Source organism: Shewanella sp. QJM3NY_23, assembly GCF_056173105.1.
Genome location: NZ_CM149657.1, coordinates 3690971 through 3921656 on the forward strand (window position 1 = coordinate 3690971; position 230686 = coordinate 3921656).

Here is a 230686-nt window from a genome sequence, read left to right on the forward strand (position 1 = left end):
TTTGCGCATAAAATGGCACCCGATATTGGGTCTGCTCCGTCTTGGCTAAACGCTCAATTTGGCCGCGAGTCATGCCTAACAGCTCAAGCCTTAATCCGGCGCGGCGCACTAAATCTTGATAATTTTTACTGTTGCCCGAGCTGCGTAAACTGCCCAGCGCCAACAGGTAATCATCTTGGGCGTTAATTAAGTCGGGCGAATAGATCTCATACAGCAACTGCCCTTTAGTGACCTTATCGCCGACAGATTTAATCGCGAGCTTTTCTATCCAGCCGTTGACCCGCGCATGAATATGGCTAATTTCGCTCTCATCATAGCCTATCTGACCGACGGTTCTGACAAACTTCCACATAGTGTCTCTTGTGGCTGGCGCCACTTTTAACGCTAAGGCTTGCTGCATACCACCGGATACCTGGATCTCGATTTCAGACTGGGCACCGCCCACTTCGACTTTTTCAAGGTTCATGCCGCAGATAGGACACGTACCCGGCACATCGCTGATGATATGCGCATGCATTGGGCAGACATATTTAATCGAAGGCTCACCGGTTAAGGGGGCAGGTTTAGCTTGCGCTAAGGGATCGGCTGCCTCGCCGCTGCCGACTTGATGTGCCGCATGATCGCTATCGACCGTCTCTTCCTCTTCCTCTTCTTCAACCAGAAACATATTGCACTGCGGGCAGCGACTGCCCGCCTCATGACTGGTCTCTTCTGGATGCATGGGGCACACATAGGTTTTTTGCTCGGCATTGGCGGTTTTACCCTTTAAGGCCGACTCATGTTCTTGCTCAACCAGAAACATATTGCACTGTGGGCAGCGACTGCCGGCCTCATGGCTGGTCTCTTTTGGATGCATGGGGCAAACATAGGTTTTTTGCTCGCCAAGATGTTGATGGTGGGGTTGTGTTGCACTATCACTGCCGCTTAACTTCACTTGGGCCGCACTCAATTGCGGCGTCACCATCAGTAATGCACTGACAAAATACGCCAATGGTTTACGCTTATCACTCATATTTAAATAACTCATAATGCCTCAATCCCACTCAGTAATTAGTGATGTTTATGCGTTGCTGCGCCCTGAGCCGTGTTAACCGGCGTGAGGTTCATACCGCATTTTGGGCAGGTATCACCTTTCTCGCCAACAACTTCAGGATGCATTGGACAGTCGTATTTTGCACTCAAAGCAGCATCTTTAACTGGCGTGAGGTTCATTCCGCACTTGGGGCAGGTGTCACCTTTCTCGCCAACAACTTCAGGATGCATTGGACAGTCGTATTTTGCACTCAAAGCAGCATCTTTAACTGGCGTGAGGTTCATTCCGCACTTGGGGCAGGTGTCACCTTTCTCGCCAACAACTTCAGGATGCATTGGACAGTCGTATTTTGCACTCAAAGCAGCATCTTTAACTGGCGTGAGGTGCATTCCGCACTTGGGGCAGGTGTCACCTTTCTCGCCAACGACCTCAGGGTGCATTGGACAGTCGTATTTAGCAGACGCTTTAGCATCACCTTGATGTTTTGGACAGTTATCACACTTGCTAGCATCATGTTGGCCATGATGTGCTGACGCACTCGCCTGATGTTCGCCGTGTGGGCATTTCTTATGTTCAGCTGCACCTTTAACAGGCGTGAGGTTCATACCGCATTTTGGGCAAGTATCACCTTTCTCGCCAACAACTTCAGGATGCATAGGGCAATCATAATGTTGTCCGGCTTGCTCTCCATGAGCGTGCTGATGGGCTGATGCCATCGGCGCCGAGATAACAAAAAGAAAAGCAGTTAGCACTAAACTGATAAGGGTTTTCATTGATTGACTCCATCGTAATGGTGACCGTATTGCTAGGCATTGAGCCCTGTTATAACCAAATATGGCTTAAGCAATTGACGGCTAAATATAAAATAATCACCGTTAACATCCCGTTACTGCATAAAACGACGGCAGCGGAGGTGCGCCACACCAACAGCTAAGCGTGACGTGACATCGCCCGACCAGCGCCATGCGCATAGCAGGGATTAACGACTAAAAATATATAAAAAGTTAAAGCTAAAAATCAGACCTGACATTGCAGGTAACATTAAGCGTCGGTAATAGCCGACGATGCTACGCAATCGGAGGTTTAAGTTCTGACCCTAACGAGATGGAGTGGAAATGAGGCATTTGAGTAGCCAGGATAGATTCTGAGCCGCGAAAGTCTGGCCAAGACGTGACGCTAAATAGGGTACCTGTCATCGAAATCACTAAGCAGTGAGTACAATCTCCCTTGCAATATCCATTGCCTTCACAGCAATGCTGAGCCGCGGGAAGCACATTTTGCTCGGCATCGCAGCAGTGAGCTTGACGCACAACTTCGGATGGATGACACGCATCACTATTGCTCATCTGCATCATCATGGATAAATCATGGGCTTGCGCATTGGGCACCATAGAAAAACCATTAGATAGCATTACCTGTCCCAACATGGCGAACAGAGTAAAGATAACTAATGTATGGCGGCGAAATACGTTGCGCATGAACTTTCCTAACAATGAGATAGCATCAGTTTATCACGAAATTTTTAAACAACCTTGATTGAATTCACAATTTCCCGACAAACAACAGTGATACCTAATAGTCACAACCTGTCGATTGTGTACAACTTTCAGCACCATAGGTTTATCGAGGTTGACACTGGGTTATTGCTATTGCACTTGGCGCAATGGCAGCACTGCAGTAGACCGGAAGAACCGCCAATAGGTTCCGTCTGCGCCACAAAAATATTCTGTCACATCGACAAACTCAATGTCTGATACACCACTTGCAACAAATTTCACTTTAATACAAAGGTGTTATCAACCTTGCTACATCCTTCGGTTTGCAGTAACTTTAGTTGATACGCATATATATTAATCAAATTACGATATTCTCATTAATGTAAATTAGAGTTAGAGCTAGCTCTCATTTTACAGTTATAAACCCAGATCCACCGTCTGCTTCTGGTTATACTCAGTGTCAGAGATGAAGTAAATATTAGATAAAACAACTATATTTTGGAGATACAGCGATGAACTGGCGTGCACTATTTAAACCAAGCGCGAAATACTCAATACTTGCCCTGATAGTGGTTGGTATTGTCATCGGTGTTGTGGGCTATTTCGCGACACAGCAAACATTACATGCAACCAGTACAGATGAATTCTGTATGTCTTGCCATAGCAATCATTCACTTAAGGATGAAGTATTGGCCTCTGCCCATGGTGGCGGCAGCGCAGGCATTACAGTGCAGTGTCAAGACTGTCACTTACCTCACGGTCCGGTTGATTACCTGATTAAAAAGATCATCGTGTCTAAAGACCTATATGGTTTCTTGACTATCGATGGCTTTAACACGCAAGAGTGGTTGGATGAAAACCGTAAAGAGCAGGCAGACCTTGCACTTAAGTATTTCCGCGCTAACGACAGCGCTAACTGTCAGCATTGTCACACTCGTATCTACGAGAACCAGCCTGAAACGATGAAGAAGATGGCTAAGAGAATGCACGAGAACAACTTCAAGAAAGACGCTGACAAGCGTAAGACTTGTGTTGATTGTCACAAAGGCGTTGCTCACCCTTATCCAAAAGGATAATCATAGATTTTCAGTATCAGCCTGAACATGTAAACGAAAAAAGCCTCAGTAATGAGGCTTTTTTGTTATTTGATGCAAACCGCTATGCCAACAATATCAGCGCTATGCAGAGGGTAAATGCGGCAAACTCACATATATCCCCTCAAACTCGGCACAACACTTGTCATCACAATAAAGCTCAACCTGTAAGGTCACTTTGACCTTACGCCCCTTGGCTAAAGCACTTAAATCAGCATTTGGCCAGCGCACCTTGGCGACTGGCTTTGCATCAACAGGCGCAAGATAACGGATATCGGCTTTAGCCAATACTATGTCCCCCTCAACCTGACACAAGCCCTGATTAAGCCAAACCGCTCCCCAACCTGTTAACGTCATCAAGGTATAAATACTGCCGGCAAACATGGTGTGATGTAGGTTGATGTTAGGAGCTAACGGTGCCGACACACTCAAGGTGTCGTCATGGTATGACTCAGGCGTTATCTGCATAAACTCACTCACCGGAATGGTGTTATGCCAAGTCTCACTCAATTGCGTTAATCGTTCAGCCATCTTAAGTGGCATAGGCTACACCTGCAGATTAAAGGTCACAGGGCCGTCATTGATCAAGCTGACCTGCATATCGGCAGCAAATTCACCCGTTTCGACCGCCATACCTTGCGCTCGACAATAATCCACAAAGGCGTGATACAGCTCCTTGGCTTGCTCAGGCGTCGCCGCCCCTGAAAAACTGGGACGCAAACCACGGCCAGTATCGGCAGCTAAAGTAAACTGCGACACCACCAGCAGGCTCCCACCCACTTGCTGCACATTGAGGTTCATCTTGCCATTATCATCGGCAAATACGCGGTAGTTCATCACCTTAGTAGCCAATTTTTCCATCTTAGCGATATCATCTTCACGCTCTACACCAAGCAAAATTAATAAGCCTTGATCGATAGCGCCAATGGTCTGCCCTGCCACCTCGACCTTAGCCTGCTTTACCCGCTGAATTAAAGCTATCACAACCCTTGCTCTCCTTATTTAGCCCTGTATGGCTAACATGTAAACGTATAACGACCTGTCTATAGCTTGCAACGCCACAACATGATCCATTGCTGTTTTTATTGATGTTTAATGTAACGGGTCATTTGCACCACCGCATCGCTGACCGCCTGACGCATCTTGGTATCGATAAGAGTATGATGGCCGCTTTTTACTAGGCGAGAGCGTAATAATGACGGGCCAAATTGGCTTAAAAAGTCATCCACCAACCGCTGTGGGCACACCCAATCTAACTCACCTTGTAAGATAACCGTGGGGCATTGTAATAAGGCGCCAACCTGTTGCATCAATGGGTAAGCACCAAAATAGTCGTGGCGAGCATAATGCAACTCGATACGGGCCAACACCCGGCCTTGCTCAATATTGGCAACGCTCATGCCGGGGGCGGCGAGCGCCAATTCCCAGGCCAACCAACGCTGAATCGCCTCATCCCTAATATCGCTATCTTGGCTATTAAAGTCTTGTTCAAATTGCTGCAGCAATTGGTCTATATCATTGATCCGACGAACAAACTGGCGATATTGGCAGGAAAAAATTTGCGCGACGCCGCGGCAGCCATAAAGCCAGTCGACACCAGCCGCCGATGGAATAAACAGGCCCCACAACACCTGAGCCAGCACCCGCTGCGGATAGATGCAACTGTATAGATACCCTAGCGTTGCCCCAAATGAGCCCCCCAGCAGACACCAGCGCGCCACTCCAGCCCATTGTCTGGCCTTCTCAATGTCGGTTAATAAACTGTGGAGATCATTATTATCTAAGCGGCCATAGGGTTTAGAGCGCCCTGCGGCGCGTTGATCTAACATATAAATACGTAAGCCCTCGACGCCAAACAGAGCAAGCTCATCAATGCAACACCCCGCCCCAGGGCCACCATGCAGATAAAGCACAGGAATGCCGTCGGCATCGCCATATTGGGCTAAGAATAATCGATGACCATCGCCGACATCTAACCAATCTTGGCGGATCAGCGCAAAGGCATCAAACCCGCTCATGGTCTTGTGGCATTATCTTTTTGGGGACGATTATCATCATGGTTGCCTGCATCGGCAACCACCTCATCGCTATCATCGAGTGATAAAAAGCGTTTATCTAAATATTCAGGCATGGCGGCGGTGATCTCGGCGCCAATCAGCACAATGATCCACGACAGATAGACCCACACAAACAGAATAGGGATAGTGGCTAATGCACCATAAATAGCTTCATAGGCCGGAAATTCGGTGAGGTATAATGCAAAGCCTTTTTTGCCCAGTTCAAACAGCAACGCGGCAGCAATTGCGCCTAATAAGGCATGGAAAAACTTCACCTTAGTGTTGGGTACTACCATATAGATGAGTAAAAAGGTCGCCACAGAAAACAGCATGGGTAAGCGCTCGACTAACCAAGGCACCACGTCGCCAAACTCGGTATCATTAAACAGTTGCAGCGATACCACATAAGAGGTCGCCACTAAACTCGCGCCCATCAGTACAGGGCCTAAGGTCAGCACCATCCAATACATAGACAAGGAGACCGCAAATGGGCGCTGCTGTGTGGTGCGCCAAATACCATTAAGCGATTTATCGATATTAGATATCAGTAAAATCGCGACCACCACCAAGGCGCCAATCCCCACCACAGTGCCTTTGGATGCATTAGCCACAAATTCATTAATATAGGTTTGTACGCTATCGCCTGCCGAGGGGATGAAATTATTGTAAATAAAGGCCTCGATATGCACTCTAATGCCTTTAAACACAGGGAAAGCCGACAGCATCGACATGGTTACCGCCACCATAGGCACCAAAGATAATAGGGTCACGTAAGCCAAATGACCGGCGCGCATGTTGATCTGATCTTCCGCCACACGCTGCTTTAGATGTATCATAAATGCCCAGATACCTAGCATAATGGAACGAAACAGGCTTATGTCGATTCTATTTATCACGGTATTCTCTTGATTCAAGTAGTGTTAACTGCGTAAGCTAGATTACAAGTTTAAAGACACTAGATACAAGTGTAAGGAATAAATTCATGTCTCAACAAGGTTCTGCAGGCAATGTGATTGCCGCTATCGCAAGTTTCTTTTTCCCGGGGTTGGGGCAATTAGTGCAAGGACGCATCTTGGCAGCCTTACTCTTTTGCATCATCACCATCGTTGGTTACGCTTTATGGTGGCTGATTGTTCCGGCAATTATAGGCGGTATCGCCCATCTATGGAGCATTATCGACGCGGCCAAATTTAGAGCTGACTAAACTCACACAAGGATACTTCTAGGATGAAAAACAGACTATCTGCAGCCATCATCACCTCGGTGATGCTACTCAGCGGCTGCCAAAGTGCCTATTACGGTGCGATGGAAAAAGTGGGTTACCATAAACGCGACATCATGGTTGACAGAGTAAGCGATGCCAAAGAGTCGCAGCAAGAAGCGCAAGAACAATTTAGCTCGGCATTAGAGGAGATGCAGGCACTGCTCAATCATGATGGCGGCGATCTGCAAAGCGCTTACAACAAGGCCAAAGATGAGTACGAAGCCTCACAAGAGGCCGCCGACGAGGTCAGCAGTCGTATCAATAAAGTAGAAGATGTCGCCGAAGCACTCTTTGATGAGTGGCAAACAGAGATTGGTGAGATAAGTAAAGCCAGCCTACGACGCAATAGCGAGGCTAAACTGCGCGACACCCAGCGCTCATACACCCAACTGATGCGCACCATGCGCCGCGCCGAGGGCAAAATGGCGCCCATTTTAACGGCGATGAAAGACAACATGCTTTATCTCAAGCATAACCTTAATGCCCAAGCCATAGGCGCCATTAAGGGCGAGTTTGCCAGCCTGCAAACCGATATTTCTAGCCTAATTAACGAAATGAATAAATCAATAGCCGAGTCGACCCAGTTTATCGAATCCCTCGAAGGGGCAAATTAACTGCCTATTCATAAAAGCCCTCACGTCTGAGGGCTTTTTTGTGTCTTCTGTTTTCAGCACACCGACTCAAATACAGTGAACTAATTTAAGCGAACATCAATGCTGCTTTGGCCGTATTACACTTTACTAACAAGGCGATACAGATCATCAAACCGGGCATATAAGGGCTTAATTTCGCGATTCACACCACACTATCGATAGCATAGAAGAACTAAGATCATCCCATCTCCTCTTATAGATACAAGCTATTAGTTGGTATTTCCACAATGACAATAATCGAATCTGTAACCTTAATGTTAGCCTTGGTGTATAGCATCAGTTTGCTCTATTGGAGCGGCAAAAAATGGGGGGCACTGCTGGCGGGAGGCCTACTCATTGGCACCTTGGCAATCACCCTTTACTGGCCGTTATTATTAGCGCTATTTATCGCCGTCACTGGACTGGCTATCGCCAACCGCTATCACCCTGAGCTGATTAAAGGCACTGTGAGAGCCAACACTCTAAGGGAGGTATGCCAACACCTGCTGGCACTGTCCATGTTGCTGGTGGGTTTACAGTTTGCCGCTAATGCCGCCCTACTAAAAATGGGCATAACGCCTTGGTTAATGCGCCCCGATGTAGGTGATGGATTTTTACCTATCGCGGGGGGGATCGAGCTAAAGGCCATTTTAAGTTTAGGCATTTGGGATCAAAACCACCCTGCTGCAGCTGTGATGCTCACCGTGGTACTACTGACAGGGCTATTGTGTAAGCGAGCGTTTTGCGGCTGGGCTTGCCCACTGGGCTTGGCGGGTGAATACCTGTACAAACTCAGAAAACGCGTCATTAAACGTGAATTTCTGCCACCAGCATGGCTAGACTGGCCACTTCGTATGCTCAAATACCTACTATTGGCCGCCTTACTCTACATTGTGATCGGTATGCCTAGTGCATCGATCCCCCATTACCTCAACGGTAACTACCATAAAGTTGCCGACCTAAAAATGGCGCTATTTTTTATCACTCCAGGACTGGTCACCTTAATTTGCTTCGGGGTTATTTTGGCAATAGTCGCTTGGCGACGCCAAGGCTTCTGTCGCTACATCTGTCCCTATGGTGCACTACTTGGGCTACTGAGTTTTTTAAGCCCATTTAAAATACGCCGTAATACCCAACACTGCCTTATCGAATCTAAAGGGATGAACTGTGACAAATGCACCCGCGCCTGCCCAGCGGCCATCAGCGTGCACACCCAAAAGCATATTCGCTCAGACGAATGCCAAGCCTGTATGCGTTGTGTATCCGCTTGCCCTAAAAAAGAGGCACTGCACTTAAGTACTCGTAATGGCATCACACTATCTGCCCGTGGCTTGACCATCATGTTATTCGTGCTGCTATTTATGCTGCCACTGATCGCCTATGTGAGCGGTTTTTGGGTCAGCCAGACCCCAACTGAAATGCGGATGTACCTGATCCAACATCTTAACGCCATTGGTCATTAACCCCTGACCGCCTCGTTGGTATATCGTGCCTCAATACCAAGACAAAAAAGCCCTCAACATTTGCATGTTCAGGGCTTTTAATACTTAAAGCTTAAGGGCTAGCGACTCGTAAGTGCTAGCACAGGCTTAAGAAGCGTCTTTTGAACCACGGTTGTGGCGCTTACGCTCGTTTTCTGTCAAGAAACGCTTACGAACACGGATGCTCTGCGGCGTTACTTCAACTAATTCATCATCATCGATAAATTCAAGCGCCTGCTCAAGGCTTAAGTTGATCGGTGGAGTCAGTACTTGTGCTTCATCGGTACCCGATGCACGCATGTTGGTTAGCTGCTTACCTTTCAAACAGTTCACTGTAAGGTCGTTAGCACGCGCATGAATACCAACGACTTGGCCTTCATATACTTCGGCCGCGTGGCCAATAAACAGGCGACCACGATCTTGTAAACCAAATAGTGCGAAAGTCAGCGCCTTACCTGTTGCGTTAGAGATCAATACGCCGTTAGCGCGTTGACCAATATCGCCACCTTTAAATGGACCATAGTGATCAAAAGTGTGGTAAATCAGACCGGTACCAGAAGTGGCTGTTAAGAACTCAGTTTGGAAACCGATTAGACCACGGCTTGGAATCACGAAATCGATACGCACACGGCCTTTACCGTCAAGCTGCATATCTTTCATTTCAGCTTTACGGGTACCTAGCTTCTCGATAACGCCGCCTTGATGTTCTTCTTCAACGTCAACGGTTACGGTTTCGAACGGTTCACACATCACGCCATCGATCTCTTTCATGATCACTTCTGGACGCGAAACGGCTAACTCGTAACCTTCACGACGCATGTTTTCAATCAAGATTGACAGGTGAAGCTCACCACGGCCCGATACGCGGAAACGATCTGGGCTTTCAGTTTCTTCAACACGCAGTGCAACGTTATGCACTAATTCCTGCTGTAGACGCTCAAGGATGTTACGTGAAGTCACGTACTTACCTTCTTTACCAGCAAATGGAGAGGTGTTGACTTGGAAAGTCATGGTCAATGTTGGCTCATCAACTGACAGTGGTGGTAGTGCTTCTACAGCGCCTACTGCACAGATAGTGTCAGAGATCTTAAGCTCACCAAGACCAGTGATTGCTACGATGTCACCAGCGTTAGCAATTTCAACTTCGGTACGGTCTAGACCCATGTAACCTAATACTTGGCCGACTTTACCATTGCGTGTCTTACCATCAGCACCAACGACAGTGACTTGTTGGTTAGTCTTAACGCTACCACGCTTGATACGACCTACACCGATAACACCTACATATGAGTTGTAATCAAGTTGCGAGATCTGCATCTGGAAGTCACCTTCCGAGTCAGCATCTGGGAATGATACTTTTTCAACGATAGTTTCAAACAGTGGCGTCATGTCGACACCCTCTTCGTCTGGATCTAAAGTTGCGTAACCGTTTAACGCAGATGCGTAAACGATTGGGAAGTCTAGTTGCTCATCAGTCGCACCTAAGTTGTCGAATAGATCGAATACTTGGTCGATAACCCAATCAGGGCGAGCACCTGGACGGTCAATTTTGTTGATAACAACGATTGGCTTTAAGCCTTGTGCGAATGCTTTTTTGGTGACGAAACGCGTCTGTGGCATTGGGCCATCAACCGCATCAACCAGTAGCAATACACAGTCAACCATCGAAAGAACACGCTCAACTTCACCACCGAAGTCGGCGTGGCCAGGGGTGTCAACGATGTTGATACGGTAATCGTTCCACTTGATGGCAGTATTCTTTGCAAGGATCGTGATGCCACGTTCCTTTTCGATGTCGTTCGAATCCATCACCCGCTCAGCGGCTTCTCCCCGAGACTCCAGGGTTCCAGACTGTGCCAGCAACTTATCAACAAGGGTAGTTTTACCATGGTCAACGTGTGCAATAATGGCGATGTTACGTAAATTCTCTAACACAAATAAACCTCTTACCATCAAAAAAATAGGGTATTACTAACAGCTTCAATAATAGCTATTGCAATAAAAAACGTGCCATTCTACTCTAGACGAGGACTCTCGCACAGGATTATTTTTTAGTCAGCTATGAATAATCATGATCATCACAGTGCGCACCAAGATGGTGAATGCACCATAAAAAGGCAAGGGACGCACCAATATAGTGCAGGCCAGATTACACCACTCCTTCCACTTATTTGCATCCCTTTATTATTCAACAGCTTAAAATATTGGCACGAGTCTCGCTTTATCTTGGTCAGTACCGCGTTAAGCGTAAGTTGAATGTTATAAGAAGGGCATCCCCTCTACCCTACACGGAGATTTAAGAATGTCAGCAGAATCAGTTTTACAACAAATAGCAGAACTTGAAGTCAAATTTGTTGATTTGCGTTTTACCGATACCAAAGGTAAAGAGCAGCACGTTTCTATTCCGCATCACCAAGTTGATGCCGATTTCTTCGAAGACGGCAAGATGTTTGATGGCTCTTCAATCGCAGGTTGGAAAGGCATTAACGAATCAGACATGGTATTGATGCCAGATCCAACCACTTTTGTATTAGATCCTTTTACAGAAGAAACCACTGCACTTATCCGCTGTGACATTCTTGAGCCTGGCACCATGACAGGTTATGACCGCGACCCACGCTCTATTGCCAAGAAAGCAGAAGAGTATCTCGTCTCTACGGGAATCGCCGATACCGTATTGATTGGCCCAGAACCAGAATTCTTCCTATTTGATGATGTAAAATTTGGCACCGACATGTCAGGTTGTTTCGTCAAGCTTGATGCCAAAGAAGCGGCTTGGAACTCTGGTACCCATTATGAAGATGGCAACACAGGTCACCGTCCATTTGTAAAAGGCGGTTATTTCCCAGTAGCACCAGTTGACTCTTCACAAGACCTGCGTAGCGCTATGTGTCTAGTGCTTGAAGAGATGGGCCAAGTCGTTGAAGCACATCACCACGAAGTGGCGACTGCGGGTCAAAACGAAATTGCCACACGTTTCAACACGCTAACAAAAAAGGCCGATGAAATTCAGATCCTTAAGTATGTTGTGCACAACATGGCGCATGCTTATGGCAAAACAGCCACCTTTATGCCTAAGCCAATTGTTGGCGACAACGGTAGCGGTATGCATGTACATCAATCACTAGCTAAAGACGGTGTTAACCTATTTGCTGGTGACAAGTATGGCGGATTGAGTGAAACCGCTTTGTATTATATTGGTGGTATCATCAAGCACGCTCGCGCACTGAATGCTTTCACCAACCCAAGCACTAACTCTTACAAGCGTTTGGTGCCACATTTTGAAGCACCAGTTATGCTTGCATACTCTGCACGTAACCGCTCTGCTTCTATCCGTATCCCTGTGGTACCAAGCCCGAAAGCGCGCCGTATCGAAGCACGCTTCCCCGATCCACATGCAAACCCATACTTAGGTTTTGCTGCGCTTCTAATGGCCGGTCTTGACGGTATTCAAAACAAGATCCACCCAGGCGAAGCGATGGATAAAGATCTGTACGATCTACCTGCAGAAGAAGCCGCTGAGATCCCACAAGTGGCAACCTCACTGGAAAATGCACTCGAAAACCTCGATGCTGACCGTGAGTTCCTTACTAAAGGTGGCGTATTTAGTAATGACTTCATCGATTCATATATCGCATTGAAGAAAGGTGAAGCAGAGCGGGTAGCGCGCACGACTCACCCTGTTGAATTCGAGCTTTACTACAGCTTGTAATCAATTAAGTCGATAATAAAAACCGCCTAAAATAGGCGGTTTTTTTATACCTCACACTTTATCGGGTAATCCATTATTTGATTGTGAAATGGTCATATGACAATTAACGGCCTTGTCGGCGTTATTTTTCCCACTATCGTCACTTGCCGTTAGCAATCACAGCTGGCAAGATTTGGTGCATATTATGGATAACACTGCACAGCCTCATCCATGGATAAACACATAGATAAGGTAACTTGGTCTAATGGATATTGGCTCTACTTCTAAGATGAAAATCGCCAAGTTGCAATAGAGGGAGCAGGCTATTCAGGCAATGAAGTCGGGCTACCTCATTATGTATTTTATTATCCATGCATAAGGCGTTAACCAGAACAGTACTGAACTATAGGAGGACAACATGAAAGCAAACCTGCTGATAGCTGGCATCTATTTAACCCTAACCTTGATGGGTTGTAGCAATACTCAACCTAAAATAGCCGACCTAGATGCCGCCCAAATTGAAACTAACTCTAACACCGCTCCAGCAACTGCAAATAAGTTAACCTCTACAGCGATCACACCCGGCATCTACATCTGGGGGCATGAAGTTTCTTCCTTTCAACCCTGCGATAGTCAGCTTGTCTACTGGGTACGCGCCACGCCAGCGACCAAAGAGCTAAAGCAACTCTCTTTGACACTGAGCGAACTAAGAGCACAAGCTTATCCACCGATTTATATTGAGGCAGAGCTCATCCCTATTGCGCGCGACAGTAACCCCGCTTTCGCTGACGGTTTTGCGGCAGACTATGATGGTATTATCGAAATTATTACTGTGGTAAGACAAACAGATAAAATCCCTGAAGGCTGTATCAACTAAATAAAGCAAAAATTTGAGCGTCAATTCAAAACTACTAATGCAGATGCAGAAGTACTAACGCAAAAAGAAGAACGTAAATAACACACCACAACAGCCGCTCAAGATTAGTGAAACAAGGTTGTTAAATTCACAGCCGTTTAATGTGACTAGACATGCAATTAGCCACTCAGTAAAAATTTGCCCCATTTTTTCTCAGCACTCATGCTAAATTCAATCAATATTTTGCCATAACTGGCCAAATTTACTTTTACTCATTTAATGACGAATAGCGTCTAAAATGATTTATCTTTATGGGTAAACTGCTATTATAAACAAGCCGATAATTTACAGTAGAATCAATTATGTCTAGCCGTGATCCGTTTGCCAGTTACACTTGGAAGAGCGATATTTTTAGTTGCGAGAGTAACGATATCAGCACCTTTTACGCGTGCTTAAAAGAGCAAGTCACTCGATTAGGTTTACTGGAACGAACCCTTGGCGACGCGGGACGTTACCCGTTAAATTTGTACCAATCACCGGCACAAAAATCGGGGCAACCCTCACTGTTAATTAGCGCAGGATTTCACGGTGAAGAAGCCGCAGGCCCTTGGGGAATGTTACATTTCCTCAATGAGTTAGAACCCGAACTCTTTCAACGCATCAACCTTAGTCTACTGCCACTTGTCAACCCAACAGGATTCAAGCGCGGCCATAGATTCAATAAGTTAGGTCAAAATCCTAATCGAGGTTTTTTGGTCGACAATGGTCGCGGCAAAAGTAATGATGACACCTCTGCTGAAGGTAAAATACTGCTTGAACATTCGCAGTTATTACAGGCGGCCAGTAAAGAAGGTATTTTAACTTGCCACGAAGATGTGCTGCAAAATGATACTTATATCTATTCGTTTGAAGCTAACCAAACTCCAGGCCATTTCAGCCGCACACTACGTGACACTCTAGGTGAATTTTTCCCTATTGCTCCTGATGGTTTTATCGATGATTGCCCAGTAAAAGATGGCATTATTTTTAACCATTTCGACCTCTCATTTGAAGCCTTTTTGGTCCGCTTAGGTGCCAATGTTGGCGTATGCAGCGAAACGCCGGGTAAACAGAATTTCGATCAACGTGTTTTGGCCAATAGTGCCATTATGCAAGCCTTTATCGAGCAGGTCATTGCCAGGCAGTAATCAACACCAACTCCATACAGATCGATATTACGACACCCACATTTAAGAATAGATATTTTCATTTATTAACTATATATTCACCTATCGATATTTTTAAGGATGAATATATGAGTCAATTTCAACAGGTTTCAGTAGATAAGCTGGCTAATGTTTACTTCGATGGCAAAGTGATGAGCCGCACAGTCACTTTCAGTGATGGCAGTAAACAAACATTAGGCGTGGTGTTACCCGGCGAATATGAATTTAGCACTGCCGTGGGTGAAATCATGCACGTGCTCGATGGCACCTTATCAGTGTTACTTCCTGGCAGTGATACATGGCAAAGCTTTTCTGCAGGCAGTCAGTTTCAACTGGCGGCGAAGGTAAGTTTTACCATGCGCGCCAATGACATTGCCCAGTATTGCTGCCAATATCTAGATTAACCCCACAAACCACATAGATTCGCCGAGCGGCGACACTGTCGCTCTATATTACGACTCATTTACGTCTCAAGTCGCGGCAGCCACCTCCTCTATGCATACACCTCAACTGGCAACTAAACGAGCCTCTACAATGGACTAGCAACATATTGCGACGCATAAACCACAGTAAATTACGCGATGATTTTTATTCAAAAACAGACTAATCTAAGCAAGATACCATCGTATAACAAAGGATCGCTTATGCGCACGCTACTGCTTCTCACCTTACTACTTGTTACCGCGTTCGCGCAGGCGGCCATTTATAAATGGGTCGATAAAGATGGCAAGGTACACTACTCAGACAGTCCAATTGAAAACGCTCAAACGGTCGAGCTCAAAGAAAATACCCAAAATCAGATTAAGCTACCACCAGTAGTGGTGCGAGATCTAGGCGACAAGCAACCTGATCCAGCAGCAGATAAGCCTAGCTATCAGATGCGGATCAGCAGCCCATCTGAAGAGGAAACCATTCGTGATAATAACGGCAACATCACCATTATTGGTTCGATAACCCCCGATCTTGCCAGTAATCACGTGTTGGTGCTGTTAATGGATGGCAAAGTGATGGGGCCAGCGCAAACCACTGCGATATTTAGTTTAGAGAACGTCGATCGCGGTGAACATATTTTTGAAATTAAGGCGTTAGCACAAAACGGCAAACAACTTGCATCTACTCCTCCAAGAACCGTATTTCTTCATCGAGCTAGGGTCAATGCGATACCAAAGCCTAAACCCGCTGGCGGCTAATAAATATTAATTAATTATTTTTTATTGGCTTAGCGCATATTTCGACATTTTTCGTCTCGATGAAGCTAGCTTGCACCATGCACCAAATTGGTGCACCATGTTGGTGCGATCTATTTCAGGAGTCGTAAATGCACACAGACCCTTTGCTGAACAACCTAGTGACTGCGGTCATAGTGATTAATCATGATTTAAAACTCTGCTATGCCAACAGTGCAGCAGAGCAACTATTAGGCTTAGGGTGTCACCGACTCACAGAGCATAGCCTAGGCGATTGCTATCAAGAACTGAGTGTCGATACTCAGCTGCTAATGAGCGCCATTGAGCAGCACCAAGGACTCACGGTCAATAGTGCTAATATCACTACCTTAGATGGCCACGCACACATTCTCGACATCACCCTATCTCCCATCGAAGCAGACAATGGCGGCCCCCAAGGCTTATTGGAGTTACGTCAGGTGGATCAACAACGGCGCATTCACCAGCAGTTAACTTTAGATGCACAGCAACAAGCGGCGCAGTATCTGGTGCGTAATTTGGCTCATGAGATTAAAAATCCGCTCGGCGGCCTACGCGGTGCGGCGCAACTACTCGCCCGCGAGTTAAAAGATGATGAACAACGCGAATTTACCGATCTGATTATTGAGCAAGCCGATAGATTACGTAACTTGGTCGACCGACTGCTAGGGCCACAAAAACCGACACAGCACAGCATGCATAATATCCATGAAGTGATCCAAAAAGTGCTTAAGCTGGTGCAGGTCACCTTGCCTAGCAATATTCATTTGATCCAAGACTATGATCCTTCCATTCCTGATATTGAAATGGATCAAGAGCAACTGCAGCAGGCGGTGCTCAATATTGTGCAAAATGCGATACAAGCATTAGAAACAGGCGGCGAGATCCGCATTAAAACCCGCACCCAGCACCAGATAACCATTGGTACTCTGAGGCATAAGCTGGTGCTGGCTTTATCTATCATAGACAACGGCCCCGGCATCAAACCTGAACTAATGGATACCCTGTTTTATCCTATGGTCACGGGCCGCGAACATGGCTCAGGGCTAGGGCTATCCATTGCCCATAACTTTGCCAGATTACACGGCGGGCGCATTGATTGTGCATCGGTTCCCGGACAGACCGAGTTCACCATTTTACTGCCGGTCAAAGGCTAAACTGAGCTACAGGTCGCCAGAGACACGCGCGTGACACCGCATAATGAGCATTCAACTTAAGAGAGTAAGCGTATGACAGAAAAAGTTTGGGTTCTCGATGATGACAGCTCCATACGCTGGGTCGTAGAACGCGCCTTAAAAGGGGCCAAAATTAGCTGCGCTAGTTTTGCCGCTGCCGAATCACTCTGGCAAGCACTAGAGCAGGCACAGCCTCAAGTGATCATTTCAGACATTAGAATGCCAGGCACCGACGGCCTGACGCTGCTAGATCGCTTACAGCTGCATTACCCACATATTCCAGTACTTATCATGACAGCTCACTCAGATCTCGATAGCGCCGTTAGCGCCTACCAAGCAGGCGCATTCGAATACCTGCCCAAACCTTTCGATATCGATGAGGTGATTAGTTTAGTCGAACGCGCGCTCAATCACGCCAAGGAGCAGTCACCGAAAGCTAAAGCTGAACCCGAAGTTAAAGCACCAGAAATTATCGGCGAAGCCCCCGCCATGCAAGAGGTGTTTCGCGCCATCGGTCGACTATCACGCTCCTCAATCAGTGTATTAATCAATGGTCAATCGGGCACAGGTAAAGAGCTGGTCGCGGGTGCACTGCACAAACACAGCCCACGTAAAGACAAGCCCTTTATTGCGCTCAATATGGCGGCCATTCCAAAAGAGTTGATTGAATCAGAGCTGTTTGGTCATGAGAAAGGAGCCTTTACTGGCGCGGCAGGCGTTCGCCAAGGCCGCTTCGAACAAGCCGACGGCGGCACCTTATTTCTCGATGAAATTGGCGACATGCCACTGGATGTCCAGACGCGATTGTTGCGGGTGTTGGCCGATGGTCAATTTTACCGTATTGGTGGCCACTCGCCCGTAAAGGTTGATGTGCGTATCATCGCCGCCACCCACCAAAACTTGGAAAACCAAGTGAGTAAGGGGGAGTTTCGAGAAGATCTATTTCATCGCTTAAACGTTATCCGCGTGCATCTGCCACCACTATCGCAACGCCGGCAAGATATTCCCCAGTTAGCGCGCCACTTTTTAGCCACTGCGGCCAAAGAGATCAGTGTAGAACCCAAAATACTCACCAAAGCCACCGCAGAGATATTAGCCAGCCTACCTTGGCCTGGTAATGTGCGCCAATTAGAAAATACCTGTCGCTGGTTAATGGTCATGGCATCGGGACAGGAGATTTTACCTCAAGACTTACCACCAGAATTATTAACTCCCACCGCCAGTCAACACAGCACAGCAGAACTTGGGGGCGGCTCATGGCAGCAAGCCTTAACCCAGTGGATAGATAAACGATTAAGTGAAGGGGATAGCGACTTGCTTACCGAGGTTCAACCGGCTTTTGAGCGCATCTTACTCGAAACGGCGCTTAAGCATACTAACGGCCATAAGCAGGAAGCGGCCAAACGTTTAGGCTGGGGACGTAACACATTAACCCGCAAACTCAAAGAGTTAGAGATGGACTAGCCTAGTGATACCAAAGCTGAGATAACAAAAGCCCAGCTTAGGCTGGGCTATGTTGTAGCTCTTCAGAGGGAGCATTGTTTGCCACAGTTGCCGATGATTCTGTAGCCTTGTCGCTTTCATTTGAATCGGCAGGCATTGCAGCTTGCCACAAGGCACCGACCCATAAGTTTTTAGTAAATTTCATTGTTTTGCTCCATTTTTGCTGACCAGTTCAAAGTAATACTATGGTGTCTATTAGTAAAATGAATATATGCCATGCCATAAATGCCAAAAAAGAATGAATATACCAATCAAGACGTTACAGTATTACCTGACCCTAGTGGAAAGCGCGAATTTTACCCGCGCCGCCGAAAAATGCTTTATCACTCAACCGACACTGAGCAAAATTATCCAGCGCCTCGAAGAGAGCCTAGGTCAGCAATTACTGCATCGTAATAATCAAAAAGTTGAACTCACTCAGGCTGGCATATTGCTCGAACGCAGCGCCCGAGAAATCCTCGGTCAATGGCACAGATTACAGGAAGATTTAACCAATTTAAGTGGACTCAAATCGGGCCACTTACGGCTAGGTGTTTGCCCCATGATGAGTAGTCTGCTGATCGGTTTACTAACCGACTTTCGACAGCGCTATCCGGGCATCGAATTACAAATGTATGAATATGGCGGTTTTGGTTGTGAACAAGCCTTACTCAACAACAGCTTAGACATCGCCTTTACCGCACTTCCCACCACACATGAAACCGAGCTAGCTCATCATCCCTTGACGCGCTACCCTCTGCTCGCCTGCTTACCCGAAGGTCACGCACTCGCAGATAAACAGGCGATCACTTGGCAAGACTTTGAAGCCTACCCCTTTATTTTATACAACGAGGACTTCTCACTGGCTAAATTGATCCGGCGGCTTAGCGCCAAGGCGGGAGTGCAATTAAATATCGCTTTTCGCAGCGGCCAATGGGATTTTTTAGCCACTATGGTTGAGGCCGATATGGGGGTCGCCATTCTTCCCGAGCCCATCTGCGCTCGACTCAGTAATAGCCGCTTAGTGTTTAAACCCATAGTGCCGAATTTAACCTGGGACTTAGCCTTAATTTGGCGTAAAGATCTGCCTCTCACGCCTGCTGCTGCGGCATTGTTACACTTGAGCCAGCAAGCGCAACAGGCGGCACTATCATCACCCCAGTTAAGTAATATCGACCTTTAAGGGGGATACTTTTTAACACTAAGCCGCCCATTGGCGGCTTATTTAAGGCAAAAAAATCAAGCTTAAATGGGGTCTTGGTGGATCAGTACTTCCACATCCTCAAACAGCTGGCGTACCCTGGTCTCCGCCGCATCGGCAATGGAATGAGCCTCATGCAGAGTAAGCTGACCATCGAGCTCTAAATGACACTGTACAAAGGTGGTCTTACCCGACTCGCGAGTGCGTAAATCATGGAAACCATTAATACGTGGATCTTGCTCTAGCGCTTGAACAATAAGTAATTTCTTATCGGCATCAAGCTCTCTATCGAGCAGCGATTGCGCCGAACGATAGCCTAAGTCTAACGCCTGGCGACCAATAAATAGCGCAATGAATACGGCAAACAAACCATCGGCCCACCACCAACCAAATTGTGACAATACCAAGGCGAGTAAGACTGCCGAGTTGAGTAATAGATCCGACTTATAGTGCAGCGCATCGGCCTCTACAACGGTACTAGAGGTTGCCGCTACCGCACGTTTTTGCAACATCACCAAGGCAAAAGTTAGCACTATAGCGATAACCGAGACAATGATCCCCATAGTGGCATGATTGACTGGCGTGGGGTTGATGAGGCGATCGCCACCATGAAACAGTAACAAAAAAGCCGATCCCATAATAAATGCCGACTGCGCTAATGCCGCCAAAGGCTCTGCCTTACCATGACCATAGCGATGATCTTTATCGGCAGGCACAATGGCATAACGTATCGCGATAAAGTTAACGATTGAAGCTAACGCATCAGCAAATGAGTCGGTGAGCGAGGCCAGCATACTGGCAGAACCTGAGTACATCCAGGCTGTAAGCTTGATAATAATAAGGGTGAAAGCTGTTGCCACAGCGGCGCGGCTCGCCAGCTTCACCCAAAAATCGTATTGAGAAGTGTCTTTCATAGGGTCACATTACTACTGAGTAAAGTAGGGGAAGAAACATGACCCATTGTAACTTAGTTAATGCTTAGCGGCGATTTCCTTTACGTCCCATCCCTTTAGCTAGGTTAGCTTTAAATGTCGCCTGCTGTTCTGGCGTAAGCATCTGATAGATATCATGCTGTACTTTTAACTTAGCGATGGCCGCATTTTGACGTTGCTGTTGTTTAGCTTGCACTAACGCCAACGCATCGGCCTCATTAAAACTGTCTGCGCTGAGCACTGCCAACATTTGCGATTGATGAGCTTGACGCACGTCATCGGCAGGACGATTTTGCTTCATGGCATCTCGATGCTGCTGCATTATCTGTTTAATTTGGCCACGCTGCTCATCGGTTAAGTCTAAACCACGAAAGAGTTTATGCATGCCATCATGATGGGCCCTATGTTCGCCATGCATCTTATGATACGGCGCCGCATCACGAGTAGGCGTTTCGGCAAACGCTGCTGACGACAATAAGCTTGCCGTGGTTATTAGTGCCAATAGTCCAGATTTTAGGGTTAACTTATTCATAGTCTGCCTCTTACACGCTTTTGCGAGTGGATAAATCAATTAAACTCACGTTGAGTTCCAACATCTACTAGTGTACGCCCTGCAATGTAATGCTGCGCGATAGCAAGGTAAACCTCTGTAAAGTTGCTACGTGGTTGCGCTAAAATAACCTGTATGAAGCCCTTTACGTAGACTTACATTGGTAGACGGCAATTGACACCCAAACGGGTATACTCAGGCGGTTAGCTGTGTATCAATATTTAACAGAGATTAAGGCGCATATGAATCACATATTGTTAGTTGACGATGACTTAGGTCTAGCCGAACTGCTAGCGCAGTTTTTAGAGTTAGAAGGATTCAGCTTAACCGTGGCCAACGATGGCCAGGCGGGTCTTAACCTCGCACTGGAGCAAGAGTTTGACTTAATCCTATTAGATGTCATGTTACCTAAACTGAACGGTTTTGAAGTGCTTAAGGCCCTACGAACCAAGAAGCAAACTCCGGTGTTGATGCTCACCGCACGCGGTGACGAAATAGACCGAGTAGTAGGGCTCGAAATTGGCGCTGACGACTATCTACCAAAACCTTTTAATGACCGTGAACTCGTCGCGCGAATTAAGGCGATTATCCGCCGCACCAGCCAGCAAGCAGATGAACAGCAGCCGGGTATCATTGAATTTGCCGACATCAAACTCGACCCAAGTCGCCAAGAGGTGACATGCCAAGATCAGCTCTTAATCCTTACGGGAACCGAGTTCAGCCTGCTGTATTACATGATCCAACATAATGGTGAAGTGTTAACCAAAGAGACGCTGAGCGAGCAGGTGCTCGGCAAAAAATTGATGCCCTTCGATCGCAGCCTAGATATGCACTTGTCTAATTTACGCAAAAAACTCCCCGAACGTGCCGACGGCCGCCCGCGGGTTAAAACGCTGCGTGGTAAAGGGTATATCTGGTTAACTTAAATGAAGCTAAGTAGTCTCCCCAATCGGATTTTCATCAAACTGTTACTCAGCTTTTGGCTATGTAGCAGTTTGATCATTGCCATTGTTGGTTTGCTGCCATTGTTGCAGCAAAATCATGACCAAACTAAAATGACACCGCGCCTACAAGAGCTACTTGAACGCGTGGCCAGTCATATTCAAACTCACCCAGAAGTGCTCACCTCCGAGCGTGATCAACGCTGGCATCGGATTAAAGAGATGGGCCATAAGCCAGTGCGCTTCTATCTGGTCAATGAGCAAGGCCAAGTGGTCAATACCGACCGAGTCTCTCGCGGTATGCGACGCTTCATGTTATTGGCTGAAGAAACCGGGCGCCCCATCAGTCATCAATTTAAGAGTGAGATTTTTTTTGGCCCCCATGAGTTTAGTGTCAATGGCAGTAAATTTAGCCTCTATGGCAGAATGGCCGAGATGCACCCTAAGCCTTGGTTCTTTTTCTTCGCCGATAACATCATCTTCACCCTAGTGCTTGCCATTGTTTTGTCGGGCTTATTGTGCGGCCTACTGGCATGGCATTTAGGTAAACCGCTACGCGCCTTAAAAGAGAGTGCTGAAGCGGTAGCCAGAGGCGAGTTAAGTCATCGCGCCGATAACAGCACCACAGCACGTAAAGATGAAATAGGCCAACTCGCCGTTGCCTTTAATGCCATGGCGGGCTCAATCGAGTCTATGGTCAGCAGCCAACAACGGCTTATCAGCGATATGTCTCATGAACTACGCACTCCACTGACGCGCTTACAACTCGCCCTAGCCCTAGCCCGTAAACGTGGTCAAGACTCGACCGAGCTAGAGCGTATTGGCTACGAAGCGCTGCAACTTGAGGCGATGATTGCCGAACTGCTTGAGCTGTCACGAGTTAAGCTCAACCTGCCTGAGAACCGGCATCTACTATCTCTCAATGAAACCTTAGGCCAGGTATTAGATGATGCCGAATTTGAAGCCGAGCAGCAAAATAAACAGTTACTCATCGATATTGATGAGCAGCTCTGCCTACCTATTACCCCTAGGACATTAGCGCGCGCCATCGAAAACTTGCTGCGAAATGCCATTCGCTACGCCGAAAAACAGGTGAGTATCAGCGCCAGTTTACACAGGGATCATCTATTGATTGAGATTATTGATGATGGCCCAGGGATTGAGTTGGAAACCGATTTACAGGCGGTGTTCGACCCCTTCTATCGGCCACAATCCGCCAGAGAGCGCGAATCGGGTGGCTGGGGCTTAGGTATGGCAATAGCTAAAGCCGCGATTGATGCCCACAAAGGGGAGATCAGCGCAAGCAACATGCAACCTCACGGCTTAAAAGTCAGCATCAAGCTGCCGAGATAGCAGCTTGCTCATGAAGCTGCGCAAGCCAATCGGCAAATTTTTGCTTGGTGGGGATGCGCTTGTCCGAATGCCCCATTAACTGGCTCAACGCATAGCTAAACTGATAATAGGTCTGTACATCGTCACATGCCTTGCTGCCATCATCACTGTTGATCATTGTGCCGCGAATATAATTTTTGAGTAATTCATAACGATCAAATCCCGCACGCTCACCAACGGATAAAATAATAGCCTGATTCCAATGGTAATATTGCTCAAGCAAATCATTAAATCTATCGCGGTAGACGTCAGAGGCTTGCTGCAATAACTCTTGATTAGGCATCATTCGCTCTATCACGAAGCGCTTTTGAGCTAACACATCGTGCAGACGTTGGCAGTGATGAAACAGATAGCATTCGAAGGGATCGGGATATTGCAGCTGATCGCGCTCAGCCGCAAGCAACCAATCTTGGTATTGAGCGCAAGCAACGGCCACGACTAAATCAGCCTCGGTGGTGAAATGGTTATAGATGGTTCCTTTAGAGATTTGGCTGGCTGCCACCAGATGAGAACGGCACAAATCAAAACTCTGGTGCCCCCTAAGACATCGCAGTGCAACCTCAACAAGATAATCCGTTCTTTGTTCCCAGCTACTCATAGCGACCCCATCACATTTCTACAAACAAACACATTGCAACTTCACAATCGAACCATAACAGGGTTTGTGGTCAGCAGATATTGAGTAATACTGATACCACTATTAATAAACTCAATACCTCATGTTAAAAATCGAATTGCTTGAGAGTTTTATCGCGGTAGCGGAATGCGGCAACTTGTCTAAAGCCGCCGATAAGATCTGTCGCACCCAGTCAACCTTAAGCCTGCAGATCAAAAAACTGGAAGAGAGTGTCGGGCAATCCTTACTCCTGCGCGACAACAAAGGAGTCACCCTCACCGAGTCGGGCAATACTTTACTTAACTATGCTTACAAGATGATGCAGCTCAACTCTCAGGCGCTAGATGAGCTTAAAGATTGCCAAAACCGTGAAATTATTCGCCTTGGGGTGCCCACAGATTATATTAAGCGCTACCTCAGTAGTTGTTTGCTCGAGTTTATTCGCGAATTTACCTGCATAGAGCTGGTCATTGATACCGATGTTAGTGGCAATCTGTATAAGCGCCTGCAACAAGGGGAGTTTGATCTCATCGTTGCCACCCATTGGCAGCCACCAGCTCACGGTGAACTCCTGTTTGAGCGTCGATTTCATTGGGTCGCTGCTAAAAATGGCAATGCCCACAAGCGTGCCACGATCCCTATGGCGCTGTATCCCGAAAATTGCCCCATCCGAGCACAGGTTTTTGCCAATCATCAGCTCACTATGCGGCCAATAAATGTATTGTTATCAACGCCGTCGCCACAAGCCTTATGCATGGCGGTAGAGAACGATCTTACTATCGCGCCTATTGCCGAGTTTCGTATCAACGATAATATGCAGATATTAGATCCTCTCGAACACGGCCTACCCGTGTTGCCAATATTCAATGAGGCTCTGTACCTCAACCCTGATACGCAAACCGATGCCACACTGCAACTTATTACCCTGATTAAGGCCAATGTTGAAAACTTGGCCGAGGCATGCGATCACTAACAAGCTGCAGTTATTGTCTATCGTTTAGACAAAGAAAAAAGCCTCTTAGGCAAGGAAATGACCAAGAGGCTTAATTAACTTTAACATCATCACTGCTGGAATAACGCTGCGGTTTCCCCTCAGAAAAGTCACAGCTTACTAGGAGAATACAATCTGTGCTGCGCCCCAAATTATTGGGGGATAGAGATAGAACAGTGACCCATGTTTCAATGAGTCACTGGGCCAGTATTACTCTTGGTGCTTATCAAACTTGAAGGTATGACAGTTGCTGCATAATGGCTTTTTAGCTTTATGCTCACCATGACACTCTTGGCAAGGTAGGTCTTTGCCATAGTGAAGATTATTATGTGGATTCTGCCACTTATCCTCTTCACTACGTGCAGTTTGCTCGGCTAGGTCGTCCACATCGTGACACTGCAAACAAGCTTGATCAGACGGGAACTGCTTAATCCCCTTGTCATGACAAACCTTACAATCTTTACCGATCACCTCTTTATGCCAAGCACGCTGCTCAATCGCTTGAGCAGACAGACTCACTAAGCCACCTAAGACCAGCGCGAGTACAATAGTTAACTTTTTCATTATTGATTCCTCTTAATTACCGGTCGACTTAGGCTTGCATCATGGTACGTGCAGCAGTCATGCCCATTACCATGCACTCAGGGATTGAGCAGCTACCCAAACGGCTCACGCCGTGAATACCGCCACACACCTCACCCGCTGCATATAAACCTGGAATAGACTGACCCGTAAAGCTGTCTTTAACTTCGGCCTTAGTATTGACCTGCACACCACCTTGGCAGTAATGCACTTTTGGCCATAAGCGAACCACGGTAAATGGCGCCTCGATAAACTTATCTTTGGCTTTGGTCATGTTTTTACCGAACTGCTTATCGTCGCCAGATTTAACGTAGGTGTTGTACTCTTCAATTTGCGCTTTAAGCGGCTTTAAAGGTACGTCGAAATGCTTGGCTAGCTCTTCAATGGTGTCGAACTTCCAACCTACATTGTACTTAATCACTTTCTTGGTATTTGGATGCTGCTTAGAATCCTTATAACTGGTGATCAAAATTGGTGGTAAGGCATCGCCCTTCTCGTCACGACACGCCAGTTCAGCATCGGCACGGGTCTTACGGTCGGCGATTTCATTCATGAAACGCTTACCCGTTAGGCGGTTAATCGCTATTGAATGCGGGAAATTATAGATAGAGTAGTTAGACACATAACCAAAACCACCTTCGTCGGGCGATGCCCAAGGGCCAGACTGAATGTGGGCAAGGTGTACAGGGATCGCGCCCAAACGGAACATCTCGAACATCCCTTCGCCCGTCGCGCCCGGTGCGTTGGTACAACCCACTTCTGAGGTTAAAGTGGGATCTTGCGCCATACGCAGATCAACGTTTTGCGCAAAGCCACCTGTGGCCATAATAACGCCACGCTTAGCACGAATATTCAGCACGTCACCGGGCTGGTCTTCACCGAAATGATAATTCTGGCGCATTTTAACGCCAACCACTTCACCTTTGTCACCGACCAAGAACCCTTCAAACTTAGAACGGTTATGAATGTTAACCCCAATACGTTGACACTCTTTGTAAAGTGGTTGGGTGATACCCGCGCCGCAGCTCACAGTGGTTTGATAGGTTCGCGCAACGGAATGACCACCGAGCTGCTGAAGGTACGGATGATATTCGGCGCCAGCATCGATAGTCATCTGCAAGGCTTCAACCGCGTGAGACGCCACATGGCGTAGCAATGCTTCATCAGCAATACCGCGGCCAGACTTTAACTGATCAGCCACCATACGATCGACTGAGTCTTGTACGCCCTCTTTTTTCTGCATCGGCGTACCGGGAGCAGCAAAGAGACCACCGTTAATGGCTGAGTTACCACCAAAGTAAGACATTTTTTCAAAGATATGGACATCTTTAGCGCCCTTGCGGGTGGCTTCAATCGCCGCCGCTAAGCCAGCAAAGCCTGAACCTATGATCAGCACTTCAACTTCTTTATCCCATGTCACACCGTCAGCTTTCTCAGAAACCGCCATTGCAGGGGCGGCGATAGCGACACCCGCCGCGGCACCTAGCCCTTTAATAAAATGACGGCGTCCTAGCAGATCTACATTACTCATCTGTTATCACCCTTTATGATTTATTCGACAGCGTCATCATAGGGCTGGAATCCGTTCCAAAACGGGAGTTAACCAACAGTTACTTTTAAAACAAACTAGCAACATTTGAAAAGTGGTAACTGGCTTCAAATTTACTCAAAATCACTACTTTGGGAGTCTTTTGGAATCGATTCCAAAACCGACTATCTGTGGCAATGAAGCAGAAAAGCCAAGCATAATGGGGCGTCATCACTGTCGACAACCAAGTTAAGCAATCACGGTATGAGAGAAAAACTTAGATAAGCATGAATAAAAAATGACTAAGCTCAGCCGTCACGCTAAGCGATAGTGAAACAGGATAAAAGCCAACCTAGGATCCATCTGGCTGGCGGGGGCCAGAAAATAATAAGCCCAATACCAAACAGAAGTTGGCATTGGGCTTTGAGCCGCTAACAGCTAATTGAGTTTAGCGCCTTAAGACCTTAACCCTTATGGTTTAGCTCTTAAGACTCAAGACTTAATACTTAAGACTTAAAAATAGTAACCAAAGTTAATATTAACTCGCTTATCCCAGCTATCGCCCATCTCAGGCAGGCCGACATGGCTGTTATCGCCAGTCGAGGCGTACATGTTCTTACCCAAAATAAAGTCAATCATGGTGTAAGTCGGGCCCGCAGCAAGGGCGACGCCAGTGACATTTTGATAACTGGTGTCATAGCTGTCGTCATCGACATCTGGGGTCACCATGCCAAAGTCGTTATATAACTTAATGCTGCCCCAATCGGTATCTAACGTCTTGGCGACGTTGACGCTATACGCTTGCGCTTTAGCTGCAATTTCATACTGATAATTATAAGCGGACACCGCAATCTTATTGCTATCAACCGCATCGGCAGCGTCGTATTCATACTGCATCACCTGCAGTTGCAGGTTCCAGCCGTTATAGCTGCTATCCATATGTAACGCGACAGCGTAGCGATCGCCATTATTGCCAGTATTACTGTTATAGATTTGACCGAATTCGACTGAACCACCTAGGCGAGTTTGACCACCAGCATAGGTTATCTCATACATCTGACGTAGATTAAGCTGATTAGTCTCTTGGTTAAAATATTCGATGCCATTAACCACACCCGAATACAGATCGGTCGCATAGCGCTGATTGTTGCTGGCGGCATATTCGGCATTTTTAAAGAATGCCATTTCAGTGTTCCACGCGCCGCTAGAATAGGCAGCCTTAACCCCTAAATCATAATCATCTTCGAAACCCAGGTAATATGGCACGCCAAACCAAAAGCTATTTGAAATAAACCCTGGGTTACCAAAAGGCACTTGGGTGACACCCAATTGCAATTGCCATTGTGGATTTACATCATAAAAACCATAGCCGTAACGCAACATATTCCAGCCATCTAAAAAGCGATATTCGCTGGCCAGCCCCCAATCACCTAACTTACCGTCAAACTTAATGGCAGCCATATCGAAGGTAAAATCACCCAACTTGTCTTTAGAGACTTGATCATAATCTTTGTAGGCATAATTGACTCTGACAGCACCAGAGACGTTAATGCCATCTTCTGCACCCGTTGCTTGTACATCTGTGATGACGAGGGAGGTTGGCATTAACAGCGCCAACAGTAATGCTTTGGAAATTTTCATCATTCAACCAACTTGTTTGTGTAGAGAGAACTACATAAGAGGAGTTTTGATTTAACCAGCCTAAGTGATACCCATCCATAAATTACTGAGTAAATGTAATGGGGGTAAAGCACCGAGCCTGAGTCAAATCACCTGTCGCTGTGCTAGCCTAATTCATTAAATTAAAGGCTAAGATTGAGTGACAACACAAGTTAATGCCGAGTCGTTGGGTCAATATATGCAGTGTTCACTACCTACATTGATGCAATGACTAATACCATTCAAACAACACATAGCCATTTTATTGGACAATAACTTTAGACCATCTTTAATGCTGCACTCCAGCAGCGCTACAGTATGCCTATGTCAACGGCGAACAGCAAACCAGTCACAAGCTATTAACGGCTAAATTGTGACCAAGATCAACGGCACCCTCACATAATCAAGCCATTGAATTAAAGTCGTTTGATAAATTTTAAGCACAAAAAAAGTGGCCCTTAGGCCACTCAATAAATGGGGGGATACGCAGGAAGCTAACGCAAGCTTGCCGATACCCAGTTCTGGTTAGCGCAACGCAGCGTTGAGCCCTACGGTATTGACGGCCACCATTTGCGGCCATCATTTGCGGCCATCAATAGCGGATCACAGTTTAACCAGCACTCGCCCTGTCACCTGTCCTTTAACAATCTTATCGGCAAATTCTGGCACTTGAGCTAGGCTCACTTGCTGACAAGCCTGCTGATAGAACTGCTCAGGCAAACGTGCAATCACCTCTTGCCACGCGGCTTGGCGTTTCTCAAATGGGCAAGAAACGGAGTCAATACCCAGTAGGCTAACTCCGCGCAAAATAAAGGGCATCACTGTGGTGGGCAGTGCAAATCCGCCCGCAAGACCACAAATGGCCGCGGCGCCGCCATAGTTAATTTGCGCCAATGCTTTCGCTAAAATTTTATCGCCAACGGTATCGACCACACCTGCCCAGCGCTGGGCCTCTAAGGGTTTCGCATCTTGCTGTAACTCGGCGCGATCCATCACCTCTGCCGCGCCCAACTGTTTAAGCATAGGGCCATTTTGTTCAACGCGGCCACTGCAGGCCACCACACGATAACCCGCACTGGCAAGCAAGGTCACCGCAACCGAGCCGACACCACCACTGGCGCCAGTGACGAGCACCTCACCTTGCTCTGGCATCACTCCGGCGCGTTGCAATGCCTGTACACACAACATGGCGGTAAGCCCGGCGGTGCCTATCATCATGGCTTTGGCGGCATCACATCCTGCTGGCATGGGGACTAACCAGTCGGCATTGACGCGTGCTTTTTGCGCCATCCCCCCCCAATGATTTTCACCCACGCCCCAACCAGTGAGGATCACCTCATCACCCACTTGGTAGCGTGGATCTGCCGATTCGCTCACCACGCCCGCAAAATCGATGCCCGGTACCATAGGAAACTGGCGGATAATTCTGCCAGTGCCTGTCACCGCCAGGCCATCTTTATAGTTGAGAGAGGAATAGGCGACATCAACTACCACATCGCCAGCCGGAAGCTGATCTTCGCTCAATTGCGTCACGCTGGCGTGCGTCACTTTATCTTGCTGAGTTAACACTAATGCATCAAACATGCTTCTCTCCGAACTGATTTAAATCAGTGATTATTGATGGTACAAGCTCATTGGCGCTTACCTTAATGGTGATAACGCCACACAAGCAAGTGGTGATATTGTCTCAGGTCAGCTTCGTGAGCTGGCGCATTTACATCATATTTAGCTTAGCGCGGTCAGTCACATATTTCGCTCAAATCAGACCATGTAGCCAAGCTTACTTCAGCCCTAAGGCCTTTAATTTACGGTACAGCGCATTACGGCTGATCCCCAAACGTTTGGCGCACAAACTCACATTGCCTTGACACTCATGATACAAGGCGGCGACATTGGCATTAATGGTGGCATTGAGGGATTGACCCGCTTTTGACTGGCTCTCTTCAAGCACTGACTCTATCGGCAATAGATGATCGGCCACACGCAGCTGTTGCTGCATATGATCAGGCAGGTGATGCCACGCTAATACCTCGTCGCCCTCGGCCAACAAACACGCCACCTGCATCACATTATCTAACTGACGTAAATTACCCGGCCAGGCGTAACATAACAGCTGCGCTAACAGTTCAGCGCATAATGCTTGCGGCGCCACCCGATAACGCTTGTGTAATTTATCGATGATCCGCGCCTTATCTAGGCGATCGCGCAGCGGCGGCAGCTCCACTTGCAGGCCATTGAGTCGATAATATAAATCTTGTCTAAACAAGCCTTTCTCGACCAGAGACGCTAAATCCATATGGGTGGCTGCAATCACTTGAATATCGACGTTAAAGGTGTGATTGCTGCCAACAGGCACCACCTCGCGCTCTTGCAATACCCGCAACAAGCGCGCTTGCGCCGCAAGGGGCATTTCGCCCACTTCATCGAGGAACAAAAAGCCGCCATCGGCTTGACGGATCTTGCCCAAATAACCACTGCGACTGGCACCGGTAAATGCGCCCCCCTGATAACCAAACAGCTCTGATTCCACCAGCTCACTCGGTAAGGCGGCGCAATTGACCGCCACTAATGGGTGCTGGCTACGGCTGCTCTGATGATGCAACTTTTTAATAAACTGCTCTTTACCGACCCCAGTTTCACCGCACACCAATAACGGAATATTACGTTTAACCACCTTGTTGGCCTGCTGCCAAGTGCGCTCCAATTGCGGGTCACGAAAACGCACGCCTATCTGCTGACTCACCAGATGAGAGCGGCTGCTGGGCACTAACTCTTGGGTCTTAAGGTGTAAACTTTGATGCTGTAATAACTGTTCGGGGCGATGCCATTGCTGCCCCAAATATTGATGAATATCGTCACCCACCTTGGCGCTCTGCAGCAGTTTGTGGGCCATCGGGTTACAGCCCAATATTTTACCCTCGGCATTAGCGACCACTATACCTTGCCATCCCGAGGTAATAAGCGAAGCTTGCTCAGCTAAGTCAATACGATAGTGGCTACCGGGCAGATGGCATAATAGCGCCGTTTCAATCTGTTGCGCTAAGCTGGCGATCAACAACAGGGTCTGCTGGCTATGGCGTTGTTGTTCGCTGGTGATGTCGATAGCGCCGAGCATCTCCCCCGTGGGCGAAAAAATGGGCGTAGCGGTGCAACTCATAAAGCGATGCTGACGAATAAAGTGCTGATCGCCAATCACAGATACCGCTTGCTTTGAGGTTAGCGCCGTACCAATGGCGTTAGTGCCTCGGTACTGCTCATGCCAATTGACCCCGATATCCAGTGCCACATTGGCCAACTTATTAGAGTATTGTGCTACCCCCCAATGGCGCAGCACATAACCTTCGTTGTCAGACAAAATAAGGCGGCTCTGAGTATGCGCCATGAGCTGATGAAACAAGGGTAAAGCGTGTTGTTCAATCAGGGCGATTAATTTGCGATATAGCTCGTGGCGTTCGGCGAGCGCGTCGCTCTCTAAACGCACGGCTTGTGGCAGCTGGGTTTCTGATAATCCTGCACCTTGGCTGCGTGACCAAGAGTCAGATAACCAAGCCTCTGTCTGTGGAGCAATCGTCATAACAGTGTTCCATTTTGGCACAGCGGCTGTGCACTTATGTCACAGTGCGACGACCCTTCCAGTGCTACCTCTTACTGGAACACGCACATTCAGACATCAAAAATTAGCTTTTCATCATACTGTTACCAAACAATCAACACAACTCCTGCCAGTTTGGCGCGCACCTTGTAACGTGCTCTATGTAATAGACCAAATGCAGTAGGGCACATCAGCAGGTCAGTGACACACAAGCGACAGGCAAGTACCTGCTTAACCCTATTTTATCGAGCGATAAGTCAGTCGCTCACTATACCAACCGCGCACAAGATGGCGGCACGAAATAAGACTCGAATCAATACTCAAATCAATACAAGGAAGCAGCATGATTTATACAAAACCGGGTAGCGCCGACTCACTCGTCACCTTCAAAAGTCAGTACGATAACTTTATCGGTGGTAAATGGGTCGCACCTGTAAGCGGTGAATATTTTACTAACAGCTCGCCAGTTGATGGCCAAGCGTTTTGCCAAGTGCCACGTTCAGATGCGAGAGATATTGAATTAGCGCTCGAAGCTGCCCATGCCGCCAAAGACGCCTGGGGTAAGACCTCGGCGACCGAACGCTCAAACGTATTACTGCGCATCGCCGATCGCGTCGAGCAAAATATCGAATACCTTGCGGTAGCCGAAACCTGGGAAAACGGTAAGGCGGTGCGCGAAACCCTGAACGCCGATCTGCCGCTGTTTGTTGATCACTTTCGCTACTTTGCTGGCTGTATTCGCGCCCAAGAAGGCAGCGCGGCGGACATTGATAACAACATGGTTGCCTACCACTTTCCTGAGCCATTAGGTGTGGTCGGGCAAATTATTCCTTGGAACTTCCCCCTACTGATGGCCGCATGGAAAATCGCCCCCGCACTCGCCGCCGGTAACTGCATCGTCCTTAAGCCTGCAGAGCAGACACCTGCCTCTATCTTAGTGATGCTTGAGCTGATTGAAGATCTGCTTCCCGCAGGTGTGCTCAACGTAGTTAACGGTTTTGGTAAAGAAGCGGGCCAGGCACTCGCCACCAGCTCACGCATTGCAAAATTGGCCTTTACCGGTTCGACCCAAATAGGCCACCACATCTTAAAATGCGCCGCCGAATCCTTAATCCCATCGACAGTAGAGCTAGGTGGTAAATCACCTAACATCTTCTTTGCCGATGTGATGGATCATGAAGATGAATACCTAGATAAGGCGATCGAGGGCATGTTACTGGCCTTCTTTAACCAAGGCGAAGTCTGCACCTGTCCATCGCGGGTATTAGTGGCCGAATCGATTTACGATAAGTTTATCGAGCGGGTTATCGCCCGAGCTAAAACCATCAAGCAGGGCAATCCACTCGACACCGACACCCAAGTGGGCGCACAAGCCTCTAAAGAGCAGTTCGATAAAATTCTTAGCTACATCGACATCGGCCGCAACGAAGGCGCCGAAGTGATTATTGGCGGTGAACTTTGCCAGCTCAGCGGTGAGCAGAGCAGTGGTTTTTATATTAATCCAACCATCCTCAAAGGCACCAACAATATGCGCGTGTTCCAAGAGGAGATCTTTGGCCCGGTCATTTCAATGACCACCTTTAAAGATGAAGCAGAGGCACTGGCTATCGCCAATGATACGCAGTTTGGCTTAGGCGCCGGCGTATGGACCCGCGATATGAATCGCGCCCAACGTATGGGCCGCGGCATACAGGCTGGCCGTGTATGGATAAACTGCTACCACGCCTATCCAGCCCATGCAGCCTTTGGTGGTTACAAGCAGTCGGGGATCGGTCGTGAAAACCATAAGATGATGCTAGCCCACTATCAAAACACCAAAAACATGTTGGTTAGCTACTCGACCAGCCCATTAGGTTTCTTCTAATCTCACTCAGCCATGGCCAAATCCTTCCGTCTAGGAGGATTTGGCCTGTTTGTTATCAGGCCCTACCTACAAACTCACAGCGCCAATCGAGATCTCACCTTCAATAAAAACTAAGATATCACCCCGCGGATTTCCAGATTGGAAACGATCCATTAGCGGTTTTTCACTGTTAGCCCAAACGCGAACCACGTAAATTATATCCATATTCTTTTTGTGGATACCTATCATGACCCTACTCAATACACTGGCAAGCATAGTTAGCGACCCTCATCTCTCTCCCAAACAAAAGTCGAACTATCTGGCCTTAGAGGCTGAAGCGAGTTTACCCTATGTCGCGGTGTCCGATGCCGTAACCACGGCCATGCAAGCAGGGATTATTTGCGACATGTTTGAGGGCCACGCCCCCTTTAAACCACGCTATGTGCTGCCCGATTATGCTAAATTTCTGCGCCAAGGCTCCGCCTACTTAGAGCTCGCCGCCGCGACAGATTTAGATGAAGCGATCAACGCGCTGATCATCCTCTATCATCATGTGCCATCGGTCACTAATATGCCTGTGTATCTAGGTCAGCTAGATGAACTACTCATGCCCTACGTTGACGGCGTTGATGAACAAACCTTATATCGCAAGCTGAAAAACGTGTGGATCATGCTCGATCGCACCCTGCCCGACGCCTTTGTGCACGTTAATATCGGCCCAAGCGATAATATCGTTTGCCGCACCCTGCTTAAAATCGATGCCGAGCTTAAACAGGTCGTGCCTAACTTGACCTTTATGTACGACCCGGCCACCACGCCCGATGACCTGCTGTTGATGGCAGCTAGCAATATTTGTGAATGTAATAAGCCACATATCGCCAATTACCCACTGCACGCCAGCGCCTTTGACGCTAAAGGATTCGGCATTGTCAGCTGTTATAACGCGCTGCCACTCGCCGGCGGCGCTAATACCTTGGTCCGGATTAATCTAAAACAGGTGGCCAGTCAGGCAAGTAGCATCGACGCCTTCTTTGAACATACTCTGCCAACCTACTGCGCCCTCGCCTATGAGCTCATCGAAGCACGGGCTAAATTCCTCCATCAAGAGTCGCATTTTTTCGACAGCTTCTTGGTAAAAGAGGGGCTTATTGAGCCGTCACGTTTCGCCCCCATGTTTGGCATTTACGGCATGGCCGAGGCGGTGGATATCCTGCTTGGCAATGCGCCCATATCTGAGCAGATGAGCGCCAAACCCAGTAAAAATTACGGCCATCACGACGGCGCCAATCAGCTGGGCTACCGGATATCGAAAGCCTTAGATAGCATAGTTAAATCGACGCCTGTGACTTACGGTTATAACGATCGCGCCCTACTGCATTCGCAAAGCGGTATCAGCCTCGATGTGGATGTCACCCCTGGCGTGCGTATTCCCTATGGCACCGAGCCCAATCCCGTGGCACATATTCAAGCGTTAGCGCCGCACCATCAATACTACACCTCAGGGATCAGCGATATTCTCACCATAGATGCTACCGTGAAGCAAAACCCCGAGGCCATGCTGCAACTATGCAAGGGCGCATTCAACTTAGGCTTTCGTGAGTTTAGCGCCAATGTTGCCTCTAACGACTTAATTCGCGTTACCGGCTACATGATAAAACTCTCGGATATCGCCGCCTTTAAACAGCAAGGCTCACGCACCAATACCACAGGACTAGGCGCCGAAGCGGCGCAGAATACCGGCATACTCAAGCGTCAGCCGAGAGTGGCCGCCCTTGAACTCACACCGCAATACGCTGAGTAAAGCTGTTATGAGTAAGGTAGCCGTGGATAAAGTCGCAGACAGAAAAACCACAGAGCGTGAAGCTAATGTACATCGATCATCGGCAAGTCCATTGGCCAATGTCAGCCAGATCTTGCCTTTCTCCTGTGTCGACGGGCCGGGCAGTCGGCTGGTGATCTTTTTGCAAGGGTGTAATTACAGCTGTAAAAACTGTCATAACCCCCACACCATCACGCCCTGCGATCATTGCGGCGACTGTATTCCCGCCTGCCCACAGGCGGCGCTCGCCTTAGATAGCAGCGGCGTGAAACCACGTATTGTGTGGGATAGCCAACGCTGCAACCAGTGTGATGCGTGTTTGTCAGCCTGCAGTAAACAATCTAACCCGAAAACCCAGCAATACAGTGTCGATCAACTACTGGCGCAGATCCGCATTAACCTACCCTTTATCAACGGCATCACGGTTAGCGGCGGCGAAGCCAGCTTACAGCTGCCATTTGTTATCGCGTTATTTAAGGCGATAAAAGCCAGCCCGCAACTTAGCCACCTCAGCTGTATGCTCGACACCAACGGCAGCCTAAGTCACACAGGTTGGCACAAACTATTGCCTTATCTCGACGGCGCTATGGTCGATTTAAAAGCGTGGCAGCAAGAGACCCACAACTACATCACCGGACGCGATAACCACAGGGTTTTCCAGTCACTGACCCTATTAGCCCAACATAATAAGTTGTACGAAGTGCGCCTACTGCATATCCCCGGCATCAGTGATTTCGACCGAGAGGTCGATGCCCTGTCCCACTACCTTAACAAGCTACCCAAAACAGTACGTATTAAACTCAATGCCTTTCATCATCACGGCGTTACGGGTGAAGCGAAGAACTGGCCAAACTGCCATGAAGCCGATATCCAGCAGCTCGCCACACAGCTGTCGCAGCGAGGAGTGAAGCATTTGGTTTTGCCCAGTGTGTATTTGTAAGGTGATTGAGCTTATAGCGCCAATCGCCCATCTTTAGTTTTTGAGCGTCAAGCTGACTTTGGTATTTAAAAGGATATTTGAAACCATGACTTTATGGTTTATCAATTGCCTGCAGCAGGTGCAGCGCAGGGATGCGCGGTAATCCTCCCATTTTTAACTGCAATTAAAAATAGAAGTTAGGCAGCCATCAGTGGTGGCCTGCCGTTATTAGCTTTATGTGGTCTTTCATGATTGTAAAACCATAACCACTTAGTTGCATAGTCCTGCACCTCTTTAATTGATTCGAACAGGTACTTGCTGAGCCAACTGTACCGAATTGTTTTGTTATGTCGTTCGATATAAGCGTTTTGTTGTGGATTACCTGGTTGAATATATTCAATTCGAATATTCTGGCATTTAGCCCACGTTGTAAACTCAGTACTGATAAACTCAGGGCCGTTGTCACAGCGAATAACTGTTGGCTTAGCTCGATACTCAAATACCTGCTCTAGCGCTCTAATAACCCTTACAGCAGGAAGTGAAAATCCTGGTTCAATCACTAAAGCTTCACGCCGATAATCATCTATGACATTAAATAATCGGTAATTTCGACCATCTGATAACTGGTCATGCATAAAGTCGACAGACCATACTTGGTTAGGTTTTATCGGCTCTTTTAGTGGTTCCGGTGCATTTCGTTTGAGTCGACGTCTTGGACGAATACGCAGGTTCAGCGCTAGCTCACAGTAAATTCGGTACACTCGCTTATGATTCCATGGCTTGCCTTTTACATTACGTAAATAATCGAAGCACAGACCGAAGCCCCAATCACTTTCATCTTCGGTCAGCTTAATTAGCCAATTTGAAATCTGTGTATTTTCCGCCGATAATTTTGCTTGATAACGAAAGCATGTCTCACTGATAAAGAAAGCCGAGCAGGCCTTACTAATACTGATGTTGTGGTTAGCCACCGCAAACTGAGCGAGTTCTCTTCGCTCACAGGGCTTTACCACTTTTTTGCCATAGCTTCCTGAATGATTTCAGCTTTAAGACGCTCTTCTGCGTACATTTTTTTGAGTCGCCTATTTTCATCTTCTAGCTCTTTCATCCGAGCCATGAGTGATGCATCCATTCCCCCATATTTAGCACGCCATTTATAAAACGTTGCACTGCTCATACCGTGCTCTCGGCAAAGCTCAGGTGCGGGCGTACCAGCTTCAGCTTGCTTCAAAATCGTCATAATTTGACTATCCGTGTACCGCGACTTTTTCATATAGAACCTCCTGCGTTTAACTTACGAGAAAACTCTACTTTTAACAGCTGTTATTTTTCGGGGGGATTACCGCGCCAATGCTGAGATCACAGGATGTGAGTGAACGACCCATTCGTGTAGGTGCTTCTTCGGCATCGCTTTAAACCCATCCTTGGGCGCTCTGCGATTTCACACCTACGGTGTTTTTCAAGGTAGTTGGCACTCTTTACTTAAATTTTAAGCTACATTTCTTGTTTCAGTTTCAGACTCTTTTTCTGGGTTCAACACTACCTCACCGATAACGTCACAGTTCCTTATACCGTTTGGCCAGCGTTTAGGGTTTCTTGATCTTGCCTCTTCTAGTACCTCCTTACGCTTGGATAAAATCGCTTTATCTTGCATCGCATGTCGCTCACTCGGTGATACAAAATTGAGCTTACTGTGCTTATGTTTGGTATTGTACCAAGTCACAAACTCTTCTACCCATTCCCGTGCCTCGGTGATGTTTTTAAAGCCAGAGCTAGGCCATTCCGGCCGATACTTTAAGGTTCTGAATAATGCTTCGGAGTAAGGATTGTCATTGCTTACGCTTGGTCTACTTAACGAAGCGGTAACACCTAACTCTTCAAGCTTGGCTTTCATCGTCAATGACTTCATCGGAGCACCGTTATCAGAGTGCAGTACTAACGGTTTTTTGAAGCATTGCTCACGTAGCATATTGCGCTGCATTAACTCGGCCGCTAGCTCACCACATTCTCGGTCATGGACTTCATAACCCACTATCTTACGGCTATAAATATCCTCAAACATATACAGATAATAAAAGCGCCCTTTGATGACCGAGGCTAAATAAGTAATATCCCAAGACCATACTTTGTTTGGCCCATCTGCAACGTAAGCATCTGGTTTGCTTCTTTTTGTTACGCCTTGGCTTCGCCCACGCCGATTTAATTGTTCATTGGCTTTTAACACTCGATAAAAACTCGACTCTGAAGCGATATAGACCCCCTCATCAAGCAGTGTCGGCACGATTTGTGAGGGAGGTAGGCTTGCAAACCTTACCTCATTAGAGGTTGCCAATATCTGCTCTTGCTCATCATCATTAAGCTTGTTAGCAGGCGCCCGTCTTACTGCCGTAGGCCTTAAATCAGCCTGCACTTTTCCTGCTCGATACCAGCGGCGATACGTCCGTTTACTTAACTCTGCTTCAGCGCAAGCTTTGTAAAGACGCGCACCGTGGGCATAAGCTTCTTGTATTAAATCCACCAGTGTTATGCGCTTAGGCAAAGGCGTTAACTCTCCTCGCTGTCGTCCTCCCAAAGCGCATTGAGCTTTTTTCTAAGCACCAGTAAAGCCGCAGCTTCAGCGTGCGAAGCAGTAAGCCACCCATAGTTAATCAATAACATAGCACCATTATTTGCAGATTACTCCTATGCTGCCCATGATAGGCATCATAAATGAGAAAACTCGTCAAGATGGCAACTGGGGAGCATCAGATAAGTTTGAATTGATGAAAAGAAAACAAAAAGGCAGAATTTAAGGCATCACAAATTGACCTGACTGACAGGCCTAGTTCAGAAGTGGGAAGCGGCTAAATACTAGCTGAACTGAAGATGCTGACAACTGCTTGCAAAGTGCCTTCGTCGTTTTTCTAGGTGAGTATAATAGTCATCAAGCTCTTGCAATGAACCAACGGGCCCTCTAAAAAGTTTGCCAAAATCAGTCGTTAATTTTAGCCAGTTTTCGGCGGGGAGATTAAGCCTTTGTAAGATATTTTCAGCACTTTTAGAAATAGCGCCTCGTTTATCTTCTCGGATAACTCTTCCGGTTTCATCCACCAACTCAAGGTAATCTTTAAAGCTGAACGCTATGCCTTTCGGTTGTTGTGCTCGCTCATTGCCAATAAACGCCAAAAGATGCTTAGGCTGCTCACCTTTCAGTGCAGCATTAACACGTAATTGGATACTGGTGTAATCACTGTGCTCTGGAGTACTGGCCATCTTGGCTCTAACAGGGTTTAACTCAACATACGCCATACAAGCTAACAGTGCCGCTTCATCAAGTAAGGCCTGGCTTTTAAAGCGCCCCTCCCAAAAATGTCCTGTGCAGTTATCCTCCATGTTGGCTTGCCTAGCGATGGGCTCATTGAGGCAGCGCATAAACCAACTGATATCACTGAGCCTTGAACGATATGTGGCAATAAGGTGTTTTAACTGGCTAACGTAATGCACTTCAATTAGCTCACCTTTGGCAAAGCGTTGAGTTAGGTCATTACCAGTAAACAACTTATGCCACTGTTCAACCACTTGCCTATCTGACCAGTTATTAGCCGTCTCGATATCGATATGAAGCACTAGGTGAAGATGATTGCTCATGACACAATAGGCCGCTACATCAATGGCAAACACTTCTGACAGCTTGAGTATTTGGGCTTCAACCCAGCCACGGCGATGGTCATAGTTTTTACCCGTGTATTGGTCTTTTCCGCATAAGAACGCACGGCGAACGACGCGGCTACAACAATGATAATAGGGTGTGTCTTCGATACTTATTTGAGTTCTGCGAGGGCGTGGCATAAAAACCTCCTTGTTCAATGCTCAATCAAAGCATAGCCGGAGGTTAACTTCTGCGCCATTAACAATGGATGTCTCAGTCAACTTCACATAGGCTGTACCGACAGGCAACGTTTTCAATGCCAAACCTAGCAATAGAAAACTTGCAACCAACGAAGTAACCGTGCCAACAGTAGGCCATAGCTTCGTAAAGCCATCTGTGTACTTCAATCCAACGGCCCAACCAATCTCCAAAAGACCAGCTACAAACAAAATCAACCAACTCATAAACACCTCTCAATTAGCTTTGGGGCCGTCCCCTTACGAAATTGAGAGGTGAGGTCGTCCTCACTTCAGCATGCCTAACGTCTTAGTATTTATGCGTTGCGCTGTCTGCAAGGCATAAATCGCTTGCTGGACTTGGCCACTGCCACATCCATGTATTTGGTATGTATTATGCTATAGGAGTTTGCTTTTCTGTGGTAGTCGTTTTTTTGAGCTGAGGTAAGGTAATCAATTGGTCTTCTTTATTATTTTTATATTTCATTAGCGCCTCTTGACGACAAATACTCGTGATTAACCGTGCTTTTTAGACCATTCATGCCACTAAGGCCGCAGGCCTTTGCCTCACTGATGTTCATAGCAAGGTCTTACTGAATTTACGGATACTTATCGAGCACTTAATCTGTGTTTTTCACTTTTTCTCTCGCAACTCACACCAGATAAAGTTAAATCGAAGAGGCGTTAGAGATAGGTGTAAGCGCGGTTTTGGCCTTCGAAATCATGGCCGAAAATGTTCCAGACATTTTTCGGCATTCCCTCCGTCCTTGGAGGTCAGATGATTTCGCAGAGCCCACACGGACGTGTTCACAACGATATCCCTATCTAAAAGCCAGTTCGACAATCCCTGTCTCTCGTTCGTTAGCATGAAGCGACGCTTCACTCACCGAGCCAAAAGAGCGCTTACACATAAAGCCCGCGGCAGGCAATTAACAACCATGACGGTGCGACCTTAAAACACTCTTGCCCAAAAAAGGCACCGCCGAAGTCTACTCGGCTTCACGATCCCAAATATTGGGAATGACCTTGCTGGTATACCCAGAAATAAATGGCTTTTTCTGCCCAGAATGGAGGTCATACACATGGCGTTTTACCGCACCGATGTTGCCGCCGTAGACGTGAATGCTGATCGACACACTATCCTTAAGGGCATTTGAAACTTTGTGGATATCGCCAATGCGCGGTGATACGAGATCAACGCCGCCCGTGGGCAAGAGATGTGAGCCGATTGCGCGCAAGCGAGCGGTTGCAGGGTCTAGTTCAAACTCCTCACAGAGCTCGGCGCCGCGCATAACGCCAACCATGCCCCACACGGTATGATCATGCACTGGGGTCGTTTGCCCCGGCGCCCATACAAAACTCACTACAGAAAAACGCTCCAGCGGATCGCAATAGAGCAAATACTGTTGATACCTGTCCACGCTCGGCTGCGCAAACGCCTCCGGCAGCCAATCATCGTGTCGAATAAGAGCTGACAGTAGGTTTTTTCCATCAGCCAAAATACGCACCTCATCGCTGCCGACGTGTTCGATTAAATGGGTAAATGACTGAATAAAATCCCGCAATCTGGCACTGTTTTCCATCACATCACCTGCTTTCACTGTGTGTTTAAACAAGCGTAGGGGATTTGATCTCGCCAATAAATAGGCAATAGGTCGATAGAAGATAGCTGCGATAGATGATATTTGACCAAATGGAAGAGGTTGAATAACCCAATGCGGGTGTCGAAAACAAGGCTAACAAATTTTGGGGCAAAACCGCGTTAGTTTTTAACGCGTTAGTAGTCCCAAATGAAGTCAAATCGAAGAGAGAAAATGACCCCGTGTAAGCACGGTTTTGGCCTTCGAAATCATGGATGATTTCGCAGAGCCCACACGGATGTGCTCGTGGCGAGCCAAAAGAGTGCTTGCACATTCCTCGCCGGACAGGCGATAAGTAACAGCTAAGGTATGACCTTCAAACACTCTGCTCAATACCAACTAAAGCAGCCGCTAGAAATCAACATGTCCCCTTCACTCAAACGCCACTCGACTGCATTCAACTATCTGTTGATAGAGCCAACGCAGCGCAGGATCATTCATGCTCTGACGCTGCCAAACCAGACTGTAGGCGACCTTGCCATAATCGAATGGTAGCGCTTTAGTGACTAACCCTTTGGCCTGCAAAGCGGTATTGGCCCAATGACGCGAGCAGGTAAACAGCAGTTCACTGTGATGACACATTAACGCCGCACTGCCAAAGTCGGGCACCACCACAGGGGTCGCCCGCTTGCGTGACTGCTGAGCTAACTGCATCTCAAAGAAGGGAATGTTTAAGTCGGCATCGCTTATTCCCACATGACTAAAATCTAAGTAATCGGCCATGGTAATGGTCTCTTGATGAGCCAATGGATGCGCCGGACTCATTAAACATACCATCTGATCATCAATTAAGGTTTCCCACACCAAGTCTTGCTGGGTGATAGGCGGCTGGCTGCGATCATGGGGCAAAATGATGAAATCCAGTGTTCCCTGCACTAAACCGTCGAAGCCTATTCCCTCCTTGGCGCAGATGGTTAAGCGAATGTTGGGCGCCATCTTCAGCACAGTGGCGGTTAACTTCGCGGCGAGCAGTTCAAAGGTGCTTTCACGCATGGCTAACGAAAAGCAGCCCTCATACAGGGCAGGATTAAACGCCTCTTGGCTGACCATCTGGTTCATATCATTAATGATTTGATGCACACTCGGCCCAAGTCGACGGGCAACAGGCGTGGCAACCAACTTATTACCATTACGGTAAAACAACTCATCATCTAAGCTATTGCGCAGTTGGCTTAAGGTCTTACTCACCGTTGATGGGCTAAGGCACAGCCGACGAGCGCTGTCAGTCACACTCAAGGTGTCCAGCATCACGTGCAACGTGATTAAGTGTTTCATGCTAATACGTGAAAGTTTAGCCAGCTCCATATCTATCTCATCAATTAATGACAGTCCTAGGTAATATAAACCTAAATGCCGACCATGTTGATGGCGATGCTGAGATTCACGATCCCACTCACAGTGACGTTTTCCACCATCGACTTTTACCGTATAATCGCCGCTCATCAATCCAAAGGTAGGCCAGCATGTTCCATATCGCCCTTTATGAACCCGAAATCGCCCCTAACACAGGCAACATCATTCGCTTATGTGCTAATAATGGCTGCCAACTGCACTTAATTGAGCCACTTGGATTTGATTTAGAAGAGAAAAAGCTGCGCCGCGCGGGTTTAGACTACAGCGACTTAACCCGGGTGACTCGCCACAAAGACTTTGCCAGTTTTCTCGAGGCGATGGCAGGTAAGCGCATAATGGCGTGCACCACAAAAGGCAGCCGTCCACACAGCGAACTGAGTTTTGAGAAAGATGACGTGCTGTTGTTTGGCCCTGAGACCCGCGGTTTACCGATGGAGATCATCGAATCCTTACCGACCACACAACGCCTAAAAATCCCCATGGCAGGTAGCAGTCGCAGCTTAAATCTGTCTAATGCGGTAGCGATCATCAGTTACGAGGCTTGGCGACAAATTGGCTACGAAGGCGCGCTTTAACACTTGAGCGCCTATAAGCAGCGCTAATCGCCAATCATAAAAAAAGCCCCTGTAACTTAAGGTTACTGGGGCTGGTTATTTAACAGCAAGGTCTGCACTGCTAGGATGTGGATTTACTGGGCAAATCCAACGGCATCAATTTCAACTTGCTTAACCTCGCCATATTGCGCCGCAACATCGGCAATCTTGCTGGCATTACCAATTAACACATATTGCAGCTTATCCTGCGGAAAGTAGCGACTGATTAAGCGCTGGCTTTCGGCAATGGTCAGGCCATCGACCTTGGCTTGAAACTCGTTGATATAACTGTCGTCGAAACCGTACAAATACATGTCGGACAACAGGGCTGCCAATTGACCGCTGGTCTCAAATTTAGGCGGAAACTGCCCTTTAACATAGGCTTTGGCCGAGTCTAAGGTGGCCTGATCGATCCCTTTCTCCCATAATCTCGCGTAGGTCTTTAAGGCCAAATCGATGGCATCTTTGGTGGTTTCACTCTTGGTAAAGGTGCTAATTTTAAACACCCCGCCCTGAGAATAAGCGCTAAAACCTGAGCGAGCTCCATAGGTTAGGCCGGCGTTAACCCTTAATTCATCATTTAACCATGAGGTAAAGCGACCGCCCAATATGGTATTCACCACTTGTAAGCCAACCAAATCAGGATTATCCCGCGTGACCCCTTTGCCACCGATCAAGAAGGTAGTTTCAATGGCATCGCCCTTATTCACCAGCAAGACGTTACTCTGGTCTAACGCTGGCTGCCCTTGGGCTAAAGCGGGCATTTGAATCGCTTCACCATTTTGCCAATCGCTAAACAAGCTGGCTAGTTTGGCTTTCATGACTGCTGGGGAAAAGTCTCCCACCACAGTGATGGCGGCGTTGCGTGGTTGGTAATAGCTTTTATGAAACGCTCTAAGCTGAGAGATAGTAAGCTGCTCCAGCGAGGTACGCGTCCCAGAAGTGGGATTACCATAAGGGTGCTGACCAAATATTAGCTTATCGAAATAGCGACCAATCACATTGCGTGGGCTCTCTTTCGCTTGCGCTAACGCGGCCATTTCACGCTGACGCAACTTATCAAACTCTTCGGCAGAAAAATCAGGCGTCACCAATAAGTCTCGCACCAATGGCAACATCTTATCGCTATCTTTCGCCATAAAGTCGGCGCCAATATAGGTGCCTTCTTTGCCAGCGCTGGCCCCAATAGACGCCCCGAGGAAATCGACCATCTGTTCAATGTCGGCTTTTGACTGACCATTAGCGCCAAGCAGTAAAGACTGCGCCGTCATCAGCGCCACACCGGAAGTTGTATCGTTAACGGCGCCCGCACGCACCACGGCATTAACGGTAATTAAGGGGACCTCCGTCTGCGGCATTAAATAGACAGTTAAGCCATTGTCGAGTTGATAACGCTCATAAGCGGGCATCTTAAAACTGGCACTGTCAGACACAGGCGTTTGAGTCGTCGTACAACCAGATAAGCCTAGCGTGGCCGCCAGCAGCGCGGTCAGCGCTAATGTCGACAACTTGGCGGGCATTTTGCTAATAAACTGCTTCATTGGTCACTCTCCTCTGTGGCCGCCAATACGGCAACGGTGCGGTTGGCACGACGTAAATAGGTTTGCGCTACACGTTGAATATCATCTGGGGTGACCTTGTTATAGGACTCAGGCGCGTTAAATAACTGAGCATAATTGCCAAAATAAAGCTCATAGGTGCCTAGGGTGTTGGCTTTACCATTGATGGTTTCCATCGAACGATAGAAGTCCATCAATTTGATATTTTTAACCTTGTCTAATTCGTGCTGACTAACGCCTTCACGTGCAACGCGGTTAATTTCGCTAATCATGCTTTTTTCGAGTTCGGTGGCGGTGATCCCTGGGTTTGCCACTCCCATAACGTAAAACAAGTTAGGGTCAAAACTCATCGGCATATAGGTTTCGTCTTCTATCGCCACCTGTTGCTCTACCAAGCCTTGATAGAGACGCGAGCTATTGCCTGAGGTCAAAATAGAGGACAAGAGATCCAGTGCATAGTAATCGGCATGGGTCGTGGCGGGCACATGATAGCCCAGCATCACGTTAGGCGTACTGACCGAGGCCTTGTGCACATAGGTGCGGCGCTCGCCTTTTTGCAGCGGCTCCACGGTTTTCACTTCGCGCGGCGGCGCTTGAGCTGGAATTGGCGCAAAGTACTTATTGGCTAAGGCTTTCACTTCATTGAGCTTCACATCGCCCGCAATCACCACCACCGCATTATTAGGTGCATAGTAAGTCTTATGGTATTGCACTAAATCGTCTAGGGTCCAAGCGGCGATATCCGATTCATGGCCTATCACAGACCAACTGTAAGGGTGCGCTCTAAACGCGACACCTTTGAGCTCTTCTTGTATGGTGCGCCAGTTAGAGTTTTCTAGCCCTGTGGTGCGCTCAGAGGTCACCACGCCGCGCTCACTTTCTACCATTTCGGCATTGATATCCAGATGCGCAATGCGATCGGCTTCGAGGTCAAAAATGGTCTCTAGCGCGCTGGCAGGAAACCAGTCGGTATACACAGTGACGTTTTCTGTGGTGTAAGCATTATTGGCTCCCCCCGCGGCTTCCATGGTTCTGTCAAACATCTTAGGACCATATTTTTTTGAGCCGTTAAACATCATATGTTCGAAAAAGTGAGAAATTCCGGTAATGCCGGGGACTTCATTACGCGAGCCGACTTTCCAAAATAGGTACATGTTGGCATTGGGGATAGAAGCATCTTCTAACACCATGATCTTCATGCCATTATCGAGTGTAAAGCTTTGTATATCGTCGACTTGTGTCGCCTGTGCGGCCGTTGCAGTACATAACACTGCTATCGACACCCCCAGCGCGATAATTGTTCGCATCATCAGTGGTTCCCTCTCGTTGCGCAGCTAAAAACATTTAAATGTTACCGAGACACTCAAGATGTGAGGGTATCGATATTTAGCTGACTATTAAGCGGTGAAACCAGGATTAAGATCAAGTGCCATAGCGTAAAATCTACATAACTTAATTGTAACGTATTGCTTTTTTGATATTGAAACTGAAGAAGCAAGCCGCGCAATGGCCCTAACAGGCAGCCAAATAGCGCAGCAATAAGCGAGATAAAACTGAGTAAAAAGTTCTTTGCCAGCAGGTAGCATTAGCGCCTGCTGTAACCGCTTAATCCTTAACGGGCACTTTTGGTAAAAAATACCACATCGTTATCAATCACTTCGAGCTGCCACTGCCACTGCTTAGCTATCCACTCAAAGGTGGCAATGCTGTAAAAACGAATATGGGTCAAATCGTTCTTATAGTGCCAGCGGGCAAACTCTTCGGCGCCCAAGACTCGTTTAGTCATGATAGCCAACACCCCATTGGGCTTGAGCAAGGCATCCAATTGCTGCAACAATGCCGCGCTATCGGCAACATGCTCAATCACCTCGGTCATGGTAATAAAGTCATATTGGCGGGCTAACAGCTCAGGATGGTTAAAATAATACAGATCATAATTGGCCATAGTGATGCCAGCATCGTCAGCCATCACACTGATGGTTGGCCCTGGGCCACAACCAAAATCTAACCCTTGCATGGCGGGTGTCAGCCGCGGCAATAGCGGGCTCCATGTGCGGCTTAAAAAACGGCGATAGCCCAAATCGTCACTGTTATTTTGATGATTATCGTAAAACGCTTTCTCGTCGGCGGCGCTGAGCAGGTACTGGTCGGGCACAGTGACCAGTTGGCACACTGAGCAGAGAACATAGGCGCGCTGCTTATCTTGATGAAATGCAGATAACGACGGGCTCTTACATAAAGGACAACAACTCACGGTATTTCCTATTTCAATGATCCACGTTAAGGGTCATTTGCACACTAGGTATGCGAATTCATCCTAAGGTTGCGGGATTTTACGCGTTTTTGCCGCCGCTTCGGCCGCTTCACGTAAATATTTTTGTTCACGGGTTTCGCGCTGATTAAAGTCGGCTTGCGCCTTAGCCCGTTGCTCTGCTTGCCATTCGCCTGCTTCTTGGCGCTGCAATACCTCTTGCTGACGCTGCTCGGTCTCGCTCGCCGCTTGGCGCGCCTTGGCTAATTGATCTTGCTCGGTTTGTCGCGATAGCGCCTCGGTCGTTGCGGTTTTTTCATTTTGGCTAGGGTCATCTTTGGCCACTACGGCGCCACTGCACAGCAAAGCGCAGCCGATGAATATCGATGTGATGCAATGCGGTTTACGAAACATCATTTTTTCCTCAAATCCTATGTGTGATAAACGATGAGTATCAATACTATGTATCCCAGTGTTTACCAAGCGCCCATTTAGCCAAGGATAAATCACTGACTTGCAGTATGGCATGCTGATATTACCTGCTGCTTGCTCGTGATGATAGCGGCTTATTTTAGGCGTTGAGTATGCGAGAAGAGAGCAAATGTAAATCGAGTCATGGCAACCAGGCCACTTTATAAAGCAAGGGGTGGGCAATACCGGCAATAAAGCCATGCTCGCCGCTTGCTCTAAGGGGATAAATACAGGGCGCAATAAGAAACCGACAGCCGTGTCAGTCACTGCCTCCCTGCATGGACAATGACTGACACAACTATCTCACCACTTGCACACAAGTGATGGCATCATTAAACATCAGTTCCAATCCTGTTATCGTGACCCAGTGCTAAATTGTTAGCGTAGCCACGGCGATAGATCACACATTTTTAGGTCAATTAGTCATTTTGACCATAACGCGCCCTCACGGCCACTGGCATGGCATTGAGACGCTGCTCAACTAATGCCGCCAATGCATCGCTAAGGGGGGAAACATCAACATGAGGCGTCACTGCTTTTATGGCCAGTGCCGCCGCTTCTAAAGTCGATAAGCTGTCGTCACGCTTAGCTTTTCGAATAGTGTAATGGGAGGGCGAATCAAGCCCCAGATGCAGCGCCGGGTACTGTTGCAACCAAGGGTTGAGCTGCAATAACTTATAGGCTTTACGCCAGGTGCCATCGAGCAACAACAGCACAGCATCGGATGCAATTCTCTGCTGAGTAATGCTTTGGCTATGCTCTGAGGGATAGAGTAAATATATCGGCTTATCCACACTGTCGAGATAGGCCTTAAGCGCGGCAAAATCACTTGGTGTTTCCCCCACCTCGACACGCAGCGGCTGAAGCACGGCTTTCATTAACTTAACGCTATTTTTAGCATGCTTAACTTCGCTGGGATCTTGCAGCACTATGAGCTCAAGCTCAGTCGACATGGGCCTAATATAGGCGCACAGGCAGGCATTTAGCGGGTATTGGCATTGCTCACAAAGGGCTCGACTCACAACAGGCTCTATTTCAGTCATCACACAAACGCTAAGTTTACCAAACCCACGCTCAAAACGCGCCTTTAGCAGGTTCTATAATTAACCTGAACTCGGGATAAGAAATTGAACTAATAGCCCTCTTTGTGATCAGATCTCTCGACCAAGATTAATCAATCACGCAGAGGGCATATGAATAATTTAGTGGATGTATTTTGTGATGTCGATGATTTTTGTAATGCTTTTATTCCTCAATGGGAACAACAGTGCCTAACCGATGGAACTCGCAAGCGTAAGCGCGCAGGCAGAATGACGATGAGTGAAATTATGACAATTATCATCGCCTTCCATATGTCTAATCATCGTGACTTCAAGAATTTTTACACAGGATATCTGGCTCGTTTCTACAAATCTGATTTTCCAAACTTACTCAGCTACACTCGATTTCTTGAAGTCATGCCGAGTGCAGTCATTCCAATGTGCAGTTATTTTTCCTCTTTAAAAAGCGAACCGACAGGCATCGAGTTCGTTGACTCAACGAGCATTAAGGTTTGTCATAATTTACGAATTCCAAGGCATAAAACGCTAGCAGGTCTCGCCAGCCGAGGAAAAGGCACGATGGGCTGGTTCTATGGTTTTAAACTTCATCTTATTGTGAACCATCGAGGTGGCATCGTTGCAGCCAAAATAACACCTGCGAATGTTCATGACACGAAACCCGTAAAAGATATGGTCGTTGAATCAATGGATAAACTCTATGCTGATAAGGGGTATATCGGCAAAGCGTTAGCAGGCGACCTATTAGAACGTGGGGTAACTATCGTTAATAACGTGCGTAAAAATATGAAAGCAAAGGCTTTATCATTATGGGATAGAGCCATGCTTTCTAGACGATTTATTATCGAAACAATCAATGACCAGCTAAAAAACATCTCACAAATAGAGCATACACGGCACCGCAGCGTACATGGTTTCATGCTTAATGTGATAGGTGGTTTAGTGGCTTATCAACTCAAAGAGAATAAGCCACAACTCAATATTACATCAGCAGAATTCAACGTGATTTCAGTGTTACGTTAAACCGATCTGAGGTTAAATAATAATGTTTACAACTATTTGAGTCGGTACTATGAAGGTGGCAAATGACTTTGTTAACAATGACTTTGACGATAATAACGGTGAATTCACCACTTTAAGGATAACGTGTATGAAGGCCGATTTAATCCCAACGGTACGCTCGCTGCTCGCGCAAAACGCCATTAGCGTAAGTGGCGATGAGGCGTTAATCACGCGCTTATCATCAGTGCTACGCCATAAAACACATGTCTTTAAGCCAAATGCTATCTATGACTATTGTCCACATGAGCGGCAAGAGCCGACCCTCATTGACAGTATTAATCGACCTATCACCGAGCAAGTGCTCTACTCGATCGAGTTACTACCAGAGCGATTTACGCTAACCGCGCATATCCACAGCGCGACGGGCTGTGATAGCAAGACCATTCACACCAAGCTCAATCCTAACTTAAACCTCCTAGGGAACACCTTTAATGCGATCTATCGTCGCCTCGATGAGTCGCAACTATTTATGATTTGTCGTAACTGTAAGCAGTTAGTATCCGCCGAGCTTTGCAATAGTGATACTTGCGCTAGCACTGCTAATCATACCAATAGCGATAAGCAGAGCGCCCACCAGCCATGCTCAGCGACTTTTAAGCAATCCTTTGATACTCGCTTAGTCGATCGTATATCTCGCTATGGTGACGTTGTGAGCGTGTTTAAAGGTGAAGAGCAAATCGAGTTCTATATCTCATCTACCGATTGGCCACACCCGCATACCCCCTTCCCCTGCGATGAAATGATCGACACCCTGCCGCTGAGTGCAACACTCGATGAAGTGAATGCATTAAGGCTTAAGCTTGAAGCTGAGCAACGATACCCCGCCCCTTGTTACCACTGCAAAGTAAGCTGCAATGATGGCGACGCAATGGATTTAGCGTCATTTGTTGATTTCGATACCGATGCCATTGTTTGCTATGGCTGCGCATCGGAGCAATATGGCATCGTTTACTAGGTGTTAGTGACTAAGCTGGCGCGCAGCGTTTAGCTTAACCGCAAGCCTGCCAAATATTGTCAAGGGTCAAACGTGCTCCGCGTGATTTTAAGCCATCGAATATCGCGTCTCGAATGTGAGCAGGGAAGCCTTCAGGAAGCTCTGCTTTGACCTTCATAATGACAACATCAAGCATGTCTGCCATCTCTATCATGATGTTGGCCATGGCGTCTGTATCAAAACCAACGGCTTTGGCCGTTTGAATAAAATGCCTTGGGAATATTTTATCCAGCTGAGCCTTTTTACCCTTGCTGGCTTTTAGCGACATGGCGAGCTTAGCATCGCGTATATTGAGCCCTTGGCCACCAATGGCGGGATAGATGGATAAAATGTCATACAGAGGCGTTAGACGATAACCGCCACCAGCCTCAATAAAGATTGAGAAGTTTTTAGCGTGTCCATCTATAGCGCCCAATAACCAAAACAGCACTTGAGCTTTCATGAAGTCGTATCGGTCACGCTCAGGATTGGTTGAACCCAATAGTTCAGTCATGATGGCCTGAATATCTGGGCCACCATCGCTCTCATACTTCTTGGCTGGTGGCACATTGAGTACCTGACAAAAATCCTCTTGAGGCAGACGCATGATCCAGCTGGCATCTTGGGCATAGCGCCTATCAAACCGTTCAACTACGAGCGCCTTAATATCCCCAACATGCAGGATGTGGCATTGTGCCACCACTAGGCCAAACGCCTCTGCGACCTTCATACACAGATATTCGTTTTCCACGCTATCTGACATATCGATAGTGTATGAATGGCTCTTTATGGTGCCTATAGGCAGCTTAATGATATGTGTGGTTGGTGTGGCGTGAATAGGCAAGCGCCATTGTCCGTTAGCATTTAGCAGTGCGGTTTTTTCCTGTGCCCCCGCTATTGAGATCCTAAAGTCATCTTGCTCCCGTAGCATACCTAACGGAATACCCGACATATAGCCTTTCAATACCTGTTCTAGGGCTGCATCTGAAAGCGGCTTATAGTCAATCTGCTTAATGTTATGGGGCGCTTGCCCATGAGAGACTAATTGCAGCGCACCTACACTGTCCTGACCAATTTTAGCCAATAAGTCAAAAGGCTGTGATGAAGCCGCCTTATGACGAGCAACGATTCGGTTACGCACATCGGGATTATCGGGAAGCAAGTTATCAAAAAAGTTATATACCTCATCACCTTTATAGGCTTGATGACGCAGCGGCATAGACAGCGATATGGGACGACTTCCAGCTAAGCTCAGCCACTCCTCATCATACTTAAAGTGATGGGCACCCGTGGATGTCTTAGTAAACTCCCCCACCCGATAACCGTTCATATAAACGTCTAATATCGCCATCACCAATCCTCTTGCCAATCTTTATGGCTTGATAAGGTGCTAGGATCAGATGGGTCGGCTTGGGACGCTCTGGGCTTAACCTCTAATTCGAGGTTGAGTGATGACAGTAGCTTAAACAGCGTTTCAAGCTTTGTCGAATCTGGATTATGCTCAAAGCTCGACACTGTGTCTTGCCTTATACCCACTTTGCTAGCCACTTTGCTTTGTGAAAGCTTCATCGATAAACGCGTATCTTTTAGATAATTGCTTAACTGTTTTGTAGTCGTCACTTTCATACGCTGCCCTTCATATAGTGCCTTTCAATCAATGACCAAGATCACCTATTAATTTACACGCTATAACAGGTAAATCAATATTTACACGCTATAACCGTTAAAATCGACTTTACACGCTATAGCCGTTAAAAGAAATTTACACGCTATAGCAGGTAAGAATCTTGAACATGTAACATTCACTTTTGGACTAACCAGCCCTAGCGGAGTTGATAAGCACGACGTTATCAATTGGGTTTGCTAACCTATCTAGCCACTCACACCACATATTTAATGCAGCGAGCTTTTCTGGCAGGTACTGGCTGCGATTATAGATAGCCATCACACCACCTAACGAATGCCCTAATAGTTGCTCAACGACGTAAGGGGCGACCCCAAGATCATTGAGCTTAGTGGTGAAGGTTCGACGTAAATCATGGAGCGACCACGACTCTTTATGCTTTAATCGCTTATACAGTAATCCACCAGAACAGCTCACCGTTTCACCACTCTTTAAGGTACCCAATAGATAGCCCGAGTCACCATGGCGTTTATACAAAAACGCAATGATCGGCTTCACTTTGGCGGGGATAGGCCTAATAATAATTTTGTTAGTTTTGCTATGGGCTTTAGGCACTGTCCATAGGTCACGCTCTAAATCCCACTCGTCAAACCTTGATAGGCGCAACTCTTGGGTTCTCGCACCAAACACCAGCAATAGCTGGCACAGGTAACGCATATAAAAAGCGCCTTCACGCTTTTGGATTGAGTGAATTAAGTCGTATACCTCAACATCAGACAACACCCTATCTTTCTGCCTTTGTTTTTGACCAACGTCAGAGGCAATTAAGTCATCAAGCTCGCGACTGATAGCGTAGCGTCTAACGCGACAAAATCTTAAGGCTTGCTTGGCATTTTGCAGTATTTGCCCTGCTGCGACGGGTGCAGGCTTTCGTTTACCTTTTATTCCACGCCGAATGCGGTCAAAACATTCTATCCAGTGCCTCGTTTCGGTTTGCTCTAACGGGAAGTGGCCAATAGCGGGATAGATATGACGCTGAAATTGAGTGATTGTTTTATCGACGTGGATGCGATTATCTCTAGCGTAGTTATCAATCCAATACTCTAAAGCCTGCTGAACGGTCACAGGCGCTAGGGTCTTCTCCCTGCTCATGCTGCGCTTTAATTTAGGATCATGCCCTTCTGCAAGCCATGAGCGACACTCATCAACGATATCCCTTGCCTGCCTGAGCGACAGTTCGGGATATCCACCTAGATCCATACGTTTATTTTTACCATAGATTTTATAGCGAAACTGGAAGCTTACTTTGCCCAGTTTAGAGACTCGCACCCCGAGCCCTTTGCCATCGGTTAACTCTTTCATTTGAGGTTGAGGCTTGCCATTTAAGGCGCGCAATGTGGTTTCATACAGCATAATTTTAGGCTCATTTTATCGGGTAAATGGCGAAATTCCATGTACCCCCATATGTACCCCCATCTAACCATAGCGACCGAAACCAACCAATACCAATGAAGACAGCAAAACCCCCTTAACTGTTGATAACTAAGAAAAACTTATGACAAACAGATACCTACCAAAACCACTGAAAACAGCAAAGTGCGATCTACGGCATGAACTAAGAAGTAATTCTTAACCAGCTGTATCAGAACGGGTTTTCCAGAAATGGGAAGCCCGTTTTGCTATCTATTGCACATAATTGTCCCCTTACACGCTCTAATCGGTAACTCCCACCGCTGAGATCACGTCACAAGAGTTGCCCTCGACTCTCTACATAATGGCGCTATCTATCTGTTTATTTTACGAAGCAGCCGTGCTTACCGCGATGAAGTGATGCTGTTTGTCGCTAGCACGCTCAAGTCAATATCACCTTAACGAAAGACGTATCAATGCCTTGAGCGCTTTGCCAGCGGCAAACAGCTATGGTTAGGCTAAGAGCATGCGCCACCACATACCGGGCAGACTGGTAAAGCCTGTGGTGTAATATTTCAGCTCCCCCTCTTTAAATACCATCAGTGTGGGGGTGGCCTGCAACGACCAGGTACGGGCGATGCTATTATCCTTGTCGTTAATGGTGTCGAATCCATATTCTTGATGTTGAAGATATTTTGCTAACTTATCATCTTCACCCGAGTTCATGGCCACCGTTACCACAGGAAAATAAGCCGACATTTGATTGACCGCCGGACTGACAAAGTTACATACGGGGCACCAAGTGCCCCAAAAGTAAACCAGTACCGCTTGCTCTTGGCTTAGCGTCGCAATATCCACCGCCTGCCCTGCTAGGGTTATCCCCTTGAGTTCTGGTAAATTATCCCGTGGAATATCTTTACCACGCCACATATCCATGACACCAGTTAACACCATGGCTAACACTAACCAGAGTGCAATTGTCTTAACTCCACCCCATAATCGCTTAAACAATGGGGTGGATGACTGTTCGCTAGTCATATGTTACTCCTTGGTATTTTCGCTAAGCTGAGCTCTAATTTGTCTTGAACTACCTTGGGTTGAGCATCTGCGGATAATCTGGGTAACATGGACGCCTTATCGATTGCCTCGATCACTAAGTCACTCGTTAGAATCTCTGGTAATTCAATTCCTTGTGGCGCACCAGGGCCATATACCATGTTAAATGGCACCCCAAAACGGTTATGACGCTGAAGATAACGAGTAATTGGCGCTGACGCCTCCGTCCAATCGCCTTGCATCGGTAGCATATGCGGCTGTTGCAATTTGCTGTAAACCGGGTCTTGTAAGATCACGCCAATCTTATTGGCCTTGCAGGTGATGCACCAATCTGCGGTCACATCGACAAAGACTGTCCTACCTTGGGCGACCAGTTGATCGATCACCTGTTGATCCAGCGGTGTCCATGCTAAATCTGCTGGCAAAGGCTTAGCCCACTGATTTACTGTCATAAAGCCTAGTAGCGCCGACAACATGATGCCGACACTGAAACAGCTAACAATGGCAATAGCGCCATATTTTTTAGCCATAAACAGCATAAATGTCAGTGTGATAAGACCGGCTAGCGGCCACAGATACAAGGCATCGATAAAATTAGCTAATAGACTAATCAGCCATAAACTGGTCAGCAGTAGCATGCCTGAGAACAGGATCTTTACCGTATTCATCCAGCGACCGGGTTTTGGGAGGTAGGTTGCCACTTGCGGAAACGCCGCCACGATCAACCAAGGCAATGCCATGCCCACAGCCAATGCAGTAAAGATGACCAACAAACTCAGCACATCGGCGCCTAAGGCAAAGGCCACTACGGTTCCTAAGAAAGGCGCACTGCACGGAGTTGCAAGTAAAGTGGCAAACATGCCCTGTAAAAAGTGGCCTCGATTATCATTGCCACCGGTTGTCGCCAACTTGGTTTGTACACTCGCAGGTAAGGCGATCTCAAATACACCTAACATATTAAAGGCAAAGACAGTGGTCACCAGCGCCATGAAGCCGATAAACCAAGGATTTTGGAACTGCACCCCCCAACCAATGGCTTGGCCAGTAAACTTAAGCATTAAGATAAAACCTGCCAATAACCAGAAAGAGACTAAAATGCCCAGTGCTGAGGCGATAAACTGTTGTCGAATTTGTTTGCGTTTCAGCTCAGGTGCCGCAATCACAGAGCTCAACTTCATCCCCAATACAGGCAACACGCAGGGCATGACGTTTAAGATCAATCCCCCGATAAGCGCTAGCAGGATCATGTTAAACAGTGAGCCTCCCTCCTGCATTACAACTGTGGGGGTGACCTTGGCAGCATATTCCAGCGCACGCTCACTATCGACAACCGTGACGTTAAGCGATTGCCCCAACAGGGCTGGCTCACCAAGCCAGCTCGTGCCACTGAACAGCGCAACCAGTTGCTCACCGCCTGCATCACTCTCTGCGCGCTTAAGGCTTACCAGCTTAAATGTGGTATCTGGCTCGCCATCGATAATCACCATCGGCTGTTGCCAGTGAACATCGCTCAGTCGCACTTCGAGTATGCCTTGCCTTTCATCCCACCCCAATGTCATGGCTGCTGGCGTGACCACCTTTTGCGGTACCAGTGACACCGCCTTGTTGTAAGCAAGCATGGCATCCGTGTCTGCTGGTAAGTTATTAGCGTTAAAATCTAGGCTAATGTGATAATCCGTCAGCACGCAGATGGTGGTACAAGTCGACAGCGTCACTTTACCGCGCAGGGCCGTGGGCTCTGCAAGTTCTGCCAAGTTCAGGGTTAGCGGAAACGTGGTATTGCCGCTATAGCCGAAGGTTTGCAGCCCTAATAACGAAAACTGCTCGGGCGCTGGCCATGCCCAATCCACCTGTTGTAAATTGCTCGAATTATCCCACTTGATAGAGGGCGCGATCCCTCCCTCTCCAGGGCTACGCCAGTAGGTTTTCCAATCGCCATCCAGCTGTACTTCTAACACGGCTGGTAAGGTACGAGTGCTAACATCCACCTTACCAGTCAGCATCAAACGTACCTTGGCGGGCGGATGATTATCATTAACTAACCATCCGGTTGACGCCGCGAGCAACGATGGACTCGCTAACAATAAAACGAATATCCAGCAGGTCGTTAATAGGGATTTTAAATGACTCATTTCGTCCCCTGATTGTGAATAAAATAATTATTATTCAATAACATATATTTAATCTCTTTGGTCAGCATAACGGCTAATCACTCTGATATTCTCGATTCAGCTCATTTAGGTGATACAGCAGTAATACTTAGCATTAGGTCACTTCTATACTCGGGCTTACGCTACGAGCTACACGTCGATATGACTTAGCATTCAGCGATGCGATAGAAGATCGGTATCAAAAAGTCAGATAGGAGGAGTGCTAATTAGGGGATGCTGCAATGACTCAATCTCGGGTAATAACGCGAAAGGGAGTGACAACTGACACATCGACACATACTCACCTATCAATATGATAAATAAGTTGTTTTCATTCTTGAAAACGACAAAAAGTGAGATGTATTCGCCGAGGTTTAGCCTGGTAAACCTGAAGTAGAGGTAAACGCGTAAACACGCGAGAAGTCAGGGGAAAAAGAGGCAGTAAACACAGTAAGATCAATAACGGGGTCAGATCGTTGCTATCGCTACCGAGACGCATCGACTTTTCCGACAACTCACATGGCTTTACCTGAGCCGTGCCAGACGCTGTAGCCGATGACGGGCCATCGATATTACCAAGCGTAAGCGTGCTGCTTGCAACAGAATTAACGCTTGTCACCGCTGTAGCCGAATCGGTTTGCGCGCTCATCTCTTTGAGCAGCAAGTTAAGCATTCCACTATTTTGGGTCAAACAGAGCAGGGTCAAAATGGTAAAGACCATTGTGCCCCATAAACTACCTGTTTGCTTAGTCGCTAACTTAAAAATAGCAATCTCTCTTGGGGTTAATAACGCACATAAACGTTTTGTTGTGTTTGATAGTGCAGGTAAAACGGGTTGGTTTCAATATAGTGATGGATATGACCGCCGGAGTGTAGCAATAGTTCGACCCCATTCAAATTATTTTGCCAGTGGGCTTAGTTGCCCGCTAATGACTCTATAGTTGCACATGGCAAGATAACGCCGCATACATTGCGCTCACGCGGTCTGTAACATAGCCTAGCAACCACAGACACTTGGTTATCTAAGATTTCAAATTAAAAACAGCATATTAACAAGTCAGGTTAGGGGTAACTTAAGTTTCGACTCATGTTTATTTTGTAAACTTACCCGCCATGTGGCAACTCATGATGAAAGTTATCCCCTCTGTTAAATTACAGTGACATCTTTTCATTACATGCTACTGGCCATAATAAGAAAATTGTCAAGTTAAGCACACGCCAACTCAAGTAAAAAATACAACAACCTATCGGGCTCGATTGGCGCTAGAGGATATTATGTTAACTAAAAAAAATCTGATCACCACCGCACTGACCCTTGGCTTATGGGGAACAACTGCACAAGCAGAGACGTTCGACTTTATGCCACAGCCAGAAACTCAAGATACCTTGGTGGTATTTCAAACGGGTGAGCACGCATCCAGTGATTTAACTCGCCTAGATGCATTATCTCAACAACGGATCTCAGCTGCACTACAGCTAAAAAACTTCAGCGGAGAGATGGGACAAACCGTGGAAGTGTTAATGCCACAAGGACTCGATATCCAACGGCTCATCGTCATGGGGATCGGTGACAACAATGGCATGACGCCTGGTGATGTTAACAAGCTAGGTGCTAGCATTACGGCCTACTTTGGTGATAGCCAAAACCAAGCGATATCTATTCTCACCTCGGGGCTTAGCGATGCTAGCAGCAATGTTAGTTTCGCCGCAGAACTGGCCCACGGGATTAACTTACGCGCCTATCAATTTGATAAATACCTAACCGAGAAAAAGCCAGCCGAGAAGCACTACCAGATTAGTGTCGATAATCCCGCAGCCACTGACAAGCGCTACCAACAGCTTGCCGCCATTGAAAAAGGCGTCTTTTTAGCTCGCGATCTCACCTCAGAAGTTCCCAGTGCCATGACACCTGTCGATTTTACCAACGCGGCCCAAGAACTCAAAAAACTCGGGGTAAAGATCACCATCTTAGAGCCCAAGCAGATTGAACAGCTCGGTATGGGCGCCTTGCACGCGGTGGGTCGTGGCTCGAAGGAGGGAGCACGTTTAGTGGTGGCTCACTGGCCGGGTAATGATGATACCCCCATCGCCCTTGTCGGCAAAGGGATCACCTTCGACTCTGGTGGCTATAACATAAAAGCCACCGGCGACTCTATCTCACGTATGAAATCGGATATGGCTGGTGCAGCGACCGTATTGGGTACCATTAAAGCAATGGCCCTGCAGCAAGCTGATGTCAATGTGGTCGGCGTGATGGCAATGGCAGCCAACATGGTGTCAGATACCGCTTTTGCGCCGGGTGATGTCGTGATAACCGCCGAAGGTTTAAGCGTTGAAGTACTCAATACCGATGCTGAGGGCAGATTAGTTCTCGCCGATGGCATGTGGTACGCCCGTCACCATTATGAACCACAAGTCATGGTCGATATTGCCACCTTAACTGGCTCAAAAGTACGGGCTCTAGGTAAACGTTATACCGCCATTTTTAGCGATGATGATACCTTAGTCGATGAATTGACCTTCTCTGGACATGCGGTAGATGAAAAACTCTGGCGACTACCATTGGCCTATGAAGATCTCTTAAAGAGCCCCATTGCCGATTTGAAAAACGCCGGTTATGGCGGCCCAGGTGCATCGACGGCGGCCGTATTTTTAAAACAGTTCAGCGGTGATACCACTTGGGCTCACCTCGATATCGCAGGCAGCGCCTTGGCAGAAAAAGATGAAGGGATAACGCCTGAGGGCGGCACAGGTCACGGCGTGCGTCTATTAAGTCACTGGATCATGAATCAATCTCAATAAGCTTTAGTTCGTAGCATCAGCACTGACTAACACTCATAAAAAGCCCTGCAATGCAGGGCTTTTGTTTATCGAACTATTTTGGCACTACACACCGTCACTCCTCCTTGTTGGGTTCGCTTGATTGTGACGAGTGTGCTCACTACGCTGGTACCCCATGCGATACAAGATAGGCAACACAAACAGCGTCAGTATGGTTGATGAGATAATCCCACCAATCACTACCGTTGCAATTGGTCGTTGCACTTCAGCGCCAGTACCAATATTGAGCGCCATAGGCACAAAGCCAAGGCCAGCCACCAGCGCCGTCATTAGTACTGGCCTTAGCCTAATTAGCGCGCCATCTATAATCGCAGGCATTAGCTCGCCTTTTTCTTGATACAATTGGCGAATAAAGCTTAGTAACACCAAGCCATTAAGCACCGCCACCCCCGATAGTGCGATAAACCCCACCCCCGCAGAGATAGATAGCGGCATATCCCGTAGCCACAGTGAAATCACCCCGCCAGTCAGCGCAAGTGGAATACCAGTAAAGATAATTAGCGCATCTTTAACCGATCTAAAAGCCATTACCAACAACCCTAAAATCAGCGCCAAGGTAAGTGGCACCACAATGGATAAACGCTGACTTGCTGACTCGAGCTGCTCAAAAGTGCCACCATACTCTAGCCAATAACCTGCAGGAATAGTTACCTGCTGACTGATTTTCTGCTTGGCTTCACTAACAAACGTGCCTAAGTCGCGGCCACGCACATTCGCAGTGACAACGATACGACGCTTCCCGTTCTCACGACCAATTTGATTTGGAGACGGCGAAACCTCTAACGTGGCGACTTCAGATAACGGTACGAATTCACCGGACGGCAATACGATAGGCAGCTGATGCAAATGCTCAACATCTTGACGAATCGTTTCGGGCAAACGCACGACCATTTTAAAGCGGCGATCACCTTCAAAAATAAGCCCAGCCTCTTCACCACCTATTGCGGTCGCCACAAAATCTTGCAGCTCGTTTACAGTTAAGCCATAACGCGCCAATGCGAGACGATTTGGTTGAATAGATAACACAGGGAGGCCTGTTACTTGCTCAACTTGTAAGTCGGCTGTGCCGTCAATTCGCTCCAACACTTCACGAATCGCCTTAGCCGATGTCAGTAATTGCTGAAGATCATCCCCCACAACTTTGATGCCTAGGTCGGCACGCACCCCCGAAATTAGCTCATTGAAGCGCATCTCTATTGGCTGTGTGAGTTCAAAGTTATTACCCGGTTGTCCTGATACAGCAGCCACAATATCGGCCGCTAAGGCGTCATGGCTCATCTTTGGATTTGGCCACTCATTACGCGGTTTAAGCATAATAAAGGTATCAGCAATATTTGGCGGCATGGGATCGTTAGCCACCTCTGGTGTACCAATCTTAGAGAACACATTTAACACCTGCGGGAAGTGTTTAATCCGTTCCTCTAACTGCATCTGCATATCCACAGACTGTTGCAACCCTGTACCCGGAATGCGGATAGCTTGCAGCAAGATATCTTCTTCATTGAGCTGAGGGATAAACTCAGAGCCTAAAGTTGTGGCAAGCCAGATAGAAAACGCCACCAAGGCCACTGCTGCACTTAGCACTAACCAGCGTAGCTTCATTGCCATCAGCAGCAATGGTTTATACAAAGACTTAGTTGCGATAATAGCGCGGCTCTCTTTCTCACTGATCTTGCCAGTCATAAACAAGGCAATTGCAGCAGGCACCAGCGTTAACGACAACACCAATGCAGCCAGTAATGCCATCACAACCGTTGCCGCCATTGGGTGGAACATCCTGCCTTCGACGCCCGTTAAGCTAAACAGCGGAATATACACTACGGTAATAATTAGCACACCAAATAGGCTTGGACGAATCACCTCATTGGTGGCTTCAAACACAAGCTGCAAGCGTTGTTTACGAGGCAGTGTATGGCCACCATTTTGCACTTGTGCTTGACCCAATCGACGGATTGCATTTTCAACAATAATCACGGCGCCATCGACTATCAGACCAAAATCGAGTGCACCTAGGCTCATCAGGTTAGCCGACACCCCAGCCTGCACCATGCCCGTCATGGTCGCTAACATGGCCAGTGGAATCACCGCGGCGGTAATCAACGCCGCTCTAGCATTACCCAGTAGAATAAATAGCACCACAATCACTAATAGCGCGCCTTCAACTAGGTTTTTCTGCACTGTGTAAACGGCTTTATCGACCAAGGTGGTGCGGTCATATACTGCCTCAACCTTAATACCAGCGGGCAAAGAAGCTTTGATATATTCAAGCTTAGCGGCAACCGCAACTGATACCTGGCGCGAGTTTTCGCCCACCAACATCATGGCACTACCCAATACGGTTTCTTTGCCATCACGGGTAGCAGCCCCCGTTCTCAGCCCCTTACCAATGCCAACTTCGGCGACATCAGCAATAAAGACTGGCGCGTTATCTACATGCTTAACCACTACCTGCTCAATATCGCTAATGGTTTTTAACTGCGCCGCAGAGCGAACGGTTAATTGCTGACCATCACGCTCGATATAGCCTGCACCCCGGTTACTATTACTGTTTAGCAGCGCATATTTAATATCAGCAAATGAAATGCCGTAAGCCAACATTCTCACTGGTATTGGCGTAATGTGATACTCCTTATCAAAGCCACCGATAGTATTAATTTCAGTAACACCAACAACCTGTGCTAACTGCGGTTTAATGATCCAATCCTGGATCTCCCTCAGCGCCGTTGCATCATAATCACTGCCATTAACCTGCTTTGCATCAGGTAGCGCTTCAATAGTGTACATAAAGATTTCGCCCAACCCGGTAGAGATGGGGCCCATTTCAGGCTCAATCTCTGCCGGTAACTTACCTTTAATGCCGTTTAAACGCTCACTGATAAGGTTACGGGCAAAATACAGATCGGTGCCTTCATCAAACACCACTGTCACCTGCGATAACCCATAACGCGATAACGAGCGGGTATAAGACAGCTGCGGAATCCCCATCAACGCATTTTCGATGGGGTAAGTGATCCGCTGCTCGGTTTCTAACGGTGAATATCCCTCAGCGCGCGCGCTAATTTGCACCTGCACATTGGTGATATCTGGCACCGCATCAATGGATAATTTTTGATAACTCCACAACCCAACAGCTACTAATAGCATGGCGAGGAACATCATCATCCAGCGTCTATCGATGGCGAGACGCAAAACTGATTCAATCATTTGCATCTCCTTTAGTGCACGTGTCCAGCGCTTGATTTTTCAAGGTCGCCTTTCAACACAAAGCTGTTATCAACGGCGTATTCCTCACCCATTTCAAGCCCAGATAACACTTGACTCATTTGGCTATCGCTTTGACCTAACTCGACAACTCGCTTTTCAAACCCCGCTTGGTTGCGAATGAAAACAACTTGCTCGCCCTCCATTACTTGCACGGCGCGATTATTGATAGCCAAGGCAACCTCTTGAGTGCTAAGGGTGACCTTGCCTGACAGTAATTCACCCACGGTCCATTGGCCTTTGGCGTTATCAAGTGGTGCGCGAGCCTGTTTATAGACCTGCGCCTTAGGTGAACTCAGAAGATATTGGATTGTTGATGGCGCTTGATTGTGCTCTGATGCAATCGTTAACGCTTGTCCCAAAGTGACTTGACTTAATTGGCCTGCAAATACCTGATACTCAGCCCATAGTTGGTTATCATCAATAATACTTAACAGTACATTATCAGTTGCTAATTCACCGGCATTGACATTACGACTCGCCACTACACCAGAGATAGGGGCGGTAATTGAATAATGTTTCAAGCTTGAGTTTGATTCAACCACAGCAATCACCTGCCCGGCCTTAACTCGCTCACCAACCTCAACATTAACTGCGGTAATAAGCCCTGCAAATCGCGCTTTAACCTGGCTCATCGCAGACTCCGGCAACACTGCGCGACCATATAACGTCAGTGTTTGCTTGATATCGCCTGCTTGGGCTAATTGAGTAATAATCCCCGATGCCACAATTTGCTCACCACTAATATGCACCTGCCCCTCTTCATGCTCGTCATGGCCGTGCTCTTCTTCATGTTCACTGCCATGATCATCGTGATGACCAGCATCGCCATGCTTATCTGAGTGAACGGCTTGCTCAACGCTATGTTCATCTTGATGCTTGTGATCAGATGAAGCGTTTACTGCATAACTAACCATTAGTGCAATAACCACGGCTGTAATATGAACCAAAGAGAGTTTGTTGAATAAAGGGAGAGTCATTTTGTGTGTCCTTTAGCTGTATCTGATACATCAGTCATCTTTGAAAAGTTATTAAAGAAGGTGTGTTGAGAAGCTGGTAATGGCTCTGCAATGAGCTGCTCAATATCAACGCCGTAACGCAGCGCAGAAGCCGCAGCATCAATTAAACCCCGGCGTGCAAATAGCAGCTCTTCTCTAGCCGTTAGATAATCAAGGTAGCTATAAAGCCCTTGCTCATAGGCAACTTTGGTATCTTCAAGTGCTAAGGTTAAGGTGGGAATAACACTGGCTTGCAAACGATTGACGATAATCATCGCTTGTTGGCGACTCGCATAAGCACGATATAGCTGCCTATAAAGCGATAATAAGGCCACCTCTCGGTTAGCAAACACTTCATCTTTTGCAGCTTGGGCAGACAGTATCGCGCCGCTATTACGCTCACCGCTAAACAGCTGCATACTCAGCCCAGCAGTTAATGCCATATCATTGGTTTGTTGTAGCTGCTTAATCCCGACCGACCACTTAATATCTGTGCTCGACTGAGTTTTAGCAAAACGCAGTTCAGCTTCTTTGAGCTGCGCTTGAGTTAGGTAGGCTGTGATCGCTGGACTGTATTTTACCTTCTCAAATAACGGTGCTAAGGCCACATCATCGGTAAACTCAAACAAACTCCCTGCAAGGGCACTAAAGCTCACCTCGGACTCGCCCCACATCATGCTTAGGGTAAGCTTGGCATAATCAAGTTGCAGTAATTGCGTTTCTGCAACCAATTTGGCATTAAACACCGCAGCCTGCGCACGCTTGACTTCCGCATCAGGTGTGACACCTGCCTTCGCTCGCTTCGCCACAACCACTTGAGTTTCTTCTGCAAGCTCCAATGAATCAATAGCAAGTTCTAGTTGAGACTGTGCTGCCAACACATCAATATAACGGCGGGTCGCTTCGGCCAATAAATTGAGCGCGGCAATTTTTTGCTCAGCTTCAATTACGATTCGTTGTTCATTGATAACACCACTGCGGGCATCAAGTTTGCCACCCAGTTCAATGACTGATGATAAAGACACACTTAACTCTGCACTATCGATACCTTGAAACTCACCCGAACCCGCCACATTATCGAGATCAAAGCCAATCTCATAACCTGGCCTTAGTGCCTGTGTTTGCGCCGTACCATCTAGTGCTTGATGTCTAAGCTGAAAAACCTTAAGTGAAGGATGTAGCTGTTGTACCCGTTCAATAACCGTGGTTAACGACAAGATATTAGATTGTTCTTTGGGCGCAGCAAAAGCGGAGCCTACCGATAACAGAGCGATAAGAGCTAACGTACAATAGCACCCGCGTAAGGCACAATACATGCCGATTTTTATGGCAATTTTCGCGCTATAAGTATTATAAAACATCAGGGAATAAGCCTCGATTTAATACAAAATACTAGATCTGTTAACTGCTAAACCTTCAAAAGGAGCAACAGATCTCGAGCAAGTTTTAAAAATCTCGCTCACTGAATAAAATTTTGATTAAACGATTAAGGCTTTAGGGGGACGCATAAAAACGTAATAAGGGGATTCTACGGAGGTAAAATTAAAAGTTAAAATATGGCTATCAGGACTTGTGGTCAGAGCTTGTAAGGCTGTTGCAGGGTGCATCAAGGTCAAACAGCATGAGCAACAATTATTACTACATTCACTGCAATCACCTTCAATATGGTCGGAGGACTGTTTATCACAAAGATCTACAGTTGCCAAAGGATGCTCTGTGGCCAGCTCAACACTTTCACTGCAATACTCATGAGCAAGTGAGCAGTCGTCTGCCATTGATACCACTGACTGTAACGCTAAAATCACGATCAACAACATCCGCCCCAGTTTGGCGGGGGACGCACTGAATATTGCTCGGAAAAAACACGATAAGCTAGACATTAGGTCGTAGCATTACCTTTATGTTTATTAACGTACATTGCTGACTTTATGCGACGCTCGTATCACTTTGATGATGGCTAGTTTATGCTAATCAAAATTAAAACACTATGTGTTTACTGAGCTTATGTTATTCAGTTCAAAATATAATGCCAAAAATAGAAATAATGACCAAGCGACAACAGCGGAAGTACTATAGAAACGATCACTTTTCACCTATAAACAACGAGTGAATGCCAGAGCTAAACCAGCTGCAGTAGATCGCTCAGGGCGGTTAGGTGTAAGTGCGGCAACAGCCCAGAGCCTGCCACTTGAGACTCGCGGCCAACTGCCGGGTTTAACCACGCCGCCTGACAACCCGCAAGGCGTGCGCCTTGCACATCGGCTGTATAGCTATCACCCACATGCAGTAACAACTTAGTGGGTAAAGCTAAACGTGTGGCCGCTTGATAAAACATATCAGCATAAGGCTTCATACGAGTGCCATTACCCGGATGCACCACAAACTCCAAGACCTCGCCGAGTCCAATTTGCTCGGCATCGACATTGCCATTAGTGATCCCCACTAGGCAATAACGCGCGGCTAATTGCTGTAAAATCGATAACACCTCGGGCGCTACACTAAAGTCGGCGCGATGATAACGAAAATAATCTAAGCCCTCTCTTGCCCCTATTGCCGCCACTTTTCTATCGTAACCGAGCATGAGTAGACCTTGCTCTAAGGTGACGAGTCTGGCCGCCGTGGTGTCATGGGCTAATAAAGGTGACTCGATGACTAGTTGCTGCTTAAGGTGTTGCCAATCTTGGGCTTGCCACTGCAGTGTCTTAGGGTATTGCTGAGCTAAAAAGGCCCATAATTGACGCTCGGCGTTGCGCATAACAGGACGATTATCATAAAGGGTATCGTCTAAGTCGAAGCTGATTGCATTGATGGCCGTTGGCCGAATTGCAACACTAATCATTATCACCTCGTTTTTTGGCTCTAGGGTGAGCCCCGTCGTACACCTTAGCAAGGTGTTGGAAATCAAGACTGGTATACACTTGGGTAGTCGATAAATTGGCGTGACCAAGGAGCTCTTGTACCGCCCTTAAATCGGCGCTCGACTCCAACATATGAGTCGCAAAAGAGTGACGCAGTTTATGCGGATGCACATGCATGCTCAAGCCCTGGGCTTGCCCCCATTTATTCAGCCGCGCCTGAATACTGCGATGGGCCAAACGATTACCTTTAGCTGTAACAAACAGGGCGTCATCAACACAAGGTAAGCTCGCGCGTACCATCAGCCATTGCTCAATCGCCGCCATCGCGATACGGCCGACAGGCACAATACGTTCTTTACTGCCCTTACCCATGACCTTGACCTGATAATCACTGTATTGAATATCCAAGGTATTGAGCGCGGCCAGTTCGGCGAGTCGCAGCCCAGAGGAGTAAAACAGCTCCATCATCGCTTTATCGCGCAGCGACAAAGGATCGTCCCCCTCGATAGATAACAGGTGGGTCACCGAATCTACGTCCATGTTTTTAGGCAGCGGCTTGCCTTGCTTAGGCGCACTTAACTGGGCGGCTGGATCGAGGCTAACGAGCGACTCTCGCAATAAATACTGATAAAACTGTTTTAATGCCGATACACATAGAGCGATAGAGCGTGGCCCTAACCCTTGGCGATGCAGCTTATTGAGCACCCCTTGCAGATGATCGCCATCCAGCTGGTGCCAACTCAGCCCTTGGGGTAATAAGGTTTGCACCCGCCGTAACTCAAAGCGGTAGTTGCGCACGGTATGGGGAGAAACTTGCCGCTCTGAGGTGAGATAACGTTCAAACCGCGCCGTCCAGTCTGCTACGTGCATAACATTACAACTTAGGTAGCAGGTGATCGAGCAACTGTTTTAGTTGGTCTAACAACAAGTTATCCATCTCAGGATGAAAATGTACCGGGTCGGCACTGGCGATAGCAAAGATCACCTGACCACATTGCTTAGATAAACGCGATAAGGCTACCGAACCGACCTCGCTACCAAATAACCGTTTAGACTCTGTTTGGGTCAAACGGCCAAAATAGTAACCTTGCTTCAACCGGTTACTCCAAATATGCGACAGCTCACTGTCGATATCGTGCACGGTAATTAAACGCACATGAGTAAATTGAAATTGTTGCTGCAGCTCATTGGAGAGCACCTGCCTTAGTTCACCTAAGTCGGCGGCCTGCAATAATTTAAGCGATAAAGCTGTATTAAACATGTAGATCTGCTCATTACGCGAGGCCATGGTCAGCAGTGAGGTGATCTCCTCTTCTAACTGAGCCACTCGGCTGCGTAACATCTCTTGTCTGCGTTCGACTAACGAGACGGCGCCACGTTGCGCATGGGGAATACGCATTGCCAACAACAATTCAGGGTAACGACTAAAGAAATCTGGATTATCAAGAAGATACTCGCGGATCAAAATCTCATCAAAAGGCAGCGGTGTTTTTGTATTCATAGCATCATTCATTATTATATTTGTCCGTCATACACATGCTCTGCTGGGCCAGTCATCCATAAGGGAGTCCCCTCACCGTCCCAACTAATAGTGAGCGTGCCACCGGGTAGATCAACACGCACTCGCTTATCTAGCTTACCTTGCAACTGACCTACCACCACGGCCGCGCAAGCACCACTGCCACAGGCTAAAGTTTCGGCGGCGCCACGCTCATATACCCGCAGCTTGATATGGCCGCGCTCCACCACCTGCATAAAGCCCACATTCACCCCTTTGGGAAAGCGTTCGTGGTTGGTGAGTAGCGCGCCTATGCCTTCCACATCGGCGCTGCTGATATCATCAACATCGAGCACACAATGGGGGTTACCCATAGACACGGCGCCACATAAAAAGGTGCGCATCTCATCGCCACGCTGGGTTTGCAGTAAGTAGGTCTTTTCTGCTTTTTTGGCGCTAAAAGGGATCTGGCTTGGCTCTAGAATGGGCACGCCCATATTCACCGTGACATTACCGTCGTGCTCTAACCGTAAAGTAATTTTACCCGATGCGGTGCTGACCTTAATTTTATGCTTATTGGTGAGGCCTTTATTGCGTACAAAACGGGCAAAACAACGCGCACCATTACCGCATTGTTCCACTTCGCTGCCATCGGCATTAAAGATACGATAATGAAAGTCCAAGTCAGGATCGTAAGGCGGTTCAACCAATAAAAGTTGATCAAAACCGACACCGAAATTTCGATCCGCTAATCGCTTTATCTGCTCTGGCGAGAAATAGACATTTTGGGTGACACCATCGACCACCATAAAATCATTGCCTAAACCATGCATCTTGGAGAATTGGATCAAAAGTATATTCCTTTAAATAGCTTACCTAGCTGAATTAACCATAGTTTACGGCAGTAACTGCTCACCTTGCCACAATTGCGACACGGTTTCTCGCGCTCTGACCACATAATGTTTATCGCCGTCGACCATCACCTCTGCCGCTCGGGGGCGAGAGTTGTAGTTAGATGACATGGTAAAGCCATAGGCACCCGATGAACGCACCGCCAGTAGATCCTTGGCTTGCAGATTGAGCATTCTGTCTTTACCCAAGAAATCTCCAGTTTCACACACAGGGCCAACCACATCGTAATTACGCTCAACCCCTGCACGCGGCACTACGGGGATAATTTTTTGCCACGCACTGTACAGCGATGGGCGGATCAAGTCATTCATTGCACCATCGACAAGCGCGAAATTTTTGTCACTATTTTCTTTTAAATAAAGCACTTGAGTAACAAAAATACCGGCGTTAGCGGCAATCGCTCTACCCGGCTCGAAGATCAATTTAAGATCGCGGCCGTCGAGCTTATCGAGTAATGCCGCGGCATAATCGCTGGGCGCAGGTGGCTGCTCATCATCATAAGTCACCCCAAGGCCACCACCCACATCAAGGTGTGCAATTTTCACCCCTTGCTCAGCAAGCCGATCAATAAGCCCAAGCATTCTGTCCATCGCATCAAGAAAAGGCTGTATCTCAGTCAATTGCGAGCCGATATGACAATCGACACCTTTGACCTCTAGCCCAGGTAATTGGTGAGCCCGAATAAAGATGCGCTCGGCCTCTTCCATGGCAATACCAAACTTGTTCTCTTTCAGTCCCGTGGAAATGTAAGGATGTGTGCCCGCATCGACATCGGGGTTGACCCGCAATGAGACCGGGGCAATCTTACCTAAACGCAGCGCCACTTCGTTAAGCAGCTCAAGTTCGGCGGCCGACTCCACATTAAAGCAATAGATACCTAGCCCTAACGCCATCTCCATTTCTGCAACGGTTTTACCCACACCAGAAAACACCACCTTGCTAGGATCGCCGCCCGCCTCCATGACTCGCGCCAGCTCGCCACCTGAAACGATATCGAAACCACTACCAAGGCGTGCCAACACATTAAGCACCGCCAAATTAGAATTGGCCTTCACGGCATAACAAATAAGGTGGGGATGATTAGCCACGGCACTATCAAAAGCATGCCAATGGCGCTCGAGAGTCGCGCGTGAATAGATATAAAGCGGCGTGCCATAGGTGTGCGCTAAGTCAGCCACTGAACACTGCTCGGCATGAAGCGTGCCCTCTTGATACAGAAAATAATCCATGGCTATTCCTTTACTGCAGATGTTGTTGTGGGCACTTCAGACTTGGGCGTAGTTTGCTCAGTCTGGTTATCTTGCACCTCTGGGGTCTTGTATAGGGGACCTTTTTGACCGCAGGCCACCATAAATAGACTGCCTAGTAGCAGTAACGACATCAACTTCATCTTGTTCAACATCAGACATTCCGGGATTTAGAGGGATGATAAACGACACAGCAACAGCGCCGCAGTTTGCGATTTAGCACGCTTGTATCGCCATATACTACATGGCTAATCGACCTACGCCAGCAATTTAATTTAATGGCGCGCGCCACAGGGGGGACCCCCAAATAACCAACTCACGCATTAAGCGATTCAGCTGCTGAAAATCCACATGTTTTCAATCAGCCGACCCGCCTTTGGCTCAGGCGCTTTATCGGCTAAAACAGCCCAGCCACACGCGTTTATATGCATTATTTGTGATGTTTGCAGAGATAGCTATAAAACGTCAAGCAGATATCCACCTCTTGACCGCCATTGTGAATATTTTTACTGCTTAACCGCGCTTAGCATAAAAATCAATGGAGCCTAATGGATAGCGTTGCTACTATATTGACTCTGAAAATCATTTCATTGAAGGATGCCCCATGGCAATGACTGACTCCGAGTATCACAAACTCGCCGACGAGATGTTTAGCGCACTAGAAGATGCCATAGAATATGCAATCGATGAGCAAGATGCTGATATCGATGTCGACGCATCAGGCAACGTATTACAACTGGAATTTCAGGACCGCTCAAAAATTGTGATCAACAAACAAGAGCCACTGCATCAAATTTGGGTAGCAACTCAATTTGGTGGATACCATTTCTCTTTTGTCGATGGTAAGTGGATTGATGAACGCAGTGATGCGGGTGAATTTATGCCGTTTGTCGTCGAGTCTATTCGTCGACAAGGTAATGTAACCCTTAAGTTATAAGCGTTAGCTCACGATGGCGGTGCGGCGTCTCTGCACCGCTAAAATTGCGCCGACGCCTCCTCAATACTGACCCCAAACGGTAATGCGCGCAATTGGCCATCGATGCGCACCAACCTAAAAAACTGTGGCAAGTTAAAACGCTGGTTATCGTTGTACGATTTGTTAAAGGCATGGTGATGGCTCACCTGACTGGCTAACTCGTCAATATTAGTGCCCAGCTGAGTGTAATGATTAAGCTCATTTTTTTCATCCAGCACATACACATCAATTCCCTCTTCATGCTGACGTAAGAAATACTGAATCGCGCCTAACGCGGCAAACTCTTGGATCACCTGCGGGATTTTACTAAAAGGCTCATTGCCTAAATCTGGCCGAGGCAGCTCTAACATCCGCTGTTTAGACAGGCGCTGATAAAATGCAGATGCCTGACTTAGGTCTTTATAGTTCATCCCTTTGGAGTTAAAAAACAAGCCGTATTTTATCCCCCCGACCTCTAGCGGGTAGGCCATGGTCGATGAGCTTTGTGCTTGTTTACTTAACCGGTTGGCACGTTGCACCAATAATCTTATCGCTTTCTCAAATTGTGACGCTAGGCGACTAGAGCAGCTCACCACGTCCACTTGTACCTCATTGGGCGCCCTTTGCACCCCAGGATTGGTGTAAGACAGCGCGTCTAAAATAGCTTCATTGCCATCAAAATGATGACAATGCCACTCTCCCCAACTATTTTGGCAGATCACGTCTAACGATTGCAGCATATTGGTATGCTGACGCCCCAGCGAAAAGATATTGGCATTCATATAATCGACCATGATCTCTTGGCCACGCCAACTCACGGTGGGGTCGCTATTGAAATTGATCAAAAAAATCAATTTACGAAAGTACCAAGGTTGGCAAAGATCGAGTTTTGAAGCCCGCCACTCTGTCTCTTTTAAAATCGCCGGTAAGCGCCGAGCCGCTTTGGTTAACCGCTTAGTTTGATGCGAGCTACCATTGAACTCATACCAATGGGTTGTGGCGGTAGAAGCGCCATTTAATGCCGCCCACGCCAATAGCTTCGCCTTGCTGGGCGAGTGATATACCGCGCGGTTTGCCATAAAGTTTCTCGACTCAGGCGTGCAACGATACAAGTGGTAGTCTTGCGTTTGCTGGCTATACACCACGGTTAAATCGGTTTCGGCAATTGACTCACTCCACAGCCAATTGAGCCGCGTGATTTGAGTGTCATCTTCGCTAAAATAGGTGTGTAGCTTACGGGTTAACAAGCCGAGATCGGAGATCTTAAGGCTTTCACTCAGCTTGTTCACCGAGGCAAAATGCAATAAGGTTTGGTAACTTCCCAGCATCAATTCATTTAACTGCTCGTTAAACCATTGCAGTTGTCCACAGTGCCAATGAGCGCACTGATCTAAGGTACTTAGCAGGTTAGTAGACCAGCCCCAACACTCAACTAAGTGCTGCAGTTTGTGATAACGCCAGTCTTTGGGGTGATCGGCAACAGTCAATCTAATACCACACTTGAGGTAAAAACAGCGTCTAACAATTTCAAGACGGCGTTGATCATTTTTACTTTCTAAATAACGCTCTATCGATTGGTACAATAGAAAGTAAGCATCATTAAATGCGGAAAAATCCCCCGCCAAGGTACGCTGCCACACCTGGGCACTGACCAGCTGACTCTCGGGGTAATCACTGGCGTAGGCTTCTAGCAGCATCACCTTGAGCAGCGCCTTATGGGGTTTATCTAAGCCTTTATATAGCTGCCATAGCGAAGCACCAAAATATTCACTCGCGGGTAAGTTACTCACATCGCCTAAAAAAAGATGTGTCTTGGGGGTCGATGATTGCGGCCACCAAGCTATGGGTTTACCAGCCAAGCAAATATGACTACGGTAAAACTCTTCCAGTAACAACCAATGCTGCGAACTACCACTGTGTTCACAGCCGATAGTCGATGCGATGGCATCATCTTGGCTCACTGAGAGCAGAAACTGCTTTGGGTGCACCAAATAGATATTGACCTCAAAATCATACTGGGCAAACCAAGCGGTCAATAGGGTTGATTTTTGCTGTAAGGATAAACGCTGTTCATGAGAAAGATTAGGGTCATATACCACCCAAACATCGATATCACTTTTAGGGTTTTGGCCAAATGTAGCCGTGCTCCCCATGGAATACACCCCATAGATTGCCCTCGACTCATCTGGCGTGCTATCTGGTGGAGCTATAGCAAAAATGCTACACGCCTCTAACACTTTTTCATCGGGTGTGTAGTGCTCAATGCCAAAAGGCGTCACCAGACCATTATAACCGGGGTTGTCACTGCGATGGCTATGAAAAAGCAAAGGAATCAAATAGAAAAGATGTCGCTGCAAGGGAGTGAGTATAGCCAAAGCTCGTGCAAAACGAACTCGGTTTAAGCGTTCAGCCGTTTCGATATCATGCGCTTGGTTACTCAATGTTTGGCGACCCTGTTACAAATTAATTCCACCCATGCATGCTAACAGTTAATACAAAAACAGCAAGTATATGTGAGGTTGATCACACTTAATAGCTAAGCTTGACCCAGCTGATAGGGGTACACTTCAAAGAATCGACAGTCGATTCTTACATAAGTTTGAAACCAATGTTAGCATTAGCGCAACTATGGCCTCTGATGGAATATCGAGCATGTCTGAAAACGTCATTCGTATCGCGACACGTAAAAGCCCACTTGCAATGTGGCAAGCTGAATTTGTAAAAGCCGAATTAGAAAAAGCGCATCCAGCGCTAGTTGTAGAACTGCTGCCAATGAGCACCAAGGGGGATGTCATGCTAGACACACCTTTAGCAAAAGTGGGCGGTAAAGGGCTATTTGTAAAAGAACTTGAAGTAGCCATGCTCGAAGGCTTAGCCGACATTGCCGTGCATTCAATGAAAGACGTTCCGGTTGATTTTCCTGAAGGATTAGGACTGGAAGTGATCTGTGAACGCGAAGATCCACGTGATGCTTTTGTGTCAAATACCTATAAAACCATTGATGAACTTCCACACGGCGCAGTGGTAGGTACCTCAAGCTTACGTCGTCAGTGCCAGATCCGTGCGGCTCGCCCAGATCTAGAAATTCGCGATCTGCGTGGTAACGTCGGTACTCGTCTTGCCAAGTTAGATGCCGGTACTTACGATGCCATTATCCTTGCCGCTGCCGGGCTCATTCGCCTCAAGCTAGAAGATCGCATTGCTAGCTTTATCTCGGCTGAAGATTCACTACCGGCCAATGGTCAAGGTGCCGTAGGCATCGAATGCCGTTCTAATGATGAGCGTGTTAAAGCCTTATTGGCGCCACTTGAGCACACAGAAACTCGCCATCGCGTAATAGCCGAACGTGCCATGAACACCCGTTTAGAAGGCGGTTGCCAGGTGCCGATTGGCGCTTTTGCCGAAATATCGGGCGATACCCTCACCCTTCGCGGTTTAGTCGGTAACCCTGATGGTAGCCAAATTATCGAAGGCACAACGGTCGGTTCAAGAAACGATGCTGAAGCCTTGGGTATTGCACTAGCCGAAGACCTACTTGCTAAAGGTGCTAAAACCATCTTAGATGCTGTTTACGCTAAGTAATCAACATGAAAGTACTGCTGACGCGCCCTGAAGGGCGCAATCAGTCAATGATAGAGGCACTGAGTCAACGACAGGTGCCTTTTGTCGTTACCCCCTTACTCGAAGTCATCGCGACCGATGATATCTACAATGAAGCAGATATTACCGCTTTTCATCGAGCCGATATCGTTATCTTCATCAGCACTAATGCAGTGGAATATGCCGCTCAGGCGCTCAACAATCACTTCCCTGATAACATCGACTATTATGCCGTTGGTAAAGCCACCTTCCTGGCACTGCAAGCCCTAGGGCTTAATGCTATTGAGGCGCCAGCCGATTGCCAACAGACAGAGGGCCTATTGACACTCTCCTCACTGCAAACCTTAGATGGCCAGAAGATCACCATAGTTCGTGGTGTCGGTGGTCGCGAAGCCTTGGCAGAGCAATTAGCCCAAAGAGGTGCTATTGTCAGTTATTGGCAGGTTTATCAACGGGAATGCCCACCGCTCAGTCACAGGATTGCTTACGATTGGCAACAGCAAAATATCGACACTATTGTTGTTACCAGTGGACAAATTCTCAGCCATCTAATGCAACTTGTACCCAAAGAACTGTTTGCTTGGTTACACGCATGTCATATTATAGTGCCGAGCTCGCGGGTTTATGACCAAGCCATAAATGCCGGGTTTACACACGTTACTAATGCTAAAGCAGCCAACAGCGATGCAGTCCTAACAGCTTTAGGTTTAACAGCTTAAACCTTTTAGCCGCCTGCAATACTGGCTTTCGTCTTCAAGGATCTGTTGAATGGACAATAAAACGCAACAAAGCAACACCGTCGCCACACCTGAGCCCGATGACAGCATAGAGGCGACATTTGCTGAGACTTCGCCAACGTCATCATCGACAGAACCAACGAGTGAACCTAAAGCATCGACTGGAGTATCTTGGGGATTTTTATTTAACCTGGTATTTATCTTATTGCTACTGTTCGCCACGATAGCGGGCGGCTTCTACCTATACCAAGAGTTAACCATTCAAAAGCAAAAGGCGCTCGATTTATCGGCCCAGCTTCAGCAACGCCTCGATGATCCTGTCGCTCGTCTCACTCATTTAGAGCAGCAGCAACGTATGATAGAGCGTGAGGTGACCAATAAGCTTAACCGCATCACTGACTCACAACAGCTACTGCAGGAGCAAGTGAATAAACTCGCTCAACAAAACCCCAATCATTGGATGGCTGAAGAAGCCAAGTATTTAGTTAGAATGGCAGGGAGTAAACTCTGGCTCGAAAAAGATCCTCAAACCGCATTGAGCCTACTCGAAGCCGCTGATGACCGCATTGAAACCATGAAAGATCCCTCGCTCACCCCGCTGCGCAAAGCATTAGCGCAAGATATGAGCAATGTGGCCGCCATTAAAACCACTGATATTGCAGGCACAGTGCTGACCTTAGACAGCATGATAGACAATCTGCCAAAACTAAAATTAAATCGCACCCAATCAATATTGAGCAGCAAAGATGATTCATCGGCAATGACAGAGTCACTGGATGATTGGCAAGACAATTTAGCAAAATCATGGCAAGCGCTAATAGAGGAGTTTGTGGTGATACGTAAGCGCACCACAGATCAGGCCCCCTTATTAGCGCCCGATCAGCAGTGGTATTTAGTCGAAAATATTCGCAATAAATTACTGCAAGCCCAACTCGCGTTATTGCGCCAAGATCAGGTCAACTATCGTCAATCTATCCGCTTGGCAAGAAAGTGGATTTTTCAGTATTTTGATTTAGCCGATAGCAAAACCGAGCAAACCTTAGCCGCTTTAGATGCCTTGGTCACCTTGGAGGTTCAAGCGCCAACCATCAACCAGTTCGCATCAACCCCACTGCTACAACAACTTGTGACACGAGGGAGCTTGATAAGCGAGCAGGAGAATCCATTATGATTAAGGCGCTTGTCTACCTTGTTATCATCTTAATTGGCTTAGTCATCAGCCCTTATCTATCGGGTATTAATGGCTACCTTTATTTGGCCATTGGCGACTATGAGCTAGAAACCAGCCTGATGTTCGCCCTATTTGCAGCCATCTTATTTTATGCCGCCTTGGTGCTGATTGAATGGTTGGTGGTTTGGACCCTCAATTTAATATTAAGCAGTCGTTTTTTACCCGAAAAATGGCGTAGAAAAGCCGCTAGAAAACATACTCTTCAGGGCGCATTAGCCCTTGCAGAAGAGGATTGGAGCGCTGCAGAACAGGCCATGGCTAAAGGGGCTAACAAGGGTGAACTCCCGGCACTGAATCTATTAGCAGCAGCAAGAGCGGCGCATCATCAACACAATATTGAGGCTCGCGATCACTATTTACTCGAGGCCGAAAAAGATCTTCAGGCCAGTAAAGCCGTGCAAACGACCCGAGTACGCTACCTTATGCAACAAGGCGAACTCGAACAAGCCAGAACCGTTTTAGATAAGCTAAATCCGACCAGTAAAAGTAAAGCCCCGCTGCTCCGCTTGGCATTAGAGCTATATCAAGTTCAACAAGATTGGCAAGCACTCAAATTGTTACTTCCTATCATTAACAAGCGCGGCATACTTAGTGCTGAGGAGTTTCAGACACTCAATAGCAAAACCAATAAGGCATTATTACAAGCTGCAGCAGAGCAAAATGAGCAGGAGCTTGAAAAAGCTTGGCACTGGCTGAGCCGCACCGAGCGCAAGCAACCTCTCTTTATCGCCCAATATGCCGTTGGGTTGGCCCGCTATGAGCGAAAAGAGGAGGCATTAAAATTGTTATTTAAGCAATTGAAGCATAGCGCTGATCAGGATATTTTTGCCGCATTGACAGCCATTGTGACGCCTGCCGATCTCGATGCAAGGAAGCAGCTATTTGATCTGCAAAGTAAATATGCTGAAAATCCAGATTATCAAGCCTGTATTGCCACCCTTTACGATCAAAGCAAAGAGTTTACTGAATCGCTCAAATGGTGGCGAAAAGTGTGCTTCCAAGCGCCAACTAAAAGCCGTTGGCTGGCTCTCGCGACGGCTCAAGAACATATTGGCGAACTACACTCAGCGTTACAAAGTTATCGTAATGCTTTCAGCGACTGAAGATTGGTTATATTTTTTTAAACTAAAAAACCACCTTTAAAGGTGGTTTTTTACTTAAAGAACGACAACAAAAGTTGAGCAGATAAAGTAAAGCTAATTAAAACAAATGATTACTTTTTTTTGCTACTAAAGTCAAATTTAGGCGTCTGTGATCTCCCGTTCCCACCAGTTGACAGTAATTCAAAGCTCACCAAACTTAATAAGTAGAAGCTAGATCAAAAACACGCATAACTAGAGCAATACCTCTGTATTGGCTCAACATTTTATGCCTAGTAAAGCGAGAAATTATTATGGGTGCATCAATTACGACACAAGACGCAGTAGTCACCAATCTTGTTGGTCAACTTACCGTTAAGGATGAGCAGGGCAATATCAGAGCAATTAACGTTGGCGATACCATTAAAGCGGGTGAACAACTGATTTTTTCTGACACCGCGACATTTAACTTGATCTATGACGACGGTACCTCAGCAAATCAAGCACAAATAGCCCAGCCGCCTGTAGAGCAGCCAACCAACAACGACGGCGCTGTAGATAATGCCAATCAAGTTGCTGATACGCCCGTGGCCGTCGACCCAGAAATCGCAGCGCTTCAAGCACAAATACTCGCTGGTGAAGATCCCACCGAAGGATTACCTGAAACCGCTGCTGGTGATGGGACACCAGGCAATGAGGGGGGCTCTAACTTTGTCTCGCTCACACGTAATGGGGACGAAACGCTCGCCAACGCAGGATGGGATACAGCCGGGTTCACTCAAGCTGCCGCAACCACAGACGAAGCCTTAGCGATCCCAGATATTGTACTTGATGCACCTGAGACCGACAACTTAATTGCCATTGGTAATGAGGACACCTTGATCACGGTGCCGGCCTTAAGCGGTAGTGACCTTGATGGCTCTGTGGTCAGCTTTGTGATTGATAGTCTGCCTGCCAACGGCACCTTGATGCTCAATGGCATGGCCGTCACCCTTGGCATGACGGTGCTCGTCGCCGAGGCCGCCAACCTCACCTTTATGCCCGATGCGAACTGGAACGGTGAGACCACCTTTGACTATCATTCGGTCGATAATGATGGCTTGGCCGATGCCACGCCTGCCACTGTCACCATCACCGTTGATTCCGTGAACGATGCGCCTGAGACCGACAACTTAATTGCCATTGGTAATGAGGACACCTTGATCACGGTGCCGGCCTTAAGCGGTAGTGACCTTGATGGCTCTGTGGTCAGCTTTGTGATTGATAGTCTGCCTGCCAACGGCACCTTGATGCTCAATGGCATGGCCGTCACCCTTGGCATGACGGTGCTCGTCGCCGAGGCCGCCAACCTCACCTTTATGCCCGATGCGAACTGGAACGGTGAGACCACCTTTACCTATCATTCGGTCGATAATGATGGCTTGGCCGATGCGACGCCTGCCACTGTCACCATCACCGTTGATTCCGTGAACGATGCGCCTGAGACCGACAACTTAATTGCCATTGGTAATGAGGACACCTTGATCACGGTGCCGGCCTTAAGCGGTAGTGACCTTGATGGCTCTGTGGTCAGCTTTGTGATTGATAGTCTGCCTGCCAACGGCACCTTGATGCTCAATGGCATGGCCGTCACCCTTGGCATGACGGTGCTCGTCGCCGAGGCCGCCAACCTCACCTTTATGCCCGATGCGAACTGGAACGGTGAGACCACCTTTACCTATCACTCGGTCGATAATGATGGCTTGGCCGATGCGACGCCTGCCACTGTCACTATCACCGTTGATTCCGTGAACGATGCGCCTGAGACCGACAACTTAATTGCCATTGGTAATGAGGACACCTTGATCACGGTGCCAGCCTTAAGCGGTAGTGACCTTGATGGCTCTGTGGTCAGCTTTGTGATTGATAGTCTGCCTGCCAACGGCACCTTGATGCTCAATGGCATGGCCGTCACCCTTGGCATGACGGTGCTCGTCGCCGAGGCCGCCAACCTCACCTTTATGCCCGATGCGAACTGGAACGGTGAGACCACCTTTACCTATCATTCGGTCGATAATGATGGCTTGGCCGATGCCACGCCTGCCACTGTCACCATCACCGTTGATTCCGTGAACGATGCGCCTGAGACCGACAACTTAATTGCCATTGGTAATGAGGACACCTTGATCACGGTGCCGGCCTTAAGCGGTAGTGACCTTGATGGCTCTGTGGTCAGCTTTGTGATTGATAGTCTGCCTGCCAACGGCACCTTGATGCTCAATGGCATGGCCGTCACCCTTGGCATGACGGTGCTCGTCGCCGAGGCCGCCAACCTCACCTTTATGCCCGATGCGAACTGGAACGGTGAGACCACCTTTACCTATCACTCGGTCGATAATGATGGCTTGGCCGATGCGACGCCTGCCACTGTCACTATCACCGTTGATTCCGTGAACGATGCGCCTGAGACCGACAACTTAATTGCCATTGGTAATGAGGACACCTTGATCACGGTGCCGGCCTTAAGCGGTAGTGACCTTGATGGCTCTGTGGTCAGCTTTGTGATTGATAGTCTGCCTGCCAACGGCACCTTGATGCTCAATGGCATGGCCGTCACCCTTGGCATGACGGTGCTCGTCGCCGAGGCCGCCAACCTCACCTTTATGCCCGATGCGAACTGGAACGGTGAGACCACCTTTACCTATCACTCGGTCGATAATGATGGCTTGGCCGATGCGACGCCTGCCACTGTCACTATCACCGTTAATTCCGTGAACGATGCGCCTGAGACCGACAACTTAATTGCCATTGGTAATGAGGACACCTTGATCACGGTGCCGGCCTTAAGCGGTAGTGACCTTGATGGCTCTGTGGTCAGCTTTGTGATTGATAGTCTGCCTGCCAACGGCACCTTGATGCTCAATGGCATGGCCGTCACCCTTGGCATGACGGTGCTCGTCGCCGAGGCCGCCAACCTCACCTTTATGCCCGATGCGAACTGGAACGGTGAGACCACCTTTGACTATCATTCGGTCGATAATGATGGCTTGGCCGATGCCACGCCTGCCACTGTCACTATCACCGTTGATTCCGTGAACGATGCGCCTGAGACCGACAACTTAATTGCCATTGGTAATGAGGACACCTTGATCACGGTGCCGGCCTTAAGCGGTAGTGACCTTGATGGCTCTGTGGTCAGCTTTGTGATTGATAGTCTGCCTGCCAACGGCACCTTGATGCTCAATGGCATGGCCGTCACCCTTGGCATGACGGTGCTCGTCGCCGAGGCCGCCAACCTCACCTTTATGCCCGATGCGAACTGGAACGGTGAGACCACCTTTACCTATCACTCGGTCGATAATGATGGCTTGGCCGATGCGACGCCTGCCACTGTCACCATCACCGTTGATTCCGTGAACGATGCGCCTGATGCCATTGATAATAACTATAATGTTGACGATCAGAGCTTTGTAAATGGCAACTTAATTACAGATGACTCTGGTGATGGTATAGATATCGATATTGATGGTGGAGCCTTAAGCATCAGCCATATCAATGGTATCGCTTTAACCTTTGATAATAATGGCGACGCTCAACCTATAGTTTTAGCTGGAGGTACTCTTAATATTAATGAGGATGGTACGTTTAATTTTGTCCATGATGGGATTAACTACTCCCCCATCGAATTTACCTACACCATCAGTGATGGACAAGGTGGATTCGATACAGCCAATATAGAATTGCAAGTTTATACTCAAAGCACTCTTAACCCAGGAGATGATACAGCACAAGGCACTGATGGAAATGATATTATTGTTAGTGACATTACCGGAGTTGCCCCAGGAAGTGACTACAATATTGCCTTTATCATCGATAGTTCAGGCAGCATGGGAACCAGCGCTGTTGACACAGCACGCCAGCAAATCGAAAGTGTTCTCGATGTTCTTATTAGTAATGCCAACCAACCAGGGTCTGGCGTAGTCAATATATTACTGGTCGATTTTGATACAACGGCACGCACATTAATCTCGATAGATCTGAGAGCCGATGATGTAGCCAGTGAAATCTCATTGGCGTTAAGCTTAATGACTAATGGTGGTAACACCAATTACTATGCCGCTTTTACTGAAGCATATAATTGGTTTAATACGAATTATCAAAATGGTAATAATCGCACTTTTTTTATTACTGACGGTCAACCCAACACAGATAATGGTGTTGACGGTAATTACTTTCAAAACGCTTTAAATGCTTTTGGATTATTAAATAATATTTCCGATGTTCAAGCTATCGGCTTGGGCGGTAATGTAGATACAAATACTCTCCAACAATTTGATAGTGATGGACAAGTACTCAACAATGTCAATGTAAACGATTTAGCTGATGCGATATTAGAATCCGATCTCTTGCCAGGTGATGACACTGTCAATGGCGGCGATGGCGATGACATCATTTTTGGTGATTTAACTGAGTTTTCCGGTAGCAATGCTGAGGGCATGTTTGCTTTAAGAGAATATGTCGCTAACGAAACAGCTAGAGATGTAAATGATGTGACGAACTCAGATGTACATGATTTTATTTCTTTAAATGCTGTGGAATTCGATATTTCTCGTGCAGATGATGGTAATGACACACTTACCGGAGGCGCAGGAAACGATCTACTCTTTGGACAAGGAGGAGATGACTTACTTCAAGGGGGCATTGGTAGTGATATTTTAGTCGGAGGTCAAGGCTCTGATACCATAGATTTAGGCAATGACTCTGATACTGATACCGTTATTTGGGGGCAAGGTACCGCTGACGGAAGCATCGATATCATCATTAACTTTGACATAAACAATGACCTGCTTGATTTATCAGATATTTTGGTAGATGAGCAATCAGGTAATTTAGAGGATTACCTCAATATCACATTTGATGCAGTAAATGGAGACACTATTATCACGGTCGATGCCAATGGAGACGGTAGTGGGTTCGACGATCTGACCATTATTCTACAAGATACTAATGTTAGTCTTAGTGATTTAACAACCATGAATAATTTACTTGGCCAAAACCCACTGATAGTGGACACCATTCCTTAAGTCAAAATATTTAGCGATATAATAAAGCCAAACAAACTGTAAAAAGTTGTTTGGCTTTTTCCTTCAATCATATACTGGCTGGCACATTCACACGAAATAAACACTAAATTACTAATCTAAGTATGATTTAAGCGTCAAAAAATTGACCCAAAGACAGTAGCTTGCTAGCATCCCATCCTGAGAATAATTTTATAACAACTGCAATACATTGTGTATTCGGAAATGTTAATTTAAGGTGTGGGAGCGCGTCATGCAATCAATCGTTACAACGGCAAATGGACAAATCATAGATGCTCGTGGAGAGATCTCGATTGAAACCAGCAGTGGTAAGAAAACTTTAACGATTGGCGAGCATGTTCCGGTCGGTTCGACGCTGTTTATCCCCACCGAATCCAATCTATCTATCGCATTTGAAGATGGCAGCATGTTTGACAGTAGCGCCTCCGCATCGAAACCATCTAATATTGCAGAAAATAGCGATACCACTAACGCCGAAAGTATTGATGCACTAACTGAAATCGAGCAACTACAAGCACTGATTCAATCAGGAGAAGATCCAACAGCTAATTTACCAGAGACAGCTGCAGGTGGAACAACGAATAATGAAGGTGGATCTGATTTCATCTCCGTTGGCCGTGATGGCGCACAAACAATAGCTGCAGCAGGCTTTAACACCCAAGGTCTGTCACAGGATTTAGCTAATACAGCTGTAGAAACAACCATCATTACCGATGAAAGCCCAACGCTGACAACAAATGACACAGCCAGTATTGAAGAAGATACTCTAGCTAGCGGCAACGTATTAGACAACGATTCCGATAATGACAGTGCGTTATCAGTCGTCAGCTTCACCGTTGACGGCCAAACCGTTACCGCCGGCACCACGGTAGAACTCGACGGCGGCACACTCGTCATCAACGCTGATGGCTCATACACCTTCACACCCAACGACAACTGGAACGGCAGCGTTCCTGTGATCACCTACACCACTAATACGGGCGCAGAAGCGACGTTAACTATTGAAGTCAGCCCGGTGGATGATGCCTCAGTGCTGACCAACGACAGCAACACGATTGCAGAAGATACAGTCGCCACCGGCAACGTACTGGATAACGACAGTGACATCGACAGCGAGTTATCAGTCGTCAGCTTCAGCGTCGACGGTCAGACCGTCACCGCCGGTACCACAGTTGAAGTAGAAGGCGGCAGCCTGGTGATCAACGCCGATGGCTCATACACCTTTACGCCCAACGATAACTGGAACGGCAACGTCCCGGTGATCACTTACACCACCAATACCGGCGAAGAAGCGACGTTAACCATCGTCGTCACTCCGGTGGATGACACCGCGCCGATTGGTGCAGATGATGCCGCTAACGTCGACGAAGGCGCGCAAGTGGTGATTGATGTCGCCAGCAATGACGCGGACAGCGAAAGTGAGCTGAACTTGGGCAGCATCGTGATTGTCGGCCAGCCTGCCAACGGCACGCTCACCGTCAATGCCGATGGCACCGTCACTTACCGCCATGATGGCAGTGACACCACGCAAGACACCTTTACCTACACCATTGAAGATGCGCAGGGCAACGTCTCTGAGCCGATCACCGTCAACGTTGATGTCAACGCCGTCGATGACACCGCGCCGATTGGTGCAGATGATGCCGCTAACGTCGACGAAGGCGCGCAAGTGGTGATTAATGTCGCCAGCAATGACGCGGACAGCGAAAGTGACCTGAACTTAGGCAGCATCGTGATTGTCGGCCAGCCTGCCAACGGCACGCTCACCGTCAATGCCGATGGCACCGTCACTTACCGCCATGATGGCAGTGACACCACGCAAGACACCTTTACCTACACCATTGAAGATGCGCAGGGCAACGTCTCTGAGCCGATCACCGTCAACGTTGATGTCAACGCCGTCGATGACACCGCGCCGATTGGTGCAGATGATGCCGCTAACGTCGACGAAGGCGCGCAAGTGGTGATTGATGTCGCCAGCAATGACGCGGACAGCGAAAGTGAGCTGAACTTGGGCAGCATCGTGATTGTCGGCCAGCCTGCCAACGGCACGCTCACCGTCAATGCCGATGGCACCGTCACTTACCGCCATGATGGCAGTGACACCACGCAAGACACCTTTACCTACACCATTGAAGATGCGCAGGGCAACGTCTCTGAGCCGATCACCGTCAACGTTGATGTCAACGCCGTCGATGACACCGCGCCGATTGGTGCAGATGATGCCGCTAACGTCGACGAAGGCGCGCAAGTGGTGATTAATGTCGCCAGCAATGACGCGGACAGCGAAAGTGACCTGAACTTAGGCAGCATCGTGATTGTCGGCCAGCCTGCCAACGGCACGCTCACCGTCAATGCCGATGGCACCGTCACTTACCGCCATGATGGCAGTGACACCACGCAAGACACCTTTACCTACACCATTGAAGATGCGCAGGGCAACGTCTCTGAGCCGATCACCGTCAACGTTGATGTCAACGCCGTCGATGACACCGCGCCGATTGGTGCAGATGATGCCGCTAACGTCGACGAAGGCGCGCAAGTGGTGATTGATGTCGCCAGCAATGACGCGGACAGCGAAAGTGAGCTGAACTTGGGCAGCATCGTGATTGTCGGCCAGCCTGCCAACGGCACGCTCACCGTCAATGCCGATGGCACCGTCACTTACCGCCATGATGGCAGTGACACCACGCAAGACACCTTTACCTACACCATTGAAGATGCGCAGGGCAACGTCTCTGAGCCGATCACCGTCAACGTTGATGTCAACGCCGTCGATGACACCGCGCCGATTGGTGCAGATGATGCCGCTAACGTCGACGAAGGCGCGCAAGTGGTGATTGATGTCGCCAGCAATGACGCGGACAGCGAAAGTGAGCTGAACTTGGGCAGCATCGTGATTGTCGGCCAGCCTGCCAACGGCACGCTCACCGTCAATGCCGATGGCACCGTCACTTACCGCCATGATGGCAGTGACACCACGCAAGACACCTTTACCTACACCATTGAAGATGCGCAGGGCAACGTCTCTGAGCCGATCACCGTCAACGTTGATGTCAACGCCGTCGATGACACCGCGCCGATTGGTGCAGATGATACCGCTAACGTCGACGAAGGCGCGCAAGTGGTGATTAATGTCGCCAGCAATGACGCGGACAGCGAAAGTGAGCTGAACTTGGGCAGCATCGTGATTGTCGGCCAGCCTGCCAACGGCACGCTCACCGTCAATGCCGATGGCACCGTCACTTACCGCCATGATGGCAGTGACACCACGCAAGACACCTTTACCTACACCATTGAAGATGCGCAGGGCAACGTCTCTGAGCCGATCACCGTCAACGTTGATGTCAACGCAATCAACGATGCCCCAATAATCGGCACTATCACAAGTACCCAGGTCTCAGAAGAAGGCCTTGCTAATGGCTTGGCTGACAGCAATGGCACGACTGACACGACTGACTCTGTGACTGCATCGGGGACAATTGAAATTAATGATGCTGATGGCGACGCCCTTACTGTATCGCTATCTGGGCCAGCGGATATAACGTCTGGTGGGGAAACTGTTCAGTGGGGTTGGGATGATAGTACCGACACCTTGACTGGCTATATCGGTATTCCTGACACTGATTCATATCAGGCAGTAATGACGGTAGTGCTATCAGGCCCTGAAGGAAATAGCTCAGGGGAGTGGAGCTATGATGTCACACTGCTTGCACCAGTTGATCATCCGGATACCACATCTGAAGATAATCTCTCTTTAGATTTCGGCTTAAATGTAAGTGATGGCAAAGGCGGAACTACCAACGGTAGCCTTAATGTCATTATCGAAGATGATGCACCAGAAGCAAACGTTAACAGCATTAGTGCCAACAATGGCGCAGGTCAATTTACTGGAACGCTTAACGTACAAGGTGCCGATACAGATTATTCAGCAGATTTAACCGGCAATATCTCGAACTGGAGTAACGAGCCTGGCAGTGAACTGCATTTTGCTGACTCTGGTTTAACGACAGATGGAGAGACTCTCTATTACTTTGTCGACCCAGAAAACCCTGACGTTATGATTGCATATACCAGTAGCAGTCCAGCTGGGTATGACGAGACTAACGCTGAACAATCTGTAGTCTTTACTCTATCCGTGGATCCTAACTCAGGTGAATACGTCCTAGATATGCAGCAGTCCATCACTGAAGTGATTACCACAAATGCAAATTTAGCTGGCTCGATCCCAGGTGGTAATGACGAAGACCTATTCATTTTATTAGAAGGTACAATGGTCGGCGAAGCAGCTGAAGGTGATGTTGTTCAATGTACATTAACGGCAAAAGGCCCTAATAACGCAACCTTAACAGTCAATACAAGCAATAATGGGGTTGGAGTTGGTACAGGCAAAGATATTGGCGACGGTGAAACGTTAATTTTAACCTTTAGTAAGCCTGTGACAAATAATTTAAGCATTACCCTTAGTGCTAATAGCGGTAAAGAATACACTAGTAAAGCCACATTCTCTGTTTCGGGTACTGATGCCGATGGCACAGCTATTACCCATACTTTTGTCGGCACTAGTGCAGAATTTAAGGCTTATCTGTCAAACTCATCTTTTGCTGAGGTTAATCTCATCGAGCTATCAACTGCGGATGGCGGCTCAGACTTTAACCTTCAGGCACTCAATACTGAAACCATTACGACTGACACGACTGGCACTACTCTCGATTTCACTGTGGATATTATTGACAGTGATGGCGACGTAGACAGCGATAACAATTTCAGTGTGACTTTAACTCCACCATCGGCACTGTCAGCTGTAACCCCTTATGGATTTGCCAGCCTAAATGAAGCAACTTTGCTGTCAGATGCTGCAGACAATGATACTGACACCTTATTATTCAAAGCTGGCGATGCAGAGATCACAGGCTTTACCTTTGGTAATACCGATAACATTGACGTACAGGGTATTCGCCAGCCAATGAACTGGCGTATCGAGGATGGCAAGCTTATCGGCTCAATGAATGGCCGTGGCGATCTCCTTAAGTTAACTCTTGATTGGGACGCGATTGCAGCAGGCCAACAAGGTGCTGTTGTTCTTGATGCCGAGCTATTAGGCAAACTACCTCACAACGTTGATGTGGATAATCTCTCCGTCACAGGTATTGAAGTCATTGCAACTGATAGCTTAGGCTCTACAGCCTCATCGAGTATTACCGTTAATGTTGCTGATTATAATGTAGCGCCAGATGCTGGAAACGACTACCTTGGTAGTGGCTTATCAAGCGCATACTATGGTTACAACCAAGGCTCTGATGGCGGTAATCTCACATCTGTTGAGCAGGTGATGAACTTTATCAACAGCAAAGACCCTGATGCACTATTTACAGCAACCACCCTAAGTTATGGCTGGGGCAATGGCGATTTAGGTACTGGCCAAAGTTTACAGACCTTCTTAGGTAGCGATGCCGCAAGCCTAACGGCAGATCCGGGTAATACTTCTGATGCTATCTTGCATATGCAAGGAACAGTACAGCTTGACGCTGGCCGTTATGGGTTAAAAGTAACCGCTGATGATGGCTATGCCATTAAAATCGATGGTCAAATTGTCGCTATATTTTCCGCGAATCAATCATCAAAGACTCGCTATCCTGGTGAGGAAGGTCATGTTTACTTTGACATAGCCACTGATGGTAGCCATGAAATTGAAATAATCTACTGGGATCAAGGCGGTGCTTACGAACTCGACATTGAGCTAGGGCAGTTTGAACAAGATGGTACCCAGATTGGTGGCTATACACCACTTGGTGATCAGATATTGACTCAACCGGCTCAAGTGCTAGAAGACACACCATTTACTTTTCAAGCCTCGACACTCTTAGGCAATGATAGCGACCCTGATGGCGATGCTATTGAAATCATCAATGCCGGCAATGCCAGTCACGGCACGGTATCGATAGATGGCCAAGGTAATATCGTCTTTACGCCGCAAGAAGGTTATACCGGACCTGCTAGCTTCGACTATACCATCACAGATCCCGATGGTTTAGTAGATACTGCAAGCGTATATTTTGATGTCATTCCAACCAGAACTTACCAGTATAAGTCGGGTACCGACGGCGATAACGATATCAACGGCAGTGATAATCATGATGTGATTGTAAGCGACACCGAAGGCTTGCAAATCGTGTCTGGTGAAAATTATAACCTCGCCTTTGTACTCGATTCCTCAGGTAGTATGGGTCGTGAGATCCAAACGGCTAAAGAGCAGTTAACCAGTGTATTTGAAACCTTATTTAATAGCGCTAAGGGAGCTAATGCCGGTGTTGTGAATGTTCTGTTTGTCGACTTCGCATCGGCAACAAAAATGAATGTTTCCGTTAATCTTGCCGACGAAAATGCATTGAGCACACTGAAAAATGCCATTAATGGCGTTTACGCCGATGACAACACCAATTATGAAGCAGGCTTTGACTCAGTTATCGACTGGTTTAATAGTGATGCCATTACAAATAATGAAGCAACAAATCTCACCTATTTCATCACCGATGGCCAACCTAATAACAGCTCTAGTGATAACGCCAGCAGTTTCTATGTTGGATTGGATGGAAATTCGCATCACTTTATCACTCTAGATAGCCTTATCAATAACGGGCAATACAGTCTGGGAGATGTTGTTACACTCGATGGCAAAGTTATTATCGATGAGAATGGGCAGGTATTTTCTTTATATACCAACCAGAAACAAGGCGACATTGAAGCTAAAAAGAACGGCAGCTATCGCTTCGAGGAATCGGCGACTAATGCCGAACAAGCTCAACACTCATTTGGCTTATTAAATGCGGTTTCAGAAGTGAGAGCGATAGGTATAGGTGATGGCGTATCGACACAGACCCTAGCACTTTATGACACTGACGGTAATGTACAAGCGCAAATCGATGTCAGCGACCTTGCAAGCGTGATTTTAGGTTCTGAAACCTTACTCACGCAAGGTGACGATAACACCGATGGCGGTGCCGGAAATGATATTATCTTTGGTGATTTAGTTAAATTTAACAATATTGATGGGCAAGGATTTGTTGCTCTGCAAAAATATGTTGCAAACGAAACCAACGAAAACATTAATGACGTATCCTTAAAAGATATCCATAGTTATATTCGCTCGCATATTTCTGAATTCGATATCAATAACACCAATGATGGTGCGGATACATTAATGGGCGGCTTAGGTAATGACGTACTTTTCGGCCAAGGCGGAGATGATGAACTACTAGGTGGGCTTGGAAACGACAGCCTCATAGGCGGCTGGGGAGAGGACACCCTGATTGGCGGCCTAGGTGATGACACCTTAACTGGCGGCGTTGACGCTGATACCTTCGTCTGGCAACAAGGCGATACGGGTACCGACCATATTACCGATTTTAACGTCAAGCAGGACAAACTCGATCTAAGCGATCTGCTTCAAGTTGAGACTAAAGATAATTTAGAAACGTATCTGCACTTCTCTGTTGAGAATGGCAACACGACTATCGAAATTGATGCAAACGATGATGGTCATGTCGATCAGATGATTGTACTTGATGGGGTCGATTTATTTGCCGAACTTGGTGTTAACAGTGATGCCGAAGTGATCAACTCACTCTTAGGCACGAATGGGGATGGAGCGCTAATCATAGACGATGCAAGTTCTGCTTATTCTAGTAGCAGTACCGAACCATTAACTTTCTATACTCCACAAGAGCTTGATAGCAAAATTATGTAGTTAATGCATAAGATGATAGATGATAGCACTAGTTAGTCATACTAATTGGTGCTATCAATCCTTTTGTTATGTCCTGTTAATACTTCTATAATTAAAATCAAATAATGTTTAATAAAATCTTAAGGATATGTTTTTAAGGTGCAATCCACAGCGTCTCCAAAAACTGAGCAATGGACCATTTCAGCCTCGCAACGAGTGACTGTCGACCCTTTGCTAGACAGTTTAGTCCTATTAACCGAATATTTCGGTAGCCCCTGCTCTAGCGAATCTCTGGCCGCAGGTTTACCGCTGTCTGGCAGCATTTTAACCCCAGAGCTAGTACCACAAGCTGCTGGCAGAGCTGGCCTTACCGCCAAATTAACCCGCAAAGGCTTAGATCAAATCTCGCCTATTTTTCTTCCCTGTATCTTGCTGCTTAAAGACCAAAAGGCCTGTTTACTTCGAGAAATAGATTTAGAAAACGATCGCGCCGTCATTCAACTGCCCGAAAGTGGTGGTGAAGAGCAGCTGACCATAGAAGCGCTCGAAGCCCTGTATGTGGGTTACCTCTTTTTGGTTAAACAGCAATACCGTGGCGACATGGGCTTTGATCTGCGCCTGCACGATAATAAAACCCACTGGCTATGGCAAACCCTGAAAGATTCAGCACCGATTTATCGTGATGCATTAATTGCTTCGGTATTGGTCAACCTGTTTGCGCTGGTATCACCACTATTTATTATGAATGTCTACGATAAAGTGGTACCTAACCTTGCATTTGAATCACTTTGGGTATTGGCAATTGGTGCAGGTATTGCGTATATCTTCGATTTTATTATGCGACAGCTGCGCGCCTACCTAATTGATGTTGCTGGTAAAAAAGTCGATATTATCGTGTCATCACAGCTCTTTGCCAAAGCCATTGGTATCCCATTAGAAAAACGCTCTCCTAGTGTCGGTGGAATGGCCAGGCAACTAGGTGAATTTGACAGTATTCGCGAGATATTAACATCGGCCACCATCACCACCTTAGTGGATCTTCCGTTTGCCATATTTTTCGTCATCGTCATCTATATCGTGGCTGGCGACTTGGCAATTATCCCCTTAATTGGGGGCGCCATTATTATCGGCTACACCTTATTTATGCAGCCTCGGCTTAAGGTCGCAATCGAAGAGAGTAATAAGTTTGCCAGCTTAAAACATGGTCATCTTATTGAATCGCTTGCTTCATTAGAGTCAATAAAGTCTAGCGGCGCTGAAGGGCTTGTACAAAAAAGCTGGCAGCAGATGATAGGTCATACCGCTAACTGGCAATTAAAGGCCAAAAAAATATCGACATCAGTCACCAATATTGCCAATTTCATAGTGCAACTATCGGTCGTTTGCGTGGTTATTTTAGGGGTTTATCGAGTCGCGGATAACGCAATATCAATGGGTGGCATTATTGCCGCGGTGATTTTATCGAGCCGTGCTATCTCGCCAATGGCACAGTTAGCCGGCTTAATGACCCGTGGCAATCATACCGCCAGCGCCCTGCGTCAACTTGATCAGATAATGACACAAGAAGATGAGTTTCAACATAAAGGACACTTGGTCAGCAAGCAGCGCTTACAAGGACAAATTAACGCCGACCATGTCAGCTTTAATTATCCGGGCTCTGAACGCCCAGTACTGCACCCTATGTCCTTGTCTATCTCACCTGGTGAGCGTGTTGCGATTATCGGTCGCAATGGGTCGGGTAAAAGTACCTTGGCTAAACTGCTTGTGGGCTTATATCAACCCACTAAAGGTAGCCTGCGCTACGACGGCCTAGATGCAGCCCAAATTCACCCCACTGATTTACGGCGTAACTTTGGTTACTTACCGCAAGACATTACCCTGTTTCATGGCACTATTCGCGATAATATTCTATTTGGTACTCGCCAAGTGACCGAACATCAATTGATTCGGGCAGTGCAACTCTCTGGCGTCAATCAATTTACCGATATAGAGACCGAAGGCTTAGATCAACAAGTAGGTGAAGGTGGTCAATCTTTATCACGTGGTCAGCGCCAAACCATTGCACTTGCTAGAGCAACCCTTAACGATCCACCCGTTCTGTTAATGGATGAACCTACTGCCAGTCTAGATGCGCGCGCCGAAAAGCAGTTTATTCGCGCCATGAAAAACGTGACCAAAGAGAGAACCTTGTTACTGATCACCCATAAAATGCACCTGCTTAACCTAGTCGATCGCATCATAGTGTTAGATCGTGGCCATATCGTGGCTGACGGCCCCAAAGATGCCGTGCTGAATAAACTCGCCAAAGGGCTATTATCTGGAGGTCCAAAGGGTGAGTAAACACTTAACGACCCATGATTTAGAGATGGTGGATGACGTTTATGGCGCCATGATGACCGATGCCCCAACCAGTCATAGACTGATTATTTGGGCTTTGTCGGCATTAATTGTGTGTTTTTTATTGTGGGCCTATTTTGCGAAATTAGATCGTGTCACCACTGGCATGGGTAAAGTCATTCCCTCGTCGCAAATTCAGGTGATCCAGAGTTTGGATGGCGGCATTATGCAAGAGCTATACGTTCAAGAAGGGATGATGGTCACTAAGGGGCAACCGTTAGTGCGTATCGATGATACCCGCTTTAAATCTGACTTTGCCCAGCAAGAACAAGAGGTTTATAGCCTGCAGGCTAATGTATTGCGCCTGCGTACCGAACTTAACAGCATCACCATTTCTGATGTCGCCTCGGATTGGCGCGAGCAGGTCAAAATTGTTAAGCAGCCACTTCAATTTTCGCAAACACTCATAGATAACGAACCCGATTTAGTGCGTCGCCAACAAGAAGAGTATGAGGGGCGTCTCGATAACCTCAGTAATCAACTTGAAATTTTGGCGCGTCAGATCCAGCAAAAACAACAAGAAACCCAAGAGCTGGCATCAAAAATATCGACCTTAACCACCAGTTTTCAGTTAGTCACACGAGAATTAGAGCTGACACGTCCCCTGGCTAAAAAAGGCATTGTGCCTGAAGTTGAGCTACTCAAACTAGAACGTATCGTCAACGATATTCGCGGTGAGTTAGCGTCGGTTAGGTTATTGCGCCCCAAAGTGAAAGCGTCACAAGACGAAGCGATTTTAAAGCGACGCGAAGCACTATTTGTGTTTGCCGCTGACACACGAACTCAGCTCAATGAGATGCAAACTCGCCTGTCTCGTATTAACGAAGCGCAAGTGGGCGCGCAAGACAAGGTCAGCAAAGCCGAAATCGTCTCGCCAGTCAACGGTACCATTAAAACAGTGCATATCAATACATTAGGCGGAGTTGTTCAGCCTGGCATTGATATTATCGAAATTGTGCCGTCAGAAGATCAGCTATTGATTGAAACCAAAATTTTGCCAAAAGATATCGCGTTTTTACATCCTGGCTTACCCGCCGTTGTTAAAGTGACCGCTTATGACTTTACCCGTTATGGTGGTTTAAATGGCGTTGTGGAGCACATCAGTGCCGATACAACACAGGACGAAGAGGGAAACAGTTTCTATCTTGTAAGGGTTAGAACTGAATTATCAAGTTTGACGAAAGACGATGGAACCTTAATGCCCATTATTCCGGGGATGTTGACCTCGGTAGATGTAATAATTGGGCAAAGATCCGTGCTGGAGTACATACTTAATCCAATTTTAAGAGCAAGAGATACAGCTCTACGTGAACGTTAAGTTCACCGAAATTAACCAGGGGGGTTACAACATGAGTAAGCAAACTGTACTTCAGCTAAAACGCAGCGCCATGACGCTAGCTATTGGCGCGATGTTACTACCAGGAGTCGGTTCTAGCCAAACACTAGAACAAGCAGTCGCTCACACACTGGATACCAATCCAGATATTCGTATCGCGTTTAACCGTTTTAAAGCACGTGAAGAACAAGTGAGCCAAGCGTACGCAGGCTACATGCCAACGGTCGATATTAGCGGTGGCTATGGCTGGGAACAAACCAACAGCCCATCAACCCGCAGAAAAGCAGGCCTAGGGGATGTTGATAGCGATGGCGTTATCGAGCTCACTCGTGGTGAAGCAGGCTTTAGCATCAAACAGATGTTATTCGATGGTTTCTATACCTCTAGCGAAGTCGATCGTTATAGCTTTGAAGCCAGTGCCGATCAGTGGGCACTGTTTGCCGCAGCCGAAGATATTGCACTCGATGTAGCCAATGTCTACGTCAACTATATCCGTGCTGAGCAAGTATTAACCTTGGCAGAAAAAAACCTGCAAAGTCATAAAGACATTTACGACCAAATTAAGCAGCGTACTGATTCTGGCTTAGGTTCAATTGCCGATTTATCACAGATCACCGGTCGTCTTGCACGCGCCAATGCCAATGTGATTTCAGCGAAAAACAATTTTTACGATGCCAAAGCGCAGTTCGTCAGAATTGTTGAGAAACAACCTGAAGATCTCATTGTCCCAGTACCCGATGATGACATGCTACCGGCTGACTTAAACAGCAGCATTCAAATTGCTCAAGACAACCATCCGGTATTAAAATCGGCGGCGAGCGATATCACTGCTGCCGAATATGAACGCTCATCGGCACAATCTAACTACTATCCCAAGCTAACGTTAGAGTTGGGTGGTAATTGGAATAACGACATCGACGGTGAAGATGGTTATTCGCAGAATGTGGGCGGCCATAGTAATGACTTAGTGGCCATGGTTCGCGTCAAATACAACCTGTTTGCCGGTGGTAAAGATGTAGCCCGTGAAAAAGAGGCGGCCTACAAACTGGGCGAAGCCAAAGAGATTCGCCAACGCGCTTATCGTCAAGTCGTCGAAGGGGTCAACTTAGCCTGGAACGCCTATGAACTGCTCGAGCCTCAAAAGATGTATATTCGCGACCACGTTGTGGCCGCCAAGGATACACAAGTGGCCTATAGCCAGCAGTTTAATTTAGGTCAGCGTACCCTGCTCGATCTGCTCGATACAGAAAACGAGCTATTTGAAGCACGTAAAGATTATTTAGAAGCCGAGTATGATGAGATCATTTCTGAATACCGAATTCTTAATGCCACAGGAAGATTATTAGAATCACTTCGAGTTACTCGTCCCGATGTGTGGAAGGGTGAACGCGAATATGAAGGGGGAGTTAAATAATGAAAGCTCTATTAATACTCGTCAGTATCGCCTTAATTGGTGGCTGTTCGATGCGTGACACAGTCAACATGGACACTCCTACAGAGCAGGTATTTGACCTCAATGACAATGACAGAGATGGTGTCATTGTTGCCAGAGAGCGCTGCAACGACACCGTCGCAGGCGCCACTATCGATAACTATGGCTGTGGTAAAATCAAACCGATTAACGAACGGCAGGAGTTAAAGATATTGTTTGCTAACGATTCTTTCTACATTGATCCTCAGTATTATGACCAGGTAGAAACCGTTGCGACATTTATGAGACAGTACCCTAATACCCAAGTTACAATCGAAGGTCACTGTAGTAAAACAGGCTCTTACGATCACAACTTAACTCTGTCACAAAACAGGGCGAATGCGGTAAGCTCACTACTGTCAGAACGTTTTGGTATTGATAATGGTCGAGTGACAGCCATTGGCTACAGCTATGACCGCCCCGTTGATCCAACCAACACGCCAGAAGCGCACAAGCGCAATCGCCGCGTGATCGCTGAATTAACCGGGGAAGACACCACTGCTGACATGAAGTGGAATATCTATACCGTGGACGAAGAAGTTAAATAACCCAAAATAGTCGGAGAACATGAAAGCAAAATTTGGCGGACATCGACAATTCTTAAAGGTCTGCCAACTTAGTGTGATGGCGATGACCTTAGGGTTCTCATGCCTATATGCTTCTCCTACTCATCAACTGGACGCAAACCGTATCACCTCGACTTTAGAGAGCAGATACGGTGAGCGCGCCGGGAAACGCGCTAAAGCCTGGTTTAAGGTACTCAATGAAGCGCAGGGACTGAGTGAGCTGGAAAAAATCACTAAAGTGAATAATTTTTTCAATCTATTTCGGTTTATCGACGACATTAAGCTTTGGGGTGAGAGCAACTACTGGGCAAGTCCTATGGAATTTATTGGTGTCAATGGCGGTGATTGTGAAGACTTTTCTATCGCAAAATATTTCACTCTACTGCAACTTGGCATTGACGATGACAAATTACGCATCACTATGGTCAAAGCCACCTCAGTTAACCAATACCACATGGTGCTGGCCTACTATGAAACACCAGGCTCAATTCCCTTAGTACTCGATAATCTCGACCGCACCATAAAACCAGCAACGCAACGAAACGATCTTATTCCTGTGTACAGCTTCAATGGTCGAAAGCTATGGTTAAACAAAGAGAAAGGACGTGGTGTGCTTGCAGGCTCATCTGAACGTCTTGAAAAATGGAATGATCTCAAACAAAGATTGGGTGTCGAACGACTGAGAATGCCCAAATTAAGATTGGAGTAGCTAGAACAATGACACTGTTTCGACAGATATACTCACTGCTTTTGGGCCTTTTTCTGGTTGTTGTCGTCAGCTTGGCTTACGTGCAGTTTACCGAGACCCAAAGTTTCTTAACCAAACAAATGGAATCTGACCTTAATAACACCAGCCACAGCTTAGGGATCATGCTAGTTCCCGACTTAGAAGCTGGCGATATTGTCGGCGCCGAAACCTTGATCAATGTGATCTTTGAAGGCGGTTACTATCAACAGGTCAAACTGACGTGGTTAATTGATGGTAAGCAACAAGTATGGGAAAACGAGGTAAAAATTGAAGGAGTTCCGCAATGGTTTATCGATCTGGGCTTTTTTGACACCATCAGCCGTGAAAGCATCATTACCTCAGGCTGGTTACAGTTAGCCAAACTCGAAATTACCGCTCATCCAGGCTTTGGTTATAACGAGCTATGGCGCACCATGACCAACGCCATTATAGCCATTTCCATTCTGTTTTTAATCGCCATTATGCTGGCTCGCTTCGGACTAACCTGGATCCTCAAACCTCTACATGACATCGCGGAACACGCCACAGAGGTGGCTAAACGAAAATTTGGCCCAGACATGCCACTTCCTAAGACCTCTGAATTAAAGTCAGTAGTCGAAGCTTTTAATAGTATGTCGCATCAGCTGAAAAAAATATTCAACTCACTCGATGAAGAAGTGACCGAGTTAAGAAAGAAAAATCTCGTCGATCAAGTTTCTGGATTACCCAATCGTCAATACATGATGGCACGTATCCACAGCTGGTTGAGCGAGCCTAATAATGGCTCGTTAATGATGGCTAAGTTCGACTGGCTAGAGGAAGTACACAGTAAATATGGTTACCAAGTGCGTGATGAGACCATACGTTTACTTGCACAAAGACTGCAACAACAACTCGATGAAGTCGCCCCGTCTGTAATTGCCCGTATTGCAGCGTATGAATTTGCTTTTCTAATCACCAGCGCCGAACAAGAGCAAAGCAGCAAATACTTACACACCCTCATTAGAACTGTGAATCAGGAAATTTCTAAGGCAGGCTGTAAGCCTAATGAACAATTTGCTATCGGTATCGCCCACCGTACAGATTCGATGACGGTTTCAGAGTTGTTGTCACAAACAGACAATGCATTACAACAAGCTGTCGCCGAAAATAACGTTTTCCACTGGTTTGAAAGCGATGAAAAACAGCTTTACAGCAAAGAGCAGTGGCGCGAACACCTTAGCGCAGCGATTACAGAAAAACGCTTTCAATTTAAATGGCAGCCCGTTTATCTCAATAATCAAACCACAGTGTTACAGCGCGAGCTGTACTGCCAATTAACCATTGGCGATAAAGAGATCCATGCAGGGCAATTTATGCCTTATGTTGAACTCTTATCATTGGGCTCTTTACTGGACCGCTGTCTTATCGAGTCTATTGTAGACAATGGCATTATTGAAAAAAATTATGAACCAATTGCGATTAATCTGACGTTCCACAGCCTACGTGACCTCGAATTCCACAAATGGTTAAATCAATTTCTCCGCAATAGCCGTTTTAGCCAAAGAATTGTTTTTGATATTCCTGAAGCGGGTATCTATAGCGACCCTGACGCCTGCCAGGCTCTGTGTGCCATTATTAGAGATAATGGTGCACACTTTGGCATAGACCATTTTGGTCGTCAATTTGGCTCAATGGCTTACCTACAGACACTGCGACCAAGTTATGTCAAATTGGATCAGTCCTTCGCTTACTACGATGAAAATGAACACAGTAGCGAACTCTGCCGCGCCCTAGTTAACGTTGCTAAAGGCCTCGATATTCAGGTCATTGTCACCGGCATTGAAGAACAGCAGCAGCTAGCCAGGTTTGAACCACTCAAAACCGAGGCTTATATGGGTTATATTTCTCCGCCAGAAAAAGTGCTCAACTAATAATAAAAAAGCTGCCAATGGCAGCTTTTTTATTATCCATAGACCAGCAGTAAAGACTGCAACAGACGGATAAAAATCGATGGGCTCGCGTTAAATCTCTGGATTTAAGCCGACAACACGAGTGCAGATACGGAGCTGCCAGCCTGCATGAATCGCCGCCATTACACCTAAGCTTACCGTCACAGCCCATACACTAGCAACTTCTCTACAGGGCAAGTACAGCCAAAACGAAAAAAGCCTTCTGATTACTCAGAAGGCTTTTCGAAAGTGGTCGGTGATAGAGGATTCGAACCTCTGACCCTCTGGTCCCAAACCAGATGCGCTACCGGGCTGCGCTAATCACCGAAAATCTTTAATTTTTTGCAAATACCGAGATAGACTCACTATTTTATAATGTGGTCGGTGATAGAGGATTCGAACCTCTGACCCTCTGGTCCCAAACCAGATGCGCTACCGGGCTGCGCTAATCACCGAGTCTCTACTTAAAAAGTAGTAGATGTTTTATGAGGTCACCCTCAATGTTAAATAAGAAGTAATGGGGTGACTGATGGGACTTGAACCCACGACAACCGGAATCACAATCCGGGGCTCTACCAACTGAGCTACAATCACCACTGATATTACTGCTTACTTGCTAACTTTAACCTCAACTCCAACTGGTGCACCCAGAAGGATTCGAACCCTCGGCCTCACCCTCCGGAGGGGTGCGCTCTATCCAGCTGAGCTATGGGTGCCTGCCTTGTTAGCGCCGCATATAATATGGATTATTTAACTGCTCGTCTATAGCAAACATCGATTTTTTTATGCGTTTGCTCAACTTTTAACAGATTTACGCCTCTGACTGCCCATTTAGGTCAATATTCACTGCAGTAGTCAAAATAATGACTTGGTGCTGTTTCTTTTTTATGCTATTTATAACCCTCATCTAATGCAGTCACAGATATGATAATTATATAGAAATTGGCGGAGTCATGTTTAGGGAAAAAACAGACCAACTTGCAGATCGTGATATTGACAAATTAAGCAAAAGGATTACTCGCTTAAAAAGTCTAGCGCGAAAATATAAGCGCTCTGAAGTGATTCAGAATGCTTTACTCGATATTTCCAATATTGCTGCGAGTGCAAAACGCGCCGATGATTTTTATTCAGGGGTTCAACGAAACCTCAACAAACTTTTGCCTGCTGATAATTTTTTCATTGCCTTACTTAACAGTGATACCAATGAATTAAATGTCCCCTTTTTCATCGATGAAAAAGATCCCCACCCCAGCCAACTTTATCCATCTGAGAAAATTTCCAATGCGCTATACAGCGGATTGACCGGCTATGTGTTTCGGCAACAGCAAGCTTTACTATGCGATAACGACAAGTTTAATGAGCTAATCGCAGCCAAAGAAATTGTCAGCCGCGGTTCTAGTTGCCATCAATGGCTTGGGGTACCTATCTTCAGTGGTGGACAGATCATCGGTGTGCTGGCCGTTCAAAGTTATAACCCAGAGATCAGTTATGGCGATATTGAACTCGAACTGATCACCTTTATTAGCCAACATGTCTCAGGTGTAATTGAACGGGTGCAGTATCAGCACAACCTCGAAACCGCTATCGATCATCGAACCAAAGAGCTGAGTCAGGCTTACGACAAGCTCAAGCAAGAGGTGAATGAAAGACGCCGAGCAGAGCATCTGCAAAAGTCACTGTTTGAAATTGCCGAACTGTCTAACTCAAATATCGATGACACAGTGTTCTACACTGAATTACATCGGGTGATAAGCCACCTGTTACCCGCTAACAACTGCTACATCGGCTTGCTCGACGACAGTGGTCGCTATTTAAACTTTCCCTTCTATGTGTCCCAATTAAACATAGATGTTCCTTCTAAACGCCCACTCGCCGACGGTTTAGTGGAGTTTATACTGAAGCACAAGAAGCCCATATTACTCGAAAAGTCGGATATCAAAACACTGGTCGACGCTGAGCAACTGTACGCTATCGCGCCCCAACTCAATCATACTGAGACCATTAATCAGTGGATCGGCGTACCACTGTTTATCCAAGGAGTGGTCAAAGGTGCCTTGACCATTTACAGCTTTAGCGCTTCTCACACCTATCACGAAAAAGATCTCGGCCTATTAACCTTCGTATCTCAACATATTGCTACCGCCATTGAACGTAAATTATCGGCCGAGTCATTAAAGCAAAGTTATGAACAGTTAGAGGAGAAAGTCGCCCAGCGTACTCGCGCATTGGCCATGCTCAACCAAGACTTAGAAAAAGAGATCAGCCAGCGACGCAAAGTTGAGCAACAGTTAGTACATGATGCCTGCCACGATATTCTGACCGGCTTACCCAATCGGGCACGGTTTATGGAGCGCTTAGGTCAAGCGGTTAAACATGTCAGGCGCCATGGCTTAGACCGTTTTGCTTTGCTGTTTATCGACTTAGATCGTTTTAAGCTGATCAATGACACCTTAGGACATTTACAAGGCGATCGCTTTTTGATTGAAACGGCTCGACGACTTAACTTGTGTATCCGTGATAACGACACACTGGCACGCATTGGCGGCGATGAATTTGTCATCCTGCTCGATAGCATTCACGACAGCAATGACGCAATTGAAGTAGCAGAGCGTATTCTCGGTGAGTTATCGGCGCCTTACCAATTAGACCAGCAGAGCTTTACCTCCGGGGCTAGCATTGGTATTGCTTTTAGTGGTCAAAATAACAATGATACTAGCGAATCTTTGCTCAAAGATGCCGATGCAGCTATGTACCAGGCAAAATCGAATGGCAAAGGCTGTTATGTTGTCAGCGACAAGCGCACAAGAGGAAAACAGGCACACGACATCACTTTAGAAATTGAATTGCGTGAAGCCTTAGTCAACAAAAACTTGGCCCTGCAATACTTCCCTATTATGACTCTCGACAGTCAAGAGATATTGGCCTATGAGCCAAGACTCTATTGGCAACATGAGCAATTGGGTAAGCTTAAACAGTCACAACTCAGTAATATTGCAGAGCATTGTAATCTCACTAAAGAGCTCGATCTTTACTTATTTGAGCAACTTAATCTCGATTACCCTAAGCTAGTGGCCGTAAGCGGCCCGATACAACTGCATTTACATGTTTCCAGCCGTCATTTAAAACATAAACATGCGGTGCGCAAACTTAAAAACCGCCTTAAACAAAGCTGCAGCAAGCCAGAAATGATCTGGATGTTTTTTGATGAAAAAGCGTTTGTGCAAGATACTGAAAGCCATATAAATGCGTTTGAAATGTTACACAAACTAGGTATCAATCTCGGGCTACACGCCTATGGTAGTGCCCACAGCGCCTTGAGTAGCCTTAGCTTTTTACCATTAAGCGGCCTTAAGCTTGACCCAAGCTATATTAGCCACTTAAGTCACCCTCAACATAAAAAACTCCTTAAAGCACACCAACTAGCCGCTAGTGCATTGGATTTAAGCATATTTGTGCAAGGGGTTAAAACTAAGCTACAACATCAACAACTGCTTAATCTCAACTTTACTCAGGGACAGGGGCTGGCACTTGGTAAATCGATTGATTCAAAAAAGTTAACCACTCCCAATCAGGAGCCTGATAGTCTGTCCGCCTAAACAAGCAAAATGATAAAGTTAGCCTCATTATTTTTTGAACATATCACGTATGTTGGCAATATTGGCTTTACCTGATTGCACCCGCTGCTGCTCGGTTTGTGCAGGCTTGCGGTTTTCCCAAATCAGATCGTCTTGAGGCAACTCAAGCAAAAAGCGGCTAGGTTCACAACGCATTACCTCGCCAAACTGACGCCGCTCACGGCAGATCATAAACCACAACTCCTTTTGTGCACGGGTAATGCCCACGTAAGCCAGACGCCTTTCCTCCTCGACGTTGTCTTCGTCGATACTGCTTTGGTGCGGCAAGATGCGCTCCTCAACCCCCACCATAAACACGTAAGGAAACTCCAGCCCTTTTGAGGCATGCAAGGTCATTAGCTGTACTTGATCGCCCGCTTCATCTTCGCTGTTACGCTCCATCATGTCGCGCAATGTTAAACGCGTCACCACCTCAGGTAAGGTCATGCCCTCATCAAGATCGTCACCTTGTAGCATTTCGGTCACCCAGCGATACAGCTCCGAGATGTTTTTCATGCGCATCTCAGCAGCCTTGGCGCTGGTGCTGGTTTCGTATAGATAATCTTCGTAATTGATATTACGAATAAGGCGCTTAACCGCTTCTACGGGCTCACCACGATTGGCCTCTTCGCCCATATCGACGATAAATTTGCCAAACTTATATAACGACGCCATTGCCGCAGGTGGTAGATGATGATTAAGCTCGCCTTGAAATATCGCCTCAAACATCGAAATTTGTTTTTCATTGGCGTAATTGCCTAAGCGTTCCAGTGTCGCAGGGCCAATACCACGTTTAGGCAGATTAACTACCCGTAAAAAGGCATTATCGTCGTCAGGATTTACCACTAAACGCAAATACGCCATGATATCTTTAATCTCGGCGCGGCCAAAAAATGAGGTGCCGCCACTGAGCTTATAGGGAATGCGGTTAGTCATTAAGGCACGCTCTAACAAGCGTGATTGATGGTTACCACGATACAAGATAGCGTAGTCACCAAACTGGGTCCTACCGACAAATTTATGCCTGATCATCTCGGCAATCACCCGCTCAGCTTCTTGCTCTTCATTGGCTGCCATCAACACCCGCAGCGGCTCACCATAGGCCAGCTCACTGAACAGCGACTTGTCATACACGTGGGGATTATTGGCAATCAATATATTGGCGGCGCGCAAAATACGTTGGCTGGAGCGATAGTTTTGCTCGAGTTTAATCAGCCTTAATGAGGGGAAATCTTTACCCAATAACACTAGGTTTTGCGGTTTAGCACCACGCCATGAGTAAATAGACTGATCGTCATCACCCACCACAGTAAACCGGGCTCGCTCACCCACCAGCAATTTAACCAGCTCATATTGGCTGGTATTAGTATCTTGATACTCATCGACCAATAAATATTGAATCCGCTTTTGCCAACGCTCTCTCACCTCTTGATTATGCCTTAGCAGCAGCGTAGGTAATAAAATGAGGTCATCAAAATCTAATGCGTTATAGGCCTTCATATGCTGAGCATAGCGCTGATATAACAGGGCAAATAACTGCGACTGCTCATCTTTGGCGAGTTTGCGCGCCTGAGCGGGGATCACCAAATCGCCCTTCCAGTTTGAAATAGCGGTCATTAACAGGCGCAGCAGATCTTTATCACCATCGAGTTCGTTTTCAGTTAACTCTTTAAGTAGCGCAAGGGAGTCTTGATCATCGAACAGTGAAAAGCCGGGCTTTAATCCCAATACTTTATATTCACGTTTAATGATCTCCAGCCCTAAGGTGTGGAAGGTTGAAATCCATAAACCGCGCGCTTCTTTACGCCCCATAGATTGGGCAACACGCTCTTTCATCTCGCGAGCCGCTTTGTTGGTAAAGGTCACCGCGGCAATCGTTTTGGCTTGATATCCGCACTTTTGTACCAGATAAGCAATTTTATTAATGATCACGCGTGTCTTACCACTACCTGCGCCAGCTAAGACGAGGCAAGGGCCTGAAACATAATGAACAGCATCATTTTGACCTGGATTGAGCTTCATGAATTTACAACTACCAAGCAGATAAAAGGGTCTAAATCAGAGGCAGATCATACCAGAATCTGCGCCCATCTATTGAGATAAAATAACCAGCGGCTTTTTAATTTGTTATCCGCAGTAGCTCAGGTACAATTCTCAGCATATTGACTTGATTGCCCAGAGGCGAAAAACCATGATTAACCCAAAGAAAATTGAAGAGATGGCTAAGCAGCTTAGCGATAACCTTCCTAGCGGTCTAAAACAATTCGCTGGCGAATTCGAAGATAAAAGTAAGCAAATTTTACAAAACCAACTGATGAAACTCGATGTAGTGTCACGCGAAGAGTTTGACGTACAACAACACGTTCTGCTTAAAACCCGTGAAAAACTCGAAGCCCTACAAGCCCAAGTCGATGCCTTAGAAGCCAAGCTCAACCAAGCCGCAGGCGAATAAGTAGAGTCAAGGCATGTCGGCCTGATGTGATATCAAGATTGAGCAGTAGGGGCAACCTGTAAGGTCGCTGTGACCTTTGATTTAACGGTTTTTGTGCGAGGTAACTGGTGTGCAAGGTAACATTGTGACACTCTCAAGGCGCTTACTATCGGCGCTGACTATTGGATGGTTACTCCTACTCCTGGTGCCAGCAGGGCTGTTACTCAGTGGTACGTCGCTGTTTCCGTTAATCGCGCTTGACTCCCCTTTGGCCGAGTTGCTCTATTGGGTCACCACCTCAGGCACTGCGCCATATGGGGCCTTGACCGCCATAGTGTTACTCGGCGTTTGCTTCACCATGGTGCCTCGCCGACAATTTATCGCGCTGGTGCTCGCCGTAGGTCTGAGCATGCTCACCACCTTGGGGCTCAACCATTTTTTGAAACCCTTTTTTGGCGAGCCTAGACCCAACGCGGCTTTGATGGCGCAGCAAAGCCTGCTGCAATTAGAGGAGTTTTATCAACTTCCGGCCGCCCAGCGCCGCCCTATGGTAAGCCAAGCCCTTAACCAGCTTACAAATGTCCCATCAAGGACCACAGCACCCGAGATCAAGTTGTCGAATAAAATTGCCGCTCACTGGCAACACGAAGTCGGCTTCTCTTTTCCCTCGGGCCACACCTTATTTGCCGTCACCTTGTCGATGGTGTTAAGTTATTTTCTCTTACTGAGCGGTCAATACCTGTTGCCATTATTATTAGGCTTATGGAGCTTAAGCATGGGATTGAGCCGCATGTTACTGGGAATGCATTGGTCGCAAGATGTACTGGCGGCTACGGTCATCGGCGGGTTAATGGCCTTGCTGTGTATCGCGATTATCATTCAATTCCAGCAAAAAGTATTACCCACCCAGGCGACTGTATCGAATCACGACGCCCGATAGCGACACCTTCATTCACGAGCACCCGATGACAACAATGCAACTCGATAAAATTGATATTAAAATCCTATCGCTACTTCAACAACATGGGCGCTTATCGAATCAAGAGTTGGCCGCGTTAGTTGGCCTGTCTCCCTCGCCCTGCTCGCGCCGAGTTAAGGCTCTTGAAGATAGTGGCATCATTACTGGCTACGCCACCTTGGTGAGTCCAGAGTTCTTTAATCTGCATCTCACTGCCTATGTGCAAGTCAGACTGGAAAAACACAACCAAAGGGTCCTCAATGCGTTTGAACAAGCAATGAACCGCTACGACGAAGTACTCGAATGTTGCCTACTCACTGGCAGTGACGCCGACTATCAGCTCAAGGTGTTAGTCGCTGATATGGAGGCCTTTAAACATTTTCTGCTAGAGAAGCTCACTACCAACCAAGATATCGCCGGTATTCGCTCAAGCTTTGTGCTCAAACAAGCAAAAAACCACACCGCGATACCATTACCTAAGTCGTATGACTGACCTCTCTATAAGCCAACCTCAGCCAAACATTGAGATAATCAGCACGCATTAACGATTATTTACTCACGCAATCTAATTGCGTCACTCAACCATACCGAGCAATCAAAACAATATAATCACGCAAAAACAAACTAACGAGCAATAAAAGACCAACACTAAGTATTTTTAAAGAAATACTCGTTAAAACAAAGCGCTTTAAAGCAATATTCACCTGTTGACCTGCTCATTACAAACGCTATGATGCGGCCTCTTTGCTAAAGGAGCGCACAACGCAATGAGTTCAAACGATTCTAGCCATTTTAGTTCGAGAATAGGCTTCATTATGGCCGCAGCGGGCAGCGCTGTCGGTGTTGGTAACATCTGGGGCTTTCCAACCCAAGCCGCCACTCATGGCGGCGGGGCATTTCTGCTGGTTTATCTGGTTCTCATCCTTATCCTTGGCTATCCCATGTTACTTGCTGAGCTGATGATTGGCCGCCATGGGCAAACCAATCCTGCTGACGCCATGGCTAATATTGGTCAATCCTATTGCAGTCGCTATATCGGTAAAGTGATCGGTTTTGCTTCTATCATCACCGCCACCTTGATCTGCACTTTTTATATGATCTTATCTGGCTGGTTTGTCAGCTTTGCTGTTGCCCCCATAGCCGAAGTTACCGGTTTTAAGCAAACATCAAACTGGCTAATGGCCTTCTCCGTTGAGCGAAACCTACTTTTCACCATCGTCTTTATCTTAATGGTTATAATGGTTATCCGCCAAGGTGTGCGACAAGGTATCGAACGTTGGTCTAAACGACTCATGCCATTATTACTAGCGATCTTGGTGATGGGCGTTGGTTATATTCTTACCCAGCCTGGTGCCTCTGAAGGGCTAACTGCGTTACTCGTGCCTGATTTTAGTCGGATTTGGGAAACCGAGGTCTTGGTCGGCGCACTGGGGCAGACCTTCTTTTCTCTGACCATTGGTACAGGCGCTATGATGGTTTACGGCGCCTACCTCAATAAGCAGGAAAACATTGCTACGCTCTCCGCTTATGTCACATTAACCGACACCTGTGTGGCCTTTCTTGCAGCGTTAATGATTATCCCGGCCATGTATGTGGCGCAGCATAATGGGATACAAATTTTTGCTGCTGATGGCGCGCTATTAAACTCCGATACCTTAGTGTTTACTGTATTGCCCGCGCTGTTTGACACCTTAGGTGGTGTGCTAGGGCCACTGATTGCTATCATCTTCTTTGTGTTGATGACAATTGCAGGCTTAACGTCTGCCATCTCGATAGTCGAAGTACCAACCAGCTACCTTGTTGAGAAAGTCAACATAGAGCGCCACCGTGCAACTTATATAGTAGCGGGTGTCATTACGCTACTGTCGACTATCATGGTATTTAACTTTGAATTGTTGTTTGGCTTGATGATCACTATCACTACCGAGCGCGCCCAGCCCCTGATTGCTTTGGGTATCGCTATCTACCTTGGCTGGGTATGGAACCGACACAGCCTCATTACAACAATCCGAGCCCAAGAAGGCGCCAATGCCGATGGTCTTTTTTGGAAGACTTGGCCTGTGTACGTCAAATTTGTTTGTCCGATATTAATCACCCTTATCATAGTGCAGTTGGTTTCTGGTTAACCATTAATAGCTCAAAGGCACCGCTTGATTAATGCTGCTCAATTCAGAGTTGAACTGAGCCATTGACCGATCTTTTAAAGTCTTCACCATCAAATTCGCTTAACAGCAATGGTGATCCTGTTTGCTATAACACTAATTATCAGCCACAAAAAAGGGGAATTTAATTTCCCCTTTTTCGTGTGCCAGCCATCAGCCGTGACTAACGCAGTACCTCTTCAAGCGCTCGTAAACATAACGCCACGTTCTCACGTCTTGCGCTAAAGCCCATCAAACCGATACGCCATGCTTTACCCGCTAATGCGCCAAGACCAGCGCCTATCTCTAAGTTATAGTTTTCCAATAACTGCTTACGCACTAAGGCATCATCTACCCCTTCAGGAATATAGACAGCATTGAGTTGCGGCAAACGAGATTGCTCATCGACTACAAACTTAAGCCCTAATGACTCCAGCCCTTCACGCAGCACTTGATGCATATTTTGATGACGCGCCCACGCGTTTTCGAGCCCTTCTTCAGCAAGCAAACGAAGTGATTCATGCAATCCATACAGCGCATTCACCGGAGCGGTATGATGATAGCTGCGCTTGCCACCCGCAGCTTGATCGCCGCTCCAATAGCCCATCACTAAGCTTTGATCTAAAAACCAGCTCTGTACGGGTGTTTTACGTGCTTTAAGTTTCTCTACCGCCGCAGGCGAAAACGACACTGGCGATAACCCTGGCACGCAGGAGAGACATTTTTGGCTGCCCGAGTAGATAGCATCTATGCCCCATTCATCCACTTTAAGCTCTACACCACCTAATGAGGTCACCGCATCGACAATAGAGAGACAATCATGCTGCTTGGCAAGCGCACATAGACGCTTGGCATCTGACAAGGCGCCAGTTGAGGTTTCTGCGTGGACAAAGGCTAAAAACTTCGCATCAGGGTTAGCTTTCAGCGCGGCCTCAACATCGCTAACCGACACAGGCATGCCCCACTCGTTATCGACGACCACCGCAGTAGCACCAACGCGCTCAACATTTTGACGCATCCGCTCGCCAAACACCCCGTTGCGGCACACTATCACTTTTTCGCCGGGCTCGACTAAATTAACAAAACAGGTTTCCATACCCGCACTGCCAGGCGCCGATACCGCCAGGGTCATGGCATTTTCAGTTTGAAACGCATATTGGATCAACGCTTTAAGCTCATCCATCATGCCCACAAACAGCGGGTCAAGATGACCAATTGTCGGACGAGCTTGAGCGGCCAATACTTCAGGATAAACGTCCGAAGGGCCTGGGCCCATCAGCGTTCGACGTGGAGGGTTAAATGCGTTTACTTTCGGTGCTGCTAACATCTTCTTTCCTCTATAAAGCCTTCGCTTTATCCATTAGGGTTCGGGCTAACTGTTGGTTTATATGGGGACAAGAGATTGACGCCTGCCCTACCACATCCCTACGTATTCACAGTTATGTCTGTGCCATGAGTGGCATCTTATTAGTGTCGTTAATTATTCGTGCTTAGTATTCGAATTCAATGTGTTACCCATAGCAAGATAACATATAAAAGGACGCAACTGCGTCCTAAAATCGTCTCATTTAACCGCAAGCATATCGACTACTCTCGATTATCTAAAAACAGCTTATAGGCTGGGCTATGGGTTTCCTCTTGATAGACAAAACCTACATCGGTTAAAAACTGCTGAAACGCGATAGCATCGCTTTCTGGCACTTCAAACCCCGCAAGTACCCGACCATAAGCAGCGCCGTGATTACGATAATGAAACAAACTGATATTCCATTTACTCTGCAAAGTCGTCAAAAACTTAAACAAGGCACCGGGGTGCTCTGGAAACTCAAAGCTAAACAGGCGCTCCTCAAGCTCCTCTGGCGGATGCCCCCCCACCATATAACGTACATGCAGTTTTGCCGTCTCGTCATGGGAGAGATCTTGCACTTCAAAACCATCGCCCTCTAATCTCGCTATGATCTCATCGAGCTCAACCTGACCCTGTGACAAACGAATGCCCGCAAACACCACCGCCTTATCACGACTGGAAAAACGATAGTTAAACTCGGTCATAGCGCGCTTTTCTAACAGCTCACAAAAGCGTAAAAAGATGCCGGGACGCTCTGGCACTTTAACTGCCAAAATAGCCTCTTTTTGCTCACCCAGCTCACAGCGCTCCGACACATAACGCAGACTGTGAAAGTTAACGTTGGCACCGCTTAAGATAGCAGCGACCTTCTGGCCTTTACCCTCGTCACCGATATATTTTTTCAGTCCAGCCAGTGATAAGGCACCTGCGGGCTCAGCTATCGCGCGGGTGTCTTCAAAAATATCTTTAACCGCAGCGCAGATCTCATCAGAGGTAACGGTAACCACGTGGTCGACATATTCACGTGCTAAACGAAAAGGCTCTGCGCCAATCTGTTTTACCGCCACACCATCGGCAAATAACCCTACTTGCGATAACACTACACGTTCATCGGCTGCAAGCGCCGCTTTTAGGCAGGCAGAGTCTTCCGGCTCAACCCCGATAATCTTCACCTGCGGCATCACCGCTTTGTAATACGCGGCGATGCCTGCGATTAAGCCGCCACCGCCAACGGGCACAAAGATCACCTCGAGATCGCGCTGTTGCTGCAACATCTCTTGTGCAATCGTACCTTGACCTGCAATAACCGCTTCATCATCGAACGGGGCGACATACACGCGCCCCTCATCTTGAGCGAGTTGCTGAGCATACTCATTGGCCATATCGAAAGACTGGCCATGCAGCACCACATTGCCACCCAGGCGGCGCACCGCATCGACTTTAATTTCGGGTGTGGTTTCTGGCATCACGATCACAGCACTGATCCCGTGCGCCGAAGCAGACATCGCCACACCTTGGGCGTGATTGCCGGCAGAGGCGCACACGACGCCGCGCTCACACTCTTTTGCATCAAGCTGAGCGATACGATTATAAGCGCCGCGCAGCTTAAACGAGTGTACAGGCTGCATATCTTCGCGCTTAAGAAACACTTGGCAGCCCAAACGCGCAGAGAGCTTATTTAGGCTAGAAAGCGGGGTGATTTTAGCCACATCATAGACAGAGGAGAGTAAGATCTTCTGCAGATAATAGTGCGCTAAATCTAACTGAGATTGTGAGGCTAATGCCAACATATTAATCCTCCAGCTTACTAACATCTCGCACAGCGCCTTTATCGGCACTGGTGGCAAGCATGGCGTAGGCTTTAAGCGCAAGCGATACCGCGCGTTGTCGATCTTTGGGTTTCCACGCCAGTTTGCCACGCGCCTGCATCGCTGCGCGGCGACTCGCCAGCTCTATCTCGCTAACCGCCAGCTTAATGGTACGTGCAGGAATATCGATTTCGATTCGATCGCCTGTTTCAACTAGCCCGATAGTGCCACCCGCAGCCGCTTCTGGAGAGACGTGACCTATGGATAAACCCGATGTGCCGCCAGAGAATCGGCCATCGGTGATAAGCGCACAAGCCGCACCTAAGCCTTTAGATTTCAAGTAACTGGTTGGGTAAAGCATCTCTTGCATGCCAGGGCCACCTTTAGGGCCTTCATAGCGAATGACCACCACATCACCCGCAACCACTTCACCACCTAAGATACCGGCGACGGCGTCATCTTGACTCTCATAGACTCGAGCACTGCCCACAAAGGTATGGTTAGCTTCATCGACGCCAGCGGTTTTGACGATACAACCATCCAGCGCAATATTGCCCGACAAGACAGCTAGGCCACCCTCTTGGCTAAACGCAAATTCACGGGTACGAATGCAGCCCGCTTTACGGTCGACATCGACACTTGGCCAGCGGCAATCTTGGCTAAAGGCTTTGGTTGTTGGAATACCGGCTGGCCCTGCTGAGAAAAACTTGTGCACCGCTGCATCACTACTTTGGGCGATATCATATTTAGCCAATACCGCTTTAAGGTTTTCACCGGCAACATGGCTCACATCGGTATGCAGTAAGCCGGCTCTGTCTAGCTCACCTAAAATGCCCATTACGCCACCAGCACGATGGACATCTTCCATATGATACTTGGGTGTCGATGGCGCCACTTTACAAAGGTGCGGCACCTGACGCGACATTCTATCGATATCGGCCATGGTAAAATCGACGCCACCCTCTTGAGCCGCTGCTAACAGATGCAATACGGTATTGGACGAGCCGCCCATGGCGATATCCAGTGCCATGGCGTTCTCAAACGCTTTAAAGTTGGCAATATTACGTGGCAAGGCTGATTCATCGTCATGCTTATAGTAGCGAGTCGCCAGCGCCATTACGCGGCGACCCGCCTCTAAAAAGAGTTCACGGCGATCGGCATGTGTAGCGAGCATCGAACCATTACCCGGCAAAGATAAACCGAGCGCTTCGGTCAAACAGTTCATTGAGTTGGCGGTAAACATGCCTGAACATGAGCCGCATGTTGGGCAGGCGCTACGCTCAATTTTTTCACTGTCTTCATCTGAGATACGGTCATCAGCCGCGGCCACCATGGCATCGACCAGATCCAGCTTAATGATCTTATCCGATAGCTTAGTCTTGCCCGCTTCCATCGGCCCGCCCGAAACAAACACCACAGGAATATTAAGACGTAGCGCCGCCATTAACATACCAGGGGTGATCTTGTCGCAGTTTGAGATACACACTAAGGCATCGGCGCAGTGGGCATTGACCATATACTCAACGCTATCGGCGATAAGCTCTCGTGACGGTAGGCTATAGAGCATGCCGCCGTGCCCCATGGCAATACCATCATCAACCGCGATGGTATTAAACTCTTTGGCGATACCGCCGGCTTCTTCAATCGCGCCCGCCACTAACGAGCCCATATCTTTAAGGTGCACATGCCCCGGCACAAACTGAGTAAAGGAGTTGGCAATGGCAATAATCGGCTTACCGAAATCGTTATCTTTTACCCCTGTCGCTCGCCAAAGTGCACGAGCACCGGCCATATTGCGACCTTCGGTACTGGTAGCTGAACGTAATTTTGCCATGAGACTACTTCCTTTTTTGTCGCTAGGTCATTGTCATGCCTAGTATTTAATGTTGCCCTTTGATAATGCGTTCGCGTTATCGGACTTTCACTCATCTTATCGTAAATCGAGGCTAACGGATGAAAAAATGGCAAGCCATTTAGAGCGGCTCTAGCCAGCCCCATTTGTCTTCTGTTTCACCGTTAAACAAGCCAAAGAAGCTCGCTTGAATTTCTTTAGTAATAGGCCCGCGCTTACCCACGCCTACCTCAATACGGTCTACACTTCGCACCGGCACAATTTCGGCCGCGGTACCTGTCATAAAAATCTCATCGGCTAAATATAAAAACTCGCGCGACATCGGCTCTTCCACCACTTGATAACCTTTATCTCGCGCCAAGGTAATAATGGTGTCACGGGTGATGCCCATTAAGATCGCTGCCGTGGCTGGCGGGGTATACAGCTTATGCTTTTTAATGACGAACAGATTAGCGCCCGCGGCTTCGCTGACGAGGCCATTAACATCGAGAGCGATACCTTCGTCAAAGCCATTACGTTTTGCTTCTGTGGAAATTTGCAAAGATGACAGATAGTTACCACCGGCTTTTGCTCCAGTCGGAATGGTATTTGGCGCAAGACGATTCCAAGAAGTTACCGCCACATCGACGCCACGCTCCATGCTTTCTTCGCCTAAGTAGGCGCCCCAAGGAAACGCAGCCACCATTAATTCACATTTGGCATCTTTAGGCGGAGTGATCCCCATGCCCACATCACCATAAAACGCCAATGGGCGGATATAGGCACCATCTAACTTGTTGGCAAGCACAATATCTCGGCAGGCTTGCATCGTTTGCTCAAAGCGATAAGGAATTGGCATACGGTATATTTTTGCCGAATCATACAGTCGCTGCACATGTTCAGTTAGACGAAAACCCGCTGGGCCAAGATGAGTCGCATAAACTCGAATCCCCTCAAATACCGAGGTGCCATAATGCAGCGCATGCGACATAACATGCACCTTAGCATCGCCCCACGGCATGATCTCACCATTAAACCAAATCAATTCTGCAGTTTTTGCGGCCATAATATTTTCTCATCTATAGGGCTTAGGCGTTTAGGGCGCTAGCGGGTTGTATTTGTGTTGTAGATAGTCTTGTCGTGAGTTTTGTTGATAGCTGTTCAGCTGATAACACTTTGCACTCGGTGACATCAATCAGTTTATTGAGCTGATGGCTGAGCAGCTCTAGGGCTCGCTCACTCTCCACCACCATGTCGACCTGTGTGGTGCCGTTAGCAGCCAGTTGCATATCTAGGGTAGTGATTTTAAAACCGCGATGGCGCACGACACGTAATACGCGCTCTAACACTTCGGGCTGCTGAGCTAAGGTTAAGGCTAGGTTATAGATCATGTCTGTTTCTCCATCTCATCCATCATGTCGCGGTTACATGCCCCAGGAGGTACCAGTGGCCATACGTTATGGGCTTCATCGATTCTCACATGCAGCAGAAACGGCCCTTGGGTGTTAAGCATTTCATCAAGCGCAGCGTCAACCTCCGCGCTGTGGGTAATGGTGCGCCCTGGAATATCAAACGCCGACGCCATAGTGACAAAATCAGGGTTATCGGACAGGTCGGTTTCACTAAAGCGCTCTTCAAAAAACAGCTGTTGCCACTGTTTAACCATGCCCAACTTCTGATTGTCGATAAGCAAAATTTTGAGGGGAATTTGACGACGCTTAACTGTGGTGAGCTCCTGCACATTCATCATAAAGGAACCATCACCTGACACCGCGACCACACAGGCATCGGGGCGTGCGACTTTTGCGCCAATCGCCGCCGGCAAACCAAAGCCCATAGTGCCAAGGCCAGCGCTGGACAGATGATCTTCTGGGCGTCGAAACCACATGTGCTGCGCAACCCACATCTGGTGCTGACCCACATCACAGGCAATCACACTGTCTTCGGGTAATTTATTTGCCAGACTATTGAGCATTTTAGGTGCAAAAATCAGCTCGCCTGGTCGGTCATAATTCCATTGATATTGTGCCTTCAAACCTGCAACTTCAGCTTGCCAAGGGGCAATAGCCATAGGCTGGGCAATAGCAGGCAAGATTTGGCGTAGATCGCCAGCAATGGCCACATCAGGGCGACGCAGCTTGCCAAGCTCGGCGACATCGATATCCAGATGCAATACTTTGGCATGTTCGGCAAAGGAGGCTAACCGCCCCGTCACGCGGTCATCGAAACGCGCACCAACCACGATAAGTAAATCGCACTCCTGCACGGCAATATTCGCCGCTTTGCCGCCATGCATCCCCAGCATACCTAAGTAACCTTCACTATCATGGGCAATACAGCCAAGCCCTTTGAGCGTCGCTACCGAGGGGATGCCAGTCACATCAATAAAATCTCTAAGCTGCTCAACCGCGCCCGCCATGCCAACGCCGCCACCCACGTAAAGCATGGGTTTGCTCGATTGTACGAGCAGCCCCCTGGCTGCTTCAAGCTGACTCGCATCTGCCTGAGGCTCAGCTGTTAAGCCTAATAGCGGGGCTTTATAATCGAGCATGGCTATTTGAATATCTTTAGGAATATCAACCAGAACAGGACCTGGGCGGCCAGATGCGGCAATGTCAAAGGCGCGATATAGCGTCGGTACAAGCTCGTCGATATCAGTCACCATAAAGCTATGTTTGGTACACGACAGCGACATACCCAGTACATCGATCTCCTGAAAGGCATCGGTGCCAATCACGGCGGTAGAAACTTGGCCTGTGATGGCGACTAAGGGAACTGAATCAAGCAGAGCATCAGCCAGCGCGGTCACAAGATTGGTGGCACCCGGCCCCGATGTTGCAAAACAGACCCCTGTTTTACCGCTCGCTCTAGCGTAGCCTACAGCAGCAAATGCGGCGCCTTGCTCATGACGACTGAGCAGATGTTCAACTGGCGCGCCATACAGGGCGTCATAGATGGGCATAATTGCGCCGCCTGGATAACCAAATACTGTGGTTACGCCATGCGCGGCAAGTACTTTGATAACGGCGTCTGCGCCTCTGATCTGCTGCCCTGGTTCCATGTGCTACATCCTGCATTGTAAGTGTTGTCGGGGTTAAGCAAACGGCGTAAACCGCTAAAAACAAAAAACCCCCGGTCCTTTCGGAGCGGGGGTTCTTGTTGCAATCTTGACCTAATTAGGTGGTTTGATGCGCCATACGATGCCCCCGCTGTGATTTAATAATCACCACGGTAATAATCTCGATAATGAGCAGGGCAGCTTGGTTAAACATGGTGTATGGGTATTCCTAATCAGTGTGTTTGCTTAAATTGGCGTCTAGTTTTAGTAGACCTTTTAATCAATATCACAAAGCCTGTGAATAACACAACCAAAACTGATGGCCATCAAACGAAACAGTGAATCCTTTGGGTCAAACACTGACCCTCATTCGCTAACTTCGCGGCAATGGCCTGCTCACTTTAAGTAAACCATTGGCTCTGTTTTTATCATTGAGCCTATAAATCGGGTCATTGCGCCGCCAAAGCCCACTGGCTAAGCTGGGCTCTGGTCGCGATAACATTAAAACTGATTATGCTTCTTCAACGATGCGCTTCATTTCGGTCATATAACCGCGAAGTTCAGCACCGATATATTCAACGGCGGTATGACGAATCGCATCGTTAACCTCGATTAAGCGCAGGTTATCGACACCATTCCCCTCATCTTTAAGCCCACCGCCTAAGTACTCTGGCGACATCTGGTTGACATAATCACGCAGTAATGGCACTGCTGCGTGGTTAAATAGGTAACAGCCATATTCGGCGGTATCAGAAATAACCACGTTCATCTCATACAGGCGCTTACGTGCAATGGTGTTGGCGATAAGCGGGGTTTCATGCAGTGACTCGTAGTAAGCTGACTCTTCAACAATACCGGCTGACACCATAGTATCGAACGCAAGCTCAACGCCCGCTTTAATCATGGCCACAAGGAAGATACCTTTGTCAAAATAGGCTTGCTCATCAATCGCTTCGTCGCACTGTGGCGCATTTTCAAAACCAGTTTCATTGGTCTCGCTGCGCCACTTAAGCAAGTTAGCGTCATCATTAGCCCAGTCTGCCATCATGGTTTTCGAAAACTCACCACTGATGATGTCATCCATGTGCTTTTCAAATAACGGCGCCAGAATGCCTTTTAGCTCTTCTGCCATCTCAAAGGCTTTAATTTTTGCAGGGTTAGATAGGCGATCCATCATGTGAGTGATACCACCGTGCTTAAGTGCTTCGGTGGTGGTTTCCCAGCCTTGTTGGATCAATTTCGCCGCGTAACCAGGCTCTACACCGTCGGCAACGAGCTTGTCATAACCTAAAATGGCACCCGTTTGCAGCATGCCACATAAAATAGTCTGCTCACCCATCAGATCAGATTTCACTTCGGCGATAAATGATGAGTGCAGCACGCCAGCGCGGTCACCGCCCGTGGCGCTCGCATACGCTTTAGCCACTTCAAAACCGTCACCCTTAGGATCGTTTTCTGGGTGGACAGCAATCAGGGTTGGTACACCAAAACCACGCTTATACTCTTCACGAACCTCAGTGCCCGGGCACTTAGGCGCTACCATGATCACCGTGATATCTGGGCGCACTTGCATTCCCTCTTCGACAATATTGAAGCCATGAGAGTAAGACAGCACTGCGCCCTGTTTCATCAATGGCATCACACTGTTAACGGCGTCGGTGTGCTGTTTATCGGGAGTCAGGTTAAGCACTAAATCCGCATCAGGAATGAGCTCTTCGAACGTACCTACGCGGAAACCGTTACCGGTCGCCTTTTGATATGAAGCGCGCTTTTCTGCAATCGCCTGTGGGCGAAGTGCAAATGAGATATTGAGGCCCGAATCACGCATGTTCAAACCTTGGTTAAGGCCTTGAGCGCCACAACCTAGGATCACAATATTCCACTCTTTAATGTAATCACAGCCTTGGCTAAATTCGCTGCGGTCCATAAAACGACATTGACCTAGCTGTGCTAATTGTTGACGCAAATTCAGAGAATTAAAATAGTTAGCCATCAGATATTCCACCTTTGAGTGAGGACTTAAAAACGGGCTCAACCGACGATGGCTAAGCTGTGATTAAAATCACTATAGCCTATGGCGCTTATTGCTTAAAATGATATATTCGAAACATCACATTGCATTTTATGCAACAATACCATTAAGTTTACACTACAAGGCATCGGGGGAATTTTGTGGATATTCGCACCATTAAATTGTATTTGCACCTGTCTAACTGCCTGCACTTTGCGAAGACCGCGCAGCAGATGCATGTGAGTCCTTCAACATTAAGCCGCGCTATGAAGCGCCTAGAGGAGGAGGCAGGCGCTAAACTGTTTGAACGGGATAACCGCAGCGTGACCCTCACAAGTGCTGGGGTGGAATATCGCCACTTTGCCGAACAAACTTTAGATAATTGGAACAAACTTAAATATCGGCTCGATCCTAAGCAAGATAGATTACGCGGCCGACTTAATCTTTACTGCTCGGTAACGGCAGCATATAGCCATCTGCCCGGGTTATTGGACCGCTTTAGAAGCGAGCATCCATTGGTGGAAATCGCCCTCATCACTGGCGATGCGGCTAATGCTGTGGATATGGTGAAACAAAACCGTGCCGATATTGGTATCGCCGCCAAACCAGACACCCTGCCAGAATCACTCAGCTTTATTAAAATCGACGATGTCCCCCTTGTTATCATCGCGCCTACGTTTAAATGTGCGGTGCAGGAGTTACTGTGTGAGTCGTATATTCCCTGGGATAGGCTACCGTTTATCATCCCCGAACATGGTCCAGGGCGGCAACGTATTGATAACTGGTTTAAGCAGTTAGGGCTTAATGCCAATGTCTATGCCCAAGTCTCTGGCCAAGAAGCCATCGCCTCTATGGTCGCGCTAGGCTGTGGCGTCAGTATTACTCCAGAGGTGGTGATCAATAACAGCCCGGTAAAAGATAGGATCCAGCAGTTAGCGTCGCCAGTAGCGATTGCGCCTTTTGAGTTGGGGTGTTGCAGTAAAAAAAGCCGCGAAGACGAGCCCGTCATCGCGGCATTTCTGCAAGAGTTACAACGCATGAGAATGTCATCAATCACGCCAAAGAGTTAACCAACATTCCCAGTCAACTTGTGCAACTAGTCGATGGGGAGCAAAAGTTCATCCTGCTTATCGATGCGTGTCACCATCAACTGGTCAACTTTGTAGGCATCAATATCGACCACTTCAAACTTGTAACCAGCGTAATTAACAAACTCGGTACGCTTAGGTATTTTACGCAGCATATGCATCATAAAGCCGGCAATGGTTTCGTAATTTTGGCTTTGTGGAAATTGCTCAATGTTAAAGGCACGCATCACATCTGTGATGGGCGTTACCCCATCCACCAGCCATGAGTCTTTATCACGGGCAATGATCTGCTCTTCACTCTCGTGCAGCGACCACGCGCCCATCACCGCGCTTTGCAGGTCATTAGTGGTAACAATCCCCACAACCAAGGCATATTCATTCATCACCACGGCAAAATCTGAGCGGGTATTTTTAAAATATTCCATGGTTTCAGACAGGCTCAAACTATCAGGGATAATTAAGCAATTACGCACCAATGGGCTGCCCTTAAGGGTGATGCTTTGGCCATTAATCACTTGGATCAACAACTCCTTAGCGTCAACCACCCCTTTAATGCAATCAAGCTGTCCATCACACACTAAAAACTTGGTATGTGGATCGTTCGTGATTTTACGCTTAATATCTTCTTCGCTGTCCTGCAGCAGAAAATAGACTAGGCTCTCACGTGCCGTCATCGCCGAAGTGACGGGAACGGTTTGCATTTCAAACACATTCTCCATCATCTGCTGCTCACCCTTATCGAGTACGCCCGCCTCGGTTCCTGCGGCCATAACCGCGTAAATATCATCCGAGGTAACCTGATCATTACGTACGGTTTGAATTTGCAATATTTTAAACACAAAAGTGGCTAAGCCATTAAAAAACCACACTAATGGACGCAGTAGCACTATGCATAACATCATAGGGCCAACCAAAGCCACAGCCACACGCTCGGGGATCGCCATCGCGATCCGCTTGGGCATTAAATCGGCGATCAAAATAAACAGGCTAGTAACGATGGCAAATGACAAGATAAAGCTTAACTGCCCCAGCCAAGGTTCAGTGACCCAGCCAGTTAAAGCCGCTTTAACATAGGGGGTAAATGCCGACTCACCGACAATACCACCCATAATCGCCACAGCATTAAGCCCTATCTGTACGACAGTAAAAAAACTTCCTGGATGAGCCTGCAGTTTAAGCACTCTTTCCGCGCGTAAATCACCTTCATCGACCATTTGACGCAAACGGATTTTACGCGCCGCAGCCAAAGCTATTTCAGACATGGAAAAGAAGCAACTGATGCCAATTAACAACAAAATAATCAATGCATTATCAACAAAACTCATTTTACACCTAACTCTTCAAGGCAGTGGTCAATAGCGACCGAGCAGCCACCTCTTGGCGGTACATTTGCGTTTAAATCATATGTACGCCTAATCGTAATGAGGTGTGAGCTGCCAATGGTATCGGCTCTAGTGCCAACAGGATGCAACAAGGACTGTCAGCTCAAGTCCACCGAAAACACAATCTCGATGCCAATATGTCGCTCGACAAGACGACAATGTCACAATCTGGCGTCTATATATCAGAAAATAGCCAATAGGCAACATAAATCGGCATATTTTGCTTAAATAACGGGCCCATTTTTAGCTGCTACACTTAGGACTGCGCATTCGCGCTAATGCTAGACTCCTACAAAAGACTAAAAACAAAAGGATTTGTTTATGGCAATTGCCTGCGTCACCACCAGAGCCAGTTTAGGCGTCGAAGCTCCCGAGGTTATCGTTGAAGTGCACCTCAGTAACGGCTTGCCGGCCTTCAATTTGGTCGGCCTGCCGGAAACCTCAGTCAAAGAGGCCAAGGAGCGTGTGCGCAGCGCGATAATCAATGCTGGATTTGAATTTCCGCAGCGGCGAATAACGGTCAACCTCGCCCCGGCGGATCTCCCTAAGCAGGGTGGCCGTTATGATCTACCAATCGCTATCGGTATCTTGGCCGCATCGAAACAGATCCCTGTCGCCATGTTAAAAGATCATGAATTTGTCGGTGAACTTGCGTTATCTGGACATATTCGCCAATGTCAGGCCCTCTTGCCAGTGATCGTTTTTGCCCGCAAGCACCACAAGTTCTTAATCTTGCCCCTCGGCAACCGCAGCGATGCCGAACTAGTCGGATACCACAACAGCTTTTTTGCCACTCACTTACAAGGAGTGAGCGCCTACCTTCACGGGCAACAATCCCTACCGAGTATTGCCACTGGTTTAGAGTGGATTGCTAGCGATGCGCCGTCGCAATCAACCTGCTTAAGCGATGTGATCGGTCAGTATCAAGCTAAGCGCGCCTTAGAAATTGCTGCAGCCGGCAACCACAACTTATTGTTTTTGGGGCCTCCAGGCACAGGTAAAACCATGTTGGCCAGCCGGATCATTCAGCTGCTGCCACCTTTGAGTTATGACGAAGCGTTAGAGGTGGCTGCGATCCATTCTGTCGCGGGGCAGACCGTACCCAAAGCCCAGTTTTATCAGCGCCCTTTCCGCAGCCCCCACCATACTAGCTCGCCTATCTCACTCGTCGGCGGGGGCAGTCACCCCAAGCCAGGGGAGATATCTTTGGCTCACCGTGGAGTCCTCTTTTTAGATGAAGTCGCTGAATTTCCTAGAAAAGTGCTCGACTGTTTACGTGAACCTATGGAAACTGGCGAGGTAGTTATCTCACGGGCGGCGGCTAAACTCACCTTTGCCAGTCGCTTTCAGCTTATCGCAGCCATGAACCCCAGCCCCTGCGGCGACACCGCAAACGCACGAGCAACACAAGATCAAATACAGCGCTATCTGTCACGCTTATCGGGCCCGTTTATCGATAGATTTGACCTGACCATAGATGTCCCTCGACTACCCGAAGGCACCTTAACGCAGCAACAACATGCCGCCGAAACCAGCGCGACAATCGCGAGCAGAGTAAAGGCCGCTCGAGAATGCCAACTGAGCCGTGCTGGCGTATTGAATGCCGAGCTGAGTGGCAAACAGCTGACGCAAACCGGGGGATTTTCGCAAACGGATCTGGAATTTTTAGAGCAAAGTGTCAATAAACTTGGGCTTTCAGTAAGAAGTTATCATCGACTGCAGCGCGTAGCCCGCACCATTGCCGACTTAGCACAATCTCAAACGGTAGATCGCAGTCATATCGCCCAAGCCTTAGGTTATCGCGCCATGGACAGGCTACTTAACAGCCTGAAAAATAGTTATTAACGCCTCTAATCTGTTAATCATTTTGCGCTTAGTTTTCAAGTTTGATGTTTTTATGGAAGGCTTGAGCGATGATGCTTAGCCTGCTGCGATGGCTAATGCTACAACGGCCGCCTCGCATAAAGAAAAGGGCCGCGCTTTTGAGCGATGGCTACGGCGTTAAAAACAGCAGTATAAAAAATGAAAAATACCCTCTGATATTAAGGGCATTGAGCTAAAGCCCTAGGCCGAGTAACATAGGTCTCCAAATTTTTTATGGGGAATTTAATGGGCTCTGTTATATCGCTGATCAGAGGCAGCCTGGCATTTAGCTGTTATGTTATTAACACCATCTTCTGGGTAATACCTATCTTATTGGTAAGTATAATAAAAATAATCCCTATCGGGCCATTACGCACAGGGTGTAGTTATATACTCGATCATTGCGCGACAGCATGGATCAGTGTTAATACCGTCATTGAGCGCACCTTTCATCCGGTCGAGATTCTAATTGAAGGCGATGCCGAGCTGTCGACAAAAGAGTGGTATATGGTGATCGCAAATCATCAATCTTGGGTCGATATTCCGGTACTGCAACGCATATTTAACCACAAGATCCCATTTTTAAAGTTTTTCCTCAAACAACAGCTAATTTATGTGCCCGTACTGGGCTTGGCTTGGTGGGCGCTCGATTTTCCTTTTATGCGCCGCTACACCAGCGCGCAACTGCGTAAAAACCCTAAGCTTAAAGGCAAAGACATAGAGATCACTCGTAAAGCCTGTGAAAAATTTAAATATAAACCTGTGAGTGTAATGAATTTTGTCGAAGGCACCCGCTTTACTGCGGCCAAACATAAAAAACAAGATTCTGAGTTTAAACATTTGCTTAAACCCAAGGCGGGCGGAATGGCATTTGCTCTGTCAGCGATGGGCGGACATATCCACAAACTGGTCGATGTGGCCATCTATTATCCCGGCGATATTCCCAGTTATTGGGATTACATCTCGGGTAAAGTCAAGCAGATAAGAGTCCATATAAAGGTATCAGATATCGCTAGTGAAATGCGCGGTGACTACCTAAACGATAGAGCGTTTAAAATCGGTTTCCAGGATGAGTTAAACCGCATTTGGAAAGAGAAAGATAGCGTATTAGACAAGCTCGCTAAGCAATAACATGTGATAAAAAGGGACTTCTAAAGGATGTTAAATTTTTTGCCCGGCCCAGTATTATTCGCACTCAGCATGATGTTGTTGATCATCAACACTGTCTGGTGGAGTAGCCTCATTTTTATTGGCGGCCTAATAAAGTTACTGGTGCCGATAACCGCTTTTAGAAATATGCTGACCCACATGATGAACCGCTTTATGTGGGGCTGGGCATCCTGTAACGGCGGTATTTTATATCTCATCGCCAAGATAGAGTGGGATATTGAGGGGCTAGAAGGGCTACGTAAAGATGGTTGGTATTTACTGATTAGTAATCATCTTAGTGGCTTCGACATTGCTGCACTCACCTACGTATTGCGCAACAACATTCCGATGTTAAAGTTTTTTCTCAAAAAAGAGCTGCTATACGTACCGTTTTTGGGGCTAGGTTGTTGGGCCTTGGATATGCCATTTATGAACCGCACTAGCGCTAAGCAACTAAGAAAAAATCCTAAGTTAAAAGGCAAAGATCTACACACAACGCGGCGTGCCTGCGAAAAATTTAAAACTATCCCTACCGCCATTATCAATTATGTCGAGGGCAGTCGTTTTACCAAAGAAAAACACGCACGCCAACGCTCACCTTATCGCTATCTGTTACGCCCTAAAGCGGGCGGCATCGCCCTCACGATTTCGGCCATGGGCGAGCAATTTACCAACCTATTAAATGTAACCTTGGTCTATCCAGATTCTGAAGGCGACACCCTCTCAGAGGTGATGCAAGGCAAAATCAAACGGATTGTGGTCCGCATAGAAACCTTGCCAGTTCCAGAGGTCGATGATGCTCGCTATTTTAGTGACGCTGATTGCCGCGCTCAATTTCAGCGCTGGCTCAATGGGGTTTGGCTGCAAAAAGATGAGCAGATCCATCAAATATTGCAGCGTTACCACTCTCAAAAACTAGTGGCCAACAAGCTAGCATCTAGCCCAACTCAGCAGTAACCCGCTTCGTTACTAACGATAAGCGCGCAGCGTAATAGCGCGCTCATTAATCGCTAATTGCGACCCACCCTAATCAAGCCCTTTTCCATTAAATATATCCCATTGATGCAAATAGACCTCTCTATACCTACCTGAGCCCCAAGCCAGAATTAATGACCCACCGCGCCACATAACCACATAAATAGCACTGCCCCCCCTCATCATGAAAACCCACTGCGGCGATACAATTGATAATAAGGTATATCTTTTGCCAACATTATGGCTACATGTTAGTTTATAAATACAAAATAATTAACACGCCTGCTTGGTCACAGTACTAAAGCGATATAAATAATAGGATGGGTCATGCAACCCTTTTTTGACAGGCATATTATGTTTAACAGACCACATCAATCATCACTGCTCATGGCGGCGCTGTTACTCATAACGGGATTATTAACTGGCTGTCAAAGCAGCTCAATGCATAACTACTCGGCGGCGCCGGTTAATGTCACGCCCTCGCAATTGAGTCGTTACTGGGTAGTACAAGACAGGGCTATCGATTGGCAGTTAGTCGCCAACCAATACCCCAACTTACATCGGATTAATGTTCAATTTGATATTAATAGCCAAGGTAGCATGGTCAATCTTGCCATTGATGAGCTCTATAAAGACCAATACGCTGTAATTGCAGAGCTTGAATCCTATAAATTTAAAGCAACCGCTGAAAACGCCAACGCGATGCCTGTGCGTGTTAATGCCACCATATTGCTCAACGAATAAAGACCTAAAATGGCCTAAATATTAGATAAAAAACATATAAAAAAAGCGCCGAGGAAGGCGCTTTTTTTATGAATATCACGGTAATGACTAACGCGATATAGCTGGTTCAACTCGCTCAACCCGACCAAGCCAACCGCTTGGCGCAGGACGCAGCCCTTTTTGAATATCGGTTAACACTTGGTAAATACGCCGAGTATGCTCACCCACTTCACCATTACCTACCGTGACCACACGGTTATCTTCGAAAATATAAGAACCCACCGGAGAAACCACCGCGGCGGTGCCAAACCCACCCGCTTCGATAATTTCACCTGACTCAATATCACGAATAAACTTATCCAGCATCACAGTCTCTTGGCGCACTTCGCAGCCTAACTGCTCACCTAAATCCAATATTGATTGCGAGGTAATGGACTTTAAAATGGTATCGGTAAATTTAGGGATAATAATGGTGCCATCTTTGAGCACATGGAAGTGGTTCATCGCCCCGACTTCCTCAATCTGCTGGTTATTAGCATCAAGATAAAGCACCTGCGCAGCACCATACTCGGCTGCAGCCTTACCCGCTTTCAACGATGCTGCATAGTTACCCGCCGCTTTAGATGCGCCTGTACCACCGGACACCGCACGATGAAAACGCTTACTTATAAGCAGACGAATTGCCTTATCGAAACCATCAGCGTAATAAGCGCCACTCGGGCTCAACATCACACAAAAGGTGTATTGCTGACTCGGGCTCACCGACAATCTATCCTCTGTGGCAAAGATAAACGGGCGAATATAAAGACAGGCCCCCTCTTGCATCGGGAACCACAAGCGGTCGACGTCAATTAAGGCATTAATACCCGCCAGCTGCATCGCTTCGGGCAGAGCTGGAATACAGAGAATATCGGCACTGGTATTAAGACGCTCGGCATTTTTATCTAAACGAAAAGTATAGATCTCACCATCTTGGTGCATAAAGGCTTTGGCGCCTTCAAACACGGATTGGCCATAATGCAGTGCAATGGCACCAGGAGCGACCTCAAACGGGCCATAAGGGACAATTCTAGGATCTCGCCACTCACCGTCGCGATAATCCATCAAAAACATATGATCAGTTCTTAGGTTACCAAAACCCACATTGGTTTCAGGCTCAAACTGCTCAGTACGACGTTCACATGCAGGTTTTAAATTATAGTTTATGTGCATTGCATACCACCTTGATTACTGAATAAGCAGACTATGGATGCATCGCAATAAAGTCAAGCCAAACGACAGCGTTCAGTAAGCCCGTAGGCATATGCTTTAGTACAAGTTTGTGAACGTTACAGTAACAAATTTAATTCTGCTATTCGCGTTGACGAGTACAAGTTGACTTAGCATTAAGATCGACCTGTGACAGAGCACTGCACGCTGCGCAGCTCATATGGTCACGATAGTGCTGATCAAAAAATTTCACCGTGCGTGCCTCTAAACAATCAAATAACTCATGGGTAAGCGGCTGCAGCCATTTATATTGCCCCATCAATTTAGCAAGATGGCGATAACAGGTCTCGCGGCGATTAGACAAGTACTCAGGTGCAATGAGCTGGCTTTCAAATTGGGTCAAAGATCCGGTTAAATAGAATACGATTCCCTGCACTAACTCTTTAACTTGTAGCGGTGTCGCCTCAAGTTCCCCCTTAGCCACAGCAGCATTGAGTGAGTCGGTAAACCATCCCCAAAACGCATTGATACGCTTTTTAAAACGCTCAACCTTTTCATCACTGGCTAGCTGCCACACCATGGTATTAACCGAGACAGAGCGTAGCGTAAAGAAGCTTTTTGAGCGTTTAATGGTTTCAAAGGTAAACATAATAGGCAGCAGAACCTTCTCTTGCTCACTAAGGTCTGGGTATTGAGCAATAAAGATGGGCAGATGATTCGAGGTCGCACTTCTTAAAAATAAGCACACCAATACATCCTCTTTGCGCTCAAAGAATTTATACAAGGTCCCAGTAGAACACCCTACTTCTTTAGCCAGTTGAGAGAACTTAAATGACACTATGCCCTGAGTCTCAATGAGCCGCTCCGCCGCATCAAGAATTTGGTTGCAACGCATCATAGGTAATGTTTCAGAGGGGCACTTCATGCTCTTCGCCTTAATATCAATTTAGCTGAAGTATGCTCCAGCAACTTACCGTAATGACAGCTGATGCTTAATGTATCGGGATAAACCTCACGCTAAATAGGCTTTATTGGCAGGGTTTGTGAATTACATCAAACAAAGATTGGCATAAAAAATATCGGCTCCATATAAACTCCCAGCAACAATGGGCAGCGAATAAAAACATGCAAAAAAGTTATTCGGGACATGGCTCACGAATAAGTTTGCCACTGAAAAAAAGCCGTGACTTACTTCACCTTTAACCAAGTGCAGAACCTCTATCTTTCTCTCACGCAGATGCAGAGGACAATCAAATGCACAACAGAAGAAACTTTTTAAAACTAAGTGCGGGTGCCGCGCTTGGCGGGATAGCCGCCTCTATGCCCGGAACCGTATCGGCCAGCGAATGCAACACCATCGAATGGGATGAATCCCACGACGTTATTGTGGTCGGCTCAGGTTTTGCTGGTCTATCGGCCGCATTAAACGCCAAGCGCCAGAGCATCGGTTCGGTATTGGTGTTAGAGAAAATGCAAGTGATTGGTGGCAACTCTGCCATCAACGGCGGCTGGTTAGCCATACCTAAAAACCCTACTCAGTTAGCCCAAGGCATCAAGGATGATTCACCCGAAGAGCTAGTAAAAGATCAGATCATCTCGGGTCGTGGCATGCAAAATGAAGATGCACTGCGTCAAATCGCTAACCGCTCGCTCGATGCGTATAACTTATGCGTAGATACTGGCGTTAAATTCCGTGAAGGCTTTAACATTCAGGTGGGTGGCCACAATAAAGCACGCGCCATCCGTACTCAACATGGCACTGGCGGCGATATCACCACCAAGCTTTATGAAGCGGGTGTAAAAGAGGGCGTAGATTATCGTCTGCAGCACTACATCGAAGACTTCATTATGGATGGGCAAAAGATCATCGGCGTTAAGGTACGTAAAAATTACCGTTTCCCAGATCTAAAGACTGGTACCACAATATTCATCAAAGCCAACAAGGCGGTTGTGCTAGCTAATGGTGGCTTTGCTCGAAACATGGCGCTGCGTGAAGCGGTTGACCCTTCACTTGACCCAACCCTTGATTGCACTAACGCGCTCGGCGCAACCGGTGAGGTAACCCTGACTGCTATGGCCCATGGTGCCCTGCCAGTGCACATGAACCTTATTCAAACAGGTCACTGGGGATCGCCTGATGAGGGCGGATTTGGTTGGTCTAACGCCTTGCTTTCTATCGGTTGGCATCAAGGCGCGGCAATCAGCGTGCTCAACGGCAAACGCTTTATGGATGAGCGTGCAGACCGCAAGACCTGCTCTGAAGCCATTATGAAAAACCGTAATGCTGACGGCAGCCCCGCGTATCCAATTGTACTGTTTAACTACAGCAACTACGCCAAAGACGATCGAGTGATCCGCGCCTTACGCGACAAGATGGCGTGGAAGCTCGACTCATTAGATGAGATAGCGGCTAAGTTCGATATTCCTGCGGCGCCATTGAAACGTAGCATCGCTGAATACAACACCCATGTTGAAGCCCGCAAAGATCCGCTCTTTAACCGTAAAATGGACACGGCTGAAGTGTTAACCGGCCCCTTTGTGGTATCTCGCATCTGGCCAAAAGTGCATTACTGCATGGGTGGACTAAAAACCGATTTAGGCGCTCGCGTGATCGATGGCCGCTCGATGGCATCCATCAAAAACCTCTACGCGATAGGCGAAGTCACTGGCGGCATCCATGGTGAAGCCCGTTTGAGTTCTACCTCCTGCCTAGAGTGCCTAGTGATGGGCATAGTGGTTGCAGAAACCATCCAAGCCGACCTTCAAGGAGCTGTCTAATGAACAAATTATTACTGAGTTTACTGCTAGGCCTTGCGGTTTCAGGCAGCGCTATGGCGGGCGACCTCGTCAAAATGAAAGGCAGCACCCAAGGGCGCGTGAACCACGAGTTTATCTACCAAGATGGTTGTCAGACTTGCCACCAAGACTCAGGTAAAAAGAATGCGACCGACGCTGCCTGTGTTGAATGCCATGGCGATATCAACAGTATTGCAGTCGATGAAAGCAAGTTAGCGATCCCCGAAGCGCATCCGCACAAATCACTGCATTACAACCAAGGGGCAAGCTGCTTAGCCTGTCATGGCGAGCACGAGAAAAAAGCGCCCGTCTGCGCCGAATGCCACCGAACTTGGTTTGGTGAAATGTAATAGTTTCTGCTGTAAATACTAAAAAGACTAATAGGAAATGATGATGAGAAATACCACTAAGTTTATGCTGTCGATAGTGGCAACGGCGATAGCACTTTCAGGCTCAACCGCTTTCGCGGCTGAGCAAGAAGATGGCATCAAGGTTGGCGGCGCCGTACGTGTTAATTACGGTTACAAAGACTACGATGAAGCCTCAAAAGATAAGGGCGGAGACTTTTCTTTTGATATGGCTGCGATCAAATTTGACGGTAAACAAGGTGACTGGGGGCTTGCGGCAGAATACCGTTTTACCTCAAGCACTAACTATATCAAATATGGTTACGGCTTTTACGACATCGATCCAGACTGGCAGCTACAGTTTGGTATTAATAAAGTGCCGTTTGGTAACCGTGATTTCATCTCCAACAGCTGGTGGTTTGGCCTACCCTACTACCTAGGCTTTGAAGATGACCATGATGTGGGTATCAAAGCTATTTATGAAAAAAATGGCTGGCACACTGACTTAGCTTTCTACAAAAATGCAGAATACGGCCCAACAGAAAACAAACGTTACTCGACCGACCTATACACAGGCACCATCAATGGTACCGAGTATAACAACGAAGAGACCAACCAGCTCAACGTTCGCCAAACTTACACCGCTGAACACCAAGGCGGCCAAACCACCATTGGTGGCTCGGTGCAGTATGGCCAAATCTATAACAGCAAAACAGGTAATAACGGCGACCGTTACGCCGTGGCACTGCACTTAGACAGCAGCTTTAAGGGCTGGAACTTACAGATGCAGGCCATGCAGTATGAGTATGATGCCGCCGATGCTGAAGACCCAAATAAAATCGGTGTCTCTGTGGTGAGTTGGCAGTACGCAATTGCCGCTAAAGGCCAAGCTTATAACGTTAATATTGCAAAAACGTTCGATACCGATTGGGGCAGCGTTAAATGTTACAACGACTTTGGCTTAATGACGCCCGATGTCGATGACGACAGCTATGACAACAGCATGCAAAACGTCACTGGCTGCGCGATTTCAGCTGGCCCAACTTACACCATGGTCGATTTTGTAATGGGTAAGAACATGACCTTCTCTACCGCCAACAACGACCATGTTGGCCTACCAGAGATGGGCGATAGCTGGGACAAACGCGTTAACATTAACTTTGGTTACTACTTCTAAAGCTATATGACGTTACCGGCAGAAGCGAGGCTGCTCTCACTTCGCTTCTGCCAAACTCTGGCGACTCTTTTAGATTCTGCCAACATTTAGATTGGTTACGGCACCTCCCCGGCTACCACCCCCTAGATGGTTCTCACTCTTTTTCAACTTTCTCTGACAGCCCACTTTAAATAATTATGAAATTAATAACTAAAACATGCATCTGTATCTGTTTGATTAGCTGTTTCTCCACTCCATTAACGGCAAGTGAATACCAATTTGGCGGTTTTCTTAAAACAAATGCGCGCTTTGTCGATGGCAACATCGCGTTTCAAGACAGCTGGACAGGCGGTGGCAGCGTCACTGATGCCACTAAGAGAACCCAGTTTAATGCCGCAGAGAGTCGCTTTAATATGGGGATAGAGCATGGCGATGTCATAGGGTTTGTGGAAGTCGACTTTGCAGGATCATCGCAAGGTAATGCGGTGTTTTCTAACTCCTATAGTCCGCGCCTTAGGCATGCCTATATCGAATACCAAGGTGTTACCGTAGGGCAAAGCTGGTCAACGCTGGTCAACAGCAGTACGTTTGCTGAAACAGCCGACTTAGGCGGCCCGCTAGTTGGCCAAGCGATGGTGCGTCAAGCGCTGATAAAATTAACCAGCGGACATTGGCAACTGGCATTAGAAAACCCCTATACCTATGGCACTCAAACAGAGACAAAAACCACAGGTAAGCAATGGATAGAGACTGACAACGACTATGTGCCCGATGCGATTATTCGCTATAACCAAGGCGGGGATTGGGGCAACGTCTCACTGTCGAGCTTGTTTCGGTATTTAGATCCCGAAGACACAGCCCAATTTGGTGCTGGAGTGTCTCTCGCCACCAAGCTAAACACCTTCGGCCGTGATGATATTAGGCTGCAACTGCATTACGGCAACCTTGGCCGTTATGTCGGTACCGATGCGGCGCGTGACATCATAAAGGGTGAATTAGAAACAACCAAAGCGGCAATGCTGGCTTATCGTCATTTCTGGACCGAGCGCACGCGTTCAAGCCTATTTTACGGCCGCACAAAAACCGATGTCGAAGCCACTGACCGCGCCCATATTGGCCTCAATGTTTTTACCAATTTAACCCCAGCGTTAGTACTGGGCTTTGAAGTTGGCCGCTATCAAATCGATGACACCATCAGCTCATACCATGAGACTGCTCCGGCGCAGGGCGCCTCTAATTACGTCCAACTCAGCATGCAGCTTCATCTGTGATCGCGTGGATAGGTAAGATTATTCGCGAGCTGAGTCACGAATAATTTTGCTGTTAAAAATGCGGCGTGATCCAATTCACCTTTACGACAAACCAATCACTTTATTGTTAGCTCAAGCACCAATTTACAAGCAAAATACCGCAGCATTGCGGCACTAAAAATAGGATAGGAATGATGAAACTTAAAATGATGTTTGGTATTGCAGCACTAGCATCAACTGCTGCAGTTGCCCAAGGGCCACAATGTAACCACGCCCAACTCCCTTACCAACAGATGACGCCAGTACCATACGACAGCACACCATATGTTCCGCAAGACACTATGCCTGAGCAGTGCAGCAACCCTGAAGTTGAAGCCTATATTGCCGCTTGGGAAGCGGGTAAGATTGATTTCAACACCATTCAAGCCAACGATAGCATCGCGATGGATCAGCGCTTCTGTAAGACCTTGGATGACGACGGCAATATTCTAGAAGTTAAAGACTGTGATCGTACTAAGTCACCCGTTGGTTACATCTGGAAAGAGCTGTCAGACAGCCCTGTGGTTATTGGTATCACAGATGGTGGCAAGTCAGATCACGCACCACATTTTCATGGTCAACCTGAGTGTTATTACGTCGTTAATGGTGAAGGTCAAACACTGGCCGATAATAAGTTTAATAAGCTAGGTACTGGCCAATACTTCTACATTCCAGGCGCTACCATTCACAACACCCCTATCATGTCTGATAAAGGCTTAGGTGTGATGTATTGGTATCCAAACAATGCCCATTTCGATGGCTTTAAATATTACTGGCGTAAAGACGTTAAAAACCTTCGCGTTGCCGAAGAAGCCTTTGACCGCGTAGATGCCATCCGTAAGCGCGATCTCAACTTAGGGCCATACGGCACTAACGAAGCTTTCTTTAAAAAGTAACCAGCCGCAATAGCATTACACCATGCTCTCTAGGGGCCGATTGTCAATCGGCCCCTAAACTTAGCTCAATATCACAAACTATCGGTTTTAATCTACTTAACCTTGAGCTCTTGCCGCAACGTAAACACTCAGTAGGTGTCTCAACGCCCTATCTTCGACTTCAATATTTGCCAGCCATAACCATGTAGCTTTTACCCTAGCAGGCTAGTGATGGCTATTTTGTTATCAAAATAGCTTAATAATTCATCTAGATATTATTCAGTTTTCGTTCAGTTCACTTGAAATACTATTACCTCAACGAAAGATGGTAACACTTTATTTCATCAAGGAGCATATTATGAATAGCAAGAAATTAGCCTTAGCAGCCGTTATCACCGCTGTATTATCAGCACCAACCATGGCCGCAGATTGGTTCATCGGTGGCAGTGTCGGTGCCCAGCAAAATACCTACAAAGGGACCGCGCAGGGGGTCGATCCTGAATTTAATAATGATTATTTTTCAACTAAAGAGCGTGAAAACGACGCCGTATACGAAGTCAGAGCGGGCGCTTACTTAAATGATAATAATCGCCTCTATGCAACTTATTCATATAACTCTGACGACTTAGCCAAGCAGCAAAGTTTGTTGCTCTCATATGACTACCTACTTGGGCTTGATGCCAGCAACAAGCTGAACTGGTTTATTGGAGCCACGGCGGGCGTTAATCACATCAGTCCAGACACCTCATATCTATCGTCAAAAGACCGTTTTGTTTGGGGTGGTCAAACGGGGTTAATGTATAAAATTAACGATAACCTGAGCTCAGAAATTGGGTACCGCTATCTCAAGCAAGACTACGATATCGGGATCAGCACAGATGCAGGTTCGGCCTCCTTCTCACTTGATGATAGCCAGCAAGTCTACTTGTCTGTTGATTACCGCTTCTAATCTAGAAGGGGTTTCCACACAACGCCGTTATCTATGGATAACGGCGTTGTGTTATACGTCATTCAGATAAATTCCCCCTTAAATTGTGTGCCAATGGCAGAGATATCGCTTCCCGCGCTTTCAACAGGTCAAACCGAGCAGCATCGCAATGGCGAAGCTTATCTCGTTAAAATCCCTGCAAAAATGTAACTCATGGCACTCAGGGGGAAAATAAACGATGTTTAATTGAATTCTTGGTTACTTTTTGGACAATTAGTATAAATTAGCTATTCACTGTCATGGCGGCGCTGATAGAATCATAGACCCATCCAGAAACTATTAGGACTCCCGATGAGCCTTGAACTACTGTCCAAGCTGGAGACAAAAATCCAAGCTGCACTCGAAACGATTGAGCTACTAAAAATGGAGCTCGAAGAAGAGAAACAAAAGAACAGCAGCCTAAGTGAAAAGAACCAACAATTAAGCCAAGATCTTCATTCATGGAATGAAAAAGTCACTGGCCTTGTGGGTTTATTAAATGACGAAGTGAGCGAGTAAATTCACTCACTAACAGCGAAGACCTAAACCGTCTTCGCTTCGTTATGTTGACGCTCGATTAACTGATTCAACTCGACAATGGCTTGCTTCACTCGAGGTAAACTTTGCCTTGGCAGTAAAAATCGTCCTTTGTCGAACTCCAGACGACCCAAATCTTTTACCCAGATAACACCTGACACAAAAATACGCGCATGTTTTACAATGAGTTTTGGGGCGTAAACCGGAAAAAATCTCATAAGACCTCCAAGCAAACGGCTCTGCGTTATTGTAATTATTGCTAAGTTTGACCTCATAAAACCGCAGTAAGTTTCCTCTCAATTCATCTTTTTTGCTCATTGCGGCAACACATCACATAAATACAAAAAATGTTCTTTGCTATCAGCCCACTATTTAGATCCGTCTTTTAATACCATAGGTATAATCCAGTATTGAATAGACACAAAAAAAGGAGCTTAAAAGCTCCTTTTGATGATTTACCGTTACACTTATTTAAGCGTGGTTAGGTAAAAAGCAATGTCTAACAGTTCATCGTAAGATTTAATTGCCCCAGTTTCGACACGATACTTACCATTAACCACTAACGCAGGCACGCCAGATAACTGAGCGTTTTCAGTTGCACGTTTCATCTGCGCCATCTGCGCACTCACCATAAACGAGTTAGCCGCTGCATCAAACTCTTTGCCTGATATGCCATTGGCAATAAACACTTGGCGAATATCATCGCGAGTAACAAAGCGTTGCTTCTTGTCATGAATGGCAGCAAATAGCGCTTGTTCAATCTTATCTTCCACTTTCAACTGATGCGCAATAGCGAATGCACGCGACATTTCTGTGCCCATTTCACGGCCAATAAATTCCACGTGATTTTGCTTAAACACGACACCCTCGGGGAGGTTAGCTTTAATCTGCGGTACCTGCACTTTGGCAAAGCTATAACAGTGAGGGCAATAAAATGAGAAAAACTCGGCAATTTCAGGCTTAGCTGTCGCAGGACCTTTATTTACCACAGTGTAATGCACACCCTCTTTATAATCGGCAGCCAGTGCCGCCATAGGGGCCATTAATAATGCCAATGCTACCAGTAACGCTTTTTTCATGATGATTCCTTTTGGGTGCTAACGCACCATCGACAATAACAATAATTTTGCACATAACATAATGTGCTTTGGAGTGTACCTCAAGCGCATTAGTTCATTTTTTCTGTTACAAGATACTCACTTATCCCTAATTAATATTGTGGAATTAAACTCAGAGGAGGCTCATCTAGCAGGGCCAACTGCTCTTTAAAGGCCAAAATTTGCTGCTCCCAATACCGCTCCTCGGCGTACCAAGGGAAATTCATCGGAAAGGCGGGATCTTCCCAGCGGCGACTGAGCCAAGCGTTATAGTGCAGCATTCTCATGGCGCGAAGCGGCTCAATGAGCTTAAGTTGGCGTTTATCAAATTCGCAAAACTCTTCATAGGCTTCAAGCAAAATGTCGAGTTGTAAGGTTTGTTGCTGCCGATCACCGGCTAGCATCATCCACAGATCTTGCACCGCAGGGCCCATTTTGGCGTCATCGAGATCGACAAACCCCGGCCCGTCAGGGTCCACATAATATTACTCGGATGCAGATCGCCGTGCAGGCGCATCGATGTTGCATCCACTTCGGCCCATAAGCGTTTAGCCTTGGCAAGCACTTGCTCCACTATGGTGAAGTAGGCCACCTCTAAACTCGGTGGCACATGACCCGAGGCCTTAAGCCAAGCGAGTGACTCATCGCCTAATAATGCAGGGCTTAAGGTTTCGCGGTAGGTGAAGGTGTTGGCTTTAGCGTATTGATGCATGCGCCCGACAAAGCGTCCCACCTCTTCGAGTTGCTCCAGGTTATCCACTTCAAAGGCGCGCCCCCCCATCGACGGAAAAAGCGCAAACCGGAAACCTTGATAATGATGTAATGATTGCCCCTCGATAAGCACTGGCGTGGCGATGGGGATCTCTTGCTGGGCCAGCTCGGCGGAAAACTCATGCTCTTCTAAGATCTGTGCATCGCTCCAGCGCTCGGGGCGGTAAAACTTAACCACGTAACGAATTTGGCGATCACAGCGAAATTGATAGACTCGGTTTTCGTAGCTATTGAGCGCTAGCAACCCAGTTTCTGGATAAATACCCAAAGACTCAATCGCATCGAGAATTAAATCAGGGGTTAATGCCTGATAGTGAAAACCAGCAGGGGTTGACGCATCGCTCATCGAGAAGACTCCAATAATGTCACTAAATACTCTAGCACTTCAAACTCTTCATCTAACTCAACCGAAAGCCAGCAGATATCGCCGTAAAACTCATAGTGTAGCCCAATAAGTGTGCCTTCAAAGTCTAACTGCCACTGATGCCTATCGGCCCCCCAGTGGCGCTCAATGACTCGACAATCCAACCTTTGTAGTAGCGGAGTCGCAAAAGCCTCAAACTGATCAAAATCAATGTCGCCATTAATCATTAAGCTCTTTGCATTTTTATCGAGTGAATAGTTCATGGTGTCGGTTGCTCGAAACGGTCACATTGAATGCTTACCGCCTCGTCCTCTTTACATTGATAGCCACATTGATAGGCACCCTGACCCGATTGACTCAACCTTGCCATTCCCGCCCCTTTGGCGAGGCACTGCTCTAGCTGATCATAATAACCGGCAATATAGGGGGCTAACTCCCCTTCGCTCACCTTATCTTGCTCGGGATAATAAAATAATGTCCATTGCGGCACTTGAGTGCATGCCGTCAATGACAATAAAAGCGCGCAGCAGGATAATAATTGATAGCGAGTTTGCATAACTTCTCCAAATAACGGCAATGTAACCTCTCCGTGAGCCTCAACCTAAACGCTCTTAAAAACGTTTATGGGTTTCCATCCATGGCAACATGGTCAATCGACAGACATAAATGTTCCAGACATAACGTCTATTTATTTCCACCCATGGTCAATTGACAGACATAAATGTTCCAGACATAACGTCTATTTGTTTCCATCCATGGCAAATTGACATAAACGTTCCAGACATAAAAAAGGCGACACCCTGTTCGCCTTTAACGTCAATATAAATGCCAGTTTACACGGCTTATGTCCGTGTTGCAGTAGATTACTGCGATGCTTTGGCCTTGGCTTTTTCGATACGTTCCATACGCCCTTCAAAACCGGTAATAGTGCCATCGCTTAAGCCATAATCGATAGCCGCTTGACACAACTTTAATGCGCCATCGTACTGACCACTATCATTAAGCAGGGTAGACAACTGCATAAAGCCTGTGCCTTTTTCTTTATCTGGAGAGGCTAAAGTGGCAAAAAGTGACTGATAGTCAGATGACAACTGCGCGCCATATTCACGGTATTGCTGCTGCTTGCGTTGCTTATAACACTCACCTATCACCTGCAATAAAGCGTTATGTTTATCGGTAGTTGCACTAGCACCACGGTAGTCATCTAGCGCCTTGGTCAACTTTTCGTTAGCCCAAGATTCATCGGCGAGAGGTAATTTTTTATCATCTGGCTCTGGCTCTGGCTCTGGCTCTGGCTCTGGCTCTGGCTCTGCAGCGAGGGGAACCGCTTCGTGCTCTGTTACAACAGGAGGATCGGTCTCTATCGACGCGGATTCATCAGAGACTGCCGCATCGGCGTTATCGGCTGGCGTAGTGGTTGGCACCACAAGGTCCTTATCTTCGCCCGACACGATCTTTTCAACAGGCTGCTGTGCTTCCTGCTGCTCCTCTTGGGCTAATCGCTGTGCTCGTCTATATAAGAATATGCCGACAGCTACTAGCAAAATAATGGCTATATATTTCATTATCATCCACCGTTGGTTGATCGCGCCTCATGTACGGGCTGATTTTAGTTTACAAAAGATGTACAGATAGTAACCGATATAACGCATCGATTCTCTTGCTATAAATCAATTATTTATACCTCTTTTTCGCTCGGGTATCAAAAAGTGGCGCCAAAAATGCCATATTCGGCTTAAGTTTGTCGCTTTACATCGCAATATTGATGTAAAGCGACACTAATCGCCCTTATCTTTAAAGCACTATTTTGTGCGCACCTTCATAAAATCGATGATGATTTTTGTGTTCGGCATTCGCTCGCGCTACTCTCAATATAACCTAGCAAATAACTCGGGTATATCGATGGACGACATGCTGCTCAATGGTAGATTGCAACGTGAGTTTGAGACCATAAAGGCGATGGTTCATATTTATTGCAAAGCTCACTGCCAAGCAAAAGGTAAGCTGGAAGCCTGTCAGCAATGTCAGGCGTTCTTGGCCTATGCACACACTAAACTCGACCGCTGCCCTTATGGGCAAGCCAAGCCGACGTGTAATAAATGTCCGATACATTGCTATAAACCAGAACTAAAAGCCAAGGCCCGCCAAATCATGCTTTTTGCCGGACCGCGCATGCTGCTGCCCCATCCCATTATGGCAATACGCCACTTGTGGTCCGAACGCGCGGCGGTGCCAAGTCAGCCTCCTGTAGCAAGCTCGAATCGCCACCTGAGAATGGCGCAACAGAAACGTCAAGACTAACTTCGCCAACAACAAGAAACCGTAGCTTTAACGCCTCAATATTAACGCTCAAAAAAAGCACAATTCACTTGCGAAGCCCCCTGAATGCGTTGATGATAGGCAAATGACCTACAACGACTTTTTATACGAAGGCTATTGGTGGCTCTCTCTAATCGGTGGACTGCACTGTATTGGACTGGCCATCTATGTTCGTCATATATATCGCGATAACCACAACAACCATAAGCTATTGGGGGCGATATTTAGCCTGCTAGCTCTGTACTTTTTAACCGGGCTTATTAGCAAAACCAACACTCCACTGCCCTTACCCATGTTATTTATTCTGATTATTCCGGTGTATTTTCTGTTGATGCCGCTGTTGTACCTGTATTGCTACCGCAGCCTGCATAATATTAATCGCGACGTTCGTTTATCGGGTCACTTCTATCCGGCAATAATTCTGAGCATATTGATAAGCCTGTCTTTTATTTTAGATAGCGACCTTTCCCTCAATGTTCAGCACGTTAACAATATTAGCCTCGTCACCTTTTTAGGTGCTCTGCTGCCAGCACTACTAAGCTTGCAAGCCCTTATCTATTTCTATTTGATCATCAAGCTGCTCAATCAATTTAAAGGACGTTCGCGCCGCGCCCATCAAAATAGCCTTAAAGATATTAAATTTAGGTGGCTACTGGCCTTAACCTTTGCCATGTTAATTAACTGGCTCGTTCGAACGGCACTGGTTATATTACCCTTTTATTTTGGTGACAATGTCTCTATCACCGCCCAAGCCATCACCCGCTTATGTTTATTATTAACCGTCTATGTTTTGGCCTTATATGGACTTAAACAGATCACCCTAGCCGCCTACCTCAGGGGCAGCCTATCATCTAAAATGGCGCATCCCAGCCGACCACAAACCAGTCAACAACTGCTCGATGCCGAAGAGCTCAATTATCTGCAACATATTTTAAAAGCGGACGATACCCAGGACACCGACGCAAAAGAACCCTAACTCTGTTGCACAAAAACCATTTTGAGTTAATGTATCCCACGGCAACTCAGCCACTTAAAACAATAATGACAAATGCACAACTGAAGGGATCAAGATGGGAAGAGTCAATAAACTCACCGTACTTGCGGTGATCTCCGCCGGACTAATGGGATTAACAGGCCAAACTGTTGCTACCGAACGAACTCACCACATTACTAACAACGATTTTTTTGACATAGCTAACATGGGTCATGTGCAATTAAGCCCAGACGGTAAACAGGCTGTGTGGTTAGAATCTCGCTGGGATAAAGCATTAGACAAAGCCCAAAAAGATCTGTGGCTAGTCGACATTAAATCACGCAAAACCAGCCGCCTCACCTTCACCAATGAAAGTGAATCTAGCCCACAGTGGAGTCCAGATGGCCAATATATTTACTACTTAGGTCAGCAAATCCACGAAGACAAAATAGCGCCATACAACGGTAAAGCCCAAGTCTTTAGACTGTCGATACAAGGCGGCGACACCGTCCCGGTGACCAAAGAAACCGAAGGCGTTAAGGCGTTTCAAGTCGGCCATGATGGTCATAACCTCTATTTCTTAGCCAATAAAACCACTACCGAAGCCGATGATTGGGCCGATATGCGTGCCAGCCACAGCGCCCCTAAATATGGCCATGGTAAGATCACCACCAACCCATTGTATAAGCTGGATCTCGAGCATTATCAGCAATCATTGCTACTCGACGACGATAAAGTGGTATGGGAGTTTAAGGTGAACCAAGATGCCAGCCAAATTGCCCGCATCACCACTGCCGATAACGAACTAGTACACTTAGAAGGTTGGTCAAACCTCGAGGTATACAACACCCGCACGAACAGCAATACCCTACTCCCCGACAGCGCTTGGCGCCAAGATGCACCATCGCCTTATGGTTGGTTACTCGGCCTCGACTGGCACGCCAACAACCAACAACTGGCCTTTCGAATCGATTTCGATGGCCATCCGGGTAAACTCTTTGTCGTTACACCACAGCAAAAACAGGTCAAACCGCTAGAAATTAAACGTAGCGGCGATATCACCCTCAATGGCAGCGACATTCAGTGGCGCCCCAATAGTGATGAGATCTGTTATCGCGGTGCCGACCATGGCCGCGTTAAGCTATTTTGCACCGATATCAACCAACAACAGCAGCAGGGTGATACGCGCACGGTGATCGCCGGCGATCTGGTGATGGGCAGCTACAGCTTTAGCCATGACGGTAAAAAACTCGCCTTTAACCACAACGGACTCGAGCATTTTAGCGATCTGTTTATTGCCGATGCCACCAGCAAGAAAGCCAAATATAAGCGCATCACTAACATTAATCCGCAAGTCGACAGCTGGATTTTGCCGCAAATATCTGTGGTCAAATGGACCGCGCCAGATGGAACACAAGTCGAAGGCATCCTCGACTTACCCGCCAACTACAAACAGAGTGACGGACCACTGCCGCTAATAGTCCAACTGCATGGCGGCCCAACGTCTGCGACACCGTACGCCTTACAACATCGCTCCTACGGCCGCTCAACCTTTACCGCCAATGGCTGGGCACTGTTGTCGCCTAACTACCGCGGCTCGACAGGCTATGGCGATAAATTCTTAACCGACCTTGTAGGCAAAGAACATGACATCGAAGTTGCCGATATCCTGTCGGGAGTCGATCACCTTATCGCGTTAGGCGTTGCCGACGGTGACAAAATGGCAGTGATGGGCTGGAGTAACGGTGGTTATCTCACCAATGCGCTTATCAGTACCACCCAGCGCTTCAAAGCGGCAAGTTCTGGTGCAGGGGTGTTCGATCAACGCCTGCAATGGATGCTCGAAGACACCCCAGGCCATGTGATTAACTTTATGCAGGGTTTGCCTTGGGAAAAACCCGACGCTTACACTCATGGCTCCTCGCTCACCCATGCCAATAACATCAACACGCCGACCCTAATTCACATTGGCGAAAACGATCAACGCGTACCGCTGGGCCATGCTCAAGGGCTTTATCGCACCTTAAAACATTACCTTAATGTACCTGTTGAGTTGTTGGTGTATCCCGGTGAAGGTCACGGACTGAGTCAATATCAACACCGACAAGCCAAAATGGATTGGGACCAAAAGTGGTTCGAACATTATGTGTTAGGTAAAGCTCAGCCTAAAGTGGCTAAGTAAAATCGTGATACAAGTGACAGCGACCACAGTAAGCAGGGCTGAACCTTAGCTGACAACACCCAATAAAAGCGCCTTAATAGGCGCTTTTTTCATCAAATAACATTCAGTTTTTGGCTATCTGTGCGTATGCTATTAACAGTCCACATCAATAGATGAAAGTTAGGCAAGGGTTGATAACGCAAGTGACAGGCCAAATATAAGCCTTAGCGCGATTCACCCCATGTACTGACTTTTACCATCGCCGCTCTATGAAACGAATATTGATAATAGTGGGTATAACCTTATTTGAATACAAAGGAGTGCATCATGAAAAAGTGGATATCACGTTTGACCGCTAGCTGCTGTGTCATTGTTGGCTTACTGTTTTCCCAAGCCTCATTTGCCACCGATAGCTACAGCGAAGCACTAAACAACTTTAAGAAAGCCCCAGACACCCAAGAATTTTTTAATACCGCCTATGGCTACGCTATTTTCCCCACCGTAGGTAAAGGTGGCATAGGGATTGGCGCAGCATATGGTAAAGGTCGCGTCTATCGTGGCGGCGTTCATACTGGCGATACCAGCTTGTCGCAACTGTCGATTGGTTTCCAGCTCGGCGGTCAGGCATACAGCGAAATTATTTTCTTTAAAGATGCCAAAGCGTATGAAGAATTTACCAGCGGTAGTTTCGAGTTTAGTGCTAATGCATCGGCGGTCGCGATTAACGTCGGCGCCAATGCCCAAGTGGGCACCACAGGTAACTCGGCTGGTGCGGGGCAATCGGGCAGCAACAAAGCTGCAAGTGCCTCATACATCAATGGCATGGCGGTATTTACCGCCGCTAAAGGTGGCTTAATGTATGAAGCAGCGCTTGCAGGGCAATCCTTCACTTTTGAGCCCAAATAGCCATCATCTAGCAGGGAGCCAGATGGCTCCCTCTGCTCTATTTAAACTTCTTCCCGCCTGGCTTATGGTTTTTAGCTGAATTAGTTTTTAGCTGAATTAGTTTTTAGTTGAATTGGTTTTTATTGATTGATGGTAGCGTTAACCTTCATAGTTTTAAATTGCTTGCCGCAGGCTATTCGTGCAGGTGCTTCTTCGGCATCGCTGACTTTTTGTTAAACAAGAGCCATCCCTAGGCGCTCTGCAATTTCATCCCTGAAATCGAAGGCCTCAGCCGCACCTACACCGACTTATTTATCTCTTCGATTTAACCTGAACGGGTATGACTCGGACAATCAAAGGCTAAATTATTTTTGGACAAAAGTGTGTTGGCCTTCGAATGAAGGTTGAGGCATTTTGCGTGATTGGTTTTTAGTTAACGATGGTAGCGTTAACCTTCATCATTTTGAATTGCTTGCCGCAGGCTTACGTGCAGGTGCTTCTGTGACACGCCGCAAGTACAATCCCTGTAGGCTCTGCCGTGACATCCATGTCACGGAAGGTCACAGCCGCACCTACACCCGAGTTCTTAATCTCTTCGATTTGACCTTACTAGTGTCACTAGGGCAATCAAAAGCTAAATTATTTTTGGACAAAAGTATCTTGGCCTTCGAATCAAGGTGTTGGCATTTTTTGGCTTGTAGCATTTAGTCGAGTTTGTTTTTATTGATTGATGGTAGCGTTAACCTTCATCATTTTGAATTGCTTGCCGCAGGCCTTTCGTGCAGGTGCTTCTGTGACACGCCGCAAGTACAATCCCTGTAGGCTCTGCCGTGACATCCATGTCACGGAAGGTCACAGCCGCACCTACACCGAGTTCTTAATCTCTTCGATTTGACCTTACTCGTGTCATTCGGACAATCAAAAGCTAACTTATTTTTGAACCAAAGCTTGTTAGGACTAATGTTCTAATTGGTATGTTTCAGATTAATATTTGTATAGATTAACGCCCAATTAAGGTGTGAGCCACGCTACCACAACACTTAACTAGGACACCGTAAACACTGAGCTTGACCCAAACCAAAAATGCCAAGTGAATCGCCACTGATTTCCTAGACACCTTTTAGTTAGATAAACTAGCGAAAAAGAGGTGTTCATGAACAATAAACGTTACCCCGAAAAATTCAAAATCGAAGCGGTTAAACAAGTTACTGTTGCCGGTCATTCCGTTGCTGACGTTGCTCAGCGTTTAGGGACTACCACTCATAGTCTTTATGCTTGGATTAAACGCTACGGCCCTGACTCTGAGGAGCACCAGCAGAAGTCTGCAGAGTCTGCTGAGATCAAACGATTACAGAAAGAGCTTAAACGAGTTACTGAAGAACGTGACTTGTTAAAAAAAGCCGCGGCGTACTTCGCAAGCCACCCCGAGTAAGATACGCCTTTATCCGAGAGCATCACCACAGCCATTCTGTGCGGCAACTTTGTCAGCTGTTTGATGTTCATCCAAGTGGGTATTACGCGTGGAGAAGCTGCAACAAATCGAATCGGCAACGCGATAATGAACGGCTCACAGGTCAACTCAAACAGTGTTGGCTAGAATCGGGTGGTGTTTATGGGTACCGTAAACTCCATCGGGATCTACGTGACCTTGGTGAACAGTGTGGTATTAATCGTGTACATCGTCTGATGAAACAAGCGGGACTGCGAGCACAAGTTGGTTATCGTAAACCTAGAGCTCCTGGCGGTGATCAACATGTGGTGACACCAAATCGCTTAGAGCGGCAATTTAACCCACTAGCGCCCAATAAAGCCTGGGTAACGGATATTACGTACATCAAAACACATGAAGGTTGGCTCTATCTTGGCGCGGTGATGGACTTGTTTTCACGTCGCATCATTGGTTGGTCAATGGGTAGTCGGATCACCAAAGAGCTTGCGTTAGATGCCTTACTGATGGCGGTGTGGCGTCGTAAGCCAGATGAAAGAGTCTTAGTGCATTCAGATCAAGGAAGCCAGTACACGAGTCATGATTGGAGTGAATTTCTGAGTGCTCATGGTTTGGAAGGTAGCATGAGTCGTCGAGGCAACTGCCATGATAATGCAGTGGCGGAGAGCTTTTTTCAACTACTGAAACGAGAACGGATTAAGCGAAAAATCTATGCTACAAGGGATGATGCTAAGATGGATATATTTAATTATATTGAGATGTTTTACAACCCGAAACGACAACATAGTTCCAATAATGGGCTATCACCGTTAGAGTATGAACGTCAATATTTTAATGAGGCTAAAAGTCGTCTAGTGAAGTAGTGGCGATTCACATAAGGAAAACTGTGTCGCTGTAGCCATTATATCCATACTTAAAACGCCTCTATGTCATCACTATTCCAATCAAAGGTGTCGATGCTATTGTTATCATTTTTAGGCGCCTTCACAGATGGTAAAGTTTGCGAGGTATTCACAGGTACCGTTGAATGAGCAGTATTACTGTCAATGCCTTGGTATTTTGCTAACTTCTTCATTCCTTTTTGCTTTTGTTTGTTAGCCAATGCTTGATTGACCATCTGATCAATTTCCAACCGGCTCTGCGCAATCGATACTGAGTCTTGAGAGTCGGTAACGTTTTTTCGGCGATTCTTAATATTGACCTTGTGCTGAGTTAGCGTGAGTCCAATGATATAGTCACCGGAATCTTTAGCGGGCACCTTGAGGTAGCACTCTTGCTGTTCAAGATAAACATAAATGTAGCTTAAATCATGAGGGTTAATTTTAATATCAGCTTTCAAGCCACGCTTAGAGGCAACTGGCGTGTATTTTCGATACTCCAATAACTCCGGTGAATCGTACCGCAAGTGCAAAAACTGTATACCATCTTTTGAAATAGAACGAGTGTCTAAAATTCCTAGTTTGACACACAGATGCTCTTGGTCATCACCGGTATATTGGATCGGTGGGTAAACAGACATCCCCTCATACCATTTTGCAATTGGCACTCGTGTTTTTCGGTCATCTGCTTTTTGGTTATAAACCTCAATAATCCATTTGTGCAGTAATTCATTAAACAAACTAAAACTTATGGCAGCTTCTTTATCAGGTTGATAATCCCCTTTGGCGTCTACACTTCTAAAGTTTTTCCCTGGAAGTGAGTCTAAAAACTCAGTGTTTAACGTTCTAAAGAAGCGCTCGACTTTGGGCTTTTTCCAAGGTTTGCCAACGGGATTGTAACTCGTGTTAATACCAAGCTCTTTACAAGCTGACTCTAACGAATCCCCCCAAAACTCAACCCCATTATCAACGACTAAAAGCTCAATTTTTCCATGGCAAGGCCACTCGGTATTAATACTTGAAAATCTATCTATTACATCATCTTTGCTCAGCATCGTATTAATTAATGCTGCTCGAATAGATAAATAACTAGGCTCATTAAAACTGACGTAAAAACCCACAACACAACTACTGTAGCAATCAACGAGTGCGGTAATGGTTGGCCGACCAATCACGGTCTGGTTATCTTCCATTAATACGGTGAAATCTAGTACCGTATGATCAATCTCTACTCGCTCCATGACACTGGTTGGCTCAGCAAATTTATCACCTAGCTTGTATTTTTTTTGCACATAGCTACGACCAAAACGAGCTAAGTCAACATCATAGGGTTCTAAATTTTTAATACGAGCATTAAAGCCAGTATAGGAAATAGGAATAATTTCTCCTGAAACTAAACGGCTATTTTCGACTTGAATTAGATCACAATAATAACGATAGGTAGTTGCGATACTTGGACGCTCCTTTCGCAAATACTTATCTTCTAATGCTTTATTAAAATAAAAATCCCCACTGCTATTTTTAAGGCTTCTGTTACCTTTTTTGCCATGGGAGGGAATAAGTGCAGTTATACAGAAATTAGACTTTCGAAACTTACTATACCAAGCAGCAATAGCACGCCACTTTGGCTTAGATTCATTATCATAGGAGGTCATCTGTGCCAGCAGAGGATCAATATTCTTCTGGGTTCAGCCTCCATCTATACGTTTTTCAATAAACCTGATGTAGTGCAAACGCTTTTTAGTTTCATATTGAATTGGTTGATCATACATCTCGAGAGATTTGCTAGCATTAATACTAATCGAGACTTCGGCATCACTATTTACACTAAAAAGCTCTGCATCTAGCTCGTCAATTTCATCCCTAAATAGGTCAGTATCTTCATCCATGGGCGATAGAGAGTTCAGTATCTAAACCAAAAGGAGTCGCATCTAAGTCAAACTGTATTAGCCCCTGTGATGCGCCAATTAGAACCAGTTTATTAAGTTGCCCTTGGGTTAACTTGGATTCATCAAGTAACTCACGCACTGTCACGACACCAAGCCTACGTACCAATGACAATACCCATTCAATTTGAGTATTGTATTTTGAATCTCCAGAATAGCGGTGTAACAGTTTAAGATTATTAAGGAGTGAACCTTTGTGTAGCTGTCGTTCTGTGATCAATCTGAGTTCTATACCAAGCTCAATACAAAACTGCTGTTTATGCTTAAACCTGTGCTTTACCTCTGGATCACTAGCCTCTTTTGAACACTTAACTTCATAGTAGATCTGCTTACCATCTGCGCTTGAGACCAGAAAATCAGGGGTATAAGGAAGGGACTTACCGTAATATTGGTAATAAAAACCGATAGGTTGTGCTTCAAAGGCTGACACCGATTTACTGTATTCAAAATGAAAACAAGCATCAAACTCTAATGAAGACTCTAGCGTTAACGAAGCACGATTCTTTAAGCTAGCGAACTTAAAGAGATTCTTCACGCGAGAGTGCTTTATGTTTCTTTGATACATAAAAACACTCGGATGTAGTTAAATGACAAATAAACACTACACTATGTAAACTTATAGTTCAAATTATGCACACTTATTTGTCGCTATGCAGACTTATATGTAATTTATGCAGACTTATGCTTTAAACAACATAGGCGCTGATAAGCCCCAGTTGCTTCGACACTAACTGCTTTTCATCGCAGCTTTCACATACACATCGAAGCGATTTTTCTTAGTAGCAATAACTGTGCTGGGTTTGACGCCGTCTAAGTCTTCGGCGTAATCAGGGCGTTTAACCACCACGCGTTTGGTGGCTAACGCCATGGCGGGGGCAAGCAAACCATCGGCGTCGAGATCGGCACCGACTAAAGATTGAAACACCCGCATCTCTTTTTTAACTAGTGCAGATTTTTCACGGTGGGGATACATGGGGTCTAGGTAGACCACATCAATTTCAGTACCAGATGTGTTAGCCGCATCGGCTAATGCATTAAGGCTTGAGCCATGAAATAGGCTCATACGCGCTTGCATCCACTGACCTATTTCGCCATCAATATAGGCGCGGCGTAGGCCATCTTCAAGTAGTGCTGCTACCACAGGATGGCGCTCAACCATGATCACCTTGCAGCCTAAGCTTGCCAGCACAAAAGCATCACGCCCAAGGCCCGCAGTACCATCGACCACTGTCGGAGTCACGCCCTGCTTAAGCCCCACGGCTTTGGCGATTGATTGGCCACGGCCGCCGCCAAACTTGCGTCGATGGGCTACTGCCCCTGAGACAAAATCAACATTAATGCCTGCTAGTTTTGGCTCATCACGTTTGTATAGGCTCAGGGTATTTTGCTCAAAGCGCAGTTCGAATGCAGCGTCTTGATCCCATTGCAGACCCCAACGCTCGCTCACTTCAACCAATGTTGGGTACTGACGATTAAAAAAGATAGCTGTTTGCAAAATACCTTGACCACCATTGAATAAAATTACTGCGCCATTATGCCAAAAGCTGTCGACGCTGAACATCTGATTTATCGGTATAACCAGTTGGCTTTTACGCTCAGCCGTTTTACCTCTTAGCACTTACCCCCTATAATCGCCCTATTCAGGCAATCGCCCTCGACCATTGGACACCCCATGTTAAGTTATCGCCACGGCTACCACGCTGGAAATTATGCAGATGTGCTTAAGCACACCCTGTTGCTGCAAACCATTAAGTTAATGCATAAGAAAAATAAACCTATGGTGTATATCGATACCCATGCGGGTGCCGGTGGTTATGCTTTGTCGGATGAATTTGCGCAAAAAACCGGTGAATACTTAGATGGCGTGGCTAAATTGTGGGACAAGGAAGACCTACCGCCGCCGCTGCAAGATTACATCAAGGATGTTAAGCATTTTAACGGTACAGCTGATCTTGAGTTATACCCAGGCTCGCCCTCGTTTGTCGATATGAACCTGCGTGAAAACGATCGTATGGTGCTGCATGAACTGCATAGCGCCGACTTTCTGACCCTAGATGAGCAGTTAGGCGCAGATAAAAAAATCAAGGTGATTAAGGGTGATGGTCTGCAAGGTTTGATTGCTGCTGTGCCGCCACTGGAACGCCGCGCTGTAGTATTAATCGATCCTAGCTATGAGATGAAAACCGATTATCAAGAGGTGGCCAAGGCGGTGATTCAGGCCCATAAACGCTTCGCTACTGGGGTATATATGATTTGGTATCCAGTGGTGAATCGTGCACAAACCGAGTCGATGTTTGAGTTATTAAAGCAAAGTGGTATCCGTCGTCAGCTGCGTATCGAACAAGCCATTAAGGCCGACAGCGATGAGTTTGGTATGACAGCCGCAGGCCTATGGGTCATTAACCCGCCATGGCAGCTCGATGAGCTGGCGCAAACCACACTCGATTATCTTGGCCCATTGCTAAACCAAGGTGGCGGCAGTACGCAAGTCACCTGGGAAGTGGGCGAATAAAACGTCTAAAAAAATGCCTCGCAGGGCGTGCCTTGATGATAGATTATCTGCCAGCGATCGATAGCATACTTCCACAGTGATGTGCGCAGCGAGTAACGTTTATCCAGCGCATTGATTGGCTTAAAGCTGGCGCGGTATGTCAGCTGAACAATATCTTCACTTAATTGACGGTATTGAATATCGACCACGGTAAATTTAGGGCTGTTTTCTTCGGGCAAGCGCCGCAATATCTCTGGTTTACCAAAACCGAGTCCCGTGGCTCCTATCTCTAAAAAATCATCGTGGATCAAGCGATCGAGTGTCGATGCACTATGGCGAACTTCAGGGTTCAGTAGGGCTAATTCGAGTTCAATAATCGACTGTTTTAACATGGCCGTTACCCGAGCTGTTGATAACGCTTAAGCAAAATTTTGACCCTTTTGACATAGGCTCGGGTCTCTGGATATGGCGGAATACCTTGATATTGGCTAACGGTCGTCGGCCCTGCATTATAGGCAGCGCAGGCGAGATCAATATCGCCATCGAATCTGGCCAACATCTGAGCCAAATAGCGCGCACCGCCGTCGATATTTTGGTTCCGGACGGTAAGGATTCTTCACACCCAACTCTTTGGCTGTCGCTGGCATTAGCTGCATCAACCCCATGGCGCCACTGCGTGACAAGGCAAAGACATTAAAGGCTGACTCGGCATGAATAACCGCTCGAATCAAGGCCGGATCAAGCCCATGTTCGCTAGCAGCGCGCTCAATCAACTCATCGTAATCGGCACTAAACAGGGGGATTTTTTGCCAGTCTAATGTTGAGTCGCTCTGGCAGGCAAAACAGTCATACAGCAGCACCCTAAAATCGCTACTGCCTGGGGCATGATCAGCAAACGCCACCACCCCATTATTCTGCGTGTATTGATAAACCTTAATCTTCTCGGCGGGTGTATCGATAGCAACCGGCGCATCACGATTACTGAGGATCCCCTGTTTAGAATAGGCGGCCTTGTAATAGGGTTTACTGGCAGTCTCCTGCGACCATACTCCCGCACTGCCAGTCAGTAACAATAGCACAGCACAACGGTAAATAAGCCGTAAGCCCCAAGGCGTAAGTTTCATTACAATCCAATATCTTGATCGAGTTTAAGTACCTCAATCATAGCAAACAGCTGCTTCATCTCGCGGTTTATTTGACTAAATTCATGCTCAAATGTTGCCCCGTTAAATATCGAGCCTAATTCGAAGCGATTTTCGCGACTGGCCAACATGATCAGTAGCTTATTTTCATAAAAAGCGCACTGTATTCTGCCCGAAAACATCGCAGCCAATTCTTGTAAGCGCTCCATAAAGCTGACCGTCAGCAGATATCTTGCTTCGATTTGATTAGAAGAAAACACATCAAACTGCTGCTCAAAACGTGGATCCTCAAGCTTAACCCGCTCAAGGTTTTTAAAGGAACTTGACAGGAAGTTAACCAAGCCTCCACGGTTTTTAACCACCACAGTATGGCCCTTAAATGCCTTATGGCTTCCAAGAAGTACCATGACACCGCGAAATACAGTATCGGTTTCGGTACGTTTGTTACGGCGAACCTTTTTAGTCAGGGTAAGCTCGTTAATGGCAATATCCACCCCGTGATGAGAACCCTGAACATAATCATCAAACAAAGCATTGTCATAATCGGGCAGGAGTTTAGAGCGTTTGAGTAATGGTTGACTCATTCTGTGGCTAGGACTAAAAATAAAATCGTCGCCAAAATATTTAAATATTTTAGGAAAAACTTGCTGTTTTACATCACTCTTGTAGCGCTTTACCGGACGATAACACCACCAGCCTAGTGCTGCTAGCGGCAGTAAGAGTAACCACCAAGGCACCTGAATATAGTGGCGCGCGCCAAAGAGAAACGCCACGACAGCTAACCCGGCAACTATCGCTATGCTGGTATAGAACCGCTGTCTTAATGCCTTAAGACTGGCAATGCGATGATTTTCAAATTTGCGCGTTAATGGCTCAATGTGTTGCTGATAATGCGCCTTAAACTGAGCGAGTTCCTCTTTGGGCGCCACTAAGCGCTGGGGCTGGCGCACCGGTTTTATCGGCGCGCCAAAAATAAAGCTAAGCACGTTCATCGCAATGCCCTTGTCGCGAAACCGTTATCGATTCATGGCCATCACAGATAATCGGCAGCATCAACAGGTGTTTTCGATGCTTCATCGGCTTCATAAAATGGCATAGCGTTAACGTTAGCCATGGACGCAATGATTGAACCGGGGAACACTTCTACCGCCGTATTAAGCTCAGACACAGCAGCATTGTAGAAACGGCGAGCCGCCGAAATATGCTCTTCAACCTCATTGTAAGTCTTCATGGCATGCAGCATGGTGTTGTCTGACTTGAGTTCTGGGTAGTTTTCAACATTCACCATTAACTTGCCCATCTTATTATTAAGCTGCTCAGCCTTGGCTAAATGTTCTTTAATTTCCTTGGGATCATTAATGTCATAGCCAGCAGTCACTTGTGTTCGCAGCTCGGTGAGCTCAGTTAATAGCGACTTCTCATGATCCATAAACTTTTTAGCGATCTTAAGGATATTGGGCACTAAGTTAGCCCGTTTCTTTAATTGTACGTCTATCCCCGATAACGCCTCGCGCACGACATTACGTTTTTTGATCAGGCTGACATACCAAAGGTAGATAATAATGACCACTATCCCTAAAGCTAACAGTAAACCTTGCATTACCTCTCCCTTACCATAGTCATGGTGTATTATGTTGTTATTGACGTTTATCAGCCTGCCTTGTGGTTATCCTAACCAGCAGGCGCTCTTGTATGCGAGCAGGCATTACCTTCACCGATTTTACGCAATATTTCCAGTAATTTGTCGGCTTACCACATAAAATCAAGATGATGTTTAATTAAGCCATTTTCAATAAAGTGTCGGCTAAATAGCTAAATATTGCCAACTAAGCTTAATGTTATACCCTGCAAGCAATCGACTTAACCTCAAAGTAACAAAAGTCTCATTAAAACACAAAGGCATAAAATAAAAACTTTAATAAACAAGCAGTAAAACAATAATTTTATTGCATCATCTAGGATATATATTCATTTTTGCGGTCACAGCCATCACCTCTTTATTAATAGCGATAGCTAATATTGCCTTAATTTAGCTCGATAGTACGCAAGCCAACCTTAGTAAATTAAGCCTGTATGGTTCAGCTTAGGTACAGCATTATAGCGCTAGAATAGTCGTCATTGACCTTACTTGACCTTGTGGGTTAATCACAGCTTTTATCCCTTACTTTTCCCCAATGTAAGGGATTTTTTTTGCCCAAATTTATCCAATAATGCCTCTCCAAATCGCAGCGCTAAAACGGGATATAACAAGGGGATAAATACGCTTATTCAGCCTAGATACAGAATTAAAGCGTTATGCTTTAATTCCCCCAATACAACCTTCGTTGGCTAGGGGCAATCATCATTTTTTAGCCCGTATCCCCAAAGAGCGGGCCTTTTTTTATCTATACGCCCGCACCCCATCACCTACCGATTTAAGTTTCAGTTAAAACTCTTGCTTCATCATAGAAACATTGCGCCACCAAACATAACAAAATAACAACTTAGGGCACAAAGATGTCCATAATGAAGGAAAGTACATGAGTCTTGATCAACAAGATGACCTAGAGAGTCGTACAACGGCTACCGAACAGCCATTGCAGCAAAGCGGATTATTTGTTCGTTTTTTAAATATCGTCGAACGCCTTGGTAATTTACTCCCCCATCCCATCACCTTATTTGCTCTATTTTGCCTCGCCGTCATTGTCATTAGTGGTATTGCTGGCTATTTTGAACTCACAGTCACAGATCCTCGCCCAGAAGGTGCCCCTGGACGCAGTGCCGATGGCTTGATCCATGTCGTCAGCTTGATGAATGGCGAAGGCTTGCGAATGATAGTCTCGAATCTGGTGACTAACTTTACTGGCTTTACTCCGCTGGGTACTGTGTTAGTGGCCTTGCTTGGGGTGGGCATTGCAGAGCGTTCAGGGCTGCTATCGGCGGCCATGCGCTCACTGGTCATGGGCGCTTCAAAGCGCTTAGTCACCTTAACCATAGTGTTTGCTGGTATCGTCTCAAATACCGCATCCGAGTTGGGTTATGTGGTGCTTATTCCTATGGCAGCCTTGATTTTTCACTCCTTAGGCCGTCATCCGCTGGCTGGACTGGCCGCGGCATTTGCTGGGGTCTCGGGCGGTTACAGCGCCAACTTGTTACTGGGCACGGTCGATCCCTTGTTGTCGGGCATCACTGAAGCCGCGGCGCAGATGATTGATCCTGAGTACTTAGTTGGCCCCGAGGTGAATTGGTATTTCATGTTTGTGTCGACTTTTGTGATCACCGCTTTAGGGGCATTCGTCACCGAAAAAATTGTCGAACCTAAGCTGGGTAAATACGATGCTAGCGAAGCCAGTATCGACCTAGGCGCACAAAAAATGGATGGCGTAAGCGCAGTAGAAAAACGTGGCCTTAAAGCTGCAGCCATCACCACAGTGGTGTTAGGTGCCATCTTAGCCTTGACCATAGTGCCGGAAAACGGACCACTGCGTCACCCTGAAACAGGCTTAGTGGCAGGGTCGCCCTTTCTCAAAGGGATCGTCGCCTTTATCTTTATCTGCTTTGCCATTCCGGGCTTGGTATACGGCAAGGTGGTGGGCACCATGAAGCGCGACAAAGATGTGATTGACGCCATGTCTCACAGCATGAGCACCATGGGCATGTATATTGTGCTGGTGTTTTTTGCCTCGCAATTTGTGGCATTTTTTAAATGGACCAATCTAGGCGCTGTATTGGCGGTTACCGGGGCCGATGCCTTAAATGCCGTTGGTCTTACTGGGCCGCTGGTATTTTTGCTGTTTATTATGATGTGTGGGTTTATCAACCTGATGCTGGGCAGCGCATCGGCGCAGTGGGCGGTGACCGCTCCGATTTTTGTGCCTATGTTAATGTTGGTCGGTTATGCCCCTGAAACCATTCAGGCGGCTTACCGAATAGGCGATTCGGTTACTAACCTTATTACCCCTATGATGAGTTATTTCGGCCTTATCTTGGCGGTTGCCTCCCAGTATAAGAAAAACTTAGGTATAGGCACCTTAGTCGCCACCATGTTGCCTTACTCTATCGTGTTCTTTATTGGGTGAACCTGCTTCTTCTTTATCTGGGTATTTGCCTTAGGCTTACCCGTTGGCCCTGGTGCGGCGACCTACTACACGCCTTAATGGCTCAGCCTGCAGACCAACACGCCGGAGCCCATCCGGCGTGTTGTTATCATACGCTCACAAGAGTGTTTTTATCACATCTATCACCGACAGCACCCGCTGTGGTAATGCCGACTTTCGTCTATAGCACAAATAGATAGGCTCGCTAACAGGGACGGATAAGGCGTGCACCTTTATTAGCTCAGGCCGCGTGAACGCTTCAACCGCATAGGCTGGCAACACGGTAAAGCCTAAGCCACGACTCACCGGCTCGAGGATCTGGCTTATCTGGTTAGAAAAGCCGCGCGTTGGCAAGGGCTCACTGTATTCAAACTCGGGATAATTGGCACCTAACAACAAACTGGCATGGTGGGCGCCATCGGGATGATCGATAAACCCCAACTGGGTTAAGCTTGCCCAAGTTAACGAGGGCGACTGCGCTGGTGTCACCAGGAGTAATGACTCCTGCCCCACCTTGTGACTGTGTACTTCGCTTAAGGTCGGTTGCCGTGTCATTAAGCCAATATCACTATCGAGTTGGGCAATTGCCTGCTCAACCCCTGAGTTAGAGGTAAAGCGATAATCGAGCACCAGCTGAGGGTGAAGCTGCTGCAAATCGAGCAGATCGGCATACAGCTTTAACCCCATGCTGCCAGGCGACATAACCCGCACTATGCCCGCAAAGGGAGGGTCTTGGCGAACAGCCTGTTGCAGCTGCTGCAGCGCCTGCAATATGCCGCCCCCCTGTTGGTAGAGGGTTTGCCCTGCATCGGTCAGTGAAAACTGCTTGCCCTCACGCACTAACAACGGTGTGTCCAGCTGCTCTTCTAATTTACGCACATGCTGGCTGACGCCAGATTGAGTCATGTGCAAGCGCTCGGCGGTACGGGTGAAATGCCCTAATTCCACCAAAGTGCAAAAACTTCGTAGCCAGATGGGGTTTATCATCACAAAATATAATCAGGTTTTCAGATGTTGATAACCTTACATTATTTGGCGTAATTTGTAAGCCACGCTTCAATGCCGCCTTGCAATAGAGCGCGCCTACACCTTGAATGCCTGATACAAAAATGCCAACCGTAAAGGTTGGCACTTTTATCTAACACATTGATATTATGCTTTAATACCCGAATGTCTCAATAGGGCGTCAATCTTGGGTTCGCGGCCCATAAAACGCTTAAATAAGGTCATTGGCTCTAAGCTGCCGCCCATCTCTAAGATGTTTTCTAAAAAGCTACGTCCGGTTGCCGCATTGAAGATCCCCTCCTCCTCGAAACGAGAAAACGCATCGGCCGATAGCACTTCGGCCCACTTGTAGCTGTAGTAACCTGCCGCATAGCCTCCCGCAAAAATATGCGCAAAACCATGTTGAAAGCGGTTAAAGTCGGCGGTGGGGACCACGGCCACTTGGCGTCGAACCTCATCGAGTTTGGCTTGAATTTGCGCCCCCACTTGCGGGTCATACTCATGGTGCAAACGAAAATCAAACAGCGAAAATTCCAACTGACGTAACATCATCATGCCCGATTGGAAGTTTTTCGCCGCCAGCATTTTATCAAGCAGCGCCTTAGGCAATGGTTCACCCGTTTCAAAATGACCTGAAATTTGGGCTAAGGCTTCCTCTTCGTAACACCAGTTTTCCATAAATTGACTCGGTAACTCCACCGCATCCCAAGGTACTCCGTTGATCCCAGACACACCAGCCACATCAATTTGAGTCAACATATGGTGAATACCATGGCCAAATTCGTGGAACAGGGTCGTCACTTCATCGTGGGTAAACAGCGCAGGCTTACCCGCCACAGGGGCGTTAAAGTTACACGTTAAAAAGGCCACCGGATGCTGCAAACTATTAGCGGTTTGACGTCGTACACGACAATCATTCATCCAAGCGCCGCCGCGTTTACCTTCTCTGGCATACAGATCTAAGTAAAAGCTGCCCCTGTGCTGGCCTTGCGCATCTTTTATGGTGAAAAAGCGCACATCTTTATGCCAAGTATCAAACTCGGTTTGCTCTTCAACGGTTAAACCAAACAGACGCGAGACGGTATAGAACAGCCCAGACAGCACGCGGTCTTCAGGAAAATAGGGGCGCAACAACTCTTGTGAGATCTCATATCTGTGGTGCTTAAGTTTTTCAGCGTAATAGGTGAGATCCCATGGTGCGAGCTCGCTCACGCCATACTGCTGCTTAGCAAACTCAGTCAGTTCGGCTAATTCGGCTTCACCTTGGGCTTTTGAGCGTGTTGCCAACTCTTCTAAGAAGTCGATCACCTGTTGTGGTGACTGCGCCATCTTGGTGGCCAGCGACTTTTCGGCATAGCTCTTAAAGCCCAGCAGCTGTGCTAGCTCGTGGCGTAACGCAAGGATCTCATCCATCAGCGGGCCGTTATCAAATTCACCGGCATTCGGGCCTTGATCCGATGCCCGCGTGACAAACGCGGTATAGCACTCTTGGCGCAGTTGACGATTATCGCTGTAGGTCATCACAGGCAGATAAGAGGGATAATCTAAGGTAAATAACCAGCCCTGTTGCCCTTTGGCTTCTGCCATGGCTTGGGCGGCTGCAATGGCCGACTCTGGCAGGCCTGCAAGCTCGGTCTCATCGGTGATCAATTTACTCCACGCCTGCGTCGCATCGAGCAGCTGATTAGAGAAGCGACTGGTTAGCTCAGATAAACGCTTAACCAATTTGCCATATTGTTGTTTATCTTCATCGCTCAATCCTACGCCTGACAACTCAAAATCTCGCAGGCTATGCTCGATACTGGTTTGCTGCGCCTGACTCAAGCTAGCAAATTCGGCCGATTCCTTAAGTGATTTATACGCCTGATACAGGCCTTGATGTTGGCCGACATAGGTGCCGTATTCAGACAACAGCGGCAAGCAAGCATCATGGGCAGCGCGCCATTCGTCGGTGCTTAACACCGCGTTCATATGCGATATTGGCGACCAAATTTGGCTGAGTTCATCATCGACTTGCTCTAACGGCGCCACAAAATTATCCCAAGTATATGGGCCGCCAGAGGCCAATACTTCATCGATTTTGCGACGACACTGTTCAATCCCATGCTCGACGGCAGGCTGAATATGCTCAGGTTTAATATGCGAAAAAAGCGGTAATTCCGCTTTGCTTAGCAAAGGATTGCTCATGTTGTTTCCTCTAAAGATCGACAGATATACACCACTAAATATGGGCGATGGCCACGTGATTCAAGCATTTGATACCAAACCCGCTTAAAAAGGCTCACTATAACGCTCTCTAGCAGCCGATACACATTAATGTTGTGATCTCGCTTAAAAAAGAGTTAGCCCGCAGCACCTAAAAACATAATTGATAAGCCGGTCTCAAATACAACTTATTCTCATTTTCGTTTGATTTCGGTGACGCTATGATCCACTCCATTCTCGTTCTGTTTAGGCTAATGTTTAACATGAATCGCTTGACCACACCCTTGATCACCACAGCGTTGTTGACAATTGGCACGCCGCTATTGGCGGCGGACATGATCCCCTCAGGCAGCGTCGATGATTTACACCTAAACAATATCATCACCTTCGAGCCATCCTCCAATAACGTTATCATCGACTTAGCATGGAACAACCAATATATTTCCCAAGGCCGTAATAATTTGGACGAGGGGGGCATTTACTGGGCAACTGCCGCTTGGCAACAGCACGATATCACCCTATATGGCACGGTTGGGCGCGCCGATAGCATGACTTACATCGAATGGAACCTCGGCCTAGAATACGCCTTACCTCTTGGTGATCGCTTTGATGGCTCACTAGGCTACCAACGCATCCAAGTCTATGGTGATGAAGAATGCACTGATAACGAACTGTTTGCCTCACTTAGCTACACAAATATTGGCTGGCTCACCCCCTCGATTGCCTATACCTACTCTACTGAAGCTGCAGGCTATTTTGTTGAAGCCAACCTTCACAGTGAGTGGGCGCTTTCACCACAACTAACTATCACCCCTTATGTCACCCAAGGCTTAGATGTTCAATATGCTACTGAAGCACATAATGGCCGTAACCACTTACAGTTAGGCGTCGAAATCCAATATCAATTCAGCCCACAGCTGACCCTGTCGGGCCATATTAGCCACACCTTAGCCCAGCAAGATATTAAGCGTGAGGTGGGCCCCAATAACGGCGACTTAGATCATACCTTTGCCGGCTTACACCTCAACTGGAGCTTATAACGCGCATTTAAAGCGTGTTGCACCTAGGGCTAATCTCAACTAGCTTTAAAGCTGACATAAAGGCAAGGAACGCCTTTAGCAACCATGAGGGACAAGGAATGCCTAATGTTATCCGCAGCGCCATAATCACCTTGATGATACTCAATGCCATTGACGGCACAGCCCAAGCAGGCGAACCGTTACAATCACTCCAGCCCGCGACGACACCAACCAGTAAACCGATAACCTTGCCCGCAGACAGCGCATTAGACAGTGAAGGTAACCCTATCGTGATCCCAGACGAGCACCGCAGTGCGCTGCATTATCGCCCTCAGGATCTGCCCGCCACTAAGCAATCTAAATCCCAGCGCCGTGAGACCAGTAAAAAGTCAAAAAAAGATAACCGTCAACGCATCGCACAGAGGCAACAGGTAGCCGATGATCCTAGTTGCCGTTGGCTGCATCAACGTATGAACCAATTAAAAAGCAAATTACGGTCACAATCTAAACCCGAATTTGGCTTTCATCGGGATGAGCTTAATATCCGTAGAAGCGAATGGGCCTGTATGAAATGCGGCGCCGAAGGCCCCTCAGTGAGCGACTACCAAAAATGCCAATACAAGCGCTAACCTCAGTCCATTAATGCCATCAACCCAAAGCACTTACTCAGCATATGGTCTTTGCATAAAGCCAAAAACGCCACTGGTTTGACAAGCGGTTTGCCCCTACAATGACCGCAATATGCAATCGTTCGAATTTGGAGATAATGATGGCTCAACACTTTGACTATATCTGTTTAGGCGCAGGCAGTGGCGGGATCGCCTCGGCAAACCGCGCTGCTATGCGTGGCGCTAAAGTACTGTTGATAGAAGCAAAAGCTCTTGGTGGCACCTGCGTCAACGTAGGTTGTGTGCCTAAAAAAGTCATGTGGTATGGCGCTCAGGTCGCCGAAGCCATGCACTTATATGCCAAAGATTATGGCTTCGATGTGGCGGTCAATAAATTCGATTGGAACAAACTAGTCGAAAGCCGCGAAGCCTATATCAAGCGCATCCACGGTTCATACGACCGCGGCCTTGAAAACAATGGTGTCACCTTAGTGCGCGGTTATGGTCGTTTCATCAATAACAACACCATCGAAGTCAATGGCGAGCATTACAGTGCCGACCATATCCTTATCGCAACCGGCGGTGCACCGACCATTCCTGATATTCCGGGCGCCCAATATGGTATCGACTCTGATGGCTTCTTCGCCCTCAACGAACAACCTAAACGCGTCGCCGTAGTGGGCGCAGGCTACATTGCCGTAGAAGTGGCTGGCGTGCTGCATGCACTGGGCAGCGAGACCCATCTGTTTGTGCGTAAACACGCACCACTGCGCAACTTTGACCCCATGCTAAGCGAAGCCTTAATGGAAAGCATGGCCAGTAACGGTCCAAGCCTGCACACCCATAGCGTGCCACAATCTGTGGTCAAAAATGCCGACAACAGCCTAACGCTCACCTTAGAAAACGGCGAGCAATATGAGGTCGACACCCTTATTTGGGCTATTGGCCGTAAACCATCGACCGATAAAATAGGCCTAGAGCACACCGACGTCACCCTAAACGATAAGGGCTATGTCGTGGTCGATGCACAGCAAAATACCACAGCGAAAGGCATTTACTGCGTCGGTGATATTATCGAAGGCGGCGTCGAATTAACGCCTGTGGCGGTTAAAGCGGGACGTTTATTATCTGAGCGTCTGTTTAATGGCATGACAGAGGCGAAAATGGATTACAGCTTGATCCCAACCGTGGTCTTTAGCCATCCTGCTATCGGCACCATGGGGCTCACAGAGCCAGAAGCTATCGCACAGTTCGGTGAAGCCAATGTCAAAGTGTACACCTCAAGCTTTACCTCTATGTATACCGCCGTCACCGCTCATCGCCAAGCCTGTAAAATGAAGCTTATCTGCGCTGGCGATAATGAAAAAGTCGTGGGTATTCACGGCATAGGTTATGGCATGGATGAAATACTGCAAGGATTTGGCGTTGCCATGAAGATGGGGGCCACCAAGGCCGATTTCGACGCAGTGGTTGCCATTCACCCCACTGGCGCCGAGGAATTCGTCACGATGCGCTGATAGCCTGCGGCTAAGCATCGATAATCCATGGGTAGTGGTTAAAAGGTTATGTCCTCAAGGGCATAACCTTTTTTATTGCGCCGCGCTCTGGTTAAGATAAGCCGATAATGGCTTTATACAGCGTCTTATTCGTACCTACCAAGGTTCAATCACCCGATAATCATTATCAGCAGTGATGCGCTGTACTGGTCGGTTAGTATTCACCATTCATCAATTAACAATGGTTTAAGTCGAGCACCGACACTTTCCTAAAAGCCGTTAAGCTAACAAGCAAAAAACCTTGTTGTGACGACAAAAATAATTAGCTTTGCAGCTTACGACTTTGGCCCTAATGTCGCGTCCTTATTTTTAAGCAGTAACAGCAAACAATCGAATGATAAACAAAGCAAATGCAGCAAGATTAATACGATTGGGTGATTTATCGCTATATTTAATCAACGGCAATAATCCTGCTAACGGTTAAATGTGTTACTGTTTGGTTAACATGCCATCATTACAATACATTTCATTCTTACCTGCTGATCTAAGTGGGAATTTTTTATACCTTAGGTAGCCTAAGGTCGCTATTAAGGAAACTAGGTATGCGCATCGCAATTTTGTCTAGAAACGAAAACCTTTATTCTACTCGTCGCCTAAAAGAAGCCGGAGAAGCTCGTGGCCATGAGGTCGATATTATCGACACGCTGCATTGCTATATGGACATCACCAGCAGCAACCCGACCGTACGCTACATGGGTAAAGTATTACCTCAGTATGATGCAGTGATCCCACGTATTGGCTCGTCGATCACTTTTTACGGTACTGCCGTGGTGCGTCAATTTGAGATGATGGGCACGTTTTGCGTTAACGAATCGGTTGCCATCAGCCGCTCGCGCGACAAACTGCGTTCATTGCAGTTACTCTCGCGTAAAGGCATTGGTCTACCGCGTACTGGATTTGCTAGCAAACCCGATAAAATCAAAGATTTGATTAAAAATGTCGGCGGCGCACCCCTGGTCATTAAGCTGCTTGAAGGCACCCAAGGTATTGGCGTGGTATTGGCCGAAACCACTAAGGCTGCCGAAAGTGTAATTGAAGCCTTTATGGGGCTTAAAGCCAACATTTTAGTACAAGAGTTTATTAAAGAAGCTGGCGGCGCTGACATACGTTGTTTTGTGGTGGGCGATAAAGTCGTTGCCGCCATGAAACGCCAAGCGGCCGAAGGCGAGTTTCGCTCAAATCTGCACCGCGGCGGTGTAGCTCAACTGGTGAAGTTAAGTAAAGAGGAGCGCGCCACGGCACTCAATGCTGCTAAGGCCATGGGGCTTAATCTGTGTGGCGTGGATATTTTGCAGTCTAATCATGGCCCTGTGGTAATGGAAGTTAACTCATCGCCTGGATTAGAAGGCATCGAACAGGCGACCGAGAAAGATGTTGCTGGGCTGATTTACGCCTTTATCGAAAAAAATGCCAAACCCAATGCCAACAAAACACGTGGTAAAGGCTAATGGATAACTCAGCCTTACACATTGGCGGAGTGGATATTTTCCCTGGCGAGCAGCGACAGCTGCAACTGCCTGTTGCTAGCTTGTACACCGACACCCAAGTGTCTATGCCAGTACATGTGATGCGGGGCCAAAAGCCGGGGCCCAAGGTGTTTATTAGTGCGGCCGTGCATGGAGATGAGCTCAATGGTATTGAGATCATCCGTCGCTTACTGCAACTAAACATCAAACTCACCAAAGGCACGCTTATTTTAGTGCCTATGGTCAATGTGTACGGTGTATTAAACCAGAGCCGCTATATGCCGGACAGGCGCGATCTTAACCGCAGCTTCCCGGGATCGCAAAAAGGCTCGTTGGCGGGAAGGGTGGCTTACACCTTTATCAACAGCATAGTGCGCCACTGTGATTATGGTATTGACCTGCACACTGGCGCGATACATCGCTCTAACTTGCCGCAAATTAGGGCTAATTTAGACGATGGCGAAACATTAACCTTGGCGCAAGCCTTTGGCGTGCCAGTGCTGCTCAATGCCAACGTGCGTGACGGTTCTCTGCGCGAGGCGGCGGTTAATAATGGCGCGCGGGTACTGTTATATGAGGCTGGAGAAGCCTTGCGCTTTGATGAGTTATCGATTCAAACTGGGGTCAGAGGCATACTCAATGTATTGTCCTCTCTAGGCGTAATGCGTAAACGCCGCTTACGGCAGAAAATAGCCCCCTTTGTGGCCAACCGTAGCGACTGGACGCGCGCCGCCGCCAGTGGTTTTGTGTGTGAATTTGCCAAGCTAGGCGCCTATGTTGAAGAGGGCGAAGTGTTGGCCGAAATCAACAACCCTATGGGCGAATTGATCCAGCAGGTAACCTCTAATCGCGCCGGCATCGTCATAGGTAAGCAAAATATTCCCTTGGTTTTAGAGGGGGATGCTATGTTTCATATCGCCTATTTTGGCAGTGCTGCCGATGAAGTGGTTGAGCATATCGAGATCATGAATGAGCAGATCACCCCTATCGCCACGCCCGTCATATAAACGCTCATCATAGCGGGTTAACGTTATCTTGTTAGGGATAAAAAACATGAAAAAAATCATTATCGGAAATTTAGAAATATGCCACCTGCCAGACCTAGGTATTAGCGATCTGCAGGTGCGTATCGATACGGGTGCTAAGACATCATCACTACACGTCGACAACCTAAAACGTGTTAAAGTTGGCGGCCGTCCTTATGTCGAATTCGATCTGCATCCCGATGTATATAATTTGGAGCAGACGGTACACTGTAAGGCGCCAATGCATGACTCTCGCCGGATAAAATCCTCTAATGGTGAAGTTGAGCAGCGTTGTGTTATCCAGACGACACTGCAATTGGGCGATCATCAATGGCCTATCGAGCTGACATTAAGTAATCGTCAGGATATGACCTATTTGATGCTGCTCGGCCGCGAAGGGATGGGCGATCGAGTGTTGGTTGATCCGGCGCAGAGCTTTTTACTTAACTGCTAACGGAATCAATCGTTAATATCGCGATTCAGTAATATATTAGCAGAGTCGCTTTTACCTCATGTCGGTTATCATCGCCGACATGAGACGGCCAGTGCATTGGATAAAGGCAATACCATCAATGGACTGCAGCCTGTAGTACGCCACGGCGCATCGCCGCATGTTGGCCTGTCACTAGCTTGATTACAAGGATATTCCCATGGCAATGCCTGAACATGAGCCTCTTAGCGAAGAAGAGATAAGAGACGACCTATTATCTCGGGTCATCGACATTGTCAGCCATCCTGAAGAGCAGGAATCGGCCTCACTGGCCTTTATCAGTGATTATAGTGATGCCGATTTGGCTAATCTACTCGAATCCATCACTGACCAATATCGTGCGGTAGTGTGTCGCTATATTCCAGCCGAGCGCGGCTGGGGCATCTTGCACCTGCTGCATTATGAAACCGCTCGCCATGTGCTCGATATTCTAACCGAAGCGCAGATGCAAGAGCTGCTTAAGCGCATCACAGAAATTGACGTACTGACCTTCGCCGAAATCTTACCCAGCGAGGTGGTCGAAGATTATCTCGAGCAGCAAGAGTCCCTCACCATAGAGCAGATGCAACAGGCACTGAGCTATCAAGATGAGGAGGTAGGACGTTACCTCAATAATGATATTTTACGCTCGCGCCCCACAGCTCCCGTGAGAAGAGTATTAGAGCGCATCGAAAAATATCCCGAACGTGATTTTGTTGGGGTTTATGCCGTCGATGCCCAAGGCGAATACCAAGGTGCATGTACCATAGAACAGCTTCGCAACGTGGCCCCGAGTACGCCACTGGCTAATATTATTGTAGAGGTCGACCCTATCAACGACGATCAAGATATTACCAAGGCGGCTCAACATCTTAATCCCGTGACTGGCTTTGCGTGGCATCCGGTGCAAAAAGAGGGCAAGATCATTGGCGCGATAGCTGTGTCCATTTTGATGCAACGCCTCAAAGAGCGTAGCTTAGAAGTGCTGGCCTCTGAAACGGCGCAAGATGAAGAAGATCTGTTTACTCCGGTTACCGTCGCCGCCAGAATGCGCGCTATCTGGTTAACAACCAACTTATTAACCGCCTTTTTAGCCTCTTGGGTCATTGGCTTATTTGGTGATGCGCTGCAACAAGTGGTGGCTCTGGCTATATTAATGCCAGTTGTCGCCAGCATGGGCGGTATTGCTGGTAGCCAAACCTTGGCAGTGGCGCTACGTGGTATTGCACTTAACCACTTAAAACGCAGCAACTTAAAACTGCTACTCGATAAAGAACTTAAAATTGCTGCCTTTAATGGTGTGTTGCTGGGCGCGTTAATTGGGGTGGTGGTGAGCTTTTGGTTTAACTCGGTGCCGCTCGGTGGCATTATTTTTGTTGCCATAGTGTTTAACAGTTTGGCTGCGGCCTCGTCGGGCACAGTGATCCCCTTTGTACTTAAACAGATGAAGATTGATCCTGCTGTTGCGGGCTCAGTGATCTTAACCACAGTGACTGATGTGGTCGGGTTCTTTATCTTCTTAGGCTTAGGCAGCTTATTACTGTTACCTTAACCGTCGATACTTTGCCGTGGGCGAGGCGTATTGCCCACGGCAAAGTATCATCGACCAAGCAGAGCTTAATTAAAAAGATATTAAGTAAAATTGAATCTTAAAATAAAGCTTATTGAATTCATTAGAGCCTTAGTGCTGGTTATACTGCGACAATCACACTAGAACTCGATCACCTTGTAGATGAAATCTTTGTTTAGCCAACTCATTGACCAGCCTTCACGGCTGATTTTTATTCTGTGCGCCCTACTCTGTTTAACTCCGGTTATCTCTTCACCTATCGCCTTAGTGCTGGGCTTTACGTTAGCGAGTCTTGGCTTAGTCCCCAGCCAATGGGATATCGGCGCGTTAACCAAAAAGCTGCTGGCTTATTCCATCATCGGCTTAGGTTTTGGTATTGAGCTTGAAACGGCGATCAGTGTCAGCCTCGACAACCTCGGCTTAATCCTAGGTTCGATTATATTTACCTTAATCTTGGGCACCCTGCTCACTCGGTTGCTCAAGCTAGACCACAAGCTCGGCCATATGATTGCCGCTGGTACCGCCATCTGTGGTGGCAGCGCCATTGCCGCAGTGTCTCCGGCCATTAAAGCCGACAGCCAACAAACCGCTCTGGCGCTAGCCACCGTATTTGTACTTAACTCGGTGGCGCTGTTTCTGTTCCCAGCCTTAGGGCATCTATTGGAGATGAGCCAGTATCACTTTGGTGTATGGAGCGCTATCGCCATTCATGACACCTCCTCAGTGGTCGGTGCGGCTTCTGCCTATGGTGATGAAGCCTTAGTCACCGCCACCACCATTAAGCTGGCGCGCGCCCTGTGGATAGTGCCACTGGCATTAATTAGCGCCATGGTATTTGGCGGTAACAAGCGCAGGGTATCTGTGCCGCTATTTATTGTGTTTTATTGTGTTGCCATCGCTATCGCCCATTACCTCCCCCAAGGGCAGGTGGCTTATGAGGCCATCTTCATGTTGTCAAAGCGGGTGCTGGTTTTGTGTCTATTTTTGATAGGCGCCGGTATCACCCTGCGCAAGATGCGTCAGGCGGGTGCCAAGCCGATGATATTAGGCTTACTGCTTTGGGTCGCAATTGGGGTCGGTTCGTTACTGTATATCATTCACTTTAGTTGAGCCGTTTATCCGCCACACTAAGGCTAAGATCACCACAAATGCCCCAATATCAATAAGGGCACGAGTCAGGCCAGTGGTGAGCACTGAGGCCATCACGAAGACGCCACAACAGATGATGAGCAGCCACTTTTCCATCTTGCCTCCGCTGGGCGCTATGTTGAAGTGGCCATTATTTATCGACATCTAGCATTCGCCAAATATCTATTATTACTAACAAATAGCTGGATAAGCTAACCAGCCGAACGACGGGCTATTACCATCGGCTGTGGCACAAGATGATGGTGGCGTAATCGCGCTGAAGCGGCTGGTTAATAGAAGGGCGTCGGGTCGACATCTAAGCTGCTGGGCGAGAGCCCACGCTCGATATGCACATCATGTTTTAATAGATCCACCATCACCACATCTGTGTAGCGTTTATGGGTGTTAGAGTAGAAACACTTAAGCACGGGATGCAGAGCATCACGGTCTTTCGCATCCCACACAATCCCCACGCGGCCATCAGACAGTTGCACCAAAGAGCCTACTGGGTAAATACCGATACAGCGAATAAACTCATACACTAATGCCTCGTCTAAATGAAACGGGGTTAAGCTGAGTAGGATCTTAAACGCCGCGGCCGGACTCATCGCCTCTTTATAACAACGGGTGGCGGTAAGCGCATCGAAAATGTCGACAATACAGCTCATACGGCCATGCAGACTTATCTGCTCGCCAGCAATACCGTTAGGGTAACCTTTACCATCGAGCTTTTCATGGTGCATTAAGCAAACATCACGACTGATTTGTGACAAGCCTTGGGTTTCTGCCAGTATCTCTTGGGCAAATACCTGATGTAGTTTCATATGCTCAAACTCTTCAGGCGTCAGCCTTCCTGGCTTGTGCAGTATTTTATTGTCGACCTTCACCTTGCCGATATCATGCAAGATCCCACCCACGGCCAACTGTTTAAGCACGTCGCGTTCAAGGGCCAAATACTTACCAAAGGTCACTAATAAAAAAGCCACATTGATAGAGTGTTCCAGCAAATAGGCATCTTTAGAACGCAGCGCTGAAATACATTTAAAGGCATCGGCGTCTAACATGACTGACTCAATCATGTTCTCTGCTAAATCTTCAAACGGCTCAACGGCAACCACCTTGCCTTCAAAGGTTTCAGACAAGACTTTTTGCACCAGATCTTTTGCCTCTGCCATTAAGCGTTTGGCTTTATCTTGTGACTGTTCTCGACTGATTTTTTTTACGATAGGAGGAGCCGGTGCCAGCGCGACTTTAGGAGGCGTTAGGCCGCAACTCGGGTCCGAACGATTAACATCGACCCAAACATATTTGAGGTTATTTTTAATTAGCTGCTGGATAGCCGCAGTACTTTTAATTTGCCCAGGATGAGCAATATTAACTTGACCTTGCCGCTCTATCGCCGTGACATACATGCCTATAGACAAGCGCCGCACTGCAATTTTTATAATGTCCGCTTTGTTACCCACTGTTTCACCATCTGCGCCAAGCCTCACCACGAGCTCTCTAACCACTTTCAATCTAGTCAGGATCCAGCCCAACAGGGCCAATTCACAACATCAAGCTCTAAGGGCGCCATGTTATGCTGAGCACACTAAAACTACCACTCATTTTTGCGTATTTTAGGTGGCTCAGCGGTGAAATAAATTATGCCAACATAAACAGAATGTTAACTCACCTTACCTCGCAGTTAATACGGTACATTCAATCGCGTCCACTAACCAACGGCGGCGAGCACAATTGACACAAGAGCGTAGCTGATCATCGACCTGCTCATCTTCGTCGTCGGCGATAAAGTGCTGGCACTGAGCCGCAATATGACGAGCCGCTTGATAATTGTCAGCCTCAACGGCTAACTGCCAACGTCCCTGATGTAGACTAAAATACTGTGTCATAGCGGCCCCATTAATAATGCTTCAGTTGTTGTTTTAGGGCGTTGCGCCAAACACCCTCTTGCTGATACACCAACAGGCAAACTTGATGATCGCGGTACACTGCTTTCACCTTACCTGACAGCTGCAACGGCGTTTTAAAACACAGTGACTCACCACTGTCGGTTAACACGCAATCGACCCCAGTTTGCTCAATGGCCTCGGCAACCGACAGTTCCACTATGCCAGCCTCCAGCCCCGCGAGCTTAAATTGCCCCTTGATCCGGCCATCATTACCTTGCAAACGCAGCCCTAAGCCTGCCATGGCACCAATTACGCCTTGGCCTGTGCCACCGTGCTCACTCAAATGAATACCTTGTGCATGCGCCAACGCGTAAGCCTCGGCCTTGGTTTTCACCACCTTCTTAGCCGCCAGCCCAAAGTCGATTAAGGCTTGATGATCACAAGCTGCCTGAAGATCCAGCAAGGCGATACCAGGATCTGACGCCGGTGCACATTCTTGCTGTAAGTGTTTAACGGCTATCTCTAGGATCTGAGCCTGACACAGAGGCGTGCGCACTTGAAAACACATGGCGCTATTGTGTGAGGTGTAGGGAATATCTGGATGCACAAATAACTGATGGCGAGTCACAAACGCGCAGCGGCTAGGCTGTCCTGCCGATAATTTGAAGGCAATTTCTTCGGCGATCTCACCCGTACCTTTAGTGCCAATATCATCGGTATCATCGATACAGACCAACCAAGACGTTAACCCCTGTTGACGTTTCATACTTACAGCTCCTCACGGTCTAACAGATCATGACTTCTCAAACGTTGCAATACTGGCGGCACCAATAACGCCGCCAGTACAGCAAAAAAACCACCAAACACTAAACTTTTACCCAGCTGTAATAACACCACCTCAAAGCTCAGTCCCACTAAAATATCCTCAATCGTTCCCTTACTGGCCCATGCTACTGTACCCACTAAGGCTAAGATAATGCAGCGCCACCTGAGTGCCAGCACAGTCGGCAATACCAGTAAGCACAGATCCATGGCGGCGGCGGGCAAGGCAAATTTAAGCACGATAAATGGCCCCCCTTTGCCGACGCTCAACATCATCGCCATTAAACCTGCCAAGACGCCACACACAGTGATCGCCCCTTTTTTACCAACGGCGCCATAACAGATCAGGTAAAAGAAAGTCATCAAAAACATCGAGTGTCCGGTCAAGCCTAACTTGAGTCGCAGCATCCCTTTCAAGGCCACCAAGAGCGTGGCGCAAAAACCGATAAAAAGGGCATCGTGCAGCGTGAAACCTTTATTGTGCATGTAATTTAATCTCATTAATCGGGCCAGTGGGTTCGCTTATGGTGGACACCAAAGCGACGCAATTTAGCGGCTAAGGCCATCTGTTTAGACAGCTTTAGCAGTTGAATTAATAACGGGTAGAGCACGCAATAAATCAACTCGCCCCAATGTTTTGGTCGACACAAGGCTTTGGGCGTAATGTTCGCACCACGCATCACCTGCATCTGATAAGTATCTTTCGCCTCCAAGCCAATTCGTGGCAGTAGACTGAAACAGGCTGCCATCACGAAGGCCCATTTATGCGGCATACACCAACTCAACACCTCGCCAATACGTTGGGGAGCGCAAGTAATAGATAACCACCAGCCGGGAATAATCGCCAGTAATATGCGTATCACCGCCAGCATTGCCTCATCTATCCGCTCGCCACCATGCAGCAACAAATAAAGCGCACAGGTGATCGCCAGCTGAGTCGTAAACAGTAAGCATAATCCTTTAACACCGCCTCCCAAATAACGCCCTTGGAGTAACAGCACGCCATTAAACAGTGCGATAAAGGGTAGGTATTGATTGGGTACAAAAAAAGCACAGCTCGAAAGACACAGGCTTAACAAGATACACAAGGCGCACAACTTAGGGTTTTTAACGATAAAGTGCTGTGCCGTGTGGCTGTCTGCCGACACCAAATGACGCCGCGCCTTCCCCTGCTTAACCCACACGAGAATAGGCCTCATGCTGAGTCAGTCCATCACCCGCGAAACATTGCATGCGCTTATCGCTAATGTGCCACACCTGATCGATAGGCAATAAATCCAGCGGTCGATGGCTAGCCAACACAATGGCACAGCCCTGCTCACTCAGAGTTAAAATTAACTTGGCCACCTGACAGAAAAAACCGCTATCGAGCCCTGCAAAGGGATCGTCCAACAGCAAAATTTGTGGCTGCAAACAAGCCAACGACGCAAGCGCCACTAAATGCTGCTGCCCATAAGAGAGTTGGTGAGGCGATTGGGAAGCCAGCGCCGACAAGCCTAATCTGGCGAGCATTTGCGGCGCACGTTCGAGCGGCAACCCATAACGTTTTAAACTAAATTGCATCTCTTCGATGACGCTTGACTCAAATAACTGCCGACTTGGGCGTTGATGTAATAGCGCCAATTGATGCCCATACACACCTAACTTAGGACGTTGATTTAAAACTGAAATACCGAGATTACCCACATCGGCCTGAATACCGGCTAAACATTTAAGTAAGGTGCTTTTGCCTGTACCATTGTCACCCGTTAAGGCCACGATTTCACCAGGGTACAAATGCAGAGCGTCACTTTGAAACAATAACGGCTGGCCACTAAAACCCACCTTAAAAGGCGCGGCATGGATAACTGGAGCCTGCATCGCAGACGTATTAGGCTTCGCCCGCCCTCCAGTAATACCAAGCAGCGCAGGATCAAGCTCGGCATCATCCTCCTGATAAGCATGCAATTGCCCGGCATCAAGTAGCCACCTGTGGGTCACGCAACTCGAAAAGGCACGCTTATGATGCTCAACAATCACGATTGCCATACCGGCCTGTTGCAGCTGCGCTAGTAAGGCTGTGAGCTCCTGTACCCCTTGATTATCAAGCTGTGCCCACGGCTCATCGAGCAGCAATATATCGGGTTGCAGTACTAACTGCGCTGCAATCATTAAACGGTATCTTTGCCCTAACGACAGGGTCTCTATGGGGGTTTCTAAGCTAATAAACAGCCCGACTTTACGCAGGGCTTGGCTCACTCTGGCGTGCATATCTGTGGCGGCCACCCCTAAGTTTTCCAATGCAAATGCCACCTCGGCGCCTAAGGTTTGCCGCAGCAATTGCACGTTAGGATCTTGCATCACGACACCTAAGCACAGCTGCGGCGCGCAATGACGTTCGCCCGCAAAGGGGCGCTCCATAACGCCTAAGATCAGTTTTAACAGGGTCGACTTACCTGAGCCGGTATGACCGTGGATCATCTGGCAATCACCTGCATTGATAGTAAAATCAAGATCGTCAAACAGCGGCTTAGCCGCTGTTTGATAATGAAAACTGATTTGTCGCAATTGAAGTAACTGCATCAGAGCACTTAGTCTATATCTGCCAGTTGATGCCCAAGAACACCTGTCTACCCGCTTGAGGTAACGCCTCACTCTGGTAGTAGTGTTCGTCAAGCAAATTGCTGGCACGCAGATACACAGATAAGTTATCCCCCATAATAGGTTGAATTAAGTTGAGATCCACCAAGGTATAGTCAGCTAAATCTTGTTCGACTAAGACGTTCTGCCCCGCGACCTTTTGCTGCTGTTGAAACACCTGCCCCATAATGTGCTCAATATTCATATTGATACGCATAGCGAAAGGCAGCTCGTAATCGGCTTGTAGCCTTAATTGATGGCGCGGACGATACTCTAAGGTTTCTAGCCCAGGTGCAGCGTCTTTATCTTCGCTGTCGAGGAAGCTATAGGTAAAGGTTACGGCTAGCTTATCGATGCTTTGGTTACGCAGTGACACATCGACGCCGGTGAACTGGTAGCGTCCCATGTTTTGGTATACGCCATCCTTATCTTTGGCAATATAGTTGTCGGCATCGGTGTAAAATCCGGCAATATTCAAGTCGGTGTTATAACCCAAACCTTGATCGAGACTCAGCTCGATATGCTCAGAGGTTTCCGCTTGCAACGCCTCATTACCCGAAGATAAGGAATACAGATTACGCATCGATGGGAAACGTACTTTACGCGCAACCCCCAAGTTCACCCGTGTCGCATCTAATACCTGCCAATAACCTGCAACTTGCGCCGAATAATCGGTTTCATCATCTTGCACGCGATCTTGTTGATGCAATGCCGCACCTACTGTTGCGCCAATATTATTTTGCTGATACTGATACTCGAGCGCCGCGGTGTACATCCATGAAGCATCGTCAAAGGTTTCCCCTGAGCCGCCGCCTGTACCTGAGCCATTACCGCCGCCCGTACCTGAGCCACTACCGCCGCCCGTACCTGAGCCACTACCGCCGCCCGTGCCTGAGCCGCTACCGCCACCCGCACCTGAGCTGCTAGTGTCGAAGCTTTCGCTGCTCGACTCCCAACTTTGGCGCTCGGCTAACACGGAGCCCGTCAATAGCTGGCCATCATTAAAATCGGCGATTAATTGCACGTTAGCGCCACTCACAATTGAGCGGCCATCTAAGCGTTGTTCGATTAATTGATAGCTGTCATCGACATAACGATTTTCTAACACGTCAGATTGGTTTTGATAGGCAAAGCCACGTAGGGTATATCTATCATTAAATTGATGTGCCATGCCCAATTGAACGGTATGCGCCTGGTAATCATCGACTCGCTCAAATTTAGGGTTACGACTCGTAGTGCCATCAACCGCAGGCTTACCCCAGTCACCATCACTCAAGTTAACGTTCGCCATCAGCTCGGTACGATCCGATAACCAATAGGTGCCTTGAGCGAACAGGTTATTGACCGTTTTATCTGAGTTTAAACGCGTATCACCGTGTTGCAACTCGGTATCAGGTTGATCGCCAGACACAGGCCAACCATCGGTTTGCTGTCTCGATAACGAGAGTAACCCTTGCCACTGCGCTCCTGAACCCGCCATGGTCACGTCACCGGCAAAAGTATCATTGTCAGCACCTTCAAGGTGCCCCGACAGCAAAGGAGCGTTATCGCCCTCTTTAGTGCGAATGTTGATCACGCCGCCCGCCCCACCAGGGCCATACAGCACAGACGTTGGACCTACTGATACCGTCACAGAGGCGATTTGACTCGCGGGGATCACGCTGGGATCAAATTGACCATCTTCGGCGCCATTAGCGGGTACCCCATTGATAAGATAAATGACATGACGCGCTTTAAAACCACGAATATCGACACGAGGAGTGCCTTGCCCACCCACACGTACAAACACACCCGGGGCATTTTTAAGCACTTGATCGAGACTCTGTACGCCTAATGCTTGGATTTCATCGGCAGTAATACGCCATGTGGTCGTGCTCTGTTGCTGCGCCGTTGGCTTTTCGCCCGTCACTACAATCACTTCTGACACATCTAAAATAGGGGTTCTATTGGCATTATCAGCCAACACCATAGGGCTACTGCCCACAGCAAGAGCGACCAATGACAATTTGATTATTTTTTGATTTTTATACATTTTTAATTAACACTCTCAGTAAGCTAATAGTGCTATTGTTCAATCTAACGTCTATAGCCTCAAGCCTGCAAAAAACAAAAACCAACCTAGATCGACTAATTAGTACTTTGTCTGTACTTTAGCAATTCGTTAAAGGACATTTTGTCCAACATTAAACTGGATTAAGACAAAAGTACTCACTTTTTATGCATTAAGTTAAGTCGAATAAAAATAAGCATTATTTGGACAAGTTCACAGCTTAACCCCCTGTAACTTGACAGTCTTTTACCGGCGCATTAGGTTGTGGGAAAGATTCTTATTAGCAATACACAATAAGTTTCTGCATTGCATATTTGGCGCTACTGTGGCCATCAAACAAAGATACTTATCGATAAAGCTGGAGTATTTATTGAGCGTTTTCTCGCTATCCCAAGCTATAGCATCCTTAACTAGCACACTTGAGCAACTTGAGATCCATCAGTACGGTGAGCCGATTATCCAGCTATCTGTGCCTGTGGCTCCCTTACCCTCTATCGCATGGTTAGCAAGCCAGTCTTGTTACCCCAAGGTGTATTGGCGTGGGCGTGACACCCAAGAAGAGGTCGCTGCCGTCGGGTCGTGCAAAGATTTTATATTTGAAGATGCTGTCGATGACAGTCAGCTGTGCGCTGCGTATCAACAGCAACGCGCACTGTCGAGCAATCCAGAGATCCGCTACTACGGCGGCGTGGCGTTCGACCGCAACACTGATTGCTGGCCAGAATATGGCCGGGCACATTTTATCTTGCCTCGTATCGAATTACGCCGCAGCGGTAATGAGTACAAGTTATTAATTAATCTCAATATTGAGATCAATGACATCGAAAGCGAGCGGCGATTTGCGCTCGATGCACTGCAGCAATTATCACCGCCAGCACCCTTATCGGCGCCCAATAAAATTCACCTGCTCAGTCGCAGCGATCGCCCTAATCAACAACGCTGGCGTGAACTGGTTAATCAGGTCACCCAAGATAAATTTATTCAAGACACCCCCAAAGTGGTGCTATCACGACTTACTCAACTGGAAGTGAACGAAAAAGTCGATCCCTGGATGCTGCTCGCCAGTTGGCAGGGGCGCAATCAAAACAGTTTTCAATTTGGCTTCCAGTTTAGCCCAGACAGTGCCTATATCTCTTGCACGCCCGAACGCTTATACCGCCGCTGTCAACGCGAGTTGTTTACCGAAGCATTAGCGGGCACCACCACCCGTGGCCTTAATGAAGAGGAAGATGCACAGCTTGCCAAAGCGCTAATCGATGACTGTAAAAACAGCCATGAAAACCAACTGGTACGCCAACATATTGTCGATGCACTCACGCCACTGAGTAACTATGTCGGCGCCGATGAACTCGCTAAGATATTTAAACTTAGCCATATTCAACATCTGCACCGCGCTATCAGAGCCGAACTCAAACCTGGGGTAAACGATTTTCAGATTTTATTAGCCCTACACCCCACCCCAGCGGTAGGCGGTTTACCCAGAGAGTCGGCAATTAATTTTATTCGCCAACGCGAGGGATATACCCGCGGTTGGTATGCTGGCGCTTGTGGTTACTTCAACAAATATGAAAGTGAATTTGCCGTGGCCATTCGCAGCGCACTGATTGAACCGGGCAGAATCAACCTTTTTGCTGGAGCTGGGATTGTGGCAGGCTCCGAAGCTGACGCCGAATGGGACGAACTAGAAAATAAATTGGCGACGATACTTTCGATACTCACCGAAGTGTAAAAATCGCAGACGTAAAGCGCACTTAATGCTGGTTTTTGCCTAGCAAAATAGACAGATTAACCCTCCAATGGACGCAGATTATCTGGCCTAATGCAGATAAAAACGTCAATTGTGCTTGCTCATTGAGGCTAATTCACTATAATTTGCCGCCCAAATCGATAGACTCCATTGCAACTGGTCACGCTCATAACTTAAGGGTACTTAAGTAGGGTACGTGAGCAAGGTGTCGTCATAAGCGATAAGCTTAAGGCGATACACAATGGATAACTTTTACCATAGCGGGTTCCCTCACCCCGCATTAACCACTAAAAAGGCCACAAGATGTTAATGTTATCTCGCGCGCAATTGCAGCGTGCTCTATTACTGTTAGTCAGTTTTCATATTCTGATCATTTCAGCCAGTAACTACTTAGTTCAACTTCCTTTTCAACTGTTTGGCTTTCACACCACTTGGGGTGCGTTTAGCTTTCCGTTTGTGTATCTCGCCACAGATTTAACCGTGCGGATTTTCGGTCAGCAGCATGCACGTCAAATTATCCTTAAAGCCATGTTACCGGCATTAGCTATCTCTTATTTTATTGGGGTATTGTTTCATCAAGGTAGCTTTCAAGGAGCGCAGTCGTTAGCCGAATTCAATAGCTTTGTCTTTCGTATCGCCTTTGCCAGCTTTGCCGCTTATTTGGTGGGACAGCTTATGGATATTACCGTATTTGCCAAACTCAGAAGCGCAAAATCATGGTGGATGGCACCAGCGGCATCGACCGTTGTAGGCAATCTTATTGATACTTTAGTGTTTTTTAGTGTAGCTTTTTACGCCTCTAGCGATACTTTCATGGCTACCCACTGGCCGGAAATTGCGACCGTAGATTACGGCTTTAAATTGATTGTCAGTTTAGGCCTGTTCCTGCCAGCCTACGGCGTATTGCTTAAGGTACTGCAAGATCGAATTTTGGCCTCAAAACCACACAACAAACTGGCCTGACCAGTTGTTTTGGGCTATTATCGCGGCACTTTTTGAATCAATTCCAAGTGCCGCTTTGGTGGCATTGTTGTCTGGAGATCTTAAGATGTACACCACGACGATTGCCCGTCATAGCGAGCTAACCGATGACTTATTGCAAACCCTAATCACCCTAGCGCGCCAAGTACCTGAATTTGATGGTCGTTATACCATTGAAGATTATCGCACTCGCTTAACCAATAAACCTATGTTGCTTCAACTAGTGAGTGTAGAGGGTGAGTTGGCGGGCTTTAAAATAGGTTACAGCGAACAGACAGGCCAATTTTATAGCTGGTTGGGTGCCATACTGCCCGAATTTAGACAACTTGGATTGGCCAAAACCTTACTGGCCGATCAAGAGGCTTGGGCAAAAGCACAAGGATTTGATCTCATCGCAGTTAACACTTATAACCAGTTTACTAGCATGCTGCAGATGCTGATTAAGCAAGGTTATAAAGTGGTTGGCCTGCAAGCAGACAAGGATCAAGTTGATAATAATAAATTGTTTTTAAACAAGTTATTAAATTAAACGCAATAGAGCTGTTATTTACACGTAAATAACTTGTCAACCCAAATGATAATGACTATCATTTACGTGCGTTCCAAAACTCAGTTTAATTAGCACTTCATCTCTGCTTAATGATTGAGTTATATGCTTAACATTGCTCACGTACTTTTTGGCCGGAATATTCTTATTCCGGCTTTTTTTTGCCTGCAATTAAGCGCCCTCAATACCTCATTTAAGCACTAAACCTTATCGGCCTTTATCCTTAGTCATAAAAACGGCAGCCCAAAAGCGGCCATTTTGGGTATCGATGGAGTTTAAGATCTATTTTTATTATTCATATTGCTGGAGAAATGTAACCCGCCATAAGGAGGGTTTAATTGATCATCTTTAGCCTTGTGGTACAAGCCAATGGTAAAGATGGTCCCCTTACCTAAGATTGAACTGACCTCGATGGTGCCACCGATCCGTTTAATAATACCGTAACTGAGCGACAGCCCTAAGCCGGTGCCATCTTTACGTGTGGTATAGAAGGGATCAAAAATGCGTCCGAGCTGCTCTTCAGGGATCCCTTTACCCTCATCTTCAATCTCTATTTTAACCCCTATAGGCTCACCCCGTTGCAACCAGTCGTAGGTGCGGATCTTGATCCGTCCACGACCGTCCATCGCATGGGCGGCGTTAACAACCATGTTGATCAACACCTGCAACAACTGAGGCCGATTAACCTCAATGGGATAGCTGGCGTTAAGCTCTTGGATCAACACCACCTCCTGCTGCTGCACCGAGTGACGCACCAAAATCAGCATCTCTTCGATAATGGGCGTCAGCTGATGCATCTCCAGCGGCGCGTTAAATTCACCGGGGCGACTGTACTGCAACAGGCTACGAATAATGGTGCTGATACGCCCAACCTGTTGGATAACTATCCCAATCTCTTCTTCAACGTCAGCCGCCTGATCGCCCAGCTCATACTTAAGCAGCTCCATATTGCCTAAGATCACCGCTGTCGGATTATTAATCTCATGGGCAATACCGGCAGTCAGCTCACCGAGCGCGGTTAACTTCTCATTGGTTACCAATTGTTGGCGCGTTTCGTTTAGCAGGGCCACGTTACGCTGTAGCTCTTCGGTTTTTTCTTGCAGGCTGCGGGTGCGCTCTTCGACTTTAACTTCTAACTGTTCGGCCGCCGCTTGAATTTGGTTATTACGCCGCTGTAGTAAATCGAGCATGCGATCAAATTGCTCTGCCAAATTCGACAGCTCATTATCTTGCTCCAGCCCGAGTGAACCGATACGTAAATTACGCCCAGACTGTACCGCTTTGACCACGTGATGGATCCGCTCTATCGGCAGTAATAAGCTATAGGCGCCGCGGTATACCAGCAAACCAGACACCAGTAATACCAACATTAAGATGGTGCCGAGCTCGATAATATTAAGCAGGTAATTATGAATAAAGGGCGACTCTGAAAATCCGGTGTAGATCATACCGATACGTTTGCCACGAATATCGGTCAACGGCGCATAAGCCGAGATAAACCAGTCGTTATAGACAAAGGCCCTATCGACCCAAAGCTGGCCATTAACCAAGACTTTTTGGCGCACCTCTTCAGACACTAAGCTACCTAACGCGCGCCCCTGTTTCTCGCTGTTTTGCGGCGAAAAATGCAATGGTACATTGGTGCTGATGCGAGTGTTATCTAAAAAAATCGTCACGGTACCGATAGATCGCTCTGGCAGCGTACCTTTGTCGTACACCAAATCGCGAATATGGTCGACAATGCGCATATCTCGGTTCAGCAAAATGCCGCCATCAAGATACCAGCCAACGGTGCCATCGCTACCAACAATGGGCAACAGACTGCGACTGAGCATACCGCGCTTTTCCACCACCTTACTGGGCTTTTGTGAGCGTGGCGTATCAACAAGCGGGATCACCGCTGCCGCTTCAAGTTGTTCGCCCAAGCGCGCTAAGCGCTGTGGCGGAAGCACCATCAGTCCAGAAACGGCTTCAGCATTATTGGTTTTGGGTAACATCATCCGCAAGTCAGGATCGGCCGCGGCCTCTGCAACGCTGATAAGCCGCAAGAAGTCGAGATGCAGCTCTGCCTTTTGTTGCCCCAACAAGACGCTAATCTCATCAGCCACTATGGGAGATTTAGGTTCGAGTTGACGAAAGACGTTTTGAAACTCCCACGACACCATCACCTGTTTAAGCTGATCTTCTTGTTTAGCCTGCACCGCAACCAAGGTATTACGCGCCACGGTTAGGTCGGCTTTAACCTTCATAAACAGCTGCTTACCCGTGTAGCTAATGTTCCAATAAATGGTAATAAACACCAGACTAACTAGGGTCAATAAAATCGGCAGCAAGGTTAACACTAAAATTCGGTAGCGTACTTTGGCCTGCAGTTGTTGCCAGTTAACACCAAACAGTCGAGGAAAAAACGCCACGTTAGCTCTCCGCCTCACCCTGATCTGGCTCAAACCACTCTTTATATTTACGGTCTAAAGTTTTTCTTGAGACGCCTAAATCGCGAGCGGCGGCCGATTTGTTGCCTTGATGCAGATCCACCACAGCAGTAACGTGATGTTTTTCTACTTCTTTTAGGCTCCAGTTCAGCGGATAACCGGCTTCGTTTAACATTTCTGACTTAGGTTGCTGCTTCCAATATTCTGCCGGTGGCTTGCCCAGCAAAATACACCGCTCAATCATGTTACGCAGCTCGCGTATATTTCCTGGCCACTCATGTTGTTGTAATTTCAACATATCCTCATGGCTCCACACCACCTCTTTAACCCCAAGCTCGGCGGCCAGTTGACGAGTAAAGTGGTGGGTCAGCTCGACCACATCTTCTGGGCGCGTGCGTAATGGGGGAATGACGATATCGAGCACATTGAGTCGATAAAACAGATCGCGCCTAAAATTGCCCGCCTCAACCTCGTCGGCGAGTTTACGGTTGGTCGCCGCGAGCACTCGCACATCAATCTTGATCTCTTTTTCACTGCCCACCGGACGGATAGTGCGCTGCTCAAGCACCCGCAATAACGCGGTCTGCATTTTTAGCGGCATCTCACCTATTTCATCTAAGAAGATGGTGCCGCCTGAAGCAAAACTAAATAGCCCTTCACGGTTGCCTTTAGCCCCGGTAAATGAACCTGCAGCATGGCCAAATAGCTCGCTCTCAAGTAGTTCTGGGGCAATGGCGCCACAGTTAACGGGCACAAATGGCCCTTGACGACCACTTAAGAGATGCAGCTGTCTGGCCACCAGCTCTTTGCCTGTACCCGATTCGCCTTCGATTAAGATCACCGCATTGGTCGGTGCAACCCGCTCAATCACGTGCTTCACCTCCATCATGGCATCGCTGCTGCCAATAATGGTTGAGGATTGACCGATAGAGACTTCGCGGCGTAGCATCAGGTTTTCACGCTTAAGCAAGCGACGCTCGATACAGCGGTCTACCGCCTTCATCATCTGCTCTAGATGAAACGGCTTCATAATAAAATCGGAGGCACCGGCGCGCAGTGCTTTTATCGCCACATCCATATCGGCGTAGCCTGTCATAAAGATAATGTCAGAGCGGCGCTCATTATCGTTTAGGGCTTCATCCCATTCGATCCCTGAACGTCCCGGCAGACGGATATCGACAATTAACAGATCAAAGTGACAGCGACTGCGGAGCTGTTCGGCATCTTCAACACTGCCAGCCGTCTCTACTAAGGCGAATTTCTTCGACAGAGCTTTTTTTAAAAAACTGCGCATTCCGGGTTCATCGTCAACGATTAACACAGATACGGCAGACGGTAACGGTTTCATCTCTTTATTTGGCTGGCTCATATTGTCTTCTTTTGGACATTTTGACACACATTAAACAGATTCTAGCATCAAAGCTCAGGGAATTGGTCACCCTGAACCAGAGTTCTATGACTTTGGGACATTATGTCTGCTGAAATTTTATTGACCTTGCGATCTGTCTCACACTTTATAACTGACTTGAGACATGTTTTATTTAAATTCCGCATTGGCACCTTTTTTGCTGACTAATCACTGTTTTGTAAAACAAATATATGCGAGAGCGGCAAATCGCATCTTATCACTATGCCAAGGAGTACCAATGTTAAACCTAAAATCCATTTTCAGTCTGGCGGTTATCGCTAGCGCCTTAACCGTATCACCACTACAAGCACAAGAAGTGATTAAACTGGCGACCACCACCAGCACCGAAAACTCGGGCCTACTGAAAAACTTGCTGCCAAAATTTGAAGCTGAATCAGGTTATAAAGTACAGGTTATCGCTACGGGTACCGGCAAAGCATTAAAACTGGCACGCCAAGGTGATGTCGATGTCGTAATGACTCACGCGCCAGCAGCCGAGGCTAAATTTGTAGAAGAAGGCTATGGCGTTATGCCTCGTGGCATAATGGAAAACGATTTTGTGATCTTGGGCCCTAAAAATGACCCAGCAAAGATCCGCAGCAGTAAGACAGCAGCAGAAGCCTTTGCTAAAATAGCCGAATCTGGTGCAACCTTCGTGTCGCGTGGTGATAACTCTGGCACCAACATGAAAGAGCTTATCGTGTGGAAGGCGGCAAACGTTGAGCCTAACTTCGACGGTTATCGTTCAGTTGGCCAAGGCATGGGCAAAACCCTACTAATGGCGAATGAACTTCAGGCCTACACCTTATCTGACCGCGGCACTTACGTCGCTTATAAGGCCAAGCTTGACCTAGCAATTGATTACGATGGCGGCGCAGCATTAGCCAATCCATATCAAATTGTACTGATTAACCCTGCCAAATATCCCGATCTAAACCATCAGGGAGCTAAGGCGTTAAGTGATTGGTTAATCAGCAAGGATGCACAAAATATGATTAACAGCTACACCGTCAATGGTGAGCAACTATTTAAGGCAACATATAGCGAATGAGTGAAGGCTGGTTAGCCCTTATACAGCAGGCGTTAAGCCTGCTGTTTTCATTGGACCCTGATGTATGGGCCATTGTCAGTGTCTCTTTTTCAGTCTCTTTTGCAGCGCTGGCGTTTACCCTGCTGCCGTCACTGATCTTAGGCTTCCTATTGGCATTTATCCCCTTCCCCGGCCGCTGGTTTGCTACCAATTTAATTCAAACTATTCAATCTATCCCCACCGTGGTTATTGGCTTATTGGTTTACTTATTACTGACTCGCATGGGGCCGCTGGGCGATTTGAGGTGGCTGTTTACCCAACCCGGGATGATCCTTGGACAGATGATGATTTGTGCTCCGGTATTAATCGCCATGAGCCAAGCCGCTTTTACCAGCGTCGATAAACGCGCATGGGAAACCTCTCGCACCTTAGGCGCCTCGTGGCTACGCTCTGTGTGGCAAATTTGCCGAGAATTGAAAGTGCCGTTATTGATGGCCATTGTCGCTGCCTTTAGCCGTATTTTGACCGAAGTGGGTTGTTCTATGATGGTGGGCGGTAACATTGCTGGTGTCACACGTAATATCCCCACCGCTATCGCGCTGGAAACCAGTAAAGGCGATTTTGCCCAAGCCATTGCCTTGGGGCTGGTATTACTCATCCTCTCTTTAATACTCAACTTTACCTTGGGCACGTTAAGAGGCAAAGCCGAGCCGAGGAGCCACTAGTTATGGTTAAAGTAACGGCCAGTAATATCGAAATGCGTTTTGGTAGTCGCCTGCTATATCGTTTCGATAACCTCAGCATTACCCAGCAGCAAACCGTACACCTGCAAGGTGATAACGGTTCGGGTAAAACCACCTTAATGAAGCTGTTTGCCGGCTTACAAGCCCCGACCAGTGGCAACCTACAGGCCCACGGATTTCCATCATCGCCTTGGTGGCGCCGCAACCCTTTGCTAGGCAAAGCCGTGTATTTACACCAGCACCCTTACCTGTTCGATGGCAACGTTGCCTATAACCTTAATTATGTGCAACCCTTTTGCGAGCTCTCGACTCAAGAGATACAGCAGCGAACACGCACCGCCGTCGAAATGGCACAATTAGGCCCCCTCATGCAACAGCAAGCTGCAAGCCTATCTGGTGGCGAGCGTCAGCGCTTGGCGATTGCACGCGCTTGGGTCATGCGGCCGAAATTATTGATGTTAGATGAACCCACCTCTAACATGGACAAACTGTCACAGCAATTAGTATTGACCATGATAAGTGACCTAAAAACACAGGGAACAGGTATGCTTATCAGTAGTCATCAAAGCTGTTCACTCACCAGCCTGTGTGAACAAAGTTGGCAAATAGAACAGCAACAGATTATTGCTACCGATGCAGCAGCATCGCCCATTGTGGGACTCAACCAACATAAGCAGGAATTACACTATGTCACAGCAAATTGATGCGGTGATCCTTGCCGGCGGCATGGCAAGACGTATGGGCGGTAACGATAAAGGTTTGGTCGAACTCAATGGCCAACCTATGATCAAGCACGCCATTGACAGGATAAAACCTCAAGTTAAGGAGATCCTGATCAACGCAAATCGTAACCAAAATCGGTATGCTGAATTTGGTTTCAAAGTATTAAGCGATGAAGACTCTGGCTATCTTGGCCCCTTGGCAGGCATGATCACCGCACTAGGCCATACCTTGGCCGATTATCTATTAGTGGTGCCTTGCGATTGCCCTTTGTTACCCCAGGATTTAGCGGCAAGAATGCTAGCGGCTATTGACGCTCAGCAGGCCGACATGGCCGTGGCCAGTGACGGCAAACGTGAACAACCCGTGGTGTTACTGATCAAGCCTGAGCTACGCAGTTCGATGAAGGCATTTTTAGATGCTGGCGAGCGTAAAATTGATGTCTGGTACGCTCAACATAACTGTGCGGTTTGCGATTTTTCTGACCAGCCCAATGCCTTTGTCAACGTCAACACGCCAGAACAAAAACAACAGCTTTCTGAGGCAATAGCCCAATCAATTTAGAGGTCTACATGAGCATAGCGTTTAATAATCCCCTGTCGGTGCCCGTTCTCGGATTTTGTGCTTATAGCGGTACAGGCAAAACCACCTTGCTGAAAAAACTGATCCCAGAACTTAATCGTCGTGGGATCCGCCTAGCGGTGATTAAGCATGCTCATCACGATTTTGACGTCGACATTCCCGGTAAAGACAGTTACGAGATGCGTAAAGCCGGTGCACGCCAGATGCTGGTTGCTTCCCATGTACGCTGGGCATTGATGACTGAAGACTTGGTGGCCGATGCGCCAGAGTTACCGCACCTGCTTAAGCAGATTGAACAGGACAAAATAGATATCGTCTTGGTCGAAGGCTTTAAAAAATTGGCCTTACCGAAAATCGAACTGCACCGCGCCGCTCACGGCAAACCCTTTATCCATACTCACGACACTAATATTCAAGCGATCGCCTGTTGCGATGACACCCAGCTGCCATCAGATCTGCAGCGACTGGATATTAATAACGTCGCACAGATCGCCAATTTTGTTATCCAATATGCAAAAAACTGGACACCATCAACCACCCAGGTGCCGCTACAAGCCGCGCCTGAGTGTGGCTGCGAAATGGACAGCAGCAACAGCCTATCTGTCAGACAAGGCGTGGATAATATCCTCTCTTTCGTTAAGCCCGTGACGCAAGTCGAGTCTGTAGCCCTCGATGATTGCAGCAATCGGGTATTGGCCGAAGATGCGATTTCGCCCGTCGATGTGCCGCAGCAGACCAACTCGGCAATGGACGGTTACGCTTTTAAATATAGCGACCCTATGTTGAGCCAATACCAGATTGTTGCCGATGTAATGGCGGGACACAGTTATCAAGGCCGCTTAAATGACGGTGAAGCGGTGCGTATTATGACTGGCGCACCAGTACCAGAGGGCGCTGACACTGTACAGATGAAAGAGTTGGCCGATGATCAAGGTGATAAGGTAAGCTTTAGCGGTAATATCACCTTAGGGCAACACGTACGTCAAGCCGGTGAAGATATCGCCAAGGGTCGCACGGCTCTGGCCGCTGGGCACCGCCTACAAGCGGCCCATCAAGGCATGCTAGCGTCATTAGGTTTTGGCCAGCTGGCAGTGCACCGCAAACCACGAGTGGCGGTTTTTTCTACCGGTGACGAGGTCTGCCAGCCGGGTGAACCATTAAAGCCCAACTGCATTTACGACGCTAACCGCTTCACCATTAAATCTATGCTCAAACAGTTAGGCTGTGAGGTGATAGACCTCGGGATCATTCACGATTCAGAAGCGGCCTTGGTGGAAGCGCTGCAAGGCGCGGCGCAACAAGCCGATGCCGTGATCAGCTCTGGCGGCGTGTCGGTCGGAGATGCAGACTTTATTAAACTCGCCTTAGCCAAAGTAGGTCAAATTAACTTTTGGCGTATCAATATGCGCCCAGGTCGCCCACTGGCCTTTGGTCAAATTGGCGACTGCCTATTCTTTGGGTTACCCGGCAATCCGGTGGCCGTGATGGTCTCTTTCATGCAGTTTGTCCAACCTGCACTGCGCAAGTTAGCTGGCGAGTCAGCTTGGGCTCCCACACTGCTACCCGCCATCGCCGATTGCCAGCTACGCAGCCGTATCGGACGCACCGAATTTAGCCGCGGCGTGTATCACTTAGGCGTCGATGGCAAGCTGCATGTTAGCAGCACGGGGGCTCAAGGCTCTGGGATGCTCAGCTCTATGGTCAAGGGCAACTGCCTTATCGTCATCGGCGAGCAGGATGAACAACTCGCCCCTGGCGACACTGTGTATATTCAGCCTTTTGCCGACCTGTTATAAGCGGTCATTATTTTAGCCGGGCCAGTGGGTATCCAGCGCACCACTGGCCGTTGTAGGTGATCTTGTATGAGTTTGATTGTTGATACCTTTGGCCGCACCGTCGAGTATTTACGCCTTTCGGTCACGGACAGGTGTGATTTTCGCTGCGTCTACTGCATGAGCGAAGATCCCTGCTTTCTCGATAGAGAGCAGGTGCTTAGCCTCGAAGAGCTGGCCTGGGTTGGCCAAGCCTTTACCGAACTTGGGGTCAAAAAAATTCGCCTCACGGGCGGAGAGCCTTTAGTGAGAAGCGATTGCGATCAATTAGTGAGCCTGCTGGGTAAGTTACCCGGGCTGCAAGAGCTGTCGATGACCACCAATGGCTCAAGGCTGACTAAATTTGCCGACAAGATGCATCAATCTGGCTTAAATAGGCTCAATATCAGCCTCGACACCCTTAAACCTGAACGTTTTACTGAGCTGACGCGCAAGGGAAAACTGGATCGGGTGATCGCGGGCATCGATGCGGCTAAGGCGGCAGGCTTTAAGCGGATCAAGGTCAACGCGGTGATCCTGCGGGGCCAAAATGATGATGAGGTGCTCGACTTAATCGAGTTTTGCCGCGCGCGCGAACTGGATATTGCCTTTATCGAAGAGATGCCTTTGGGCATTATCGACGAACGTAAACAGAGCCGTCATTGCAGCAGTGACGAGGTGAAAGCCATCATAGAGCAGCGTTACCCGCTGATGCTGTCTAACAAACGTACCGGCGGGCCGGCGCGCTATTACACCATGGCAGGCAGTGCTATCCATGTGGGCTTTATCTCACCGCACAGCAATAACTTTTGCCATGAGTGTAACCGCGTCAGGGTGACGGTTGAGGGACGTTTACTGCTGTGTTTAGGCAATGAAAACTCGGTCGACCTTAAGGCGATTGTACGTCAATACCCTGGAGATATAAGCCGGCTAAAGCAGGCGATTATCGCCGCCATTAAGCTCAAACCTAAAGAGCACCATTTTGGCGGCGAGGATGATACGCAAATCCTGCGTTTTATGAATACCACCGGCGGCTAATGACCCGCTTAAGATAATGCCCTAGTGCTTTTTCGATGATAAACTCATTATCTGTATCGATAACAATTGAGTTAAAGCAACGATGGCATTATCTCGTAAAAAGTGGAATAACATCATTATCTTCGCCTCGGTGGCTATGGTGGCAATTCTCACCTTTTTAGATCGTGAGACCCCTTCGCTCCCCGATGACGCTCAGCCGCTATTTGATAAAGCCGCGCCGTTACATCAATTGCAATATGATGATGTGTGGTTGAGCCAAGGTGGATTTTCATGGCAATGTACGCCGCAGATCCTCAATTGCAGTCAATGGGCCGATGCCTGGAGCTCGATTTTAGTCTCACCTATCAACAAACTGATCCCGCCAGAATCGACACCCCATGAACTGGTGATTCAAATTACCAATATTGCTACGCCGCAGGTGTGGGTCATCTATCCCGAGGAGGGCCTGCTGAAATCGCCCGCAGGCAATTGGTATCAAATTCCTCCCAGTTTACGTGGCGCACTGGTGCCCATCATTAACGCTAGCCCAAAATAGAGAATACCATGCCTGAATTACCCGAAGTGGAAGTGACTCGCCAAGGCATTACGCCGCACCTTATCGACCAGCAGGTTACCGCACTCATTGTACGTAACCCGTCGCTGCGTTGGCCCGTGCCTGATATTGCCCAGCAAATTGTGGGGCAGACCATACGCCATATCCGTCGCCGCGCCAAATACCTGCTAATCGACACCGACGCAGGCACCACGATTGTCCACTTAGGCATGTCTGGCAGCTTAAGGATCGTCTCTCGCTCGACCAAGGTTGAAAAACATGATCATATCGACTTAGTCATGGCCAGCGGCAAAATATTACGTTTTAACGACCCAAGGCGTTTCGGCGCTTGGCTATGGTGTGAGCTGCCTGAAGCTGCGCACCCTTTATTGTCTAAACTTGGCCCCGAGCCGCTACAAAGCGAATTTAATGTCGATTATTTAGCGCAAGCCTTGGCGGGTAAGAAAAAGGCGATAAAACTGTGCCTAATGGATAATCATATCGTGGTGGGGGTCGGTAATATTTATGCCAATGAAGCCCTATTTGCCGCCGGTATTCATCCGCAAACCGAAGCAGGGCGAATCGATAATGAACGCCTGACACTGCTGGTAGCTGAGGTAAAACAGATCCTCGCCAATGCCATTAAACAGGGCGGCACCACACTAAAAGATTTTACCAATGCCGAGGGTAAACCCGGTTATTTCGCCCAAAAATTGCATGTGTATGGTCGCGGCGGTGATACCTGTACCCAATGCGGTAACCTGTTAAGCGAGATTAAGTTAGGCCAAAGAGCCACGGTCTTTTGTGGTCTGTGCCAGCGCCGTTAAGGACGAAACACAAAAAAGGCTGACACACTGTCAGCCTTTTTATTACCACCAGCAACCTAGATTAAAAACGATACTCATAGGTGCCAAACAAAGTCGCATTGGTGTCGTTGTCGGCGGTATCAAACTTCGACTGTGATACCGTCCCCCCCACACTCATCATGCCTTGCCAAAGGGGTAGACGATAGCTTAATTCAAGCATGAGTAGATCTTCTTTGGGCGGCTGCGGCGCCCACTCACCACCACGGTTAACACCGTCATTGTTAAGCTGGGCGTAACGTACTACCGACGTTAAACCATGACTATTGGCAAATTGACCAATCAACCCGAGTACATAAACCTTGGCATCGCTATCATAGGTACTGCCTAATGAACGGCCATAGTAACGAGAGCCACTTTGGTAAGTACTGTGTTCATAAAAACAGTTAAACGCATTTTGATTTTCACCGCAGGCGACCATGGTATCTGAATATTCAAAAAACAGCTTATATTGCTGATGGTCAAAATCGAGGCGGCTATCGACCCCCAGTAGCTTGGCGCAATCGGCTAAGTCCCACGGCATCGGGCCGCTAGAATCTTCACAGGTACGCTCTAAATAGATGCCCACAGGAATATCAAACCAAGTATCGGCATAACGAATATCGAAACCCGCCATTTGGTTGCCGATTTTGCTTTGCAGCGCAGGATCGCAACTTGGCTCACCATTGACACAGGTGGTATTACCGGCAATTGCATCCCACAAGGTAGACAAACCACACTCTTGCCCATCACCACAAAACATAGTGGTTCACGACAGGCCCATCTCGAGTTGGCGCAGCGGCCTGATGCTACCTCGCATATTCCATAACAAGGGGTTAGCAACCGCACGCTCCTCTTCGAGCTCACTAATGCCAGTGGTCAAGGTCCATGGCCCTATCCAAGAGAGCCAAGGCGTTGCAAATGCCGCAGCGTTATTACGGCTGATCATCACCGAAGGAACGGGACGAGCATTGTTTGACTTGTGTAGCGCCGAGTCAAACCCAGGTCCCCACCACTGCTCTATCGCGCCTGCAGTGATCATCCAGTTGCCAAGCGCCATGGCAACATAACTACCATCGAGACGAAACTCCTCTTCATCGAGTGGATCAAGAGTGGCGGTTGCGGCAAGCTTAAAGGCAAAACGCTCGCCCATATATTCATGGCTCGCCTGTAACTCAGCTTCTTCACGATAATCAGAGCCAAAGTGTTGGAACCTTGCGGCATCAGAGGCTGCCACCGCTTTGATGCTGGTGTTACCCCGGTTACCTACTGCGTTATTGTAATAAAAATTAACCCGCGCAAATGCGTCCGCCAAGGCTGGGCTTAACTTAGACGGCTCAATGTTATTCAAATCGACGCCAATCCCTGACCACATAAGCGGATAAGTATTAACAGGTACCGTTATCACCCCCGCATCGGCCAGCGCCTGAATATCGGCACGTAGGTAAATATCCGACACATCCACCCAAGGCGCACTGTGTACGACTGAGGCCAATAGCAGGCTGCTAGCCACCGCTGCGGCGGCGAAATAAGCTTTGAGTTTATCGATGATCATAACGAACGGTTTAATCCTTTTTTTCAAGCGCTTTGCTCACTGCGGGGTGAACAAACTGACTGACATCGCCACCATGCAATGCCACCTCTTTTACTAATGTCGATGAGATGAATGAATTCTCTTCGGCGGGGGTTAAAAACACACTTTCTAAATCGGCACTGAGACGTCGATTCATATTGGCTAGCTGAAATTCATATTCAAAATCGGACACGGCTCGCAAGCCACGCACCAAGACACTGGCCCGCTGCGCTTTGGCAAAATCAACTAATAGCCCACTAAAACCAACCACTTCGACATTATCCAAATGAGCGGTCACTAACTTCACTAGCTCGACACGTTCGGCCAAAGTAAAGCGCGGCTGCTTAGAAGGATTAGCGGCAATACCGATAACTACATGCTTAAATAGCTTGGCGGCCCGCTCTATGAGATCGGCATGGCCATTAGTGATAGGGTCAAATGTTCCAGGGTAAATCGCTTTCGTGTGCATAATGAACTCACTTTAGCTCACACCGTAATGGCGCATAGTGTAACGATTTTATCCGCTAGAATGAACCAATCTTTTTGAGCTGTATCTCCAGCAAATTGAGACCTCACGCGTTCATGGTTACCACTGCAATCACTAGCTTAAAATCCCGACATCAATACCAAACAGATTAAGCTAACTTAATCAATTTCCCTGAATAAACTTAGATCACGCCTGCATATCTAGTGCTTAAAACGCAGATCAAAGCCGTTATAATTGTTATACTGCTGCAAATTTTATCCTGTCGCAGGCGGTTCGAGAGTGATAATCACGAACAAGACTGGGCTTCGCTTGACGTAATAAACTGTAGTTGGTTGATTTTTATATGATAAAAAGAGTATTGCTGATAAAACACGACAAGATTGGGGACTTTGTCCTCACTTGGCCGTCTTTGTATCTGCTTAAAACGGCATTACCCCAAGCCAGTATTGAAGTGTTTGTCTCGCCTGCAGTCAAAACCTTTGCCCAAGCGTGCCCTTATATTGACCATGTCATCGTCGATAATGGCGACGACGCCGCCATAAGCCAACAATTTGCCGAGCGCCAATATGATGCGATTTTGGTTTCATTATCAGAGTTGCGCACCTATAAGCTGATCCGCCATTTAGATGTGCCTTACAAGCTGGCTCCTAAGCACGCTTGGTTTCAGTATCTCTATCGTCATAGAGCCAATGTCACCTACCGTAAAGATGAGCCCTGCTGGCGTGGCAGCTGCATGCTTGTAGAACACTTTTTACGTCATCACGGCTGCCCTATCCCTGCACTGCCCAAGCAATATTGGGACATGAGTCAACACAGACAGAAATGGCAGCAATATTATGGTCAACAAGGTAATGAGTTATTAATTTTTGCTCATGCTGGCACTGGAGGCTCTTCTGGCGCTTTAGCGCCAGCAGATTTTGCCGCCCTGCTACGTAAGGTAAATCAGCAGACTCAGCGAGATTGCAAGTTTGTTCTCACCTTTAGTGGTGACGAAGAGGTGCTGGCGCAAAGCATTTATGACAACTTACGTCAGGATGACATTAAAGTGGTGATGGCTAAGCCACTGCCCAGCTTGGCCGACTTTGCTGAGTCCATCGTCGCGGCGGATATGTTTATCGCAGGCTCAACCGGTCCCTTGCATCTAGCCGGCTTACATGACGTACCCACTGTGGGTTTTTATGCGGGTAGACGCTCAGCACCCAAGATACGTTGGCAAACGTTAACTCAAAGCCACAAACGTTTAGCGTTTACCCCACCGGTAGGCAAGCGAACTGGCCGTAATATGGCGCTGATAGATTTTGATGCCGCCGCCAACGAAATCGCGGCTTTTTTAGATACTCATTACGCGGATCAGCAATAAGCAATCGAGCTTCATCATTGCGCTTATCCTTAGATTTGCTAAAAAATTTGGAAGAATAATATGATAGTAGTGACAGGTGCAGCAGGATTTATTGGTAGTAACTTAGTCAAGGCCCTCAACGACATGGGCCGCAGCGATATTATCGCGGTGGACGATCTAACCGATGGCACAAAAATGTTCAATCTGGCCGATTGTGAAATTGCCGATTATCTCGATAAAGATGATTTTCTTGCCAAAATAACCAGTGGCATGTTCGACAACCAACTCGAAGTTATTTTTCATCAAGGTGCGTGCTCTTCTACCACAGAGTGGGATGGCAAGTTTATGATGACCAATAATTATGAGTATTCTAAGCTGTTAATGCACTTTAGTACCCAAAATAACTGCCAGTTTATTTATGCCTCATCGGCATCGGTTTATGGCGGCAGTGACAAGTTTATCGAGCAGCGTGAGTTAGAAAAACCACTTAACGTTTATGCCTATTCTAAGTTTTTATTCGACCAATATGTGAGAAGACAAAACTTTAATACCCAAGTCGCTGGCCTACGTTACTTCAACGTTTACGGACCTCGCGAGCAACACAAGGGTGGCATGGCCAGCGTGGCTTTTCATTTTAATAATCAGATTAATGCTAACGGTATTTGCCGCCTGTTCGAAGGCATCGATGGTTACGACAATGGTGAGCAATTACGTGATTTCGTCTATGTTGAAGATGTCGTCAAAGTTAACTTGTGGTTATGGCAAAACCCCAGTATTTCAGGTGTATACAACTGCGGTACCGGCCAAGCCCAGAGCTTTAATGATGTCGCCAACGCCGTTATCGACTATCACGCTAAAGGCCAAATTGAGTACATCCCCTTCCCCGATAAGTTAAAAGGCGCCTATCAGAGTTATACCCAAGCCGATTTGACTCAACTGCGGGCGGCGGGCTACACCGACGCATTTAAGACCGTTGAGCAGGCCGTGCCTGAATACTTAAACTGGCTTAAAACACAGCATTTCATTGGCCAATGACCTGCCAGTTCACCGTACCTAATTCTTCAACATGGACACAATGATGAAAAAAGCTATTTTCACTCTTGCTATTGGCGATGAAAATCCGATGTATCGTGCGGCGTTACTGAGCTTCGAACAGTACGCCAAAAAAGTCGGTGCCGATCTCATTGTTTCAAAAGAGCTGCATTATCCGATCACGATTAGCGAACCTAAACATACTGCAAGCCCTGCATGGACAGAAAAGCTCTATATTAAAGAGCTACTTAAAGAATATGATCGGGTTTTATATGTCGATGCCGACATCATTATCACTCCAGATGCTAACAATATTTTTGAGGTGTACGATGACCTCGAAACCCTGTATCTGTTTAATGAAGGTGAGTTACTCGAACGCCAACCGGTTATTGATAAAATTACCCACATCATGGGTGACCTACCCAATTGGCCTCAGGTAAATCAACGCCCTGTGTACTACAACTTAGGCTGCATGCTGATCTCAAAGCAGTGCCCTTTATTTGAAATTGCACAGTTAGATGATTTACAAAAAATATGTAATCACATTAAGTATTACGAGCAAACCTATGTTAACTATCTTATTCATAGAGATAATTTAAAGCATCAAAGCATTTCTGCCGAATTTAACAGAATGGATGTATTAGGTCTCGATGGTTACAAGCAGGCTAGCTTTATTCATTATGCTGGACGAGGATATACCAACTCATCGCTAAAGCGCGAAGTAAGGTTTATCAATGACTTCTGTGAACTGTTCGACCAGCATCTTGATAGCGAAACGCTAGCAGATCTGCAACAAGCAGGATGGCAGCTGTTTATCGATAAAGCGCATAAACGCTATAAATTGCCCAAACCAATTATCAATGCGCTAGCTAAAAGCTTCGTCACCATATAACGAATAAGACAGATCATCATGCTGAAATACAAAGTATTTGTGATTAACTTGGCTCGCTCGCCAGAACGTATGGCTCGTATAAGCCAGCAGTTAGCAGACGCCAACGTCCCCTTTGAGCGCATCGAAGGAGTCGATGGTAATTTGCTCTCAGATGCCGAAATTGAACAAGTATCACCGGCCGCTTTAGTTAAAAAGCATTATTACAGAGCATTGAATAAGGGCGAAGTCGGCTGCAGTTTAAGCCATAAAAAAGCCTGGCAACAGATAGTCGATGACCAATTGGATTTCGCTTTTATTTTAGAAGATGATATCGATCTTGAAAGCAACTTTGCCGACGTAGTCGAGCTGATGGCTGGGCTACCTACCGCCAATTGGGACTTTATTAAACTGTATCCATTGCGCAAAGGAAGTCCCAAAAATATTCGTCAATCGGTCACTTATAATCAGCACCAGTTTATTAGCTACCATAAGTTTCCTCTCAGCGCGGTAGCGCAGGTGATTAGCCATCAAGGGGCGACAACACTATTGCAGCATATGCCCTATGTGGTACAACCGGTTGACGGGCATTTAAAGTCTTGGTGGACATTAGGTATCTATCCATTTGGTTTAATTCCTTATTGTGTCTCGGTCGATTTACAAGGACAATCAGATATTAATCCAATGGGTGGGCTAGAGAAATTACCACAACGTCGTCTGCATAAATTGTATTTAAATTGGCAACGAGCCTTTATGCGACTGGTGTCAACGCCCAAATTAGATAACGCTTTTAGCTTATTTAGTAAGAGCCTGAAGTAAGGATTTATGTGGCAGCTTTAATTAATCACTCAACCTTACAGGGCGCTAAGCGCCTTTTATATATGACGCACCTTGCCATTGGGGACTTTGTGTACCAAGGTGTGTGGTTACGCGCTTTAAAAGCAAAATACCCACATTTAATCATAGATATTTGGTTTGATGATTGCCGCACTAAACCCCATGACTGGGCTACTGGACGTAATAAGATTTTAGGAGAGTGGATTGAGGCTATTGGTGACTTTAATGAAACCTACCCCATTGTCAGCAACCTAGATGAACGCCAAGCGGCCATCAAACGAGCCCAAGATAAGCATTACGATGCGATCGTCTTTATTGGTAAAAATAGACCCGAGCAATTTGCCAAAATTGCTCGGCAAATTTCACCAACCTCCACCATAGTGGCCTCCAAAAGTGGCAGCCTTATCCGTACGATTAAAGGCTACCAACACTTTAAAAAGCTAGATGCGACCTTTAACTACGATAAGCTTGCCAACAATAGCCAACATGTAACCGATCTTTACCGTCAGTGCTTTAACATCGCCTTGGGATTGGAAACCAAAGATCTGCTTGATGGCAAAACCCAGCTTAGTATCGATATCAAACCTCAATACCGCGACAGTGTAAAACCGCTGATTACAGCGTTAACAGATAACGATCCTAATAAGTTAGTGGTGTTTATCAACCACCTCTCTACCGCAACCAAAAAAGACTACCCTTGGGAGCAAGTCAAAGCCCTGCTGCTGCAACTCAATCACCAATATAACAACCTGGTCTTTGTCATTAATACTCCGCCGGATCAATTACACGCAGTCAAAGATGTGATTAGTCAAGATGCAGCTTTGAAGCCATTGCCCATACTCACCTTCACAGCACTTGATAACTTTTTCGAACTACCCGCATTGATTGGTCTGTGCGATATCGTGATAAGTGTCGACACGGCAACGGCGCATTTAGCCGTTTGTATGGGCAAACCACAAGTGACTATCATGGCGAGCGATTTTAAGCTGTGGCAACCTTTGGGCGATAGCCTAGTTTTAGAGGGCACGGGTAAGGCTAGAACGGTGACGCCAGAGCAAGTTTGCAAGGCGTTTGCATGCCAAATAGAAACTCATTTTAACCGCACTAGCAAGTATCAGCCCCGTTAACCCACTGGTCACTAAACACAGCAGTAGAGCGTCACAGTGCAAAGTGATGTTCTACTGTCTCACTGAGCTTAATCGCATGCATTATTTGGCGATTCTGGATGACCAGAGTGCAGGACGATAATGATTACCCCCTCCGCTAGAGGGATCATGAGTTTAATTAGTCTGACTCAGATTGCACATCACACAGGGTCAAGTAAGCCTGAGTTATCTCAGCTATTGCCACACGATCAAACATATCAATATGAGTAATATCGGGATAAGCCGTTAATGCGGCGTCCATGGCTTGGCTCAACGCCACAGCATCTCGTCTCGGCACCAGATATTGGGCTAACCCCTGAGTTAATATTTCATCGGGCCCATGAGGGCAGCGAGTACTCACCACTGGCGTGTTACAAACAAGCCCTTCGAGCAGCACATTACCAAACCCCTCATAATCAGAACTCAGCACCAGTAATTTGGCTTGCTTTATCCAAGGGAACGGGTTGGCCTGAAAACCGGGGCAGATCACTCGCTCGGCGACACCATGCTTTTTAGCCAATTTAAGCGCCTTTTTCGGATTATTACATAATAGGACTAACGGCAATGGCTGGCGCATCCTGGCTAAGGCTTTAAATAAAATATCGTGACGTTTCTGCTTAGCCACTCGTCCGACATGGATAAGATAATCGCCTTGAGGAATGTCGCTATTCTCCTCGTCGGCTCGCGCACGGATCTGCGCAATATCAAACGGATTGTAGATGGTACGAATTGAGGCGGGGCTCACTCGCTTTGATTGCACTATTTCACGCTCAATCCCTTTGGACACAGTCACCAAGTGCTGACCATTAAGCGCTTTTTTGGCTCGTAGCATATTAAAATAAGCCAAGGGACCTAGCTTTAATTGCCGGGTTAACTCCTCTTCAATCGAGTTATGGATCACGCAGTAGAGCGGAGTGATGTTTGCTTTGGTAAACAATAAGTTGGTTTTATCTAAATTGGATAAAAACAGATCGAATTGACCAAACTGCTCGACAAGGCCCTCAACCCATTGCTGCACTTGCGCCACAGAGTGACGCTGGCGCCATACACTATCGATCTGTTTCTGCTCTGGCGAGAAACAAAAATGCACCGGAATATCGTCAGGTAACTCGTAGTCACAATTAGGCGTCAGTACTAGGAGGTGAGGCTCATGGCCTAGTTTTTTGAGCTGAGCTGCAAGGGTTAATACGATTTTTTCTGCTCCGCCACCCGCTAAACTGTCGATGGCGATGCCGATACGTTTCATTTGCACAAAGGTTGTCCTAATAAGCGGGAAATTTCAGCCATACAAATGTCTAACCCTTTAGCCTCTGCTACTTGCTGCATCTGCTGGGTTAATTGCTTGGCGGTATCCTCTTGCAGTAATCGCATTATCTGCTCACTCATTGACGCAACTTCGGGCTCACAGCCAAGCGCCAAGTGTTTTGCTGTGCACTGCTTAATACGACTGGGCTGATCTTTCGACACCGCCACGGCTAGCGTCGGGACTCTTAATGCAATGGCTTGCAACAAGGTATCCCCCCCACTCAATACCGCCGCCTTAGCGCCATCAAGTAAATTAATAAAATCGTCAGTATTAAGCTGCTTAATGGCGATAACCCCCTCAAACTCGGGTAAGGCTTTGGGGTAATTAGGACCAAACACCATCAAACTTGGCACGCCAGTTTGCTTAAACACCGCCTGCGCAGCCTGCGCAAATAGATCGGCGGCTAACCCACCTTTCAACTTATGCCCACCGGAACCGGCACTGTAGAGCAGATACTGCTTAGGGTTAACCTGATAGTGCTGCTGCAAAGCCGCTTGCTCGGCTTGAGTAGGGTTAGCAAAGATTGAACCAGTAAAAATAGGCTGCTCACGTTTAATTAGATTAAGCTTGAGCTTATCCAACCAATTAATATCGCCAATCACAAATTCAGGTTGAACGACCCAATGACTGTCGGTCACCAATGCGCGCTCAATTCTCATACCTCGGGCGCGCTTGCGGCGATGCTGGCTGATAAACACCACTTTTGCCCCATGTAAATTGGCGTGTTTAAGCTGGGCTTTGCGACCCGACGCATCAAAAATTACCACATCGGGCTTAAATTGCGTGATCAACTGATTGACGGCGGTGATATGTTTTGTCGGTGTGTCATCGACTAAATGGGCGCGATAAGGGCAAGACTGAGCATATGGAGCATGACTATTAAGCACAAATTCAACTTGGGCATTAGGCCAGCGTTTACACACCTCATCGGCGACAATTTTTGAGCGCATATACTCTCCAATTCCCTCTTCGGAGGAAACTGGGACAAACAGAAATTTTGGCGCTATCGACATTCACTCTATCCCTATTGCTTCACCACGTAAGCAACCCTTAAGATGCTGGATACCTATTTGTTATTGCCCGCTGCAACTTACCTAAGTAAGCACAGTGCTCGTCAGTTTACCATTAGTGACTTAATCGTTGCGAGAGCTGATTAAAGCGAGCAAGCACGCTCTCGACACTAATCATCTGCATCAGCTGGGCGCCTTTTGCCCGAGTCCCCCAAGCCACATCCCCCGATGTTTGTGCCTTGACGGCTTCATCATAAACACTCACAACTAAATCTAAGCAAGTATAGGGGCCTGTGCGCCCAGGATTAGAGTGCGCATACAAACCGATCACTGGAGTGCCTTGAGTGACAGCCATGTGAGCAGGGCCGGTGTCGGGCGCAAGAACCATGGAGGCCTGTTTGAGTACGGCCAATAATTGCGTTAAAGAGGTGCGCCCGACTTGATTGTCTAACTCATGCTGGGCAAAGCCTTGAATTGCACTGGCGAGCTCCTGCTCTAACGCTGTAGGTCCGCCGCACAATATGACGTGATAACCTTGCGCGACCGCATAATCGGCAACCGCGGCATAACGTTCTGGTAGCCAATTACGCTCGGCTTTACTGGCTGCAGGGCAGATAACTAAGGTGCTTTGGCCGCTGGGGATCAAATTTTGTGCAAATTCAGTATCAGAGGCTGGGACTGGAATATTCCACGATGGCTGTAAATCGGTTACCCCTAAAGCTTTAGCAAACCCCATAAAACCGTCTAACACATGGGGAGTCGCTAACGGCGCAACCCGCCGATTGGTCACCAACCATTGGCCCTCTTTAGCCCTAGCGCGATCGAATCCCAAACGGTATTTTGCGGTAATGGCCAATGAAGCAATCGTTGCCCGCAGCGCCACCTGCATATGCAACAACACATCAAAATGCTGCCTTGCTAAGGCACGCTTAAGATTAAGATAACTTCGCCAGCCTTGTGACTTATCGAACACCACAAACTGCACCCCAGGTAGATGCTTAAGTAATTGATATTCTACCTTGCCTATCACCCAAGTGATCTCTAGATGAGGATATTGGCGTTGGATCGCCTGCACCATGGCTACGGCATGACAAACATCGCCAATGGCCGATAAACGAAGCAAACATAAAGAGTGGGCGGACTGTAAATTTAAGCTCATAAGATTTCAGGGTTCACTGGGATTAATAGCCGTTAAAGATCCGCAACGAGTTTAATGTAGAATGCCGCTAGGTTCCATGTTTAGCCCCCTAAAACAGGGTAAATAGCCTTAAGCGCTATTCCTGCCCTGTCGCCAAAAGATCCAAGGGCTCGCATTGGTAGGCTCCCCCAGACGGCAAGAGTATGGCGGCGCACAAAAATAGCGTCGCAGTTATTATCTGAAATCGGGCCTAAATATCCTGACAAATACCCACTGATGATGTTCTCTATCAAGCTCACAATTAAACGCACCACCTGACTTGCAGCAACCTAGGCGGGCAATCGCTTGAACAAGCTATGGTAGAAGAATATCAACACTGTGATTCAAGCACTTAAACAGTCGGTGAAACAGTTCTGCTCGACGCTGAAGATCAGTTACAATTAAGCCATTCGCTTAATGTCATCAGGGTTAGCTTGTAATTTTATGCAAATCAAACGTACCGACGCCGGTTATATCGCCTTTTGTGAGCCAGAACTTAAACCCATCACACCCGATTGGTTTACCTTTGACTATTGGCAGGATCTGGGTGACATCACAGGATCTTCAACTGGCCGTTACACCACTTGGTTTGTCGACCCACAACATATTACCCGCCACAAGAATGCTCAGTGGGTGCTTCGCCACTACTACCGCGGCGGCGTGATGGCTAAATTTAGCCGAGACAGCTACCTGTATACCGGACTCAAGCGCACCCGTGCTATCGCCGAACTGGCATTACTCGAACAGTTATTTAGCGAAGGCTTTGCGGTACCTAAACCGGTCGCGGCGCAAATTCAGCGTCACGGTATGCATTATCGCGGTGATATCATTATTGAACGCATCGAAGGCGCACAAGACTTAGTGGCTCAGTTATCTCATGCTTCCATGACAGACGCCCAGTGGCAAGCCTTGGGTAAGCTTATCGCCACATTCCACCAGCGCGGGGTTTACCACGCCGATCTTAATGCCAAAAACATCTTAATCGGCAATGACAACTTCACCTTGATTGATTTCGACCGCGGTGAGCTGCGCACGCCCTCGCCCAAATGGCAGCAGGCTAATCTAGATCGCTTATTACGCTCATTTAACAAAGAGAAAACTAAACTCGCCACACTGCATTTTAACGACCACAATTGGCAGCAGTTAATGGCAGGCTATTCACAAGCATAAACTAAGGGCATTACGCACAAGCTGATAAAGATAAATAGACGTTAACATGCCTCGGTACTCGACAAGTGATGCAGCATTACTGGTCGAGCAAACCACACGCCAGTGCAAATTGGGCAGCAAGCGCACCTTTATTGTCTTCCACCACTTTAAGTCCGGCCTCCCTAGCAAGCAGATACGCCTCTTTGTCATCAAATTTATCCACTAATTGTAGTGACAAGTCCTCGGCCGATTTCACCACAGATAAGGCACCTGCTTCTTGTAGCATGAGCGCTATTTCGGCGAAGTCCCTGAAATTGGGCCCCACGTAAACAGGCAGTCCCATGGCAGCAGGTTCGAGCGGATTATGGCCACCATTTTCAATAAGCGTGCCCCCGACAAAAGCTTGGTCTGCGGCGCCATAGAAACTGAGTAGTTCTCCCATTGTATCGCCCAGCAACACTTGGGTATCGGCATCAACCTTGTCTGCTTGGCTGCGACGCGCCAGCGTTAATCCCGCAGTTTTAACTCGACTTGCTGCAGCCTCAAACTGCTCAGGGTGCCTTGGCACCATGACCAACAGCGCATGAGGAAAGCGGATCAATACATTTTTATGCGCCGATAAAATGGCGTCAAACTCCCCCGGATGCACGCTGCCAGCAACCCATACTGGCGTCTCGAGGCGCTGCCACTCGCTGCGCAGCTGCCTTGCCTTGGCAATATGCTGCTCACCTATGGTGAGATCGAATTTCAAGCTACCTGTCACCTCAATTTTGCTGGCCGGCACCCCCAAGGCGATAAAACGCTCTGCGGTTGGGGTCGACTGCGCCGCTATCACATCTAAGGCCTGCAACATAGGGCTCACCAGTTTAGGCCGCTGCTGATATTGCTTGGCCGACTTGGCAGATAAACGTGCATTGGCCAACATCAACTTTACGCCACGTTGTTTGGCCTGATGCAGTAAGTTAGGCCAAAGCTCGGTTTCCATAATAATGCACTGTTGAGGCTGAACTTGGTTGAGAAAGCGAGCCACACATAGCGGCAGGTCAAAAGGGAGGTAGCAATGTTGCACTCGGTCGCCAAACGCCTTAATGACCTCAGCCGACCCTGTTGGACTGGTCGTCGTAACGGTAAGAGTCAGATGCGGATACTGGGTCATTATTTTATTAATCAAAGGGATGGCTGCGAGGGTTTCTCCCATCGACACCGAATGGACTAATAGATCGGTAGCCTGTAAACGACTTAAGCCAAAACGCTCTGCCCAGCGGCTTCGATAAGCGGGACTTTTTACAGCGCGAAACGTCAAATAAAGCAGCAGTAAAGGAGAAAGCAGATATAACAGAGTTGAATATAAGATTCGATTCATAAAAGTGTGCGCTTGATTGCATTTTGTTTGCTTAGTTGCCGTAATACTAACATAAGCGCAGTTAACAGAGACATTTAGGACGTTTACATGTGCTAACAACCCCATTTTCGATAGGCCTCCTATTTGGGTAAGATAAATAACTCCCCTCCCATAACAGCGGTAATAGCATGAAAACCAGTGAAAAAATTGTCCACGCCAGCTTAAAATTATTCAACACTAAGGGCGAACGGCGTATTACTACTAACCATATTGCGGCGCATTTAGGTATTAGCCCTGGTAACCTCTATTATCATTTTAAGAATAAAGAAGACATCATTCGCTCTATATTCAGCCTTTATGAAGCACACCTTCACGCGGGATTTCAGCCCTATGCACATAAGCATGTCAGTGTAGAACTACTCATTGGCTATTTCGATACCATGTTTGACATCCTATGGCGTTTCCGATTTATGTACACCAACTTGACCTATATCTTGAGCAGCGACGAGGCATTACTGCAGCGCTATCTGCAAGTTCAGCAATTGGCACTTGATCGCTCAAGTAATATTTTGTGGCAGCTAAAACGCGATGGTCTGCTGGATGTCGACGATGATAAGATCATGCCGCTAGCCGATACCATGAGAATGGTTGCCTGTTTCTGGATTGGCTATAAACAGACCCACTCCTCCTCTATTGCAATCACCAAAACTTGCCTGTATGAAGGCATACTTAGAGTGATCATGATTTTTAAGGCACACGCGACACCTATCTCTATAGCGACCTTTAACCGCTTAGAGGAACACTACCAAACGCTACATAGCCTGCAAGCTGCTAAGCATTCTAGTTAGGCTGACAGCTAGACAACGAGAATGATCTCGCATAGCCACTGGTCAGATTAGCCACCAATTGACTTTTATTAAGGGCATGTTTACCTTTTCAATTTCCATGTTAATGTGTGATGTATGATCAATAGCCCATTAGATAGCGATTGAGCACAACTCTTAACTGCCACATTTAGGATCTGCATGAAAACCCGCGATAAAATTGTCCATGCCAGCTTAGAACTCTTTAATGAGCACGGCGAAAGAAGCATAACTACAAACCATATTGCCGCGCATTTAGGGATCAGCCCAGGTAACCTCTATTATCACTTTCGCAATAAAGAAGACATTATTCGCTCTATCTTCACCCTATACCAGCAACACCTTGAATCAGGCTTTCAGCCCTATCAAGACAAAAAAGTGGATGTTGACCTATTAATTGGCTATTTCGATGCCCTATTTTATACCCTGTGGCAGTTCCGCTTTATGTACTCTAACTTGGTGATCATTTTAGGCCGCGACCCAGAACTTAATAAGCAATACACCCAAATCCAAGAACTGGTGCTAGCACGAGCGAGCAACATTTTAAACAAACTAAAACAAGACGGCGTGCTAAATATCGAGGATAGGGATATCACCCCATTGGCTGACACCATTAGAATGGTCGCTTGCTTCTGGATAAGTAACCGCCTTACCCACTCTGAAACCACCATAATCACCAAGACTTCACTGTACGAGGGCCTGCTTAGGGTATTAATGCTTTTTAGAGCCTACGCCAGTGATAACGCTAAGCCCACCTTTATGCGACTGGAGCAACATTACCAGACGCTTGCACAAACCGAACAACAAGCAGATTAAGCGCCAAACGGTGGTCACTCGCCCTAAATGGTTTGACCCCACATGACCCACAGTTAACATTGTTGTCTATGTGACATTTCACATTACTTTTTGTTATGCAAAAGTTGTGATTGCACTAGCTAAGTTAATGACAAAAAAAAGAGTGTGGCGCCAAGCCCATTTAAGGTTAGAATTCGGCCAACCTATCGCTTAGCGTAGTTGCTGTTCGCCGTGTTCATTTGTCAATAATGCGGTCACTATGGCAGTAAATATGGGGTAATTCACCCAAGATATTGACGGCCGAGTGACGGATTTAAACAACATATATGCCACGACTCCGGCAATAAAAACGCTTCCTAACGGATGCGGTTTCGCTCATTCATTACCTAAGTCGGCTCGATGAATCAAGCGTAAATGATAACAATAAAATTATCCCCAAGAAGGAGACCTCCTGTGACCAAAACCTCATTCTACGACCAAATTAATCAACAGCTTGTTGAAGTCAAAGCCGAAGGCTTATACAAAAGCGAGCGTGTCATCGCCTCTCCTCAACAAACATCAATCGAAGTCAATGGCAGCGAAGTGATGAATTTCTGCGCCAACAACTATCTCGGCCTTGCCAACCACCCTGAGCTTATCGCCGCGGCGCAGCAAGGATTAAACGATCACGGTTTTGGTATGGCATCGGTGCGCTTTATTTGCGGCACACAAGATATCCACAAGCAGCTTGAGGCCAGCCTAAGTGAATTCCTCGGCATGGAAGATACCATTCTTTACTCTTCTTGCTTCGACGCTAACGCCGGCTTGTTCGAAACCCTATTGGGCGCCGAAGACGCTATTGTGTCCGATGCGCTTAACCACGCGTCCATTATCGATGGAGTCCGCTTATGTAAGGCCAAGCGTTTTCGCTATGCCAACAATGATATGGCCGATTTAGAAACACAGCTTAAGGCTGCCAAAGCAGCAGGAGCGCGCCACATTCTTATCGCCACCGATGGCGTATTTTCCATGGATGGGGTTATTGCAAACCTCAAAAGTGTGTGCGACCTTGCCGACCAGTATGGCGCACTCGTCATGGTCGATGATTCTCATGCCGTGGGCTTCATTGGCCAAAATGGCCGTGGCACACACGAATATTGTGATGTGATGGACAGAGTGGACATCATCACTGGCACCTTAGGTAAGGCATTAGGTGGCGCATCGGGCGGATTTACTGCGGGCAAAAAAGAGGTCATCGACTGGTTACGTCAGCGTTCACGCCCATATCTGTTTTCTAACTCTTTAGCGCCAGCCATTGTAACCGCATCGATCCATGTCCTTGAAATGCTCAAATCTGGCCAAGCACTGCGTGAAGCCGTGTGGGAGAACAGCCGTTATTTCCGCGAAAAAATGACTGCTGCCGGCTTTACCTTAGGCGGTGCCGATCACGCCATCATCCCTGTGATGATTGGTGATGCTAAGTTAGCGGGCGATTTTGCCAACCGATTACTCGAAGAGCACATTTACGTCGTTGGCTTCTCATTCCCTGTGGTACCGAAAGGCCAAGCGCGTATTCGCACCCAAATGTCTGCCGCCCACAGCCGTGAGCAGTTAGATCGCGCCATCGATGCCTTTACCCGTATCGGTAAAGAGATGGGCATTATCGGCTAATATAAAACCAAAGGGACTACATTGTGTTGTAGCCCTTATTGAATGACATTTTTTACTGACCGCTAGGGTGAGTCAGTCATAGGGTGGAACATGAAAGCACTAAGCAAATTAAAGCCTGAAGAAGGCATCTGGATGGTCGATGCGCCAAAACCTGAAGTTGGCCATAACGATCTACTGATTAAAATTCGTAAAACTGCCATCTGTGGCACCGACGTACATATTTATAACTGGGACGAATGGTCACAAAATACCATCCCAGTCCCTATGGTAGTGGGTCACGAATATGTAGGTGAAGTGGTTGAGATTGGCCAAGAGGTACGTGGCTTTTCCATTGGCGATAGAGTATCGGGTGAAGGCCATATAACCTGCGGACATTGCCGTAATTGCCGCGCAGGTCGTACTCACTTGTGTCGTAACACTTCAGGTGTTGGGGTTAACCGTGAAGGGGCCTTTGCAGAGTATCTGGTGATCCCAGCTTTTAATGCTTTTAAGATCCCTGATGATATTTCTGATGATTTAGCCTCTATCTTTGATCCCTTTGGTAACGCAGTACATACCGCATTGTCATTCGATCTGGTAGGTGAAGATGTCTTAATCACCGGAGCGGGTCCTATCGGCATTATGGCGGCAGCCGTATGTCGCCATGTCGGTGCGCGTCACGTGGTGATCACCGATGTTAACGAATACCGCCTTGAGTTAGCGAAAAAGATGGGCGCCACTCGCGCCGTTAACGTCGCGACCGAAAAACTCGAAGATGTGATGCACGAACTTGGCATGACCGAAGGTTTCGATGTGGGGCTGGAGATGTCGGGGGTTCCTGCGGCGTTCCACTCAATGCTCGATACCATGAACCATGGCGGTAAAGTTGCTATGCTGGGTATTCCTGGTGGAGAGATGGCAATCGATTGGAGCAAAGTGATCTTTAAAGGATTAATTATCAAAGGCATATACGGTCGTGAAATGTTTGAAACCTGGTACAAGATGGCCAGCCTGATCCAGTCGGGTTTAGATATTTCGCCCATTATTACCCACCACTTCAATGTCGATGATTTCCAAGCGGGCTTTGACGCCATGCGCTCTGGTCAATCTGGTAAAGTGATCCTTAGCTGGGATTAACTCGGTATAATTGAGCTAGTAGGAGGCTGTTCAGCTGCAGCCTCCTATCACACACTCACCAATAATTATTGATTTCTACAGGTTTACTATGTCAGCTTTTAAACACTTAAGCGTTAATCAACTGCTGCAAATGCAACAAGAAAACAGTCCGCTCCAGATAGTCGATATTCGCGACAATGCTAGTTTCGAGGCTGGACACATTGCAGACGCAACCAACCTGACTAACGACAATCTTGCAGCCTATATTGCTGAAGCCGATATGGATCAGCCCTTGGTGGTGGTTTGCTATCATGGCATTAGTAGCCAAAATGCCGCAAACTATTTACACGAACAAGGCTTCGATGACGTATATAGCCTAGATGGCGGCTTTCAAGCGTGGCGCGAAGCGAACTAACCTCAGTGAGAAGATGCTAATGCTAGAAATTGGTCGCTTACCCAACGCACGTGCCGCACAGGCACTTATCGACTATTTAAAAGGTCAAGGTGTAAGCTGCCAACTATCCTACGATGAACAAGATGTTATCGTCTCTGTCGAGCGCGAACAGGACTATGCTCCAGCCCGCGCCGAGTATGAGCAATTTATTCAACATCCCCATGATGATAAATACCTGCAGGCTTCTTGGGATAATGGCAGCCCAGCAACAAAATTAGATTATGGTGCACCTAGCTTACAACTGCTAAGCCAATTTATTTCTGGCGCAGGACCACTCACGCTAGGCATTATTGCCATTTGTGCCGTGATCTATTTAGGCTTTAATATTGGCTTTGCCAATGTGCTATTTGAGCACCTGTCATTCTTTGGCGCCGTCCCCAATAGTGGCTTTGAGCAAGTATGGCGCGTCTTTACTCCCAGCCTGATGCACTTTTCAGCCATGCATATCTTGTTTAATTTACTCTGGTGGTGGTATTTAGGCGGTAAAATCGAAAACAAGCTCGGCGTAGCGCCATTGTTTATCATACTGTTAGTCGCCGGAACCCTACCCAATATTGTGCAGTATTTTATTACTGGCCCTAACTTTGGCGGCCTTTCTGGCGTCGTCTATGCGGTAGTTGGCTACACTTGGGTGATGGGCGTTAAACGCCCTGAAGCTGGCATAGGTCTGCCACCCGCCTATATTGTCTTTATGCTACTCTGGCTAGTACTAGGCTTTACCGATATGTTTGGACTCTCGATAGCCAACGGTGCCCATATTGGCGGATTGATTGTTGGAGTTATTCAGGGCTTTATCGACAGTAGAAAACGCACCTAGGCGCTAGCGCCTAGGGCTTAGTGTTAACCGCCTAAGAGGCCAGTTCAATCACCTTCCTCACCAGTTTATTGATACCTATATGTGCTTGGGCAATGTTTTCTGCCAACATATAAGCTGGTGTACTGACTAATTTATTGGCTTCATCAACCACTATCTGCTCCACATTAGCCTCGACATGCTGACCACCCATCAAATTAAACGCATGTGCAGTTTCGGTGTCGTGCCCAATGGTGCCACGAGCCTGATTATATAGCTTAGGGATCATCACAGGAGAAATGCAGATAAAGCCCACTGGTTTCTTCGCTTCGATAAACTCATTAATAAAGTCAATAACCTCAGGCGCAACTTCACATTCGCTGCCCGCAACAGCAAAGTTACATAGATTCTTGGCGGCGCCAAAACCACCGGGGATCAGTAAGCCATCAAACTCTCCGATAACAAGATCTGTCGTCGCCTTTATCTCACCACGAGCAATACGCGCCGACTCCACCAGCACATTACGTTTATCTTCGACATCTACCTCACCAGTAAGATGATTAACCACATGCATCTGGGCAATATCGGGTGCAAAACACTGATAACTCGCACCGGCTTGAGTGACCGATAGCAAGGTCAACACCGCCTCATGGAGCTCGCTACCATCAAACACCCCCGCGCCACTCAATAACACTGCGAATTTTTTCATTAACAGCTCCTTTTATATACCCAATAGTTTTAACAACAATGAAACAAACAACTTGATCTGTTTATTTTTCGTGCTAAGTTAGTGCATCGACTTTAGCAAGCCGCTGTCAATTCGCCAAGCCAGAGCCGATAAATGGAATGAAAATAAAAGTCCACACATTAGGAAATTTTACTTGGAAGTAATACCTAGTTCACACAAAAAATAAACATCACATAAAATCAATAACTTAAAATCACACCATGTCGTCGCGGTTATAAAGCCTGCTCGTTGATTTTTTTTTAGCTCACAGACTTATCCACAGCCTAGTGAGTAATTTTGCGTGGCCGAAATCGTCCTAATGTGGCATGCTAGCGCCATCATCGAATACCGATAAATGAATAGATATTATGCCTACTATTGCTGAAAACCCACTGATCCTTGTGGATGGTTCTTCTTATCTTTACCGCGCTTATTATGCCCCCCCTCACCTAACGAACTCGAAAGGCGAAGCCACTGGCGCCGTTTATGGCGTAATTAATATGCTGCGTAGCTTGCTAAAGCAATACAAGCCGACACAGATGGCTGTGGTATTCGATGCCAAGGGTAAAACGTTCCGTAATGATTTGTATGCAGAATATAAGGCGCATCGCCCAACGATGCCTGATGACCTACGCTCTCAAATTGAACCGCTACACCGTATTGTGCGAGCACTTGGCCTGCCATTAGTCTGTGTGCCTGGCGTCGAAGCCGATGATGTTATTGGCACCATTGCTACTCAAGCGAGTAAAGAGGGGCGTTCGGTACTGATCAGCACTGGCGATAAGGATATGGCGCAGCTAGTCGATAATAATATTACCCTTATCAACACCATGACCAATACCATATTAGGGCCTGAAGAAGTGCTCGAAAAGTTTGGCGTCGGCCCAGAATTGATTGTCGACCTATTAGCACTGCAAGGCGATAAAGCCGATAACATTCCAGGCTTACCTGGTGTGGGTGAAAAAACCGCACTGGCGATGCTTAATGGCGTTGGTAGTATTGAGCAGATCTTAGCTCATCCTGAAAAAATGCCAGAGCTCGGCTTTCGCGGCGCTAAAACCATGCCGGCCAAAATTGCCGAACATGGCGAGATGCTAAGACTCTCATATGAGCTCGCGACCATTAAGTTAGATGTAGAATTAGAGCAAGATTGGCATCAGCTGAATATCGCTCCAGCCGATAATGAAGAGTTGATCAAATGCTATAGCGAAATGGAATTTAAGCGCTGGCTTGCAGAAGTGCTCGATGGTAAGGGCGCAAATAACATAACCAATGACGCTAAGGACGAAGATACCCCTCCTGTACCACAAGATATCGATGCCGATTACGTCACCATCTTAAGTTGGCAACAACTGGACGAGTGGATTGAAAAACTCGCTAGCGCCGAACTCTTTGCCGTCGATACCGAAACCACCAGCCTTAACTATATGCAGGCTAAGTTAGTCGGCTTATCCTTTGCTATTGAAGCGGGTCAGGCTGCGTATCTGCCACTGGCACATGATTACCCCGACGCGCCAGAACAACTGGACATGACGCAAGCCTTAGCCAAATTAACCCCACTACTGGAAGATGCTAGTATCAAAAAGGTTGGCCAAAACCTAAAGTACGATATGAGTATTCTGGCCAACGTGGGGATCACGCTGCGCGGCATAACCTTCGATACCATGCTCGAATCTTACGTGTTTAATTCGGTCGCCTCGAAACACAATATGGACGACTTAGCTCTGAAGTATCTCGGACATAAGACTATCGGCTTTGAAGAGATTGCAGGAAAAGGCGCCAAGCAACTGACCTTCAATCAAATCCCGCTAGAGATAGCTGCGCCTTACGCCGCTGAAGATGCCGATATCACCCTAAGATTACATCAGCATTTGTGGCCAAGATTAGCCAAGGCCCCTGAACTTGCTAGCGTGTTCAGTGATATCGAATTGCCGCTGGTGAGCGTACTATCACAAATTGAACGCCAAGGCGTGCTAATTGACAGCATGTTACTCGGCCAGCAAAGTGAAGAACTCGCACGAAAAATTGATGATCTAGAACAAAAAGCTTACGACATCGCCGGCGAAACCTTTAATCTCAGTTCAACTAAACAGTTACAAACCCTGTTTTTTGAAAAGCTCGGCTACCCAGTGATAAAGAAAACCCCTAAGGGTGCACCATCAACTGCAGAAGAAGTGTTAGTCGAACTGGCGCTCGACTATCCGTTACCTAAAATACTGTTAGAGCACAGAAGCTTATCGAAGCTAAAGAGCACCTATACCGACAAGCTACCTTTGATGGTCGACGCAAATACTGGCAGAGTGCACACTAGTTATCATCAAGCCAATGCTGCAACCGGTCGTTTATCGTCGAGTGAGCCTAACCTACAAAATATCCCAATCCGCACCGAAGAGGGTCGCCGCATTCGCCACGCCTTCATCGCGGGTGAAGGGCGTAAAATTCTGGCTGCCGATTACTCGCAAATCGAATTACGCATCATGGCACACCTATCGCAAGACCAAGGCTTACTGAGCGCGTTTGCCGAGGGTAAAGATATCCATAGCGCGACCGCCGCTGAAGTCTTTGGCGTCGATTTTAGTGAGGTGAGCAGTGAACAACGTCGCCGTGCAAAAGCGGTCAACTTTGGCCTCATTTATGGCATGTCGGCCTTTGGGCTAGCACGCCAGCTTGATATACCTCGCGCCGAAGCGCAAAAATATATCGACATCTACTTTAAGCGCTACCCAGGCGTACTCAAGTACATGGAAGAAACACGCGCCGCGGCAGCCGAACAAGGTTACGTATCGACGCTATTTGGCCGCAGGCTCTACCTACCAGCCATCAAAGATAGAAATGCTATGCGACGCCAAGCTGCTGAACGCGCCGCAATCAACGCCCCGATGCAAGGCACCGCTGCCGATATCATCAAGAAAGCGATGATTGATGTAGCGCATTGGATTGCAAGCGACACTCAAGGTGAGATCACCATGATCATGCAGGTACACGATGAATTGGTTTTCGAAGTTGATAGTGATAAAGCCGAGAGCTTAAAAGAAAAAGTCTGTCAATTAATGGCCAGTGCTGCCAGTCTTGATGTCGAACTACTGGCCGAGGCGGGTGTTGGTGACAACTGGGAACAGGCGCACTAATACAATGCATATCCAGTAGCCAACTGACTAAAGGCGCAATATTTGAATTGATTAAGCCTCACTTAGTGTGAGGCTTTTTATTGCAGCAAAAGCCTCACACTAAGCCACCATAGACCATCAACGTACTCATCTTAAGTCAGCACGGGGCATCAGACCTGAAAAGTAATTTATTTTCATTTTGAGCATCTAAATCGATAAACTCTTATTTAAAAGAGCAAAATTGAAATTTTAAGATCAAAAAACTGGCGTTTTTATCGCCTTTTTTTAGATATCGCTCACATTATTGTCGTTTTTTACAAAAAACAGTTTCCCAAATAACGGCTAATGCAGTATTATTCTAGGCGTAGGGTACAGAGGTTAAGATGTTCTATCTTTCAGACCTTTTTTAATTCACTTATTAAGTGAATAGCCGAATTATGGCGCCTCAGCAATTTAATTGCTGGGGCTTTTTTTCGCCTGAAATTTATTTTAGAGCAAATACTTTAAGTTGGTCGAGATTCGCGCTATCATGAACTTATTGAGAGCCATTGATCATCGATTAATGGAACTTGAGTCTTGTTGAATTTAGCTTCTCCTCAAAAGAGCTAATTTATTCGCCGATGGTTTATACCGTCGGTTTTTTTTGCTTAAAATTCCGCGATCTCCTTCTTCATTGCTATCAATAATGCCAGCTCAACCAAGAAGCAAAAAAAAACGCCTCCACGAAGGAAGCGTTTTTACAGCACAATGAATACTACTCTTGGTCGGCTTCGGCCAAAGCCTCAACTAACCAGTCAGGGTGACACCATTCATTCAATATGCTTAATACCTTAGGTTTTCCAGTGCCTTTTAATGAAGAGAAAGGCTCAACTTTGACCGCATCGCCGAAATCAATTAGCGCCTTGCGAACTTCATTAACGGTTTTCATTCTAGCGCTTTGAGCTAACTTATCGCATTTCGTCAGTAACGCGAGCACCGGAATATGACTATCAACAGCCCACTCAATCATCTGCATATCGAGATCTTTTAACGGATGACGGATATCCATCAAAACCACTAACCCACTTAAACACTCACGCTCTTGTAAGTATTGACCCAAAGCTTGTTGCCATTTCTTCTTTAAAGCTAATGGTACTTGGGCAAAACCGTAACCGGGCAAATCCACTAAACGACGGTGCTCATCGAGCGCAAAGACGTTAATTAATTGCGTACGCCCTGGAGTTTTACTGGTTCGAGCTAAGCTTTTTTGTTCTGTAAGCTGGTTTAATGCACTGGACTTTCCGGCGTTAGACCGGCCAGCAAATGCAATTTCAACACCCACATCTCCAGGCAAATGTTCATTGAGATGCGCGATATCAGGTGCGCTGATCAAAAACTTTGCCTGCCGAAAATCGATACGAGAATCAGTCACTACCCACTCCAAAATTTGTTCATTCTTTAGTTTAAATATCGAAGAGTTGCTTACATTTGCACAATTTCGTGTAAAATATTACTCCGATCACATAAATCATATTTTATCACGCTTGCAGGTCACTCTCGTAAGCTCAGGACAAAAAATTTAACTAAAAGTTGGAACGCCATGAAAAAGCTAGCTATTGCGCTATCAATTTTAGCCACATTATCGACTCCCGCTATTGCAGCAGGTGATGCTGAAGCGGGAAAAACTAAAGCAATCATTTGTTCTGCCTGTCACGGTGTTGATGGTAACAGCATGATAGACATGTACCCTAAAATTGCGGGGCAACAAGAGACTTACCTGAAGAAACAGCTACATGATTTACGTCAAGCGGCTCACACTGGTGGTAAAGAGGGCCGTAACGAACCACTAATGAGCCCGATGGCAGCCGGATTGAGCGACCAAGATATCGAAGATCTAGCCGCCTACTACTCTTCACTGCCACTTACTGTGACTGAAGTAAAAGATGTACCTGCACTGGGCGAACAACTTTACAAAGGTGGCGATAGCGTCCGCGGAATTACCGCCTGTATAGCTTGCCACGGCCCTAACGGTAAAGGTTCTGAAGCAGCAGGTTTCCCAGCCATTGCAGGGCAACACGCCAATTACATCAAAATTCAGCTAACTAAGTTCCACGATACTACTCGTAACAATGACTTAAATGGCATGATGCAAGACGTCGCGAAGAAACTAACTAGCGAAGACATCGAAGCACTAGCAAAATATGTGGCTAGCATTAAGTAATTCTTAAGCTTAATTAAAAAGGTGGTTATGGCCACCTTTTTTACCGCACCAAGTTGACGTTTACGTCAACTGGCAAAAATCAGGCTTGACATAGATCACAGATTTAGGTTTAATTGTGCCCGTACCGAGGTGAACCCAACTGTTTATCTAAAATTTATCTAATAACATTAAACAGATTTCGGTATGTAACATCATTTAAGATATAAGAATAAAGTTAAACAATAACAATAATAATACTAAGACCACTCACTAATAAAATAATAAGAGTTGCACTTCGAATTTGAAGTCAGGTCATACACTATTTGGTAAGGATTATTGGTTAGGAAGGCCAATACGCTAATTAGCACTCTCCTTACTCGTTCAGAAATGCTACTACTGAACTCAACGTTAAACCGACAAGGATGGTTAAGTTATCGTCAAAGATGACGAACAATATTGTGATGAGTCATTAAGACCATCTACGGAAACTGTGGTCAGGAAGGCAACAGGTTAATAAGAAAGTGTCTGGAAGACCGCAAACGATAAAAACTGCACGGATAGCAGACAAAAAAATAAGATGGAATCCGACTGGGAAAGTCGCATAGCAAGTAAGGATACTTGGAGTCAGAATTGAGTACCTAGGGTACTTTTTTTGGAAGGCGACAGTCATACTGTCGCCTTTTTTTATGACAAAATGTACACTAGTGGAATCACCTAGAAGAGTCATTCGTTACCGATGCGAAGATGCCCCCTGTGCCATAACGATAATACCGCCCCCTTCTATCAAGATAGAAAACGTTGCATATACCGCTGTAAAACCTGCATGTTACTATTTGCAGATGCTAACTCTCACTTGCCGCCCAAGGCTGAACTCAACAAATACCAAACGGCAACCCAAAAACATAAAGCCACCAGCCAACTAATATTGAGCCTAGTTGGTCAAATCGAACAAGAGAGCAAAGCCCCTTTAACCGGACTTAATTTTGGCCGCATAGTTACGCCAGCACTTGTCGATGAGTTAGCGATTAATGGCCACCAGCTGTATCAATACGACCCTTTTTTCGCACCACAACATAAAGTGCTAAAACAGCAATATGACTTTATCTGTTGTTATAAAGTATTTGAACACTTTCGCTTCCCAAATAGAGAGTGGCGTTTACTCTGTTCATTGCTAAAACCGGGCGGATGGATGGCGATAAATACGCAATTGATCACCGAGTTAACTGGCTTTTCTAAATGGCACCATAAGAATAATTTAACCCATGTCAGTTTTTATCAGCAGGCCACCTTCCAATATCTAGCATACCAAGCTGAATTTAAGCTATTATTCGCGTCAAACGATCTCATTTTGGTGCAAAAACCACCAAAATCTGATATAACACGCGACCCAAGTTCTCTTGTCTAATTTGATTAGATAAGTTCACGATATTTTTTGTAGTTGAGATTATTGCTATGTCCCGTAACAAATCGCGCAAGATCAATGAAAATGCGCCTAAGAAACAGCCACGAACGAAAAAGCAAGACCGTGTAGTTGCCGGCAAAAAGCAAAATTCGGGCAACAAACCGGGCAGCCGTCATGACGAAAAGCAGATCCAGCAAACACAATCGGGAGCGGCGAGAGCCAAAGATCCTCGTCACGGCAGTAAGAAGCCTGTGGCCTTAAATCTACCAACCGTTAAACCGGTAGAGAAAAAGCCTGCGGCTCCTAAAATGAGTGATGAGCAGAAGCTACTTAAATTAGAAGATGATCCGCGTCTAAATTCGCTACTCGACATGCTAGAAGAGGGCAAAACATTAACCGCAGCCGATCAGAGCTGGCTTGAAAAACAGCTGACTGAAATCGAACGTTTAATGGAGCGTCTCGGGATCAATGAAGAAGATGATTTAGAGCACGTAATGAAAACCACAGCAACGTCTGATGATGATTTGCTGGAGAAGTTTGAGTCTGGCGCTGATCTACTAAAAGACTACCAACGTAAAGACTAATGCACTCGCATGAGGACTTAATGGCATCGAATTCGATGCCATTTCTATATCTACTCCCCTAACACAGCTTATTTGGACCTGATTATGACGACTTCACTTATGATTATCGGTGCCTTAATTATTATTGGGCTTGCAGGCTACGCCGCCCACCTACTGATAAAATTAAAGCAGCAGACTCGGCAACAGCAAGCACAACAGGCCGCTCAGCAACAAGCGGTCGAGGCTCGAGAGCAAGAGCTGCTCGGCAATATTCATTATATTGCTGCCGCGATGCTAGAGGAGCGCTGTGAGCTCTCAGAGGGAGTGATGCGCATCGGTAAGCTGTTTGGTATTCTGGGTCATACAGAGCAAGTCATCAGCCGTTATCCTGCATTGTTTGCCCATTTCGAGGTTATTGAGCAGCACCCCATCATGGAGCAGCGTCAAGCACTCGCTAAACAGCAGCGAATGAAGCTCGACTTGATCAGAATGAAATCAGAGGCGGCGCTTGAAGCCGATATCAACCAAGAAGCGCAGCAACTCATAAAGGATTACGCCCTTTACGCAAAATAGCGGCGTGAGTCGGCGCACAAATTTTACTTCGCACCACAGACATTTGGTCTAAATTCAAGGATATTCATCGGCTACTATTACTTGCAGTGTTAATTTGCAACAGAGATCAATGTTATTAATCTGATAACATTGCATACTTCGCTTGTTGCTAATTTACCACCTTCGGAGGACACGCCTTGAAGCAGCCCACCCAAATTAATTGGGATCAGTCAATGATCGAAAAGTATAATTACAGCGGTCCCCGTTACACCTCTTATCCGACCGCACTCGAGTTTGATGACTCTTTTACTGAAAACGATCTGCTGACTTCAATCAAGAACAGTAAAAGCGATAAGTTGTCGCTTTATCTGCACATCCCTTTTTGCGCTAAGCTTTGCTATTACTGTGGCTGCAACAAGGTGATCACTCGTCATCAGCACAAAGCTGACCAATATATTGAATATTTAGCGGCCGAAATTGTTAAGCGTGCGCCCCTGTTTAAAGACTACCTAGTGACGCAAATTCACTGGGGCGGCGGAACTCCCACTTTCCTTAATCCTGAGCAGATCCTTAGACTCTCTTCGCTACTGCGCGAGCATTTTAATATTGCCGATGAAGGTGAGTATTCAATCGAAGTCGATCCTCGGGAAATTGAGCTATCTATGCTCGATACCCTCAAAGAAGCTGGATTTAACCGTATTTCGATTGGCGTGCAAGACTTCAACAAAAAAGTACAGGTCGCGGTTAATCGTGAACAAGATGAACAGTTTATCTTTGACCTTATGGCCAAAGCTAAAGCGATGGGCTTTGTATCGACCAATATCGATTTAATCTATGGTCTGCCACACCAAACACCAGAAACCTTTGCAGAAACCATGCAGCGGGTCTTAGACTTATCGCCCGATCGCCTATCTGTGTTTAACTATGCGCACCTGCCAGCACGCTTTGCTGCGCAGCGTAAAATTAAGGATGAAGATTTAGCCTCTCCGCAGCAAAAGCTAGAGATGCTACATCAGACCATCGAAACCCTCACAGGCGCTGGCTATCAGTATATTGGTATGGACCACTTTGCCAAACCTGACGATGAGCTATCTATCCTGCAAAATGAAGGTCGACTGCATCGTAATTTCCAAGGCTACACGACTCAAGAAGAGTGCGACCTACTGGGTTTAGGCGTGTCATCCATTAGCCAGATTGGCGATTGTTACGCACAAAACCAAAAAGACATTCGTCCTTATTATGAGTCTGTCGACGCCGTAGGCCATGCATTATGGAAAGGCTGTAAGCTTAACCGTGATGATGAGATCCGCCGCGTAGTGATTAAACAGCTCATCTGTCACTTTGATCTGGATATGGCCAAGATTGACCAGCAACTTGGAATTAATTTCGAAGAGTATTTTGCAGAAGATCTTAAGCTGCTACAAACCTTTGTTGACGATAAACTGGTCGATATCACCGACAGAAAGATCACCGTTAGCAATACAGGCCGCCTGCTTATTCGTAACATCTGCATCTGTTTCGATGTTTACTATCGCGATAAGGCACGTCAGCAACAGTTCTCACGTGTGATCTAATCGCTGCAGTTAACCGCTAGCGATAATGACCGTCCATTAAAAAGCCGATGATAATTCATCGGCTTTTTTGTTTATCACGCTCAGGTCATTACGCTTTGGCGGCGTATAACGCTTTGCGTTCGCTGTCAGATAAAAAGGCCATCTCCACGCCATTGCGTTGCAATAACGCTAACTCGGCATCGGTTAAGCCCATTTCAGCCTTCACCACCCGATATTCATGCTCAATATCGATAGCGCTCACACCTGGGTCGTCAGTATTCAGCCCAATCAACACCCCTGCATCCATGAAGGTGCGCAGCGGATGCTGTTGATAATTAGCAACCGTCGATGTGTGCAAGTTACTGGTTGGGCAAGACTCGATACCTATCTTGTGTTTAGCTAGGTATTCCATCAACTTAGGATCATGCACCGCATTAACACCATGGCCAATACGAGTCGCACCTAACTCCTGAATCGCCTGCCACATGCTTTCGGCGCCAGCCGCTTCACCAGCGTGAGCCGTAACGGCAAGGCCCGCATCACGCACCTTATTAAAATGGCTGTTAAACAGTGCGCCAGGGAAGCCAAGCTCATCCCCAGCCAAGTCCATCGCCACTAAGTGCTGTTTATGGGTCAGCAGTGCGTCGAGCTCCTGCATACAGGCTTGCTGGCCAAATGAGCGCGACATAATACCAATCAAATTAATCTTCACGTCATGCTCTTTTACACCAGCCTTAACGCCATCGATCACCGCTTCGACAACCCCTTCGAGCGGTAATTGGTGGTTCATCGCCATGTAATATGGGCTAAAACGCAACTCGGCATAATCTAAACCTGACACGGCAGCATCGACAACGTTTTCATAAGCTACGCGTTTAACGGCATCGAGATCGGCAAGCACGGCCACCATCCAATCGAGCTTCTTTAAAAACGCGACCAGACTCGACTCTTTACCTTGAATTTGTACAAAAGGCGCTAACCCTTCCAATGTATCGGATGGCAACGCAATGTGATGTTGATGACCAAGCTCCCAAATCGTATTGACCCTGACGTTGCCATCAAGGTGACGATGAAGGTCCACCAACGGAATGGATGTATCAATCATATTTAACCCCTATGTAAACCCCTCAGCCAATATTATTTTTTATCTGGTCTGAAGTTGTTAGCACAATAACATGCATTATTTAATCAACTGTACGACTTAATTCAGCTATCGCACCTTCATAGCGCCACTTGCAGTTGGCGGATAATGAAGCGTAAGCCGCGCCGATGACAAGCAACACACACCCGTGCATAATGTTTCACTAACGACTCACTCCGATGAGTTAGCAGCATCAATAACTGCTTTTAATAACAGCCTTTAATAATAACCATAAATGGAAGGACTCCCATGTACTCTCGCTTCGCCCCATGTCTCTTGCTCGTTAGCCTCAGTGCCTGCCAGTTGCAACCATCGGCTCCAACAACATCACCATCAGCGGCACATCCTATTGGCGTACCCGCTACAAAAAATGCAACCTCGCAGGAATTACAATCGATTATCGATGACGCCTGGCAAGTTCGCTTAGACTTTGATCCTGAACTAGCTTACGCATTAGGTGATAGCGCCGCAGCGGGCAAACTGGCTAACTTGTCGCCGCAAGCGTTAGCTTTGCAGGCTCAACGGCAACAAGCCTTGCTCACACGCTTACAGCAACTCGACAGCGCCGTGCTTACTAAAGATGAGCAGATCAACGCCCAAATCTTGCAGTACCAGCTGCAAAACAGTGTCGACATGTACCGCTATCACGATCACTACCTGCCTATTTCAGCAGAAAGCGGTTTTCATGCTTATATCGCCTCGATAGCTAAAGGACGCTTTGCTCAAGCGCAAGATTACCAAGATTACCTAGCTAAATTGCAGGCACTGCCAAACTACTTTGTCCAGCAAACCTATTGGTTAAAACAGGGATTAGCCGCAGGTATCACTCCAGCAAAAGTCGTGTTAACCGGTTTTGAAGACAGCATCAGCGCGTTTATCGTACCAGCTGAACAAAGTGGCTACTTCAAGCCCTTTACTCAATATCCGGAACACTTTAGCCCACAGCAACAAGCGCAGCTCACAGCCCAAGGTCTCGAGTTGATCCGCAGTTCAGTATTACCCGCCTACCGCGCCTATTTTGACTTTATGACTCAGGAGTATATTCCCGGTGCCCGCAGCAGCATCGCCGCCAGCGACCTACCCAATGGCAAAGACTTTTATGAAAACCGCGTGCGTTACTACACCACCTTACCCATGACCGCCGATGAAGTGCATCAGCTTGGCCTTAAAGAGGTCAAACGGATCCGCGCAGAGATGCAAACCATCATCGACGATATCGGCTTTGAGGGAGACTTTGATGCTTTTTTGCATTTCCTGCGCACCGATCCGCAGTTTTACCCCCAAACCGCCGAGGAGCTGCTAAAAGAAGCCGCTTATATTGCTAAGCAAGCCGATGCCATATTGCCACGTTATTTTGGCCAATTACCCAGAATGCCTTACGGCATTCAACAGGTTCCTGCCGAAATTGCGCCTAAGTACACCACAGGGCGTTACTCGGGGTCGAGCCGAGACGACGAGCCCGGTTACTACTGGGTTAACACCTACGCCTTAGACAAACGCCCTCTGTATGAGATGGAAGCCTTAACCTTGCATGAAGCTGTGCCGGGACATCATTTGCAGATCTCGCTCAATCAAGAGCTCACATCCTTGCCTAATTTTCGCCGTTACAGCTATATTTCAGCCTTTGGCGAGGGGTGGGGATTGTATGCTGAGTTTTTAGGTCTAGAGGCAGGCTTTTATCAAGATCCCTACAGTAACTTTGGCCGCTTAACCTATGAGATGTGGCGCGCGGCGCGTCTGGTTGTCGACACAGGCATGCACGCCAAAGGTTGGTCTCGCCAGCAAGCCCTCGACTTTATGGCCAGTAACACCGCACTGTCGATGCACAATGTCACTACAGAGATCGACCGTTACATCTCATGGCCTGGGCAGGCACTGTCGTACAAGGTGGGGGAACTGACCATTAAACGCTTACGCCATCAGGCCGAAACGGCGCTTGGACAAGACTTCGATATCCGCGCATTTCACGATGCTGTTTTAGCCAATGGCTCAGTACCTATGTCGGTACTCGAGGCGCAAATAGAGGACTTTATTGCCGCGCAAAAGGGATAATTGAGAACATGAGGGTGAGCCTGTATCTGGCTCACTTTTAATCATTAACTAACCCCGCATAGGGTTAAATTAAAAAGAAAAAATACACTACCAGTAGAAACGAGACGATGGCACCTATGATCACCGGGTAGATCATATAAGCGTCATTAGCACGCCTAGCCCTGATACGGCATAAGTTGGTTAAAAATAGGCTGTAGACAAACAACATTACCGAAATAACTGCGCCATAACCAAAGGTGAGCGACTGCATTTTTAACGCCGTAACGATCAACAACACCCAGTCGAGTAGGATTAAATAAAGAAAGAACTTCTGCAGCTTATTGGTACCTACACGCTTAAAAGATGCTGTCATGCTAACCTCTAATTTACAGAACGACGTTTGAGTTGCTGCAATAGCGATAACAACTGCATATTATCGGCCTCAACCCAACGAGCTCCCCAAAATCGAAGCCGTCCCTGTACTTGATGAGTGCGAGTGATTTCACATAGCAGGCGCTGCTGCTCAAATTGAATATAGAGTTGCTGGCCTATCACTAAATTCATGCTCGCCAGCAGCCCCACACCACTTAAACTAAAATCTTTAATACTGGCTGCACCTAATGACTTGGCGGTCAACCAACCCGGTTCAAATAGGGTGACGGCAACACCGTCGCAAGCCAAGACGAGCGAAGCACTCGGATTAGGCCGCAGACTAAAGCGCTTATGCTCACGGCGATTATCATGCTCTAGTTCATCAGATATCTGTGAGTCGCTATACCTATCCTTGGGTATATCGTCAAAATGAACTAAATCTTCGTACTTAATCACACTGCTATCCTTTTCTTTACTGCTGGTAGCGGACCCTAGGTTGATTGGCTTTGGCTTGTTGCTTTGCCTCTTGTACGTCCACTCCTGCATCCAATACTTCTGCAGGCACCCCGACCATGTCACGGATCAGCTGTTCGGTCGATGAGGTTAAGATCAGCACTTCAATACGGCGGTTAGCTGCAGCAGCAGGTTCGTCACTGACATAAGGTACCTGATCGGCCATGCCTGTCACTTGAATCACTTGCTGGCGTTTAACGCCCCCATATTCAAGCACTCGCCGCGCTAACAATGCACGTTTACTGGATAATTCCCAGTTAGTAAATACGGTACCCGCGTAGGGCGTTGAATCGGTATGGCCTGAGATCACCATAGCATTGGTGATTTGACCCAATACCGGTCCTAATGCCAACAGTAAGTCTTCAAAATAGGGTTGTATCTTGGCGCTGCCACGGGTAAACATAAACTGGTCAATATTGTCATGGATTAAAATCCGTATCCCTTGCGGCACCAAGGTAATGGCAATATTATCAGCCATTTCAGAGCTTTGCACTACACGATTCAGCTCTCGGGCTAACATAGTTAACTGTGCTTGGGTCTCGTACTGTCCAGGGACCATGGCATTGAGCTCTGGGCCTAACCCCGCATTAGGCTCACTTTCTCCCACGGGCACGTTATTGTACGCCGCAGGTCCGGCTTTCTCTGCGCCTGTGCCTTGGGTTGGGATCACCGCTTGCTGCACCGCCATTGAGCCCTCTAAATCGATCATCGATGAGGCGTCATTCATACTAAACGGATTTATCGGCCCAGTTTCATTCATCTCACCGCGCAGGTATTGCACTATCATGGTGCGCTCACTTTCATCGGCAATCTGCATGATCCACAGCACCATAAACAAGGCCATCATCGCCAAGGTAAAGTCGGCAAAGGCCACCTTCCAGGCGCCGCCATGACCACCGCCACGTTTACTACGCTTACGGCGGTTGATGATGACTGGTTCATTTTTTTGGATCATCAGCTTTTCTGCTCCTCCATCCAGCGCTCAAGCTCGATGAATGATGGTCGACTTTCACTCTGGATCTGTTTACGACCGGCATCGATCGCCATCATAGGGGGTTTACCCTTGACAAAAGCGGTCAAAATGGCGGCCACACATCGCAGTTGAGCCGACTTACGATCAACCAGATGCTCCAAAGCTTTTGATAGAGGATCAAAAAAGCAGTAACAGGCAAAAATCCCGATAAAGGTACCCACCAAGGCCGCGGCGACTTTCACACCAATCATAGTAATGGGGCCATCGATGGCCGACATGGTAATAATAATCCCCAGTACCGCAGCCAAAATACCGAAACCCGGCATCGCCTCGCCCACTTTATGTAAGGCTTCTGATGGGCGTAACCTGTCTTCTTCGATGCGGTGGATCTCCTCTTCGAGTAGATGCTCAAGATCATGAGGCGATATTTTACCAATCGACTGTATACGTAGATTATCGATAAGAAATTGCAGTACATCGGGATGTTTTAACACGGCGGGATACATCAAAAATAGCGAACTGGCCTGCGGATTTTCAATGTGCTCGTCTAAAACTTTAAGCCCTTGCATCTGAATTTGAGACATTAAGACCCCCATCAAACCAAACAGCTGCGGATACAGCTCAGGGTCTTCCTGCTCTTTGGTAAACAGCTCTTTAATTTGCTCAATCATTTCGATTAAAACAGGCTTAGGGTTGGCTATCACAATCGCACCGATACCCGCGCCAAAAATAATCAAAATTTCAGCAGGCTGCCATAAGGATCTCAGCGTGCCACCTGCCCATAAATAGCCGCCAAATACAGAGAACAGGATGATCAGTAACCCAATTAATTTACTCATTATGCTTTACTTACTCCGAATAACTTTTATTGCTGCAGTACGCTTTTCAGCTGTGCCACAGCCAATTTATGCAGCTGACAGATGCGGGTCTCGGTTAACCCCAAGGTCGCGGCAATCTCTTTCAAATTGAGCTCATGTTGATAGTAAAGCGACAGGATTAGCTGTTCTCTTTCATTTAATTTTGCCATGACTTTGATTAAAGTCTTTTTGAGGATAAATTGATCGACACTATTACCCCCAGCAATAGGGTCGTTACCCAGACTCAACATCTCATCGAGACTCTTCATGGTCTCAGCTTGCGAGGCATAAAGCCGTTCACGATAGGCGTCGTGGCTCAATCCCATCTCAGCAGCCACTTCCAGATCTTTAGGCTCACGTCCAAGACGACGGCTCAACGTGCGCACCACATCGTTAAGCTCATGGGCCTGCTGCCTCACCGGACGCGGACGCCAGTCTTGACGGCGCAACTCATCTAATATCGCGCCACGAATGCGCTGGCCAGCAAAAGAGATGAAACCATTGTCATACTCTCCAGGATAACGCCGAGACGACTCCAGCAGCGCCATCATGCCAATCTGCTCCATATCTTCGATAGCCAGCATGGCACCGCAATGACTGCGTAACTGAGATACGGCGCGTTTTACCAAAGGTAAATACTGGCGCATTAACTGAGTTTCACTCATGCGCTGCTGTGGCTCATCGCACACTTGTTGGTAGGCTAGCTGCCCGTCAGTATTCATTGTCGAACCCTTACTGGAGTACCATTCGGGTGAAGAGCACTTCGTCGATATCCGACTGAAAGTCATTTTCAGACAATACCTTCACTATCATCACTAAGGCTTCTGACTGCAGGCTTTCGAGTTGATCTCGATTATTTAACTCTTGAAATGTTTTGCGCGAAAACATCTTCATCAATGAGTTACGGATCACAGGGTCGGCCTCAAGTAACACGCTTTCGAGTAGTGGGTTACGGCTCTTTACCGTCATTTCAAGCAACATGTAGTGGGGATACTTATCGCCCGGAATCGACATGATAAATTTTTCTAATGGATAATATTTCGCCACCTCTACAGGCTCTTCTTCAGGCTGTAGATAGGGTTTAGTTAACTCAGGACCTTGCCAGCCCAACCATAAAGCACCGCCAGTCCATCCAAGGAATACACAGATAATGGCTAAACTTTTAACTACACTCGATTTCGCTAGTGCCATGTAATTACTCCGGCATTAAGCCAATAAATTCAATTGATGCTGCTGCAATTGCGCCGACATATCGGTTTCGGTACTAGGCTCAAAATCACGCCCACTGATGCTTGGGGTGTTTAAGCCTGCGCTCTGTTGTTGTCGCTGCTGTTCGCCGCCACTGCTACTTTGGCCAATATCTAACTCAATTTGACCGCCATGGTCTTGAGCCAAATCATTGCGTAGTCGTTCAAGGCCGGTTAATAACGCCTCACGTACCGCCGGATTGGCCGCATGCATTTGAATATGCAGACGATCGCCATCGAGGCGAATATTTAACTCAACTTTACCAAGCTCGGGAGGATCGAGGCGTAATTCGGCGTGCTTAATGCGTTGATCAATCTGAAAACGCAGCTGCTCTCGCATCGGGGTCAGCATCTCATGTGCCTGCTGAGCAACACTGGCCTGTGGGCTAACCGATACAGGCCCCCATTGGCTCACATTGGCACCCTGTCGACCCGCTTGCTGCGTGGCCTGGCTGGCAATATCCAACGCCTCACTATGACGAAGCTCTGCCATCGCTGGCAACAAACTTGGGGCGCTGCGAAGCGTAGTCACGCCAGTTGCAGGCAAAGCACTCGTGTTTGACGCTAGGTTCATGTTGGCTAGTGGCATAAACTCGGCCCCAGGGCCGCCACCTTTAACCAGCGACGCAGGTAATGTCACGCTGCCATTGTCGGCAGCTGTCACTGTGTGGGTTTGACTCTGGTTGGCCAACGTACCAACTGGGACATTCATTGCCATTTTCATTGGGTTGACCAATGTCGCCAAGGCATTAGCGGGGGCGGCGGTATCGCTGCCAGCCGCAGCGAACCGCATTGACATATCGCTGCGACCATCAGCAGTTGCAGTCGAAAATCCCAATTGCGCCGCATAGGTGCTTGCCGTGGTAACGACGCTTGCCTGTGGTGCCCCCAATGAGGAAAGCGGCTCCTGGTTAAGCTGGCTACTATAGGTCAGATTCATACTGGCCGGAGTCATACCAACCGACGTCAATAAACCAATCGTCATCGGCGCCGTAGCATCATCCAGTTCGTTGGCCAACGCCTGCTCAATGACAGCCAGCTGACTTTCTGTTTGGGTATCGCTTGTGCGCGCGCCATCCTTATCAGCAGGCAATAAGGCAAACGGTGGCATCTCCTCGTGCTCTGACGTGTTGGCCGTAACGCTCGCCGCTTTACCACTCGCCTCGGCCGCAACAGGTCGCGCCATTATAAAATCAGATATCATCAACAGCTCCGCTGCTTAGGGTTAATTGATAGGCCGCAAGTCCCGGTTGTTGCTGTTTAAAGCGCTTCATCTCTTCGCTGAGTTCATCGCGCGCCGCCTCCAATTCACGCAAGACTTGAGCATGGATCTGCCCTAGATTGGCGCGGGCTTGTCGTTGTGCCTCGCAGCTCGCCGTACCCGCCTTGGTCAACGCCCTGATTAGCGTGGCATTGACCCGAGTCACCTTCTCCCAATCGCCTTGGTCCGCATACTGACGTAACGCCACGCCAAAGCGGTGCCACTGCTCAATTGAGATTGGCCCATCCTTCTCTGACATTAATAATAACCTCGGTTACTGGCTGGAGCGCTTCAGCGCTATTCTCGACGCTGGCACTGATTAATTGGCGACTGCAGTAGTCATACAGGCGATTTAGGCTTGTGGCCACTTCACCGCCGTTTTCCAAGTCCAGCATGGAGTCGAGACCATGTACGATATTGAGGCATTTATTGATGCTAATACCCTTAGCCTCAAAACGTTTTCGTTCCATGTGCCCTGCGGCGCGCTCTAGCTCCTCAAGCAAGCCCTCCAGTAACATACGAACCATATCATGGGGGTTCGCAGCGGCAACGCGGGCATCTAAAGAGGCTTGCTGATACGCATTAAAGGGATCGTGCTCATTTAACATTTATACTGTTTTCCTTTTAAAACAAACCACTGGCTGCGCTCAGCTGGTTTATAGTCGCTTCCATGGCCGTAAATTGGGCCAAGTAAATTTGGTAACGTTGCTGCATATGATAATCGTGACGCTCCATGTTCTCGTTGACTCTGTCTATCTGGCCATCTAGGGTATCTTTTTTCAGATCCATCAAGCCTTTAAAATCGGTAAAGGGCTCCATCACTTTTTCAAGCCTATCGACATAACTGCCGGCGTCGGTAAACATGGCTTCGATGGCAGAGGCATCACCTTTCAGCGCATCGGTCAACTTAGTTTCATCGACTTTCAACTTGCCATAGCGGTCTAATTCAATGCCGATATCCGATAAGCGCATACCGTTTGGCGCACTGGCAAATATCGAGTCACGCATCTGGCTTTGCAGTTGACGAATAGAAGAGTCCCCTTTCAATACGCCGATTTGGCCCTCTTTTACCGTAGTAGCCACTTCATCTTTGTCATCTTTATCGTCTTTATCCGTCTTACTGTCTTCCTCAATCACCGAACTGCCCATCGAGCGGGTTAGCTGATTGATCTGCTGCAACATGGTATTAAAGGCGGCAACAAAGTCTTTCACCGCTTTCTCGGTACCTTCAAAATCTTCTTCGATTTTAACCCAGCTGCTTTCACCGGCGCCGTGAGTACTGGTTAACTCTAGGCTCACGCCATCGACCACATTTTCGAGGTAGTTGCTGCTACTGGTAATATCGATACCATTGAGCGTTAACTTGGCGTCTTGCGCCGCGCGGCGCTCAGTCATGCCAAAATCAACACCATTAAGCTCAACGGTTAAACTATTAGCCAGCCCTGATTCGGTGGCCGACATCATTAGCTCAATTTGACCGCCTGTACGTACCAAAGAGGCTTGCATCCCTGGGTTATCTGGGTGCTTATTAATCACATCGCGTAACTGCGCCACCGTCATGGGCGCACCACTATTAACCGTCGCAAGATCAATCTCTAAGCGCTGACTAGGATCGCTACCTAGCTGAATACTAAACACACCTGAAGCCGGCAATAACTCATCTTCTGAGGCATAAGTCTTGGTTAATTGCTGTGCCTGCGCCAACTGCTCAATATGCAGTTCATAATTTCCCTTAGGGGCATCGGCCGTCACCGTCGCTGTGGCTTTGTCGTCACTGACACTCGAGGTTTTACCCTTAAAGGCCTCAGTGTCGAAACTGGTTAACTTAGCCGTTAGCTTGTCCATACTTTTTTCAAGCAATTTATAGGCATCTAACTTGGCGTTATAGGTGTTAAGGTTGTTCTTATATAAGGCATCTTTTCCCGCACGCTCAACCATAATCAGCTGTTCGGAAAACTGCGCCGCACTCATACCTGAAATCATGAAAAAATCCTCTTATTGATAACCTTAAAGCAAACCTTGTACCAAGATTTATCTATTTGTTTTTAATATATTTTTAAAAGAAGCGAGATCCTATTAGGTTAGGAGGCTTCCGTTGCTGTCACACAAAGGGAAGTAATGCTTCCGCGCCAACGCGCTCAGTGGGTAGCAACAATCGTTGTGGATAGTTCAAATAGGCGACCGAAACGGGCTGGAGCTGAAATAGGCAGGGGGAGAAAAGTCAATTTAAGGGGATAAAAAAAGGGGCCGCAGCCCCTTGATGGTTAAGGTGCTTACAATTAACGTAATAGACCCATAACCAAACCCGTGTTTTGGTTCGCAGAAGACAGGATAGTGGTACCTGCTTGCACTAACATTTGGTTCTTAGTCATATGTGCTGATTCAGTGGCGAAATCGGCATCCATAATACGGCCAGCAGCAGACTTAGTGTTTTCAGTGATGCTGGTTAAGTTAGCCGCAGTGTGACCTAGACGGTTGATGTTAGCACCTAGCTCAGAACGGGAAACACCCACGGCATCGATATACGTATCAACAGCAGTGATGGCTGCTGATGCTTTAGCTGTTGTAGTTAAATCGACAGCCGCTTT

General features: G+C 47.3%; 192 protein-coding genes, 4 tRNA genes and 7 pseudogenes (2 of these 203 cut by a window edge). 98 read left to right on the top strand and 105 right to left on the bottom strand.

From position 1 onward, the window contains the following. Both AC0VXX_RS16290 and AC0VXX_RS16295 read right to left on the bottom strand, forming a co-directional pair. On the bottom strand, positions 1-1027 hold the 5' portion of the coding sequence (locus AC0VXX_RS16290) for an efflux RND transporter periplasmic adaptor subunit (RefSeq protein WP_475515120.1). Its footprint begins 578 nt before the window's first position; only the first 1027 of its 1605 coding nucleotides appear in the window; its start codon is at positions 1025-1027; its stop codon lies beyond the left edge, outside the window. Positions 1028-1050: 23 nt separating this feature from the next. Next, on the bottom strand, positions 1051-1806 hold the full coding sequence (locus tag AC0VXX_RS16295; protein ID WP_475515121.1) for a heavy metal-binding domain-containing protein: 756 nt from the start codon (positions 1804-1806) through the stop codon (positions 1051-1053). On the opposite strand from AC0VXX_RS16295, the gene AC0VXX_RS16300 reads away from it, so the two are divergent. Next, positions 1806-1967: a hypothetical protein gene (locus AC0VXX_RS16300; protein ID WP_475515122.1), complete on the top strand. Its 162-nt coding sequence runs from the start codon at positions 1806-1808 to the stop codon at positions 1965-1967. The genes AC0VXX_RS16295 and AC0VXX_RS16300 overlap by 1 nt on opposite strands. A gap of 133 nt (positions 1968-2100) precedes the next feature. On the opposite strand, the gene AC0VXX_RS16305 is transcribed toward AC0VXX_RS16300, so the two are convergent. Then, positions 2101-2511, bottom strand: a complete 411-nt coding sequence (locus AC0VXX_RS16305) for a hypothetical protein (RefSeq protein WP_475515123.1) — start codon at positions 2509-2511, stop codon at positions 2101-2103. Positions 2512-3041: 530 nt separating this feature from the next. Between AC0VXX_RS16305 and AC0VXX_RS16310 the strand changes: the two genes are divergently transcribed. Next, positions 3042-3605: a NapC/NirT family cytochrome c gene (locus AC0VXX_RS16310; RefSeq protein ID WP_475515124.1), complete on the top strand. Its 564-nt coding sequence runs from the start codon at positions 3042-3044 to the stop codon at positions 3603-3605. A 102-nt stretch (positions 3606-3707) separates the two neighbouring features. Here the strand turns inward: AC0VXX_RS16310 and AC0VXX_RS16315 are convergent, their stop codons facing one another. The 4 genes from AC0VXX_RS16315 to AC0VXX_RS16330 form a co-directional block, all read right to left on the bottom strand. Next, entirely contained in the window at positions 3708-4154 is a 447-nt protein-coding gene (locus AC0VXX_RS16315) for a thioesterase domain-containing protein (protein ID WP_475517056.1), read from the bottom strand. 15 nt (positions 4155-4169) lie between these two features. Further along, positions 4170-4607, bottom strand: coding sequence for a D-aminoacyl-tRNA deacylase (gene dtd, locus AC0VXX_RS16320; RefSeq protein WP_475515125.1), 438 nt, complete (start codon positions 4605-4607; stop codon positions 4170-4172). Between the two features lie 98 nt (positions 4608-4705). Continuing rightward, positions 4706-5641: an alpha/beta fold hydrolase gene (locus tag AC0VXX_RS16325; RefSeq protein ID WP_475515126.1), complete on the bottom strand. Its 936-nt coding sequence runs from the start codon at positions 5639-5641 to the stop codon at positions 4706-4708. Continuing rightward, positions 5638-6576 (bottom strand): virulence factor BrkB family protein, encoded by a 939-nt coding sequence (locus AC0VXX_RS16330; RefSeq protein ID WP_475515127.1) that lies wholly within the window; start codon positions 6574-6576, stop codon positions 5638-5640. Before AC0VXX_RS16330 ends, AC0VXX_RS16325 begins: the two co-directional genes overlap by 4 nt. An 86-nt stretch (positions 6577-6662) precedes the next feature. Here AC0VXX_RS16330 and AC0VXX_RS16335 point away from each other — a divergent pair, with 86 nt between their 5' ends. From AC0VXX_RS16335 to AC0VXX_RS16345, 3 genes are all read left to right on the top strand, one after another. After that, entirely contained in the window at positions 6663-6884 is a 222-nt protein-coding gene (locus AC0VXX_RS16335; RefSeq protein ID WP_475515128.1) for a hypothetical protein, read from the top strand. Between the two features lie 23 nt (positions 6885-6907). Continuing rightward, positions 6908-7558 carry a DUF2959 domain-containing protein gene (locus AC0VXX_RS16340; protein WP_475515129.1) on the top strand — a complete coding sequence of 217 codons (651 nt, stop codon included), beginning with the start codon at positions 6908-6910 and terminating at the stop codon, positions 7556-7558. Positions 7559-7824: 266 nt separating this feature from the next. Then, the gene (locus tag AC0VXX_RS16345; protein WP_475515130.1) at positions 7825-9039 is read left to right on the top strand and encodes a 4Fe-4S binding protein; all 1215 of its coding nucleotides are present in this window, start codon (positions 7825-7827) and stop codon (positions 9037-9039) included. 126 nt (positions 9040-9165) lie between these two features. Here the strand turns inward: AC0VXX_RS16345 and typA are convergent, their stop codons facing one another. Then, positions 9166-10992: a translational GTPase TypA gene (gene typA, locus AC0VXX_RS16350; protein WP_475515131.1), complete on the bottom strand. Its 1827-nt coding sequence runs from the start codon at positions 10990-10992 to the stop codon at positions 9166-9168. 367 nt (positions 10993-11359) lie between these two features. Here typA and glnA point away from each other — a divergent pair, with 367 nt between their 5' ends. The 7 genes from glnA to glnG all read left to right on the top strand — a co-directional run bounded on the left by glnA (position 11360) and on the right by glnG (position 18653). Then, the gene (gene glnA / locus AC0VXX_RS16355; protein WP_475515132.1) at positions 11360-12769 is read left to right on the top strand and encodes a glutamate--ammonia ligase; all 1410 of its coding nucleotides are present in this window, start codon (positions 11360-11362) and stop codon (positions 12767-12769) included. A gap of 397 nt (positions 12770-13166) precedes the next feature. Further along, positions 13167-13625, top strand: a complete 459-nt coding sequence (locus AC0VXX_RS16360; RefSeq protein ID WP_475515133.1) for a hypothetical protein — start codon at positions 13167-13169, stop codon at positions 13623-13625. Between the two features lie 341 nt (positions 13626-13966). Then, positions 13967-14791: an N-acetyl-ornithine deacetylase gene (locus tag AC0VXX_RS16365; protein ID WP_475515134.1), complete on the top strand. Its 825-nt coding sequence runs from the start codon at positions 13967-13969 to the stop codon at positions 14789-14791. A gap of 107 nt (positions 14792-14898) precedes the next feature. Beyond that, positions 14899-15213, top strand: coding sequence for a pyrimidine/purine nucleoside phosphorylase (ppnP, locus tag AC0VXX_RS16370; protein WP_475515135.1), 315 nt, complete (start codon positions 14899-14901; stop codon positions 15211-15213). 240 nt (positions 15214-15453) lie between these two features. After that, on the top strand, positions 15454-15999 hold the full coding sequence (locus AC0VXX_RS16375) for a DUF4124 domain-containing protein (RefSeq protein ID WP_475515136.1): 546 nt from the start codon (positions 15454-15456) through the stop codon (positions 15997-15999). Between the two features lie 128 nt (positions 16000-16127). Next, complete coding sequence (glnL, locus tag AC0VXX_RS16380; RefSeq protein WP_475515137.1) at positions 16128-17171, top strand: nitrogen regulation protein NR(II); 1044 nt, start codon at positions 16128-16130, stop codon at positions 17169-17171. Between the two features lie 72 nt (positions 17172-17243). Next, on the top strand, positions 17244-18653 hold the full coding sequence (gene glnG, locus AC0VXX_RS16385; protein WP_475515138.1) for a nitrogen regulation protein NR(I): 1410 nt from the start codon (positions 17244-17246) through the stop codon (positions 18651-18653). 37 nt (positions 18654-18690) lie between these two features. Here glnG and AC0VXX_RS16390 read toward each other — a convergent pair whose 3' ends face one another. After that, the gene (locus tag AC0VXX_RS16390) at positions 18691-18837 is read right to left on the bottom strand and encodes a hypothetical protein (protein ID WP_475515139.1); all 147 of its coding nucleotides are present in this window, start codon (positions 18835-18837) and stop codon (positions 18691-18693) included. Positions 18838-18930: 93 nt separating this feature from the next. Here AC0VXX_RS16390 and AC0VXX_RS16395 point away from each other — a divergent pair, with 93 nt between their 5' ends. Further along, entirely contained in the window at positions 18931-19854 is a 924-nt protein-coding gene (locus tag AC0VXX_RS16395) for a LysR family transcriptional regulator (protein ID WP_475515140.1), read from the top strand. Between the two features lie 62 nt (positions 19855-19916). Here AC0VXX_RS16395 and fieF read toward each other — a convergent pair whose 3' ends face one another. Together fieF and AC0VXX_RS16405 are read right to left on the bottom strand one after the other, a co-directional pair. After that, positions 19917-20786: a cation efflux pump FieF gene (fieF, locus tag AC0VXX_RS16400; RefSeq protein ID WP_475515141.1), complete on the bottom strand. Its 870-nt coding sequence runs from the start codon at positions 20784-20786 to the stop codon at positions 19917-19919. A gap of 64 nt (positions 20787-20850) precedes the next feature. Then, positions 20851-21336, bottom strand: a complete 486-nt coding sequence (locus tag AC0VXX_RS16405; RefSeq protein ID WP_475515142.1) for a Spy/CpxP family protein refolding chaperone — start codon at positions 21334-21336, stop codon at positions 20851-20853. Between the two features lie 260 nt (positions 21337-21596). On the opposite strand from AC0VXX_RS16405, the gene AC0VXX_RS16410 reads away from it, so the two are divergent. After that, a complete protein-coding gene (locus AC0VXX_RS16410; protein ID WP_475515143.1) occupies positions 21597-22280 on the top strand; it encodes a response regulator in 684 nt (227 codons plus the stop codon). Next, positions 22281-23648 carry an ATP-binding protein gene (locus tag AC0VXX_RS16415; RefSeq protein ID WP_475515144.1) on the top strand — a complete coding sequence of 456 codons (1368 nt, stop codon included), beginning with the start codon at positions 22281-22283 and terminating at the stop codon, positions 23646-23648. On the opposite strand, the gene AC0VXX_RS16420 is transcribed toward AC0VXX_RS16415, so the two are convergent. Then, positions 23632-24285: a TetR/AcrR family transcriptional regulator gene (locus tag AC0VXX_RS16420; protein WP_475515145.1), complete on the bottom strand. Its 654-nt coding sequence runs from the start codon at positions 24283-24285 to the stop codon at positions 23632-23634. The genes AC0VXX_RS16415 and AC0VXX_RS16420 overlap by 17 nt on opposite strands. A gap of 121 nt (positions 24286-24406) precedes the next feature. Here AC0VXX_RS16420 and AC0VXX_RS16425 point away from each other — a divergent pair, with 121 nt between their 5' ends. Continuing rightward, a complete protein-coding gene (locus tag AC0VXX_RS16425; protein ID WP_475515146.1) occupies positions 24407-25276 on the top strand; it encodes a LysR family transcriptional regulator in 870 nt (289 codons plus the stop codon). A 228-nt stretch (positions 25277-25504) separates the two neighbouring features. On the opposite strand, the gene ardB is transcribed toward AC0VXX_RS16425, so the two are convergent. From ardB to AC0VXX_RS16450, 5 genes are all read right to left on the bottom strand, one after another. Next, positions 25505-25858 (bottom strand): acrylate reductase cytochrome subunit ArdB, encoded by a 354-nt coding sequence (ardB, locus tag AC0VXX_RS16430; RefSeq protein ID WP_110457771.1) that lies wholly within the window; start codon positions 25856-25858, stop codon positions 25505-25507. Between the two features lie 28 nt (positions 25859-25886). Beyond that, positions 25887-27407, bottom strand: coding sequence for an acrylate reductase flavoprotein subunit ArdA (gene ardA, locus AC0VXX_RS16435; RefSeq protein WP_475515147.1), 1521 nt, complete (start codon positions 27405-27407; stop codon positions 25887-25889). Between the two features lie 510 nt (positions 27408-27917). After that, entirely contained in the window at positions 27918-29048 is a 1131-nt protein-coding gene (locus AC0VXX_RS16440) for a hypothetical protein (protein WP_475515148.1), read from the bottom strand. A 618-nt stretch (positions 29049-29666) separates the two neighbouring features. Further along, the gene (gene acuI / locus AC0VXX_RS16445) at positions 29667-30647 is read right to left on the bottom strand and encodes an acrylyl-CoA reductase (NADPH) (protein ID WP_475515149.1); all 981 of its coding nucleotides are present in this window, start codon (positions 30645-30647) and stop codon (positions 29667-29669) included. Positions 30648-30843: 196 nt separating this feature from the next. After that, positions 30844-32637, bottom strand: coding sequence for a sigma-54-dependent Fis family transcriptional regulator (locus AC0VXX_RS16450; RefSeq protein WP_475515150.1), 1794 nt, complete (start codon positions 32635-32637; stop codon positions 30844-30846). Positions 32638-32998: 361 nt separating this feature from the next. On the opposite strand from AC0VXX_RS16450, the gene exaC reads away from it, so the two are divergent. The 3 genes from exaC (at position 32999) to AC0VXX_RS16465 (ending at position 37257) form a co-directional block, all read left to right on the top strand. Continuing rightward, positions 32999-34519, top strand: coding sequence for an acetaldehyde dehydrogenase ExaC (gene exaC / locus AC0VXX_RS16455; RefSeq protein WP_475515151.1), 1521 nt, complete (start codon positions 32999-33001; stop codon positions 34517-34519). Between the two features lie 226 nt (positions 34520-34745). Then, a complete protein-coding gene (locus AC0VXX_RS16460; protein WP_475515152.1) occupies positions 34746-36299 on the top strand; it encodes a YjjI family glycine radical enzyme in 1554 nt (517 codons plus the stop codon). Between the two features lie 7 nt (positions 36300-36306). Beyond that, the gene (locus AC0VXX_RS16465) at positions 36307-37257 is read left to right on the top strand and encodes a YjjW family glycine radical enzyme activase (RefSeq protein WP_110457867.1); all 951 of its coding nucleotides are present in this window, start codon (positions 36307-36309) and stop codon (positions 37255-37257) included. 176 nt (positions 37258-37433) lie between these two features. Here AC0VXX_RS16465 and AC0VXX_RS16470 read toward each other — a convergent pair. The 6 genes and pseudogenes from AC0VXX_RS16470 to AC0VXX_RS16495 form a co-directional block, all read right to left on the bottom strand. Then, positions 37434-38509 (bottom strand): IS3 family transposase gene (locus tag AC0VXX_RS16470; protein ID WP_475514310.1). Its coding sequence is split into 2 segments (ribosomal slippage): positions 37434-38257 and positions 38257-38509, totalling 1077 coding nucleotides; the frame shifts between segments, so codons are not numbered across the junction. A gap of 216 nt (positions 38510-38725) precedes the next feature. Further along, positions 38726-39855 (bottom strand): annotated as a pseudogene (locus tag AC0VXX_RS16475) (IS3 family transposase); the annotation flags it as partial. Between the two features lie 231 nt (positions 39856-40086). After that, complete coding sequence (locus AC0VXX_RS16480; RefSeq protein WP_475515153.1) at positions 40087-41064, bottom strand: transposase; 978 nt, start codon at positions 41062-41064, stop codon at positions 40087-40089. An 87-nt stretch (positions 41065-41151) separates the two neighbouring features. After that, positions 41152-41328, bottom strand: a pseudogene (locus tag AC0VXX_RS16485) (SMR family transporter); the annotation flags it as partial. A gap of 761 nt (positions 41329-42089) precedes the next feature. Beyond that, the gene (locus AC0VXX_RS16490; protein ID WP_475515154.1) at positions 42090-42683 is read right to left on the bottom strand and encodes a cysteine dioxygenase family protein; all 594 of its coding nucleotides are present in this window, start codon (positions 42681-42683) and stop codon (positions 42090-42092) included. A gap of 429 nt (positions 42684-43112) precedes the next feature. Further along, positions 43113-44045, bottom strand: a complete 933-nt coding sequence (locus AC0VXX_RS16495) for a LysR family transcriptional regulator (protein ID WP_475517057.1) — start codon at positions 44043-44045, stop codon at positions 43113-43115. Between the two features lie 158 nt (positions 44046-44203). Between AC0VXX_RS16495 and trmL the strand changes: the two genes are divergently transcribed. Beyond that, positions 44204-44668, top strand: a complete 465-nt coding sequence (trmL, locus tag AC0VXX_RS16500; RefSeq protein WP_110458271.1) for a tRNA (uridine(34)/cytosine(34)/5-carboxymethylaminomethyluridine(34)-2'-O)-methyltransferase TrmL — start codon at positions 44204-44206, stop codon at positions 44666-44668. A 113-nt stretch (positions 44669-44781) separates the two neighbouring features. Here trmL and AC0VXX_RS16505 read toward each other — a convergent pair whose 3' ends face one another. The 5 genes from AC0VXX_RS16505 to AC0VXX_RS16525 form a co-directional block, all read right to left on the bottom strand. Next, positions 44782-46206 carry a M16 family metallopeptidase gene (locus AC0VXX_RS16505; RefSeq protein WP_475517058.1) on the bottom strand — a complete coding sequence of 475 codons (1425 nt, stop codon included), beginning with the start codon at positions 46204-46206 and terminating at the stop codon, positions 44782-44784. 17 nt (positions 46207-46223) lie between these two features. Continuing rightward, on the bottom strand, positions 46224-47555 hold the full coding sequence (locus tag AC0VXX_RS16510; RefSeq protein ID WP_475515155.1) for a M16 family metallopeptidase: 1332 nt from the start codon (positions 47553-47555) through the stop codon (positions 46224-46226). A gap of 302 nt (positions 47556-47857) precedes the next feature. Next, positions 47858-48499, bottom strand: coding sequence for a class I SAM-dependent methyltransferase (locus tag AC0VXX_RS16515; protein WP_475515156.1), 642 nt, complete (start codon positions 48497-48499; stop codon positions 47858-47860). A gap of 63 nt (positions 48500-48562) precedes the next feature. Next, a complete protein-coding gene (locus AC0VXX_RS16520; RefSeq protein ID WP_475515157.1) occupies positions 48563-48913 on the bottom strand; it encodes a hypothetical protein in 351 nt (116 codons plus the stop codon). A gap of 473 nt (positions 48914-49386) precedes the next feature. Then, positions 49387-49989, bottom strand: a complete 603-nt coding sequence (locus tag AC0VXX_RS16525) for a tRNA-uridine aminocarboxypropyltransferase (protein WP_475515158.1) — start codon at positions 49987-49989, stop codon at positions 49387-49389. A gap of 171 nt (positions 49990-50160) precedes the next feature. Between AC0VXX_RS16525 and AC0VXX_RS16530 the strand changes: the two genes are divergently transcribed. Together AC0VXX_RS16530 and AC0VXX_RS16535 are read left to right on the top strand one after the other, a co-directional pair. After that, positions 50161-51048 carry an IS982 family transposase gene (locus AC0VXX_RS16530; RefSeq protein ID WP_475514308.1) on the top strand — a complete coding sequence of 296 codons (888 nt, stop codon included), beginning with the start codon at positions 50161-50163 and terminating at the stop codon, positions 51046-51048. Between the two features lie 127 nt (positions 51049-51175). Next, entirely contained in the window at positions 51176-52042 is an 867-nt protein-coding gene (locus AC0VXX_RS16535) for a hypothetical protein (RefSeq protein ID WP_475515159.1), read from the top strand. A gap of 34 nt (positions 52043-52076) precedes the next feature. Here AC0VXX_RS16535 and AC0VXX_RS16540 read toward each other — a convergent pair whose 3' ends face one another. The 6 genes from AC0VXX_RS16540 to AC0VXX_RS16565 form a co-directional block, all read right to left on the bottom strand. Continuing rightward, positions 52077-53411, bottom strand: a complete 1335-nt coding sequence (locus AC0VXX_RS16540) for a type II toxin-antitoxin system HipA family toxin (RefSeq protein WP_475515160.1) — start codon at positions 53409-53411, stop codon at positions 52077-52079. Continuing rightward, on the bottom strand, positions 53411-53686 hold the full coding sequence (locus tag AC0VXX_RS16545) for a helix-turn-helix domain-containing protein (protein WP_475515161.1): 276 nt from the start codon (positions 53684-53686) through the stop codon (positions 53411-53413). Before AC0VXX_RS16545 ends, AC0VXX_RS16540 begins: the two co-directional genes overlap by 1 nt. Positions 53687-53873: 187 nt before the next feature. After that, positions 53874-55097, bottom strand: coding sequence for a tyrosine-type recombinase/integrase (locus AC0VXX_RS16550; protein ID WP_475515162.1), 1224 nt, complete (start codon positions 55095-55097; stop codon positions 53874-53876). Between the two features lie 510 nt (positions 55098-55607). Beyond that, positions 55608-56132, bottom strand: a complete 525-nt coding sequence (locus AC0VXX_RS16555) for a protein disulfide oxidoreductase (protein ID WP_475515163.1) — start codon at positions 56130-56132, stop codon at positions 55608-55610. Then, positions 56129-58282 carry a protein-disulfide reductase DsbD family protein gene (locus tag AC0VXX_RS16560; RefSeq protein ID WP_475515164.1) on the bottom strand — a complete coding sequence of 718 codons (2154 nt, stop codon included), beginning with the start codon at positions 58280-58282 and terminating at the stop codon, positions 56129-56131. Before AC0VXX_RS16560 ends, AC0VXX_RS16555 begins: the two co-directional genes overlap by 4 nt. A 349-nt stretch (positions 58283-58631) precedes the next feature. Then, entirely contained in the window at positions 58632-59021 is a 390-nt protein-coding gene (locus tag AC0VXX_RS16565) for a hypothetical protein (RefSeq protein WP_475515165.1), read from the bottom strand. Positions 59022-59575: 554 nt separating this feature from the next. On the opposite strand from AC0VXX_RS16565, the gene AC0VXX_RS16570 reads away from it, so the two are divergent. After that, positions 59576-61102, top strand: coding sequence for a leucyl aminopeptidase (locus tag AC0VXX_RS16570; RefSeq protein WP_475515166.1), 1527 nt, complete (start codon positions 59576-59578; stop codon positions 61100-61102). Between the two features lie 84 nt (positions 61103-61186). On the opposite strand, the gene AC0VXX_RS16575 is transcribed toward AC0VXX_RS16570, so the two are convergent. The 9 genes from AC0VXX_RS16575 to lptM form a co-directional block, all read right to left on the bottom strand. Further along, positions 61187-64345 (bottom strand): efflux RND transporter permease subunit, encoded by a 3159-nt coding sequence (locus tag AC0VXX_RS16575; RefSeq protein ID WP_475515167.1) that lies wholly within the window; start codon positions 64343-64345, stop codon positions 61187-61189. An 11-nt stretch (positions 64346-64356) separates the two neighbouring features. Further along, positions 64357-65382, bottom strand: coding sequence for an efflux RND transporter periplasmic adaptor subunit (locus AC0VXX_RS16580; protein WP_475515168.1), 1026 nt, complete (start codon positions 65380-65382; stop codon positions 64357-64359). Further along, the gene (locus AC0VXX_RS16585) at positions 65379-66761 is read right to left on the bottom strand and encodes a TolC family protein (RefSeq protein WP_475515169.1); all 1383 of its coding nucleotides are present in this window, start codon (positions 66759-66761) and stop codon (positions 65379-65381) included. The genes AC0VXX_RS16580 and AC0VXX_RS16585 overlap by 4 nt, the downstream gene beginning before the upstream one ends. A 758-nt stretch (positions 66762-67519) precedes the next feature. Continuing rightward, entirely contained in the window at positions 67520-68236 is a 717-nt protein-coding gene (locus tag AC0VXX_RS16590; RefSeq protein ID WP_475517059.1) for an HAD-IA family hydrolase, read from the bottom strand. Then, the gene (gene xerC, locus AC0VXX_RS16595) at positions 68232-69128 is read right to left on the bottom strand and encodes a tyrosine recombinase XerC (RefSeq protein WP_475515170.1); all 897 of its coding nucleotides are present in this window, start codon (positions 69126-69128) and stop codon (positions 68232-68234) included. Before xerC ends, AC0VXX_RS16590 begins: the two co-directional genes overlap by 5 nt. 4 nt (positions 69129-69132) lie before the next feature. Then, positions 69133-69771, bottom strand: coding sequence for a DUF484 family protein (locus AC0VXX_RS16600; RefSeq protein ID WP_475515171.1), 639 nt, complete (start codon positions 69769-69771; stop codon positions 69133-69135). A 2-nt stretch (positions 69772-69773) separates the two neighbouring features. Beyond that, entirely contained in the window at positions 69774-70607 is an 834-nt protein-coding gene (gene dapF, locus AC0VXX_RS16605; RefSeq protein ID WP_475515172.1) for a diaminopimelate epimerase, read from the bottom strand. Between the two features lie 45 nt (positions 70608-70652). Further along, positions 70653-71897, bottom strand: coding sequence for a diaminopimelate decarboxylase (gene lysA / locus AC0VXX_RS16610; RefSeq protein WP_475515173.1), 1245 nt, complete (start codon positions 71895-71897; stop codon positions 70653-70655). A gap of 2 nt (positions 71898-71899) precedes the next feature. Beyond that, entirely contained in the window at positions 71900-72070 is a 171-nt protein-coding gene (lptM, locus tag AC0VXX_RS16615; RefSeq protein ID WP_475515174.1) for an LPS translocon maturation chaperone LptM, read from the bottom strand. 449 nt (positions 72071-72519) lie between these two features. Here lptM and cyaY point away from each other — a divergent pair, with 449 nt between their 5' ends. Further along, the gene (gene cyaY, locus AC0VXX_RS16620) at positions 72520-72852 is read left to right on the top strand and encodes an iron donor protein CyaY (RefSeq protein WP_475515175.1); all 333 of its coding nucleotides are present in this window, start codon (positions 72520-72522) and stop codon (positions 72850-72852) included. 38 nt (positions 72853-72890) lie between these two features. On the opposite strand, the gene AC0VXX_RS16625 is transcribed toward cyaY, so the two are convergent. Beyond that, a complete protein-coding gene (locus AC0VXX_RS16625) occupies positions 72891-75311 on the bottom strand; it encodes a class I adenylate cyclase (RefSeq protein ID WP_475515176.1) in 2421 nt (806 codons plus the stop codon). Positions 75312-75522: 211 nt separating this feature from the next. Between AC0VXX_RS16625 and hemC the strand changes: the two genes are divergently transcribed. The 12 genes from hemC to AC0VXX_RS16685 all read left to right on the top strand — a co-directional run bounded on the left by hemC (position 75523) and on the right by AC0VXX_RS16685 (position 100734). Next, positions 75523-76452: a hydroxymethylbilane synthase gene (gene hemC / locus AC0VXX_RS16630; RefSeq protein WP_475515177.1), complete on the top strand. Its 930-nt coding sequence runs from the start codon at positions 75523-75525 to the stop codon at positions 76450-76452. Positions 76453-76457: 5 nt separating this feature from the next. After that, positions 76458-77189 (top strand): uroporphyrinogen-III synthase, encoded by a 732-nt coding sequence (locus tag AC0VXX_RS16635; protein ID WP_475515178.1) that lies wholly within the window; start codon positions 76458-76460, stop codon positions 77187-77189. Between the two features lie 49 nt (positions 77190-77238). Next, a complete protein-coding gene (locus AC0VXX_RS16640; RefSeq protein ID WP_475515179.1) occupies positions 77239-78378 on the top strand; it encodes a uroporphyrinogen-III C-methyltransferase in 1140 nt (379 codons plus the stop codon). Beyond that, entirely contained in the window at positions 78375-79541 is a 1167-nt protein-coding gene (locus AC0VXX_RS16645) for a heme biosynthesis HemY N-terminal domain-containing protein (RefSeq protein ID WP_475515180.1), read from the top strand. The genes AC0VXX_RS16640 and AC0VXX_RS16645 overlap by 4 nt, the downstream gene beginning before the upstream one ends. A gap of 290 nt (positions 79542-79831) precedes the next feature. Continuing rightward, positions 79832-84580, top strand: coding sequence for a retention module-containing protein (locus tag AC0VXX_RS16650; protein ID WP_475515181.1), 4749 nt, complete (start codon positions 79832-79834; stop codon positions 84578-84580). Between the two features lie 250 nt (positions 84581-84830). After that, positions 84831-92345, top strand: a complete 7515-nt coding sequence (locus AC0VXX_RS16655) for a retention module-containing protein (RefSeq protein ID WP_475515182.1) — start codon at positions 84831-84833, stop codon at positions 92343-92345. Positions 92346-92483: 138 nt separating this feature from the next. After that, complete coding sequence (locus tag AC0VXX_RS16660) at positions 92484-94664, top strand: type I secretion system permease/ATPase (protein ID WP_475515183.1); 2181 nt, start codon at positions 92484-92486, stop codon at positions 94662-94664. Then, positions 94657-96039, top strand: coding sequence for an HlyD family type I secretion periplasmic adaptor subunit (locus tag AC0VXX_RS16665; RefSeq protein ID WP_475515184.1), 1383 nt, complete (start codon positions 94657-94659; stop codon positions 96037-96039). The genes AC0VXX_RS16660 and AC0VXX_RS16665 overlap by 8 nt, the downstream gene beginning before the upstream one ends. A 31-nt stretch (positions 96040-96070) precedes the next feature. Beyond that, positions 96071-97471 carry a TolC family outer membrane protein gene (locus AC0VXX_RS16670; protein ID WP_475515185.1) on the top strand — a complete coding sequence of 467 codons (1401 nt, stop codon included), beginning with the start codon at positions 96071-96073 and terminating at the stop codon, positions 97469-97471. Further along, positions 97471-98076 carry an OmpA family protein gene (locus AC0VXX_RS16675; protein WP_475515186.1) on the top strand — a complete coding sequence of 202 codons (606 nt, stop codon included), beginning with the start codon at positions 97471-97473 and terminating at the stop codon, positions 98074-98076. The genes AC0VXX_RS16670 and AC0VXX_RS16675 overlap by 1 nt, the downstream gene beginning before the upstream one ends. A 19-nt stretch (positions 98077-98095) precedes the next feature. Beyond that, complete coding sequence (locus tag AC0VXX_RS16680; RefSeq protein WP_475515187.1) at positions 98096-98803, top strand: transglutaminase-like cysteine peptidase; 708 nt, start codon at positions 98096-98098, stop codon at positions 98801-98803. Positions 98804-98811: 8 nt separating this feature from the next. After that, positions 98812-100734, top strand: a complete 1923-nt coding sequence (locus AC0VXX_RS16685) for a bifunctional diguanylate cyclase/phosphodiesterase (protein ID WP_475515188.1) — start codon at positions 98812-98814, stop codon at positions 100732-100734. A gap of 268 nt (positions 100735-101002) precedes the next feature. On the opposite strand, the gene AC0VXX_RS16690 is transcribed toward AC0VXX_RS16685, so the two are convergent. The 4 genes from AC0VXX_RS16690 to AC0VXX_RS16705 all read right to left on the bottom strand — a co-directional run bounded on the left by AC0VXX_RS16690 (position 101003) and on the right by AC0VXX_RS16705 (position 101468). Continuing rightward, a tRNA-Pro gene (locus AC0VXX_RS16690) sits at positions 101003-101079 on the bottom strand. 51 nt (positions 101080-101130) lie between these two features. Continuing rightward, positions 101131-101207 (bottom strand) — tRNA-Pro (locus tag AC0VXX_RS16695). Positions 101208-101270: 63 nt separating this feature from the next. Beyond that, positions 101271-101346 (bottom strand) — tRNA-His (locus tag AC0VXX_RS16700). A gap of 45 nt (positions 101347-101391) precedes the next feature. Next, positions 101392-101468, bottom strand: a tRNA-Arg gene (locus AC0VXX_RS16705). A gap of 237 nt (positions 101469-101705) precedes the next feature. Here AC0VXX_RS16705 and AC0VXX_RS16710 point away from each other — a divergent pair. Continuing rightward, on the top strand, positions 101706-104348 hold the full coding sequence (locus AC0VXX_RS16710; RefSeq protein ID WP_475515189.1) for a sensor domain-containing phosphodiesterase: 2643 nt from the start codon (positions 101706-101708) through the stop codon (positions 104346-104348). 27 nt (positions 104349-104375) lie between these two features. On the opposite strand, the gene rep is transcribed toward AC0VXX_RS16710, so the two are convergent. Continuing rightward, entirely contained in the window at positions 104376-106388 is a 2013-nt protein-coding gene (gene rep, locus AC0VXX_RS16715; RefSeq protein ID WP_110459073.1) for a DNA helicase Rep, read from the bottom strand. A 169-nt stretch (positions 106389-106557) separates the two neighbouring features. On the opposite strand from rep, the gene ubiK reads away from it, so the two are divergent. From ubiK to AC0VXX_RS16735, 4 genes are all read left to right on the top strand, one after another. Then, positions 106558-106818: a ubiquinone biosynthesis accessory factor UbiK gene (ubiK, locus tag AC0VXX_RS16720; RefSeq protein ID WP_110459072.1), complete on the top strand. Its 261-nt coding sequence runs from the start codon at positions 106558-106560 to the stop codon at positions 106816-106818. 109 nt (positions 106819-106927) lie between these two features. Further along, positions 106928-107737: a phosphatase PAP2 family protein gene (locus AC0VXX_RS16725; RefSeq protein WP_475515190.1), complete on the top strand. Its 810-nt coding sequence runs from the start codon at positions 106928-106930 to the stop codon at positions 107735-107737. Positions 107738-107762: 25 nt separating this feature from the next. Next, the gene (locus AC0VXX_RS16730) at positions 107763-108248 is read left to right on the top strand and encodes an Lrp/AsnC family transcriptional regulator (protein WP_110459071.1); all 486 of its coding nucleotides are present in this window, start codon (positions 107763-107765) and stop codon (positions 108246-108248) included. A gap of 274 nt (positions 108249-108522) precedes the next feature. Then, entirely contained in the window at positions 108523-109881 is a 1359-nt protein-coding gene (locus AC0VXX_RS16735; protein WP_475515191.1) for a sodium-dependent transporter, read from the top strand. A gap of 199 nt (positions 109882-110080) precedes the next feature. On the opposite strand, the gene AC0VXX_RS16740 is transcribed toward AC0VXX_RS16735, so the two are convergent. From AC0VXX_RS16740 to ilvC, 7 genes are all read right to left on the bottom strand, one after another. Then, the gene (locus tag AC0VXX_RS16740) at positions 110081-111223 is read right to left on the bottom strand and encodes a pyridoxal-phosphate-dependent aminotransferase family protein (RefSeq protein ID WP_119978871.1); all 1143 of its coding nucleotides are present in this window, start codon (positions 111221-111223) and stop codon (positions 110081-110083) included. Positions 111224-111483: 260 nt separating this feature from the next. Then, positions 111484-113034 carry a threonine ammonia-lyase, biosynthetic gene (gene ilvA, locus AC0VXX_RS16745; protein ID WP_475515192.1) on the bottom strand — a complete coding sequence of 517 codons (1551 nt, stop codon included), beginning with the start codon at positions 113032-113034 and terminating at the stop codon, positions 111484-111486. A gap of 1 nt (position 113035) precedes the next feature. Continuing rightward, positions 113036-114886: a dihydroxy-acid dehydratase gene (gene ilvD, locus AC0VXX_RS16750; RefSeq protein ID WP_475515193.1), complete on the bottom strand. Its 1851-nt coding sequence runs from the start codon at positions 114884-114886 to the stop codon at positions 113036-113038. A gap of 139 nt (positions 114887-115025) precedes the next feature. Continuing rightward, a complete protein-coding gene (locus AC0VXX_RS16755) occupies positions 115026-115949 on the bottom strand; it encodes a branched-chain amino acid transaminase (protein ID WP_475515194.1) in 924 nt (307 codons plus the stop codon). Positions 115950-115971: 22 nt separating this feature from the next. Continuing rightward, entirely contained in the window at positions 115972-116274 is a 303-nt protein-coding gene (ilvM, locus tag AC0VXX_RS16760; protein WP_475515195.1) for an acetolactate synthase 2 small subunit, read from the bottom strand. Continuing rightward, entirely contained in the window at positions 116271-117944 is a 1674-nt protein-coding gene (ilvG, locus tag AC0VXX_RS16765; RefSeq protein ID WP_475515196.1) for an acetolactate synthase 2 catalytic subunit, read from the bottom strand. The genes ilvM and ilvG overlap by 4 nt, the downstream gene beginning before the upstream one ends. A 508-nt stretch (positions 117945-118452) precedes the next feature. Continuing rightward, entirely contained in the window at positions 118453-119934 is a 1482-nt protein-coding gene (ilvC, locus tag AC0VXX_RS16770) for a ketol-acid reductoisomerase (RefSeq protein ID WP_475515197.1), read from the bottom strand. Positions 119935-120113: 179 nt separating this feature from the next. On the opposite strand from ilvC, the gene ilvY reads away from it, so the two are divergent. Further along, complete coding sequence (gene ilvY / locus AC0VXX_RS16775; RefSeq protein WP_475515198.1) at positions 120114-121022, top strand: HTH-type transcriptional activator IlvY; 909 nt, start codon at positions 120114-120116, stop codon at positions 121020-121022. Positions 121023-121048: 26 nt separating this feature from the next. Here the strand turns inward: ilvY and paeA are convergent, their stop codons facing one another. Next, the gene (gene paeA, locus AC0VXX_RS16780; RefSeq protein WP_475515199.1) at positions 121049-122365 is read right to left on the bottom strand and encodes a polyamine export protein PaeA; all 1317 of its coding nucleotides are present in this window, start codon (positions 122363-122365) and stop codon (positions 121049-121051) included. A 378-nt stretch (positions 122366-122743) separates the two neighbouring features. Between paeA and AC0VXX_RS16785 the strand changes: the two genes are divergently transcribed. From AC0VXX_RS16785 to AC0VXX_RS16800, 4 genes are all read left to right on the top strand, one after another. Then, on the top strand, positions 122744-124267 hold the full coding sequence (locus tag AC0VXX_RS16785) for a YifB family Mg chelatase-like AAA ATPase (RefSeq protein WP_475515200.1): 1524 nt from the start codon (positions 122744-122746) through the stop codon (positions 124265-124267). Positions 124268-124531: 264 nt separating this feature from the next. After that, positions 124532-125416, top strand: coding sequence for an acyltransferase (locus tag AC0VXX_RS16790; RefSeq protein ID WP_475515201.1), 885 nt, complete (start codon positions 124532-124534; stop codon positions 125414-125416). 27 nt (positions 125417-125443) lie between these two features. Continuing rightward, positions 125444-126391, top strand: a complete 948-nt coding sequence (locus AC0VXX_RS16795; RefSeq protein WP_475515202.1) for an acyltransferase — start codon at positions 125444-125446, stop codon at positions 126389-126391. Positions 126392-126736: 345 nt separating this feature from the next. Beyond that, positions 126737-127153: a hypothetical protein gene (locus AC0VXX_RS16800; RefSeq protein ID WP_475515203.1), complete on the top strand. Its 417-nt coding sequence runs from the start codon at positions 126737-126739 to the stop codon at positions 127151-127153. An 87-nt stretch (positions 127154-127240) separates the two neighbouring features. Here AC0VXX_RS16800 and AC0VXX_RS16805 read toward each other — a convergent pair whose 3' ends face one another. Continuing rightward, entirely contained in the window at positions 127241-128344 is a 1104-nt protein-coding gene (locus tag AC0VXX_RS16805; protein ID WP_475515204.1) for a branched-chain amino acid aminotransferase, read from the bottom strand. A 139-nt stretch (positions 128345-128483) separates the two neighbouring features. Beyond that, positions 128484-129266 carry a TetR/AcrR family transcriptional regulator gene (locus tag AC0VXX_RS16810; RefSeq protein WP_475515205.1) on the bottom strand — a complete coding sequence of 261 codons (783 nt, stop codon included), beginning with the start codon at positions 129264-129266 and terminating at the stop codon, positions 128484-128486. A gap of 329 nt (positions 129267-129595) precedes the next feature. On the opposite strand from AC0VXX_RS16810, the gene AC0VXX_RS16815 reads away from it, so the two are divergent. The 7 genes from AC0VXX_RS16815 to AC0VXX_RS16845 all read left to right on the top strand — a co-directional run bounded on the left by AC0VXX_RS16815 (position 129596) and on the right by AC0VXX_RS16845 (position 136290). Continuing rightward, on the top strand, positions 129596-131119 hold the full coding sequence (locus AC0VXX_RS16815) for a flavocytochrome c (RefSeq protein WP_475515206.1): 1524 nt from the start codon (positions 129596-129598) through the stop codon (positions 131117-131119). Further along, complete coding sequence (locus tag AC0VXX_RS16820; protein ID WP_475515207.1) at positions 131119-131487, top strand: cytochrome c3 family protein; 369 nt, start codon at positions 131119-131121, stop codon at positions 131485-131487. The genes AC0VXX_RS16815 and AC0VXX_RS16820 overlap by 1 nt, the downstream gene beginning before the upstream one ends. Positions 131488-131527: 40 nt before the next feature. Continuing rightward, entirely contained in the window at positions 131528-132661 is a 1134-nt protein-coding gene (locus AC0VXX_RS16825; protein WP_475517060.1) for a porin family protein, read from the top strand. Positions 132662-132837: 176 nt separating this feature from the next. Beyond that, positions 132838-133911 carry a DcaP family trimeric outer membrane transporter gene (locus AC0VXX_RS16830; protein WP_475515208.1) on the top strand — a complete coding sequence of 358 codons (1074 nt, stop codon included), beginning with the start codon at positions 132838-132840 and terminating at the stop codon, positions 133909-133911. Between the two features lie 170 nt (positions 133912-134081). Continuing rightward, complete coding sequence (locus AC0VXX_RS16835; RefSeq protein WP_475515209.1) at positions 134082-134825, top strand: cupin domain-containing protein; 744 nt, start codon at positions 134082-134084, stop codon at positions 134823-134825. A 337-nt stretch (positions 134826-135162) separates the two neighbouring features. After that, positions 135163-135753 (top strand): outer membrane beta-barrel protein, encoded by a 591-nt coding sequence (locus AC0VXX_RS16840; RefSeq protein WP_475515210.1) that lies wholly within the window; start codon positions 135163-135165, stop codon positions 135751-135753. Between the two features lie 330 nt (positions 135754-136083). Then, positions 136084-136290: a cell division protein ZapB gene (locus AC0VXX_RS16845; RefSeq protein ID WP_110459054.1), complete on the top strand. Its 207-nt coding sequence runs from the start codon at positions 136084-136086 to the stop codon at positions 136288-136290. A gap of 23 nt (positions 136291-136313) precedes the next feature. Here the strand turns inward: AC0VXX_RS16845 and AC0VXX_RS16850 are convergent, their stop codons facing one another. The 6 genes and pseudogenes from AC0VXX_RS16850 to AC0VXX_RS16875 form a co-directional block, all read right to left on the bottom strand. Then, positions 136314-136526 (bottom strand): DUF1107 domain-containing protein, encoded by a 213-nt coding sequence (locus AC0VXX_RS16850; RefSeq protein WP_475515211.1) that lies wholly within the window; start codon positions 136524-136526, stop codon positions 136314-136316. 249 nt (positions 136527-136775) lie between these two features. Beyond that, entirely contained in the window at positions 136776-137387 is a 612-nt protein-coding gene (locus AC0VXX_RS16855) for a thiol:disulfide interchange protein DsbA/DsbL (protein ID WP_475515212.1), read from the bottom strand. Between the two features lie 131 nt (positions 137388-137518). Further along, a pseudogene (locus tag AC0VXX_RS16860) lies at positions 137519-138522 on the bottom strand (serine/threonine protein kinase). Further along, on the bottom strand, positions 138519-138803 hold the full coding sequence (locus tag AC0VXX_RS16865) for a DUF3630 family protein (protein WP_475515213.1): 285 nt from the start codon (positions 138801-138803) through the stop codon (positions 138519-138521). Before AC0VXX_RS16865 ends, AC0VXX_RS16860 begins: the two are co-directional and overlap by 4 nt. Then, the gene (locus AC0VXX_RS16870; RefSeq protein ID WP_475515214.1) at positions 138800-139096 is read right to left on the bottom strand and encodes a hypothetical protein; all 297 of its coding nucleotides are present in this window, start codon (positions 139094-139096) and stop codon (positions 138800-138802) included. The genes AC0VXX_RS16865 and AC0VXX_RS16870 overlap by 4 nt, the downstream gene beginning before the upstream one ends. A gap of 307 nt (positions 139097-139403) precedes the next feature. Then, a complete protein-coding gene (locus tag AC0VXX_RS16875) occupies positions 139404-140105 on the bottom strand; it encodes a hypothetical protein (RefSeq protein ID WP_475515215.1) in 702 nt (233 codons plus the stop codon). A 337-nt stretch (positions 140106-140442) separates the two neighbouring features. Between AC0VXX_RS16875 and AC0VXX_RS16880 the strand changes: the two genes are divergently transcribed. From AC0VXX_RS16880 to AC0VXX_RS16900, 5 genes are all read left to right on the top strand, one after another. Further along, positions 140443-140841 (top strand): nitrous oxide-stimulated promoter family protein, encoded by a 399-nt coding sequence (locus AC0VXX_RS16880; protein WP_475517061.1) that lies wholly within the window; start codon positions 140443-140445, stop codon positions 140839-140841. A gap of 103 nt (positions 140842-140944) precedes the next feature. Beyond that, a complete protein-coding gene (locus AC0VXX_RS16885; protein WP_475515216.1) occupies positions 140945-141835 on the top strand; it encodes a hypothetical protein in 891 nt (296 codons plus the stop codon). Between the two features lie 94 nt (positions 141836-141929). Further along, positions 141930-144014 carry a S9 family peptidase gene (locus AC0VXX_RS16890; protein WP_475515217.1) on the top strand — a complete coding sequence of 695 codons (2085 nt, stop codon included), beginning with the start codon at positions 141930-141932 and terminating at the stop codon, positions 144012-144014. Positions 144015-144320: 306 nt separating this feature from the next. Next, positions 144321-144899: a lipid-binding SYLF domain-containing protein gene (locus AC0VXX_RS16895; protein ID WP_475515218.1), complete on the top strand. Its 579-nt coding sequence runs from the start codon at positions 144321-144323 to the stop codon at positions 144897-144899. Between the two features lie 1132 nt (positions 144900-146031). Then, positions 146032-147188 (top strand): IS3 family transposase gene (locus tag AC0VXX_RS16900; RefSeq protein WP_475515219.1). Its coding sequence is split into 2 segments (ribosomal slippage): positions 146032-146269 and positions 146269-147188, totalling 1158 coding nucleotides; the frame shifts between segments, so codons are not numbered across the junction. Between the two features lie 50 nt (positions 147189-147238). Here the strand turns inward: AC0VXX_RS16900 and AC0VXX_RS16905 are convergent. From AC0VXX_RS16905 to AC0VXX_RS16915, 3 genes are all read right to left on the bottom strand, one after another. After that, positions 147239-148858, bottom strand: coding sequence for a transposase (locus tag AC0VXX_RS16905; RefSeq protein WP_475515220.1), 1620 nt, complete (start codon positions 148856-148858; stop codon positions 147239-147241). A 226-nt stretch (positions 148859-149084) separates the two neighbouring features. Further along, on the bottom strand, positions 149085-149684 hold the full coding sequence (locus AC0VXX_RS16910) for a TnsA endonuclease N-terminal domain-containing protein (protein WP_475515221.1): 600 nt from the start codon (positions 149682-149684) through the stop codon (positions 149085-149087). Positions 149685-149876: 192 nt separating this feature from the next. Beyond that, a complete protein-coding gene (locus AC0VXX_RS16915) occupies positions 149877-150710 on the bottom strand; it encodes a class I SAM-dependent methyltransferase (protein ID WP_475517062.1) in 834 nt (277 codons plus the stop codon). 111 nt (positions 150711-150821) lie between these two features. Between AC0VXX_RS16915 and AC0VXX_RS16920 the strand changes: the two genes are divergently transcribed. Beyond that, the gene (locus AC0VXX_RS16920) at positions 150822-151661 is read left to right on the top strand and encodes a 23S rRNA (adenine(2030)-N(6))-methyltransferase RlmJ (protein ID WP_475515222.1); all 840 of its coding nucleotides are present in this window, start codon (positions 150822-150824) and stop codon (positions 151659-151661) included. A gap of 5 nt (positions 151662-151666) precedes the next feature. Here the strand turns inward: AC0VXX_RS16920 and AC0VXX_RS16925 are convergent, their stop codons facing one another. The 4 genes and pseudogenes from AC0VXX_RS16925 to AC0VXX_RS16940 form a co-directional block, all read right to left on the bottom strand. After that, positions 151667-152032: a nuclear transport factor 2 family protein gene (locus AC0VXX_RS16925; protein WP_475515223.1), complete on the bottom strand. Its 366-nt coding sequence runs from the start codon at positions 152030-152032 to the stop codon at positions 151667-151669. 5 nt (positions 152033-152037) lie between these two features. Then, positions 152038-152764: pseudogene (locus AC0VXX_RS16930) on the bottom strand (lytic transglycosylase domain-containing protein). Continuing rightward, the gene (locus AC0VXX_RS16935; protein WP_475515224.1) at positions 152764-153774 is read right to left on the bottom strand and encodes a DUF3137 domain-containing protein; all 1011 of its coding nucleotides are present in this window, start codon (positions 153772-153774) and stop codon (positions 152764-152766) included. The pseudogene AC0VXX_RS16930 and the gene AC0VXX_RS16935 overlap by 1 nt, the downstream one beginning before the upstream one ends. A gap of 41 nt (positions 153775-153815) precedes the next feature. Continuing rightward, a complete protein-coding gene (locus AC0VXX_RS16940; protein ID WP_475515225.1) occupies positions 153816-154382 on the bottom strand; it encodes a LemA family protein in 567 nt (188 codons plus the stop codon). Positions 154383-155301: 919 nt separating this feature from the next. On the opposite strand from AC0VXX_RS16940, the pseudogene AC0VXX_RS16945 reads away from it, so the two are divergent. Further along, positions 155302-156918 (top strand): annotated as a pseudogene (locus AC0VXX_RS16945) (AbgT family transporter). Positions 156919-156975: 57 nt separating this feature from the next. Here the strand turns inward: AC0VXX_RS16945 and AC0VXX_RS16950 are convergent. Continuing rightward, on the bottom strand, positions 156976-157845 hold the full coding sequence (locus AC0VXX_RS16950; protein WP_475515226.1) for a LysR family transcriptional regulator: 870 nt from the start codon (positions 157843-157845) through the stop codon (positions 156976-156978). A 165-nt stretch (positions 157846-158010) separates the two neighbouring features. Further along, positions 158011-160050, bottom strand: coding sequence for an oligopeptidase A (gene prlC, locus AC0VXX_RS16955; protein WP_475515227.1), 2040 nt, complete (start codon positions 160048-160050; stop codon positions 158011-158013). Between the two features lie 281 nt (positions 160051-160331). Between prlC and AC0VXX_RS16960 the strand changes: the two genes are divergently transcribed. The 8 genes from AC0VXX_RS16960 to AC0VXX_RS16995 all read left to right on the top strand — a co-directional run bounded on the left by AC0VXX_RS16960 (position 160332) and on the right by AC0VXX_RS16995 (position 168891). After that, positions 160332-161108 (top strand): hypothetical protein, encoded by a 777-nt coding sequence (locus AC0VXX_RS16960; RefSeq protein WP_475515228.1) that lies wholly within the window; start codon positions 160332-160334, stop codon positions 161106-161108. Positions 161109-161206: 98 nt separating this feature from the next. Beyond that, positions 161207-161716, top strand: a complete 510-nt coding sequence (locus tag AC0VXX_RS16965) for a hypothetical protein (RefSeq protein ID WP_475515229.1) — start codon at positions 161207-161209, stop codon at positions 161714-161716. Between the two features lie 140 nt (positions 161717-161856). Continuing rightward, a complete protein-coding gene (gene gorA, locus AC0VXX_RS16970; RefSeq protein ID WP_475517063.1) occupies positions 161857-163212 on the top strand; it encodes a glutathione-disulfide reductase in 1356 nt (451 codons plus the stop codon). 581 nt (positions 163213-163793) lie between these two features. Continuing rightward, positions 163794-164699: a 30S ribosomal protein S6--L-glutamate ligase gene (gene rimK / locus AC0VXX_RS16975; protein WP_110458364.1), complete on the top strand. Its 906-nt coding sequence runs from the start codon at positions 163794-163796 to the stop codon at positions 164697-164699. Next, positions 164699-165724 carry a succinylglutamate desuccinylase/aspartoacylase family protein gene (locus AC0VXX_RS16980; protein WP_475515230.1) on the top strand — a complete coding sequence of 342 codons (1026 nt, stop codon included), beginning with the start codon at positions 164699-164701 and terminating at the stop codon, positions 165722-165724. The genes rimK and AC0VXX_RS16980 overlap by 1 nt, the downstream gene beginning before the upstream one ends. Positions 165725-165770: 46 nt before the next feature. Continuing rightward, a complete protein-coding gene (locus tag AC0VXX_RS16985; protein ID WP_110458366.1) occupies positions 165771-166196 on the top strand; it encodes an ATP-dependent zinc protease family protein in 426 nt (141 codons plus the stop codon). Positions 166197-166392: 196 nt separating this feature from the next. Further along, positions 166393-167763 (top strand): magnesium transporter, encoded by a 1371-nt coding sequence (locus AC0VXX_RS16990; protein ID WP_475515231.1) that lies wholly within the window; start codon positions 166393-166395, stop codon positions 167761-167763. Positions 167764-167943: 180 nt separating this feature from the next. Next, entirely contained in the window at positions 167944-168891 is a 948-nt protein-coding gene (locus tag AC0VXX_RS16995; protein WP_475515232.1) for a YeiH family protein, read from the top strand. On the opposite strand, the gene AC0VXX_RS17000 is transcribed toward AC0VXX_RS16995, so the two are convergent. From AC0VXX_RS17000 to AC0VXX_RS17040, 9 genes and pseudogenes are all read right to left on the bottom strand, one after another. Beyond that, complete coding sequence (locus tag AC0VXX_RS17000) at positions 168865-169074, bottom strand: hypothetical protein (RefSeq protein WP_475515233.1); 210 nt, start codon at positions 169072-169074, stop codon at positions 168865-168867. The genes AC0VXX_RS16995 and AC0VXX_RS17000 overlap by 27 nt on opposite strands. A 125-nt stretch (positions 169075-169199) precedes the next feature. Further along, a complete protein-coding gene (locus AC0VXX_RS17005) occupies positions 169200-170375 on the bottom strand; it encodes an HD-GYP domain-containing protein (protein ID WP_475515234.1) in 1176 nt (391 codons plus the stop codon). A gap of 210 nt (positions 170376-170585) precedes the next feature. Further along, entirely contained in the window at positions 170586-170801 is a 216-nt protein-coding gene (locus AC0VXX_RS17010) for a hypothetical protein (protein WP_475515235.1), read from the bottom strand. Positions 170802-170811: 10 nt separating this feature from the next. Continuing rightward, a complete protein-coding gene (locus AC0VXX_RS17015) occupies positions 170812-171567 on the bottom strand; it encodes a DNA-binding protein (protein ID WP_475515236.1) in 756 nt (251 codons plus the stop codon). A 2-nt stretch (positions 171568-171569) separates the two neighbouring features. After that, complete coding sequence (locus tag AC0VXX_RS17020) at positions 171570-172109, bottom strand: core component of ECF transporter (RefSeq protein WP_475515237.1); 540 nt, start codon at positions 172107-172109, stop codon at positions 171570-171572. A 14-nt stretch (positions 172110-172123) separates the two neighbouring features. Next, the gene (locus tag AC0VXX_RS17025; RefSeq protein WP_475515238.1) at positions 172124-172822 is read right to left on the bottom strand and encodes an energy-coupling factor transporter transmembrane component T; all 699 of its coding nucleotides are present in this window, start codon (positions 172820-172822) and stop codon (positions 172124-172126) included. Next, a complete protein-coding gene (locus AC0VXX_RS17030) occupies positions 172797-173651 on the bottom strand; it encodes an ABC transporter ATP-binding protein (protein WP_475517064.1) in 855 nt (284 codons plus the stop codon). Before AC0VXX_RS17030 ends, AC0VXX_RS17025 begins: the two co-directional genes overlap by 26 nt. A 78-nt stretch (positions 173652-173729) precedes the next feature. Further along, positions 173730-174185, bottom strand: a pseudogene (locus tag AC0VXX_RS17035) (ABC transporter ATP-binding protein); the annotation flags it as partial. 13 nt (positions 174186-174198) lie between these two features. Then, entirely contained in the window at positions 174199-176274 is a 2076-nt protein-coding gene (locus AC0VXX_RS17040; protein ID WP_475515239.1) for a TonB-dependent receptor, read from the bottom strand. A 388-nt stretch (positions 176275-176662) separates the two neighbouring features. Here AC0VXX_RS17040 and AC0VXX_RS17045 point away from each other — a divergent pair, with 388 nt between their 5' ends. The 3 genes from AC0VXX_RS17045 (at position 176663) to AC0VXX_RS17055 (ending at position 179549) form a co-directional block, all read left to right on the top strand. Then, entirely contained in the window at positions 176663-178021 is a 1359-nt protein-coding gene (locus AC0VXX_RS17045; RefSeq protein WP_475515240.1) for an isochorismate synthase, read from the top strand. A gap of 321 nt (positions 178022-178342) precedes the next feature. After that, the gene (locus tag AC0VXX_RS17050; protein WP_475515241.1) at positions 178343-179002 is read left to right on the top strand and encodes a 7-cyano-7-deazaguanine/7-aminomethyl-7-deazaguanine transporter; all 660 of its coding nucleotides are present in this window, start codon (positions 178343-178345) and stop codon (positions 179000-179002) included. A gap of 85 nt (positions 179003-179087) precedes the next feature. Beyond that, the gene (locus AC0VXX_RS17055; protein ID WP_475515242.1) at positions 179088-179549 is read left to right on the top strand and encodes a GNAT family N-acetyltransferase; all 462 of its coding nucleotides are present in this window, start codon (positions 179088-179090) and stop codon (positions 179547-179549) included. Positions 179550-179842: 293 nt separating this feature from the next. On the opposite strand, the gene AC0VXX_RS17060 is transcribed toward AC0VXX_RS17055, so the two are convergent. Continuing rightward, the gene (locus tag AC0VXX_RS17060; RefSeq protein ID WP_475515243.1) at positions 179843-181981 is read right to left on the bottom strand and encodes a sensor histidine kinase; all 2139 of its coding nucleotides are present in this window, start codon (positions 181979-181981) and stop codon (positions 179843-179845) included. Position 181982: 1 nt separating this feature from the next. Further along, entirely contained in the window at positions 181983-183368 is a 1386-nt protein-coding gene (locus tag AC0VXX_RS17065; RefSeq protein ID WP_475515244.1) for a sigma-54-dependent transcriptional regulator, read from the bottom strand. A gap of 277 nt (positions 183369-183645) precedes the next feature. On the opposite strand from AC0VXX_RS17065, the gene AC0VXX_RS17070 reads away from it, so the two are divergent. From AC0VXX_RS17070 to mutM, 8 genes are all read left to right on the top strand, one after another. Next, positions 183646-184458: an ABC transporter substrate-binding protein gene (locus AC0VXX_RS17070; RefSeq protein WP_475515245.1), complete on the top strand. Its 813-nt coding sequence runs from the start codon at positions 183646-183648 to the stop codon at positions 184456-184458. Then, complete coding sequence (locus tag AC0VXX_RS17075) at positions 184455-185162, top strand: ABC transporter permease (protein WP_475515246.1); 708 nt, start codon at positions 184455-184457, stop codon at positions 185160-185162. The genes AC0VXX_RS17070 and AC0VXX_RS17075 overlap by 4 nt, the downstream gene beginning before the upstream one ends. 2 nt (positions 185163-185164) lie before the next feature. Beyond that, on the top strand, positions 185165-185884 hold the full coding sequence (locus AC0VXX_RS17080) for an ABC transporter ATP-binding protein (RefSeq protein ID WP_475515247.1): 720 nt from the start codon (positions 185165-185167) through the stop codon (positions 185882-185884). Then, positions 185868-186464 (top strand): molybdenum cofactor guanylyltransferase MobA, encoded by a 597-nt coding sequence (mobA, locus tag AC0VXX_RS17085; protein WP_475515248.1) that lies wholly within the window; start codon positions 185868-185870, stop codon positions 186462-186464. The genes AC0VXX_RS17080 and mobA overlap by 17 nt, the downstream gene beginning before the upstream one ends. A gap of 8 nt (positions 186465-186472) precedes the next feature. Continuing rightward, positions 186473-188278, top strand: coding sequence for a bifunctional molybdopterin-guanine dinucleotide biosynthesis adaptor protein MobB/molybdopterin molybdotransferase MoeA (locus AC0VXX_RS17090; protein ID WP_475515249.1), 1806 nt, complete (start codon positions 186473-186475; stop codon positions 188276-188278). Positions 188279-188344: 66 nt separating this feature from the next. Next, positions 188345-189331 carry a GTP 3',8-cyclase MoaA gene (gene moaA / locus AC0VXX_RS17095; RefSeq protein WP_475515250.1) on the top strand — a complete coding sequence of 329 codons (987 nt, stop codon included), beginning with the start codon at positions 188345-188347 and terminating at the stop codon, positions 189329-189331. A gap of 82 nt (positions 189332-189413) precedes the next feature. Further along, on the top strand, positions 189414-189866 hold the full coding sequence (locus tag AC0VXX_RS17100; protein WP_475515251.1) for a hypothetical protein: 453 nt from the start codon (positions 189414-189416) through the stop codon (positions 189864-189866). An 8-nt stretch (positions 189867-189874) separates the two neighbouring features. Further along, positions 189875-190690 (top strand): bifunctional DNA-formamidopyrimidine glycosylase/DNA-(apurinic or apyrimidinic site) lyase, encoded by an 816-nt coding sequence (mutM, locus tag AC0VXX_RS17105; protein WP_110458386.1) that lies wholly within the window; start codon positions 189875-189877, stop codon positions 190688-190690. Between the two features lie 61 nt (positions 190691-190751). Here mutM and AC0VXX_RS17110 read toward each other — a convergent pair. Both AC0VXX_RS17110 and coaD read right to left on the bottom strand, forming a co-directional pair. Beyond that, positions 190752-192260 (bottom strand): annotated as a pseudogene (locus AC0VXX_RS17110) (capsule assembly Wzi family protein). A gap of 10 nt (positions 192261-192270) precedes the next feature. Then, positions 192271-192747 (bottom strand): pantetheine-phosphate adenylyltransferase, encoded by a 477-nt coding sequence (gene coaD / locus AC0VXX_RS17115; RefSeq protein WP_475515252.1) that lies wholly within the window; start codon positions 192745-192747, stop codon positions 192271-192273. Between the two features lie 361 nt (positions 192748-193108). On the opposite strand from coaD, the gene AC0VXX_RS17120 reads away from it, so the two are divergent. Genes AC0VXX_RS17120 through AC0VXX_RS17140 form a run of 5 tightly spaced genes read left to right on the top strand, consistent with a single transcriptional unit; the run spans position 193109 to position 197968 of the window. Continuing rightward, on the top strand, positions 193109-194125 hold the full coding sequence (locus AC0VXX_RS17120; protein ID WP_475515253.1) for a glycosyltransferase family 9 protein: 1017 nt from the start codon (positions 193109-193111) through the stop codon (positions 194123-194125). 60 nt (positions 194126-194185) lie between these two features. Then, the gene (rfaD, locus tag AC0VXX_RS17125; RefSeq protein ID WP_475515254.1) at positions 194186-195139 is read left to right on the top strand and encodes an ADP-glyceromanno-heptose 6-epimerase; all 954 of its coding nucleotides are present in this window, start codon (positions 194186-194188) and stop codon (positions 195137-195139) included. Between the two features lie 40 nt (positions 195140-195179). Continuing rightward, complete coding sequence (locus tag AC0VXX_RS17130) at positions 195180-196028, top strand: glycosyltransferase (RefSeq protein ID WP_475515255.1); 849 nt, start codon at positions 195180-195182, stop codon at positions 196026-196028. Positions 196029-196046: 18 nt separating this feature from the next. Further along, complete coding sequence (locus AC0VXX_RS17135) at positions 196047-196823, top strand: glycosyltransferase family 25 protein (RefSeq protein WP_475515256.1); 777 nt, start codon at positions 196047-196049, stop codon at positions 196821-196823. An 8-nt stretch (positions 196824-196831) separates the two neighbouring features. Beyond that, positions 196832-197968: a glycosyltransferase family 9 protein gene (locus AC0VXX_RS17140; protein WP_475515257.1), complete on the top strand. Its 1137-nt coding sequence runs from the start codon at positions 196832-196834 to the stop codon at positions 197966-197968. 157 nt (positions 197969-198125) lie between these two features. Here the strand turns inward: AC0VXX_RS17140 and AC0VXX_RS17145 are convergent, their stop codons facing one another. The 3 genes from AC0VXX_RS17145 to AC0VXX_RS17155 all read right to left on the bottom strand — a co-directional run bounded on the left by AC0VXX_RS17145 (position 198126) and on the right by AC0VXX_RS17155 (position 201461). Next, positions 198126-199232 carry a glycosyltransferase gene (locus tag AC0VXX_RS17145; RefSeq protein WP_475517065.1) on the bottom strand — a complete coding sequence of 369 codons (1107 nt, stop codon included), beginning with the start codon at positions 199230-199232 and terminating at the stop codon, positions 198126-198128. Continuing rightward, on the bottom strand, positions 199229-200305 hold the full coding sequence (locus AC0VXX_RS17150; protein WP_475515258.1) for a hypothetical protein: 1077 nt from the start codon (positions 200303-200305) through the stop codon (positions 199229-199231). The genes AC0VXX_RS17145 and AC0VXX_RS17150 overlap by 4 nt, the downstream gene beginning before the upstream one ends. A 112-nt stretch (positions 200306-200417) precedes the next feature. Next, entirely contained in the window at positions 200418-201461 is a 1044-nt protein-coding gene (locus tag AC0VXX_RS17155) for a glycosyltransferase family 9 protein (protein WP_475515259.1), read from the bottom strand. Between the two features lie 462 nt (positions 201462-201923). Here AC0VXX_RS17155 and AC0VXX_RS17160 point away from each other — a divergent pair, with 462 nt between their 5' ends. Continuing rightward, positions 201924-202649: a 3-deoxy-D-manno-octulosonic acid kinase gene (locus tag AC0VXX_RS17160; RefSeq protein WP_475515260.1), complete on the top strand. Its 726-nt coding sequence runs from the start codon at positions 201924-201926 to the stop codon at positions 202647-202649. 76 nt (positions 202650-202725) lie between these two features. On the opposite strand, the gene waaA is transcribed toward AC0VXX_RS17160, so the two are convergent. Then, entirely contained in the window at positions 202726-203991 is a 1266-nt protein-coding gene (waaA, locus tag AC0VXX_RS17165) for a lipid IV(A) 3-deoxy-D-manno-octulosonic acid transferase (protein WP_475515261.1), read from the bottom strand. Positions 203992-204158: 167 nt separating this feature from the next. Between waaA and AC0VXX_RS17170 the strand changes: the two genes are divergently transcribed. From AC0VXX_RS17170 to glpG, 6 genes are all read left to right on the top strand, one after another. Beyond that, on the top strand, positions 204159-204818 hold the full coding sequence (locus tag AC0VXX_RS17170; protein WP_475515262.1) for a TetR/AcrR family transcriptional regulator: 660 nt from the start codon (positions 204159-204161) through the stop codon (positions 204816-204818). Positions 204819-204995: 177 nt separating this feature from the next. Further along, on the top strand, positions 204996-205649 hold the full coding sequence (locus AC0VXX_RS17175; RefSeq protein ID WP_475515263.1) for a TetR/AcrR family transcriptional regulator: 654 nt from the start codon (positions 204996-204998) through the stop codon (positions 205647-205649). A gap of 432 nt (positions 205650-206081) precedes the next feature. After that, positions 206082-207278 carry a glycine C-acetyltransferase gene (locus AC0VXX_RS17180; protein ID WP_475515264.1) on the top strand — a complete coding sequence of 399 codons (1197 nt, stop codon included), beginning with the start codon at positions 206082-206084 and terminating at the stop codon, positions 207276-207278. A 90-nt stretch (positions 207279-207368) separates the two neighbouring features. After that, positions 207369-208394: an L-threonine 3-dehydrogenase gene (gene tdh / locus AC0VXX_RS17185; RefSeq protein WP_475515265.1), complete on the top strand. Its 1026-nt coding sequence runs from the start codon at positions 207369-207371 to the stop codon at positions 208392-208394. Between the two features lie 88 nt (positions 208395-208482). Further along, positions 208483-208788: a thiosulfate sulfurtransferase GlpE gene (gene glpE, locus AC0VXX_RS17190; protein ID WP_475515266.1), complete on the top strand. Its 306-nt coding sequence runs from the start codon at positions 208483-208485 to the stop codon at positions 208786-208788. A 19-nt stretch (positions 208789-208807) separates the two neighbouring features. Next, a complete protein-coding gene (gene glpG, locus AC0VXX_RS17195; protein ID WP_475515267.1) occupies positions 208808-209644 on the top strand; it encodes a rhomboid family intramembrane serine protease GlpG in 837 nt (278 codons plus the stop codon). Positions 209645-209675: 31 nt separating this feature from the next. On the opposite strand, the gene elbB is transcribed toward glpG, so the two are convergent. Then, entirely contained in the window at positions 209676-210329 is a 654-nt protein-coding gene (gene elbB / locus AC0VXX_RS17200; protein WP_475515268.1) for an isoprenoid biosynthesis glyoxalase ElbB, read from the bottom strand. Between the two features lie 386 nt (positions 210330-210715). On the opposite strand from elbB, the gene polA reads away from it, so the two are divergent. Next, positions 210716-213475, top strand: coding sequence for a DNA polymerase I (gene polA / locus AC0VXX_RS17205; RefSeq protein WP_475515269.1), 2760 nt, complete (start codon positions 210716-210718; stop codon positions 213473-213475). A gap of 733 nt (positions 213476-214208) precedes the next feature. On the opposite strand, the gene yihA is transcribed toward polA, so the two are convergent. Then, entirely contained in the window at positions 214209-214865 is a 657-nt protein-coding gene (yihA, locus tag AC0VXX_RS17210) for a ribosome biogenesis GTP-binding protein YihA/YsxC (protein ID WP_110458406.1), read from the bottom strand. 168 nt (positions 214866-215033) lie between these two features. Between yihA and AC0VXX_RS17215 the strand changes: the two genes are divergently transcribed. The 5 genes from AC0VXX_RS17215 to hemN all read left to right on the top strand — a co-directional run bounded on the left by AC0VXX_RS17215 (position 215034) and on the right by hemN (position 219724). Further along, complete coding sequence (locus AC0VXX_RS17215) at positions 215034-215654, top strand: c-type cytochrome (protein ID WP_475515270.1); 621 nt, start codon at positions 215034-215036, stop codon at positions 215652-215654. 715 nt (positions 215655-216369) lie between these two features. Beyond that, complete coding sequence (locus AC0VXX_RS17220) at positions 216370-217038, top strand: methyltransferase domain-containing protein (RefSeq protein ID WP_475515271.1); 669 nt, start codon at positions 216370-216372, stop codon at positions 217036-217038. A 47-nt stretch (positions 217039-217085) separates the two neighbouring features. Beyond that, positions 217086-217619 (top strand): Der GTPase-activating protein YihI, encoded by a 534-nt coding sequence (gene yihI / locus AC0VXX_RS17225; RefSeq protein ID WP_475515272.1) that lies wholly within the window; start codon positions 217086-217088, stop codon positions 217617-217619. Positions 217620-217703: 84 nt separating this feature from the next. Further along, on the top strand, positions 217704-218171 hold the full coding sequence (locus AC0VXX_RS17230; RefSeq protein WP_475515273.1) for a DUF2489 domain-containing protein: 468 nt from the start codon (positions 217704-217706) through the stop codon (positions 218169-218171). 176 nt (positions 218172-218347) lie between these two features. After that, positions 218348-219724 (top strand): oxygen-independent coproporphyrinogen III oxidase, encoded by a 1377-nt coding sequence (hemN, locus tag AC0VXX_RS17235; protein WP_110458411.1) that lies wholly within the window; start codon positions 218348-218350, stop codon positions 219722-219724. An 88-nt stretch (positions 219725-219812) separates the two neighbouring features. Here the strand turns inward: hemN and add are convergent, their stop codons facing one another. Continuing rightward, positions 219813-220808: an adenosine deaminase gene (add, locus tag AC0VXX_RS17240; RefSeq protein ID WP_475515274.1), complete on the bottom strand. Its 996-nt coding sequence runs from the start codon at positions 220806-220808 to the stop codon at positions 219813-219815. A 285-nt stretch (positions 220809-221093) separates the two neighbouring features. On the opposite strand from add, the gene AC0VXX_RS17245 reads away from it, so the two are divergent. Continuing rightward, positions 221094-222896, top strand: a complete 1803-nt coding sequence (locus AC0VXX_RS17245) for a DUF885 domain-containing protein (protein ID WP_475515275.1) — start codon at positions 221094-221096, stop codon at positions 222894-222896. Positions 222897-222960: 64 nt separating this feature from the next. On the opposite strand, the gene AC0VXX_RS17250 is transcribed toward AC0VXX_RS17245, so the two are convergent. The 11 genes from AC0VXX_RS17250 to AC0VXX_RS17300 all read right to left on the bottom strand — a co-directional run. Then, positions 222961-223248 carry a hypothetical protein gene (locus tag AC0VXX_RS17250; RefSeq protein WP_119979241.1) on the bottom strand — a complete coding sequence of 96 codons (288 nt, stop codon included), beginning with the start codon at positions 223246-223248 and terminating at the stop codon, positions 222961-222963. Between the two features lie 8 nt (positions 223249-223256). Further along, positions 223257-223703, bottom strand: a complete 447-nt coding sequence (locus AC0VXX_RS17255; protein WP_119979242.1) for a PilZ domain-containing protein — start codon at positions 223701-223703, stop codon at positions 223257-223259. 16 nt (positions 223704-223719) lie between these two features. Then, on the bottom strand, positions 223720-224715 hold the full coding sequence (locus tag AC0VXX_RS17260; RefSeq protein ID WP_119979243.1) for a flagellar motor protein MotB: 996 nt from the start codon (positions 224713-224715) through the stop codon (positions 223720-223722). Further along, entirely contained in the window at positions 224715-225572 is an 858-nt protein-coding gene (motA, locus tag AC0VXX_RS17265; protein ID WP_475515276.1) for a flagellar motor stator protein MotA, read from the bottom strand. Before motA ends, AC0VXX_RS17260 begins: the two co-directional genes overlap by 1 nt. A 26-nt stretch (positions 225573-225598) precedes the next feature. Next, the gene (locus AC0VXX_RS17270; protein WP_475515277.1) at positions 225599-226312 is read right to left on the bottom strand and encodes an RNA polymerase sigma factor FliA; all 714 of its coding nucleotides are present in this window, start codon (positions 226310-226312) and stop codon (positions 225599-225601) included. 10 nt (positions 226313-226322) lie between these two features. Next, entirely contained in the window at positions 226323-226781 is a 459-nt protein-coding gene (locus AC0VXX_RS17275; protein ID WP_475515278.1) for a flagellar basal body-associated FliL family protein, read from the bottom strand. 15 nt (positions 226782-226796) lie between these two features. Next, positions 226797-228041 (bottom strand): flagellar hook-length control protein FliK, encoded by a 1245-nt coding sequence (locus AC0VXX_RS17280; RefSeq protein ID WP_475515279.1) that lies wholly within the window; start codon positions 228039-228041, stop codon positions 226797-226799. Further along, positions 228031-228357: a hypothetical protein gene (locus tag AC0VXX_RS17285; RefSeq protein WP_475515280.1), complete on the bottom strand. Its 327-nt coding sequence runs from the start codon at positions 228355-228357 to the stop codon at positions 228031-228033. The genes AC0VXX_RS17280 and AC0VXX_RS17285 overlap by 11 nt, the downstream gene beginning before the upstream one ends. Continuing rightward, positions 228326-228706 (bottom strand): flagellar export chaperone FliS, encoded by a 381-nt coding sequence (gene fliS / locus AC0VXX_RS17290; protein WP_475515281.1) that lies wholly within the window; start codon positions 228704-228706, stop codon positions 228326-228328. Before fliS ends, AC0VXX_RS17285 begins: the two co-directional genes overlap by 32 nt. A gap of 16 nt (positions 228707-228722) precedes the next feature. Continuing rightward, on the bottom strand, positions 228723-230081 hold the full coding sequence (fliD, locus tag AC0VXX_RS17295; protein ID WP_475515282.1) for a flagellar filament capping protein FliD: 1359 nt from the start codon (positions 230079-230081) through the stop codon (positions 228723-228725). A gap of 296 nt (positions 230082-230377) precedes the next feature. Then, positions 230378-230686, bottom strand: the end of a protein-coding gene (locus AC0VXX_RS17300) for a flagellin N-terminal helical domain-containing protein (RefSeq protein ID WP_475515283.1). Its footprint extends 507 nt past the window's final position; only the last 309 of its 816 coding nucleotides appear in the window; its start codon lies off the right edge, out of view; it ends in the stop codon at positions 230378-230380.

Coding starts and splice junctions, on each gene's coding strand:
- AC0VXX_RS16295 (WP_475515121.1), bottom strand. CDS start 1,806: ATGAAAACCCTTATCAGTTTAGTGCTAACTGCTTTTCTTTTTGTTATC.
- AC0VXX_RS16305 (WP_475515123.1), bottom strand. CDS start 2,511: ATGCGCAACGTATTTCGCCGCCATACATTAGTTATCTTTACTCTGTTC.
- AC0VXX_RS16310 (WP_475515124.1), top strand. CDS start 3,042: ATGAACTGGCGTGCACTATTTAAACCAAGCGCGAAATACTCAATACTT.
- AC0VXX_RS16315 (WP_475517056.1), bottom strand. CDS start 4,154: ATGGCTGAACGATTAACGCAATTGAGTGAGACTTGGCATAACACCATT.
- AC0VXX_RS16325 (WP_475515126.1), bottom strand. CDS start 5,641: ATGAGCGGGTTTGATGCCTTTGCGCTGATCCGCCAAGATTGGTTAGAT.
- AC0VXX_RS16335 (WP_475515128.1), top strand. CDS start 6,663: ATGTCTCAACAAGGTTCTGCAGGCAATGTGATTGCCGCTATCGCAAGT.
- AC0VXX_RS16340 (WP_475515129.1), top strand. CDS start 6,908: ATGAAAAACAGACTATCTGCAGCCATCATCACCTCGGTGATGCTACTC.
- AC0VXX_RS16345 (WP_475515130.1), top strand. CDS start 7,825: ATGACAATAATCGAATCTGTAACCTTAATGTTAGCCTTGGTGTATAGC.
- glnA (WP_475515132.1), top strand. CDS start 11,360: ATGTCAGCAGAATCAGTTTTACAACAAATAGCAGAACTTGAAGTCAAA.
- AC0VXX_RS16360 (WP_475515133.1), top strand. CDS start 13,167: ATGAAAGCAAACCTGCTGATAGCTGGCATCTATTTAACCCTAACCTTG.
- AC0VXX_RS16365 (WP_475515134.1), top strand. CDS start 13,967: ATGTCTAGCCGTGATCCGTTTGCCAGTTACACTTGGAAGAGCGATATT.
- ppnP (WP_475515135.1), top strand. CDS start 14,899: ATGAGTCAATTTCAACAGGTTTCAGTAGATAAGCTGGCTAATGTTTAC.
- AC0VXX_RS16375 (WP_475515136.1), top strand. CDS start 15,454: ATGCGCACGCTACTGCTTCTCACCTTACTACTTGTTACCGCGTTCGCG.
- glnL (WP_475515137.1), top strand. CDS start 16,128: ATGCACACAGACCCTTTGCTGAACAACCTAGTGACTGCGGTCATAGTG.
- glnG (WP_475515138.1), top strand. CDS start 17,244: ATGACAGAAAAAGTTTGGGTTCTCGATGATGACAGCTCCATACGCTGG.
- AC0VXX_RS16390 (WP_475515139.1), bottom strand. CDS start 18,837: ATGAAATTTACTAAAAACTTATGGGTCGGTGCCTTGTGGCAAGCTGCA.
- AC0VXX_RS16395 (WP_475515140.1), top strand. CDS start 18,931: ATGAATATACCAATCAAGACGTTACAGTATTACCTGACCCTAGTGGAA.
- fieF (WP_475515141.1), bottom strand. CDS start 20,786: ATGAAAGACACTTCTCAATACGATTTTTGGGTGAAGCTGGCGAGCCGC.
- AC0VXX_RS16405 (WP_475515142.1), bottom strand. CDS start 21,336: ATGAATAAGTTAACCCTAAAATCTGGACTATTGGCACTAATAACCACG.
- AC0VXX_RS16410 (WP_475515143.1), top strand. CDS start 21,597: ATGAATCACATATTGTTAGTTGACGATGACTTAGGTCTAGCCGAACTG.
- AC0VXX_RS16415 (WP_475515144.1), top strand. CDS start 22,281: ATGAAGCTAAGTAGTCTCCCCAATCGGATTTTCATCAAACTGTTACTC.
- AC0VXX_RS16420 (WP_475515145.1), bottom strand. CDS start 24,285: ATGAGTAGCTGGGAACAAAGAACGGATTATCTTGTTGAGGTTGCACTG.
- AC0VXX_RS16425 (WP_475515146.1), top strand. CDS start 24,407: ATGTTAAAAATCGAATTGCTTGAGAGTTTTATCGCGGTAGCGGAATGC.
- ardB (WP_110457771.1), bottom strand. CDS start 25,858: ATGAAAAAGTTAACTATTGTACTCGCGCTGGTCTTAGGTGGCTTAGTG.
- ardA (WP_475515147.1), bottom strand. CDS start 27,407: ATGAGTAATGTAGATCTGCTAGGACGCCGTCATTTTATTAAAGGGCTA.
- AC0VXX_RS16440 (WP_475515148.1), bottom strand. CDS start 29,048: ATGATGAAAATTTCCAAAGCATTACTGTTGGCGCTGTTAATGCCAACC.
- acuI (WP_475515149.1), bottom strand. CDS start 30,647: ATGTTTGATGCATTAGTGTTAACTCAGCAAGATAAAGTGACGCACGCC.
- AC0VXX_RS16450 (WP_475515150.1), bottom strand. CDS start 32,637: ATGACGATTGCTCCACAGACAGAGGCTTGGTTATCTGACTCTTGGTCA.
- exaC (WP_475515151.1), top strand. CDS start 32,999: ATGATTTATACAAAACCGGGTAGCGCCGACTCACTCGTCACCTTCAAA.
- AC0VXX_RS16460 (WP_475515152.1), top strand. CDS start 34,746: ATGACCCTACTCAATACACTGGCAAGCATAGTTAGCGACCCTCATCTC.
- AC0VXX_RS16465 (WP_110457867.1), top strand. CDS start 36,307: ATGAGTAAGGTAGCCGTGGATAAAGTCGCAGACAGAAAAACCACAGAG.
- AC0VXX_RS16480 (WP_475515153.1), bottom strand. CDS start 41,064: ATGCCACGCCCTCGCAGAACTCAAATAAGTATCGAAGACACACCCTAT.
- AC0VXX_RS16490 (WP_475515154.1), bottom strand. CDS start 42,683: ATGGAAAACAGTGCCAGATTGCGGGATTTTATTCAGTCATTTACCCAT.
- AC0VXX_RS16495 (WP_475517057.1), bottom strand. CDS start 44,045: ATGGAGCTGGCTAAACTTTCACGTATTAGCATGAAACACTTAATCACG.
- trmL (WP_110458271.1), top strand. CDS start 44,204: ATGTTCCATATCGCCCTTTATGAACCCGAAATCGCCCCTAACACAGGC.
- AC0VXX_RS16505 (WP_475517058.1), bottom strand. CDS start 46,206: ATGCCCGCCAAGTTGTCGACATTAGCGCTGACCGCGCTGCTGGCGGCC.
- AC0VXX_RS16510 (WP_475515155.1), bottom strand. CDS start 47,555: ATGATGCGAACAATTATCGCGCTGGGGGTGTCGATAGCAGTGTTATGT.
- AC0VXX_RS16520 (WP_475515157.1), bottom strand. CDS start 48,913: ATGATGTTTCGTAAACCGCATTGCATCACATCGATATTCATCGGCTGC.
- AC0VXX_RS16530 (WP_475514308.1), top strand. CDS start 50,161: ATGAATAATTTAGTGGATGTATTTTGTGATGTCGATGATTTTTGTAAT.
- AC0VXX_RS16535 (WP_475515159.1), top strand. CDS start 51,176: ATGAAGGCCGATTTAATCCCAACGGTACGCTCGCTGCTCGCGCAAAAC.
- AC0VXX_RS16540 (WP_475515160.1), bottom strand. CDS start 53,411: ATGGCGATATTAGACGTTTATATGAACGGTTATCGGGTGGGGGAGTTT.
- AC0VXX_RS16545 (WP_475515161.1), bottom strand. CDS start 53,686: ATGAAAGTGACGACTACAAAACAGTTAAGCAATTATCTAAAAGATACG.
- AC0VXX_RS16550 (WP_475515162.1), bottom strand. CDS start 55,097: ATGCTGTATGAAACCACATTGCGCGCCTTAAATGGCAAGCCTCAACCT.
- AC0VXX_RS16555 (WP_475515163.1), bottom strand. CDS start 56,132: ATGACTAGCGAACAGTCATCCACCCCATTGTTTAAGCGATTATGGGGT.
- AC0VXX_RS16560 (WP_475515164.1), bottom strand. CDS start 58,282: ATGAGTCATTTAAAATCCCTATTAACGACCTGCTGGATATTCGTTTTA.
- AC0VXX_RS16565 (WP_475515165.1), bottom strand. CDS start 59,021: ATGGTCTTTACCATTTTGACCCTGCTCTGTTTGACCCAAAATAGTGGA.
- AC0VXX_RS16570 (WP_475515166.1), top strand. CDS start 59,576: ATGTTAACTAAAAAAAATCTGATCACCACCGCACTGACCCTTGGCTTA.
- AC0VXX_RS16575 (WP_475515167.1), bottom strand. CDS start 64,345: ATGATTGAATCAGTTTTGCGTCTCGCCATCGATAGACGCTGGATGATG.
- AC0VXX_RS16580 (WP_475515168.1), bottom strand. CDS start 65,382: ATGACTCTCCCTTTATTCAACAAACTCTCTTTGGTTCATATTACAGCC.
- AC0VXX_RS16585 (WP_475515169.1), bottom strand. CDS start 66,761: ATGTTTTATAATACTTATAGCGCGAAAATTGCCATAAAAATCGGCATG.
- xerC (WP_475515170.1), bottom strand. CDS start 69,128: ATGCACGTAGCAGACTGGACGGCGCGGTTTGAACGTTATCTCACCTCA.
- AC0VXX_RS16600 (WP_475515171.1), bottom strand. CDS start 69,771: ATGAATGATGCTATGAATACAAAAACACCGCTGCCTTTTGATGAGATT.
- lysA (WP_475515173.1), bottom strand. CDS start 71,897: ATGGATTATTTTCTGTATCAAGAGGGCACGCTTCATGCCGAGCAGTGT.
- lptM (WP_475515174.1), bottom strand. CDS start 72,070: ATGTTGAACAAGATGAAGTTGATGTCGTTACTGCTACTAGGCAGTCTA.
- cyaY (WP_475515175.1), top strand. CDS start 72,520: ATGGCAATGACTGACTCCGAGTATCACAAACTCGCCGACGAGATGTTT.
- hemC (WP_475515177.1), top strand. CDS start 75,523: ATGTCTGAAAACGTCATTCGTATCGCGACACGTAAAAGCCCACTTGCA.
- AC0VXX_RS16635 (WP_475515178.1), top strand. CDS start 76,458: ATGAAAGTACTGCTGACGCGCCCTGAAGGGCGCAATCAGTCAATGATA.
- AC0VXX_RS16640 (WP_475515179.1), top strand. CDS start 77,239: ATGGACAATAAAACGCAACAAAGCAACACCGTCGCCACACCTGAGCCC.
- AC0VXX_RS16645 (WP_475515180.1), top strand. CDS start 78,375: ATGATTAAGGCGCTTGTCTACCTTGTTATCATCTTAATTGGCTTAGTC.
- AC0VXX_RS16650 (WP_475515181.1), top strand. CDS start 79,832: ATGGGTGCATCAATTACGACACAAGACGCAGTAGTCACCAATCTTGTT.
- AC0VXX_RS16655 (WP_475515182.1), top strand. CDS start 84,831: ATGCAATCAATCGTTACAACGGCAAATGGACAAATCATAGATGCTCGT.
- AC0VXX_RS16670 (WP_475515185.1), top strand. CDS start 96,071: ATGAGTAAGCAAACTGTACTTCAGCTAAAACGCAGCGCCATGACGCTA.
- AC0VXX_RS16675 (WP_475515186.1), top strand. CDS start 97,471: ATGAAAGCTCTATTAATACTCGTCAGTATCGCCTTAATTGGTGGCTGT.
- AC0VXX_RS16680 (WP_475515187.1), top strand. CDS start 98,096: ATGAAAGCAAAATTTGGCGGACATCGACAATTCTTAAAGGTCTGCCAA.
- AC0VXX_RS16685 (WP_475515188.1), top strand. CDS start 98,812: ATGACACTGTTTCGACAGATATACTCACTGCTTTTGGGCCTTTTTCTG.
- AC0VXX_RS16710 (WP_475515189.1), top strand. CDS start 101,706: ATGTTTAGGGAAAAAACAGACCAACTTGCAGATCGTGATATTGACAAA.
- rep (WP_110459073.1), bottom strand. CDS start 106,388: ATGAAGCTCAATCCAGGTCAAAATGATGCTGTTCATTATGTTTCAGGC.
- ubiK (WP_110459072.1), top strand. CDS start 106,558: ATGATTAACCCAAAGAAAATTGAAGAGATGGCTAAGCAGCTTAGCGAT.
- AC0VXX_RS16730 (WP_110459071.1), top strand. CDS start 107,763: ATGACAACAATGCAACTCGATAAAATTGATATTAAAATCCTATCGCTA.
- AC0VXX_RS16735 (WP_475515191.1), top strand. CDS start 108,523: ATGAGTTCAAACGATTCTAGCCATTTTAGTTCGAGAATAGGCTTCATT.
- AC0VXX_RS16740 (WP_119978871.1), bottom strand. CDS start 111,223: ATGTTAGCAGCACCGAAAGTAAACGCATTTAACCCTCCACGTCGAACG.
- ilvA (WP_475515192.1), bottom strand. CDS start 113,034: ATGTTGGCATTAGCCTCACAATCTCAGTTAGATTTAGCGCACTATTAT.
- ilvD (WP_475515193.1), bottom strand. CDS start 114,886: ATGGCAAAATTACGTTCAGCTACCAGTACCGAAGGTCGCAATATGGCC.
- AC0VXX_RS16755 (WP_475515194.1), bottom strand. CDS start 115,949: ATGGCCGCAAAAACTGCAGAATTGATTTGGTTTAATGGTGAGATCATG.
- ilvM (WP_475515195.1), bottom strand. CDS start 116,274: ATGATCTATAACCTAGCCTTAACCTTAGCTCAGCAGCCCGAAGTGTTA.
- ilvG (WP_475515196.1), bottom strand. CDS start 117,944: ATGGAACCAGGGCAGCAGATCAGAGGCGCAGACGCCGTTATCAAAGTA.
- ilvC (WP_475515197.1), bottom strand. CDS start 119,934: ATGGCTAACTATTTTAATTCTCTGAATTTGCGTCAACAATTAGCACAG.
- paeA (WP_475515199.1), bottom strand. CDS start 122,365: ATGAGTTTTGTTGATAATGCATTGATTATTTTGTTGTTAATTGGCATC.
- AC0VXX_RS16785 (WP_475515200.1), top strand. CDS start 122,744: ATGGCAATTGCCTGCGTCACCACCAGAGCCAGTTTAGGCGTCGAAGCT.
- AC0VXX_RS16790 (WP_475515201.1), top strand. CDS start 124,532: ATGGGCTCTGTTATATCGCTGATCAGAGGCAGCCTGGCATTTAGCTGT.
- AC0VXX_RS16795 (WP_475515202.1), top strand. CDS start 125,444: ATGTTAAATTTTTTGCCCGGCCCAGTATTATTCGCACTCAGCATGATG.
- AC0VXX_RS16800 (WP_475515203.1), top strand. CDS start 126,737: ATGCAACCCTTTTTTGACAGGCATATTATGTTTAACAGACCACATCAA.
- AC0VXX_RS16805 (WP_475515204.1), bottom strand. CDS start 128,344: ATGCACATAAACTATAATTTAAAACCTGCATGTGAACGTCGTACTGAG.
- AC0VXX_RS16810 (WP_475515205.1), bottom strand. CDS start 129,266: ATGAAGTGCCCCTCTGAAACATTACCTATGATGCGTTGCAACCAAATT.
- AC0VXX_RS16815 (WP_475515206.1), top strand. CDS start 129,596: ATGCACAACAGAAGAAACTTTTTAAAACTAAGTGCGGGTGCCGCGCTT.
- AC0VXX_RS16820 (WP_475515207.1), top strand. CDS start 131,119: ATGAACAAATTATTACTGAGTTTACTGCTAGGCCTTGCGGTTTCAGGC.
- AC0VXX_RS16825 (WP_475517060.1), top strand. CDS start 131,528: ATGATGAGAAATACCACTAAGTTTATGCTGTCGATAGTGGCAACGGCG.
- AC0VXX_RS16830 (WP_475515208.1), top strand. CDS start 132,838: ATGAAATTAATAACTAAAACATGCATCTGTATCTGTTTGATTAGCTGT.
- AC0VXX_RS16835 (WP_475515209.1), top strand. CDS start 134,082: ATGATGAAACTTAAAATGATGTTTGGTATTGCAGCACTAGCATCAACT.
- AC0VXX_RS16840 (WP_475515210.1), top strand. CDS start 135,163: ATGAATAGCAAGAAATTAGCCTTAGCAGCCGTTATCACCGCTGTATTA.
- AC0VXX_RS16845 (WP_110459054.1), top strand. CDS start 136,084: ATGAGCCTTGAACTACTGTCCAAGCTGGAGACAAAAATCCAAGCTGCA.
- AC0VXX_RS16850 (WP_475515211.1), bottom strand. CDS start 136,526: ATGAGATTTTTTCCGGTTTACGCCCCAAAACTCATTGTAAAACATGCG.
- AC0VXX_RS16855 (WP_475515212.1), bottom strand. CDS start 137,387: ATGAAAAAAGCGTTACTGGTAGCATTGGCATTATTAATGGCCCCTATG.
- AC0VXX_RS16865 (WP_475515213.1), bottom strand. CDS start 138,803: ATGAACTATTCACTCGATAAAAATGCAAAGAGCTTAATGATTAATGGC.
- AC0VXX_RS16870 (WP_475515214.1), bottom strand. CDS start 139,096: ATGCAAACTCGCTATCAATTATTATCCTGCTGCGCGCTTTTATTGTCA.
- AC0VXX_RS16875 (WP_475515215.1), bottom strand. CDS start 140,105: ATGAAATATATAGCCATTATTTTGCTAGTAGCTGTCGGCATATTCTTA.
- AC0VXX_RS16880 (WP_475517061.1), top strand. CDS start 140,443: ATGGACGACATGCTGCTCAATGGTAGATTGCAACGTGAGTTTGAGACC.
- AC0VXX_RS16885 (WP_475515216.1), top strand. CDS start 140,945: ATGACCTACAACGACTTTTTATACGAAGGCTATTGGTGGCTCTCTCTA.
- AC0VXX_RS16890 (WP_475515217.1), top strand. CDS start 141,930: ATGGGAAGAGTCAATAAACTCACCGTACTTGCGGTGATCTCCGCCGGA.
- AC0VXX_RS16895 (WP_475515218.1), top strand. CDS start 144,321: ATGAAAAAGTGGATATCACGTTTGACCGCTAGCTGCTGTGTCATTGTT.
- AC0VXX_RS16905 (WP_475515220.1), bottom strand. CDS start 148,858: ATGACCTCCTATGATAATGAATCTAAGCCAAAGTGGCGTGCTATTGCT.
- AC0VXX_RS16915 (WP_475517062.1), bottom strand. CDS start 150,710: ATGTTCAGCGTCGACAGCTTTTGGCATAATGGCGCAGTAATTTTATTC.
- AC0VXX_RS16920 (WP_475515222.1), top strand. CDS start 150,822: ATGTTAAGTTATCGCCACGGCTACCACGCTGGAAATTATGCAGATGTG.
- AC0VXX_RS16925 (WP_475515223.1), bottom strand. CDS start 152,032: ATGTTAAAACAGTCGATTATTGAACTCGAATTAGCCCTACTGAACCCT.
- AC0VXX_RS16935 (WP_475515224.1), bottom strand. CDS start 153,774: ATGAACGTGCTTAGCTTTATTTTTGGCGCGCCGATAAAACCGGTGCGC.
- AC0VXX_RS16940 (WP_475515225.1), bottom strand. CDS start 154,382: ATGCAAGGTTTACTGTTAGCTTTAGGGATAGTGGTCATTATTATCTAC.
- AC0VXX_RS16950 (WP_475515226.1), bottom strand. CDS start 157,845: ATGATAAACCCCATCTGGCTACGAAGTTTTTGCACTTTGGTGGAATTA.
- prlC (WP_475515227.1), bottom strand. CDS start 160,050: ATGAGCAATCCTTTGCTAAGCAAAGCGGAATTACCGCTTTTTTCGCAT.
- AC0VXX_RS16960 (WP_475515228.1), top strand. CDS start 160,332: ATGAATCGCTTGACCACACCCTTGATCACCACAGCGTTGTTGACAATT.
- AC0VXX_RS16965 (WP_475515229.1), top strand. CDS start 161,207: ATGCCTAATGTTATCCGCAGCGCCATAATCACCTTGATGATACTCAAT.
- gorA (WP_475517063.1), top strand. CDS start 161,857: ATGGCTCAACACTTTGACTATATCTGTTTAGGCGCAGGCAGTGGCGGG.
- rimK (WP_110458364.1), top strand. CDS start 163,794: ATGCGCATCGCAATTTTGTCTAGAAACGAAAACCTTTATTCTACTCGT.
- AC0VXX_RS16980 (WP_475515230.1), top strand. CDS start 164,699: ATGGATAACTCAGCCTTACACATTGGCGGAGTGGATATTTTCCCTGGC.
- AC0VXX_RS16985 (WP_110458366.1), top strand. CDS start 165,771: ATGAAAAAAATCATTATCGGAAATTTAGAAATATGCCACCTGCCAGAC.
- AC0VXX_RS16990 (WP_475515231.1), top strand. CDS start 166,393: ATGGCAATGCCTGAACATGAGCCTCTTAGCGAAGAAGAGATAAGAGAC.
- AC0VXX_RS16995 (WP_475515232.1), top strand. CDS start 167,944: ATGAAATCTTTGTTTAGCCAACTCATTGACCAGCCTTCACGGCTGATT.
- AC0VXX_RS17000 (WP_475515233.1), bottom strand. CDS start 169,074: ATGTCGATAAATAATGGCCACTTCAACATAGCGCCCAGCGGAGGCAAG.
- AC0VXX_RS17010 (WP_475515235.1), bottom strand. CDS start 170,801: ATGACACAGTATTTTAGTCTACATCAGGGACGTTGGCAGTTAGCCGTT.
- AC0VXX_RS17015 (WP_475515236.1), bottom strand. CDS start 171,567: ATGAAACGTCAACAGGGGTTAACGTCTTGGTTGGTCTGTATCGATGAT.
- AC0VXX_RS17020 (WP_475515237.1), bottom strand. CDS start 172,109: ATGCACAATAAAGGTTTCACGCTGCACGATGCCCTTTTTATCGGTTTT.
- AC0VXX_RS17025 (WP_475515238.1), bottom strand. CDS start 172,822: ATGAGGCCTATTCTCGTGTGGGTTAAGCAGGGGAAGGCGCGGCGTCAT.
- AC0VXX_RS17030 (WP_475517064.1), bottom strand. CDS start 173,651: ATGGCAATCGTGATTGTTGAGCATCATAAGCGTGCCTTTTCGAGTTGC.
- AC0VXX_RS17040 (WP_475515239.1), bottom strand. CDS start 176,274: ATGTATAAAAATCAAAAAATAATCAAATTGTCATTGGTCGCTCTTGCT.
- AC0VXX_RS17050 (WP_475515241.1), top strand. CDS start 178,343: ATGTTAATGTTATCTCGCGCGCAATTGCAGCGTGCTCTATTACTGTTA.
- AC0VXX_RS17055 (WP_475515242.1), top strand. CDS start 179,088: ATGTACACCACGACGATTGCCCGTCATAGCGAGCTAACCGATGACTTA.
- AC0VXX_RS17065 (WP_475515244.1), bottom strand. CDS start 183,368: ATGAGCCAGCCAAATAAAGAGATGAAACCGTTACCGTCTGCCGTATCT.
- AC0VXX_RS17070 (WP_475515245.1), top strand. CDS start 183,646: ATGTTAAACCTAAAATCCATTTTCAGTCTGGCGGTTATCGCTAGCGCC.
- AC0VXX_RS17075 (WP_475515246.1), top strand. CDS start 184,455: ATGAGTGAAGGCTGGTTAGCCCTTATACAGCAGGCGTTAAGCCTGCTG.
- AC0VXX_RS17080 (WP_475515247.1), top strand. CDS start 185,165: ATGGTTAAAGTAACGGCCAGTAATATCGAAATGCGTTTTGGTAGTCGC.
- mobA (WP_475515248.1), top strand. CDS start 185,868: ATGTCACAGCAAATTGATGCGGTGATCCTTGCCGGCGGCATGGCAAGA.
- AC0VXX_RS17090 (WP_475515249.1), top strand. CDS start 186,473: ATGAGCATAGCGTTTAATAATCCCCTGTCGGTGCCCGTTCTCGGATTT.
- moaA (WP_475515250.1), top strand. CDS start 188,345: ATGAGTTTGATTGTTGATACCTTTGGCCGCACCGTCGAGTATTTACGC.
- AC0VXX_RS17100 (WP_475515251.1), top strand. CDS start 189,414: ATGGCATTATCTCGTAAAAAGTGGAATAACATCATTATCTTCGCCTCG.
- mutM (WP_110458386.1), top strand. CDS start 189,875: ATGCCTGAATTACCCGAAGTGGAAGTGACTCGCCAAGGCATTACGCCG.
- coaD (WP_475515252.1), bottom strand. CDS start 192,747: ATGCACACGAAAGCGATTTACCCTGGAACATTTGACCCTATCACTAAT.
- AC0VXX_RS17120 (WP_475515253.1), top strand. CDS start 193,109: ATGATAAAAAGAGTATTGCTGATAAAACACGACAAGATTGGGGACTTT.
- rfaD (WP_475515254.1), top strand. CDS start 194,186: ATGATAGTAGTGACAGGTGCAGCAGGATTTATTGGTAGTAACTTAGTC.
- AC0VXX_RS17130 (WP_475515255.1), top strand. CDS start 195,180: ATGATGAAAAAAGCTATTTTCACTCTTGCTATTGGCGATGAAAATCCG.
- AC0VXX_RS17135 (WP_475515256.1), top strand. CDS start 196,047: ATGCTGAAATACAAAGTATTTGTGATTAACTTGGCTCGCTCGCCAGAA.
- AC0VXX_RS17145 (WP_475517065.1), bottom strand. CDS start 199,232: ATGAAACGTATCGGCATCGCCATCGACAGTTTAGCGGGTGGCGGAGCA.
- AC0VXX_RS17150 (WP_475515258.1), bottom strand. CDS start 200,305: ATGTCGATAGCGCCAAAATTTCTGTTTGTCCCAGTTTCCTCCGAAGAG.
- AC0VXX_RS17155 (WP_475515259.1), bottom strand. CDS start 201,461: ATGAGCTTAAATTTACAGTCCGCCCACTCTTTATGTTTGCTTCGTTTA.
- AC0VXX_RS17160 (WP_475515260.1), top strand. CDS start 201,924: ATGCAAATCAAACGTACCGACGCCGGTTATATCGCCTTTTGTGAGCCA.
- waaA (WP_475515261.1), bottom strand. CDS start 203,991: ATGAATCGAATCTTATATTCAACTCTGTTATATCTGCTTTCTCCTTTA.
- AC0VXX_RS17170 (WP_475515262.1), top strand. CDS start 204,159: ATGAAAACCAGTGAAAAAATTGTCCACGCCAGCTTAAAATTATTCAAC.
- AC0VXX_RS17175 (WP_475515263.1), top strand. CDS start 204,996: ATGAAAACCCGCGATAAAATTGTCCATGCCAGCTTAGAACTCTTTAAT.
- tdh (WP_475515265.1), top strand. CDS start 207,369: ATGAAAGCACTAAGCAAATTAAAGCCTGAAGAAGGCATCTGGATGGTC.
- glpE (WP_475515266.1), top strand. CDS start 208,483: ATGTCAGCTTTTAAACACTTAAGCGTTAATCAACTGCTGCAAATGCAA.
- glpG (WP_475515267.1), top strand. CDS start 208,808: ATGCTAGAAATTGGTCGCTTACCCAACGCACGTGCCGCACAGGCACTT.
- elbB (WP_475515268.1), bottom strand. CDS start 210,329: ATGAAAAAATTCGCAGTGTTATTGAGTGGCGCGGGGGTGTTTGATGGT.
- polA (WP_475515269.1), top strand. CDS start 210,716: ATGCCTACTATTGCTGAAAACCCACTGATCCTTGTGGATGGTTCTTCT.
- AC0VXX_RS17215 (WP_475515270.1), top strand. CDS start 215,034: ATGAAAAAGCTAGCTATTGCGCTATCAATTTTAGCCACATTATCGACT.
- AC0VXX_RS17220 (WP_475515271.1), top strand. CDS start 216,370: ATGCGAAGATGCCCCCTGTGCCATAACGATAATACCGCCCCCTTCTAT.
- yihI (WP_475515272.1), top strand. CDS start 217,086: ATGTCCCGTAACAAATCGCGCAAGATCAATGAAAATGCGCCTAAGAAA.
- AC0VXX_RS17230 (WP_475515273.1), top strand. CDS start 217,704: ATGACGACTTCACTTATGATTATCGGTGCCTTAATTATTATTGGGCTT.
- add (WP_475515274.1), bottom strand. CDS start 220,808: ATGATTGATACATCCATTCCGTTGGTGGACCTTCATCGTCACCTTGAT.
- AC0VXX_RS17245 (WP_475515275.1), top strand. CDS start 221,094: ATGTACTCTCGCTTCGCCCCATGTCTCTTGCTCGTTAGCCTCAGTGCC.
- AC0VXX_RS17250 (WP_119979241.1), bottom strand. CDS start 223,248: ATGACAGCATCTTTTAAGCGTGTAGGTACCAATAAGCTGCAGAAGTTC.
- AC0VXX_RS17260 (WP_119979243.1), bottom strand. CDS start 224,715: ATGATCCAAAAAAATGAACCAGTCATCATCAACCGCCGTAAGCGTAGT.
- motA (WP_475515276.1), bottom strand. CDS start 225,572: ATGAGTAAATTAATTGGGTTACTGATCATCCTGTTCTCTGTATTTGGC.
- AC0VXX_RS17270 (WP_475515277.1), bottom strand. CDS start 226,312: ATGAATACTGACGGGCAGCTAGCCTACCAACAAGTGTGCGATGAGCCA.
- AC0VXX_RS17275 (WP_475515278.1), bottom strand. CDS start 226,781: ATGGCACTAGCGAAATCGAGTGTAGTTAAAAGTTTAGCCATTATCTGT.
- AC0VXX_RS17280 (WP_475515279.1), bottom strand. CDS start 228,041: ATGATATCTGATTTTATAATGGCGCGACCTGTTGCGGCCGAGGCGAGT.
- AC0VXX_RS17285 (WP_475515280.1), bottom strand. CDS start 228,357: ATGTCAGAGAAGGATGGGCCAATCTCAATTGAGCAGTGGCACCGCTTT.
- fliS (WP_475515281.1), bottom strand. CDS start 228,706: ATGTTAAATGAGCACGATCCCTTTAATGCGTATCAGCAAGCCTCTTTA.
- fliD (WP_475515282.1), bottom strand. CDS start 230,081: ATGATTTCAGGTATGAGTGCGGCGCAGTTTTCCGAACAGCTGATTATG.